The organism is Vibrio sp. 1-2 (7-a) (assembly GCF_013048515.1).
GTDB classification, from domain to species: Bacteria; Pseudomonadota; Gammaproteobacteria; order Enterobacterales; family Vibrionaceae; genus Vibrio; species Vibrio diabolicus.
This window is the reverse complement of record NZ_VHSQ01000001.1, coordinates 1,038,086-1,268,771: the sequence shown is the minus strand read 5'-3', so window position 1 is coordinate 1,268,771 and position 230,686 is coordinate 1,038,086. Positions and strand designations below refer to the sequence as shown.

Genomic DNA, 230,686 nt, shown 5'->3' with positions numbered 1-230,686 from the left:
TTTCGACAATGCTAAGGGAACTGCTCAAAAAGGAATTTATCTCAAAAAACTTCGTGAGCTTAATATGGTTCTTCCGCCACTAGCGGAACAAAAACGAATCGTTGAAAAACTCGATGAAGTTTTGGCACAGGTTGACACCATCAAAGCCCGTTTAGATGGTATTCCTGATTTGCTAAAGCGCTTCCGCCAATCGGTACTGTTTAATGCTACATCTGGTGCCATCAGCAAGAATTGGAGAGAGCTAAATTCACCGCTACCAACGTGTAAAGACGAAGTTGTTAAAAAGGTCTTCATCGAATGGTGTAAATCAAAGGAAGCAGAATTTTTACGTAAAGGAAAGCTTCAAAAAAATGAAAAGTGGAAGGAAAAATTCCCGACGCCAGATTTTGGAGAAGTAGCAGTTTCTTGCTGGAATGCAATAAACTTATCATCAGTGGCTGAAGTCATCGACCCAAACCCTTCTCATCGTATGCCTAAGTATATTGACGATGGTCTACCGTTCATATCAAGTGAGAATATAGTCAGTTTATCTTGTATAGATTTTGTGAAGGGAAAAAAAATACAAGAAGAAGAACTTGTAAAACAAAAAACAAGATATGAAGTTAGAGATGGAACTTTTGCTTTTACACGAATTGGAACTATTGGGAAGTCAGTTCTTTTACCACTACCCCATAGTTACGGTATCAGTCACGCTATGGCAGTAGTGAATCCATTTCAGTCACTGATGGATTCTCGGTTCCTTATCCTAGCAATGAACTGCAAAAGTATCCTCAGTCAAGCTCATGAAGGGGTACAAAGTGTAGGTGTTCCCGATTTAGGTATCGGAAAAATGAAGTCTTTTATAATTCCACTACCGTCGATCGAAGAGCAAAAAGAAATTGTCCGCTTAGTCGATCAGTACTTCGCGTTCGCCGACACCATCGAAGCGCAAGTGAAAAAAGCTCAGGCTAGGGTAGATAACCTAACGCAAAGCATTTTAGCTAAAGCCTTCCGTGGTGAACTCGTTCCACAAAATGATGACGATGAATCAGCAGAAATGCTGCTAAAGCGCATTGCTCAGGCTCGTAAAGAGGCAGATGCGTTGGCGAAAGCCGCAAAGAAGGCTGGAAAGAAGAAATCTTAGTCTACTAATGGAAGTTCCAAACTAACAACAAGTAAGTGTGCAGTGGCATGAGTGAATCGAAGAACAACAAATGGTTTAAATCAGTGGTAATTCTGGTCATTTTTGCCATTGCAATGAGCCAGCTTTTAGAAAAAACCTTAGTTTGGAATTATCAGGAAGACAGCATCACTGGCGCTTTCACCATCTATGGCATAGCAAGAGCGTTAAATGCTGCGATATCCATGCTGCAGGGTACCGATATCAGTGTTGTGGTTGTGTCGGTATCTGTCGGAGAGTTACTTGACCCAATTAATGACCTGATCGAAAGGTTCTCATGGATTGTGATGATGGCAATTGCATCACTAGGCATTCAAAAAGTCCTGCTATCTGTCGTGGTATCAAAGGCGGCAAATTTATTGATAGGAGCGGTTGTTGCTGGATATCTCGCGACACTGTGGTACAAGCCATTCGCTAAGTATCGTAATGTCAGCTTCAAAGCCATCTGTATTCTGTTCTTTATCCGTTTTTCTCTCTCAATGGTCTTCATATGTAACTTTGCGCTGGATGTTTACTATTTTAGCGATCAGAAAAATACCGCACAGGCAGCATTGGTTGAGACGCAAACGGTTATCGCAAGTAATGCAGCTATTGCTATAGAGAACGATAGTGAGGAATCTGATGGCTGGTTTGAAAAGGCAAAAAAGACCTTTAATGAAACAAAAGGGAGTTTTACTGACGTTGAGGATAAAGTCGCTGGTATTACCGGCAGTGTAGAAAATTCCATATCATCGTTATTAGACTTGATTGTGTTTTATATATTGCAAACCGTGCTACTGCCAATCGCGTTTTTGTTTGCTTTTTATAAAGTCTTGAGGCTGATGTTAGCTATGGATTTCACAACGACAAAAGGCTCCGAAAGTGAACAACGATTGGCTGGTTAATAGGGAGAAATAGCAGCTCTTCTTATGGGTTGTAGTTAAACTTACCTGCTCTGGTAAAACAGATTATTTTAATAAAATGTTGGATAGGGATATGCAAGATAATAAAAATTTAGGTTCGTCAATTTGGAAGTGGTTAAAGTTTACGGTTAAGTGGCTTTGGCTGTTGGCTATGTTTGTAATGGGATTAGCGTTCTTTGCGCTTTTGCCAATAGTGGTATTTGAGTATTCATATTCGTTATCAGAACTGGATCTGGTTGAAACGATATTTATCGTTTTATTGGTGATGTTTGCTTACCACTATATAAAACTATGCCGCCGCACCGAAGCGCCGTTTATTCGTAAAGTCATTACCCCTTGGGTACATCAGGCGTATCTGATTTTAGTTTTCGTTCTACTTGGGGTTGCTGCAGTACAATTTTCCAAATTGGAGTTTGAAGATTTTGACACAATGCCATTGATGGATTTTGTTAGCTATGTACTGATGTCAATGACACTGTTGTATAGCTATAAGCGAATGAATAAATATCCTGGAAAGCAAGTGATAGCAGTAGAAGCAGTCGGTAAAGAAGGAGCCGTAGAATGAAACGTATCTATTTTTTAACAGGTTTCCTTTTATTATCGGTAGGGCAAACGAGCTATGCCTTTGAGCACTCTTCAGCGAAGCCGGGAGATGTGGCATTTTTGGTATCGTCATGTCAGGAATATATAGAGTTATATAAAAAGAAAGATGACCCACGCTTTGGTGCTTACCTCACAACGTCAAAAGAAGAGAGTTTTCGTGCAGGTTATTGCTTAGGAGCGGTAATGCACACGAATAATACCTGTCGTTACGGGTATGGTTCTCAATCGGTTTATCGCTCGGCAGAAGTGATTGCGTCAATAGAAGACAGTTATTACTCAGAAACCAAACTGTTGGAAGATACTGTATGCCGTTAGTCAATACCAATCAGGCGGTGCAGCAGTTGTTTGGTGTTGATGGTAAACAACTCCGTACCAAAGCGAACAGTTATTTACGCAATGGTACGATTCCGTCATCGGCAGTGGTTGATGACGGATTTTCTGATTCCGATTTGGGTATGCGAGGTAAAAAGCTGCTCAAATCCCAAGCAGTAGATTGTTTGTTTAATGCCTTAGTGTTGGATGCTTTTTTCAATGATACTAAGCATGTTAAAGAGATCTTTGAAAAAGAATCAACCAGAACTGAAGCTGCCAAACTGTGCGAAGAAGTTTTGCTCAAAGCGCAATCTGTAGATAGCAACTCAAAGTTAACCAGTGAGGCTCAACTATTCCTTCACCAGCTTAGTGATGCAAAGTTCGTCTTGCGTGATACTCGACTAATCAGCCCGTTTGTAGAGCAGCGACTACCGCAAATGGATATCGCTATGCTGAATACTGGGTTGCTCTACCATTTACTTCGTTCCCAGCGTTTAGCGCTTTCTCATAAAGAGTCACTGCTTCTTTGCTTATTGGAAGACGATCTTGCTGGTGCTGTGAGTATCGCTGACCAATTAGATGGGGCATTACTGGCCGATGATCACCTATTAGCCGCTTTGGTTATGCGGGTTCGCCAAGACTTTCAGGAAGCACAATCTTTTAATTCTCTATTAAATATCCTGCCTGACTAAAAAACGCTTTTTTGTGCAGTGCACAAATCAACACTACTCCTACTGACCAAAAGGAGTAGTGTTATGAACAAAGCAAAACAACTTGTAATCAATTATCACATCACTGAAAAATGTAATTACGACTGTCATTACTGTTACGCCAAATGGGCGAAACCCAACGAACTTCATCGAAACCTGGATGACATGAAGTTAGTGCTAAATAGACTGGCTGATTACTTTCTTTCTCCCAATTCCATTCAGCAACAACTTGGATATCAACGCGTTCGCCTGAATTTTGCCGGTGGTGAGCCATTGCTGTTAAAGCAACGCTTTATCGATGCGTTAGATTACGCAATAGAGTTGGGCTTTGATACCTCGATAATTACTAACGGTCATTTAATTACTGACGAATTTATTGCTCAGCATTCCCATAAACTTCAGATGTTAGGGATTAGCTACGATGCCTGTAGCTTGGATGTTCAGCAGAAAATAGGACGAGCAACCGCTTCAGGAAAGGTGTTGTCTCCAGAACGCTTACAGTCAACCTTTCAACAAGTTAAAACGGTTTCCCCTAAGACAGAGCTCAAAATCAATACAGTCGTCAATCAATTTAATACCGAGGAAGACTTCAACGCTTTAATGGAAGCTATTCAGCCTAACAAGTGGAAAGTTTTGCGAGTTTTACCTGTATTTGATTCCATCCAAACCATCAGTGATCAGCAGTTTGATGCTTTCGTTAAACGTCACCAATCGGTGTCTCATTTGATGTCAGTTGAGAATAACGACTCAATGACAAACTCCTATCTAATGCTTAGCCCAGACGGCTCATTTTTCCAGAACGGTAATGGTTCACAAGGCTATTTTAAAAGCCGTCCTCTGATTTGCACACCAATAGAAACCGCTTTAGCTGAGACGGGCTTTGATGTTGCCAAGTTCGCGCAACGTTACAAGTAGGAGGCTATATGAACGCTAAATATGTGAGCGTGAACGGTGGTTCAAAAATAGAAATTGTCGCCTCTAAGGTGTCACCGGTAATAATGGACAAGGCAAAGACGTTAGTGACAAAAATATTTTCTGACGAGGTTCGTCGAGGTGCAAGACCTAAGGTGATACGACGAAATAAAAGATGGTTAAGTTATAGGATAAACAGACGATACCGTTTGTTAGTAAAGCGCAGGTGTTCGACTGTTGGCCCGTACTACTGCATGAGCCACAACGAGTTTGATAAGTGGGTGAACCACCATTAACACATAAAAATTGAGTCAATGATATTCAATGAGTTCCCCGTTGTGAGATCTGATGCAACCATTTGGGCAGTCCTTGTTTTAAATCGAACTTCGTAATGTAAAGTAATTTATGTTATGCCTGCGATTTAGTATTGATGAAGTTTCGTAGGCATAAAGTTTGTGGCTCCTGTGACAGTAGGCTAGTGAAAACGAACAATAAAACGAGAACAAAAATGACCACTGAAAACAAACAAAACAGAGTTAAAAAGCAAAAAGAATTGTGGGATGCGTTCTTAATGCGTTGGCCAATTGAAAAGCTTAAAGAACTGACGTTGGAACAATACGTTTCAACGGATGATCAAGATACGTTTACCTATTGGTTAGAGACGAAAACGAGAGCGCTAGGGTCGATAAAAGGGAATACATCCGCAAAGTTTGGTATCTACAAGCGTAGTGGAGTTGCGAAAAAGCAAAATGGTATCGAACATGGTGACGTGTATAGCTGGCGTACGCGATATGGTCAGACACAGGACGAAGTTTTTAAAAGTGTGATAACTAAACTTACAGGTGTCGTTGATGCAGCCCAGCGCGGGGACTTAAATGCTATTGATAAAGTTGATTTTTCACCAATGGTGAAATGGAAGCTTGCATTCTTATATCAAAACCGAGAAAACCCAGTACTAATTAATACATTTTCAAAAACAATGTTGGAGGCTTTAACCAATTCCGACCATAAAGCACCATATCCGAGGATGTACTCAGAGTTAATACAACAAAAAGGAAATAGAGACCTATTAGAGTTTGGATTGGAATGCTGGAAAAATTTTTATCAGAAGCAGAAAGAGATAGAGCAATTACCAATTAACCAAATCTTGTACGGCCCCCCAGGTACGGGAAAAACCTATCATACGATTGAAGCTGCGGTGAATGCTGCTGAGCCTGAATTTGCTTGGGACACTAGGGAAGAGTTAAAAGCTGAGTATGATCGTTTAGTTTCTGATAAACGAATTCGTTTTGTTACCTTTCACCAGAGTTATGGATATGAAGAGTTTGTTGAAGGGTTAACAGCAGAAAATACGGAAGACAAACAAATAGCCTATAGCGTAAAAGATGGTGTTTTTAAGTCGATATGTGATGATGCCTCCGTATCAGAGAAGCAAGTGAGTTCTGAAATAAAGAGTACGGGCCGAGTCTGGAAATTGTCGATTGAGGGTACATATAAAAACGAAGCGAAGACTTATTGTTTTGAACATAATATCGGAGCAATTGGCTGGGCTGAAACAGGTGATCTTTCTCTTGAGGAGAGAAATCAGTATTTCTCCAATCTAGGCTCGAATAACCAAAATTCTTTGCTCTATTTTACCAATGAAATGGCGAAAGGCGACTTGGTTTTATGTATCGATAGTGCGACATCAGTTGAAGCTGTGGGAGTTGTTACTGGTGATTATCAATATAACGAATCAGGTGTTCCTACTAGAGAAGACTTTTGTCATCAGCGAGATATCAAATGGATAGCGAAAGGCTTTTCCGTCGATTTTAAGTCTATCAATGGTAATAAGCAGTTTAGTCAGCCTACTTGTTATCCATTGTGGCGTTTATCCGTTAATGATGTCTTAAGTCATCTTCAAGCTTATGACGTCGATATACATGAGTTCGATGATGAAAATAATACACAGTCAAAAAATAACTATGTTCTAGTTATTGATGAAATAAATCGTGGCAACATCTCAAAGATTTTTGGTGAACTGATTACTCTTATCGAGCCTTCAAAACGTAAAGGAGCATCAGAAGCTCTTGAGCTTGTACTACCAAATTCCGGCAAGCCATTTTCAGTCCCAGACAACTTGTTTTTAATTGGCACGATGAACACCGCTGACCGATCTTTAGCTATGATGGATACAGCGCTTCGACGCCGTTTCGATTTTGTTGAAATGATGCCAAAGCCAGAAGTCTTCGAAAATACCAATAAGCTTCAAGGTATTGATCTACAGAAGTTACTTCAGGTTCTTAATCAACGTATAGAAATACTCTATGACCGTGAACATACATTAGGTCACGCATTCTTTATGCCTGTCAAAGAACTGGCGGATGCTGGTGAAGAAGAGCAGGCGTTTTCTGCATTAGTTTCCGTTTTCCAGAATAAAATCATTCCTCTACTTGAGGAATACTTCTTTGAAGATTGGAGCAAAATTCGTTTGGTTTTAGCTGACAACCAGAAAAAATCTCAAGAGCTTCAGTTCGTCTCTGAACAAGTTCAGAACACTCAGCAGTTAAACGATTTATTTGGCAACAACCACGAGTTGGAACAATATGGTCAGTCCATCACCAAATATACGCTAGCTGATAAAGAGGCTGATGTTTGGAACAAACCTGAGTCATATATTGGTATTTATACGACGTTAGTTAGTTCAGCCGAGTAACTGCTATGCATACGACGGTTTTTGAATACGGCTATTTGACGTCACAAGAAGTCGATCAGACTGTACTTAAGACTTCTCGAATATCTGAGAATGCCTATAACTATCTCAAAGAGGTTTGTTTAGGCTCTGAAGAGGGAAGTGTAGGGAAATGCCTGAACTTAACCAAGCGTTATGGCTATGAGCTGATTCAGGTAAAAAACTATGTGGGTGTTTTGTTTACACCTACTGGTGAACATATCGAAGTACTACCTAAGATTGGTATAAAAAAAGAGAACTCAAAATTGTCAGTGGAAGAATCACGAGAAATGCTCTTGATGATGCTTCAACATTTGGGTTCTTTCCGTCATGTGTCGACCAACCAAGCGAATATTGCGAGCAAGAAAATGCCTCTGCTAGAGGTGTTTATCAACCAGTTCTTACAAGCCGTAAATTCTTTAGTGAAGAAGGGGCTAAAAAGTGACTATGTCACGCAGGTTGAAAACCTCAATTATAAAAAGGGTAAGCTGCTAACTGCTCAACAGGTAAAACACAATCTGGTGAATAAGCATAAGTTCTACGTTGAATACGATGAGTATCTGATTAACAGACCCGCTAACCGCTTAATTAAAACAGCACTACAAAAACTCACACGCTATGTCATGTTGGCATCCAATCAAAAACTATTAAGAGAATTGCAGTTTGCTTTCGTTGAAGTACCAGAGAGCAAATTCATCAAACAAGATATCAATGCCGTTAAGTTAGACCGCGGAATGCTTGATTACCACGTTCCTCTAGCGTGGGCAAAGCTAATCCTGGACGGTTTTTCTCCATTGAGCATGAAAGGAGATCATGGCGCTATATCTTTGTTGTTCCCAATGGAAGCAGTATTTGAAAGCTACGTAGCTTCGGTTTTGCGAGAACAATTAATTGAAGGTGCTTCCCTGACGGCTCAAGCTTGCTCTGAGTATTTAGTAATACACAACAAACGAAGCCAGTTTCGGCTTAAGCCCGATTTGCTAATAACCAAGCAGGATAATCCGTTGATTGTACTCGATACTAAGTGGAAACTCATTGACCTGGACGAATATCATTATGGTATTTCGCAAGCTGATTTGTACCAAATGTTCGCCTATGGGCAAAAGTATTTAGGTGGCGAAGGGGACCTATTCTTGATCTACCCTGCACATGAGGATTTTACTAAGCCTATAGAACACAGCTTTAATTTTAGTAACTCATTAAAGCTTTGGGTCGTGCCGTTTATTTCTGATTTACAGGGAAAAAGTCGTCTAATTTGGCCTGAAACTTTTTCGTTCGATTGATTAATTTCGTAAGCTTACAAACATCACTCATCTTTTAAATAACGTAAATTACTTAATATAAAAATAGATTTTAAGCGGTTTCACCAAAGGATATAACACTACGTCAAGGCTTATTATGCAAACATACAAACACATTCTTACTTCATTTCTCAACCAGAGAGAATTGAACAAGCCAAACGCTCAGCCTCTTTATAGTTACAAAGTCACGGCTGAGGAGTTTGAATCACTTAAACAGTCGTTGATTGCTAGTGTTGCGAGTAATGGAATCCACACATATTCGAATAAACCAATAAGAGAGTGGTCCGGATGTTTTGTATTGTATGCAGCAGAGTGGTGGCGCACGTCATTTCAAGGTGGAGTATGGGCTTGGGAACCTGTGTTGGAATCTTTAGGTTTACCAGCCAACGCAATTTCGCCGACACAAAGAAGTGAGATAGTTGTAAAGGGCTTAAGCTTTTGGGGAAGAAAGGTTTTAAGCAACACGAAGGGACGCATGTTACTTGGCACTGTTGCTGTCGAAGGTGGTTTACCGCAAACGCTAATCCAAGACCCTCATAGCAAGCTCGCCCATTACTTCGAACAAGTCATCCAAGATTATGGCCAGTTTGCTAACTCTCGCTTAAGTGCAGCCTCAATTGCGAAAGCACATGCGCATTACATTGCTGCATCTTATCGTGATGAAACGGTTTATAGTATTGTCGCGCAAGTCGCTGAGTCTATTTACTCTTTGGTCGATAAGCATGGCTTAGAAGAGCAGAGTGATCCGCTACATTATTTGAATACGGTCGACGCGAACTGGTCACAGAGTTTACCGTTGAATATGGAGCCTGAGGCTGCTCGGACCTTATTAGGTAACGCGCTTGGCCTTGCTGTCGAAGTTCAACGCCGTTTACCAAATTCAATTAAGGTTTTGCGTTCCTTACGTAAATCCTATTCTCATTACGCTTCTATGTTGGATGAGTTCGCGCTGGGCACTGAAGAAGTGTACCAGTGGAAGACTCAAGTTGATATCACGCTCAAGTCTCGTCTTAACGTTCAATTTTTACAGCAGCTGTTTGGTAGTGTGAATCTACCTGAGCGGATAAATCTGTTTGCAGTCGGTCAAAAGAGTTTGTTATTGGCAAAGGCGATTAAACGCGGTACTGACTCTGAGCACTATTTACTTGATGTTTATACGACGTCACTCCCAGAAGATTGGGTCGACTGCGACATACAGTTAAAAGCAACGGATGACCTTGGAAATTCATGGTATGCCCCGGTGCTGGGCGGTGCTGGATTAGATGTGAATGAACCTTGGGTATTCACCCAACACAATGATGAATGGCTGTTTAAAGATGCTGGGAATGTCACGTGTGAGGAATCAAACGCTTTAGTTTCAGTGCCTGAACCATTATCACATCTTGAACTGGGCAGTGTCGGCATTATCAAAAATCGAATTCTTTATGAAGCTAATACTCAAACTAGCTCCGAGTTTTACTTTGGAGAGTATTGTGTGTCTCTGCAGCAAGAGGATACACATTCCCTAGAATACAACTTAGTCGGTCAATCGGTTTCTTATCAAACAAACCCAAGTAAGTGCTTTATTGGCTTGCCTAGTCTTGTTGCTATCGATGAAGCTGGTCGACAAACGCCTATAGCGAACACTCAGCTTCGTTGGCGTAATACGATGTTGGAACAATGGCAAACTATGAGCACTGTACCTTTTGGTAAGGTCGATATTGCTTTATTCGAAAATAATAAACCCGTTAAGCGCTTTACAGTGGGTTTATTACCAGATGATTTTGTTATTGATTTCCAGCCAAGCCATTCGGTACAAATCGGCCAAATTGGTTTTTACTCAGAGAATCAATTGCCTTCTATCGCATTAGAGGATAATGAGCTGATCGATGTATTGCCGAGTTCTGTTCTATCTCATGCTCAAGAAGACCAGAATGAAGCAAAGCGTAGTTTGGATATGTTGAGCAGCCAAGCCCATCCACCTGCACAGATTAATGTCCGTTTATGGTGGCAAGATCAAGCAAAGTCTTTGTCGATGACTTTGCCATTTCCTGCGAAAGGCATCTGTTTGATTGGTACTCTAGGAGAAGTGGTTCGCAATGCAGACGCCATCTTAGTTGATAGGCTCAATCGCTATGAGTTGTTCAGTTACGGTGTAAATGATTCACTAGAAGTGGAATTTAAACTACAAGCTAGAGATATTCACGGTGCACTTTCTAAATCAGCATACGTTAAACGTTCTCTGCCAAAAGGCGACGCCTTGTCTGCTGGCCTTTCATTAGCGACATTCAAAGAAGATATTGACTCTCTGTTTGCTTTATCAACTTCATTAGACGCGATCGTTAAAGTTTCCGTACTCGATAATGCACATACGATATTCAATTTTAATGTTAACGCGTATGGCAACACGCTCACGCCTAACCGGGAACTATGCACGGTTGAAATTGATAACGACCACTTTATCGGGGCACTTTCTATGGTGCCACTGGATAACCCAACCTTTGCTCCGATTACTTTAGTAAAGAATGATGAACAATGGCATTTCCCTGATGAAGATGCAGCGCCAGGAGCTTGGCTTATTTATGCCGATGAGGCAGAGCAGGGAGTGCGACCGTTGATGTGGAGTAAAGATCTCGAACTCTTATCGTCGCCAGGCAATAGGCTGGAAGAAGCAGCAGCGATTGGCTCACGTAAAGATCGTTTAGATAAATTCTCGGTCGTTTGTGGTCAGCTAGCGGTTGAGTTTAATGCTCCTGAGTGGGCATATATCAAAGGGCTGTTGGCTTTTGATAGCGTTCCCTTAACCACATTTGATTTATGGCGCGGTGCAATCACTAAACCTGAGTTTATGCTTGCAATGTTGTTAAGCGCGAATAAGAAAGAAGCCGAGCGTATTTGGCAATTTAGTAAGCAGTTTCCTTTCTTATGGCACTCACTTAAAGCCCGAGATGCAATCGCGGTGATTAATGCGTTCTATGCTTCGCGTATCGAAGAGTATGGAACAGACTTTTCAGGCATCATTTGTGATCAAATAGAATCAAAATTGGACGACTTAGTCACCAGATATCACGGCTTACAAAGCCTTAAAAATCTATTGATGTATAAAATTGACTCTAGCCGAGATAAGCCATCTCTTAATCCCGCAGCCTATAAACAGCAGTTATTTGACCTACGAAATGCGTTGAACAATCAATATGATGAATCTCATTGGCCTTGCGCATTTGCAGATCACATTTTGAACAATGTCATTAACTCGGTAAATGAGCAACTATCCGGAGTCTGTTTCACCACTAAAAACCTCTATCGCAATAATGTCATGAATGCGCCTGTATTACTCGCATTATCGACTTGTGGTTCTGCTTCACTCCGTGTGACTCCAGAAGTTGTGCATGCAATGAGACAGTATAAAAGCTTCGATCCCGACTATTTTGAACAAGCATTCGCTCTTACACATCAAATGATTTTCGGCCTAGTGAATAGCTAAAAGGTAACCCAACCATGCAATATTTTGAGTCTTTAGTTGACCAACTTACCAAACGTGCGGCACGAGCTACTTTAGGGCAATTTGGTCTGCGATCTAAGCCGTTACGTGAATTCTTGTGGCAGTCGTTTTCTCAACCTCCGGGTAAAGACGGAGCTTTTCTTGCCGATCCTGTCTTTGAGGCAACATTCGGCTGGAAACCACATACAGAAAGTATGCGAGATCTTTCAGGGGGGCTTCTAAACCGCGCAATTGTAAAGGCGATGGCAAACCCACCTAAAGAGCTTGAAGAAGATTACCTATTTGATAGTAGTTGGTACCCATACTCTCACCAGTATGAGGCTTGGTCACACCTATTAGAGACCTCACCTAAGTCTGTGATTGTAAGTAGTGGCACGGGTTCGGGTAAAACAGAGTGTTTTTTGGTTCCGATTCTTAATGACATTGTCGACAGAAACAGCAAACCAGATGGTGTTGAGGCTCTGTTTCTATATCCACTCAATGCGCTAATTAACAGCCAAAGAGAGCGTCTGACAGCATGGACTCACCAGTTGGGGGATCAGGTTAAGTTCTCACTCTTTAACGGCGATACGCCGGAGTCCGTCAGTGCCGAAGAGCGCAAAAAACATCCGAATGAACAATTATCTCGCAGAGAACTAAGGGAAAGCCCAGCTCAGATTTTGGTGACGAACTCGACGATGTTGGAATACATGTTAGTTCGTCAAAAAGATGCCAATATCTTGAACCGTTCCCAGGGTAAGCTACGTTGGATCGTATTGGATGAAGCGCACACCTATATTGGTTCTCAGGCTGCTGAACTATCGTTGTTGTTAAGACGTGTGATGCATGGATTTGGCGTAACACCAGACCAAGTCCGATTTGTAGCAACATCTGCAACTATTGGTGGTGCGGATTCTGACGATGATCTAAAGGTATTCTTGGCCGATGTGGCTGGTGTCGATATGACACAAGTTCACTTGGTGAAAGGTAAGCGCGAAATTAAGCCTCTGATGGAATTAGAGCAGATCAAAGCGATGAGTCTTGATCATGTAGCGAGTATTGAAAACGAGCAACAACGCTACGATGTTTTACAAAACATACCGCCGCTGCGAACCTTAAGGCAGCGCCTCAGTGCAACAGATAATAGAATGACTCTTAACGAAATAAGCAAACTATTATCTGCAACAGAAGAGCCTCTATCTGAACAAGTTACTCTACAATGGCTCGATATATGTGCTTCGACGAAGAATGCGAATGGCGATGCATTCATCCCGTTTAGACTCCATCTTTTTCATCGTGTGGCCGGTGGCCTCTGGGCTTGTTCAAACGCTGACTGCTCGTCCAAAGTAGGTACACCTTTAGAATCTGTCGACTGGCGATTTGGTATGGTCTACATGTCGAGACGAGATAAATGCTCATGCGGCTCGCCGGTGTTTGAAATGGTCAGCTGTAATGGTTGTGGTACAAGCTTATTGGCTGCGACTGAAATAATTGACTCAGAGACGAGTCATGCCCAGCTTCATTTGACGAAACCAGACTCATCTATAGATGACTTTGCTCTGGATCTCATTGGAGAAGAAGACTTAACTAACGAAGATGACGAAGAGGTTTCTAATGAGTATGACCGCTTTGGTCTCATCTCCCCATTAAGTTTTGAAGAAACAGGTGAATATTGGATTAATAACCAGAGAGAAGTGAAAGCAGCTAAAATGCCCGGTTCGCACTTGATTCATCGAGTAGAAGGGTATCGCAAAAGCGATGGTGCTTTATCACTCCGTTGTCCGTGTTGCCAACATACAAAAATTAAGAATTTTGAGTTTTATCGCCATTTTATAAATGGTGCTCCGTTCATGTTGTCGACGGTTATCCCTACGTTATTAGAATATTGCCAAGATGGTAAGAAAGAACAATTAAAAGGTCCTTGGAATGGTCGTAGAATGATCACTTTTACCGATAGTCGTCAGGGTACTGCTCGCTTTTCTGCCAAAGCACAGCAAGACTCTGAAAGGCAGTTTTTACGTTCTACGATTTATCACTTGATTTTGGATAAAGCGATCCGAGAAAGTGGGGCGAGTTCAGCTTCTAGTCCAGAGCTGGAGCAATACCAAGCGATGCTCAAAATGGCAATCGAGAATGGCAATGAAGGTATGGTTGAGTTCGTTGAAGGTAAAATCTCGGAACTCGTTGGTAGCTCCTCAAAGCCAGTTACGGTCAATTGGTTAGAAGTGGAAGACTTCTTAGCGGAACAGAAAGAAGTGCAGTTGTGGATCAAAAAATTCTATGAGCATTTTGATGACCGAATGGACATGGTTGCGAATCCTAAGTTACTTGCTCGTTTATTGCTTTTGAGAGAGTTTAATAGTCGACCGAAAAGACAGAATACGCTAGAAACCATGGGATTAGTCTGTATGGAGTACCCAGTGCTGGATAAAAAGGCGAATTCAGCTCCGAGTGAGTGGTTGAGACGTTTTGACAGTGCAGACGAAGCGCGTGCAGAGTGGGTAAACTTCTTGACTGTCGCAGTAAATTTTCATGTGAGAAGCGTGAAAGCTGTGAGGGTTACTGATGAGCAGATTAACTGGATCGGTGCTAAATATTCTCCAGCTTTCTTAGTAGGGCAAGATGAACCTACCCATATTTGGAATGTAGAGGCATGGCCCAAAATTAGGCGTAATGGTTCACGACAACCAAGATTAGCAAGGTTGGTTGCAACAGCTCTAAATATGGAGTTGGATGATGCTAATTCTCGGGCTGATATCAACGAAATTTTACGCCAAGCTTGGATGGCTCTGCAGTCTTCCGTATTGACACCAAGTGGTGATGGTTATCGTTTGGAGCTTGAACAGCAAGTCAGCTTTTCTTTATTAGTGGACAAGCATCAATGTCCTCACACCCAGAAAATTATTGATAAGCCTTTGCTAGGGGTTACTCCGTATTTGAATGTATCTGGAGACCGTAACGAGCACTTGTGTAAGTCAATTTCTACACCAAGTTATCCATTCCCGTTTGGACGAGATCCAGACAGTGGAGAAACCGTTGAGCTAACCAAAGTTCGAGATTGGCAAGAGCAGCCTGAATTGATGAATGTACGTAAAGAAAATGCTTGGTCTGATATTGCTGACCGCGTTGTCGAGCGTACACCTTACTTTAGGGTTGCAGAACATTCAGCACAGCTCAAAGCAAGTCAGTTACGAGAGTATGAAAAAGAATTCAAAGCAGGGAGAATCAACGTTTTAAGCTGTTCTACAACCATGGAGATGGGGGTCGATATTGGTGGTATATCAGTAGTCGCGATGAACAATGCTCCGCCGAACCCGGCAAACTATTTACAACGTGCAGGCCGGGCTGGTCGTCGTGGGGAGAGTAAATCTATTGCACTTACGTTATGTAAGTCGACACCACATGGTGAACATATCTTTTCGAATACACGTTGGGCATTTGATACAGAGATTAAAGTTCCGAATGTATCCTTATCCAGTGATTACATTGTTCGTCGACATGTGAATTCGTTATTACTTGCAACATTTTTAAATCGAGTCTTAAAGTCAGAAAATTCGCTGAAGCTGAATTGCGGGAATTTCTTTAAGTCTGATCATGGCTCAGCGGCTTCTCAAGCGGAGCAGTTTGTTGACTGGTGTGTGAATGGTGCATTAGAGCTTGTACAAGAAGGCCTTGATACTTTGCTTCGTCGTACATCTCTCGATGCGACATCACGTATCGAAATACTAGATGCCTCTGCTACACACATGAAGCAAATTGTTGAACGTTGGGTAGCTGAGCATCAATTGTTAAAAGATCAATCTAATAGCTTGGAAGATAATCCTGATTCCCTCTCGACTGCGCAAGCTGCAGTTGAAAGTCAAATTCAACGCTTAGAAGGTGAGTTTTTACTGTCCGAGCTAGCTCGGAAAGGCTTCTTACCTGGCTACGGTTTCCCAACGGATGTTGTTTCTTTAAATACAGACCACGTCAAAGTGATCGAAAGGCGTAAGCGCAACATCAAGATGAAGCAAGATCAAATTAGTGACAAAACATCCCGTAAAGACAATCTTTACAGCGCAAAAGGTTTCCCATCTCGCGATTTGTCTGTCGCAATTCGTGATTATGCGCCGGGTAATGATGTTGTTATTGATGGGCGTGTTTATCAGTCTAAGGGGGTCTTGTTGAATTGGCATAGCCCCGCATCCGTTGATCAAGTCAAAGAGATTCAAGCGTTGAGATGGGCATGGCGATGCGACAAGTGCGGAGCAAGCAATACTTCTTCTTTAAGACCTGATAAATGTGAATGTTGTGGTAATGAATTTGATTTGACTGATGGCAACACGAAAGAGCATATCCATCCATACATTCAACCCGCAAGCTTCGCAGTGGATATTAGAGATGAGCCCCACAATGACATTTCTCGGCTGAACCACGTACCTTTCAATGACCCTTGGGTAACGGTAGATAGTTCAGAGTGGCGAGAAGTGAGTGTGAACCCCGGCGCATCTTATCGTTCTAGTCATAATGGGCATGTGTATTACTACAGTGCTGGGCCTGTGAACAAAGGTTATGCGCTTTGCCTTGAGTGTGGTCGCATGGAGGCAATGCCAGAAAGTGAAGATAAATCGCCGAAAGACGTATTAATGGGGCACACTCGTTTACGAGGAGGTAAAGGACATTTAACTAGTTCGAGCGAAGTATTATGTGGTGGTAATGATAGGGAGTTTACTGCTAAGGGGCCTTTGAAGCTCGGACATAGTACTTATACAGACGTATTCGAATTATTGTTATTTAATGAGTTGGGGAAACCACTAGTAGATAGAAGTATCGCACGTTCAGTCGCCGTATTGATGCGAAATCAGTTAGCAGAGAAACTCGGTATCAATAATGATGAAATTGGCTGTACAACTAAGCCAGTGAATTATGAGGGACGTGAAGTGCAAGCGATCGTCTTATTTGATAATGCAGCTGGCGGTGCAGGTTTCTCAATTCAAGCTTCGGACTATGTTGTCGAGCTATTAAAAGGGGCAAAAAAGATAGCTTCAAGTTGTCACTGTGATAAGGCATGTCATCGCTGTTTAGTTGATTATTCGACTCAGCATGTCCTTGATCTACTTGACCGACGTAAAGTTACTGCATATTTGAATAACGGTTTTTTCAACAATCTCAGCCTTCCTTCGGGATATGAATTATTCGACCATCATAATAGGCGTGAGCTACGCCCCCTAATGATCGCAATAGAAAAAACACTTGCCAAGGACGATGACTCTGACATCTATGTTGAATTACCTATCAGTCAATTGAGCGATTTAGGAGGGTGGCTGTTATATCAAGCATTCAGCCGTTGGGTTGCTGAACGTAAGGTAAACCTGATACTTGCAGAGGCTAAAGTTAAAGAGTTGTCACTAGAGCAAAAAGTGACGCTATCTTGGTATCAAAACCACCCTAATGTGAGGCTTTTGAGTAAATCCTTGAATGGCCAGTCCGATTACGTGGTGCTTGCATCTGTAACTAATAAGTTATATTGCTACCAATGGGGTATTCGTGAAGACGATCATGAAACTCTAGTTACTGGCGTTGGTTCTTTAGGGACGTTGGTTGACTTCGATATTACACGTCTGAACCAAAGTTCTGATGTAGAGAAAATAGTCATCGATAGTGAGTTGGATGGAAAAGCTTCTGAGTTCGGATTTAAGTTCTGGTCCCACGTATTTAAATGTTCCCCGGCATTGATGGCACTAATGGAAAATCAGGTTATTGAATCTGTAACGTACTCAGATCGTTACCTTGCGGCTACCTTACCATTCTCGCTCTGCTTTAATGCGCTGAAGTTTATAGGAGAGCATTACAAAAGTTGCCAGATAGAAATCAACACAGGTGAATTGGCGCGAGGTTACAGGCCAGCAACGGTACAAGATAACTTTTACGACGATTATTCACGAGATAAGGTTGTGAGTTTGGCGCTAGAGAGTACGGCGGCAAATATCAGTTTTAAAACAGCTCCGAAGTACAAGCTACCACATTCAAGAACGCTAGTTTTATCGTTTGATAATGGACGTCAGGTGACATTGTGGCTCGATCAAGGTTTTGGTTACTGGTATGCAGACAAGCGTTTGTCCGAAAATCATTTACCGCATAATCTTTATGATGAAGAACACGCAAAGATTATTGTGGAAGGACAATCTCAATTATCCTCAGGAAATTTCCCAACAGATATCTTTGTCTCATTTTCCTAATTCTAACTTTATGAGTTGGAGGTAGAGTGATTAGTACCTCCAATTTTAATTTTTGTCTCGGGGCTTCTAATGAGAGGCATTAGGCTCGAAAGCATCGAATGATCTTTGGGATTAGTGTAAGGCTCCAACTGTGAAAACTATGTATAAATAGAGTTTAATTTGAAAAATATTCTTATAGCAGTAACTGGCGCAAGCCCACAGGTTCTTACTGAAACAATTTACGCACTGCACAAACAAGGGCGCACCATGCCTGAGGAAGTTTTTGTCATCACAACAAGTAGCTCAAAACTCACTTTAGAGAAGGGTTTGTTTGAGGATGGGCATTGGCAAAGCCTTCTTGAAGACTATCAACTACCCGACATTAAATTTGGTCAAGAAAATATATGGCTTATAGAAGACGAAACAGGTCATGTGCTGAGTGATGCAAAGGGTAAAGAAGATCAGTCGGTTATGGCTGATTTTATCACTCGCAAAGTTGCTGATTTTACCGCTGACGATAACCTCGCTATTCACGCTTCCATTGCTGGCGGGCGAAAAACAATGGCTTTTTATATCGGTTATGCAATGTCACTATATGGTCGAGAGCAAGACGTGCTCAGCCATGTATTTGTAGATGATGATTTCGAGTTTGTACACGACTTTTATTATCCAACACCTTACGATAAATATCTTGTTGGTCGAGATAAGAAGAAGGTTGTTAACACCAAAGATGCGCGGGTGACGTTAGCTGAAATTCCGTTTGTAAGAATGCGCCGTCAGGTTGATGAAGCTATGTTTGCTCAGATGAATCAACACTCATTTTCAAAAACTGTTTCTGCGATGAACAGTGCCAACTGCAATGAACTATGCGTAAATATCAACTCTACTAGCAAAACGTTAGAAGTGGCTGGAGTCACTTTAAATTTGACTGGCAAAGAGCTTGCTATCTACTTGTTCTTTTTAACCAAGCCCGAGCGGAAAGAAACTTTAAATCGGCACTTTGAGGAAGACGTAGTTCATACGCGGCATTACTTGAAGGTATTAGACACCATCCACGCCGATGTAAGGCTTTATAGAAGTATGGGATTAGAGGATGAAGGGCAGTGGCGACAATGCAATGTTGAACTGATACCAATGACTAAAGACTTTGTCCGTCAATCACTCAATGCATTTCATAAGGCTATTGATCGCTCGTTAGTGGTAGAAGTCGTTGAGAAAATCAGAGTACATTCAGATGGCGCTAAATCAGGTGCAAGCTATAGTATTTGGCCATCTCTGAAAGTGGTACTTGATGGGAAGTTACAGTGAGCTTCAAGGACCGTTTCGTGAACTGGCAAAATTGTCAGCTTACTTTTCTTCATGAGTGAGAATTCGAGCAGGATTATAATCATATGGTAGAAAAGTTTATTCATTACGCCTGCTGAGTTGTAAATCCCTCGTTCGCACTCATAAATCGCCCGTACTATTGCTCGGTCGCGAGTCGAGCGTATCCGCTTGGCGTAGTCACACCAATGCTCGATCTGTTCTTGCATGGCTGATTCATGGGCGATAGCAAACCTGAATAACAGATATCGATATTGCCGATTATCAAATTCCTCCATCTGTTTTTTAACTGTGTCCGCGTGTTGGATGGCAAGTGCGCGGATGTCTGCAAATCTTTTCGTTGCATCTATTAGATCTTGCTGGTGACATTCATAGTTAGCGATTTTCAGGCAGGAAGTGTCGAGTACGCCATTTTGAATCAGTTTCCCTAATGTATACTTATTGCCACTTCGTAGCGAGGATGCTGCAAAGCGATATTGATGAAATCGATAAGCAATACCTTTAAATCGAGAGTTTGTTTTGTCTGGTATTAGCTCTATTTCAATTCCTTGTTTGAGCAATGCCATTTCAAACTGAGTCAACGAACAAGAGGGCGGCAAAGTACGAATTGCAGTATCAACTTTTCTTCTCATCATACGAATCACCGTTTTCTCTTTTTCGCCTTGTACATCAGTGTCGTAACTTGAGTGGAGTTCCCCTGAGCTTTGTAATGCTTGCAACCCTAGCATAACTTCTTGCTCCCTCATGATTTCTTGGGCTTTGAGGTGCGATTGCCAGTTAGAAATGATTTTTCCAGTAAGCAAATCAGTCGTAGACGCTACAATATGGACGTGTTCATTGTCGGTATCGGAGTGCTTAAAAACGATATAACGAGCATGCTCATATCCTAAATGGTCCATCAGCTTCTTAATTGTGTTTCGCCATTTGGTTAGGGGTAACTGTTCCCCCTCTGCGAGGGAGACAACAAAATGGCGGAAGGGTTGTTTCGTATTAGGGTTAGCTAGGTGAGCGCTTTGTAGTTCAGCAATCGCACGGCTCCAATCAATGTCTCGGGCATCTTGGTTTCTTGCATTCAGGGGAACCGAAGCGATTTCATTGGCGCAGATAAACTGCGATGTTCCCCCGAGTTCGTCACCCTTGGAGTGACTTGAAGAATACTCGATCAGCAGTGTGACATCGTCACTTTGCTTGGCACTATATCGAACTAATTGCGTGGCATCATGCACCGTCTGTTTATCATTCTTACATTGTAATTCCTCAAATATCATTACTGGCGTTCTCCACTTCTAGCTTGCTGCGGTAAAGCTCACGCAACGTACGGCTGTCCAAAAATTGCATGGCCAACAGCTCGGCGGTTTGAGAATTATGAGCGTCGATAGCGAGATTTCGGGTGAGTTGTAAATTCTGTTTTAGTTCATACAGAGCATCACCCAGTTGACGGGCTATTTCGTGGTCGTACGCAGGGTTACCTTCGTCAATGAGTGACTCCATCACTGTGGCGATGCGCTTTGTTTGCTTAAAGTACTCTATTATTTCATCACTGCGTTGAGGTTTGACTGTGAGTTTTTGAGTTATGACCTCTCTCAGGAACCGACTCACTGATTTATAATTATAGCTGTGCATGACCTCAAGTAACTGCTTGTATTCACTTTCAGTGAGGTTGGTTTTCACTGCTTTGCAATACAGCTCTTTGTCACTTTTTCGTTGTTTTTTAAAATTCGCCTGAACGATACGAATTAACTTGCGTGCATTCATCAGCTCATTTTTATCGGCGTCATTGGGATGTTGGTGGAGATATAAAGCGTGAGAAAGCTCTGAAATAAAGGTTTGGTGTGAAGCGATGGCTACCCCAGATTCAATCGGCGAGGGTAACAGTCCTGCGAGTAGTGTAGTCAACTCATCTGCTGAATAGCTGTGATTTTCAATGAATGCCGATAGTATTTGTTTATGTTTTCTAGATGTGCAGCGAATGACAGTTGCTGCGACTGTGTTTATATTAATATCCATTTTTTAAATTCTCTATTTATTATTTTTATTATTTAGAGTGTTTTGTGTTTTCAAGCGATAACGCCGAAGGCTGTTAGCGCAACCTCGCGCAGTGAGGCATGCTTTCGTGTGTTTTTATTTGGAACAAATAAGAACGTACGATATCAGCTTGTTACTGTTTTTGTTCTGAGTATTTTTTATTATAACGATATAATTAACGAGATGGGAAGTGTTTATTTTAATTTAAGTTAACTAGATGCTATATGACGGTTTGAATAATCCTGTATTTACTGTATGACGGAATTTGTCGAGTGCGACAGGGAAAGTGCACGTTACGACATTGCAAATGCTGTTTGCGACAAAGCATTTGCGCTGCACTATCGTTGTGTCTCTGGTGCTTTCAGTCGCTTTCAGGTCGTCTCACTGGAACTGAGTAAGTAGTTGTCGGGGCGGATATTACATAGATTAAGCTTAGTTTTATGGGGCGTAAAAATAAACGAGAGGGGTGATTATTGAATGAAATGAATTAATAGAGAGGTTGTGCTAATACTTATCTATTCTTGATTGCTATGGCAGGCTATATCGATATGATGTTTAATATATGAGGTTTATATATTTTGCCTTCCGTGAAATATATAAGGCATGTATATTTACTTTTGGTTAAATAAATACGAAAAAATGATTGATTTTCACTTTAAAACTCGAATATTATATTTTTAACGGCTCCTTGAGCCATAATAATAAAAATAAACGGAGGCGTCTCATGGCGCTTATACACCCAATTAATCAACTGAAAATAGAAAAAAAAGCTGACGTATTAAAACGCGTTGGTTTATCTCAAGCTACCTTACATCGCCGAATTAATGATGGCACATTTCCGCCCGCAGTACAACTGGGTCCAAAGGCTGTGGGCTTCATGTCGCATGAAGTCGATGCGTTTCTTATTGCCTGTGCAATAGGAGAAGATAAAAAACGTGTGGTCGCTGAGCTGCTTGCTCAGCGTCAGGCGCTCAAACAAGCGAATCCGCTCCTGCAATATATGAACTTTCAGTAACAGGCCATCGAGTTCTGCGCTAAAGCGCAGAGCTTAATTCAGTAAATTGTACGTCTATTCATGTCAAGAGAGTGCATGCGTTTCTACGACTCTCTAATGATAGGTGTCTTATCTATACCTGATTAAAAACAATAATAAAAATAGGAATTAATATATGACTTATCGAATTACCAGTGAATTGACCATAAGTGGCGATTCAGAGAAGTGCAAAGCACTGTACCTTAATATTGTTGACCATTTTGGTCAAATTGACTTCAACAACATTGTCCCGATGCCAGCAGCGATACGAAACGCCACGGATTACTTTATAAAAGAGCCGTGGATGATGCGCCATTGGGGGGCCTGCGATGTATTTGAATGCGGTGTGCCTTATCGATGCTTTAATCCATGGAAAGATGATTTTCCTGCAGATATGGGGGACTATATTAATTTGCTTCGGTTTCAGGAAGCATGCGAAGAAGGGACTCCGCATTTAGAACCAATCATATTCACCACCCTAAATACGTATCCTAAGGAGATAGTTTTTGCTTTGTCAGACCAAAACCCAGGGTTAACGTTTGACGTTCGTTTTTACGACGAGCATTTCAGTTGTGCCTGTGGTCGGATGCGAATTTGCGATGGGAGAGTTATTCAGTCTAAGGTAGCGCCACACCATGAATTTATGACGAGAGAGCAGTGTCAGTTTTGGGAAAACTATGCGCATCAGTTAGCGGGATTATTGCCATTTGAAGCGACGTTTTAAGCCATCGGTACACTATGTGATGTTGTTTGGCAGAGGTTTGAGAGCAACAAGTGCATCGTAGAGCGGTTTTTGGCATCGCTGTACACGCATCGACGAGAGAGTTTAAAAGCACAAATTGACAGCAAATCGAATGACGCTTTGGACCTAGGAATATTTGACGCATCTCAATTAATCTCTCCATCAAAACAAACGCTACTACTTTACCTCTAACCCCTAAAGGGGATAAAGTGCTAATATCCCCTATAGAGGATAACTTTTACATTGGAGGCAGATATGCTCATAACAAGTCCTATGCAACTGGGAATATACCTACGTGATGTACGCAGAACTCAAGGACGAAACCAGACTAAAGTCGGGGACATGGTTGGGTTAAAACAGACAACAGTATCAAAGCTTGAACGCGATCCGGCCTCATCGAGTATCGAAAGTCTGATGCGCCTGCTGTCATCACTAGATCTTGAGCTACATATTCAAGATAAAGCTGTAAGCCGGCAACAAGCGAAGCTTCGTGAGCCAGATGATTGGTAAAACGCTGTAAAACAAAGCCAACTTTATAATTAAGTTGTTCTCTCACAATCATCATCGAGTTAGCAAATCGATGAATGTGCGACCAGCTTATTTTTCCCCATTCCGTACTGGCAACTAGGAAGAAATCCTTCTCAGTTGCTTCCCCCAGTCACCGCGACAAACTTCTGCCCCATTATCAGTTTCGACCAAGATTTCGCGTTCGCAGCTGGATTTGCCTAAAGAAAAATCATCTGATGAATGCTAGTCTTATGTGGTTTTGGTGAGAGTTTATGCGGTCATAGAGGAGGTAAGTAGAGATAAACTGCACAAGTCATTTCGATTTGACTAAAGCATGTTACATAAAATCGTACTTCGCTAGAGTTAGAGTCTGTCGACTGATACGCCACACATTCAACCTTTAAAACTTTCCTAGTCATGCGTCTTTCATTTCCCACCTCGCAAGCTTATTAACTCATTATCTCTTACTGAATAATTATCAAATAGCCACGCCAGAAGAATATATCTAGTGCCATATTGGTCTGTTTTTATTCTGTGGTTCAGTGCGAAATGTGATGAATTTCAAGGATATGGAAAATTCAAATCTAATGCTAAAGTGTTAGGTTTAGCTATTATGTCAGGTGTTGTATAACAATCGAATCCATATTAGAACAAGCAGTATTCGAAGCTATTAAAGGAACGATTATGTTTTTGAACCGTTTATCAATAGATGAAAAGGAAGCATTTCTTGCTCTTGCTCATCATGTTGCGCATTCTGACAATGACTTTTCAATGGAAGAAGAAGTCTTGATTGCAAAGTACTGCATGGAAATGCAAATGGACGATATTGAGTATGATGCAGTAAGGTTTGATCTAGCATCAGTGCTCAATACTTTTGAGTGTGATAGCCATCAGAAAATTGCGTTACTTGAGTTAATGGCGCTTATTTATGCGGATGGAGAAGTTGCCAAGCAAGAGCAGCAACTATTGAATGATATGATTACGCACTTTGGACTTAATCCAAACTTGGCGATTGTTTATCGTGAGTGGTCTAAGAATATCTTATCTCTATTCACCCAAGGTGAAGCATTGATCCACCTATGAGTTACCCGTGCACCCGTTGCGGCTTGTGTTGCCAACAAATTCAACATGTACCTGAGTTGAAAATCTTTCACAATGGTGATGGTATTTGCTTGTACTTCAATGCTGATGTTGGCTGCACAATATATCAAGAGCGACCTTTAGTGTGCCGAATTGATGAAGGGTATCAGCAGCTTTTTGAAAACCAGTTTTCATTAACAGATTACTATCTTAAAAATGCTGAAGTTTGCAATTACATGCAATTGGAAGCCGAACTTCCAAGTCATTACAGAGTTAAATTAAAAGATGGACAAACATAAACTATTGCAGTTTTTACCAACGGATGAGCAGAATGTAAACCGTTTGCTGTACTTGAAAAATAATGCGACTAAACCACGTATAGCAGTGTTTGGGAAATATAATCACGGCAAAAGTACATTATTAAATGCAATGGTAGGCGAAGCGATTTTCAAAGCAGCAGATAAACGCGAAACCATTGAGAACAAAGAGCTTGAACAAGATCATGTTATTTGGATTGACACCCCTGGGCTTGATGCCGATGTGCATAAACAAGATGACAAAGCTGCCATTAAAGGTGCGTTTGAAATGGCTGACTACTTGTTTTTAGTTCACCAAGCTCAAGCGGGTGAGCTAGATAAATATGAGATGCAAATTTTCCAACAATTAGCACGTCAGGACAAGAATTACAGTAAGAAGATGTTTTTAGTCTTAACGCAAATCGATCAAAAGTCTGCCGATGAAGTAGCTATTGTTGAGGAGAAAATTCGCCAACAATTACTAGGGAGTCTTGATTTACGTGATTTACAAATCATTTCTGTGTCAGCGCATCGTTATAACAGAGGTCTTCAAGAGGACAAAGCGGTTTTCTGCGAAAAGAGTGGTATCCATGCGCTCTTTGATCTGACTGCTACTTTAGTGTCTGAGATTGATGAATTACGCAAGAAAGAAATGAAACGCTTGAAGTCTAAACTATTGCTGGATTTTTCTGCGCAAAAAGAGGCATTGAATGCAGAGTTAAAAGGGCTACGCTCTCAGCAGAGCAGTGAACTTAGTATGTTAAAGCGTGACGTAAAACAATTATCAGCAGCCTTGGTTTAACCAAGAACAGTAATGTAAATAGTAGGAGTTAATTATGGCTATTCCTTGGTTAATTGGGGCAGCAGTGGTAGGTGTCGTTGGTGTTGTCGGTGCCGCATTATCTGATGATGATTCAAGTTCGAGTGCTAGCTCGGGCTCACGAGAATTAGAGCGAGAGAGAGAAAGAGCAGAATCTGAACGAAAAGCAAAAATAGCACAAGCCGAACGAGAAGCAAAAGAGCGGAAAATTACAGAACAAAATCGAGCGCACGCCAATCGTTTTATTAATAAATATAGCTTGTCGATTTCAGCAGATTCATTAGTCGCGGCATCAAAAAATAGCAATCTTGAAGTTACGGCAATTCAAGCATTTCAAGAAAGCAAAAAATCGACTAAACAGGCACGACAAATCGAACAAATTAGTAAGCAGCTAGAAGAAATGAAGCAGCTTGAAAACGATTTAATCAATTTGTAAGAGAATGGAAAAATGACCAATAGCAACCCATTTCTTACTGCGTTAGAAAAATTTAAGTCAGACTTCAAATACATATCGGATAAAGAGCAGGATTTAGTTGCAATAAAATCCGCTTTGGTTGTAGAGCTTACCCAAGCAGCTCAGTTTAGTAGCAAGCAGATCAATGAGCAGCATCCATTGTTTAAATTGGCGACACAACTAAGGGCTTCCATCTATCAAGGCGTGCTAAGTTGGGATGCAAAATTAGAAGAGGCGTCACCAATGCGAGCGCTCAGCGAGCAGTTTGCTGATCGTGTTATTTTACTTGTATTTGGCAAAGTGAATGCAGGTAAAAGCTCGTTTTGTAATTACTTAACGAATCTATTTGCTCCTGAACAGATTAAGCGTTTTTGCTTTAAAGACGGCAAAGTTAAATATTTTGAGGGTGCGTTTGCCGAAGGTGTCACCGAAACTACCGCTCAGATCCAAGGTGTAGAGCTGGGCTCAAACTTGGTGCTATTAGATTCACCGGGGCTTCACTCGATAGTGGATGAAAACGGTGATCTCACTCGTCGCTATACCGACAGCGCAGACGCTATTTTATGGCTTACGCCATCAAGTTCTCCAGGGCAAGTACAAGAATTGCAAGATCTCAAGCTTGAGCTTGAAAAGAAAAAACCATTACAACCCGTCATCACGAAAAGTGACGTATTGGTAGAGGATTGGTGTGATGAGGCGCAAGACCTTATCCAAAAAGTGGAAAATAAATCAGCCCAAGTTCGCCAATTGCAGCAAGAAGATGTGCATAGCCGAGTCACGGCATTAGGCGGTGTTGATGATTTGAAAGAAGCGGTATCCGTATCGGTTCATGCGTACAAAACACTTACAGCGACCTCTGAGAACGCATTACAAGAGGCTGGCTTGCAAACGCTGTTTGAACGCCTGGTAGTAATAGTGAACGAAGCTAACCAATATAAGGTCGTTAAAGCTAAGCGCCAAATGATTAACTTCTTGGATGGTGAAGTACTGCATTCATTGAATGAAAATGTTTTACCGCAAGTGCAAGAGTTGCAGCAACTACTAACAAAAACAACGTATAACTTACGCCAAAAGCAAAATGTGATGTCGAGCCAGATTCTTGATAACGTACTGTGTGAAGTACCCTTAATCGTCGATAAGCACATGAACAACCGCGATAAAGAAGCGATAAGTCGTGAGCTAAACCAATTGATTGAAGAGCAAATCAGCAATACGTTGACGCAGGAGCTATCTGGCTACGTTAACAATATTCAGCGTGTTTCAGGCGACCTGTCGAGTGGCAGTTTAGGTGATTTTGATGATATCACTATTGACGTTAAACAGGTCACGGGTAGGCGAGCGTCGAGTATCGCTTCGAGTGCTGGTGGATTAGGCGGGGCAGCTGCTGGGTTTGCGGTGGGTGGACCTATTGGTGCTTTGATTGGTGGTGCGATTGGCTCTTTTGGCGGCAATAAACTCGGTGAACGAATCTTTGTCGAAATCTCCACTCACAAAGAAGCAGTTGGGGTATCGCCAGATCAAGTCATCCTAACCACATCAGCAGCAGTACGTCAGCAATTGCCACAATTGGTAGAACACGTCTTTAGTGATGTGCAAACATCTTTCATGCCCTTACAGCAATACGCTGATTCCATAGTAATTGCGATTGAAAACTGTGCTTCAAAAACTCAAGCATTGAAGGTATAAATTATGAGAAATCCATTTATTGAAATAACTCAGAACCTTGATGAATCAAAGTGTTTAGTTGGCGCCTATCATCCGAATAATCAGATTGATCGTGTTTATGCCGAGTTAAAAGAAAAGCTAGATGATAACACTCTGCAAGTCATGCTTTATGGTGCGTATAACGCAGGCAAAAGTACATTGATCAATGCGCTTATTGGTCAAGAGAAAGCAACCGTAAATGACATTCCGACCACCGACACGGTTGATTACTATGATTGGAACGGGTATCGACTGTTAGATACTCCAGGAGTCAACGCTCCCATTGAGCATGAACAGACTACAATTGAGCAGATTAAACGTACTCAAGTGATGTTGTTTGTCATCCGAGAAGGGGACCAAGATTCAAAGGATCTTTATCATCGATTATTTGAAATGATTAAGCTGAATAAGAAAATTTTCATTGTACTTAACCATCAGCTTACGAACGATTCAGATAAAGCAACAGCTTATCAGAAGATCCTTCAGATTCTTTGTCATAAAGCTTCTGAATATGGCGTGAGTAATGAAAGCATTCAGCATATTAAAGTGTTACCAATGAATGCGAAAACGGCATTGACGGGACGTTTAAAAGATAATCACCCTCAGTTGCTTGAACGCTCTGGTTACAGTGAGTTCATTGAGGTGTTTAATGACTGGTTAAAATCAACAGACAACAAAGACAATCAACTGTCAGCAATTCATAGTGCAGTTAATGAACTTTGGTACCAGCCAGCGGTAAACCAACTGTCCACGACGGACACCTCAGAACATAACGAGCTATTGATGCGTTGCCGAGAAGATAAGCAAATGCTTGTAAGTCGCCAACGCTCGTTAGTAATAGAAGCAAGAAATATGATCAGTCATGAACTGATGTTGATGAAGTCTGATATCAGTGGCTGTATACAGAGTACACAAGATCAAGCGCAACTTGATAGCCAGTTGCAGCGTTTAATTGACCCAATTGGAGACAAGCTAGAAGCGTGGATCAACGATAGTTTGGGTGAAGTTAAGGGTCTATTAAACGTTGAGGTTTCTCACCGCTTACAACAAAGCTTGAGCTCAAATAATTCTGAGTATCTAGACAAGGTGGTTAAAGGGCTTGGAAATATGGGCTCCGCTGACAATATCAAGGGCTTACTACTTCAAGGTCGTAAGTTAAAGATCCCGGGTTTAAAAGGACGATGGGAGAAAACGTTGGGTAAATGGGCAGGAAAAGGTGCAATCGCTGTTCAGCTACTTACCGCGTTATGGGATGTGTATAGCGAAGGCAAGGCGCAAGATCAGCAAAACGCTCAAGAGCGTCAAGCGGCTGTTAGTTTATATCAGGCAGTTGATGAGATCTGTTCAGTGGTTAAACGTGAGTATGGCAATACTTCTGAGCAGGTGATTACCGAAATCCTCAATGCTCAGATTCGCGCACTTGATGATGAAATCGCAAAAATTACAGCAGAAGAAAATCAAACTCAGCAAGATTTGCAACAAGTGCTGGACTTTCAGAATAAACTCAACTCGATTGGTTATTAGGACGAAAGAAGAGGTATTCACTCAAAACATTACTCATAAGCTCACGAACACCGCCCATAGAGTTCTGCCGTACTAAGTGAGGATGTAGCTCTCGCTCTCGCTTTCGGCTGTGTGTATGAAGGACGATGGTAAATCCCAACTCACCTTGGTTTTGCCTGTGAGCAAAGTCTTTTAACGTAGATGAAGCCACACGGAACATGGCTTGCTAAAGCGCTCGGGGAGCAGATCGAGCTAAGCTTCTCAGTTCATAAGGTAATGTGAAGGTTACCATGTAGTAATGAACTGGAAGCGGCTTACTTTTCTGTCTTTCAAGCCAGTCGGATGTTGTACGATGCTGACATTGAGGACTGTGACGATTTCCACACGAGAGAGTGAGACGGTCGTCATGGTGGCAGTGGGAGCAATACCACTGCGAAAGTCCTTGTTTCTCTGTTTTACACCGTAACATGGCAGAGATGGATCGTTTGATATCGCTGTTAAAGTGATGCCCATAGTCTTGTTCAAGCTCGTGACGATGTTGGCGCAACAGGTCGATAAAAGTGCTCATACGGTCAACTTCCAGTCGAGATGCAGGCGGTCAGCCAGTTGATTGAGGGCTTGATTAGCATCATGTAACTTGAGTTGTGTGAGTTGAGTATAACGAGCCGTTGTATTTAAACTCGCATGACCGAGAAGTATTTGCAGTGAACGCAGGTCAAGCCCTTGCTCTAAGAGGTGGGTTGCAAAGCAATGTCGAAGTGAGTGAGGTGTAATTCGCTTATGAATACCACATCCTATACAACCTGATTAAGCGCTTTTTGTGCTCCTTGATCATTAAAAGCGACATCGCAACACTTACCTTTGCTTAGGAATAACAGTTGGGGATGTCGGTGGGAACACCAGTATCGGCGTAAAGTATGAAGCGTTCTGTGAGGGAGTGGGACCAATCGATCTTTGCCGCCTTTTCCATAGCGAATATGGACTTGCATATTATGATTGTCGATATCAGCGATGTGAGATTGAGAGCCTCATTAATCCGAAGCCCCATCGTGTATAAAGTAAGAATAACACTCGGTAACGGGGTTCACGGGTGGTGTTAATAATCTGAGCGACTTGCTCAGGAGAAATGATATTCGGAAGACGTTTGACTTTCGGAGGCTTGAGATGCCGATCCATTCCCACTGTTTGTTGAGCGTTTGTATAAGAATTGAAGCCCACAGCGGTCAAGTTTAATCGTGCTCCAGGAGACCTGCCCAATCAGTTGACTGAAATATCGTCGCAGGCCTTCAATGGTCAGTGTATCAGGATACCGATCAAAGTACTCGGTGATACGTCGCACAGCAAGAGAGTATGCAGAGATGGTTTTTGCTCGCTTACCTTGAAGCTTGAGTTGGGTAAGGTGTTGTTGATATAAGGCGTCAAAGCGCTCCTTTTCAGACGGGGTCATAGTGTTTTCTCTCCAGTAACACACCACCGACATGATGGTGTTACTAAAGAGTATGATTGTGGTGCTTATTCGTTTCTGCCGCGGGGCGGCTTCGTTCAACTCACAAATGTCCAAAAGAGAGTAAAACAGCTTTCTTAAAAGAAAGCTGTATCTCTAGTTCTAATGCCATGTTTGGGATGTTCAAGGTGTCTAAGTTGGTATTCTGGTGTTACGCGTGTTTCTCTCAATCAGGGTTTTAAAATCAAGAATCTTCTTCTGATTTCTGAGCTTAGTCATGGCTTGAGCGTCATCGACTACACAAATCCCTGCTGCCGTGTTTTGACAAAATTTCGAAGCGAGGCAACGCACCTCTATGACGGCAGCTTTATCTCGGCGATGCGCTTGTAAAGTCAGGAGCGATTTCGATTCGTCATACTCAATGAATTCGTAGTCTCGAAACAGTAAAGCAAAACTCACCGCCGCTGCTTCGGCGTCTGTAGCGGGAACGGTGGCGTAATGGCTTCGGGTGATAGGAACGGAGTGAATTGAGTAATCATCATTGAGTAACACCGATAAGTTTGGATGCATGTCAGCAATATGGCCTTGAATGTAGTCTCTGCGTATATCTTGATAAAATTTCTGGTATTGGAAGTACGAGAGCGTAATGCCGTGGCTAATATCCCAATTGTTATCTCGTAGTAAATCGCTAAAACAATAATCATCAACCTTCAGCAGTTGCTTGAAGTTGTCAAAACCACCCAACGTCCGTTGGATTTGTTTTTGGCTCACACCACGCTCGAGCAGGTCGGTTTCATTGAGATAAGGTTCACTGCGCAGAATCGTGGTGACCAGTTCAATTAGACCGATGTCCACGGCACTGATACCTTGCATCAGAAGCGGCGCAAAGTAGTCTGAATGGGAGTAAGCTAGGCCTTCATCGAGTGCAGAAATGACGCTGAGGCGTATAGGGTTAGTCATCATCATGGTTAAACTCCTAATTAAGAGAAAAGAGGACTTGTCAGTCTTGGAGTAGTGTCATAGCCTCGATAGGTCAGCCAGCGGAAGTAAAAACGAATGGCGTCAATACGCTGTTTTTGCTCTTTGTGGCATACGTTAGATTGTCGGAGTGACTCACGATATTGGCGAATGTCTCGCGTCTGTATGTATAGCCTTTCATTGCTGCTGGAGTGGTTGTCGTCAACGAAGCGTAAAAACTGATGAAGGTAATCTGCAATCTGATTGAGTCTGAATCGAGGTATTCCTGAATGCTCGCGCTCTTCCATCAATTCACTTAACCAATTGAGGTATGGAAAACGAATGTCCTCTTCTGCGTTGCACAAATCTAAAGAGGGCAAGGTTGGGAAATCGTCTGTTGACGGTTTGTGTTTGTAAGCACGAACCACAGGAAAATGTTTAGCCATTAAATGGATTTGCACTAATAATTGCTGACTCAATGACAAAGAGTCGGGAAGGTCATGGGGGTTGTTTTTGAAAAAGCACTTAGCTTGTAAGCGCACTGCTTTCGCTCTGCTTATTGCATGTTGTAGTTCATCTGTTTTTAGTGCCACAAAATAATGAGACCCAGTGTGGCCTGAGATTCTTAATGATAATGGCGGTGTGATTTTGACTTGATAAATGCCATGCTGATTGGTGGAGATATGATGGGCGCTAAGCTGACGGTGTTGCTTTATTCCGATGTTTTCAGTTTGATGAGTGACGGTTGGGCGGCCTTTTCGACGTAGACGGCGCAGTGCTTGCATTTCACCAAAGCGTGGGTGTTCGCTGATGGGTTTTACCTCAAATTGGCTTAAGTGAGTTTGATGTAAGTTCGAATTTGGCATAGGCGTGATTCCTTCTTGGCTGAATTTAGGGTGCAAAAATCCGCACCCTTAAATCGTTAAGGCTGTAAAAATTGAGGGTTTTAGTTGAGTGTTAAGCTGCAAGTAGGGAAATGATTAGCTTAACGTTAAGTGACAAATGAATTATGCGATGAGCTTGTTTGGTTGACCATATTGCCCAGCAATTGAATAGTGCTTGCCCGTTGATTTAACAATGTACTCGCTCCAGCATTTGTGGATCTCATACCGTTCTTCGAGGTATTTTGCGCTATTGTACGAGGCACGAGTGGTATTGCTGTCCAGGTGAGCTAAGCACATCTCAATCGCATCCACTTTGAAATCCGTATTCTCATTCAGATAGGTACTCGCTATTCCTCTAAATCCATGACTCACTAATCGGCCTTTGAGTGTAGTCAGATTGAGTGATGAATTGACCGCATAAGGACTGATGTGCGGATATTTGGTATTGGGTTTGTCTGATGGGAACACATGCACCTCATCACCAGATATCGGCTTCATTAATTCTAAAATGCCAAGGGTGTACTCGTTTAACGGAACAAGGTGCTCACGTACACATTTAGTATAGAAATTGGGTACTATCCAAAGCTTGTTCTCAAAATCAATGTCACACCAGCGCATAGATGCTAGTTCAAATGCACGTGTCATGGTGTGGAGTTGCATTTCAAAAGCGCATCGCGTCACGAGTTTCATGTTGTGGTTCGACATGATGCGCATGACGTCTTCTAGTTCATCTGGCGCAACAGACGGCATGTGAACCACCTTCGATTTCTCAAACTCGTCCTTTATGTCTGCTAAGCAATTGCTTGCAATGTAACGTCGATTGACAGCAAAACGCATCACTTGGTTGGCTAACGAACAAGCTCGTTTAACATTTTCAAGTTGCCCTTTGGCTTGAAGAGGGCTTATAACCTCGATCACCCCAGTTGTTGTAATGAAGCTGAGAGGCAAGTTACCTAGTCTAGGATACAAGTGTCGCTTGAAAAATAGCCGCTTACGATGAGAGGTTCTTACGTGTTCTTTTATGCGTTTTATCTCTTCTTCCCCAAAGTTTGTACCGTTTTTTTTGGCCTCTTTGCGAGCCTCTTCAAGAAGCACGTTACGCCTAGTTGTCTCTTTAGCTTCGTCTCGTTCAAGCATACGCTCTGCTACCACTTTAAACGTCAATCCGTTTTCGAGATCACGGTCCAGCTTTTGCTTTTCTCGATATACTTTAGGGTCGATGTTATTGGCCATTTGTATACGAAGCTCTTGGGCTGTTTTACGCACTTCTGCAAGTGTTACGTTTGGGTAAGATCCCAGCCCCATTTTTTTTCGCTTTTTCGTGATAAGGTCAGTGTAAATAAATTGCCAATTTTTTGAGCCGTTTTTTCGGACTCGAAGATAAAGATTGCCACCATCGGAAAGCGAGTATTCTTTATCACTTGATGCTGCATTTTTTACTTGTGTATTACTTAATCTATTGATACCAGCCATGCTGTTATCCTCCATTTATTTGAGTGTTCCCCTTCAAGTTAACAACGGTTTTAGGGGGACGCAAGGGGGGGGCGGAGCTGTGAGATGTAGTGAGATGATGTGATGTTGAAAGAGATTTAAATTATTTTAAATCAATGATTTATAGTTAAATTTGGCGCTTGGTGAGATGGTGTGAAACGTAATTGGTAATTCTTAAGAGTGATTCCCAACGCTTGGCATTTTTTATGTCATCGTTGGGTTTCGTGTTTAAGGCGTACAGGTTTCGTCTGGTGGTAGCGTTGCTCACACCTTAATGCGGCGTTATGATTTTTATCGAAATAGGCAGGTTCTATGACAATATCGTTTGAAACTTAGAGGCTGAGAGTAACTGAAGTCTCAGGTGACCTTTCGTTAACTGAGCGCTCAATTCTGGTCGAACAGATCCCTAATATTCTAACGCCACTAGTTGTTGAAAACTTGCCTCCATATTTTCATGGTATTACTTCCGGTGAATTGGCTAGAGCTTGGCTTGAACGAATGTTGTCGGAGAGTCGGCTGCTTCAAGTAAAATCGGAGGAGCAAGAGTTAATCGGTTTTCTCTTCGCCTATGTAGAGAGCGAAAGTGAAGCGCATATAGGTTACTTACTCAGTGAAGAATATTGGGGTAAAGGGTTGGCGAGTGAGCTACTGAAAAGTTTTATCGAAGAAATAGTTGAAACTGAGTCGTGGCTAAAGCTTGTTGGTGGCGTTGAAAAATCTAACGTTGCTTCAGCTAACTTGCTCAAAAAGTTAGGCTTTATAGAACAACCAGCGAATGAAAGTGGCGTGTCTTTTTACGAATATACGATTCCCCAACCACAATCATAACAAAGCGTTTAAGACGGATTCCCAACGCTTGGCATTTTCGGTTTGATTCAGCTTTAGTGTTTACGGCACAATGGCTTAGGTTTGGTGGTCTGCGTTGCTCACCACTTAACGCGGCGTTATAGCTCTGGTCAGCTTCTCACTCCCAAATTAAATTGCTACGTTATTCACGTATAGTTTGCTTTCCATACGTTATTTGCGTACACTTTGCTTATGAAAAGTGTATTTGTTGAATCAACCATATTTGAAAAGTACCGAAATGAATACCTCAGTGACGAGGAGTTTCGACTGTTCCAAGCTGAACTTATGTCGAACCCGAAGCAAGGTGACGTAATTCAAGGTACAGGTGGTTTGCGTAAGATTCGAGTTGCAAGCAAAGGTAAGGGCAAGCCTGGTGGTTCACGTGTTATCTATTACTTCCTCGATGAAAAGCGTCGTTTCTATTTGCTGACCATTTACGGCAAAAATGAAATGTCAGACTTAACCGCAGATCAAAAGAAACAGTTAAAGGCTTTTATGGAGGCGTGGCGCAATGAGCAATCGTGACCTATTTGCAGAACTAAGTTCAGCACTTGTTGAAGCTAAGGAGCATTCAGAGGGTAAAGTAACTCTGAAAACGCACCAAATTAATGACATCAGCGAGTTAAACATCTCGCCTGATGAAATTGTTAGTATTCGTGAGCAATTTAATATGTCTCGTGGTGTATTTGCACGTTTGCTACATACATCATCACGTACATTAGAAAACTGGGAGCAGGGGCGTAGCGCACCAAATGGGCAAGCTGTTACTCTTCTAAAGTTGGTACAGCGTCACCCAGAAACTCTGTCGCACATCGCAGAGCTATAACAAACAATTTAAGAGTGATTCAGCACGCTTGGCATTTTTGGTTTGGGTTCAGTTCAGTGTTTATGGCGTCCAAATTAAGTGTTGTGGTCGCGTGGCTCACACCTTAATTGGGCGTTAGCACTGGGTTGGCTTCAAAGGTTAAACGTTTCTGTGTTTATTGGTTTGTTTTCCTAGCTTTACACCTGATCAAATGTACCTTTCATGTTCGCTCCGGTGGCACTATATGCGAAGTTTTCGCTTTGACTTCATCGTTTACGGTTTCTAACTTTCGGGCTATTTCTCTGGCGTGGTTTCTTTGGCGCCGAGAGGTTTTCGGCAAAACAAGTATTTCTTTGTCGCTATTGTTCAAGTTCCAAGCCCGTATTCTTTGCTAATTTGAAAGCGGTGAAAAAGGGCAGTTAAGCATGTTTTTCTTCTAGCCAACTTACGTCTTGAAGTTTGTTTTTAGTTTGGCAGCTGTCCGTTTGGTTTTGGTGTTTTATGCCATAAATTTAGTGCCATGTTTTAATGCTTTGGTGTGTTTCAAAGGCTTTAAGAGCAGCGTGCTAACAAACAATTCAAGAGGGATTCGTAACGCGTGGCATTTTTACTATGCGTTAATTTTAGTGATTAAGGCGGTTTGCGGCGGCATTGGTGTTGCGTTACTCACCCCTTAATTGGGCGTTATGCTCTCAGGAGGGAGTTGTGTATCTCAGGGAAAAAGATAAAGCTTTGAATAAAGGTGCAATTTTAATCGGCACTATAGGTATTATCGTTATTTCTATTGCATCAGGAAGCTTATTTGTAGCGCTAGGTTTGAGCTCGATAGTCGCAATTAGCTTATTGTTACAGCAAAAGTTTCCGGATAAAAATGGTCTTTACAGCATCGAGGTTCTAGGTGGGCGTATTAGTCTTAAACTGGGAAATAGCGCACTTTGGCATTTGAGTGTATGTGATGTTGAGTCCTATGATACGACTTACTCAAGGGACGGTGCAGTGATCAAAGAAATTACTTTAAAAACGGTGAACGATAGTTATGTCTTACCAAAACTAGATCGCTTTGAAACTACCGCAGTTTTGGATCTTGTAAGTCTTTTACAAACCCCAAAAGAACGAGCATAACAAATTGTTCAAGAGTGATTCGGCACGCGTGGCATTTTTACTATGCGTTAGTTTTAGTGGTTAAGGTGGTATGCAGAGACTAGGTATTGCGTGCCTCACACCTTAACAAGGCGTTATAGCGCACTCGAAAATTCGGAATTGGTGGAATGGAAAGAATAGAAAAAGATCTGTATGACGCAGCAGTGCAATTAATAGAGACTCGATATCCGACGGGTTGGGGCGGGGCGGCGGCAGTGAGAACCCAATCAGGAAAAATTCTAACTAGTGTTGCCCCAGATGTGAAAAATGATGCGTTATCACTTTGTATGGAAGTTGGGGCTTATTTGGAAGCTCACAAATTAGACGAAGCTGTAACCCATTCGTTGTGTATATGCCGTGAAGATGAAAATGGAGACTTTTTGGTTCTATCCCCGTGCGGTATTTGCCAAGAACGTTTGGTTCATTGGGGTGGCGATGTCAAAGCAGCAATCTCAAACGAAAACAATAAGCTGGTATTTAAAACCATCCGTGAATTAATGCCTTACCATTGGTCGTTGGTAAATGGAAATGCGCTATAACAAAGCATTTAAGAGGGATTCACAACGCTCGGAAGTTTTGGTTTGAATTAGCTTTAGTGTTTACGGCACAGTGGTTTAGGTTAGGTGGTGGCGTTGTTCACCCCTTAATGCGGCGTTAGCACAAAAATAATATAGACGGAGTTACATGTGAGAAAACCAAGGTTATTCATAGCTTCCTCGGCAGAAAGCTTACCCATCGCTGAGGCTGTTAATGTAAATTTAGATCACGATTTTGAAGTGACTATATGGAAAAACGGCACATTTAAGCTTTCTTCGTCAACCATTGATGATTTGGTTGAGAAATCGTCAACTGTAGATTTTGCACTATTTATATTCGCTCCTGATGATATTACTTCAATCCGAAGTCGTAATAACGTTATTTTGTATTGGTTTATTTCACCTAGTTATTGGAGTGAAGTTCACCAGCAATACCATCTCTATTCCGTGGTTGCCAGAAGTTGAATTATCACATATAGATAGGCTTATTTTCCTTTATTGGTTACTTGTAGTTTACGCATGTTTGTTTTTGCATGAAACGCAAGAAGAGAAACACAAAAGAAAACAAGTGGCGTTAGCAGCAATAGATGGAGGATCACAGCTCGTACCGAGTGCAATGACCGTCGCAGGCGCATTAGGTACTGAGAATGGTACTTGGTTTGCGTTTGGTGGACACCGACGCTCTTGGCTTAATGACTCTATTCGCTATGTAGGTGGTGGTGGCTAACTTAGATCTGTATAAAAAGCTCTCCTTTGGCCCGATTGATAAGGAAATCAAATTTGGAACCAAAACATCGGTCGCAGTGCTGGCTCAAAAAGTGCAATTCCGTATTGCCGATACGCCATTAATGCTTGGTGTAAAACAAATGTTGGCGAAGTCTAAAGTGGAATCGGATAGCAAGCTGATAGATAAGGTCATGCAACTTACCCTTGGAAGTGAAGCTGTAACGTCTGGGTTAGGTGTGCTCGCTGAATACGATACTCGCGATAACCTCTTTTACCCTAGCAAAGGGTATAAAGTGGCTGCTGACTATATGATTTACGATGAGGCATTAGGCAGTGATTATAATTATCGTACTTTCAACCTTGAGGCAGAAGTCTACATTCCGATTGTGGAAAAATTGACATTAGGTTTTTGCTGGCAATGATCAACATTTCGAACAGAAAGGTTCTATGGTGTCACCGACTGCAAAGCCGTACGTTGCACTGCGGGGTGTTTCTTCATACCGTTACCAAGGTGATGAAATCGAAGCCTTGCAAGCTCAACTTATTTACAGCATCAACCATCGTTGGAAAGTGAGTGGGTTTATGGCGTGGGTCAAGCCATTCAACGTAGTCAGTCGAGTTGATACTGGTAGTGTACGTTTTCGTTATCAAATTGCTCGTCGATATGGTCTACACATAGGCATGGACTATGCGTTGAGTGACGAAGAAAGTGCTATCTACTTTAATGTAGGCAGCGGCTTTTAACCCGGCTTCTCATTTGAAAAAAGACTGCAGTTATTTCACCTCTTGCTCTGATCTAAATAAATTGAGAACCAGTACCCCTAGAACTATAGCGATAGAAATAGAGACGAATCGAGTCATTTGAGCAGAAAATGATTCGATGCCCGTATTGTTAATAATCTGGTAAGTCAGCACAGTGAAGTTAGTAAAAAGCAATTGATAGATGGTTAAGTGTGTCTGTCGACGTATTGCAAAACACGCTAGTTGCAGGCCACAAAAGATGGTAACGCCAAGTACAACGTAAGTAGGTGCACCTGTGGCTACTGCAATCATGCATGGAATAGTAAACAAGATCCCTAGGCTTGTAGTGATAATTCGATACCGCCCAAAGGAATGACTGTCTTGATTAACTGGGTGCTTAATCATGCTGCCAAATGTTATTGCGATCAATAGCGTTTGAGAGCTTCCAGATGATATTAGCGCGTACAAAACAACACACAATGCGGTTGCTTTAAAGACGATAAGCCCGATATGTTCGTTTGCACCATCAAGAGTGGTTTGGTCTGGTTGTATATCTTTTTCGTCCCCAGGGAATAGCCAAAAGCTAATATATGTGGCAACCAACGCAACAATGAAACTAGTAAATAAGACCCATGGCAACCCCTCAAGCGACAACCCCATTTGTTGGCTTGTGACCACGATAATCAATACAACAATCAAAGTGAGTGTCGAAACGATGTCTTTGGGATCGCGATGACTTCGGTAATAACTCCAACAGAGAAGTGACCAAGTAAACAGTAAGAAGCCACTAGGAGAGCTCATGAGCGCTCCTGCTAAAGTTACGATGCCAAAGCTGAGAAGTGAGAGTATTACCAGCAATTTCAACATCATGTTGAACGGGGGCTTAGATGGCATCAGAGTTAGAAAAATCACAACGAATATTGGCGCGATAAAGGGAGTAGGCGCACCTGAATACTGTAAGTAAAACAGTAAAAGAATCGGAGTGAAAACCAATCTAATGATTGGATTTGCTGAACTATGAAACATAAGTCCAGATACTCAACACTCTCATCCAGAAAGAGGCCAGCCACTCTCCAAAGGTGCTTTGCTCAGTTAAAAAAGCGACCGTTGCTTTCGAACCATAACGTACGTTTTCGGGAATATCTCCGCCTTCAAAAACAATATTTACAGGATAGCGCTGTGCATTTAAGGAATTATTGTCTGCAACCAAAAAGCCAGTTGTCGGATCGACGTCGTTACTGCCACCAGTACCCCAACCAATGCTTTCTACTCGCCCTTCAAACACTCTGCCAGGTAAAGCATCCAACACAATCTTTGTTTTTTGTCCCGCACGAACATGCTCGAGTGAGTTTTCGCGAACAAGCGCTGATACCCACACGCCTCTCGGATCAATGAAAGTGACAAGAGGTGATCCAGTTGTCGCTTTTTGCCCAACAGTGAGTTGTAAGTTAGAAACGATCCCCTTTGATGGAGCAATCACTTTCGTCCGTTGTAAGTCGAGTTGCGCTTTTTCAAGATTTGCTATAGCTGCGAGAATCTGGGGATTATCTTGCCCTTCGGGGCCAAGATTATGCTTGGCTTGAGCTAAGGACGCTTCTGCTGCCTCTAATGTGGCTTGAGCTCGTGCTTTGGCTTCGATGGCGTTGTCTAGCTCAGATTTACTCAATACCCCTTTTGCGGCGAGCTCGGTTACGCGAGCTGCTTGTTCTCTTGCGTTGTCACGAGCTGCGAGTGATTCAATGACCTTAGCTTGTGCCACTTCAACAGCCGCGGTGTTGGCTCCAATGTTTTGGCCAGCAATGGCTAAGTTTGCTTCGGCTGAACGCAGATTAATTTGATAATCTCTTGGATCAATTTCGAAAAGCACATCACCAGCATTGACGACTTGATTATTACGAACATGGATTTCAGTTAGGTTCCCCGAAACCTCTGGAGTAATACGGACAAGATAAGAATGAATCCGAGCGGTGCCAGTGATTGGTGTTACTCGATCAGCCCACAAGCTATATAGCCAAACCACAAAAACGAGGCCAATAATAATAAAGCTTAACTTTCTGGAAGATGATTCCGCTTTAGACATCCAATTCTCTCTGGTTACAATACGTTAGGTAAGCAATGTTACAACATGTGACATAAACAATGCTTCCAAAAAATCAACTATTTGTCGATAAGGTCATGGGATCGTTCCGAAGGTGCCATTTAGAGAGGCTGAAGCATGCTAAACGAACTTTCCAATCACGTTGGCTAACGTCGCCAATAAAAAAGGGGCGATACTTCGCCCCTCAGATCGTCCATCAGGTTTTTGATTTGTGATTATATCTTTGAGCTGTAGAGAGAAATCAACTTAGACTTTCTGTTACAACTGGCTTGTTATTGCGCTTAGCAATCCAGTACGCAACGCTACTCCAAAGCACGGTGAGTGCCCAAAGTGCCGTCCAATGTTGTGCGACTTGTTGCCAGGTTGCCCCCATTTGGTTTAGCGCTAAGAAAGCTTTGATCGCCCAAGTACTTGGGCTTAAATCAGCAATCCATAGTAGGGGAGCAGGAATAGCTTCAACTGGCCAAATAAAACCAGCCAAGAAAATGAGCGGCATAGAGCTCACGAGGACGACTAAGGTGACCAGTTCACGCCTAGGTAGTAAGTAACCCAGCCAGAAGCCTAGTCCGCAACAACCTAAAAAGAACGGGAACAACATGGCCAGTAGTTCGCCCGCGTTGGCGATATGGTTTACGCTTAAACGTTCGAAGCTAAAACCAAAATAATAGGCGCCGAGTAAATAATAAATTGCCACAAATACTAACGTTCTCACAAGCAGCAGCGATCCCGTTGATACTTGAGACCAGTAGCCACGACCATGACGCTGTGTTCCCGTTTGTAATCCAACCGCCATGATCAACGTTTGTTGTAAAATCAGAACAAATACTGCTGGCACTACGTATTCGATGTAACCCATGGTTGGGTTGAACGTCGGTTTCATATTAAGCTTGATAGCAGAGTAATTATGGCTAGCCATACTCATGGGCACACCATCTATCACCATTTTACTGACTTTCACTTGGGCCCCTAATGTGCCTCCCGCTTGGGCCAATCCCTCTACCACGATTCCGTACACGAGAAAATACGAGGCGTCCGCAGCGTAGGCTAGAGTCGGGCTTTTACCTAGCATTAGGTCTTTGTAAAAGTGTTCTGGTATGACTAAAAAACCGGTGATCTCTCGTTGTAAAAATGCTTGTTTTGCATCGGCAATCGTATGAAGTCGAGTAACTACGTTGACTTGTGGAGTGGCATCAACCATACGTTCCAGCTTTAAACTCGTCTGACTACCATCTAAATTAACAATCGCGATTGGTTGTTCACGAGGCGTTTGTTGTGCATAAGGCAAAGGGTATAAAAACGAGTAAAATACGACACCACCAAACACGGTCAACGTAACGACTGGATTGGTTAGAACGGCCTTAAGTTCCGCTTTAATCAGTTGCCACAATGTCATACCGCCTCCTTCGCTTGGCGTGTTGATGAAGCTGTTCGATGTTTACCCATCAAGGCTGCGGTAATGAGCAGAGGCACAACGTAACCAATCATAGGCCATAGCGAGCTTAAAGATTGTGCGGCCGATGCTCCATAGCTTGCTTGACTCACTTGTACTTCAATGTAATGGGTAATCGGCAATAATGAACGCCATGCATAAGCGAGCGTGTTCATGTCAGAAACTGGGAATGTAATTCCCATGAACGCGAAACTTGGAGCCGTAAACGCGCCAGCAAAACTCATCGCACGTGCGGGATCCATCGACAAGAAGAAGAACAACGCTCCCATAATGATACAGGCGATAACCGTCGCCAATTGTGCTAGTAGCATAACCACAAAACTGCCTTCCATTGGCCAATCAAGCACGGAATAAAACCAGTACAAGAACAACGCACCTTGCGCCATAAAGACCGGAATGTACTGACTTAATAGGGTAGTGAGCCTGGCGTATGGCTTTTCGCCCAAAAATGCAAAGCCATTCTTTCCACCATAAATGCGAAAGTGCGCGGCAAGAATCAAAATAGTGCTTACTACAATACATATTTGCCAAATGGCTGGCACGATAGCCGTTACCAAAAATTGTGCGTAGTTATTGTTACGGTTAAATAATGCGGTTATTTGTGTCGACACGGGTACAGCCTGTCCAGCCGCTGCTAACGTTGTGGTGTTACCCTTAGCCAAGTTGCTCATTACTTCAACCTGAGCATCGAAATAGCCTTGTGCTTGCGCAACGGCAGAGTTGATCAATTTCGCTACCAAAATGTACTGACTGTTGTAAAAGACAGAGAGTTGAGGTTGGCGGTGCTGGAGAATATCTTGATCGAACTTAGATGGGATGACCGCGTAAGCGTAGATATCGCCTTCAATCATCGCATTTTTTGCTTCGCTTGCACTGGTGTAGTGATAATTAACAACCAGACTCGACGACGCATCCAAAGATTGAATGAGCTTTCGAGAAAGTTGGGAATGTTGTAGATCAACCACACCGATTGGCAGATCCCGGGCAATGCCCGCAGAGAACACTCCCCAAATCATCATTGCGAGCAAAATCGGTATCCAAGTAAGGCACGAAAGCAACCACTTATCTCGTCGTAAGATATGCCGCTGTGAAATCTTAATCGTCATAGCATTAACCTAGTGGTTGTGATTAAAGTTCAACGACAACACTCATTCCCATACGCAGTTCAGGTTCGGGTTGAGCTGGACGAGCTTCTACTTCAAAGGTACGAAGATCAAAACCTTGAGAAGCATCGGTTGCTCTCCACGTTGCAAAGTCACCCATAACCGCAACATGCGTTACTTTGAACTCAACATTTTTATTTAAGGCAGGCAAATAGGCATCAAAGGTTGCTCCTTTTTTAAAGTGTTGAAGGTAATCTTCACGCACATTAAGTGTCGCCCAGGCATCTTCTGTATCTATCACAGTAACAACCGGGAAGCCCTGAGGTGCTAATTCACCACTTTGAAGTAGAACTTGAGAGACTTCGCCGTCAAACCAGCTGTAGATCTGAGTATCTTTCGCATACGCTTCTACTTCGGCTACGGCACCTGATGCCATGCGCGCTTTTTCCGCCGCAGCCACTTTGGTTTCACTTCTGGCGCCTTCTTTTGCCATTTCATACATTTGAAACGCGGCACTTTCTGTGTATTTCGCTGCTTGCCATTGCGTTAAAGCTTCATCGCGCTTTTGTTCTGCAACCACGCCATCGTTATAAAGGTTATTCACACGATTGTAGGTTTTTTCCATTAAATTCGCGGCGGCTCTAGCTTTCATCCACTGATCTTTTGCTGCTTGGATTTGTTGCTCACGTGCGCCTTTCTCAGCTTCTTGAGCTAAGGCGTCCGCCGCTTTTTCACCTGCTTTTGCTTGTTCTAACTTCGCTTCAATTTCAGGACTATGAAGGGTAAAAATAAGCTGGCCTTTCTCTACATCGTTGCCTTTACGGACCATGACCTCATCAATACGCCCTGGAACTTTTGAGGAAATGCTGTATTGCTGGGCTTCAATCAATCCCTGTAAGCGGATCGGTTCTGGCTGATAGGCTTGGTAAAATTGATAGCCAACCCAAGAGGCAACACCCAGAGCACAAAGTGAGAGTAAAACGGGTTTTAGTGATTTAGCTGCCATGATTTATTTCACCTCTTTGGATGTTGAAGCAGGGATATAAGCGGTATTTTGATATTGTTCGAAGCTGTTCATTTCACTGCTCAATGCGAGTAGCTTGGTTAAAGATATTAAATAGCGGAAACGCGCCGCTGAACGTTGTGTTTCTATACTAGCGACATAAAGCTGTGCATCCACAACATCCAGAGAAGACGACAGACCCTGAGTAAATGCTTTTTCACGCAAGCGCAGGTTTTCGTTAGCGAGTTCAATGCTAGATTCGAGCCCTTGTACTTCATCAATGGCTTGCTGAGCCTCCAAGTATGTCTTTTGTACTAGCAGCGATAAATCTTGTTTGGCTTGGGACTTTAATGAATCGACCTGCGAGACGACGCTTTGAGCTGCTTTGACTTTTTCGCTTCGCCCTGTTGATTCAATCAGTGGAATGCTCACACCGACACCAACTAACCAGTCAGGCTTCATTTGGCTTGCGAGAGAGTCGTCTTCATACAAGCTGTAGTCGCCGTAAAGGTAAACTTCAGGATAGTATTTCCCTTTTTCTGCTTTGATTAAGCTAGAGGCTTGTTTGTGTTTAGCGCTCAGAAGGTCTAACCCCGGATAGGTAAGCAACGTTTGATCGACAAAAGCGGTAAGAGGAGGAAGACTGTCGTTGATAAACAAAGATTCAGCGGGCTCTACGGCGTCATCTTGTGCAAGTAATTTACCTAATGCTGCTTGAGCGATACTCAAATCGCTGGCGGCTTTACGTGTTTCTACAGATGCTTTATCTAGAGAAGCCTCGGCTTGCAGGCGCTCAACGTGTGCGATTTGTCCTTGCTCTTCAAGCTTAATGGCAAAATCTCTATGCTTTTTTAGTCCAGCTTCAACCGCTTGCCGCGTTGCGAGTACTTCCTTTGCCAGCACGACAGAAAAGTAGTACTTCGACAAATCTTCAAAGCGCGCTTGTTGTTCCATTAGAAGCTGGCTTTTAGCCTCATCTGTTTTGCCTTCTGCTGCTGATTGAGCAGCAGAAATACGACCACCAGTAAAAATTGGCCAAATGGCACGAATAGACGAAGAGAAAATATCGCGTTCGGTTATGGTCGAAGTGGTATTAGCTAAGGCACCAAAAATAGGTTGAAAAGCAGGAGGTACGTTAATGTGTGTTCCTGTGCTGTCTAGGATCTGTTTTCCCGACAGCGTGATATCGGTATCTAAACGCGTGTAATTCGCGCCAATGGTAACCTGAGGTAAGTTGAGATTGCTGGTGGCACTCTCTTGGTATTGGTAATTCTCGACGTTTGAGCGTTGAGCTTTAAGAGAATAGTTGTTTTCTAGCAATAGCTGCCATGCGGTATCAAAAGTGATCGGTGCCGCATGACAGGCAAGGGAAATCGAGCTGCTAAGTAAGCCCAGTATCCAAAACTTTCCTGTTTTTTTCATAATGGCTGCTTTGTCGTAGAGTATAAGCTCTAATATAAAGGATTCGTAACTTGGTGTTAAGTAGGAGGGGAAATTGGGTAGTAGTATGCGCCCAGTTATGTTTGTGCTGGGCGCGGGAGATGCTACAAGTTTACTTCGTATATGGACAGTGAAACTCTGCTCTCCACTCAAGCTGACGAGAACCTCGCATCGTATTCAATAGGTCTTTTCCACTCATTTGAGGGAACGACAACAGGACCTTGAGATCAGAAGTACCGCCTCTGTTTTTTTCATAAGCCCTGACGTGTGTAAACGTTGAATACATATTCTCTGACAGCATCGCCTTATTCAGGCATATTCCAAAGGTATCGCGTTCCATGTTTGGTGTTCCTTCTAACTATAAATGCACCTCTGTTTATAGTTTTCCAGTTTTCAGATGGTGTCTAAGTGTTTGTCATATAGTCAGTATTTGTGTTTTGTTTTATTTGTTTCCAAATCACTGACATCAATGTTGAGCTTTTAATAGACTTCCAGCTTCACTGCTTTCTAACCGAAACTCTCAATGGTTTCGTTGATTAAAAATTATACGTTAGAAAGTCTAAAAACGCCTCAAAAACCGCTAAAATCGATGTGATCACGATCATGTTTTAAAGGGCAATTTATGTATGGAATTGAGTATCAGAGAGGAATGCTAAATTTGGTGAATGGTTGTAATTTTATGTTTCAGCTCGTCGATTAATTAACCGTAAACTCTGCGGTTTGCTTGCCTTCCTCACAGATTTATCACCGCAACAAAGCCATGCTGTTAACTGAGTGTTAACGTAATCGCTTGGGAGTGAATCATAAGGATGTATCAATGAGTTGGAAAACGATCAGCTTTCGTAAGCGAATGCTCATTATTATGACGCTGTCGGGGTTGATAGAGCTTCTATTGCTTGTCGCTGCAGGATTCACTTATCTCAAAATCAATCAAGAGCAAGAAATGGGAGAAAAAGCACTGGGTGTTGCCCGTTTTTTAGCAGACTCCGCCGTTGTTCGCGAAATGGTCACAACCCAAAATCCTCAGCCATACCAACTTCGTTTCCGAGAATTAACCGAAGCCATTGGTGCTGCATTCATCGTTATTGGCGACCATAAGGGAGTGCGCTTAATTCACCCCGTTGATGAGCGGTTGGGTAAACCAATGAGAGGTGGCGACAATCGTCGAGCGCTAGAGCAGGGATTGTCTTATGTTTCGACGGCACAGGGCTCGTTAGGTTATTCAGTTCGTGGTAAAGCTGCGATTTTTGACGAGCAAGGGAACATCATTGGTGTGGTTTCGGTTGGCTATTTGCTCGACCGGCTGCAAGACCGCATCGAGCCATTTTTGGCCTTTTTGATCTTCATGGTCATCGTAGTTGTTGTCGCTAATGCCATTGTATCCAATTATGCGTCGAGAAAGTTTCAGCGCGCCATTTTGGGGTTCGAGCCTGAAGAGATAGGGCGGTTGTACGGCGAATTAGAAGTGACGATGAGTACCATAAAAGAGGGCGTGTTAAGTATTGATGCCCAAGGGATACTTCGTTCGATCAATCGTAGCGCCTGTCAGATTCTCGGTATTGATAGAGAGGCAGCTCTTAATAAACCGTTGACTGAGACGTTACGCGATAGTGACTTATATACGGTGCTAGAAACCGGACAGGAAGATCATGATATTGAGATATTCCTTAATCATAAACGTCTGATCGCAAACCGTTCGCCAATTTATGTGGATGGAAAAATAGTGGGGGCAGTATCGAGTTTCCGTTTAAGGGATGAAATCAATGACCTAACCGAGCAGTTATCACAAACCAAAGAATATGCAGATTTATTACGTTCGCAAACCCATGAGCATCGAAATAAGCTAAACACCATTAGCGGGTTAGTTCAGATGGGGGAGCTGGATGCCGTACAAAAGTTAATTGGGCAAGAAACCGCACACTATCAAGCGATGATCGAATTTTTAAGAGACACCGTTAAAGACCCGTTAATTGCAGGTATGTTGCTTGGAAAAACTGAACGTGCTCGCGAGTTAGGCTTACAGCTGGTGGTTGAAGAAGGCAGCCGTTTGGAGCCTCTGCCTGAGTGGCTAAATTCGGAAGACCTTGTCACCATTCTGGGCAACTTAATTGATAACGCTTTTGACGCAACGTTAACCTCGATTCGTGATGAATCGAATGTCGCATCGGATCGCAGAAATATCGATGTGTCAGTGAGCGATTACGGAAATGAAGTGATACTTGAGGTGATAGATCAAGGCTGTGGTTTACCAAGCGATATAGAGCCGCAGGCGCTATTTAAAAAAGGGGTGTCGACGAAATCTCGTCAAAATCGGGGGGTAGGATTGCATCTAGTCAACCAGCTGGCTACTCGATATCACGGCCATGTTGAGATGATGCCCAACACAAATTATGGAACAAGAATAACGGTGTATTTACCCAAGGAAGAACAATTATGAGTATGGCGACTCGCGTAATGATCATTGAAGATGATCTTGCTATTGCTGAGCTGCACCACAAATACTTAAGCCAATTGGCAGGTTTGGAAGTGGTCGGCATTGCGACCACGAGAATGGAAGCGGAAATGCAACTCGATATTCTTAAGCCAGACCTGTTGTTGATGGATGTATACCTTCCTGATGGAACAGGGCTTGAGATACTCAATACATTACGTGCGAACAACCAAACTTGTGACGTCATTTTGATTACCGCGGCAAGGGATGTCGATACGCTACAACAGGCAATGAGAGGGGGAGTCGTTGATTACCTACTCAAACCAGTGATGTTTCCACGCTTAGACGCCGCACTGAAAAAGTATGTGTCCCAACGCCAACAACTAGACATCGCAGAGAGTTTGGATCAGAACCTCGTTGATAAAATGCTGCAGTCTCACGCCAATCAAGACAACTTGCCGAACCGATTACCGAAAGGGATTGATGGTGTAACCTTAGATAAGATCAGAGAGTTGTTCCCAAATGGTAGTGTGCTTACCGCTGATGAGGCAGGCGAAAAGATTGGTGCGAGCCGAACAACGGCAAGGCGCTATTTGGAGTATCTGATCAGCACTGGTGAACTAGAGGCTGATTTAAACTATGGGTCGGTAGGTAGGCCGGAAAGGTGCTATAAGAAAGTGATACGGTAACGTAGGTTTTGATGCTAAATACGAAATGAAAGCGATGGCTTGTTTTAAACAAACCATCGCTTTTTCGCGCTGAGGAGTTAGAAATTATATTCTAATTTCGCTTCAATAGAGCGCTCAGCGCCAAACCAACAGTTATTTTTGTCGTAACAAGAATAGTATTCTTTATCGAATAGATTGCTTGCTGAAAGGGTGACGCTAGCCCCTTTCATTGATTCAGATACTGTTGAGAAATCGTAACTTGCTGCTAAATCAAACAAGGTGTAGTCAGGCACTTTTTCGCTGTTTTGAGCATCAATTTGTGCTTCTCCGACATAGCGAACGCCAGCACTGGTACGAAGGCCTGAAAGATTTCCTTCGAAGAAGTAGTTGGCCCATAGAGAGGCCGTTTGCTCAGGCACCCAAACCGGCGTTTTACCTTCTTGGTTGTAATAACTGTCTTCGGTAACCTCCATGTCGGTATACGTGTAGCCTAGAGTGAAATCAGCTTGTGCTGTGGCTTGCCATTTTGCCTCAAGTTCAATACCTTGTGATACCACTTCGCCCGCTTGATAGTTCGGTGCATATGGATTATTCGGATCGGTCAAGATCGCGTTTTTCTTCGTAATATGGAAGAACGCTAAATTACCCGAAATATCGCTAGGCAATGGCGCGTATTTAAAACCGAGTTCCCACTGATGCCCGGTTGATGGTTCAAACGCTTTGCCTGTGGCATCTGCACCCGCGATCGGCTCAAAACTCTCGGAGTAAGTAAGGTATGGGGATAAGCCGAAGTCGAGCTCGTACAAACCGCCGACTCGGAAAGATACGTTGGTGTCGTCTAACTCTTCCTTGCTGTTGGATATTGTTCCTAGGTAATCGCTCACGCCGTCTGTATTTGAATCGTATTTATCCCAACGAAGACCTGCAATCATTACAAGTTGGTCGTAACGAACTTGATCTTGCAAATAAACGCCAATTTGCTTCGTTTTGATATCTAAGTTTTGTTTGTATTGGAAATTCAGTGCATTACGATCAATGCTGTTGTGGTCAGGATTAAAAATGTCCTGAGTTATCGAATACCCAAGCGTGTCTTTGTATTTTACATCTGAATCTAGATACTGATAATCAAGCCCGAACAATAAGTTATGTTCAAAATTTCCTGTTTTAACGTAGCCAGATAGTTGGTTGTCAATCACAAAGGATTTGGACTTTTCATCGGTTAAATAAGCATTTCGACCAACGGTACGGTTATCCGCTTCAAGTGCACCGTTATATGTGTTTTCCTGATAGGCATCGGCGGTCATGTAGCGGGCATTCTGTAGAAATTGCCAATTGTTGTTAAAGTCGTGTTGGACTTTATAACCCATCATCAGAACTTCGCGTTCGTAAGTGTTCCAGTCCTCATCCCCCAAATAAGTGCTTGGCGACATCGAACCAAGTGGGTTGTCAATCACTGAGCCAGACGCTGGCACGGTAGTGTAGATACCTGCTGATGGATCATTTTGATAGTAAACATTCACGTTGACTAAGGTGCTTTCTGTCGCTTGCCAATTGAAAGATGGAGCGAGGACATAACGTTCGTCTTCAGACGTATCGGCTTGACCATCTCGCTGTTTTGCGAGGCCGATAATACGGTAATCAACATTAGAATCACCAATTTGTCCTGTGGTGTCGAACGTCAGTTCTTTTAGACTGTTAGTCCCAGTACTAATCGAGACAGAGTGCGAAGGTGTTGACTGAGGCGCCTTGGCGATAATATTGACCATGCCTCCTGGTGGAATATTGCCGTAAAGAACAGACGTTGGCCCTTTAAAAACCTCGATTTGTTCAAGGGCAACGGAATCGACCTGAGGTTGAAGGTTCCAGCCGTTGTACAGCAAAGGAAGACCATCATAAAAGTTGGTGTAGTTAATAAAACCACGAATATTGAATAGGTCAAGTCGGGAAACGGCACCGCCACGCAGCTCTGTATTTACGCCAGGCGCGTAACGCAATGCTTCGCTCACCGAGTTTACGCCGCGCAGGTCCATGTCATCTTTAGTGATTACCGTGATCGCTTGCGGCGTTTCTTCCGGTTCTAAAACGGTTTTAGTTGCGGTGTTTCGGTATGTTTCGCCAAGTACTGTGATAGTTTCGTGCTGAGAAGTGCTCTCAGTGGCACTGGCGTGACCAGCAATAAGCGCGGATACCACGACTGCAACCGCAGAACGATGAAATCGATTCGGACTTTCCATATTTATTAATTCCACTACTTTTATTGATAATGATTGTTGTTTGCATTCTATAGCGAAAAAATAGGAAAAGTTAACAATTTGGTGCAAAGCTAGAACCTAAGTGCTTAGGCTTCTATCTAATGGACATGGCTTCGTTCGGTTTGACAGGTATCCAGTAATGCATTTGGGCATTCTCGCTCTCAACATCATAGTCTTCTGGATAAACTTCTAACTCGTAGCCATCAATACCGTGATAATTGGAATAGGGGAGCCAGTGCAAAATGAACCACTCAAGCGTCGCCGCTAGATTTGATGCTTTACCTATGTGCGTAATCACTGCGTAGGTTTGCTCAGGAACAACCAGAAGATCTGGTTCTTGCGTAGAGCCTTTGGATATTGAAGTTCTTGACGCTGAGTTGTACTCATAACCTGCCCAATAATCGAGTTGCTGGTTGCTTGAATACGCTTTTGTTACGTCAATCACACCAAGATATTTTCTTTCCAGATGAGTATGGTTTTCAGATGAATAGAGCTGTGACCACAGAAAGGGCACTTTGGATTGGAAGTTGGGCGTTGCGGAAAACAATCCATAAATAGGTTCATGATAACCAGCAAGCACAAAAGCAGGTTTTGTTTCTATTCGAACTTCGATAAAGCACTTATGTCTATTTTCGTCTTCTGGTGTATCGCGCAACGTTAAAGGTTGCCTCAAGCCCGTTAGTTGCTGAGCTTTACGATAATCTCGAGGACTCTTTGAAAACATATTTTTGAACGCTCGACTGAATGCATGTTCAGAAGCAAACCCCATTTCTATCGCAATATCTAACGAGCGATCTGATGTATGGATTAAGCGTTCAGCCGCAAGGCTTAGTTTAAGCTCTCTAATATAGTGAGCGACGGACACGCCAGTGTGTTGCTGGAAAACGCGTTGCAGTTGCCAACGTGACCAGCAGCTTGCTTTCGAGATTTCATCCACACTAAGTGCGATATCTAGATTGTTGTGAATGTAATCAAGCACAGAGTGTATTCGGTTTATCGGGTGCAGATTCTTTGTGCTTGGTTTCATGACATTCTAATTTCGCATTAATAGTATCCTCATTATCTTTAATTGAGTATCATTATCAATAGAGTGAGAGGATAAAATTCAGGCCACATAGATCACAATAAAATTGTAATGGATTGCAAGGGTGGATAAGGATTGTCCATATTAGAGTTTTTGCTTAATTTTTGTCTTACGTTAGTGCAACTTTTTTTATCCATAAAATACAAATATTTATGATGTTTTGTGCAACTTATTTAAACGTTTGCACTGGCAAGTGTTGATGTAAATCAAATAGTCGTAGACAATACTGCACCGTGTCGGACTCTCCTCCAGCGAGTACAGTGTGTACTTTTGAGACATAAGTGACCTAAATGACCTTAATACGTCGTGTTTCCAACAGATTTGGGAGTGCTACTTCTTGAGGTTCTTTGGGCCTATAGACTTTACCTATCAACGTAATAGGTAAGACCAATTTTCTATTTTGAGGTGCCATTGATAGGGTTGGCTCATCCTTTAGCCGTATCCGGGCACACAATAAGTACCTCGTTTTTAAGGGAAAGATGATGGTAATACCAGAAAACAGCAGCATCGTTATTTTTGGTGCTTCAGGTGACCTTACATACCGTAAGCTCATTCCTGCTTTATACCACCTCTATGCGAACAAGCAGCTTCCAGAAAATTTTGCCATTCTGGGTGTAAGTCGCACTGAATACAGTGATGAGTCTTACCGCGCGAAGCTGAAAAAATCGCTTCAGGAAATGGAAAAGACTGAGCCAGAAACGCTTGATGCATTTATTAACCATCTGCACTACCAAGCTATCAATACTTCTGACACACAAGATTACAGTAAGCTATCTTCTCGTTTAGACCAACTTGCTGACGAATATCGTTTCGATCAGCGCAATACGCTTTTCTACTTAGCAACCCCACCAAGTTTATACAGTGTGATTCCTGCAAGTCTTGCAGCACACGGCCTAAACAAAGAAGAAGATGGTTGGAAACGCCTGATTATTGAGAAACCATTCGGTTATGACCTTGAATCAGCGCGTATTCTGGATAAAGAAATTCACGAGCACTTCCAAGAGCATCAAATCTACCGAATTGACCATTACTTAGGTAAAGAGACGGTACAAAACCTTCTTGTACTTCGTTTCTCAAACGCGATGTTTGAGCCGCTTTGGAACCGTAACTTCATTGATTATGTTGAAATCACGGGCGCAGAATTCCTCGGCGTAGAGGAGCGTGGTGGTTACTACGACAACTCGGGTGCCGTGCGCGATATGTTCCAAAACCACCTGCTACAAGTATTGGCGATGGTGGGTATGGAGCCACCAGCACAGATCAATGCAGATTCGATGCGTGATGAAGTTGTTAAAGTACTCCAGTGTTTAAAACCTTTGGACGAAAACGCTCTGCGTAACGATCTAGTATTAGGTCAATACACCGCTTCTGAAGTTCGTGGACAAAGTCTACGTGGCTACCGTGAAGAGCCGGGGGTTGCAGATGATTCTCGTACCGAAACTTACATCGGTTTGAAAGCCTACATTAACAACTGGCGTTGGAATGGCGTGCCATTCTACGTGCGTACTGGTAAGCGTCTTCCAACACGCGTGACTGAAGTGGTTATCCACTTTAAACAAACACCGCACCCAGTGTTTGGTCAAAACGCACCAGAAAACAAGCTGATCATTCGCATTCAGCCAGACGAAGGCATTCAAATGAGCTTTGGCTTGAAAGAGCCAGGCGCAGGTTTTGAAGCGAAAGAAGTGAAAATGAACTTCCATTACGCTGACCTACAAGAAACGCAAATGCTAACTGCGTATGAGCGTCTTCTACTTGATGCATTGAATGGTGATGCTACGCTATTTGCACGTAGTGATGCGGTGGAAGCGTGTTGGCAGTACGTACAGCCAATTTTAGACTTTAAACAAGATCCACAATCCCTCTTCGGGTACGCATGCGGCACATGGGGTCCTAAAGAGTCAGACGACCTGCTACAGCGTGATGGTCGCGCTTGGCGCTTCCCATGTAAAAACTTAACAGATACGGATTACTGTGAACTATGATCAACCATAAGATCTACCAAACAGCAGAGCAGGTAGTTGAAAGCCTAGCTAACGACATGAAAGCGTTCAGCGAAATGGGCCGACCTGTTCACATCTCTCTTTCTGGCGGCAGCACTCCTAAAATGCTGTTCAAACTGTTGGCTTCAGAGGCTTACGCAACCTCTATTCAGTGGCAAAATCTCCACTTTTGGTGGGGTGACGAACGTTGTGTCGCACCTGACGATGCGGAAAGCAACTACGGAGAAGCGAACGCGCTACTGTTTAGCCAAGTAAACATTCCAACAGAAAACATCCACCGTATACGCGGTGAAGATGACCCTAAAGTGGAAGCGGAACGCTTTGCGAAAGAGATGTCAGAGGTGATTCCGACTGAAAACGGAACCCCTGTGTTTGACTGGATCTTATTAGGTGTTGGTGCAGATGGTCACACAGCTTCTCTGTTCCCTGGCCAAACCAATTATGATGATGCGAACCTATCTCTTGTGGCGTCTCATCCTGAGTCGGGCCAGCTTCGTGTGTCAAAAACGGCACGCGTTTTAGAAGCAGCAAAACGCATCAGTTACTTAGTGCTTGGTGCAGGAAAAGCGGACATCGTTGAAGAGATCAACAGTTCACCTGCACACGCACTGCCATACCCAGCGGCTAAGATTCAAGCGAAATCTGGTCTGACGGAATGGTATTTAGATTTGGACGCAGCAGCAAAAATTGCTTAAACGCTGCTCGTCAATGAAACAAAATTGGAGAGAAACAATGAAAGGTGATATCGGTGTAATTGGCCTAGCGGTAATGGGTCAAAACCTTATCCTAAACATGAACGATCACGGCTTCAAAGTGGTCGCTCACAACCGTACTGCTGCTAAAGTAGACGAGTTCCTGGAAGGTCTAGCAAAAGGCACGAACATCATCGGTGCATACTCTCTAGAAGAACTAGTAGAGAAGCTAGAAACGCCACGTAAAGTGATGCTAATGGTTCGCGCGGGTGACGTGGTAGACAAGTTCATCGACGCTCTAGTCCCTCTACTAGACAAAGGCGACATCATCATCGACGGTGGTAACACGAACTACCCAGATACAAACCGTCGCGTTGCTGCACTACGTGAAAAAGGTATCCACTTCATCGGTACTGGTGTATCTGGTGGTGAAGAAGGTGCGCGCTTCGGTCCATCTATCATGCCTGGCGGCGCTCCAGAAGCTTGGGAAGCGGTTAAGCCTATCTTCCAAGGTATTTCTGCGAAAACTGATGCAGGCGAGCCTTGTTGTGATTGGGTTGGTAACGACGGTGCGGGCCACTTCGTTAAGATGGTTCACAACGGCATCGAATACGGCGACATGCAGCTGATCACAGAAGCTTACCAGTTCATGAAAGACGGTCTTGGTATGTCTGCAGACGAGATGCAAGCGGTATTCGCTGAGTGGAACAACACTGAGCTAAACAGCTACCTTGTTGAAATTACGGCTGACATCCTTGGCTACAAAGATGAAGACGGTGAGCCTCTCGTTGAGAAAATCCTAGACACTGCTGGCCAAAAAGGTACAGGTAAATGGACGGGTATCAACGCTCTAGATCTAGGTATTCCTCTAACGCTAATCTCTGAGTCTGTATTCTCTCGCTGTCTATCTGCATTGAAAGATCAACGTGTTGAAGCTGAGAAACTGTTCGGCAAGACAATCACGCCAGTAGAAGGTGACAAGCAAGAGTGGGTTGACGCACTACGTCAAGCGCTTCTAGCGTCTAAGATCATCTCTTACGCTCAAGGCTTTATGCTAATGCGCGAAGCATCAAATGAGAATGGCTGGGACCTAAACTACGGTAACGTTGCTCTTATGTGGCGTGGTGGTTGTATCATCCGCAGCGCGTTCCTAGGCAACATCCGTGATGCATACGAAGCGAATCCAGAACTAGCATTCCTAGGCTCTGATGATTACTTCAAAGGTATCCTACAAAACAGCCTAGTAGCATGGCGTAAAGTGGCGGCTAAGTCTCTAGAAGCAGGCATCCCAATGCCATGTACGACTTCTGCACTAACATTCCTAGACGGTTACACAACAGCTCGTCTACCTGCGAACCTACTGCAAGCTCAACGTGACTACTTCGGTGCTCACACTTACGAGCGTATCGACCGTGAGCGTGGTGAATTCTTCCACACGAACTGGACTGGTACTGGCGGCGACACAGCGTCTACAACTTACGACGTTTAATCCGCAGTCAGTAAACGGATAAAAGCAAAAGGGTGCCCAAGTGGCATCCTTTTTTGTGTCCGTAAGATATTGAGATATTGGTAGATTTGTAAGTTACATTAAACGTTGATTCGTCACGCACTTCTCAGAAATGGGAGAGCATGCTTTTGCTAGCAGTTTAATATTTCTTTTCGAAGATGAAGCTAAGCCGCTCTCTTGCATCTCCTCAACTACAAGGTCAAGGTAATAGAAATGACACAACAGAAGCATCCATTTCACACAGCTTTCGTGTTGCTTATTTTCATATTACTAATCATTTACTCCATTTATCGCCTTTATCATCATTTCGCTTTCGAATCTCTACCGCTTCAGCTCAGTAGTGGCTTTCAAGTGGTCTACATTGATGCATCATATGTTTTAAGTATCGCAAGCTTACTCTTGTGTCCTACATTATTGGTTTATATTTTATTTGATCGAATGATACAGTTAGTCAAAGTGCCGATTAAAGTGATAACCATAACAGTTGTCTTGTCCCTTATCGTTGCTATTCCAGTTCAAATTTTGGAATTTGGGCGATTGAAGTATATTGCAGAAAATAATGGTTACTCAGCGTGCCCACCTTTCACAATCGCGTCCAGTGGGATGTCGATTGAAGCTATGGTGAAAGATGAGAGGCTTTGCTTGGATGCTGAGATTAATCGCATTGCGGTATATGGCTATTTTCACGAACTCGAACGGATTGATAACTATATCAAGTCACAGGAAAATTACATTCAATAGAAAAGAGCGCCTAGGCGCTCTTTTCTATGGTCGTTTTCTTGTTTTGATAAAACCTGTCTTTGAGGTAGAGAATTGCGCTGACCACAAGAGCCACTACAGAAACAGTAAATAGGGCATACATGCTGAGAATCCATGCGAATGTAGCCGTCAAAAACGCAATGAAGGAAAACATTCTGCTGAAAGACATCACATGGCCAAGTTTGTTACTTTTCATAAACGCCTCCCAAAGCTGAGTGGGGATAGACAAGTGTGGTCATATACCACGCTTTGATTGTCTGTTCTTTTTTGGCGTTTCACACAAAAAAGCGGCTAAAGATTTCTCAAAAAAGGTGAAATATTGAACTGGTAGACAAATCCATAAACGGATTTACAAATATATGAATGCATTTGTCTATCACTTCAAAGTTTTTGCTGTGCGGATTAAGGCCTTTTAACGCTATTATTGCAGCCTTCGAGTTTACTAGGCGTAATTTCAAGTCAATAATTCCGGGAAGCTCATCCTCATTATCAGTCACGATGAAAATCACTTTTCTTTTTTTAACAGTACCTTATTGAATATGTGTGATTGCATCAGGTTTGAGAATGAAACTAAGGTTGCAAGAAAGGCGAAAAAGAGTGCTAGGTAAGCCTTTGAACTACGCCTATAATTAGCGCCCACATGGAGGATGTTTAATAAATGAACATCCTCTATTTTTTGAAACCAGCTACAAGGATCCAGTAAAACGTGTTTTTCTGGTGTTGTTTACGTTGACCAAGAAGGTGATTAACACAACAAATTGAGGTTCTAAGATGATTCTTAACAAGTACTTTGTTTTCATTCCGGCAGAATTGGATCAGGAAATACACAAGGACAACCGAGTGATCTCTGAGAAGGAAACTCAACGTCAGGCATTAGTAAAACAGGCGCAACAACAAGGCGGCCTGTAAGCTAGGTTTCAAATAGAAAGAGCACCGCAAAGGTGCTCTTTTTGTATCTGAGGTTATGGATTAACCCAATATGCCGAGGCCTTTCAGCTTTCTATAAATCGTATTTCGACTGACGCCAAGCATGCGAGAGGTTTTACTGATGTTGCCCTGATTTGCTTGATATGTTTTAAGCAGTTTGTCTTCGACGGTTGCACGCAGTTTTAATGTTGGCTCTGCAGCGGTTGTTACGTCTTGAGCTTGGCTGAGCTTCTTACTCAGGTGAGTCGGTACGTGAGCGAGCTCCAACGTTTCTTCACCTTGCGCCATTAACGCGGATACTTTGATTAAACTATCGAGTTCACGCAAGTTTCCTAGCCAAGAGTAAGAAAGCATTAGAGAAAGTAGGTGAGGGCAGAGTTGTTGTTCAGATTCAGCATGACGTCGATGGATATTCTCGATCAGTTGTTGCTTATCATCTCGTTCTTCAAAGCGAGGCAATTCGATGATCAAACCATTGAGGCGATAGTATAAATCTTGACGGAACAATCCTTCGCTAACCAAGTTCTCGAGATCTTTGTGCGTGGCCGCGATGATTTGCGTATCGACTTGAACACTTTGGTTTGAACCCACAGGAAGCACGGTTTTATCTTGCAATACATGCAGCAAGCGGCTTTGAGCTTCCAAGGGTAAATCTGCGATTTCATCCAGAAACAAAATCCCTTTGTGTGCTTGGCGAATTTTTCCCTGATAGCCTTTGCTGTTTGCGCCAGTAAATGCACCAGCCACGTAGCCAAACAATTCGGACTCAACCAAATCTTTTGGTAGTGCGCCGCAGTTAACGGAAACCAACGGCCCCGTTTTTCTCTGGCTGTTTTTATGTAGTGCTTTCACAAACTCATTTTTACCAACTCCAGTCTCTCCGAGAATCAGTAAGCTGATGTCTTTATCGATAACGCGATTGGCTTGTTGCCAGCAATGCTCGACAGTGGAATCACCATAATGCAGATCATTGGAGGCGGTAACGGAACGAGACTTCACTTTTTTGTCGGTCAGCGGCTTTGTTTTGAACACGAAAGGGTGCTCGTCACTTTGGATAAAAAGAATGTTGTCGAGCGATTGCCCGATGACGTTTTGCTGAGCAAGGAGCTGAGAAGCAACTTGATTGTGCGCAAGAATCTGTCCATCTTCATTGGCGATGATAATCCCTTGCCACCCACTGTTCAGTAAGCCTTTCTCACATGCCAAATCCACACGAATATGCCCTTGTGGAATCAAGTTAAGCAATTGATTTTCAACTTGCTGAACCATGTTTTGTACCAGCACTTGCGTTGAGAAATCATGTTTCTTTTGTTCGCTGGTGATATCTAGCACGCCAATCAAATGACCAAGATGATCGAAAATAGGATTGGCCGAGCAGCTAATAAAACGATGGTGTTGGATAAAGTGCTGATCGCCAATGACTGATACCGGTTTTGCTTCAACTATCGCAGTCCCAATCGCGTTGGTGCCTTTGACCTTTTCTTGCCAGCACGCACCAGAGCTTAGCGCTATTTTTGTCAACTTTTCGCGGAACTTAGGTTGTCCCCAACTGCCGATGATGACGCCGTCGGCATCCGTCAGAATTAAGCGGCTGTCACTATGAGCAAAAAGCTGATTAAACAGCGGGAGAGCAAACTGGGTGACGGTTTCCAATAAGAAGTTGAGTTGGTGACGCCTATCTTGAAGTGTCGCTGGTGTCACTCGAATATCTTCAGGGCGTCGACGCTGTTTTAAACCCGCCTGTTCACTTCGGATCCATGAAGTTGAAAGCCAGTTGTTATCGCTAATGTGTTGAAGTTCCATGACTGTACCATTTTGTCACAGTGAGGGTGTGCCATTTTGGAACACTTGAACATTGGTGTTCACACCATACATCCGCTCAAACATCGCTCACTTGGTTTGTTATCGCTTGGTAATCATAGTTTTACATTTAATTAACAACAAGTGTGGTGTAGTTGGCGTGTGACTTGCGTAATGCTCTTTGTGAACAGTGCGATACGACACTGCAATAACACATTGAACGAGAAACAAAAGGAAGAGTTATGATCTATGCACAGCCAGGTAGTGAAAATGCCATTGTTAACTTTAAATCGCATTACGATAACTTTATCGGTGGGGAATGGGTAAAACCAACGGGCGGTGAGTACTTTGATAATATCTCACCAATCAACGGACAAGCGTATTGTAAAGTTGCTCGTTCTGGTGAAGCGGATATCAACTTAGCATTGGATGCGGCACACAACATCAGAACTAAATGGGCAAAAACCAGTGTGACTGAACGCTCGAACATCTTGCTGAAAATTGCTGATCGTATTGAGCAGCATTTAGAAGAGTTGGCAGTTGCCGAAACTTGGGAAAACGGCAAACCAGTTCGCGAAACCTTAGCAGCAGACTTACCGCTGGTCGTGGATCATTTCCGTTACTTTGCTGGCTGTATTCGCGCACAAGAAGGCAGTGCGGCGGAGCTGGATGAGCACACCGCAAGCTACCACTTCCCGGAGCCGATTGGCGTTGTTGGTCAAATTATTCCATGGAACTTCCCAATGTTGATGGCGGCTTGGAAACTAGCACCGGCACTAGCGGCGGGTTGCTGTGTGGTATTGAAGCCAGCAGAGCAAACGCCAACGTCGATTCTGGTTCTTATGGAAAAGATCGGTGATCTACTGCCTCCGGGCGTCATCAACGTTGTTAATGGTTTTGGTTCAGAAGCGGGCCAAGCGCTTGCAACCAGCAACCGCATTGCGAAGTTAGCGTTTACCGGTTCAACACAGGTTGGTAATCACATTCTAAAATGTGCAGCAGACAACTTGATCCCATCGACAGTTGAGCTAGGTGGTAAATCTCCAAACATCTACTTCTCAGATATTTTCGATTACGAAGATGAGTACCTCGACAAGTGTATCGAAGGTACGCTACTTGGTTTCTTCAACCAAGGCGAAGTTTGTACCTGTCCATCTCGCGTATTAGTTCATGAAGCGATTTACGATAAGTTTGTAGAGAAATTGACGGAACGTGCGCAGTTAATCAAGCAAGGTAACCCGCTCGATACCGATACTCAAGTAGGCGCCCAAGCTTCTCAAGAACAGTTTGATAAGATTTTAAGTTACCTGGAAATCGGCCGTGAAGAAGGTGCAAAAGTGGTCTTTGGTGGTGGTGTCTCTGAGCAGCCAGAGTCAATCAATCAGGGTTACTACATTCAGCCAACGATGTTGGAAGGCCACAATAAGATGCGTATTTTCCAAGAAGAAATCTTTGGCCCCGTCATTGCCATCACTAAGTTTAAAGATGAAGCGGAAGCATTAGAAATCGCGAACGACACCGAATATGGCTTAGGCGCAGGCGTTTGGACGCGTGATGCGAACGTCGCATATCGTATGGGCCGTAATATCGAAGCTGGTCGAATCTGGATTAACTGTTACCACGCTTACCCTGCACACGCTGCGTTCGGTGGCTATAAAAAGTCGGGTATCGGCCGCGAAACACATAAGATGATGTTGGATCACTACCAAAATACGAAAAACCTATTGATTAGCTACAGTGTTGATCCACTAGGCTTCTTCTAAATGAAGTAGTTAACAAAGAAAAAGCAGTACTAACCAAAACCCCGAGCCTTCGGGGTTTTTTATTGCATGGGCTTGCGGGTGGTAGGGTGTATATACGTGAAATTTATATTTTGAACCCATCTATATTGCGTGCTCAGGAACGTTGAATTACGGCCACTTTTCGTTCAAGTAGTTTTTCGACCGCGGTGTTTTGCTTTTCAAGACTAAACTGCTGATCAAAATCCAAGACGCGATTACAAGACTCAAGACTCGCAAACTGGTTTAAACATTCGCTAAGTTCTCTTTTAGAGCTCATTCGAGCCAAACTGCTTTCTGATGAAGAGAGTAGGGTCACTTTGCGGCCATGAAACGTTCCTTGTGGCAGAGCATCACTTTGCTGTGCTTGCTTTACTTCATGAACCGGTAAGTTAGTGTATTTAGATTGGATGTCGTTGGACATAGAGACACCTAAACTCTTAAGTCTAAAGTTTGTGGCATCGGAGCTACCTCAGCAGTGGCGACATGAGCAGACAATAACGACTCCCACGACTCACTTTGCGTCAACAATTCCGCCAAAGCAGTTTCAAAATACTCATAATCCAGTCGCTTAATGTTAATGAGTCGGTTTAAACAGAGTACATGTCGATGATTATCTAAACTAAAGAATAATTGATGCTCAGGCCAGTGATAATTAAAGGCTAGGAAAGAACGATAGAGATCGGAATTAACGATTTGAAGACCAACAATCTCAGCTTCGAGCTGGAGGGTTGTCGATTCAGGATGAAAGATGATATGCACTCTTAGATTATCATCAAACGCTAAGCTTACTTCATTTTCCGTTAGATGCAGTGCAGGCAAGCCTATTTGATGAGCAAACTTTAGCAAAATCTCATCGATAGTTTGGCGTGCTGACATAGGAATAGTCCCTTTTGAAATTTTATCAAGGAAAATATTAGATGTATCTCTTCGTGTTTATCAATATTGGTCGGTTGTTATTATATTTTGGTTTTTAATTTCGGTGAGATAAATAGAACAGCGATAACAAATGTGCTCTGATGCATATTGTGGTGCTTCTTAGATATTTAAATATCTTTGTTCTCTAATATACCCGCCTAATTGAAAGTGTATTAAGGTGCAGTCACGATGAGTTAAATTAAATCTAATGTTAAATATGTGTTGTTGAAGAATGCGATTTATTGTCCGCTTGTAGTATAAATATAAGTTGATCTTTTATATTTTTACATAAAGAATTGTGTGAGATTAAAATGAACTAAGTCTATAAAATAAGTTTATGGTGTCATAATGAACAATTCTATGTGGGCTGGTTTTGTCGGACTATTCCTACTAAGTGGGTGTAGTCAGTCTGTGCCGATTGTAGGGGAAGGTAGCTTTGACACAAAGAGTCAGGCGACACTCTATGGTTGGGTTTCTGTTGATGGATACTTTCCACCTTCGATTACGTCTCTTGATGTGGAAATATGTAAAGTAATTAAAAATCAGTGCTTTAAGTCTGCATTGCAGCACTACCAAGGCGTTCAATTACCCGTACAGTATTCATTTTTAATTGCACCGATTCAAGCTGGTGACGGAAACATGAAGATAATTGGAAAGCTATACTCGAATGGGGAACTTGTAGCGGAAAAAGAAAAGAACTATTTATTTTCAGTGGAGGGAAAACAGGAAAACTTGATACTCGTGCCAAAAAAATAACCAGATGAAAAGTAATCGGTTACATTTAATTAGACCTTACTAAATTATTAAAAATAAAGATTTGCTCTTTCCTGTTGTGAAAGTTTTGTTGTTTTTTACAAACATTAATCACATGGTTTAAGTCATCGGGTCAGTTGTTTTTAAGACTTATACTTGTTGCAAAAATAGCATTCTTTATGATTATATCTCGCTCCTTGAACACGTTGGCTTGGCGTTTTAGGCTATAAAACATACAATTTTAAGATTTTGGAAATTTCAGTTTGTTCGATAAACGATACCATAATCTATTTAATTTTATTCTAATGTATAACAAAAATCCTAAACTTTAATAACGAAATGATATTTAAGTTTTGGCTAATAATAAACGCTATCTGATAAAAATAATAAAGACGGACAGCAGAGTTTACTAAGATAAACTTTTACCTTTAGGTAAGGGTAATGCTTAGGATATTCGCTAATTATTCGGGGGGTATGGTAAGTGATATGAACTTCTATGCTCTTTTCTTTGCTTCTTTAATTGATATAGCAGTACTTAGAAATAACAACAATCAAAGTATTGCTTTGAAAGTTTCTCAACACTCGTACTGAGAAACTCAAAATAATGAAGGGTAGAAAATGGATGTGTCAGGCCAACTAAACACAGAAAAGGTCGGCTCGAGCTCGCGAAAAATTCGTAGTTTTTCCCGCTATGAAAAATCTGACGAAGTATTTCACTCAGACCAATCTCACATTGTTGTCGTTCACAATGGTCAGCTTCGAGTTCAAACAGGTGATTGCACAATCGATGTCGCGGCAGAAAACGGGGTGTTTCTATCCCAAGGGGATTACTTATTCGAGTATTCGCCCTTAGACGGGGCATACAAAGCGTCGATTATAACCTACGACAATGAACTCGTTAGCCAGCTATTACAGAAGCACAGTGATCTTTTGATGATGCTGCCCAAGGTAGATAAAGTTTGTTCTGGCTTGTTTACTTTTGGTTTGAACATACTCGTAGAGCAAGTGCTTTCCAGCATGCAGACGCTTGAGCAACAGGCGTATCCAGATGCGATCATGTGCCTAAAATATGAAGAGTTACTCATTCTTTTGCTGCACGGCAAAGGGGGAGAATCACTCTATGCGTTGCTGTCACAACAAACTAACCGAACATCGGAACGGTTACGTCGATTTATGGAACAACACTATCTCAAAGAGTGGAAGTTGACTGACTATGCGCAAGAGTTTGGTGCTAGCTTAACGACTTTTAAAGAGCTATTTAATGAGCACTATGGCATTTCTCCAAGAGCTTGGATCAGTGAGCGCCGATTGTTGCACGCTCATAAACTCCTGTTGACGAGCAAGATGAGCATCGTGGATGTGGCGATGGAGGCTGGGTTTTCTAGTCAGTCTTACTTTACGCAGAGTTACCGCCGTCGTTTTGGAACGACGCCAAGCCGTGTACGTTCGGGAGACGATCAAGTAGCTATCGCGAAATGAAATGACTTGGGACTAAAATTTTCTGACTAATTTTGAAAGTCACTCATCAGCGTAAATTCTATTATGCGTCATGTAACAACGAACGATTAAAAATTATTACACCTCTTTCTTTCTGGATCGTTCGAGAGGGGTGCGGAGACGAACATAAATGAAAAAGCAGCATTGGCGACGCCGTTCGCTTTTTCCAGACAGCATTGTGACACAACGGAAAGTGACTGTTTTGCAGAGAGGAGCTCGATATGAAAGTGCTTCTAGATCAACGCAGGATTTCAATGTTGTGCACGTCAATCACCGACAATTGTTGAGTGAAGGCGTCATTAATTATGAACAGTTATCTTTACTTCAACGCTTGTTGGATAGAAGCGTCGTCGATAGCCTGTGCGCAAGCCAGTTGGTGAAAACGTATCAAAAGCTCGGTGCGTCGCTTGACCGATTCGCCATGCGTTTATTTTTGGAAATTGGGTCGCAGCTCAGTGATAGCCGCACACTCGTGACTTTTGAACAAAGACTGGAATACATCAACGCGCGTCTTGGTTTTCGCTTCAATTTAGCGGTGCCAAAAACGTTGATGCTTTGTTTTCATTTATCGCTAAACGAGTGGATTAACCGTCAAGTTGACCAAAGCGCTTTGCATGCCTCCATTAAAGTGGAACAGCTTATCAATCAGCTCGATATTCAAAAGGAATATTGGTCGAAACTATCGGGAGAGGACACCAGTGCGGTGTTTGTACAACAGCAACTCGATTTAATTGAGCGCCAACAACACCAGTTGAAAGATCAACTCGGGACGTTGAGCGAACAACAGATGCAAGTGATTGAATGTCATCGTTCGTTAATTGAGAAGTGGCAACCGTCCTTAGACGAGCTTAAAGGGTTCGCAGAGTACACTTCTACGACTGCTCAGTTTATCTCTGAGTGGAAAAAGTGGTGTTCGGAAGTTCGACTTGAAGCTCCTGAGCTGAACGAAGTCTGGGATGCATGTGATGTGGTTTACAACGACCAAAATGCGGTTGCGAAAGTATGGCAGTGGTTCAAGAGCATGCAAATTGTTGGCGACATCGATCACTACTATTTTGACACTCAAAGCGGCCAGTGCGGCCAGGCTTGCAATCACCTCAGCCAGATTTAAATAGGGCGTTAAATGTTAGATAAGATGATGAAATCTTTAGCGGAAACGCTAAAGGTAGGGGGGTTTATTGCCTCAGAAAATGGCTCTTACAACATCGAGGTTGATCAGTTGTCACTGACCATCAAACAACACGCATCATGGTTTTTATGGGAAGCGGCTTTACCTTTCCAGTTTAAAGAGCATCTAGATTATCAACAAGAACAAGCGTTGCAACGTTGCATGCAGCTCTCATTAAAAACAATCCGTGAAGATGGCTGCGTACTAACAGCGAATGATGATCAGCAGCTGATTTTGCAAAGCAAAGTGAGGATCGAGGACTGTTCGATTGAGCTGTTCTCTTCTTTGCTTTCCAAGCACGTTAATCTATGTGAGCGTTATATGGCATTATTGGAGCACGAGCGCGTGAACCACACGATTAATCATAATGTGTGGTTGCCATGATGCGAAAAGTCTTTCCGAACATCAGACGTGCTGCCACAAAGATACTGTTGTGTGCTGTGAGCTTTGCTCCGTTGGGATTCGCACAAGCAACAGACTTACACTGGCCCGAACAACCATTCCGATACTATGCAGATAACGACTCATTAAAAGAGTTGTTGAATAACTTTGGCGCAAACTATCGCGTTTCGGTTTCTGTGAGTGACAAAGTTAATGATCGAGTGAGTGGACGTTTTACTCCTGATGATCCGGCTGAGTTCCTCGACTACTTATCGCAAGTCTATAACTTGATGTGGTATTTCGATGGTGCCGTCTTACATGTCTATAAGGCGACAGAAACGCGCTCACGTTTACTCCAATTAGAATTATTGACCGCCAGAGAGCTACGAAGCACGTTAATTTCCACTGGAGTGTGGGATTCGCGCTATGGGTGGAGAGCCGCTGAAAGTAAAGGGTTGGTTTATCTTGCAGGTCCTCCACGTTATGTCGACTTAGTTGTACAAACAGCCGAAGCATTAGAAACGCGCCTGCTGCAGAAGTCGAATTCAACCGACGAGTTATTCGTTGAAATAATTCCTTTGAAGTACGCTTCTGCAACGGATAGAGAAATTGCATATCGAGATCAGACCATTACGGTTCCTGGTATCGCATCGGTTTTAAAGCGAGTCGTGTCTGGTGTTCAAACTCAAGTGACGAGTGCGTCGAACAAAGAAGTTACCAGTTCAGATAAGCCTGTAAAAAGCAATAAAACCGCCTCAGTTCATGGCGGAGCAACGGTTGAAGCAGAGCCGGGCCTTAATGCGATTATTGTTCGTGATACTCAAGCGCGATTACCGCTCTATCGCAAACTGGTCGCTCAATTGGACCAACCGCAATCAAGAATTGAAGTTGCGTTATCGATTGTCGACATCAGTGCCAACGATTTAAGTCAGTTAGGCGTGGATTGGCGAGCGGGAGTGTCTGTCGGAAATAATCGAATTGTTGATATAAAAACAACAGGGGATGTGAGTTCGGGTGATGTGACTCTCGGCAGCGGACAAAATTTTAAGTCTTTGCTTGATTCAACCAATCTGAATTACCTGTTGGCTCAAATCCGATTATTGGAATCTCAAGGCAGTGCTCAAGTGGTTTCAAGACCAACACTGTTAACCCAAGAAAATGTCGAAGCGGTACTGAACAACAGCAGCACGTTTTACGTCAAGCTGGTTGGTAAAGAGACCGCAGCACTGGAAGAGGTCACGTATGGCACGTTACTGAGAATTGTCCCGCGTATCGTTGGTGACAGGTTTGCTGCCCGACCAGAAATCAATCTGAGCCTTCATCTCGAAGACGGGGCAAAGATTACCGATGGTGGTGTCGACGACCTTCCTTCCGTTCGTAAAACTGAAATCAGTACCTTGGCGACGGTGAAGCAAGGACAGAGCTTGCTCATCGGTGGTGTGTACCGAGATGAAGTGAGTCATCAGTTACGTAAAGTACCACTGTTGGGAGACATTCCATATTTAGGTGCGTTGTTTAGAAGTAATACCAACACTAAACGCCGCACGGTGCGCATGTTTATTCTAGAACCGCGAATCGTTGTGGATGGTATTGGCGATAGTGTGTTGATTGGTAATGAGTACGATCTGCGACCAAGCATTGGCAAGCTCAACAACATTTCCAACAACAGTGCTGAATTTAAATCGGTCGTCGAAGTGTATAGCTGCACATCAAAGACTCAAGCAGAGCGCTATCAGCAAGACTTATTGTCACAGCAACAGTCGTCTCAATTGACGCAGTGCCAATTGCCGACAGGGCAAAAGGGGTGGCGTGTAAAAGTATTGGAATGTGATGACTCACAAAGTGAGTGTGTGCATCCATCAGAGGAGCCTTAACCGCGATGCAGCAATGGAAAATTCGTATTTTATCAGGCGTGCATTCCGGAGTTGAAGTCACCTTACCTGAGGGCGCTCTTGTGCTTGGCAGTGACGACTTTATCGCAGATCTCGTGCTGTCTGATGCTGGGGTCGAAGCTAACCATTTCACGTTGGTTTGCCAGCAAGACTCGGTCATTTTACGAGGCTGCAAAGAGGCAAATATTAACGGTGAAAACATCTCTGTTGAAGATGATGGGATCGAGTTGTCACGCCATGCCGTTGTCTCTGTAGGCGTTGTGAAGTTCGCACTGGGGTACGCAGAAGATGCGTTAATCGTGAGTAACGTCAGCGACGAATCTAGCGAACAGGATACACCTGTTGTTGCTGTACAACGCTCTAGCTGGAAAAAAACAACGCTCATCGCCTTGCTTTGTAGTTTTGTCCCGAGTGTCATTTTTGCTGGTATGTGGTACAGCCAAGCTAACGGAAACAATAATGAGACTGTCACAGAAGCAGAACCCATTGTTTTGGTGCGCAACATCTTAGGCGAGCTCAAACTTAGCGACGTTCGTGTGGAATGGAATGCCGCCGCACGCCAAGCGGTTTTGGAAGGCTATGTTGAAGATCGAACTCAGAAACTCGATCTGCTTGGTCGAATTGATGTATTAGGTATCAATTACAAAAGTGACTTAAGAACGATGGAAGAAATCCGTCGCGGGGTTCGATTTATTTTGCGAAACCTCGGCTATCACCAGGTGAAAGTCGAAAATGGGGATGAGACGGGCACACTGTTACTGACGGGTTATATCGATGATGCAAGCCGCTGGAACCAAGTTGAGCAAATTTTAGAGCGAGACGTACCGGGCCTCGTAGCGTGGAAGGTTGAACTGCAAAGAGCGGGTGCCTATATGGATACGCTAAAAGCCTTATTGACGGATGCGGAGCTACTGAAAAAAGTCCAGTTGGTTACCAGCGGTGATCGCATCGAAGTACGCGGGGAACTTGATGATATCGAAACGACTCGATTTTACGGTGTGACTCGAGACTTCCGAGAACAATATGGTGAAAAACCGTATTTAGTTTTGAAATCCATACCTAAGGTGAGTAAAGGCACCAACATCGATTTCCCGTTTCGTAGCGTTAACTTTGGTCAGGTTCCATATGTGATTCTGACCGATAACGTTCGTTACATGGTTGGTGCAAGAACGCCTCAAGGCTACCGCATATCCAGTGTTACGCCTGCTGGCATTGAGCTGGTCAAAGGCGGGCGGGTGATAACAATAGAACTCGGATACGAGGGCGAGACGAACAATGACAAATCTTGAACAAATTTTAAATAACGACAAAAACGGTGCGGAAGCGCACAAGATTAAGAGCAAGCTCTTAGAAGCACAAGCGGTGGTGAAACGTCAGTTGGATTTAGGGTGCTCACCACAGCAGTACCAATTGCTACTCAAACAGTATGAAGCTTACACCGCCGCACATGCGGTCGTTGAATCATACGAAGCGAACTAAAAAATACGAGGAAGTCTTATGTCATTTTACGATGCTAGTAACAGTGTAAACCTTGATGATGTTAAAACTAAGTTAGAAAAACAAGCGAAAGATGCCAACACAGAAGTGACGACTGCAATCAAGAACCTAGAAACAAACGCCGATGATCCATCTAAGCTGGCTGAACTTCAGCACGCGATCAACAAATGGTCTGTTGTTTACAACATCAATGCGACCACCACTCGTGCGATTAAAGATGTGATGCAGTCGATTCTACAGAAGGTATAAAGCATGGAACGAGAAATGCGCCAATTGCTGGCTGAAATTGCGCTGATGGCAACCGGTATGCATCGTCATCAAGAAGCTAATACGATAGCGGACTGCCTTGAAGCAAGCTCTGGTTCTGAAGAGACCGTGGTGATGATTCGTGCAATGAGCCTCATGAATAAAGGCTTGTACGAAGAGGCTCATCAATTGCTCGAACCACTTTGCAACGCCTATCCAGATCTGATCAGTTTAGCGGCCCTTGCTTCCGCCAAAGCTGGTTTATTGAGCAAAGCGGAAAGTTGGGTAGAACTCGCATCACAGGGAAGCGAAGAAAGCCAAGCATTTGCTGCAAGCTTTTCTCAGGACATTAGGAACCTTGGATGATCGTTGATTCGAGTAATCTAACTCTTCAGCCTCAACCTCTGCGCCAATCGGAGTCGCGCCATTATGAGCGGAGCGATGAAGATAAGATGAATGTGCTCATGGAGCGTAATGCCAAGCAAGCGGAAGCCTCACACGCCTCTCCAAAAGAGACGTTAGAGAAAACAGAAGCGAAATTGGCGGGCATCAAAGCGTGGTATGAATCACTAAAAGACGCAGAAGTTGTCAGTAAACAAAGCGTCTTATCGTCGTTGAATGAAGCGTTCTCCGATCCTCAAGTTAAACGAGAGGCAATGTGGTACGCCTTTTATGAGGCGAAGAGTGCAAAGGGCACCGAACACCCGCAAGCCGATTTATTAAAGGTGTTGAAGCAGGAGTTACTAGGGAATTTTTCGGGACAGCTTATTGCCGAACCTCCTGCTGATAAAGCAGCACTTAAAGAAATGTTGGCGCAGCATTTTCCACTGGGTGCCCAGAAAGAACAAGCCTTGTGGCACTGCTGGGCTGAGTTGAAGTCGTTACCTGATATGGCATCAACACTGGACATGGTTCGTGATGAGCTTAGCTTCATGATTCAAAAAAATGCGATGGTGAAAAACATCGTCACTCATAGTCACAAGTTAGATTTGTCTTAGGAGTACATATGATAAACACGCAGTACACCGAGGTGATGCAAACCAACATTGATAAGTTGCAGGATGCGCAAGTCGAAGACGGTTTAAGCGAACGTTTTGAGCAAGCTATGTCGGTTCCCGAGGCAAATAATGGCCTGGAGGGCGGTTTGCTCGAAAACATCAGCGAGTTAAAAAATACTATCGATAACGCGAAAAGTAACCTGCAAGACAACATGAAGATGGTGGGTGATGATCCGGCGCAATTACTGCAAATGCAGTGGGCACTGACGCGCATTACTTTTCAAGAAGAGCTGATCGCGAAAACCGTGGGTAAAACCACACAAAATGTAGAAACCTTATTGAAGGCACAATAGTGATGATGAATAAAATGAGAGCGGTTTTCATCATGCTCACGTTGTTTCTGGTGGGGTGTCAGACCGAGCTGTACACCAACGTAACTCAGAAAGAGGGGAATGAGATGTTGTCGATCTTATTATCCGAAGGTGTCGTTGCAACAAAAGAACCTGACAAAGACAACACCGTCAAGTTAATGGTAGACAGTTCTCAAATCGCCTTCGCTGTAGACGCGCTGAAGCGAAAAGGGTATCCAAGAGAGCAGTTTTCTACATTGAAAGAGGTGTTTCCTAAAGACGATTTGATCTCGTCGCCATTAGCAGAACGAGCACGTTTGGTGTACGCGAAATCTCAAGAACTTTCTTCAACCTTATCTCAAATTGATGGCGTGCTGGTGGCACGTGTTCATGTTGTTTTGGAAGATCAAGATCTACGTCCAGGAGAGCGTCCAACTCCTGCATCTGCTTCTGTGTTTATTAAACACGCGGCGGATATTGCGCTTGATTCGTATGTTCCTCAGATTAAATTATTGGTGAACAATAGTATTGAGGGGTTGAATTACGATCGAATCAGCGTAGTGATGGTACCCTCATCAGAGGTACGAGTTGCTACTCAAAACAATCAATTTAAAAGCATTTTGTCGGTTCAGGTCACCAAAGAGACGGCGAATAATCTTATCGCCATTTTGGTGTTCTTGGTAGCGGCACTAATCGGTTCAAATATCGCTACTTTTACTTGGTGCCGCAGGAACACAAAGCGTGGTTAAACCAGAAACACCGCTCGCGCAGGTACAACATCAATTTAACTACGCGCCTTGCCAATACATCCATAAAAGTTGGATAGAACAGAAACAGCCTTGGTTATTAAATATTGAAGGTTGGAGAGATAACCCCATGTTTAACCAATGGTGCATAAATGAGTGGGCGTTATCTCCAGTTCCAGAGACGGCTTTTAACAAACCTTGCCATAGCTTGGCGTTGCTCCCAGCGGATGCGTTGAATCAACTCGTATTAATGGTGGGCGGAGCTTTACATTGTGTGGCAATGCGAGGCGTTGTTTTAAAACATCCGAAACAGGTTCTGAACAACGTCTTTGGATTGGAAGGCGCTCGGTTCTTGATTCAAAACGGGCCGATGTTGTTATCCAGTTGGCCGCAAGGTTGGCAACATCCGTTGCCAGAATCATTGGATGAGCGGTCTGTTGAAGCAAAAATGCAAGCGCTTGGGTACTCCTGGATAAGGTTTGTTTTAGTTAACTCGCCAGAAGACATTGTTCTGCGTTGGCAATTCAAACTAGAACAGCAGCTCAGCGAGAGTACGGAAATGGCTAGCTGGTTGGCAAAAGATCAGCGAGATCTAGCGTATCGACTCACAAAAAAAATCGCAAAACAGGTTATTCCCCAATGGTTTCATTTGTTGAAATAAAAACAGACAACTTGCAGCTGGCACCTGGCTTAAAGGTGCTGAAAGCGAAAGATTATGCCAGTTATCTTGATTCGCAACACTTAGTTGAAGCCGCGAACTCCAAAGCTGAAAGCATAATTGCTAATGCCCAACAAGCCTACGAAACTGAAAAACAACGTGGTTATCAAGATGGTCTCGCACAAGCCAAGATTGAAAATGCGCAAACGATGGTTGAAACCCTAGCGCGTTGTAATGATTACTATCAGCAAGTCGAAGAAAAAATGACAGGCGTGGTGTTAGAAGCGGTACGTAAGATCATCGATACCTTTGATGATGTCGATACCACGGTGAGCGTCGTGCGAGAAGCGTTGCAATTGGTGAGCAACCAAAAGCAGGTCATTTTACATGTCCATCCAGAGCAGGTTGTTGATGTGAGGGAAAAGGTGGCTGGTGTATTGAGTGATTACCCTGAAGTCGGTTACGTTGACGTGGTAGCAGATGCGCGCTTGAAAAATGGAGGCTGCATTTTGGAAACTGAAGTCGGGATCATCGACGCCAGTATTGATGGACAGTTGCATGCATTGAAGCAAGCGATGGTGAAGCAGCTCAGTGAGCGTAAAATTACGATTCATGAATAAATCTTAAAAACTCAGCACTTGCTGAGTTTTTTCATTTTAATGCCTTTAAACAAAAAAAATCCGACCATTTCTAAAATATTCACTGCCATAAATCCTTAAGAATACACCTAAGAAAGCTGCTTAGTTGATAAGTGTTGCAACCAAGCAGCGCCTCTAAAACAACAAAAATAGGATTATTTAGTCGAATGGCTAATGGATTTATAACTTCTTTACTGACAGATTTTGCCAGCCGCTGCCAACTGGAGTCGCTGGTTTTTGATGAGGATGATTGTTGTCATCTACTCATTGACCAAAACACAGCAATCACAATTCGCGCACAAGAAGATCGCCTGACACTTATTGGGCTGATTTCAGGCGATAAGCCGAGTGATGATGTTTTGCGTCAACATATGAAAGATGCCTTAACGCAAGGCTCTCCAGCGGTATTCTGGGAGGCAGAAACGGGATACATCGGTTTCATACACCTGCACCAGCAACTGTTAACTGCTTCTTTTCTTGATGAATCATTAGCGAATTTCATCGAATGGCTAAAAAGTGCGAACACGCAAAAAGTAATCAATAAAACAACCGAAGTCCCGGTAACGAGTACTACTCATTTTTCCACATTAAGGGTTTAAAACATGATCAGTTTTGGAAGTGTTAGCGCATTGCAGGCTGCCATGCCGCAAGCTCGCAACGAGATACTAAACGAAGGCAAGCTGAGTATTGGTGGCAAAGAATACCAAATCAACGCAGCGACCCAAGAATTTACTCGTACCAATCCTACTAATGGTGCGGTAGCGCGATTTTTTGAAGCGACAGGAAAATTGTTTCGCGAAGGCAGCTCACAATCGGTTGCGAAAGCCCTTACAAAAGCCGTATTTGATAATGAGCAAGGCCAAGCTCAGCGTTTACGAGCTGCTTCTTCTGTTGAGCATGGACAAATGTTCTTCAAAGATGGAAACATAAAAACCGCATCAGATGTATTAAATGCATTCGCAAAATTGGATAGCAAAACGGTCCAATCGCACTCTGCTGAGCTAAACCAGTTAGCGGAGCGAGCAATGACAGAATCAATGCTAGAAACCGATTCTGGTAAAAACCTCACATCACTGATTGGCGAAAGTGCAGCGAAGTCGCTTGCTGGACGTGTAGTAAAAGACTATGGCGGTGGTGTGTCTGCAGCGCAAAAAAATCCAGCAGGTAGCATCACTCAAATGCAAGCGGTGTTTGATATGGAGGTGATGCATCTTAAATCGGCGCAACGCCATATCGAAGGTCTAGCAAGCACCGATCTAAGCCAAGGTGTATACGCTGAAGGACTTGCAGAGGACGCGTTTAACAAAAGTGGCGTCACCGATAATGTCGAACGAGCTGCGGCGTGGATCATTAATGCTTCTAACTCTAAAGGGAATGATGCCGAAAACATTACGTCTTTACTTAAAGAATACGCGTCTAATGGGAAAGACTTATTGAATATGGACAACTTAAAAGAGCTACACGCTCGATTGGTACCTGATGTTGAACGTGACTACCGAGGGCCAAATATTTCGGGTGGTACTTTGCCTTCAAGTATTGGCGGTGAGGGGATGCTAAAGCAGCACATTGAAGGGTTTTTGAAAGAAAACCCAGTGGCGGATAAAGATCTGGGTAAACACTTGTTTGCAGGAGTCATTGGGTATCACGGGTTCACCGATGGAAACGGTCGCATGGGACGCATGCTATACGCGATAGCAGAACTTCGTAACGACTCATTCAATCCTTTGGCTATGAACGCAGAGAACAGCCTTCACGGCATCAAGTAATTTTTCTCTTCTATTAAAATTTTAGAGCGGCGATTGCCGCTCTTTTTCTTATTTCTTTATCCAACTTATTCTTCATTTTTCTACCTCTCTAAAACGGCTAATAGCAATAAAATTGAGACGTTTAAATAAAGCTCTTGTGTCTATCACGCCATAAAATCGCTCTTATCCTTATGAGCTTATTTAAATAAGCCGTTATACCCAAGTCGTCTCGCTGCATCAGATATTTCGAGGCTACTCAGGTATATTAAATTAGACAGGACACAACATGGATACAGGAAAGATTAATATGCTTCTCTCTGAACTAGGAGAAGTGCTGAAACTTGAACGCGTGACAGCGTATGACGATCAAATGTGGTCACTGCATTTTGCTGAAAATAACAGTGTCGATGTTCTGCTCGTGGAGGAAAAAGGCGAGTTGTTGATTTCTAAAAACCTGCACATAGAACAAGAGGATATTACGTTAGACAAACTTCAAGTTTTACTTGAATACAACTTCTTATATCGAGAAACCGGCGGTGTGCAGTTTTGCGTTAATCCAACCACTAAAGATGTGGTTCTTCAGGTTGCCATCGCGGCCGAGAGTGAACTCACCAATATTGCTAACTTGATGATTCAACTGAATGAGCTAGTGGATACTTGGGCTCAGCTATTTCAGAACAATACGGTTGTAGATTTTAGCCAAACAGACGTACACGCATTTATTCAGGTTTAAGGCATTACACATGGTCAATATTAATACATCGCAAATGCACTCGTTGAGTCAGTTAACATCCCATTTGGCGACACAAAATCAATCTGACGATAAAGAGGTTCGAGCACACAACGGCAAAGATATTTTTGTTAAAGAGGGTGCATCAAAAAATAAAAGTATCAGCGCGCGTATTAGCCACCAGAATAAAGCGAAAGATATTGTAGTGAACCTGCTCACGAAGCAGGGTATTCCTAAAGATGTTGCGAAGCTGATGCTGAAAAATGTGTTGAACGGTGAAAACAAGTTAACGCTTGGTAGTCTGAAAAACCTAGAGAGATTGTCGTCTGGTCCGAGCTCACATTGGCCAGCCGCGCAAACGGCCTCTTCTTCCAAAACCAATAAAGCTTCATCGAGTGTCGCGCTGATCAACGAACATAAAGCTAACCTTCAAAAGCTTGGTGATTTTGCCTGTACAGACTTAAATACATTTGGTGTAAAAGGTTCGCAGTTTTATGAAACCAAAGGAAAGCCTAGACTAGAAGCGCTTCACGCGAATCAAGCGCGAATCATGCAAGATCAACGAGCGACTATGTCCGCAAACGGAGTTCAAGCTGCAGCACAAAGAGGAACCGCACCGCAATTAAGCACTCTACAAAACATTGCTAAGGCAGTACAAAACGCGAAAGCCGGCTGCTGTACTACATTTGCCTTTGCTGCCGCTGCGGAGATGATTCAAGGCATGTCAGGCACACCTGAAGGTGAGCCTAAAGTAGAAGTGGTTGCGTTTAAAAAGGGTCATTCAGGTACACACCTTTATGTACTGGTTGGTCGACAAGAGGGGAGTGATATCAAAGATCCATCAACATGGAGTAAGGATGTGAAAATTGTTGACCCTTGGGCCACATCCGCATTCGGTGCACCAATGTTTGGAGATGCGCAACGACCACCTGTTTCGAATATGTTCCCGCCAACAGAAGTCATTTTTGATAGCCATAAACTGGGTTAGTCACTCTGCAAAAGAAGTGAGCAAACACATAATACTAATCTTCTAACCTTTATTGAAAGAGCAGCCCTGAGCTGCTCTTTTTTATTACTCTGGCAACTCATTTTCACAGCGAGATTTCTGCGGAAAACCTCACAATGAAGGCGAAAAAGTGACAAAAATAAAGCCATTACCGACATCGTTCAATCTGCAATCGTTGTTCAATAGAGTTATTGAAACAAAAGGAAAAAGTTATGAACACGATTCAACAACTGCTCTTGGAGTTTTGCCAACTCAATGAGTTACCCGAACTGAATTTTGAAGACAATGAACGTTGTCAGCTACTGGTCGATGATCGCTACATGTTGTATTTCATCGCGACAGATACGGATGATTTGATGTTGTCCGTGACGTTTGGAGGGTTAGAAAAATCCGGCGAACAACGACTAAAAGGTTTAGAGCTTCTTGCTCATGCTAATTATCAGGGCATCGGTAGTGGCAGTCTGGCACTTGCTTTAGCCCCAAATGGTCGACAGCTTGTCTTAGCGGGACGTAAACCCGTTGAGCACCTAAACACGACGAATCTTACTGCTTGGTTTCATGAGGTTATTGAACAGACTGAATTGTGGCAAGCGCGTTTTGCAATGTTGGATCAAGCGATTCCAACCACCCCTAATCATGAACAAGCACATGTTCAATCACTTCGTGTGTAGGAGAGAAAAATGGTCAATACAACGCAAAAAATCAGCCAAAGCCCAGTACCTGATCTAGAACAGTTTCGTGCAGTCGCTGCGCAAAAAGATGACCGAGTGATCAGTAAAAGAGGTGAGGTAAAAGAACCTTCAACGTTCCACAAAGGTCACAAGTTTGCTTCTATCCACGAAGGCGTGTTGAGAAGCAAATACACTAAGTTTTTCCAAGAAAACATCAAAACTCACCTTGATTTAAAGCAGGCGCTACTTAAGCAAGAAAAACCTGAGGTTGCGCTGTTGGCTTACTCCCTAGTGAGTCCTTCTGGTTATCGCGGTGAGCCGCTTACTGAGCGCAAAATCTTAGAAGTTGTCAGCTTGTTGGATGAAGTCAAGGTGAGCAGCGATACGTACCAGCAGCTTAAAAATACGTTTGACGCGATCAGCAAAGATCCGCGTATGCAGGTGAGTTTAGAGGCTCAGTACCCGGGGAAAATGGATGGTTTTGGTGCCGAACTGTTACAGATGGGCAAAGAAAAACTGAAAGGTTCTGGCGTTAATGCTGTCATCAACCTAGCTTTGCCTGGCGTAGGGCTATTAATTTCAACAGGACGTGAGCTGCACAAAGCGGCAGTCAATGGCGATGCTGAAGCTTACCACCATCAGCTGGAGCAAATTTCGCAGCTTCCAGGGCGAGACCAACGTCTCTCTATGCCGATGCAACAAACATTGGCTCAAGGTCATGCAATGTTATCAGCTGAAGGTGCAGTTGGGGCAACATTGGGCATGGCGACAGGGAGCTTGGGTACTTTTGGTGTGAGCTCTGTAGCGACAGCGGGTGTTACGCCGATAGCAAAAGAAGCCATTGGTTCGGCTGCCACGACTGGCATCATCAGTGGTGGTGGTTTTGTTGCGAACCAAGCTGGAGCATACGGGTTAAATACGGAAGTCAAAGAGCAACTCATGCAAGGTGAGATGTCTGGTGTTTTACCAAGGCTTGAAGTTTCTAATGCCAAAGGAGACTTTACCTTCAGCATGCAAGATCCAGCTTCTGTACGCGCATTGATGGCGTACCTTGGACCTAAAGAGAACACGGCGATGACATCACCTCAAGCGCCTAAAGAAGCACAAGAGATGGAAGCTGCTCGCTTAACGTTGAAAAAGATGTTGGGATCAGAGCCAGGTGAACACTTAGTCCCTGACGTTGATTCTATCTTGAAGCTAAGTCCAGAAGATGCGCCAAGTAAAACTGAGGCAACTGCTCATAGTGCGTTTAAAAAGCTGTTGGGCGAAGATTGGGATTGGCTCATGCCTGCAGTTCGAGCGATCGATAAAGGTGAGGCGAGTCAAATCAATGAAAAGTTGACTTACAAACTGCCACTTGATGCCGAAAATGGACGAGTATACCTTGATAAATGCCCAAACCTGAGTGACGCTCAGTTGGATGCATTAGATAAACTGGGCTCACCAAGTCAATTGCGACTGATGTACTTAGCGGAAGGTTGGGTTTAATTGAAAGTAAGGGAGCAGGTGCTCCCTTACCGTATATGGTGTTTTGCCGGATGTTTATCTAGGCGTTAAATTGGCCTACTGATTTCGCTTAAAAAAGCGCTCGGCATTAGCAAATAGAGATTCACAGTGCTTTTTCTGCTTGTCGTAGTCAGCCGAACCTTCTGGCATTGCGTCTAATACTTCTTTTGCGCTGTGGTATTCTTTTACCATCAACTCAAATTTATCTTCATAATTGCTTTTTTTATTCTTTTTTTGAAAGCTATCTCGTTTTTTTCTCATTTTTATTCCTCTAGATCGTGTTTATTAAAGGTCAATCTAATTAACCTCTACTTTTATAGGAATAACGAAGTCAAAATGGTTTAAATTAAGTCTAAATATTCCATTGTCATCGCGCTGATTAATATATTTCACCGCTAATGACTATTCCTAAATAGTGGTGATATATACACGACGTGGCTATGCGCGTTATGTCTTATTTTGACGCTTACTGATTGTTTTTATAAGGTTAAATTCCTTATAAACCTATCGATGTAAAGACAGCGCGTTGTGATAACCATGCTAAGAGAACTAACTCTCGTTCGTATTTAAATCAAAACTGAGGCTATTTAATGGAAGATAAAGAATAAGTTGCTACAGGAGTTGAGTAACGAAATGACTCGAAAGAAAACTAAGAAGAGACTCGAACTAAATATTTCATCAATAGCTCACGGTTAGGAGCTGAGCTCACTATACACCGATTATAAGAAATAGATAGGACTTTCTATTTTTCTTCAGACAAAACTGCCCATGAAGGAAGCTTGCGCGTTGCAAAGCAATACCTAAAGATACAAAGGCATGCGTACATGCCTTTGTATTTGTGCCTAGCACACTTGGCGCTATGGTAGGTAGGCGCCGCCACATACTGGATTGTATGTGCCCGTGATATGTCCGCTTTTTTCACTTGCCAAGTAGCTCACGGTGTTTGCTACGTCTTCAGGTGTGGCAATTTTCTGCGTTGGTGTGAACATTCGAATGGTTTCTTTAAACTCTTCAGGAGCACCTTTTGTTGCGTCTGTTTCTACAAGACCCGGAGCAACGACATTAGACGTAATCCCGAAGGGACCAAGTTCTTGGGCGAGGTATTTACTAAAGCTATCAAGTGCACCTTTTGCACTACCATGAGCAATAAAGCTTGGTGCAGGGGCTTCTGATAAGGTGCTAGAGATAAAAATTAAGCGACCAAACTGGCTGGCTTTCATGTTTTCTACCGCCAATTTTGCCGTTTGATATGCAGCGTGCATTTCGTCATTGAGCTTTTGTGAAAACTCTTCCCACGACTGCTCAGTGAAAGGTTTAGCGGTAAAGCTCATGTTTGCGTTTGAGACAAGAACATCAACGCCACCATGTTCATTTGCGATGCTGTCGAACATTCCTTGTATTTGTGCGTCATCTCGAACGTCAGCTTTTAAAGTGTACGCCTCACCACCGGCGTTTTGAATTTCCTGAGCTAACGCTTCCGCGACCGCAGCACTATTTACGTAGTTGATAAAAACTCGGTAACCATCTGCAGCGAGTGCTTTTGCTGTTGCTGCACCAATTCCACGAGCGCCACCTGTAATTAAAGCATTGCGTTTTGTCATCGTATTTCTCCAAGGTTGAGCCTGACTGTTAAACCAGCTTCTGTCGCAACGTACGCTGATAAGTTAAATTTGTCCGTTAAGCTTGCGTAAGTTCGCTACCACGCTAGAAAGTTGCTGTTTGCTGTTATCTAGGTCGGCATCAGCAAGGTTCTGTTGGGCTTCTTGCAGCACTAGCGAAGCGATATTTGCACATGTATCAACGGTGTCTAAAGATTTTTCTGTTAGCACGACTAACTTACTTCGACTATCCGTTGGCGAAGGTTTCCTCTCTGTCCAACCGCGCTTTTCAAGCCCATCAATTGATCGACTGACGCTCGATTTTTCTAAGTACAACAGTTCACAAATCTGACTTTGAGAAAGGGCACCGTTGTTTCGTAACAGCAACACGACACCCCATTGTTCTGCTGTCATATCAATACCAGCATCTTTGAAACGGGTAGTGAGTAATCGGTTAAACAGACGACTAGCAAGCCCCGTAAGGTGACCAAGAGACTGATGATGGTTGTATTGGGACATGGAAAATTTCACCAAATAACATGAACGAACAATATGGTTGTATACACAACTATATTGGGCAATGTCAAATTCGTTTGAAGAAAATGCTACTAGCTTGTGCTTATCGTTGGGTTGATGTGTCAGATTGAGATGCTAATGAAAATTGGTGAGGTAGCTTCGAAAACTTTGGCCAGTCAAGTTGTTTGCGATTGATGCGCCGAGTTGGGGAGCAGGCTTCAATAAAGGTAGGGGAGTTGCAGTCCTCTCTTTATTTATTCAGTTTAAATGTGTTTTTTTATTTACATTACAGATGGTTAGGTTTTAATTCTCTTCATTCAAAACACTTTTCTCAAGAAGTTCATGATAAATCAATGAGATTGATCTTTTTTGATTGGCAATGATCAAATGTATCTTTACTAAAACTGTACGGTACAGTACAGTTTGTGAAAATCATAAAATGGGTTTCAAACATGAAGAAGAAAGTTATCGCCTTGTCGCTTGTTGTTGGTTCGTTATTTGCTGCTGGCTGTGCCTTATACCAGCCGAATACTGTAATGACGGATAACGCATATGTTCATTCAGACGTTACGGCCATTTCACCTGAGGTTGGGGGGCAAGTAAGCGAAATCTTTGTCAAAGATAACCAGTGGGTAAGAGAAGGAACTCCTTTGTTTGTCATTGATGATGAAGACTTTATTGCCAACCAAGAAATTGCTCGAGCAGCACTAGATGTTGCGAAATCTGAGCTTACTGCAAATCAAATCAAAACGGATATGCAGTTAATGAAAATTGAGCAGGCGAAGCAAGGTATTCGCCGCGCGAGTGCAAATGCCGAACACCAAGCGGCGGAGTTTCAACGTCTTTCTCGTTTGGTACAAAAGCAATCTGTAAGCAAAAATCAGTTTGAAGCACAAAAAACGCGATCTATTGAAGCAAGCAGTAATCTTGAAACCGCTAAATTGGGCTTAGCTGCTGAGCAAAAACAGCTCGACACATTGATGACTGAGAAGTTGCAACTGACAGCACAGCGTAAAAAAGCAGAAGCAAGCTTACGACTGGCTAATATTTCACTGGAAAGAACCACGGTGCGTGCACCATTTGATGGCTATGTGGCAGATAGACAAGTGCAAGTCGGCAAGTTTGTACAACCAGGAATGGGGCTCATCGTGATGGTGCCAGATTATGTTTGGATAGAGGCAAACTTTAAAGAAACACAACTTGAGAACGTTGTGCCTGGGCAAGAGGTTGAAGTGGTATTGGATATGTTTCCAAACCATCCATTGCATGGCCGTGTTTCTTCGATAACCCCGGCGACTGGTGCACAGTTTAGTTTATTGCCACCTCAAAATGCGACAGGCAATTTCGTAAAAGTAGTACAACGTGTACCAGTACGTATTGAGCTAGAGATCCCTCAAGAATTGAGTCAACGAGTCTATCCGGGGTTGTCTGCAGAAGTATCGATCGAGACTGCGGCACAAGGTTAACTGCAATGGAAAAACGTTCACCGCTGCTGATTTTGACGCTTTTTGCGATTGCTGCTTTTGGTATTAACTCCGTGATGTTTACCGAGTTATCGTATGAGATGGCGGCAACGTCAGGCTTATCTGTCGATGAAGTTGCTCTGGTTAAAGTCGGCTTTATGATTACCCAGGTATTAGGTTTTATATTCACACCAATATTGGTGCGTAGATTGGGTACGTTAATTCTCTTACATGCCATTTTATTGGTAGGTCTAGCGAGCAATCTTGTACTTTACTGGGGCGGACAGCAAGAACTGGTGTTCACTCTGACTTGGCTCTCGAGTGGCTTTTTTATGAGCATGTTAATGGTGGTATTAAACCTTTACTTGCTCCACTTCTTTGAACAGCGTTGGCTACCTGCCATTATCGCTTTAACGCTAGTATTCTCAACCTTGCTACCGATCGGCGCTTACCCTTGGGTAGTGGCCAATATTGTCGAAATCTTTGATTGGTCACTGTTGTGTGTCGTGTCGGCTTGGCTGTACTTCTCTGCCTTGATAATTGCATGCATATACAATCCTAAGTCGATTCAAATCGAGGCCGGACCCAAATCTGGCTGCTGGTTTTATTTAGTTTTTGCCCTGACAATAAGCCTCGTTGTATTTCTATTGATGAGAGGCAGTTATTACAACTGGTTTGACTCGGAATGGTTTGTTAAAGCCTCTTCGATAGCTGCGGCTCTGACTTTGTTAGTGGTGTATTATTTTGTGAAAACCAGTCCCTTAAATACAGCATCAATACAGCTGCATAGTAAGTTGAAAACTAATGTTTTTATGTACAACGCTTTTTTGGCAGGTTTTGCTGTTATGGCGAGCAATCTGTTGTTTACTAGCTTTTTGAAAATGGCGTTGCAGTACAACAACCTTAATGCTGGATATGCCCAATTGCCGGCATTTTATGCCATGCTAGGTGGTATGCTAGTCAGTGTGCTGGTGTATTACTTCCGCCGTCCATTAGCGGATGCAGTCGTCCCGTTTGGTGTGGTGATGATTATACTTTCGGTACATAAGTTTAGTCAGTTACCTAGCTTTGCTGGTACGGAATCTTTGTCCGTTCCGATGATGTTGCGTGGGTTTGGTGTCGGCTTATTGAATGTGTCTGTGACCATTGCAGTCTTGATGTACTTCCAGGTCGGGCAGCGTTTAGAAGGCATCGCCAATTTCTACCTCTTTCGTACCATTGGCGGTGTGATTGCTGGTGCCGTGTTCTTACGGGTAATGCAAAGCCATAGTGCACAAGCTGCTGGAGAGACTGGCCGAACGCTAGATGATGTGAATCATGCTTTTGGTGCTTATAAAAATGCGTTGAGCAGTACGATTCTGACTCATGGACACTTGCCAAATTCGGCATTAGGAATGAGCCAAATTAGTTCTGTTGTCAAAGAGCAGGCGACCACTCTCGCACTGAGTAATTCATTATTGATGTTTATTATCTCGGTCTTTGCTCTCGCGCCAATCTTAATAATCGGTAAAAAACTGGCGGCGAAGCGAGAGATTCACTAAGCCATAGAAACAACAAGGGAGCGATGATGCTCCCTTTTATATTCAGTGAGTTTATCTTTGGTATAGATTTAGGAAGGCGGTGACCGCTTTTTTCGTATGTGCATCTAACTCTTCATCTGTCGGAAAATCGAAGCCAATTAGTGCCATGTTCTGGTAATCAAGTTTAATTAATGCAAGTAGTTGCTCACAAGCGAGGTCGGCATTTTCAACATCGAGTTGTGAGCTGACAGTTTCACTCTTTAAAAAGTCGATGAGGTATTGATGAATGCGATGCGGCCCTGTCTGCCAGAATTGATTTGGTACGGAATCATGTTTGTTGAAGTCAGCCGAAACGATCCGATAAAGTGATAGCATAGGATTGGAGCATACACCTTTTAGGTACTTCTTGGCGAAGTCATTCAATGTTTCTTGTAAAGGCGCCGATTGCTTGTCGGCAAGCTGGAAGACGGACTCTAAGCTGGTTTTGGTATTGTATGCTAAAACTTCAACAAATAACCCTTCTTTGTTCGAAAAATAGCGATATAACGTCTGCTTTGAGCCTCCACAAATCGCGACGATTTGATCGAGTGATGTGTCTTTGTAACCTTGCTTTATAAAAAGGTCAGTGGCAACTTTGATGATTCGAGTTCGTTTCTTTTCGGTAGATATGCGCATAAATAAATCAACCTAAGCAAAAATCCACCTTTGTTGTGGCTGGCGTGGTTTCTTACCGAGCTCTAGGTGGTTTAGAGATGAAAGTAAAACTGTCCAGTACAGTACCACTATTGACGTTAGTAAACACGACTTTTCATGAACCAAGTGCTTCATTGAGACAAGCAAAAGTAGGCAAATTCGATATGCTGAAACCTATAGCGAAGGATGACACATTTAAAAATCTCATTACGTATAGAAAAGTGATAACCGTTCTTCGTACGATAGCCTTTACTCTCGAAATCATGTTAATTCAGCGTCTTATCGGACTCCAATGATGCCAACCAACGAAGCACTTCGGCGGTTGCCTCAATAAGATCACTTGGGATGTACTGGTCGACGTTGCCGTCCGCGTATAGTGCGCGAGCAAGAGGGACTTTTTGCATCACAGGCACACCTTCCTCTTTGGCGATTGCGATCATACGTTTGGCTACCGCATCGGTTTCCATCAAGGTGATGACGGGCAGGGGCGTTTCGCCTTTTTTGTAGTACAGACCAACCGCGATATGCGTTGGGTTTGTTACCAACACATTGGAGCGTTTAACATTTTCACGTTGATTGGAGGCCTGTAGCTCTTGGTGTAGCTGACGACGTTTACTTTTGATTTCAGGGCTGCCTTCCATCTCTTTGTATTCGCGCTTCACTTCGTCCTTGCTCATTTTGAGCTTCTTCGTGTGATCAAACTTTTGGTACGCAAAATCTGCGGCAGCGATGACGATGAAACCTACCGAAGAGATAATCATTAATTGTTTAATCATGACGCCAGTAATGGTCGGAACACATTCTAACCCACAAGTTGGAATTTGCATTAAAGCGTTGATGTTACCGCGTAATGTCACCCAGATAATGCAGGAAAGAAGAGAGACTTTAAGGATCGACTTGATAAATTCAATCACACTCTTGAGGGAAAAAATGCGTTTGGCACCTTCGACGGGATTGATCTTTTTGATGTCGGGTTTAACGGACTCGCCACTAAATAGAAAGCCGAACTGCCCCATATTGGAAAAGATGGCGACGAGTGCAGCAACCAGAATAATCGGAGCGAGTAGATAGGCAATTTCTTTTGCGATGGCAATAGCGACATCGACTAGCGCATCTTGGAAGCCCTGATAAGCAAGCTTACTTGGTAGGAGAATAAGCGCTGAGATGTGCGACATGTAATAATCTGCGAACGCAAACAGTACAATTATGAGCGCTAAAATTAATGCAGACGATACGATTTCTTGGCTTTTGGCTACCTGACCTTTCTGCCGAGCATCGCGTAACTTTTTTGCGGTGGGTTGCTCTGTTTTTTCTGCGCTCATAAAGAATCCTAAGCGTTATTGCCAAATGGTATTGAGTTGTTCTGCGAATCGGGTAATGCCATAAAATTGCACTTCAAAGTGATCCATCATTAACCCGAGATACACGATCAGTAAAACACTCGCGATGGCACTTTTTATTGGCATGGCAAGGAAAAAAACATTCAATTGCGGTGCAAAACGACTGATAAGCGCCAGACCAAACTCAGCAAGAAACATTGCCAACACTAATGGAGCGGACATCAACACACCAAGCCACATAAGCTGTTCAAATTGCGCGTAGAAGAAGCTTACCCATGCATCGCTAACGGTTGGGAAAAAGTCCACGATCGGCCAAGATGTGTAGCTTTTGAATAACGCGTAGATAAAAGTGACAAAGCCCCCGCCAGAGAAGAACAGGGTAATCAACGTTTGGGTCAGCAACACTGCGGTTGGCGTCGATTGCGAGCCTAGCGTTGGGTTAAACATACTTGCCATGGCAGCACCACGTTGGTTGTCGACCAGAAAGCCAGCCGCTTCTATTGCCCAAAAGGGGATAGCAGCAACAAACCCGATCAATAGCCCAATTAATACCTCTTTACCCAAAATCACTATCAGCCAAATACCGTCGGTTTCTGCAGGCAAGCTTTGCTGATTAATCATCGGAAATATAAACAGTGCGAGTGAGCAAAGCACACCATTTCTCACCATGGTGCCGCCTAGCATTTGCTTGCTCAAAATAGGCAAAAAGATGAAGCATGCCATTAACCGAGGCAACGTCAGGCTGTACAAAAATAAGGCCTGGTGTAAGTCGTGATAACTCATCGTATTTGAGGAATTTTATCCATGGCAAGCGAGGCGAAGGCGTGGAGCTCTGCCCCTAGCCACTGCGTTGTGACGAACAGCGTAATAATGACCGCGATAAGCTTGACCACAAAGCCTAACGTTTGTTCTTGGACCTGAGTTAACGCCTGAATAAGCGACACCAATGTGCCAACCAATGCTGCGACTAAAATCGGCGGTAACGACAAGTACAAAACTAGGGTTAATGCTTGAGTTGTGAAATGAATGATTTCAGCAGAATGCATACTTTCTCCGTGATTAACCGTAACTCAGCACTAAGCCGTGGGTGAGTTTCGTCCAGCCGTCAAGCAAGACAAAGAGTAACAATTTGAAGGGGAGGGAAATCGTCATTGGCGATACCATCATCATGCCCATGGCGAGCAAGATATTCGATACAATTAGGTCGATAGCGATGAACGGTAAGTACAATAGAAAGCCAATTTCAAAAGCACGGGTAAGCTCACTGACCGTAAACGCTGGCAGCAACAGCAACAAGCTATCTGACTCTAAACGGTCCACGTACTTTTGAGGCCATAATGTGCGCGCAGCATCGGTAAAGAATATGGCTTCGGTTTCCCGAATATGTTTTTTCAAAAACTCTCGATAAGGCTGTAAACCGCTTTCAATGAGGCCTTCTACACTTGCAGAATCTTCGAGGGAGATATCATGCTGCTTTACGTAGTCGTAGGTTTCAAAACCGACGGGAGCCATGATGAAAATAGACAAAATGATCGCCAATCCGTACAGCGCCATGTTCGGTGGAATTTGCTGTACACCGAGAGCGTTACGCAGCAGTGAGAATACAACGGCGAGTTTTACAAACGACGTCGCCATCATCGCGATAAATGGGATCAGTGCCAGCAGTGCTAAGCTGACAATGAGATTGAGCTCGTCAGGTAACTGGATCATGCTGGCTCCTGCGTGCCACCAAACAGTTCCAGTACGCGCACACCTAAATGCTCATTAACATTAACCAGTTCACACTCACCGACGATTTTGCCGTTGGCACGCAATGTTACCGGCTTAGATACAGGTTGGTTTAGCTCGAATACGTACCCAGGCTGAAGCTGGTTAAGCTGTTCTAGAGTGATGGTTTGATGGCCGATATCAAACGTGAGTTCCACGGGCAGTTGCTGGTGGTCGGTTAACATTTCTGAAGTGTTTACGTCATTCATATTGGTTTCTTTTTCAATAATGTGAAGAATTTGGTCATCCAGTTGGCAGCGCCAGAGATTCTGGTTAGATACTTGAAAAATGGCTTGTTGTTGGGCGATATAACAATCGTCAAAAAAGATCACATCTCCCAGTTCGAGCGAATTAAATTCGCTTAACATTAAATGGGTCTTTCCAAGGCTTAACCACACAGGTAAAGCGAGATGTCGCGCCTGAAGAGCAGCGCTGTTTGGTAGTGCATCCAACAGCACGTTTGCTCCTTCGCTAACCCACAAACAAAGAGAGCCGTTAGGTTTATTGAGGGTTAACATCAAGGTATGCTCTTGAACTTGGCTCGACTCTAACGGTTGTAACTGGCTAAGAATGGGCAACTGACCAAATAGTGCTTTGAATGCCTCACTATGCGGTTCAATCTGAGAACTCAAAAGTGCTAACTGGAGCGAGTTGGGCAGTGACTCGAATGCAGTGGCATTCAGAGTAGACTCAAGCCATTTCTGGAGTTGCGCACGACAAAAATCCACTTGGACCGTTTGCCCTCCAATCAACGTGGTTAAACGGAATCCTTCAAATGAAGGGATTTGAGAAACAGTAATCGATACGCTCTGACCATCAGCCCCTTGGAAATGGCATTGCTTTGCACAAAGTTGATTACTGAGCGCAATACTGTCTGAATCGACTTTGGGTATCGTTAACGGCGTCATAGGTCATTCTCCGCTTGCCATTCTTCATACACGCTACGTTTCTGGCGTGAGTGTTGTTGTTCATGTTGTTGTTGATCGAGCTGTTGAGTTTGTTCGCTGATCGCTAGACGAAGTGGCTGATCACCGCCAAATCGATTTAGGCGTTCGGCAAGATCTTGTCTAGCTTGTTGGCTAATAATGGAAAGGGCATGCTCTTGTCGAATCGTCACGCTATAACCTTGCGCGTCCAACTTGATGTGGATTTCGCCACCTTTTAATTGTCCTTCACTCAGAAACAGCCGAACCTCTTTGTTGTCCGATGCGGTTGGCAGCGAAACATAGATTTTGTCCACCAATTGTTGGAGTAACGTGTTTACTTCTCGTACAGGGGCCGGCTGAGCCTGTGAAGCGACACTCTTTAAAATGACATCGCCTTGTGTTGCCGCGCTCGCAAGGTGTTGAGGATCTGCTTTTTCGTCATCCGCTTTACCGGCCAGTAGTGCGCTTTTCGTCTCGATTTTCTCAAGCGATTTAGTTTCAGAACGACTATCGGTTTTATCTGTTAGTTTGCCTGTGTCTTGTAGTCGTTGAGTTGCACGCTTATTGTGTGTCGTTTCGGTTTGTTTCGTCGTGAAGTTAGCATTGTTAATTGCATCTTGAGCGAGCGATTTCCCTACGGCCTTTTTAGGGAGAGAGCCGTCGAGAGAAGCTTGTGCTTGAGAATGGGGGCCAACGCGCTCAAGCGAGGATGGGCTTGGAGCCTGAACGCTCTCAAGTTTCTTATCTTTCTCATGCAATTTACTGTTTTCAATTAGGCTTTCTTCGCTATTTTTTGCGTCGTCTTGTGGTTTCTCCACGTCCTTTTTGGTTACAATGTCACTTTTGTCTTTTAATGTAGCGGTATTTCTATAAGTGCTGGTTTCTTGGTTAGAAAGTTTCGATTGTTTGTCTAGGCTTTGAGATGCTTCATGTCTTAACGGAAGGCTCTCGTCTCTGCTCTGAGTGTCTTTTTTGCTCGCAACGGTAGATTCTTCTTCCTTGCGAGGTTTCTCCGTCATTGCACGCTCGAACTGTGATTGAAGCTCAGCCTCTCGCTCCAGGGGCTTTTTTTCTGGCGTTGATTTGTACAGCGTATTCGGTGTTTCTTCTGTTGGAGTAATGCGCATAATGAACCTTTAGATAATATCGACAGTGCGAAACTCTTCTTGTTCGAGTTCTTCTTGGTATTGTCTTTCTCGCGACTGTTCCGCGAGTTCTTGTTGTTGCAACTGAACGAGTTTTTCTTTGGTTTTATGGGCTTGCCGTGCCTCTTTTTGTTTTTCTTTAAGTACCGAACGTTCGTACTCAAGCGCTTTTTTTGCTTCGGCAACACGCTGTTTAAGCTCGGCTTCTCGCTCTCTCAACAACGCGATTTCTTGTCTCAATGTTTCCAACTCTTTGAGAACGAGTGTGTGTTGCTTTGCTTTGGCAAAACGTCGTTCTTCTTCTTCCTGACGCCAAACGTGATAGTCCGCTACGGAACGTTCGGCCTTTTGAACCTGTGCTGCCGAATTTGATACTCGGTATTCTTGGCGCTTAACGGCTTTATCCGCACGTTCAGCTCGAATTTGTTTGATTTCTAATAACCGTTCGATCATTGGTTCGCCATCCCTTTTAGTTGAGCGATAGCACCATCAAGATCACTTGGTTCATGCGTTCCTTGACGTAAAAAGGCGCGTATATCATCACTTTGTGCAATCGCCATATCTGCTCGGCTATCTGCCCCATGCTGGTACTCGCCAATTTTTATCAGTAGCTCAACTTCTTCGTACTTGGCTAACATTTCGCGAAGGTGAGCAGCAGACGCCTGATGATCAGGTTCAACGATTTGATTCATCACGCGGCTTGCTGATCGGAGTACATCAATGGCGGGATAATGGTTCATTGCCGCAAGTTTGCGCGAGAGAATGATGTGCCCATCTAAAATGGAGCGAGTTTCATCGGCGACAGGTTCTGTCATGTCGTCGCCTTCAACCAACACGGTGTACAGCGCTGTAATTGACCCTTTGTCAGATTGGCCGGCTCGTTCCATCAGCTTTGGCAAAGCGGCAAAAACGGAAGGCGGATAGCCACGTCGTGTTGGTGGCTCGCCTGCGGCTAGTCCAATTTCTCTCTGTGCGCGGGCGAAACGCGTTACAGAATCCATCAGCAGTAACACGCGTTTACCTTGGTCACGAAAATATTCAGCAATAGAAGTGGCAACAAAAGCGGCTTTGGCACGTTCCATGGCCGGGCGATCGGATGTCGCGACCACTAAAACCGATTTGGCCATTCCTTCTTCGCCCAAGTCATGCTCAATAAACTCTCGTACTTCGCGTCCGCGTTCACCAATCAAGGCGAGAACGGTCACGTCGACGTCTGCGGATCGAATCAGTTTTGCCAGTAGGGTACTTTTACCACCGCCCGCCGCTGCAAAAATGCCCATGCGCTGACCTTCACCACAGGTCAGTAGTCCATCAATGGATCGAATCCCAAGAGAGATTGGCTTTTCAATCAGTTTACGTTGCATTGGTGGTGGCGCATCGCGATAAACCGGATACCAAGCACTTGGTTCCTGGCTTTGCGTACCATCGAAAGGACGCCCAAGCCCATCAAGCGTTGTACCTAATAGGTGATCGCCAACGCCGACCTCATGCATTTTTCCCATTGGGCTAACTTCTGTATTTGAGGAAATCCCAAACATATTTCCTAACGGTGTGAGCAGAGCGTGATGCTGTTGAAAGCCAACGACTTCCGCTAATAAAGACAGAGTTTGATCAGGATTACGCAACTCACACAGCTCACCAACACGAACGCCGGGGACAACGGCCTTGATGATGGTGCCGGTTACTTGCGTAACGCGCCCGCGAATTTGGATCAGACGAGTTTGCCTGATCGCAGATTGTTGGATATCAGTGATGTATGAGAAATCGTTCAAGGTAAAAATATGCGCAATGATTGATGTTGGGAGGATAGAAAGGATGAGGGGGGATTTATAGTGAATATCAGTCGGGAGTTTTTAGAAAACTGAAAACGCACTAAAAAAACACGTCTGATTTTGACAGCTTCGAGAAAGCGCACTTCCTATAATTCGCCTGTATTGTACGGAAGGAGTGCAAGTGAATGAGTATTATCAACAATCATATCGCAACAAACCCAAAGTTTGATGCGTCTATCCAAAACGGGTTGGAATCGTCTCGTACCGACGCTTCACGAAAAGGCAATTACCGCGGTGAAACGGTCCGTGTTCACAATGCCACACAATCACTTTTTGATGCGATGGAAGAGCTCACTTCACTCGGTTCCGAAAAAGCAGAAAAAGATTTGACCAAGCGTAAAGTAAAAGACAGTGGCGTTCGAGTTAATGAAGCGCACGAACTCGTTTCTGACTATCTGCGAAAAGTCCCTGATCTTGAAAAGAACCAAAAGATCAAAGATCTGGCTGCAAAAATGGCGGGAGGAAATATCTCGACCATCGCTCAATTGCAAGCTTATTTGAATGGATTTTCAGAGGAGAAAAGCCATCAATACCTTGCGTTAAAAGCCGTTAAAAAGTTTTTGAGTGCGAGCCCAGAAAGTAAACATCTACTAGCGCTGATTGACCAAGCGATTCTGAGAATCGAGCAAAACCCAGATTCTTGGGCTCAAATTGATACGGAAATTCGCGTCTCAAACTTTGCTGATGAGTACAGCCAAGAGCAAGAGTTTAGCTCATTACATCAGCTGCGCGGTTTCTATCGCGATACCGTTCATAGCTATCAAGGGCTCGGCGCTGCTTATCAAGACGTAGTGGCGCGCTTTGGTGAACAGGAGGTATCGACCGCTGTTGAGTTTATGCTGCAAGGCATGAGTGCAGATCTTAGTGTTCAAGGCAGCAGTATCGACTCGGTTAAGTTGCAGTGGTTGATGTCCGATATGCAAAAACTCAAAACTCTAAATACGTTGCAAGATCGCGTGAGTCAGCTGTTCCAAATGTTTAAACCGGAAAGGACGAGTTATGGCTTATCAAGTTTCTAATTTGATGGCTGATGTGATTGCGTTGGTAGAGCAGCGATGGGTAAGCAGTGATGAGATTTGGAAAGTCGCCAACGCAATGGAATTGACGGCGGTACAACAAAAAATCGATTTTTTTCGAGAGTTCCACAAGTTAGTCCGCGCAATCCCAATTGACGTATTCGCCGATGAAGAACAACGACAGAATTTAATACAAGCGGTACAAAAGGCGTTAGACGAAGCCATTGATATAGAAGAAGAGGAAGCGTGGGAATATGAGTTGGATTGATGCATCCGTCAATGAATTTTGCCGAGGAATGGGGCTCGATGCCGTCGATTTCTCATCAGCTGGACGGGTGCAGCTGGATTTTGAGCAAAGCGGTACACTACATATTGAGCGACACGGGGAGCAGCTATTCTTGATGTTGTCTCAAGCGTTATCTTGGCATCAAACCAGTGACATCATTCAAAGCGCACTCAGTTTGTGTCATGCCGATCAAGGCTGGCCTTTCGAAATTAAAACTGGTTTGTTAGATGAGCAAACTTTGGTTTTTTCCGCGCGGTTAAACGGAGAAGAGGTCACGCTTCCGACTTTAGAACAAGCGTTTACGCTTTTGGTTCGTCTACATAACGATGTGGCAACCTCATGACTCGAGTAAGCACTTTAAACGTAGGAATAGAAGCCTTCACGCATGTTACTCATAGTGAGGTTAAGGCCGATTTCCCTGAACGGTTTCAATTACTTCCTGATGGACAGGCGGTCGCTACGCATTTAGAGAAGCTCTATGACCTCAGGCCTTCAGACCAATACCTAATCGCGTTAACCAAGCCAAAATTGTTGCACTCAGAATTGTTGCGTCCAGAAAAGTACCGCCAACAGTTCGATGAAACGTTGGCTCAGTTGCAAGTTCTTGCACAGGATTCAGGCTCCGCTTCTTTTATCAAAGCATCCGAAACGCTACAAAGTACGCAACTTGATCAGCGTTACCTCACTATGGCGCTCAATCTCCTTATCCAGGTCTAACCAACATGTTGAGATCCAAAGACATTGAACTATTGCTTGTTCACGCTGCACTACAAGTTCAATACCAAAAGCCAGAGCATGCCATCTCTATTCTCGATGCGGTTTTAGAGATAGACCCGCAACACAAAGAGGCGATGCAAACGCTCGCAGTGGCGTGTTTACAAAGTGGTCGATATGCCCGTGCTGTTGAGGTATGTGAGCACTTATTAAAATCCGACCTTAAACCTGATTCGGCAGGACTCTGGTTTTGCTTAAGCCAAGCGCGTTGGAAACAAAATGACGTCGATGGGGCACGCCAAGCGCACCGACGCTATCTGCAATCTTTAAATAGTGAATCACATGAATAAGTTGATCGATATTTTAAACAAGGTAGGGCAACGCAAAGACATCATGCTTGCTGTGATGTTGCTCGCGATCGTCTTTATGATGATATTGCCACTGCCTACCGCGCTGGTGGATGTGCTGATTGGCACCAACATGAGCATTGCGGTGGTGCTGCTTATGTTAGCGATTTACATCACCACGCCGCTTGAGTTCTCTGCGTTTCCCGCGGTGCTACTGATCACGACATTGTTTCGTTTGTCTTTATCCATTACGACAACCCGGTTGATCTTGCTGCAAGGCGATGCTGGTCAAATCGTTTATACATTCGGTAACTTCGTTGTGGGCGGTAACTTAGTGGTCGGTATCGTTGTGTTCCTGATCATTACCATTGTTCAGTTTATGGTGATCACCAAAGGCTCTGAGAGGGTTGCAGAAGTTAGTGCGCGATTCTCACTTGATGCGATGCCTGGTAAGCAGATGAGTATTGACGGTGACATGCGCGCTGGGGTGATTGACGTACACGAAGCACGGCACCGACGATCACTGATTGAAAAAGAAAGCCAAATGTATGGCTCGATGGATGGCGCGATGAAGTTCGTTAAAGGCGACTCCATTGCTGGTTTGGTCATCATTGTGGTCAACATCTTAGGTGGCGTCACGATCGGGGTAACGCAAAAAGGCATGAGTGCTTCTGAAGCACTTGAGTTGTTTGCGATTTTGACCGTTGGTGATGGTTTGGTATCGCAAATTCCGGCGCTGTTTATCGCGATTACGGCCGGTATTATCGTGACGCGTGTATCTCATGAAGATTCTTCTGATCTCGGCTCGGACATTGGCGGTCAGGTCATTGCTCAGCCGCGTGCACTCCTTATTGGCGGTGTGCTTTTGGTGCTGTTCGCACTGATTCCTGGTTTTCCAAAAATTACTTTTCTGGTTTTGGCCGCAGTGGTTGGTGGTGGTGGTTTCTTCCTTTTCTATCAACAGAAAAAACAGGCGGAATCAGATAGTACCGACTTATCAAGCTTTGTTTCGCAAGGGGCGGGTTCACCAGCAGCGAAGCCAAGCAAACCAACCCCATCTAGAAACAGTAAAGGCAAGTTAGGTGAGCAAGAAGAGTTTGCCATGACGGTCCCACTCTTGATCGATCTTGACGCGAGCCTTCAGGAAAGCTTGGAAGCGGTCGCATTGAATGAAGAGCTAGCAAGGGTTAGGCGCGCACTATATCTCGACCTCGGCGTGCCTTTCCCGGGTATCCACCTGCGTTTTAACGAGGGGATGCAAAATGGCGAATATTTAATTCAGTTACAAGAAGTTCCGGTTGCACGAGGACGAATTGTAAAAGATCAACTCTTGGTGACAGAAGGGAATGAACAGATCGATTTATTAGGCGTGCCTTATGAGCAAGATGAAGATTTTCTACCCGGTATTTCTAGCATTTGGGTGGCACAAAGTTACGAGCAAAAACTCACGACTAGCCATGTCGGCTTTCTCACACCCGACAGAATTTTAACGTACCACTTGTCTCATGTTCTCAAGGAATACGCACAAGACTTTATTGGTATTCAGGAGACGCGTTATCTGTTGGAGCAGATGGAAGGCAGTTATTCGGAGCTTGTTAAAGAGGCCCAGCGCATTGTCCCGTTACAAAAAATGACGGAAATCTTGCAACGCTTGGTTTCTGAAGACATTTCCATCCGAAACCTTCGCGTGATCTTGGAAGCCATGGTTGAGTGGGGCCAAAAAGAGAAAGATGTTGTACAGCTGACAGAGTACATTCGTTCCAGCTTAAAACGTTACATTTGCTACAAATACGCGAGCGGACAAAACATGTTGCCCGCTTACTTATTGGATCAAAGTCTCGAAGACACAATACGCAGTGGTATTCGTCAAACCTCTGCAGGAAGCTATTTGGCGTTAGACCCGTCTGTAACTCAACAATTTGTGAGTGATGTGAAACAGACCATTGGTGATTTAAGCCGCATGCCGAATAAGCCTGTGTTAGTTGTGTCTATGGATGTACGCCGATATGTGCGAAAGCTTATTGAATCGGAATACTACGATCTGCCCGTTTTGTCATTTCAAGAATTAACTCAGCAAATCAATATTCAGCCACTTGGAAGGGTGGGGATGTAATGAAAACAAAACTAATGCTCTCGCTTGCGCAAGCGGGGATCGAAGTGACGCCATACTTTTGGCAAAAAAGTGAAATTCAACTTGGTTATCGAATTGAAGTTGAGGGTTTAGAGCTCGTTTTTCGTGTGGAGGACGGAGAAATCATCATCGTTCTTTTGAAACGTGTGCATCCAAACCTAGGGTTGAGTAACCCTTTTGCAGGCTTATTTCTCTTAGCTGAGCATGCTGTTCAACTTTATCCCTCCGATTGGGTCATTCGCGGAAACGTCGATGTGTTACGTGGTAGCAACATGAGCAGCCAGCGATTAGCCCAGTTTTATTTAAGAGCATGCGGTGCTAGCCATGATGAGCTAGACGACTGGTACTGTTTACGCCTGGCAGATTATAGACCTTTGAAAAAGTTGAAAAAGTAAAAACTCACGACTGTTACTGACAGCACCGATGAGATGACCCGCTTTAAGATAGGAATCAAGATGAAGCAACCGTTTACCGATGCGATTGAGAACGCTGAGCTCGCCATTAGAAAAGCTGAAGACAGAACCGATATTTTTAACGAGCTATTGGAAGGCCTAGGTGTTGGTCCTGTTGCGGGTGATGTTTTACTTGGCGGCATAAAAGCGCCAGTAGATACCATGAAACGTGCAGAGCAAGAGCTAATAGACGAAGTCCAGCGCCGCCGGCAACAACAAAATCAGCTACAAGGTACGTCAGGTAAACGCAGAAAGCGTCCTACAGTGATGCGCGGCATGATGATTTAGAGGTTTGGAAATGACGAATATGAAAACGACTGGCTCTGCGACAGGAGCAACAGACACAGCTGCGAGTAGTGCACCATTACCCACTTTCCAACAAAACTTGATAGAGGCATTTACACCTGTACTGGGTGAAGCAGAGACTCAGCAACTTGCTTCTCTAATTTCTTCATTGCCAACTATCTCGGGACAAACGGAATCACAAAGCATCGCGCTTTATGTTGATACACTTGAAAACCTAAAAGCGAAAAATAACGCATTTGCTGATATATCATTGACCGACACCGCATCTGTTTGGATAAAGTCGCTACAAAGTGCTAACTCAGATGGCGAATTAACCGCAGCCGAGTTCAATGCTCAAACAAACCAAACACTATCAAATCAGTTTCAAGCTTGGTTTAGTAAGTTACTGACGGAAAGCGTAGATAGCTCGTTATCTACGGAGTTTGTTAGTCAATTTAATTTGGGGACTCAGAGTAACCAAGCGGAGCAGATCGCTAACCTCTCCGAGACAGAACTGGCTAATGCCACCAAAGAAATTTCTCGCTTTGTTGCAGAGCTTGCTAATCAAATGAGCTCCCGTGAAGTAAGAGATGCCTCTACTTCTTTTCTTCGCAATGCCTTTAGTAGCTTAGGTTCCGTTAATCTCGCGCAACTGAAGAGCTCGGATTTCCTGTTGACTAAAGAGAGTTTCGCTCTTCAAGTCTCAGCTCAATTAAAAAGTAGTTTTCAAGGCATCGGTATTACTTTAAGCACCGATAAAGCAAGTGCGCTAGCTAACAGAATTACCTGGACTCCTGGTATTTCTAAACAGCAGCTTAAAGAAGCGTTAGATGAAATGGCCGCTCAAGTGAAAGGCCAATATAGCGCAGCTTATGGTGAGGCGACTGGAACGAACAATCTAAAAGCAGCACTTAACACTTTTGTTGGTGGAACTGAGCCTTTGACCCTTTCTAGTCTGTTCGCCAACTTCGCGGTGAGTTTAACAAATATAGAAATCGACGACTTTTACCAGGACAGCGCGATAGCCGATGTCCAAAAGACACAAATAACGGCAGCTCAAGTTAATTTGATCAAAGAAAACACCGAACGAGATATCCGATTACAGTTTGAAAAAATAGTAAAAGGTGAATCTACCGGGGCTTCATTTACTGAGCGATACGAGGCATTGCGCAAAAACTTAGGGGCATTGAAAGAGCGTCTACTCAATATCACCGACAAAGAGAAAGCGGATCGCGAGGTGAGAGCAGAGCACTCTCTAACGGCTCGTGATTTGTTGGCCGTTGTTGAGTCCAGCATTGGAGATCGTTTTGATGAGCAAGTGCTGCTTGCACTAAATGAGCGTCGTGTTAACCGTTTAGAGAAACGTAATGACCAGAAAGAGGCATTAGAGGATCTCACAATACAGCTTAAAGTTTTTGGTGTTGTGCAATCAAAAATTCACTCTACGCAAAGTGTTGATGGGACTTACACACCGGGGAGCAATCTATTTAGCGCTTCTGATTTTAACTACAGCTCGGAAGCAGAATTCAAAAAATCACCGGAATACAAGTATCTCGAACAAAACGGCATTAAAACCCACACCGACTTTTTTGATACACAGGGCATTGCCGTAGAGAGCACAAGTTTCAAAGACGAAGAGAAGAGTAAAAAGCTCTCTAATTTCTCTAGCTCGGTCAGTGACAAATCCAAACTACTCAACGACCAAGTTCAAATTAAAACGACAGAGCTAAATGATACTAGCTCCCAATACAACTCTACCGTTGAAGCAATGAACAAGTTTGTTCAGAAGTACCACAGTATTTTACAAGAAATCCTACGAGCCATTTAAGGATAACAACCATGACTAAAACAAACGCGACCGATCCATCCCAAATGCAAGCAGAAGAGCTTCTGTCTTTTCTGGAAGAGGGAGGCACGCTAAAAATGTTGCACGATGTGTCTCAGGACACCATCGAACACATTTATGCCGTAGGTTACAACTTTTTCCAATCGGGAAAGATTGAGCAAGCAGCGAAAGTATTTCAATTACTCAGCATGCTTGATCATTATCAGGCGCGATTTTTCATTGGCCTTGGTGCGGCTCGTCAGGAGTTGGGTGAGTATCTGCAGGCAATAGACGCCTACAGCTACGCAGCGCTAGTGGACGTAAATGATCCACGCCCACCTTTTCACTCTGCTGAATGTCACCTGAAATTGGAACAACTGACAGAAGCAGAGAGTGGGTTTTACAGCGCGAAGGAGATGTCTGCCGGAAAATCACAATATGCAGATTTGCATGAGCGTGCAGGCATCATGTTAGAAGCGGTGAGAAATAAAAAGGAGTAATTAGACTATGAGTTCTATTGCACTTGACCGCATCCAGACACAGGTTTATAGCCCTGAATCTGGCCAAACCACGTTAGATAACGTGCAGAAAACGGCGTCTACAGCGACGCCTTCTGTAACGGTAGAAAACGTGAAGAGTAAAGATGCAGATGTACTGAACACCGGAAAAGTAAAAGTTCAGTTAGATGCACCTAACGCAGCTGTTAGCGACAAAGTGAATGATTTGACGCTAAAAGCCATGGCACAGCTGCAAAAGATCGTCGATACCATTGCAAAATCTCTCCATGCAGTTGCAGATCAAACAGGTTCGATTGCAGTCAAAATCATCGCAGGTTCTGCTGATGATTTTGAAGTAGAGCTTGCTGCTATCACGGATAAACTGAAAAGTGCTCAAAACGAGCTGAAAATTCAGGAAGTGAAGGTCGCAAAAGCTAAGCACGAAAAAGAGATGGTGGAAAACCAAGACAAAATCAAAGAATCGGAAGCCGCTGCAAAAGAAGCCCAAAAATCAGGCTTAGCAGCGAAGATCTTTGGTTGGATCAGTGCGGTGGTTTCTATTGTTGTTGGTGCCGTAATGGTGGCAACGGGTGTTGGTGCAGCAGCTGGTGCTCTTATGATCGCTGGTGGCGTCATGGGAGCAGTGAGCATGGCGCTGCAAGAGCCAGCCGTTCAAGATGCGCTAAAAGAAGCGGGCGTAAATGTCGATGTGCTAAACAAAGTCGTAATGGCATTAGAAATCGCCGTCGCGGTTATCGGAGCTGTTGTGACATTCGGTGGTGCAGCTGCTGGCGGTATCGCGAAACTTGCAGCAAAAGGTGCTGGCAAGATAGCTCAAAAGGTCACAGAAATCGCTACAAAAACAGCTGCAAATATGGCGAAAGTGGCGGACATGGGCTCAAAAGCCGCGACAACGACCGCAAAAGCGATTCGTTACGGAGCAGAAACTGTCGATATTGCCGTCAACGTGGGTAAAGGCGCTACGGACAGTGTTCATGCCGCTAACAATGCTCACGTAACTGAGATTCAGGCAGATATCACGGACCTTCGCGCCAAAATGACCTTAAGCCAGGCCGTCATCGACAAGCTTAAAGAAGAAATTGGCAAGTTGATGGAAGATTTCCAAGAGCTGATGAGCGTCATCATGCAAATGATCCAAGCGAAAAGTGAAACCATGCAAACGGTGTTAAGCCGTCCTGCAACGGTATAAGGAGTTTATTATGCTAGATAAAGTAGGCGGAACGGGACGCGGCGAACTGTATGGTTTAGGCGACACTATTAAAACAACCAAAGCAGAAAAAACACCAGAAACAAAGCTTGAAGCGGGCGCTATTAAAAGCCATAGTGAATCAGGTGTTTCTGGTGCTGCACGCTACCAGTTAGAGGCTCCTAAAGCACCAGCAGTGAGCAACCAAGCTCAAGTTGTTGCAAACTTAATGAACGCTCTTGCACCGACGGTTAGTTCGCTAATGAGCACAACAATGAGAGCGCTTAACGGTGAAGAGGTGATCAAGTCACCATCAGATGCGGTATCACAATCGTTGACGCTACTAACATTGTTGTATCAAGTATCAAAGCTGAGCCGTGAGCAGCAAGTGCTACAGCGTGAAATTGCTGTAGAAGCAAACGTCGCGAGTTTAGAAAGCCAAGCGGCTGAACTAAACAACTCAGCAAGCGCGATGATCGCTATGGCAGTAGTTTCGGGCGTATTAGCGGGTGCAACAGCCATTATTGGTGCGCTTGGTTCTTTCAAAGCGGGGAAAGAAATCAAGAATGAAATGGCAAGCAATAATGTACTGAAGACGCAAAAAGCAGGCTTTGAACAAGCAGAAGAGTTGATGAATAACAATGGATTATCTAAAACTCAGCAAGATCAGGTTAAGCGTGCGCACTCACTTGCAAAAGACAATATCGCGGACACGACAGCACAGCTGACAAGTGGTGGTCGTAAGTTCGATAAGCTGATGAGTTCAAACCAAGCGAAGAACGCCATTCTTCAAGCTTTGGGCCAGATGGCAAACTCTGCATCGAATGTAGAGCAAACCAAAGCGCAAGCGCGCAGCAAAGATGATGAAGTACAAGCGACTCGCGCACAAGCAGCCAAACAGAAAGCCGATGAAAACATTGGTTTCCAAGAAGGTCTGTTGAAAGAGCTACGTGACTTGTTCCGTTCTATCTCAGATAGTCAGAACCAAGCGTGGCGAGCGTCAGTCCCAACGGTGTAACCGTCCATCTCACTAACTACAAAGCGTTGTTTATACAACGCTTTTTTTGTGCAATTCAAGTATAGATATTATTTATCAGTAGGTTACGTTGATGAAAAAGTACATATCTATAATTCAACCTTCAAAGATGAGAACTCAAACGTTATCAAATTGTTAACGGTTGCTATACTTAAACGGTCATCAACACAGGTAAAAAGGATGTTCAATGTTTAAGTTTAAGCAAATCGCACTTGCTGCTTCTTTAGCGGCACTCACAACTGGCTTTTCTGCGTCTGCGGAAGAAACGTTTGTCACGATTGGTACTGGTGGCGTAACAGGGGTTTATTATCCGACTGGTGGAGCAATTTGTCGCTTGGTTAACAAATCGCGAGAAGATCACGGTATCCGTTGTTCGGTAGAAAGTACTGGGGGATCGATTTATAACATCAACACTATTCGTGCTGGTGAATTGGATCTCGGTATCGCTCAATCAGACTGGCAGTATCATGCTTACAAAGGAACCAGTAAGTTTAAGGAAAGCGGGCCTTTTAAAGAACTACGCGCCGTATTCTCCGTTCATCCAGAACCGTTCACTGTCGTTGCACGTAAAGACGCGAACATCAAAACTTTTGATGATTTGAAAGGTAAGCGCGTCAACATTGGTAACCCTGGCTCAGGTCAACGAGGCACCATGGAAGTGTTAATGAGCCAGTATGGCTGGAGTAACGATGACTTTAAGCTTGTGTCTGAGTTAAAAGCAGCAGAGCAATCAAAAGCACTTTGTGATAACAAAATTGATGCGATGATTTATACCGTTGGTCACCCAAGTGGAGCGATTAAAGAAGCCACTACGTCGTGTGATAGTAATATCGTAACGGTAGCTGGACCTAATGTAGAAAAATTGGTTGCAGACAATAGCTTCTACCGTGTCGCAAATGTACCGGGTGGTATGTATCGTGGCACAGATAGTGATGTTCAAACCTTTGGTGTGGGTGCGACGTTTGTTTCCTCTACTGCTGTACCAGAAGATGTGGTTTATAACGTGGTTAAAGCGGTATTTGAAAACTTCGATGATTTCCGCCGTCTCCACCCAGCGTTTGCGAACTTGAAGAAAGAGGAAATGGTAAAAGACGGTTTATCTGCGCCTCTTCACCCAGGTGCGCTCAAATACTACAAAGAAGTAGGGCTGATTAAGTAACCGTTACTTTCTCTTCTTATTGATGTAAAACGCCATCTTTCTCGATTAATGCCACTCGTTTAACAGCGAGTGGCATATTTCTATCTCTCGTCATCCTGTACAGCGACGGAGGAGCGTGATACAGGATCTTCTATCCGAGCCCTTTATGGTCAAAATTGTTTCATTAGCCGCTCAGCGTACTGCTATTAGATCCCTAGTCACGCCAAGGCTCGCTGTAATGACACAAAAACCTCGTTCAGCGATCAGCATTAATCATTCGCGATGGCGTTTTTTATAGGAGTGTTATCTACATGTGCAAGTTTTACTTAAGCATAAACATCAATGAAAAAGTAGATAGTGATGAGAATAGAAGAAAGAGCAACAAACCCTTTAACATGATTGGGATTAAGTTGACGAGATACACGAGCTGCAAGATAACCACCCACCAACGTACCGACCAAAACAACGCTACCTGTGCGCCAGTCAATGGAACCATTCGCAACAAAAATCACGATAGCAATGAGTGAAACACACGTAGATACCAGCAATTTCAAACCGTTCATTAAATTAATGTCTTGATGACCCGCTACTACCAGATAACTCAGAACAATAACCCCTAAACCTGCGTTGAAAAAACCACCGTAAGCAGAGACACCAACAAGTAATAGACCCAAAGCGATTGCTCCGAGTATTCCTGCGTGTTTGTGCTCTTTCGCGACAGTTTTGATAAGCATTGTTAAACGAGAACCAGTCAGGAAAAGCACGGTGGCAAACAAGAGTAGCCAAGGAATGGCTTCCAAAAATAGCGATTCTGGTGTGTTGAGCAGCAGATATGCTCCGACAGCGCCACCTACTAAACTGAATGAGACTGTGAACAACAGTTCTTGCTTGTTCTTCATGATCTCTTCTCTGAAGCCTACGGCTCCGCTAATGTACCCTGCACATGAAGCATAAGTATTTGTTGCGTTGGCCATAATTGGAGGCACACCAACCGCCAATAGGGCCGGAAAAGTAATAAAGCTTCCGCCTCCCGCAATGGAGTTAATGATCCCACCAACTACGCCGGCAACGAATAAAAGCGCTAGTTCTAAAAGCATAAACAATCCTTGTTATGTTCTTTTTCATTGTTAGAGCTTTAGATGGCCCATCCCACATGCTCTAGTGTTCTGATATGAAGTTTACTTTACCCGCTCTAAAACAAAATTGTTCAGTTCTGTGACGTTTTTGATGACATGAACGGTTTTACTTTGAGAGTACCCTTCGAGACGAGACATAAAGTCATCATTCCAGAATGCAGGGCATTGCTGAAGAACTTTGTAGCTTTGTAATGTCCCTTTCAATACCGAACTGCCATCAGGCCAACCTTCGGGTTTAATGAATAGTCCTTTAAGGAGACGTTTCGTCACAAACCAATAGCTTACGGAGTATGGTAGATCAATATAAACGAGAGTATCGGCTGCATCTAAACGAGCATTAAAGGAGCTGATAGGCCCCAGACCATCTATGATCCAACGATCTGAGTGAAGTATATTGCTATGTGCTTCATCAAAAACGTTACGCTCAACGGGCTCACCGTTTGGTTTATAGACTATGGAATCTAATTGATGAAGAGGGAGATCGGTAGCAGACGCGATTGCTTTACTTATCGTCGATTTTCCGCTGCCGGGCTTACCAAAAACCGCTACTTTTTGCATGTGACCGCCTCCAAGAGAGTATTTCCCATACGGTAGAGACAGAAAACCCACCGCTATGGGTGGGTTCGATAAATATTGAGCGCATCAAATATCCCACCATTCCTATGGAATGATGATAATTCGTTGGTTAAGTTGCGCTAAGTGTGTATTCATGCAACTACTCTTATATATAGGCGATGACTTGTCAATATTGTTTTGCTTAATAAGTGAACGATTTGATAGGAGAAAGAAAAGCCATCGCGATGGATGGCTTTATCTAGGTTGTAAGAGACAGTTATTACTGCTCAACGCTCACTGGCTGTGCTTTACACTTTTGAATCAGCTTTACGATTAGTGGACTTGCCAGTACCAATACGGCTAAAACAGTAAAGGTAAGGGTAATAGGGCGCTCCCATAGGAAGCTCAATTCGCCGTCTGAAATCATTAATGCGCGGCGTAAGTTCTCTTCCATTAATCCCCCAAGGATGAAACCCAGCAATAAAGGCGCAAGTGGGAAGTTAGCGAGTCGAAGTGCAATGGCAGCCATAGCGACAATCAGCATCACGAACACATCCATAGTATTGAATGAGACCAAATAAACTCCGGTGATTGAGAAGAATAAAATCATCGGCAGAAGTACCGTTCTAGGCACCGCCAAAAGCTTTGAGATGTACGGAATCAACGGTAAGTTCAGGATCACGAGTACGATGTTGCCGAAGTACATGGAAATGATCACCGACCAGAACACGTCTGGGTGCTCAACAAACAGGCGAGGGCCAGGCTGAATACCGTAAGCGATCAGCGCGCCGAGCATAATAGCTGTCGTACCAGACCCCGGAATACCAAGCGTTAGCAGTGGAACAAATGAACCACTAGACGCTGCATTGTTCGCTGATTCTGGCGCGACCAAACCACGGATACTGCCTTTACCGAACTCTTCCTTTTTCTCTTTAGGTGCGAGGTTGCGCTCCATGCCATAGCTTAAAAAAGCAGCAATGGTTGCTCCTGCGCCAGGAAGAACGCCAGTGAAGAAACCTAATATTGAAGAGCGAATTGAAACAGGCGCAACATCTTTGATTTCGTCCTTGGTCACTTTCATTGAGCCAATGTTACTCAGCTTTTCCTGTTCTTCATCGCTGGTGTCTTTTGATGGTTTAAGAATGCCCATCAGCGTCTCACCCAGTGCGAATGTCGCCATTGCAAGCAACAAGAAGCTAAAGCCATCCATTAAATCCGTTAAACCGAAGGTAAAGCGTTCAACGCCTACGCCTTTATCGATACCAACTGTAGATAGCATCAAACCAAGAATGGTCATCATCCACGCTTTGATGACCTGACCTTTCCCCGCAAAAGCCGCGACTGCTGATAACCCAAGTAGCATCAACGCAAAATAGTCTGACGATTGGAAGCTAAGTGAAACGCTAGCCAATGCTGGTGCTGCGACAAGCAACATAATGGCAGATAGCGTACCGCCAGTGAAAGAAGAATAAGCTGCCAAAGCTAATGCTTTACCTGCTTGGCCTTTTTGAGCCATCGGGTAGCCGTCGAATGCTGTCACCACGGTTGAAGAACAACCCGGCGCGTTAATTAAAATCGACGATGTAGAACCACCAAATACCGCACCGTAATAAACACCCGCCATCAAAATAAGGCCAGAAGAGGGCTCTAGGCCATAAGTAATTGGGATCATCAAAGCAATGGCTGAGATCGGTCCAAGCCCAGGTAACATGCCGATAAATGTACCGACGAAACAACCAACGATCACCATCATGATGTTCATTGGCATTACTGCAGTGGATAAACCTTGTAGAATTCCATCTAACATAATTCAGTCCTTTCTTTGACTACCAGATGGTGAAAATCAAACCCGATTCGAGATAGATGTCCAAACCTTGAGTAAGTAATAAATAGAACGCGATCACGAATGGAAACGACGCGCCGAACAGAACGGGTTTACGTCTTTCCCCCAGCAGATAGAAGCCAGCCAATAAAAAGAAGCCAGTAGCTATAACAAAGCCTAGGTAAGTCAGGCCCACGCCGTACAGCGCCATCAAAACCAAGAAAGCGATCAGTAACTTCCAATTAAAGGTCAGCACCGCGCCACTTTGTTTATCTGGTTGTCCTGTTACCAGTAATAACAAAGAAAGGCCTGCACCAACGTAAGTCAGGATGGTTGGCAAAGTACGTGCGGTGAACGGTTCGTATTCATCACCAGGGAACAATGGAATTTGCGAGGTTTGATAACCGTAGCAAAGACAGAAGAGTAGAAAGATCATTGCGCCGACACGGTCACGACAGAGCAAATATTCTTTGGTGAAAAAGTTGGTTGAACGAGACATATTCAACTCCTAACAAAAATAAAAAAGACCGCATATGGACGTTAATGAATAAACTAAACCATTAACAATTAAGCATTTCGCTGCTAGTCGAGCTGCTTTGGGTATATAAACAAAGGAGTGTGCATGCCGATTGTCGACAATATCCATATACGGTGAAACTTAGAGTGCAAATACAGTTGGGGAAATACCAACCCCACGTTATTGGGTGAGGTTGGAATCTGAGGGACCCAGTTCGACTGTTACTTTAGGAAGCCTAACTCACGCATTAAGTCACCCATTTGCTGCTCTTGCTCTTCAAGGAACGCGAAGAACGCTTTGTCCGCCTTGTAGTTGTCTATCCAACCATTGCGGTCACGGACGACTTGCCATTCGTCAGTGTTGTACATTTTGGTAAATGCTGCATTCCATTCATCCAGCTTTTCTTGGCTAGTACCTGGTGCAGCAAAGAATCCACGCCAGTTAGCGAAGACAGTTTCGTTACCATATTCTGTTAGCGTAGGGATGTTTGGTGCGGCTTCTAGGCGTTTTGGTGCAGTTACCGCTAGCACTTTGACTTGACCAGATTTTGACATCTCCAGTACTTCACCTAGGCCCGTAGAGAGCAGTTGAGTTTCGCCTGAAAGAAGGGCTGCCATGGCTTTACCGCCCGCATCGTAAGCGATGTAACGAACTTTACGCGCATCAAATCCTTCGCCTTTAAATGCGGCGGCAACGACGAGGTGGTCCATCGAGCCACGAGCAGAGCCACCCGCAATTTTCACTTTGCGAGGGTTAGATTCAAATGCTTTTACTACGTCTTCCCAAGAATTGTATGGCGAATCAACAGAGGCTACGATGGCACCGTAATCCGCAATGGTGGCTGCAACGGGAGTGAGATCTCTAAAGGATTGAGGGAAAATACCTGTTAGAGAGCGAACGACGATCGGTGTTGAATTCACCATCAGCGTATCTTCTTGGCGATCTGCCGTTTCAATCAAGTGCGCAATGGCTTTACCGCCGCCGCCACCAGAAAGGTTTTGGAAAGATACCGTCTCAACGATGTCTGATTTGAGTAGCACATCACCTGTACCTCGTGCGGTCATGTCCCAGCCGCCACCGGCACCTCCAGGGATCAAGAAATGCATTTTTTCTACATCAGCAGCAAAAGCGTTAAATGAAAATGAAGCTGCGATGATCGATGCGGCGAGCGTTGGTTTGATTACCTTTAACATGTTCACGTTCCTTATGTTGGTGACTCTATTTTTAGATGAGTCTTATTTTTGTTTCAGCTTTTAACTCGAACTGGATGCTGATGTGTCAAAGGTTAATCAAGTGTTAAATTGATGTCTTTAAAACGTCGATAAAGAGAATATTGAGCATAACGGATATTTTGTTCATAAAGTTCACGCTGAAAAATTGGTTGCACATCACGCGTGCGTGCTAACAATTGCGTCATAATGGAATGACATCAAACGAATAAGGGAACAGAGAATGAAAGGGATATGTTTGTGCGGCGCTATTGAAGTGATCGCAGATGCTAAGAATGAAGTGAGTCTATGCCACTGCTCGATGTGTCGAAAATGGTCGAGTGGAGCACTCCATGCTGTGCATTGTGGTCCTAACGTAACGTTTAAGGGGGCCGAGCCAAAGCGTTATCAATCGTCTGACTGGGCGGTGAGAGGTTTTTGTGGCGAATGCGGCACAAACCTTTTCTATCATTTGTTACCGACAGGCGAGTACATTCTCTCCGCTGGTTTGTTCGACAATCCAGATTTCAAACTCTCATTAGAGATCTTTACCGATGAAAAGCCCGCGTATTATGACCTCAATCCCACCTCACAAAAGATGACATCGCAGCAAGTTTTTGAGCAATTTTCACCTAAAGAATAGCCTTTTGTATCCTTAATTGTTCGACGGCTTAATTATTTTTCTTTTATATCATTATGTTAAGAGGTTTTTGGGTGTCGACAATTTATTTTTTCCTTCGCAATTATCCCTCCATTAAGCCCGTAATAGACGATTTTCGTCGATTTAAATTACGACCTTAGTCTAAATTGTCGACAATTTACTTGATTGTCGACACTTTGATCGACTACTTTATATTCAGGTTAAGAAATTGTAGACATTTTGATGTCGGTAACGTGAGTATCTGAGTATGAACTCTGAGTTGAAAACTCGTTATAAAGTACTGGGTTCTGAGAAAGAACACACCAAGTCAGAAACACTGACAGAAACACTGATTGAAGTCATTGTGAATGGCGATGTTAAGCCTGGTCATAAAATCTCGGAGCCTGAACTGGCGAAGAAATATCAAGTCAGCCGTGGCCCTTTGCGTGAAGCATTAATGCGTTTAGAGGGGCTAGGGCTCATTGAGCGTATTCCTCATGTCGGGGCTAGAGTGACCACTTTTTCTCCAGAAAAGCTGATAGAACTCTATGCGGTTCGCGAAGCGCTAGAAGGTATGGCGGCAAGGTTAGCAGCGCGACATATTACGCAAGAAGAGCTCTTGAGCTTGGAAATGCTATTGTCGACACATTCTAAGCATATCGATCAAGTGGAGGGAGCCTCTTACTTCCATCAGCATGGAGATTTTGATTTTCACTATCGCATCATCCAAGCAAGCCGAAATAGCAAGCTGATTTCTCTGCTGTGCGACGAGCTTTACCACTTGTTACGCATGTACCGCTATCAGTCACCGCGCGCGCAATCTCGTCCAAATGAAGCGCTGACTGAACACAAATTCATTCTGGAAGCCATTCGCAATCGCGATGAAGAGCTTGCAGAAATGCTGATGAGAAGACACATCTCAGGAAGTCGAAAGCTCATCCAATCGCAAATTATACATACAGAAAGTTTAGACAAAGACTAGAAGGAATTCGTCATGAGCTTAACACCGGGAGCGAAGTTCAGACTCGCCATTGAACAAAACAATCCGCTGCAAATTGTCGGCACCATTAACCCTTACTGCGCCATGATGGCGAAAAACTTGGGGCATCAAGCGATTTATTTGTCTGGCGGCGGTATTGCAAACGCGTCATACGGATTGCCGGATCTCGGTATTACAACATTGAACGACGTACTGGTCGATGTTGACCGCATCACTAACGCGTGTGATTTACCGCTATTGGTCGACATCGACACCGGTTTTGGAGGCGCATTTAATATTGCTCGCACGATCAAAGCAATGGAAAAGGCGGGTGCTGCTGCGGTTCATATGGAAGACCAAGTCGCACAGAAACGTTGTGGGCACCGTCCGAACAAAGCAATTGTGAGCCAGCAAGAGATGGTTGATCGCGTAAAAGCAGCGGTTGACGCACGCAATGATGAAAGCTTCGTGATTATGGCTCGTACAGACGCGCTAGCTGTTGAAGGCATGGACAGTGCAATTGAGCGTGCGATTGCGTGTGTGGAAGCTGGCGCAGACATGATCTTCCCAGAAGCGATGACCAAGCTGGATCAGTACCTTCAGTTCTCAAACGCACTTGAGCAAGCAACTGGAAAGCACGTTCCTATTCTGGCGAACATTACCGAGTTCGGCGCAACGCCACTGTATGGCTGCGACGAGCTTGCAAAAGCGAAAGTCGATATGGTGCTTTACCCGTTAAGTGCGTTCCGAGCCATGAACAAAGCCGCTGAAACGGTTTATAAGCATTTGCTAGAAGTGGGCAATCAGGAAGCTTTGGTTGATTCAATGCAAACACGCAAAGAGTTGTATCAGCACCTGAACTACCACGATTACGAAGACAAACTTGACCAGCTATTCTCTGAAGGGAAATAGCGGGGAAAAGAAAAGATAGACGGAAGCCCAAGAAAAGATAATCGGAATTTATCTAATTCAATAACGTGAAATTCGTCTGGCTAAAAAACGCTCCAAAGAGGGCAAAGCCAGACAGAAAAGGAGTTCAAACAATGTCTCAAACTGCAGAAAAGAAAGCAGAGTTAGGTGGTGCAGGCCTACGCGGTCAAAGCGCCGGAAGCACAGCTTTATGTACTGTCGGAAAAACGGGGACCGGTCTGACTTATCGCGGTTACGATATTACTGACCTTGCCAATAATGCTCAATTTGAAGAAGTTGCACATCTTCTGTTACGCGGTCACTTGCCAACTCAGAAAGAACTGGATGCGTACAAGACACATCTCTTAAACCTTCGCGGCTTACCAACTGAGCTTAAGCAAGCGTTAGAGCTTATTCCTGCTACTGCTCATCCAATGGATGTGATGCGCACTGGTTGTTCTGTGTTAGGAAATCTAGAGCAAGAAATGAGCTTCGATGAGCAATTGCATTCGACGGAACGTATGCTGGCGCTTTTCCCAGCTATCATCTGTTACTGGTATCGTTTTAGTCACGATGGCGTTCGTATCGATACAGAAGATCAAACCGAAGACTGCATCGGCGGTTACTTCTTGCGATTGCTTACAGATAAAGAGCCATCAGCGCTACACAAGCAAGTGATGCACTGTTCCTTAATCCTTTACGCTGAACATGAATTCAACGCATCAACTTTTGCAGCGCGTGTTTGTGCATCAACGTTGTCAGACATTCATTCTTGTATCACGGCAGCAATCGGTACGCTTCGTGGGCCACTTCATGGCGGCGCAAACGAAGCAGCGATGGAAATGATTGAAGATTGGCAAACGCCAGACGAGGCGGAAGCGAACATCATGAAAATGCTGGCCAACAAAGACAAGATCATGGGCTTTGGTCATGCCATCTATCGCGAAAGTGATCCTCGTAACGCGTTGATTAAGCGCTGGTCTAAAGAGCTGTCACAGCAAGTCGGTGATACACATCTATATGCTGTTTCTGAGCGTGTGGAATCAGTGATGAAGCGAGAGAAAGGTCTGTTCTGTAATGCGGACTTCTTCCATGCATCGGCTTACCACTTTATGAACATTCCAACCAAGCTGTTCACACCAATTTTTGTGATGAGTCGTTTAACGGGCTGGGCGGCACACGTTTATGAGCAGCGTGCCAATAACCGCATCATTCGCCCAAGTGCTGATTACACGGGCCCAGACCATCAAGAATGGATACCTATCGAGAATCGCTAGCGCGAAGGTCAATCAGGGCACATACGCTTTGATTGACCACCTCCTTCCTTTGTACCTCTCTCTGACAGAGGAAGGAGTCCCTCTCATCACGATGTTTCTGGAGCAATGGGAAAACGTTGATGAAGGCAAGATGTACAGACTGAATGGAAGCAAACCATGAACACAAATATTAATACCCAATATCGTAAGCCGCTTCCGGGAACTCAACTGGATTACTTTGATGCACGCGAAGCCGTCAATGCCATTTCTCCTGGAGCCTATGAAAAACTCCCTTATACCTCCCGCGTGCTAGCCGAGCAACTGGTCCGTCGCTGTGAACCGAACACATTGACGGATAGCCTAAAACAGTTAATTGAACGTAAACGTGATCTTGATTTTCCTTGGTATCCAGCACGCGTTGTTTGTCATGACATTCTTGGTCAGACCGCTCTAGTCGATTTAGCGGGTCTGCGCGATGCTATTTCGGATCAGGGTGGCGATCCTGCAAAAGTGAACCCTGTGGTTGAGACTCAATTGATCGTTGACCATTCTTTAGCGGTTGAGCATGCAGGCTTTGAACCTGATGCTTTCGATAAAAACCGCGCGATTGAAGAACGTCGTAATGAAGACCGATTCCACTTTATCGAGTGGTGTAAAACAGCGTTTGAAAACGTAAGCGTGATTCCTGCGGGTAACGGCATTATGCACCAAATCAACTTGGAGAAAATGTCTCCTGTGGTGCAAGCGAAGCAGGGTATTGCCTACCCAGATACCTGTGTGGGTACGGACAGTCACACGCCTCACGTAGACGCCCTCGGTGTTATCGCGATCGGTGTTGGTGGTCTGGAAGCTGAAACCGTAATGCTTGGCCGACCATCAATGATGCGTCTACCTGATATTGTCGGTGTAAAACTAACGGGTAAACGTCAACCAGGCATCACCGCAACGGATATTGTCCTCGCGATTACTGAGTTTCTGCGTAATGAGCGTGTGGTCTCTTCATATCTTGAATTCTTTGGTGAAGGTGCACGCGATCTAACGATTGGAGACCGTGCAACCATTTCCAACATGACACCAGAATACGGCGCGACAGCCGGCATGTTTTATATTGATGAGCAGACCATCAATTACTTGAAACTAACTGGCCGAGATGAAGAGCAAGTTGCTCTAGTAGAAAAATACGCAAAACAAACCGGTCTTTGGGCTGACGATCTAGATACTGCCGTTTATGAGCGAGTACTTGAGTTCGATTTATCATCAGTAAGTCGTAACATGGCCGGCCCGTCAAACCCTCACCGCCGTTTACCAACATCGGAGTTGGCGCAGCGTGGCATTTCTGGTGCGTGGGAAGAGAAAGAAGGTGAGTTGCCAGATGGCGCAGTGATCATCGCTGCTATCACATCGTGTACTAATACCAGTAACCCAAGAAACGTCGTCGCTGCTGGCCTTGTCGCGAAGAAAGCCAATGAGCTCGGCCTTGTACGTAAACCTTGGGTGAAATCGTCTTTTGCTCCGGGCTCTAAAGTTGCACGCCTGTACTTGGAAGAAGCGGGCTTATTACCAGAGTTAGAAAAGCTTGGCTTTGGTATCGTCGGTTACGCATGTACCACTTGTAACGGCATGAGTGGCGCGTTGGATCCAAAAATCCAGCAAGAGATCATTGATCGCGATTTATATGCGACAGCCGTTCTGTCTGGTAACCGCAACTTCGATGGCCGAATCCATCCTTACGCAAAACAAGCTTTCCTTGCATCACCACCATTGGTTGTCGCTTATGCGCTAGCGGGTACGATTCGTTTCGATATCGAACGCGATGCATTGGACACGGACCAAAACGGCAAACCAATTTATCTCAATGATTTGTGGCCAAGCGATGAAGAGATCGATGCAGTTGTCGGTACTCATGTTAAACCTGAGCAGTTTAAGCAAGTTTACATTCAGATGTTTAAGCTGGATGACGCAGAGAAAAGCTCTAGTCCGCTTTACGACTGGCGTCCGATGAGTACCTACATTCGCCGTCCACCTTACTGGGAAGGTGCGCTGGCGGGTGAAAGAACACTGTCTGGCATGCGTCCATTAGCGATTCTAGGCGACAACATCACGACTGACCACCTGTCACCATCCAACGCGATCATGGCGAGCAGTGCTGCGGGTGAATACCTTGCCAAAATGGGCGTTCCGGAAGAGGACTTCAACTCTTATGCGACTCACCGTGGCGATCACTTAACGGCGCAACGTGCGACCTTTGCTAACCCGAAACTATTTAACGAAATGGTGAAAGAGAACGGTGAAGTCGTTCAGGGTTCTCTGGCGCGAATTGAACCAGAAGGCCAGGTTGTACGCATGTGGGAAGCGATTGAAACCTACATGAATCGTAAACAACCATTGATTGTTGTCGCCGGCGCGGATTACGGTCAGGGTTCATCTCGTGACTGGGCAGCAAAAGGTGTTCGTTTGGCAGGCGTAGAAGCCATTGTTGCTGAAGGCTTTGAGCGTATTCACCGTACTAACTTGGTTGGCATGGGCGTACTGCCGCTGCAATTCAAACCAGGTGTAAACCGTAATACGTTAGAACTGGATGGTACGGAACTTTACGACGTAGCTGGCGAGATTAAACCGGGTGCGGATCTGGCCTTGGTTATCACGCGTAGCAACGGCGATAAAGTTGACGTTCCTGTTACCTGCCGCCTAGACACCGCTGACGAAGTTCACGTGTACAACGCAGGTGGTGTTTTGCAGCGTTTCGCGCAAGATTTCTTGGCGCAATAAGGAGTGGGTATGGAAAGCAAAACTCCGAATCAAATGAGCCAAATCAAAGTGCCGGCGACGTACATGCGTGGCGGTACAAGTAAAGGGGTCTTTTTTAACCTCGACGATTTGCCACAAGAAGCACAAGTGGCAGGCGAAGCTCGTGACAAACTCTTGTTGCGTGTTATCGGCAGCCCAGATCCGTACGCAAAGCAAATTGATGGCATGGGTGGTGCGACGTCAAGCACCAGTAAAACAGTAATTGTTTCTCGCAGTAGCCGAGCCGATCACGATGTTGACTACTTGTTTGGACAAGTGTCGATCGACAAACCATTCGTCGATTGGAGTGGTAACTGCGGCAACTTGTCTGCCGCTGTCGGTCCTTTCGCCATTCATGCTGGGCTGATTCCACAAGATCGCATTCTAGAAAATGGCATTGTGACGGTGCGTGTTTGGCAGGTGAACATCAGCAAAACTATCTTGGTGCATGTGCCGATTGTGAACGGATTCGTCCAAGAAACTGGCGAGTTTGAGCTCGATGGCGTGACGTTTCCGGCCGCCGAGATTCAAGTCGATTTTGTTGACCCTTCTGATGGCGAAGGCAGCATGTTCCCAACAGGCAACTTAGTCGATGATTTAGTGGTACCGGACTTAGGTACGTTTAACGCCACATTTATAAATGCGGGCATTCCAACCATTTTTATTGATGCTGAATCGATAGGATATCAGGGCACCGAGCTGCAAGACGATATCAACAACGATGATGCCGCATTGGCGATGTTCGAATCTATCCGTGCATATGGCGCGTTAAAAATGGGCCTGATTTCTGATTTAGAAGAAGCTCAAACACGCCAGCACACACCGAAAATTGCGTTTGTTTCTAAACCGAAAAGTTACCTGTCTTCAAGTGGCAAAGCGGTAAATGAGTCGGAAATTGATGTGTTGGTTCGTGCGTTGTCGATGGGCAAACTTCACCATGCAATGATGGGAACAGCAGCTGTTGCTATCGCTTCAGCTGCGTGTGTACCGGGTTCGTTGGTTAACTTGGCTGCTGGTGGCGGTGAAAAAGAGTCAGTGACTTTTGGCCACCCCTCAGGAACGTTAAAAGTTGGAGCACAAGCGAAGCAAACTGAGCAGGGCTGGGTGGTGCAAAAAGCCATCATGAGCCGAAGTGCGAGAATACTAATGGAGGGATTTGTGCGTGTACCCTCTGATGTCTTTGAGTGAAAAGAACGGTCTTTGAATAGAACGAGAGCAATGTCAGGACATACTGGAGGAAGCAATATGTCTTCATACGAAAAAGAATACTTATGGGCGAAGAATGAACCGGAGAGTTTTTGGCGCGCTCAAGCGGAGAATATCGATTGGTTCGAATCTCCTAAAACTATCTTGAAATCTGATGAAAACGGCATAGAACGTTGGTTTCCAGATGGTGTAATGAATACGTGCTGGTTAGCATTGGATTACCATTGCGAGCAAGGACGCGGTGATAATACGGCACTCATTTATGACTCGCCAGTAACCGGCAATAAAACAACGTATACCTATAGTGACCTGCGTGACCAAGTGGCAAAAATTGCCGGCATGCTGTCTGCTCAAGGCGTTGAAAAAGGCGACCGAGTCGTTATTTACATGCCGATGATTCCAGAAGCCGCAATGGCGATGCTAGCCTGTGCGCGTTTGGGGGCGATTCACTCCGTTGTATTCGGTGGTTTTGCACCTAATGAACTTGCTGTACGAATTGAAGATGCAGAGCCGAAAGTCATCATGACGGCGTCATGTGGTATTGAGATCAACAAAGTTATTCCATATAAGCCAATGGTAGACAAGGCCATTATGGACAGCCGATGGAAGCCTGAAAAAGTATTTATATTCCAGCGTCCTGAGTGCGAAGCCGATCTAAACCAAGAAAGAGATCTGGATTGGCAGCAAGAGTACAACCAAGCGTTGCCACACGGTTGTGTTCCGGTGTTGGCAACCGATCCACTCTACATTCTTTATACTTCGGGTACGACAGGTAAGCCAAAAGGCGTTGTGCGTGATAACGGTGGCCATGCCGTCGCGATGAAGTACTCCATGAGCGCAATCTACAACATTCCTCAAGATGGCGTATTTTGGGCGGCATCTGATGTTGGCTGGGTAGTAGGGCACTCTTACATTGTTTACGCGCCACTGATTCACGGTTGCACAACAATCCTATTCGAAGGCAAGCCCGTCCGAACACCGGATCCTGGCGCATTCTGGCGAGTGTGTGACGAATACAAAGTAGATGCGTTGTTCTCTGCCCCGACAGCGTTCCGTGCGATCAAGAAAGAAGACCCAGAAGGTGAGTTTTTAAAACAGTATGATCTCTCTAAATTGAAAACCATCTTTATGGCTGGTGAGCGCTTGGACCCTCCAACACTGGAATGGGTGCAGAGTAAAGCAGATAAACCGGTTATCGACCACTGGTGGCAAACGGAAACGGGTTGGGCTATCGCGGGTAACCCAACGGGCATTGAGATGATGCCTGTGAAAGCGGGTTCTTCGACGAAGCCAATTCCGGGTTATCAGGTCGAGATTCTGAATGAACTTGGAGAGTCGGTCGGGGCTAACCAACAAGGCTTTGTCGCATTAACACGTCCGCTGCCACCGAGTTGTCTGCCAACGGTTTGGCGTAACCATGACCGTTTTGAAACCGGTTATCTCAGCCAATTCCCTGGCTACTATGTGTCAGGTGATGGTGGCTATTTGGATGAAGACGGTTACCTGTTCATTATGGGACGTATTGATGACGTGATTAATGTCGCGGGGCATCGTTTATCGACAGGCGAAATGGAAGAAATTGTCGGTGGCCACCCAGCGATTGCGGAATGTGCAGTTGTGGGTATCCACGATGAGTTAAAAGGGCAGTTACCACTTGGTTTTGTTGTGCTTAAAGATGGTGTCAAAGTGGACGAGCTTGATCTTGAAGGTGAGCTTGTTGGCAAGGTACGTAGTGAGATCGGTGCGGTTGCCTGCTTTAAGCATGCACTGGTTGTGGATCGCTTACCGAAAACACGTTCGGGTAAAATTCTGCGCCGAACCATACGTCAAATAGCCGATGGTGAAAAATACACCGTTCCGTCAACGATTGATGACCCAAGTAGCTTGAACGAAATTGAACGAGTGTTAAGACGTTAATTAAAACTCAATTCTAACTAACCCCTGATCCTCGAACTCTGTAGGTTGGTTCTGCCTCTGTACGCTTATTAAGTACAGGGGCTTTTTTGTTTGTAGATAGCGTAAACGTCTCGTGCAGGCAATTTTGTGACTTGCCAATACGGCATTTTCCTCACAAACTACAGCCATTCAATTTTTAGTGACCCTTTGTATGACCACGTTTGTAATTAAATCTGCGTGTTTTAGCGACCTTGAGTCGCTCAACGACCTTATGTTTGAGCTGCATGATGAGCATCATCTTCAATCTCCTGAGTTATTCAAGACTGCTGAGGAGATAGAGCAAGAAAAAAGTATTGCTCGATACATTGATGATCCTGAATGTCTTGTTTATGTAGCAAAACAAGGAGATGAAATGATTGGTTTTATCTCTGGTCATTTCTGTGAACTTGTTTCTACCGTCAGTCAGCCGGTTATGATGGGAAGTGTGGATGAGCTCTATGTGTTACCTGAGTTTCGGAAACAAGGCACAGCTCAGGCATTGATTAACAAAATTGAGTCAACGTTCTCTGATTACGGTGCAAAACAGATGTTTGTTGAAGTATGGCACTTTAACCAGGGTGCAATCTCTTTGTATGAAAAACAAGGGTTTGCACACCATATTCACTATCTAAGAAAGCCGTTGAGCTAATGACCATGCTTAATTTTAATATTGTGATACACATTCTAGCGAATTGAAATCATTCAGTTCGTCAATAGACTTTTCTCTATAAGTTGCTCGCAATGTTAGTAAATTAATATGCGCCCACATTGGTATTGGCGTTTTTGTCTGCTTGTTTATTAGTAGCACGAGGATCGTGCTTACAAAAACAAGAGGACAATATTTTGAAACTAACAAAATCGTTACTTGCGTTGGCTGTTTTGCCAATGTTCGCAAGTGCTGATGATTTGTCACAGACACAAAATCACACTATACAACCCCAGATCGTAGGCGGCATCACTGCTGATCCTAGTGAGTGGAGATTCTACACCCAAATTGTTAGCCGTTATGGTAACCGATCATATTGTGGTGCCAGTTATATTGGGAATGGCTACGTCCTGACTGCGGCCCACTGTGTCGAGGGTGATTCACCGAATCAGATTGCGGTTAAAATCGGTGGCGTCGTTTACAATGGCACTGACGGTGTTCGATCTAACGTGAGTGAAATCCACATGCACCCGGCATATCGCCGAGCAACGCTTTCTCACGATCTCGCAGTCTTAAAGTTAGACTCTGTACCTCAAGGTGTTGCTGCGGTTGAAATTGCCGATGGCAGTCTAACGCAATACGCCAGCATCGGAGATTGGCTTACAGTCGCAGGTTTAGGGAGAACCTCTGAAGGAGGAAGCTCTCCATCTCGATTGCAAGAGGTTGACGTTCCGCTCGTGTCGGACTCGACTTGTAGTCAAGCCGGTGGTAATTACACAACCGTTGGAGAGGTGTCTTTCTGCGCGGGAATTCCTCAAGGCGGGATAGATTCCTGTCAGGGAGATAGCGGTGGTCCAATCGTTATTAATCGTGGTGGCGTAATTACTCAACTTGGTGTGGTCAGTTGGGGAATAGGTTGTGCTCGTCCGGGTATGTATGGTGTTTATAGCGATATCGCCGCCATGCGTAATTTTGTTAATGGTGTCATTGGCAAGACTACACCTCCGAAAGAGAATGTTTCTGTTGGGTATACCACCGAACAGACATTGGCATCATTTAATGTTGGCGAGTTGCAGCAACATAGTTTTGTTATCAAAAATTCAGGTAACACGACGTTCACTGTAGAAAACGTTCGCGCGCTTGCTTCTGGCGTTGCTGATGCTGCCGTTATTGCTAATGATCAGTGTTCTCAGGCGACGTTAGCAATGAATGCAAGTTGTCGTGTCGATGTCGAATTTGGAGCAGCTCAGGCGGGAGAAGCAAGAGTTGCTTTGAACTTCAACGTTGATAAGACCAGTACACAATATCAGGCGCTAGTGTCGGCTCAAGCGAAAACAGTGACAACGCCTCCAACAGATAACTGCGCAGCAGAATGGCAAGCGAGTACGGTGTATCTCAAAGGGGATAACGTTACTTGGAATGGCAAAGTGTGGCAGGCGCAGTGGTGGACCCAAGGCGATAACCCAGCAGACTCTGGACCTTGGGGTGTTTGGCAAGAAGTTCGCGACGCACATTGCAAGTCTAACTAACCATCAAGCATTCAAAAGCTGATTCGTTGGTGGCTTGAGGTAGAATTCATTCTTGGTTTCAACGAGCAGCGCATAGTTATCATAAGCAGGGTTTATTGTTTTCGAATAATAAGCCCTTTTTTATTGTTCCAACTTTGAGAACCCATAAAATGTGTATGACTTTATCCTGACGTTACCTTCATATAACTGGCAGAATTGCGATCAATATTTCATGTTTTGTCTGATTTTTGTCAGGTTTGCATTAAATTACTCTCCAATGAGCTTCAAGATCATGCTTTATTCGATCAACGTTGTTTGGCATAACTCGTTACTTAATTTTTATCGAAAAAGATAAGATTAACTGCCATTATTCATTGGTTATCATAATGTTTACTTAAGGTCATATTTTGTGTTGAGACAGCTGTTATTACTCATCCTTTGTTTTATTTTGTTACCTGTTTCACCAATCTCTACGGTTAAAGCTGCCGCGAGCGAAGTAAAAGGGGCACTCTGCGTTGTTCGTGCTGACGACAAGTTAGTGCTAGTTCATGAAATATTGACGGATAAGATTTCTCTACCTGGTGGGACAATTATTGATGGAGAATCCCCCAAAGTTGCTGCTCAACGAGAAACGTGGGAAGAAACGGGTTTAGTGGTCACGGTTGGGGAGGAACTTGGCAGAACTGACACCGCAGTTTATTACGATTGCATATCAGATTCTGAGATTATTGCTTTTTCGATGAACAATTCCTTAGGTGGGAATGAGTTACCTATTTGGTTTGCTCCTCACTACGGGGTAGAAATCGCATCTGCAATGTTACTTGGACCATCCGAGCTGCCATCATTTTTGTACCGCTATCCCGCTCAATGGCCACAAGCCATTCAGTTTTTTGAACAAGCTACTCAGCAGTCCGCATCTTATGTGACTCAGCTGATCGAATCCGCGCCTTCATTTCGTCAGATTGAATTGAGGTGGATGAAAGACTTACAAAGCTGGGTAGGGGCTTTATCAGAAACGAGTTTCGAGGTAGCGAATCAGATCTCAAATCTTGTTATAGAACTGACAGAACCTACGATACTGCTTTTTCTATTTCCGTTAGTAATGATGCGTTTTGGCAGTCGATTTGTATTCCGACTCTTTTTCGCTATTAGCGCGACGTCCCTGATGGTACTTGTAGCTCAACAGGGCTTTGCGCTTCCTCGCCCGCATGTCTATATACCAATGATGGAGTTAACACACAGCTTTGGATTTAGTTTTCCAAGTTTGCCTATTGCCGTTTGGTTTTGTGTTTTAACCTTTTTATTTCAGAGAACACATTATTTCGGTTTGAATGGTACGACCGCTGTCATGATGCTCGTCACGCTTACTATTATGTTATGTAAGTTTTTCCTTGGTAGCGCCTTTTTCTTAGATATGTTGTTTGGTGCGCTGTTAGGAAGCTTGGTAGCCTGGCATGTTCTGCGATTGGAAACAAATCAAGACGTGAATGTTGATCAAGTGCTGAGCTCAAAAGGCGTCTGGTTCATTATGACTGCGGTAACGGCGGTCATCTCTGTTATCTGGCCATTACCTGTGTTTGGCCGCTGGTTAGCTATTTTAATTACGGCATCAGCGTTGGTTATGACGTTTAGAGAGTCAAAAGTGCATTTGGATTCTCGTCAGATGATTTTTGTAACGCTTGCGTTGGTATTCGTTGAGCAACTTTATTTATACTCAAGCTCTGTTGTCTCGTTTAGTGGTTTGTGGTCATTGGTATTGTCGACGTTGCATTATCCATTGTTGATGTTGCTGTTTATCTTGCTTGCAAGAAAGCTGATTCATGAAAAACAACAGAGAGAAACAGTGCTAGATTGATGGTTGTATGCTTTCTTTCTCAGGCATACGAGTAAAAAGAAAGCCTTGCTTTACAGCAAGGCTTTTTTGTACGTTGAGTAGCTCAACAATGTGGCTTTGCGTATATCTGACGCCATGGCTGAGTTAAAGGTAATAACGTTGACGCCATAGCGGCGGAGAGAATTAAGCGTTAAGGACGAATTTTTCAATCGCTTTAGCTACACCGTGTTCATCATTACTTGCCGTAATGTAATCAGCGATTTGTTTGGTCTCTTCCATCGCATTTGCCATCGCGATACCAAGGCCAGCGTACTTCAGCATGTGGTGGTCATTTTCAGCATCACCCATACAGATCACTTCTTCCGGTTGAATACCTAGATACTCAGCAATTGCAGCAACACCAATACCTTTGTTGCTCGCTGGGTTAAGAAATTCCAGGAAAAACGGGGCGCTTTGAACCACCGTAAACTCTTCACGTATTTCAGACGGAAGCGCAGCGATGACCTCAGTTAACTTACTTGGCTCGGCAACCATCATTGCTTTGATGATTGGATGATCATCTTCTAGCGATTCAAAATTAATCTCTGTTACATTTAAGCCATTAATGTTGGCTTCGATGTCAGTGTATGGGTTTTTCTCATTGGTGATCAAGCCATGTACTTGGCTGAATGCGTGCACATAAGCGCCTAATTCTTTCGCTTTACGAGCGACTAATTTAGCTGCCTTACCATCAATGATTTGCTGGTGGATGATTTCATTTGTTCCTACGTTCTTAACCATAGAGCCATTGTAGAAAAGGACAAAATCTTTATCGGAATGGATATTCAGTTCGTCGAGCTTGCCTTGCATTCCTTCTAATGGGCGACCAGAAGCGAGAACGACAGTAACGCCTGCTTCTCGAGCCTTTGCGATCGCTTGTTTGTTTTCTTCAGAGATTGCTTTATCACTATTGAGCAGTGTGCCATCCATATCTAATGCGATCAGTTTATACATCATTTCTTACCTTAAAGTTTTTGGGAACTGTAAGTGAATAAGGTTTGGTATAACGCTAACCAGAAACCTACGCTCACCGCGACTATGAAACTACAAAATGGTCTATTTTAACAATTAATTTTTGGTTTAAATTGACCTAGACACGTGTGTCCATTAAGGTCTTCGCCTCGAAGTATTATGAGTTGAGTGAGTTCTACGTTGTATAAGCTAAATGAGATGTTTGAAACCATCCAAGGGGAAGGGGTTTTCACTGGAGTACCTGCTGTTTTTGTTCGCCTTCAAGAGTGTCCGGTTGGTTGCTCATGGTGCGATACCAAACAAACGTGGTATGCAGATGAGAATGACCAACGCCAAATTGGTGATATTTTGGTGAAGACGGAAGATTCTCCGACATGGTGCGTCGCATCTGCCGAGAACATCGTAGAGCAATATCAACTGCAAGGCTTTAATGCTAAACATATCGTGATTACTGGTGGTGAGCCTTGTATTTATGATCTACGCCCTTTAACAGAGGCGTTTGAGGATATGGGTTGCCAATGCCAAATCGAAACCAGTGGCACATCAGAAGTCATCACGTCAGAAAATACATGGGTGACCGTGTCACCAAAAGTGGCGATGAAGGGTAAACTGCCAGTTCTCAATAGCGCGTTAGAGCGTGCGAATGAGATTAAGCACCCTGTTGGTACACAAAAAGACATCGACCACCTTGATGAGCTATTGGCAAATGCGAATGTCGCGGTTGAGACTGTCATTGCATTGCAGCCTATTAGCCAAAAGCCTCGTGCAACGCAATTGTGTATTGAAACGTGCATTGCTCGCAATTGGCGTTTGTCTGTTCAAACTCATAAATACCTAAGTATTGCTTAAGAGCGGAGAGAGAAATGAAAAAAGCCGTTGTTGTTTTTAGTGGTGGTCAGGATTCCACGACTTGTCTGGTTCAAGCACTTAAAGAGTTTGATGAAGTTCATGCCATTACTTTTGATTATGGTCAGCGCCACAAGTTAGAGATAGAAGTGGCACAAAAGATCGCAAAGGATCTTGGTGTCAAAGCGCATAAAGTGATGGATGTTGGCCTTTTAAACGAACTTGCGATTAGCTCTCTCACGCGCGATGACATCCCTGTCTCACACGAATTGCAAGAAAACGGCCTACCAAACTCTTTTGTTCCTGGCCGTAACATTCTATTTTTAACGCTCGCAGGAATCTACGCCTACCAAATTGGGGCTGAAACCGTAATTACTGGCGTGTGTGAAACTGACTTTAGCGGTTATCCAGATTGTCGTGACAATTTTGTGAAAGCAATGAACACGGCTTTGGTGAAAGGGATGGACCGTAACCTGACGATCAAAACACCGTTAATGTGGCTAAATAAAGCAGAAACGTGGGCGTTAGCTGATCAATATGACGCGTTGCAACTGGTTCGTGAAAATACGTTGACCTGCTACAACGGGGTCATTGGTGATGGTTGTGGTGATTGCCCATCGTGCGATTTGCGCAAAGCTGGCTTAGATGATTACCTAAACAATAAAGAGACCGTAATGCAGTCTCTTGTGAACAAGCAGGCTGCTGACGTTTAGTCGTGCCGTGCTTTACTGGCTAACATAGTCAGAACTTAGGCTAATTGGCTCATCGTATGCGTCTATAATGATGTTTTTTCCCTGCTTTTTAGCCAGGTATAAAGCTTGGTCTAGTATCGAATAAAGTTCATCAAAGTTGGTAAGCGGCATTGATGTTGAGAGATAGGCCAAGCTAGCAGTTACACTCAGATCACTATTATTTACCGTGCGTACGCGCTTCTCTGAAATCGTTTTGTGTAGGCTTTGCACCCGGAAAGGAACGTCAATTTCATCGACGTTTTTCAATAATAAGATAAACTCTTCTCCACCCAAACGGCCGATATACTCTCCCTTATTGAGCTTAGCTTTAAGCACTTGGCAAACTTGCTGTAACACCAAGTCGCCAGTCGGATGACCGTATTGATCATTTATCGTCTTAAAGTCATCAAGGTCGATTAATGCTAAAACATAGCGGAAGTCTTCGTCCGCTTTGGAGGTTTGACCTTTGATGGTCTCTATAATTGCCGCTCTATTCAACGCACATGTTAGACTATCTATTTTGGCTTTTTGTCGTGTTTGTCGCTGAAGTATCAATGCCAGAATGAGCAAGACCAACAAACAGGAAACCACAAAATTATAAGTGCGCTTTTGATCGGTAAGCTTCTCAAATTGATGCTGATTTAAGCTTTTTTCATTATTTAACCGAGCGACTTGAAGATCATATTCGTACTCTTTCTTTGTAAGGTCTAATGCCTCTAATGCTTTAATATTGCTAGCGTCTCGGTTGGCCAATTCAATGGTTGAATAGGCTTCGTGGTGCTCTAATGCCAGTTTATAATCACCTTGTGCTTGGTACGCTTTGGAAAGGAGTAATTGAGCTTGTGCCTGTAATAATGGCCTAGAGTTATTGATCGCTAGTGTTAACGCGACTTTGCCATGTGCAATCGATTTTTCAGTAGCATGGTTTTTCAAATACGCGAACCCAGCAGCTAAATGCCCTTCCGTTTCGAGGTGCGTATTTTCATACGTTTCAGCAATGTCTAGAGCTTTTCTAATGTAATCTACTGCGGTATCCAGTTGCCCACTTTCGGCTAAAACCGCAGACAGCCCTAAGTAGCTTAACCCTTGACCATATGGGTATTGGAGCTGGTTGAGTATTGTTAATGCATTTTGATAATGATTGATGGCTTTATCGAATTCTTTGGATTTCTTATACATTGCCCCAAGGCTATGTTCGACTTGGGCGACTTTGAGTGGTGTCCCTTCATCTTGACGAGCGAGTAGGGCTTGGATGAGATATTGCTCTGATTGTTCAAACTGCCCAAGCTCTGCAAGTAAATTTCCGACGTCATTGTAAATGCCAGAAGGATCGCTTTGAGCAGACATGTTCGCCAGCAGCTTTCTATAAAGACTCAGCGCTTTTTCATAGTCGCCACGATAGTTATAATTGTTCGCTACCACACGTAACGCGAGATCAATAGGGAAGTTTTCTTGGTGTTGTTGACTTAGATGGCTTTCTAACGACGAGCAATAAAAGTTTGCTTTGTGATAACGACCTTGTTGATTCAAGGTATAACAGAGCTGATAGTTCATCAAAGCTTTGCCTTCAGAATCTGAAGTCTGCTTCATTTTTTTTCGCAACGAAGAAAAGCTATTTACTGAGGCGTCATAACTACCATGCTTACGTTCATTTAAGGCAAGAATGTACTCTGACTCTAACTGAGCAAAGTTATTGTTGAGAACTTGGCTGCTACCATAGTACGGCTGTTTTATGTTCGACATGTATTCATAAATCAGCCCGCTGACGTAGAGTTTTTCGCTGTGCGATTTCGCTGTGTGGTATCGATCTTGAAGCATGCTTAATGCTGAGTCAGGATTACTTCTCAATGTGGTTTGATAAACGGCGTGCCACTGCGTGATATTTTGTTCTGGCTCAATATCTTGAGTGTCACTAGCATATACCGGGGCGAGTAAGAGTGACGCAAGCAAAGGATAGAGCGTGCGCATATTTAAACGTGCCTTATGTTCTTTTGTTGCTTTGGAATTGGAGAATCATAGCGCTATTAATTGATCAGCGTTGTGATTGAGTTGGGTGTACGAAGAAAAAGAATAGGAAAACTATGCACTTGGTCGACATATCAAAAAAAGAGCATAAAAAGAAAGACCCCAACATAAAGTTGAGGTCTAGAAGTCGTTATGCAATGTAAAGCTTAGCTAGATCTTGAGGCTCCATTTCTTTGCCTTCCAGCTGATCGTTCCAGTTAGTACCAACAAGAACACCATCTTCTGCAAGAGTTAAAAGCCAATCTTCAACAAAGATATCTAGTGGGATTTCTAGTACAGTGAAGTCAGCCCATTCTTCAACATTGTGCGCTTCTGCATCTTCTTTAGAAGACCAGAAAGGCATGACTTCACTGTTTTCGAATTCAGTTGAATCGCAAGATAGCCAACCTTCTTCATTGCGTAAACCCCAAACCAGTTGGTTTTCTTTTGTTTCTGCAACAAAAAGGTCAAGGTTTGCTTGGATATCTGATGTAAGTTTGCTCATTTCAAAACTCTCGTTGTTATGACGCCGCTAGGGTAACACTAAAGTGCCGATTCCTAAAGCATAATACGGTTATTGCAATGAGTAAAAATAAAGGAGCCGAAGCTCCTTTTCTTATGTCGTTCTAGGTTTATTAATGCTTGTTTGAACAAACATTAATACAGATATTTTTACCTTTCAGGGAGGGTAGTGAATATTGTCCACTCTTTTTTAATCTCGCCTTTATAACCAACGACAGAAGCAGTTACTCGGCGGTTTAAAGCGTGGCTGACTTCATCGATACCTTGTTGCGCTAGGTGAGTATCACCAAAGCCAACAATACGAACTCTGCTCGGTTCGATGTTGTAGCTCAATAGTGCCTCACGGACATTGCGCGCTCGTCTCTCTGATAGATCTTGGTTGTGCTGAGAGCCACCAACTTTACTCGCGTAGCCGTGCAGTTCGATCGACGTAGTAGGGTATTCTTTTAAAAAATCGGACAGTTCACGTACTTGTCTTCTGAACACGGGATTGATTTCATCAGAATCATTGGCAAAAAGTATTCTCACTTGCATGTTATCTGATGCTTTAATGTATTCGCCGCAACCGTCATTGTCGACTTCTGAGCCTTCCGGTGTTCCAGGGCACATATCTCGAGCGTTGATGACGCCATCGTTATCTTCATCTTGAAGGTCAGCGATTTGCTCTGCACTTGGTACAGGTCGATAGTCATACTCGTCTTCAGCAACAACCTGTTGAGTAACGGCGAGAAGGCTTAATACAAATAGAATGTTCATTGGTTTCATGATCAGTACTCCACCTTTTCATTCCATTCTGTAGGCACATCGACTCGCAAGGCATTTAACAATTGGCCGGTCGCATTCATTACACGGTATTTCGCGTATTGCTCTGAATATCGAGCATCCAAGTAGTTTTTTCTCGCTTCAAATAACTCGTTTTCAGTATTTAACAAATCCAAAAGGGTTCGTTTACCGATGCGATACTGTTTCTCGTAGGCGATAACAGTTTCAGATGCCGAATCTACGTGATCCGCCAGAAACTCTTTTTGCTGAAGCGTTAAATCTAGCGCGCTCCATGATAGACGAAGCCCTTCTTCAACGCTGCGGTATGCGCGTTCTCGTAAATCTTTGGCTTTGTTTAGTTGATAGGCAAAGTTTTCAGCATTGGCGACATCACTACCACCATTAAAGAGGTTGTAACGCATACGCAGCATCGCTGTCGTTTCATCACTGCTTCCTTCGATACCGCTTGCATCATCACGCCACGTTTGAGCCGCTTCTACAGATATCGTTGGATAGTAAGTTCCCTTAGATTGCTTATATTGGAACTTCGCTGAGTCTACATCTGCCATCGAAATTTTGATTACTGGATGCGATTCAAATGCCAAGTCAATTGCTTCATCTATGGTGTAGGGAATAAAGTTCTGGTCCGCTCGCGGAAAAATCAATCCTTGTGGGGACTGTCCGACAAGGCGTGTAAACGTGGTGTGGCTGTCATATAAGTTGTTCTGAGCCGCCACCAAGTTACCGTGAGCTTTTGCTAAACGAGCTTCTACTTGAGTTAGGTCAGCGGTAGACCCAAGTCCTGAGTTAACTCGCTTTTTAATGTCTTCGTAGATCTTCTTATGAACCTTCAAGTTGTTTTCTGAAAGTGTAAGAATTTCATAAGCTTTTACTGAATCTAAGTAAACCTTTGCCACTTCGAGTGCCGTGTCTTGAGCATCAGCGAGCAGTTGATAACGAACTGATTCTGCGTCAGCTGCTGTTCGATCCATATCGTTAAGTGTCGCAGAACCGTCCCATATCAACTGGGTTAGTGTCACGGTCGCTTCTTTTCTTGTCAGATCCGTTGAATCTCGCCCTGCTTCTGCTGGGTTAATGCCTTCATAACCGATACCGGCGTCTAAATCTATGGATGGGAGGTAAGCACCGCCAGATGCTTCATTCACATACTGCTTGCTAACGAATTCATTGAACGCACTTTTGATGTCAGGATTGGTTTTTAATGTGTTTTCAACCGCTTGCTCTAGTGTTTGCCCAAAAGCATGACTAGCTGCGAACACACCAATGCAAAAGGCGTTGGCACGAGTCCACTTCACTGTGATTCTCCTAGATAATAATAAAATTTCTCGAGGTGAGAGGGCTTATAAGTGGGATACCTATAAGGGCGTCAATAATTTAGCGCACAATAACATTAATACACGATGAAGTAACCTGTTGATTCATTGTTCATTTGTTTCATTCTTGATAAATCAATTCATTTGGTGGGTCTAAATTTTGAATAAGGATCCCGATTTTAAAGTTAAATTGATGTTTAACAAGAGTTGAGTGGCTTTTATTAAAACAAGACAGATATGCGCCTAGACTCCTATTGATGTATGACACATAATTACTTAATTGAGCATCAAATTGCTGTTATTGCACTATATAATCAGGCAATATATAGCAAATTAGTATTGTTAGTCAAAAACTTGACAGTTATTTAGGGTTAAGATTTATATGGATCGTACAGCGTTAGTGTCACTCGGTAATCAAGTCGTCGTAATAGGTTTAGATGGGGAGCTGAGAGTCCTAACAGAAGGACAACAGCCCCTACCTGGTGAAGTGGTAGTGGCAACGACAGATGCTGCACCTCTAAATTTGAACATTCAACTAACTGAAGAGCAAGGCTCAAAAGATATTTCTGATGATGTGGCACGAATTATTGGTGCTATTGAGCAAGGTCAAGACCCTTCTATAGTTGATGAAGAACTCGCGCCAGCTGCGGGTGAAAACAGTGGTTCAAGTTTACAAAATAGTGCCACGATTGCACGGGATGGCACTGAAGTACTGGCCTCAACAAATTTTGAAACTATTGGCTTGGAATCCCTCGGTTTATCTGAAACACAAGCGTTGACCTTAAATGACTTTTTCGCAATAAATATAGAAACCAGTGGAGATGGCTCAAATAAAGCACTTACTAATTCTCCAGTGACATTAAGCGCTATCGAAGAAGATAGCGATCCCATCACGATAACTACCGAAGAATTACTATCGAATGTCGATATTGACGATGCTGATACTCTTATCGTTACAAACGTCACTATTGAGAGTGGGAATGGCACTTTAATTGATAACAACGATGGATCTTGGACTTATATCCCAGAAGCTGATGATGATACTGAAGTGTCATTCTCCTATGACATCATTGATGACGATGGGGGTGTTATTAATGGCACTGCTAATTTAGATATTAAGCCTGTTAATGACGCGCCAATAGCGACTAACGATGCGATTCAAACTGACGAAGATTCCCAGGTTGTAATTGATGTGCTCGCTAACGACAGTGACATTGAAGGTGACGATTTATCCATTACTTCTGCTTCTGTATCAGAAAAGCAAGGTATCGTTGAGATTGTCGATGGTAAGCTTGTTTTCACTCCGGCTGAAAACTTCAATGGTAATGCAACTATTAGCTACACTATCTCAGATGGTGAGCTAGAGGATGAAGCTCAAGTCTCGGTAACAGTAAACTCAGTTAACGATGCGCCTATTGCCCTTAATGACACAACAATTACAGAGGAAGATACCTCAGTAACGATTGATGTCCTACCAAACGACACCGATATTGATGGTGATACGCTGTCTATCCAATCAGCGTCCGTACCTGAAGCACAAGGTAAGGTTGAGGTTGTTGACGGCAAGTTGGTGTTCACACCGGCTGAGAACTTCCATGGCGACGCCGAAATAACTTACACCGTGACCGATGGTGCACTGACCGACCAAGCGACGGTTAACGTCACTGTGAATGCGGTGAACGACACGCCTGTGGTTGAAAGCAACCTCGCAGACCAAGCCTTGGCAGAAGACTTTACGCCATACACCATCGATCTAAATACCGCTTTCAGCGATGTGGATAACGTAGATGGCGAGCTGAGCTTCAGTGTCTCTGGTAATAGCAACATTCAAGTGGCAATCGTCAATGGGATTGCTACGTTCACTCCAACTGCAGACTGGAACGGCTCAGAAGCGCTGACCTTTACTGCCACCGATCCAAGCGGCGAGAGCGTCAGTCAAACGGTGAACTTCACGGTAGCGCCTGTGGCAGACATCGTGGCAGACAAAGCGACGGTCGTGGAAGACACGCCAACCATCATTAACGTCTTAGGTAACGACACGTTCGAAGGCGACGACAAAGTAGTGTCGCTTGATACCAATAAAGGCCCAGCTAACGGCACGGTCTCGGTCAATTCTGACGGCAGCGTGACTTACACGCCAAACGACAACTACCACGGTGCAGACAGCTTTACCTACATCGTTACGTCCGGCGGGGTATCGGAGTCTACCACGGTGAACGTCGATGTCACGCCAGTCAACGATGCGCCAGTGGCAAAAGATGATACCGCTGTTACTGACGAAGATACGCCAGTGACGATTGATGTTCTGCCAAACGACACCGATATTGATGGCGAGAAGCTGAGTATTGAATCAGCCTCTGTACCTAAAGAGCAGGGCACGGTTGAAGTGGTGGATGGAAAACTCGTCTTCACTCCGGCAGAAAACTTCAATGGTGACGCTGAAATCACCTACATCGTCACCTCCGGTGGCGTCAGTGAATCCACCACGGTGAACGTCGATGTCACGCCAGTGAACGATGCGCCAGTGGCGAAAGATGACACGGCAACAACACAAGAAGATATCGCTGTCACGATTGATGTTCTGCCAAACGATACTGATGTGGATGGCGATAAGTTGTCGATCCAATCGGCGTCTGTTCCTGAAGCGCAAGGTAAAGTAGAGATCGTTGATGGCAAACTGGTGTTCACACCGGCAGAAAACTTCAATGGCGACGCTGAAATCACTTACACCATCACCGATGGTTCGCTGACCGACCAAGCGACGGTCAACGTCACCGTGAATGCCGTGAACGACACGCCTGTAGTTGAAAGTAGCATCGCAGACCAAACCTTGGCGGAAGATTTCACACCATACACCATCGATCTAAATACCGCTTTCAGCGATGTGGATGGCGATCTGACCTTCAGCGTCTCTGGTAATAGTAATGTAAATGTCTCAATAGAGAACGGTATTGCGACCATCAGCCCAACCGCGGACTGGAACGGCTCAGAAGAGTTGATGTTCACAGCCACCGACCCAAGCGGCGAGAGTGTTAGCCAAACGGTGAACTTCACGGTTGCACCTGTGGCGGATATTGAATCTGACCGCGCGACAGTCGTGGAAGATACGCCAACCATCATTAATGTCTTAGGTAATGACACGTTCGAAGGCGACGATAAAGTGGTGTCGCTGGATACCAATAACGGTCCAGCTAATGGCACGGTCTCGGTCAACCCTGACGGCAGCGTAACCTACACGCCAAACGACAACTTCCACGGGGCAGACAGCTTTACCTACATCGTCACGTCAGGTGGGGTATCAGAGTCCACCACGGTGAATGTCGATGTCACACCAGTGAATGATGCGCCAGTGGCAAAAGATGATACCGCTGTTACTGACGAAGACACACCAGTGATGATCGATGTCCTGCCAAACGATACTGATGTGGATGGCGATAAGTTGTCGATTCAATCTGCGTCCGTACCTGAAGCACAAGGTAAAGTCGAGATTGTTGAAGGCAAACTGGTGTTCACACCGGCAGAAAACTTCAATGGTGACGCTGAAATCACCTATATCATAACGGACGGTCAATTGACCGATGAAGCAAAGGTGACCGTTACCGTTAATCCAGTGAACGATGCGCCAACCATCAAGGTTGATGCCGTAGAAAGCATCACTGAAGACGCAGTGGGCACTGATACGGTAGTCGCAACCTTAACGGTTCGTGATACTGACACGCCAGAAGACCAATTAACCGTTTCTTTAGAAAACAACTCAAACGGTTACTTCGTCTTAGTTGGCGATAAAGTCAAGCTGACTCAAGCGGGTGTTGACGCGGTTAACAACGATGAACTTAACCTTAAAGATCTGACTATCAGCGCGTCAGTGTCGGATGGTGCTAATCCAACGGCTAACGACAGTGATAGCTTGGTTGTGAATCGTGTTAACGATGCACCGACTATCGATAACGTCATTGCAGATCAAGTGCTAGCGGAAGATTTCGATGCATACACGATCGACTTGAATGAAGTATTCAAAGATTCCGATTCCTCGCTAGAATTCTCAGTCTCTGGCAATAACAGCATCCAAATTTCTATTGTGAATGGTGTTGCTACCATCACTCCGACTGCGGATTGGAATGGCAAAGAGACAATTACGTTCACAGCTAAAGACCCAAGTGGTGAAAGCGTAAGTCAAACGGTGAACTTCACGGTTGCGCCTGTGGCGGACATCGTGGCAGACAAAGCGACGGTTGTGGAAGACACGGCGACCATCATCAAGGTCTTAGATAACGACACGTTCGAAGGCGACGATAAAGTGGTGTCGCTTGATACCAGTAAAGGCCCAGCTAACGGCGCGGTCTCGGTCAACCCTGACGGTAGCGTGACTTACACGCCAAACGACAACTACCACGGTACAGACAGCTTCACCTACATCGTCACGTCCGGTGGGGTATCGGAGTCCACCACGGTGAACGTCGATGTCACACCAGTCAATGACGCGCCAGTGGCGAAAGATGACATCGCTACGACACAAGAAGACACCGCAGTTACTATTGATGTTCTGCCAAACGACACTGATGTGGATGACGATAAGCTGAGTATTGAATCAGCCTCTGTACCTAAAGAGCAGGGTACGGTTGGAGTGGTGGATGGAAAACTCGTTTTCACTCCTGCAGAAAACTTCAATGGCGACGCTGAAATTACCTACATCGTAACGGATGGTCAATTGACCGACGAAGCGAAAGTGGTAGTTAGCGTTAACCCAGTAAACGATGCGCCAACTATCAAAGTTGATGCCGTAGAAAGCATCACTGAAGATGCAGTGAACACGGATACGGTAGTCGCAACCTTAACGGTTCGTGATACTGATACGCCAGAAGACCAATTAACCGTTTCTTTAGAGAACAACTCAAACGGCTACTTCGTGTTGGTTGGCAATGAAGTCAAGCTAACTCAAGCGGGTGTTGACGCGGTTAACAACGATGAACTCAACCTTAAAGACCTGACTATCAGCGCGTCAGTGTCGGATGGTGTTAATCCAACGGCTAGCGACAGTGATAGCTTGGTTGTGAATCGTGTTAACGATGCGCCAACAGTTGATAATGCCATTACAGATCAAGTGTTATCGGAAGATTTCGCGACCTACACGATTGATTTAAACGACGCATTTAAAGACAGCGACTCCGTGCTTAGCTTCTCAGTAGCCGGTAACAGCAACGTGTTGGTTTCGATTGAAAATGGCATCGCGACCATCTCACCAACCGCAGACTGGAACGGCTCAGAAATCCTAACGTTTACTGCTACCGATCCAAACGGCGAGAGCGTCAGTCAAACGGTGAACTTCACGGTAGCGCCTGTGGCGGACATCGTGGCAGACAAAGCGACGGTTGTGGAAGACACGGCGACCATCATCAAGGTCTTAGATAACGACACGTTTGACGGCGACGACAAAGTGGTGTCGCTTGATACCAATAACGGCCCAACCAACGGCACGGTCTCGGTCAATCCGGATGGCAGCGTGACTTACACGCCAAACGACAACTACCACGGGGCAGACAGTTTCACCTACATTGTTACGTCTGGTGGGGTATCAGAGTCCACCACGGTGAACGTCGATGTCACACCAGTGAATGATGCGCCAGTGGCAAAAGATGATACCGCTGTTACTGACGAAGACACACCAGTGACAATTGATGTCCTGCCAAACGACACCGATATTGATGGCGATAAGCTGTCTATCCAATCGGCGTCCGTACCTGAAGAGCAAGGTAAGGTTGAAATTGTTGATGGCAAGTTGGTGTTCATACCGGCTGAGAACTTCCATGGCGATGCCGAAATCACTTACACCGTTACGGATGGTTCGCTGACTGACCAAGCGACGGTCAAAGTCACGGTGAATGCGGTAAACGACACGCCTGTGATTGAAAGCAGCATCGCAGACCAAACCTTGGCAGAAGACTTCACGCCATACACGATCGATCTGAATACGGCCTTCAGCGATGTGGATAACGTTGATGGCGAGCTGAGCTTCAGCGTTTCTGGTAATAGCAATGTAAATGTCTCAATAGAGAATGGTATTGCTACCATCAGCCCAACGGCAGACTGGAACGGCTCAGAAACACTAACCTTTACCGCCACCGATCTAAGCGGCGAGAGTGTTAGTCAAACCGTGAACTTCACAGTTGCCCCTGTGGCGGACATCGTGGCAGACAGCGCGACGGTTGTGGAAGATACGCCGACCATCATCAAGGTTTTAGGTAACGACACGTTTGAAGGCACTGATAAAGTGGTGTCTTTGGGCGCCGATAAGGGGCCTGAAAATGGCACCGTCATCGTAAACAACGACGGCACGATAACCTACACACCAGATGATAACTACGTCGGCAAAGATACGTTCACTTATGTCGTGACATCAGGCGGTGTGTCTGAATCCACTACCGTTGAAGTCAATGTGACGCCGGTCAACGACGCGCCAGTGGCAAAGGATGACACGGCGATTACTGACGAAGACACACCAGTGACGATTGATGTCCTGCTAAACGACAGCGATGTGGATGGCGATAAGCTGAGTATTGAATCAGCCTCTGTACCTAAAGAGCAGGGTACGGTTGAAGTGGTGGATGGAAAACTCGTCTTCACTCCGGGAGAAAACTTCAATGGTGATGCTGAGATCACTTACACCATCACCGACGGTGTGCTGACTGATCAAGCGAAGGTGACCGTTACCGTTAACCCAGTAAACGATGCGCCAACCATCAAGGTCGATGCCGTGGAAAGCATTACTGAAGACGCAGTGAACACGGATACGGTAGTGGCGACGTTGGAAATCGCTGATTCTGATACGCCAGAAGATGAGCTTACGGTGTTGCTAGAAAACAACTCAAACGGTTACTTCGTGTTGGTTGGCAATGAAGTCAAGCTAACTCAAGCGGGTGTTGATGCGGTTAACAACGATGAACTTAACCTTAAAGACCTGACTATCAGCGCGTCAGTGTCGGATGGTGTTAATCCAACGGTTAGCGACAGTGATAGTTTGATTGTGAATCGTGTTAATGATGCACCGATTGTTGAAAATGTCATTGCAGACCAAGTGTTATCGGAAGATTTCGATGCATACACGATCGACTTGAATGAAGTATTCAAAGATTCCGATTCCTCGCTAGAATTCTCCGTCTCTGGCAATAACAGCATCCAAATTTCTATTGTGAATGGTGTTGCTACCATCACTCCGACTGCGGATTGGAATGGCAAAGAGACAATTACGTTCACAGCTAAAGACCCAAGTGGTGAAAGCGTAAGTCAAACGGTGAACTTCACAGTTGCGCCAGTGGCGGACATCGTGGCAGACAAAGCGACGGTTGTGGAAGACACGGCGACCATCATCAAGGTCTTAGGTAACGACACGTTCGAAGGCGACGACAAAGTGGTGTCGCTGGATACCAATAACGGCCCAGCCAACGGCACGGTCTCGGTCAACCCTGACGGCAGCGTGACTTACACGCCAAACGACAACTACCACGGTACAGACAGCTTCACCTACATCGTCACGTCCGGTGGGGTATCGGAGTCCACCACGGTGAACGTCGATGTCACACCAGTCAATGACGCGCCAGTGGCGAAAGATGACATCGCTACGACACAAGAAGACACCGCAGTTACTATTGATGTTCTGCCAAACGACACTGATGTGGATGACGATAAGCTGAGTATTGAATCAGCCTCTGTACCTAAAGAGCAGGGTACGGTTGAAGTGGTGGATGGAAAACTCGTTTTCACTCCTGCAGAAAACTTCAATGGCGACGCTGAAATTACCTACATCGTAACGGATGGTCAATTGACCGACGAAGCGAAAGTGGTAGTTAGCGTTAACCCAGTAAACGATGCGCCAACTATCAAAGTTGATGCCGTAGAAAGCATCACTGAAGATGCAGTGAGCACTGATACGGTAGTCGCAACCTTAACGGTTCGTGATACTGATACGCCAGAAGACCAATTAACCGTTTCTTTAGAAAACAACTCAAACGGTTACTTCGTGTTGGTTGGCGATGCTGTCAAGCTGACTCAAGCGGGTGTTGACGCAGTTAACAACGATGAACTTAACCTTAAAGATCTGACTATCAGCGCGTCAGTGTCGGATGGTGTTAATCCAACGGCTAGCGACAGTGATAGCTTGGTTGTGAATCGTGTTAACGATGCGCCAACAGTTGATAATGTCATTACAGATCAAGTGTTATCGGAAGATTTCGATGCATACACGATCGACTTGAATGAAGTATTCAAAGATTCCGATTCCTCGCTAGAATTCTCAGTCTCTGGCAATAACAACATCCAAATTTCTATTGTGAATGGTGTTGCTACCATCACTCCGACTGCGGATTGGAATGGCAAAGAGACAATTACGTTCACAGCTAAAGACCCAAGCGGTGAAAGCGTTAGCCAAACGGTGAACTTTACGGTAGCACCAGTAGCTGACATTGAGGCTGATAGTGCGGATGTAGTCGAAGACACACCAACCATCATTAACGTCTTAGGTAACGACACGTTCGAAGGCACTGATAAAGTGGTGTCTTTGGACGCCGATAATGGTCCTAAAAATGGCACCGTCATTGTGAATAACAACGGCACGGTGACCTACACACCAGATGACAACTACGTCGGCAAAGATACGTTCACTTATGTCGTGACATCAGGCGGTGTATCCGAATTCACTACCGTTGAAGTCAATGTGACGCCGGTCAACGACGCGCCAGTGGCGAAAGATGACATCGCTACGACACAAGAAGACACCGCAGTTACTATTGATGTTCTGCCAAACGACACTGATGTGGATGACGATAAGCTGAGTATTGAATCAGCCTCTGTACCTAAAGAGCAGGGTACGGTTGAAGTGGTGGATGGAAAACTCGTTTTCACTCCTGCAGAAAACTTCAATGGCGACGCTGAAATTACCTACATCGTAACGGATGGTCAATTGACCGACGAAGCGAAAGTGGTAGTTAGCGTTAACCCAGTAAACGATGCGCCAACTATCAAAGTTGATGCCGTAGAAAGCATCACTGAAGATGCAGTGAGCACTGATACGGTAGTCGCAACCTTAACGGTTCGTGATACTGATACGCCAGAAGACCAATTAACCGTTTCTTTAGAGAACAACTCAAACGGCTACTTCGTGTTGGTTGGCAATGAAGTCAAGCTAACTCAAGCGGGTGTTGACGCGGTTAACAACGATGAACTCAACCTTAAAGACCTGACTATCAGCGCGTCAGTGTCGGATGGTGTTAATCCAACGGCTAGCGACAGTGATAGCTTGGTTGTGAATCGTGTTAACGATGCGCCAACAGTTGATAATGCCATTACAGATCAAGTGTTATCGGAAGATTTCGCGACCTACACGATTGATTTAAACGACGTATTTAAAGACAGCGACTCCGTGCTTAGCTTCTCAGTGTTCGGCAACAGCAACGTGTTGGTTTCGATTGAAAATGGCATCGCGACCATCTCACCAACGGCAGACTGGAACGGCTCAGAAATCCTAACCTTTACTGCCACCGATCCAAGCGGCGAGAGTATTAGCCAAACGGTGAACTTTACGGTTGCGCCTGTGGCGGACATCGTGGCAGACAAAGCGACGGTTGTTGAAGACACGTCAACTATCATCAAGGTCTTAGGTAACGACACGTTTGATGGCGACGATAAAGTAGTGTCGCTTGATACCAATAAAGGCCCAGCTAACGGCACGGTCTCGGTCAACCCTGACGGCAGCGTAACCTACACGCCAAACGACAACTACCACGGTACAGACAGCTTCACCTATATCGTCACCTCTGGTGGTGTCAGTGAATTCACCATTGTTAAAGTTGATGTCACGCCAGTAAACGACAAACCTGACAGTGAAGACTTTACGCATGTGGCCGATGATCAGCTTACGCACGTTGTGTTTGATACCGATACGAAACCTCTGGGTAGCGGTGACTCTCAAGATCATATCGCGGATGTTGAAGACGACTTAAAAGGCAACGATCTACATGTCCGAATTACTGAACTGCCAACCTCAGGTACGTTGTTCTTTAAAGATAGTGATGGTGAGTTGCACGAAATTAAAGAAGTAAGCGATACGCTTTATGACAAAGACAGCCTTTACTATGAAGCTGATAATGTTGGCTTCTTCTTAGGTATCAAAGATCGTCCAAATACGCCTAATGGCTCGGAATCTACAACAGATTTCAATAACTGGGGATTAAGTGAAGATGGTGGTCCATCACATTCCCGTACTGAGCATTTAGCAAATGGAGCCTCTATCACCATTTCTTCTGATAGCGATGAGCTTGCGCAATACAACCGCCAGGTGTCACACATCGGCAATGGTATCGCTGACAATGATGGGCAGGGTATTGAGAAAGGTGAAACGATTACGATCGATTTGTCTAATAACCCTGTGGGCAGCGTAAACCTTGGACTAGATGGACTAGGTGGATTGTTTGATTACGGTGATGACAACGCAGCGCTTATTACGGTTACATACTTAGATTCAAATAATGTCCAACAGACTCAAACGTTCGAGTTTTTGAAGCCTGAAGGCAACTTCATGCTATTCCAAGAAACAAGCGTTGGTTATGGGAAAGATCTAGCTCTTCCTGAAGGTTCGGTCATTACTCAGTTAGATTTTTCTACGAAAAATGAAGGTAACTGGGAGTTACGTTATGTAGAAGGTGTTCCTGCCGAAGACAGCTTTGGATATGTGGCCGTCGACTCTGAAAGTGGCGTTAGCGATCCATCTACAGTCAATATCGTTAATGAAATGCTAGATGGTAATGTTGCTGAAAATGGGCCAAGTCTGTCTGTGGTCGGTGATAGCGTGATTGAGGGTGACAATGTCACGTTTTCGGTTGTTCTAGATGAAGTCACCAGTACTGCTGTTAAGTACCAAGTTGATATGCTTGCTCAAGGTTCTTCAGTTGATAAGAATGACGTAAATCTATCGAATGCAACCTACACAAATGGTGTTGTTTTCTTAGGTGGTTACTTGATTGTTCCTGCAGGTATAAGTAGCTTCGAAATATCGATTCCGACTATTGATGATTTGGTTGTGGAAAGCAGCGAAACGATCGTTCTTGAGCTCGGCGGTGAAACGGGGACGGCAACAGTTCTTGATAATGATAGTTCAGAACTTAGCGTAGTAGATGCCGGCGATGTCATTGAAGGAACTGACGCAATATTTACCGTTTTACTCTCTAACCCTGTTCAAGAGGCCGTTGTCGTCAATCTGAAGTCAACAACAAATGATAGCTATACTGCGGAAGATGTTGATCTAGGCACTATGGTAGTGACCTATGTGGATACTCATGGTCAAACTCAAACATTAGATATAGCGCCTAATGGAGACGTTACTATACCTCCAGGTGTCGCTGAAATTAAAGTCGCAGTTCCGACCAAACTAGATAATGTCCATGAAGGTGATGAGAGCTTTGGTCTGACGGTTACGGAAATCGGTAGTGTCACCAGTAATGGTATTGCAACTGGTAACGCAAATATTGTGGATTCTGATCCTGCACCTTTAGTTAGTATTAGTGCCGATCAAAACAGCGTAAATGAAGGTGAAACGGCAGGCTTTACGCTGACACTTGATAAAGTTGCAGATGAGAGCGTTACGGTTCATGTCGAATATAGTGGCGTGGCCCAAGATGGAAAAGATTTTGTTGGCGTTCTGAGTGTTGAAGTTCCTGCGGGTCAATCTTCAGCTGCTCTTGACTTACTGACGCTCACCGATGGTATTTATGAGGGCGCAGAATCTTTCACAGTAACCATTAAAGAGGTGGATGGCGCTGATGCGAGCATTGCTTCAAATAACAGCGCAAGTGTTGTGATCGTTGATGCCCAAAGTGCACCGAAAGTGACTATTAGCTCAGATCAATCCTCAGTTGATGAAGGTAGTGATGCAAAATTTATCGTCAACATTGATCAAAAAGCAGATGAAGATGTGCTGGTAACATTCACAATCGGCGGGAATGTTGATGACAAAGATTATATTGCTCCAAGTACGTACACAGTCACGATTCCAGCGGGTAAAACGTCGGCGCCGATTGATATAAAAACTCTCGATGATGGTATTTACGAAGATCTTGAAAACCTAACTGTGACTCTAATTGGTACGGTTGGTGCAGATTCGACGCTTGCAAGTGACTCGAATGAAGCAACAGTCTCTATTATAGATGCTCAGCACGCTCCAGAGTTTATTTCTGGCGGCGATAGTGCTGGTGACAAACCAAATGATGATGTTTACGACTTCGGGTCAGTTAACGAAAACACGGTGAGTGGGTCCATTATTGGTACGGTCGTTGCTGAAGATCACGATAATGACGTGCTTGTATACCGCTTTGCAGATGGCTCGACCACTAATGGTATTTTTGATATCGACCCGACAAGCGGAGAGATTTCATTGAACAAGACAATCGATGATGTTGACTTGGGCGATTATACGCTTCAGGTTGAGGTTATCGATGGAACTGGCGGGATTGATACTGCCGAGGTCAATGTTTCTCTGGTAAATGTGAATGATGCTCCTGAATCTTCGCCTTCCGCGGTTGAGATGAGTGAAGATACCCAAGTGATGCTTGATTGGTCATCATTCGGTATTAGCGATGTGGACTCTAACGTATCAGAGCTCTCCGTCCAAATCACAACGCTTCCTAGCGATGGGTCATTAGAGTATAAAGATTCGCAAGGCGATTGGCAGTCTGTCCAAATCCATCAAGTGCTTGATAAATCGCTCTTTGATGAAAACAGTGTTCGTTTTGTACCTGAATTAAATGAGTCTGGCAGTGACAGTTTCGGCGGAAATCAAGTCGGAGATCAGGAGTCTAGTTACGCTCAAATTGGCTTTAAACCAACAGATGGACAGAGTACCGGTCAAGAGTCAACACTGACAATAGACGTAAACCCTATCGCTGATAAACCGAACTTAATCGCAGTGACGCACGAGAACTCATTACCCCAACAAGAGTTTAACGTTACAACATGGAGCAATGTTCAAGTTGGTTCTAGTAATGGCATGGGGGTCAGCGGAGAGACTCTAATTGCAGCGATCAACGCTCTTGATGCAGCAGATGGTACTCAATTTAGTTGGTCAAATGTGGAAGATTTAGGGACTCATGCAACCTTGGCAAATGAGGCCGTTCTAGTCACATCTCTTGTTTATCTCGAAGCTGGTTCGAGTTACGACTTTGTTGGCCAAGCAGATGATAGCCTTGCTATCAAGTTGGGTGGTACGTTACTTGATCAAGCTCGTTGGGGTAGCGACAGTGGTGATATTAAGGGTGCTAGCTTTACCCCTTCGGTATCTGGCTTTTATCCAATTGAAATCTATCACCATAACCAAAGTGGTCCGGGTAACTTTAATGTGGATGTATCCATTAATGGACAAGCGCCTGTCAATCTGAGCAATAGTAGTCTTTACGTAGTTAGTGATGAAAGTGCACTAGAAGCAACTGATATCAGAACGTCTGAACTACAAGAAGTTAATGGTGTTGCGTTTTACGAAACATATCAGCTGAACGAAGGGTTACAAGATACAGCGATACCGCTCTCTGAAATTAAAGCAAGCTTAAATGATACAGATGGCTCTGAATCACTTAAAGTCACGCTAACTGGCTTACCTGTAGGTGCGATCCTTTCAGATGGAAACAGTTCTATTACTGTAGCAACCATTGATGAAGAACTGGACGTGACAAGTTGGGCATTAGATACACTTACAGTGACTCCACCAGCGGGCTCCCATGATGACTTCACAATCAATTTGAAGGCAACGAGTACAGAACGCGCGAATGGTGATTCAGCAGAATCTAACTTGGCGATCAATGTTGTAGTACATGAGAACTTACCGACGGAAACGGAAAGTGATATTGGGAAGACCAACGAAGATAATTCGCTACAGGGTAACGTATTGCGTAATGACTCTGATGACGACAACCTTCTGATGGTTGATCACATTACTATTAATGGCACTGACTATGCGGTAGGTGAAAATGTATCTTTGACCAGTGGCACTTTATTAGTAAACCAAGATGGTAGTTACGTATTTGAACCTACCGAGCACTGGTCAGGTGATGTTCCGTTAATTAGTTACACCACAAATACTGGCGCAACAAATACGCTTGATATCAACGTTGTCGCAGTTGCAGATGCCCCTGCGATCACGATTAATGTGGGAGAGTTAGTAAAAAGAGATGCTGTTGATCCTAATCACAACTTAGCTACTTCTGCGATAGATAAAACGCCTACAGAGAATGAACTCGTCGCTGCTGATCTTGGTTTGGATGATGTTGTGCAAAAAAATCACTCATACGCCGGAGTGATGCTAGGAGACAACAACGACAGAAGTGATACCGATAGCTTATTCGTTGGGACTGATTACAATGACACCTTCTACGGTGGCGGCGGTGATGACGTATTTATTGGCGGTGGTAATAACGACTCTTTCTATGGTGATGATGCGTCCACTATTACAGATTATGATGGCCAAGATACGGTTTACTTAACTGGAAACTTCAGTGACTACAAAATGACCTTCAAAGACGATCATGGAGGTCAAGTTCCATATTGGATTTTGCTAGATAATCGTTCTATCGATTCGGTAAACGACCACACAGGTAGTGATGATCGTGGTGATCACTTATATGAAATTGAACGAATTGTTTTTGCAGACAAAGTCGTTGAATTGAAGCCCGACGGTACCTATGAAGTGCTTCAAGAGCGTTGGATTCCCGTTGATATTAACGTTGATTTGGTTGATGTCGATGGAAGTGAAAGCTTGGCGCAAACTGTTTTTGTGGAAGGTTTGCCGGATGGTGTAGAGCTGTATATCGATGGACATGCCGTTAATCAGGACGCAAACGGTAATTACCTTGTCACTCTGGATGCTAACGGTAAGGTCTCTTTAGATATCAGAGTACCGTTTGATTATGAAGGTAGTCTAGAGTTCCCACTAAGCGTTACCGCGACGTCGGTTGAAGAAGCAAATAATGATGCCGCTTCAACAACAGAGTCTGTTGCGCTTACAGCTCGTGACTATGTTCTAGAGTCGGGTTCACATGGGAACGATCAGATAACGGGCAGTGACGATCACGATATTATTGTTGGCGATGTCCAAGGATTGGAGATTATTGCGGGTCAGGACTACAACATCGCCTTTGTTTTGGATACTTCAGGGAGCATGGGTAACTGGGTAGGAACTGCGAAGCAAGAAGTGCTAGATGTGTTTGATGAACTGTTAAGCGCTGCAAATCAGGGTGAGAAGCCTGGAACAGTGAATATTCACCTCAGTGAGTTTGCTTCAAGTGCGTCAGCAGTTATTTCCGTTGACTTGAGTTCTCCAACAGCAAGAGATGAGTTTGTAAAAGAACTGAATAGTGCTATAGGTGATGAGGGTGACGGCGGCACAAACTATGAGGCGGGTTTACAGTCAGCTGTTGAATGGTTTAGCAGTCAACCTAACCCTGATGGCCAAAATATCACGTACTTTGTTACTGATGGTCAACCAAATAGAGCAACGCATCTCTATCATTTAGCGCCGAATGAATTCTCGAAAGTGATTTTGGATGTCGATGATTCTGGCAAGCTTGTTACCCTGCAAGATATAGTTAGTAACAGTAGTTATTCATACGGACAGACGGTTACCTACAAAGGTGACGTCGTTGTAGATAGTTACGGTCAGGTATATTCACCGCTAACAGGCAGAACCCTTGGTGATATCGACAGATATAATGGTTCTATCCGTTACTACGATGAAAGTGGCAGCTCAACACAAGCTCAACATATGTATCAAGTGTTAGCAGCATTGTCTTCAGTAGAGTCGATAGGTCTTGGTAGTGGTGTTGATGAACAGACACTTAAGCAGTATGACACTGATGGTGTGGTAGAGTCAGATATCGATGTTACTAAACTTGCTGAAACGATATTGGGTCAAGATGTGCCCCTAAAACAAGGCTCAGACGCTATTCAGGGTGGAGAAGGTGACGATATCTTGCTGGGTGATTTAATTGAATTTGGCGGTAATGAGCAAGGTTTGAGTGCGATTCAATCACATGTGGCACAGCAAACGGGTCAAGATGTTTCTACCATTGATGGTGAAGACATCCATGAATACGTTAAAAATAACTTAGAAGAATTCAACCAATCTCACCAAGGTGATAAGTCGGATAACTTATCTGGTGGTGCTGGCAACGATTTACTGTTTGGTCAGGGTGGCAACGACATACTCGTTGGTGGTGAAGGTGATGATATTCTGATTGGTGGTTTGGGTAATGATATCTTAACGGGAGATGAGGGCTCTGACATCTTTAAGTGGAGTGAAGTGACCAACGAGGTTGATACGGTTACTGATTTCAACAAAGATGAGGATACTTTAGACTTCTCCGATCTGTTTGATGACTTATCAAAAGATGAAGTTGGTGAGCTTCTTACTGATCTTCAGTCCGGTGATCATACTGGTGATGTCGGAGAGTATCACGTAGAAGTGGCACCAGATGGCGGCTCGGAAGCGAACTTGAGTATTACGAAAGGTGGCTCGACATTGGACATCCATTTTGATGGTGCAAGTGTCGATGATGTGACTCAAAGTCTGATTGCAAGTTTAGAAGCGCAATACAAAGACATGTAGCATGTCTAGCCACAGGTGAAATTGAAAATCAAAAAAGGTCTAGCATTTTGCTAGACCTTTTACTTTTAAACTCAGTTCATCGCGATGTTAGCTCTTAGGAAGTGTCGTGAAAACGGTCCACTCTTTCTTCACTTCACCTTTGTGGCCAATCACCGTTGCGGTGACTCGACGGTTCAACGCATGGCTCACTTGGTCGGTGCCTTGTGTTGCAAGTACTGTGTCTCCGTAGCCGACAATGGTGACTCTATCCCCACTAATGCCATTCTTCATGAGTTCTTTTCTAACGTTCTCAGCGCGGCGCTTGGATAAGTCGAGATTGTGCTCTGCAGTACCAGTCCGACTAGCATAGCCCTGAATCTCGATAGACGTATTTGGGTACTCCTTCAAGAAGTCGGACAACTCACGAATTTGTTGTGTAAAGATAGGATTGATCACGTCGGAATCGTTCGCGAACAGAACTCGAATTTGCATTTCTTGCGAGGAGTCGACATACGAACCGCAGCCATCGTTATCTATCTCGGCACCTAAAGGAGTACCCGGACACAAATCGCGCTCATTAATGACTCCATCAGAATCATCATCTATATGATCAGCCCACTGATCGGCAATTGGCGTATCAATATAATCATATTCATCGCCTTTATCGGATGAACTGCATGCCGAAATCATCAATGAGAGTGCAATAAGAGTTATGTGTTTCATAATTAATACTCCACTTCTTCTAGCCATTCTTTAGGCATTTCGACCCTTAAAGCACTCAACAGTTGACCTGTTGCGTTCATCACTCGATATTTGGCGTACTGCTCTGCGTATTTAGAATCTAAGTAGTCTTTACGTGCCTCAAAGAGTTCGTTTTCAGTATTCAATAGATCAAGCAGCGTTCGCTTACCAATGCGATATTGTTTTTCATACGCAATAACGGTTTCAGATGCCGAGTCTACATGATCTGACAGGAACTCTTTTTGCTGTAGGGTCAAATCCAGTGCGCTCCATGAAAGCCTTAACCCTTCTTCAACATTGCGATAAGCACCTTCACGTAAGTCTTTCGCTTTGTTTAACTGATAGGCAAAGTTTTCTGAGTTTGCAGCGTCACTGCCGCCATTAAATAGGTTGTAGCGTAGACGCAGCATGGCAAGTGTCTCATCACTTCGACCTTTTAAACCATCAGCGTCGTCACGCCATGTTTGCGAAGCTTCAATGGAAATGGTTGGGTAATTAACACCTTTAGACTGTTTGTATTGAAACTTAGCAGAGTCCACGTCTGCGAGCGCGACTTGAATGACAGGGTGCAGCTCAAATGCCAAACCTACCGCTTCATCAATGGTGTATGGAATGAAATTCTGATCCGCTCTTGGAAAGATCAACCCTTGCGGGGTTTGACCCACTAAACGAGTGAACATAGTGTGAGAGTCGTACAAATTATTTTGAGCAGCTGCCAAATTACCGTGTGCTTTTGCCAAACGTGCTTCTACCTGTGTTAAGTCAGCGGTAGAGCCGATACCCGAGTTGACTCGTTTTTTAATGTCTTCGTAAATATCTTTGTGAACAGCCAGGTTGTTTTCAGACAGCTTGAGTATTTCGTAAGCTTTTACTGCATCTAGATACACTTTGGTGACTTCAAGTGCTTTATCTGATGCATCGGCTAAAAGTTGAAATCTTACTGATTCAGCGTCAGCTGCGGTACGATCGATATCATTTAAGGTTGCACTGCCATCCCATATGAGCTGAGTTAGTGTTACCGAAGCTTCCTTTCGAGTGTAATCTGTATCCCCACGTCCCACCTCGTCAGAAGGGTCTAATCCTTCATACCCAATTCCCGCATCTAGATCAATAGAGGGCAAGTAAGCACCCGAAGAGGCTTCATTTACGTATTTTCTGCTCGTAAATTCATTAAATGCACTCTTAATGTCAGGATTGTTTTTTAACGTCAATGCCACTGCTTGCTCTAAAGTTTGACCGAAAACGGGTATAGACACCATTAAACTACAGCAGCAAGCAATATTTAGTCGGTTCCATTTCACGGTATTTCTCCTAAAAATTCGTGTTGCTTTTTGCTATTTCATCTCATAACTGAGACGAAACATCATAAATAACAGTGCTTGAGTAAGGGATTTATCAACCTACTGTTAAAACAAAGCTTTTGTTTCAAAAATCCAAGATTTCGCCTTTTAAAACCTTAGCACATATGTCGAATGTTGCTTAGCAACATAGCAAGTTTAGCTCGGAGAAAAGCTTGAATTCTTAATATCATAGCGTTTCACGGCCTGTGTCACTCTGCGCTTTTTTGTAACTCTGCCCCTAGAGTTATCAAACGTCCTACAAGCTACACATACAACGAAAATATGATGATTTTGACTAAACTATAGACGTAAATGTAGAGGTGACAAACTTTTGACTTGGTTTGAAGTGGGGCGAGGTAGATATGGATCGAGTAACTTTGAGCTCATTGATGGGCAACATCGTGGTTATCGGGCTGGATGGGGAAATCAGGACCCTAGAAGAGGGACAACTACCTCAACCAGGAGAGTTAATAATTGATGAGGTATCAGATACTTCTGAGCTTGTGATCGAGCAGGTGACACCACAAGGAAGTTCGATAAATGTAACTGATGATATCACAGCGTTAATTGAAGCAATTGCTAGTGGGGAAGACCCGACTGAGCTGGGTGAAGAGTTTGAGCCTGCTGCAGGTGAAGGAAACGGGTCTAGCCCACAGAATACGGGAGCTATAGATCGCACAGGTGCTGAATTACTCGCTAGTACCAATTTTGAGACAGTGGGAACTGACGGAACAGGATTTTCAAGTACTCAGGTAGAGACGTTACTCGATATTCTCCAAATACAACCACCAGAACCAACAGCAATCCCCGTTCCTGCAACGATAATTGTTCAAGAAATATCTAGTCCGATTATCAACGAAGGTGATCAAGTTGTATTCGATATTACTTTAAACCAAGCAACAGAGGACAACACCGATGTCACTTTGTCGCTACTTGATGGCACCGCAACTGGTGGTTCAACTGACGAGAGCGGAAGTGACTACGTTAACGAGCGTGTTCTCATAACATTTTCCGATGGCACAACAGAAGACATCTCAGTTGATGATAATGGTACTTTTACAGTCTCGGTCCCATTAGGTGAAAGTGGGTTTACGGTTTCTCTCGACTCTATAGATGACTCTATATTCGAAGGCCCAGAAACGTTTACGCTCTCTGGCACAACAGAAGAACAAAATACACCTGCAACCGGGGTGGCAACCATTGTTGATGATGGTAGTGGGCCAGGTTTAAGTCCTGATGATGATCGCCCAACGGTAACGATGAGCGATGCAGGGATAGTTAATGAGGGTGAAACGGCTAGTTTTAAAGTGTCGTTATCTAATCCATCAGCTATAGATGTTGAGGTTGAACTGACTCTCAACTTAGGTGACACCGAAGCCGGTGACTTAGGTCTCTTAGAATACAACACGGGAAGTGGTTGGGTCACAGTGCCAAACGATGGCGTGGTAACGGTGCCAGCCGGGCAAACTGAGTTTGATGTGCGTATTGCTTCTATTGATGACGCCGTTTATGAAGGTCCTGAAGATTTCAGTGTGACGGTGACTGGCATTGGGGCGGTACAAGGCGGCGATACGGGTACAGCTACGATTGTGGATGACGGCAGTGGTCCAGGACCAGATCCCGATGATGACCGTCCAAGCGTGACTATTACGGATGCTGGCACCATTAATGAAGGTGAAACAGCTAACTTCAAAGTGACGTTATCGAACGCCTCTGAAGCGGAAACGCAAGTGGAGTTGGGTCTTAATCTCGGCGATACCGAAGCCGGTGACTTAGGTACCTTAGAATACAACACGGGAAGTGGTTGGGTTGCAGTGCCAAACGATGGCGTGGTGACCGTATCTGCCGGACAGACCGAATTTGATGTGCGCATTGCTTCTATTGATGACGCCGTTTATGAAGGCCCTGAAGATTTCAGTGTGACGGTGACTGGCATTGGGGCGGTACAAGGCAGCGATACGGGTACAGCAACGATTGTGGACGACGGCAGTGGTCCAGGACCTGATCCCGATGATGACCGCCCAAGCGTGACTATTACCGATGCTGGCACCATTAATGAGGGCGAGACAGCGAACTTCACAGTCACCTTATCGAACGCGTCTGAAGCGGAAGCGCAAGTAGAGTTGGGTCTTAATCTCGGCGATACCGAAATTGGAGATTTGGGCACCTTAGAATACAACACAGGCTCCGGTTGGGTTGCAGTACCAAACGATGGCGTAGTAACGGTGCCTGCCGGGCAAACCGAATTTGATGTGCGTATTGCTTCCATTGACGACGCTGTTTATGAAGGCCCTGAAGATTTCAGTGTGACGGTGACCGGTATTGGCGCAGTACAAGGCAGTGATACGGGTACGGCGACGATAGTGGATGACGGTAGTGGTCCAGGTCCTGATCCGGACGATGACCGTCCAAGTGTGACTATTACCGATGCTGGCATTATTAATGAAGGTGATACGGCGAACTTCAAAGTGACGCTATCGAATGCCTCCGAGTCCACTGTTCAAGTCGAGCTAGGCCTCAACTCGGGTGACACTGAAGCCGGTGACTTAGGTACCTTAGAATACAACACGGGAAGTGGTTGGGTTGCAGTGCCAAGCGATGGCGTGGTGACCGTGCCAGCCGGGCAAACCGAATTTGATGTGCGTATCGCTTCCATTGATGACACCGTTTATGAAGGCCCTGAAGATTTCAGTGTGACGGTGACTGGCATTGGGGCGGTGCAAGGCAGCGATACAGGTACGGCGACGATTGTGGATGACGGCAGTGGCCCGGGCCCCGATCCGGATGATGACCGCCCGAATGTGAGTATTTCAGATGCTGGCACCATCAATGAGGGGGATACAGCCAACTTCAAAGTGACGTTGTCGAACGCCTCTGAGTCTACAGTACAAGTCGAGCTAGGCCTGAACTTGGGAGATACGGAAGCCGGTGACTTAGGCACCTTAGAATACAACACAGGCTCCGGTTGGGTTGCAGTGCCAAACGATGGCGTAGTAACGGTGCCAGCGGGGCAAACCGAGTTTGATGTGCGTATCGCTTCCATTGATGATGCCGTTTATGAAGGTCCAGAAGATTTCAGCGTGACGGTGAGTGGCATTGGGGCGGTGCAAGGCAGCGATACCGGTACGGCAACGATAGTGGATGATGGTACGGGTCCGGGTCCCGATCCGGATGATGACCGTCCAAGCGTGACTATTACCGATGCTGGCACCATCAATGAGGGTGAGACAGCGAACTTCAAAGTCACCTTATCGAACGCGTCTGAAGCGGAAACGCAGGTGGAACTGGGTCTTAATCTTGGCGATACCGAAGTTGGAGATTTGGGCACCTTAGAATACAACACAGGCTCCGGTTGGGTTGCAGTGCCAAATGATGGCGTGGTAACGGTGCCAGCGGGGCAAACCGAATTTGATGTGCGTATTACTTCCATTGATGACGCGGTGTACGAAGGCCCAGAAGATTTCAGTGTGACGGTGACTGGCATTGGGGCGGTGCAAGGCAGCGATACGGGAACGGCAACGATAGTGGATGATGGCAGTGGTCCGGGCCCTGATCCGGATGATGACCGCCCGAATGTGACTATTTCAGATGCTGGCACCATCAATGAGGGTGAGACAGCCAACTTCAAAGTCACCTTATCGAACGCGTCTGAAGCGGAAACGCAGGTGGAACTGGGTCTTAATCTTGGTGATACCGAAGTTGGAGATTTGGGCACCCTAGAATACAACACGGGAAGTGGTTGGGTTGCAGTGCCAAATGATGGCGTGGTAACGGTGCCAGCTGGGCAAACCGAATTTGATGTGCGCATTGCTTCCATTGATGACGCCGTTTATGAAGGCCCAGAAGATTTTAGTGTGACAGTGACTGGCATTGGGGCGGTGCAAGGTAGCGATACGGGTACGGCAACGATAGTGGACGACGGCACGGGTCCAGGCTCTGATCCGGATGATGACCGCCCGAATGTGACTATTTCAGATGCTGGCACCATCAATGAGGGTGACACAGCGAACTTCAAAGTGACGCTATCGAACGCGTCTGAAGCGGAAACGCAAGTAGAGTTGGGTCTTAATCTTGGTGATACCGAAGTTGGAGATTTGGGCACCCTAGAATACAACACGGGAAGTGGTTGGGTTGCAGTGCCAAATGATGGCGTGGTAACGGTGCCAGCTGGGCAAACCGAATTTGATGTGCGCATTGCTTCCATTGATGACGCCGTTTATGAAGGCCCAGAAGATTTTAGTGTGACAGTGACTGGCATTGGGGCGGTGCAAGGTAGCGATACGGGTACGGCAACGATAGTGGACGACGGCACGGGTCCAGGCTCTGATCCGGATGATGACCGTCCAAGCGTGACAATTTCAGACGCTGGCACCATCAATGAGGGTGACACAGCGAACTTCAAAGTGACGCTATCGAACGCGTCTGAAGCGGAAACGCAAGTAGAGTTGGGTCTTAATCTCGGCGATACCGAAGCCGGTGACTTAGGTACCTTGGAATACAACACGGGAAGTGGTTGGGTGACAGTGCCAAACGATGGTGTGGTGACCGTGCCAGCAGGGCAAACTGAGTTTGATGTGCGTATTGCTTCTATTGATGACGCTGTTTATGAAGGCCCTGAAGATTTCAGTGTGACGGTGACTGGCATTGGTGCGGTACAAGGCAGTGATACGGGTACGGCGACGATTATTGATAATGATGCTCCTCCTTCTATTTCAAGTGTTGTGAATGCAGTTGTTTCGGAAGAAGGTTTAGCTAATGGTATCCCTGATAATACAGGATCACCTTCAGACACCACTAACTCCGCAAGTTTCTCAGGAACATTCACAGTTGCCGATCCAGACACGGCGAATGTTTCAGTGGTATTGGCAGGCCCTAACAACCTAACATCAGGAGGGGAGCCTATATCGTGGACGTGGGACAACAGTACTCAAACGCTGACTGCGAAAACTGTTCACCTGAGCGTTGTTGCTACTGTTGTGCTGAGCGAGCCTTCAGCTTCAGGTCAAGGCTCTTGGGACTATACTATTACTCTGTTTGAGCCACTTGATCATCCTGTTAATGATGTGGAAGACATCATCAACTTTGATTTACAGATTTCTGTAAGTGATGGACAAACAACAACATCTCAAAGCTTAAATGTGGCCGTTGAAGATGATTGCCCATACGTGCCTGTGGTTGTTCAACCCGTCGATGTGTCGCTTACTGGTGCACCTAACGTTCTGACAGGGCGCATAGATTTTGCAGGAAGTGAGGCAGATGCAACCAGTCGAACATTTGGGGACGTTGTTGTGACTGCAAACGGTTTTGTATCTGACGAATCTGTGATGCTGGGAACAGCTGAAATCAATCAATCATCAGAAGGGATTGGCGTTAAAAGTTCTGGTAACAACGGCTTCCAATTAGAAAACGAAGTCGATTATCGATTCGCGGGTAATGAGGGTGTATCAGAGCAGTTAATCATAGACTTAGGCAATAAAGTTGCTTACGGAGCAGAAATAGAATTTGAGAAAATGTTTGGTGGTGAACTTGAGAAAGGAATCGCATCTTTTTATAGAGATGGTGTATTAATTGCTCAGCAATCGTTCAGCTCTGACGCAAGCAGTGGTGATTACGCGGCAAATTTCAATGTTCAACAGGGAGGCTTTGATAAAATCATCCTCGAGGCGACCAGTAATGGCAATGGCCCGGATACTGAAGACAACAGTGACTTTACCGTTAAATCAATAACCTTTACAGGTGCGTACTCTGGCGTGCCAATTGCTAGTGCGGATGGGAACCTCGGTGCTGTATATGGAGCTGATGGCCCTGGTTCTATAGTCTTAAATGGAGGTGAGGTTGGTTTAGAGACTCTAGATGGTAAAGACGTGTTGATATACGTCGATCCACAAAACTCTAATAGACTGATTGCAGAGGCTGATGGAGAGCTTGCATTCGAAGTTCAACTTACACCTAGCACTGGAAAGTGGGAGTTCTTCCAATACTTGCCTTTGACCTCACCTTATGGCGATGGGGATATCGATTTTAACTACACGATTACTGATAATGATGGTGACAGTAAAACGGGGTACTTTTCTGTCAACCCTTACGCCCCACCAATTGTAGAAGGTGTAACACTAAACGTTTCTGAGGAAGGCTTAAGCAACGCCATTGCTGATGACTCTGCTCTAAACGGCTTTGATGACACAACTGACTCGAGTACTGATGTAGAACAATTGACGCTGGGTCAAACCGTTGATTCTGTTACGCTCAGTGAACCATCTACAGCTCTTACTAGTAACGGTATCTCTGTAACGTGGACGTTATCAAATAACGACCAAATGCTTATCGGTTCAGCGAACGGTGAAGAGGTTATCAAAATATCAGTCAATGATACTGGAGTGGTATCTACGGAGCTTCTTGGTCCGATTGATCACTCCAACCCATCTGGAGAAGACACCTTAAATATTGAGGTGCCTGTGCTTGTTTCGAATGCTCGTGGTCTTACTAACTCCACAACGGTCAACGTTATTGTGGAAGATGACTCACCAGATTCTGCATCTATTATTCACGATGTAGTTGCAGAAACTAAAGAAAGTGCCAACGTTCAGCTCATAATGGATGTCTCGGGTTCTATGCGAACGGATAATCGCTTGCAGATAATGAAAGATTCGGCAACTCAGTTATTGAATCAATATGAGTCTATCGGTCAAACGCGAGTTCAAATTATTACTTATAGCAGTACAGCATCCACTTACGCTATAGGTGCTGCGACGTGGCTGACGGTCGAGGAGGCCAAAGCGTATATTGAGACGCTAACTGCGGGTGGCGCGACTAACTATAACAACGCGCTAAATGAAGCAAAACAGTCATGGGATGATGTAGGTAAGTTAACCAGTGCGTCGAATGTTAGTTACTTCTTGTCAGATGGTCAGCCAAACCCTGCCTCATCATTTATAAACGACGCTCGCGAGCAGAGTTGGATTGATCACCTAACCGATCCTGATAATCAGATAACAGCCCTAGCGTATGGTATGGGCGTTAATCTTATGCCGGAGCAATTAGATCGCGTAGCATATGATGGCTTTTTGAATCAAGACCTTGATGGTGTTGTGGTTCCTGACGTAACTCAATTACCTCCGGTTATGTTGCAGTCAGTGATTCAACCTGTTGGGGGGAACTTGATGTATACCACTTCTCCAGATACAGGTATTGGTGCAGATGGTGGTTATATTAGCGAAATAGAACATGACGGTGTCACTTATTCGTTTGATGGTACAGACCTAATAGTAACTGACAATAACGATGGTATTTCGCATGCATTTGACGACACAACGATGCAGCTTACTATCTATATCGACAGCAAACATACTCTGGAAATCGACCTAAACGATGGTGCGTATGCATTTTATGGTGCGGTGGGTGATACAGTTGAAACGTTAGACTTCGATTATGTATTGACGGATAACGATGGCGATCAAAGTGAGAATACCCTGCAATTCGTTATTGATGAAAACGGAGGAGTAAATGCTTCAAGTAATGGCTCTGCAAATATTATTGAAGCTGAAGTAGACGTAAGTCATGACATCTTGATCGGTAATGATAACGAGGCAGATGTCTTTAAATGGGTCAACGACTCCTTGGATGCAGGAACAGATCTAATTAGAGGTTTTGAGAGAGATTTGGACACCTTAGATCTGAGTGAAGTCGTTGAAGATGCAGGGCACAATACGATAGAAGAACTTCTTAATAGTATTGACTTGAACATTGATGGCGATGACTTATCTCTAGAAATAACCCATAACGATGGAAACTCAATTCAAACTATCGTAATAGAAAACGGGGCGACAGAGTTTAGTGATTTAATCGTGGGAAATGCGGACTTTGAGAGAGATGTGTTATCCGCACTAACTAAGGTTAACTTAGAGCCATAATGAAAAAGGGCCAGTAGGCCCTTTTCTTCTGCTTTGTCTTACTTATTCGTAGCCTAAAGCACTTTACATGCAAAACCTTTTAAGTAGAAACCTTCTGGATATGCTGTATCGGTTGGGTGGTCAGCGGCTTGTTCAAAGCGCTCCACAAACTTTACTTGGCGGTTAGCATCTAAGGCTGCGTCAGCAATGATTTTCTGGAACAAAACTTGATCCATTAAGCCAGAGCACGAATAGGTCAGTAGCGTACCGCCCGGTTTTAGGATTTGCATTGCTAGCATGTTGATGTCTTTGTAACCACGACATGCGCCGTTTAGTTGGGCTTTACTGTCTGCAAACTTAGGTGGATCCATGATAACCACATCGAACTGAGTTCCTTGGTCACGATACTCACGAAGCAGTTTAAACACGTCTGCGTTTAGGAACACGGCGCGCTTCTTCGAGATATCAAATTCATTCAGTTCTGCGTTGAACTTCGCAGTGTCTAGAGCAGGTTGTGATACGTCAGCATTTATCACACGCTTTGCATCACCTTTCAGAGCGTAAAGTCCGAAGCCACCTGTGTAAGAGAAGCAGTTAAGAACTTCCTTGCCTTTCACATATTTCATCGCTTGCTGGCGACTATCACGTTGATCTAGGTAGAAACCTGTTTTATGACCGCCAACGATATCTACACTAATCTTTACGCCATTTTCTTCGATGACGACCGATTTAGGTGGCTCTTCGCCGTGCAAGACGCCCGTGGTTTCTTTCAAACCCTCTTTCTTACGTACCGCGACGTCAGAACGCTCGTACACATTACAATCAGGGAAGCACTCAACTAGAGCATCAACAATGGCCTGTTTATTGTGTTCTGCGCCAGCACTGAGAAGTTGACACACAAAGAAGTTTTGGTAACGGTCAATCGTAACGCCTGGCATACCATCAGACTCTGCCGCGATAAGGCGGTAACCCGTAAGCCCATCACGTTTGATAATGTCTTCACGAAGAAGTTGTGCGTCTTTTAATCGTTTTACGAAAAATGCGGTGTCGATTTCTTCTTTATCAAAACTCCAAATACGAGCACGAATTTGTGAAGCTGGCGAATATGCCGCTTTAGCTAGCCATTTACCGTCGTGAGTGAATACATCAACCGTTTCGCCAAGAGCGGGTTCGCCCTCAACTTTGTTGATGCCTCGAGAGAAGATCCAAGGGTGCTTGCGCTTGACCGATTTCTCACGACCTTTTACCAAATAGATAGCAGCTGTCATTTCATTAGCTCTTGTTGAATTTTAAAAGGGGCGTATTGTCCGGGATGTGAATGGTAAAAGCAATATCCCTCGGCAATCCAGTACATTGTAGTGGCTTTTAAATACAAAAAAGGGTCACTAAAGTAACCCTTTTATTTGAACTGGTCGTAACAGATTACGTTGCTACGCTTTAAGTCCAGTAAGGAGCGACTCCATGGTATCGCTTTGCTTACGCAGTTGATCCACGTTTTGTGAAGTCGTGCTGATCATATTGCACACGTTATCTGCTTGAACTCGAATCTCTTCAACGCTTGAGGCGATATTGTCCGCGACTACACCTTGTTCTTCAGCCGCTGTTGCAATTTGAATGCTACTGTCGGAGATAGTTTGATTTTTATCTGCCAAAGAGCCGATTTCGTGATTCACTTCCGTCATGAGGTTTTGTCCCTCATTTGCATTGTTGACAGTCACTTCCATCAGTTTAGTAAGTGATTGACTGTTACGCTGTAATGATTCGATCATCGTTTGGATTTCAACCGTCGCTTGCTGAGTGCGTCCCGCAAGAGCGCGAACCTCATCCGCAACGACCGCAAATCCACGACCTTGCTCACCAGCACGTGCTGCTTCAATGGCTGCGTTCAATGCAAGTAGGTTAGTTTGCTCGGAAATCCCATTAATGGTTGTCACGACTTCATCAATTTGTGCGGCATTGGCATCTAACTCCGCTACTGCTTGAGACGCAGATTGAATCTCATTAGAGAGGTTCGAAATCGAGTGAAGCGTATTCTCTACTTTTACTTGTCCAGACTGAGCCACGCTGCGCGCATCATCGGTTTGCGCGCTTGAATCGTGAGCTAATGTCGCGACTTCTCGAATCGTTGATGCCATCTGTTCCGTTGCACTCGCAAGAGAGTTGAGGTGCTCTTGTTGCGTCGCAGAAATATCTGAACTGTGATGAATTGATTGATTCAGGTCTGAGCTAATTTGTTGCATTAACGCCACAGACTCTTGAATCGACAGCACCATTTGTTGCTCTCGTTCTGCAACTTTGTCTATCGTAATAGCAATTTCACTAAACTCGTCGCGAACTGGGAAGAAGTTCATTCTCGCGGTTAGGTCACCATCCGCTAGGGTGTTTAATGCTTTATTCATCGTGAACATTGCGCCGCCGATAAACGTCATGATGTAGTAAACGCCAAGCGCGAGAATAAACAAGCTCACACAGATGATGCTCACTTGAGTCGTTGATAGGGCAGACCATAAAGAAAGTTCATGGTTTGCAACCAAGCTGTACGCACCATTTAAAACTGACACGGATTGCGGCCCTGAGCCAATAGAAACGGTTTCTGAACCAGCTATGAGGCTTGCTACTTGAGATTGAGAAAGGTTGCCTGCTTCTATCAGACCTTTCATAAGCATGAGCTCTTCTTGGTACATACTTGAGATCAACGTATTAGCCGCGCTATTAAGGACGAGAGTGAGAATGACTAAAGCAAGAAGAGGGAGAACGAAGAGCAAATAGAACTTTTCTTGAATCTTTAAGTGAATGAGATACTTATCAATCCAGCGGAATGGAATTTCTTTCATAATTATAATAACCGTGCAAAAACCCACTATCCTTAGTGGGGTGAATAGACGAAAAGAATATATCACTCAGTAAAAAGAAGCGGTACAAAGATGAACGTAAAGTGTGAGAGATTTATAGTAAAAGGTCACGTTCAAGGCGTCGGCTTTCGTTACCATACTTCCCATCAAGGATTGAAACTGGGTTTGACGGGTTACGCGAAGAACCTAAACGATGGTGATGTTGAAGTGATGGCGTGTGGAACAGACGCACAAATAGCTGCGTTTTCCGAGTGGTTGAAAAAAGGCCCGCGAACGGCAACAGTAGAGAGTGTGATACAGGAGTCTGCGTCATATAAGCCGTTGCGCGGTTTTAAGATTTTGTAAATTCTACAAGCATTTAGCTGGCTTTGGTAGGCCGGCTAATTTAGTCGCTTGTTTGGCTGGCCCCTTTTTAAACAGCTTGAATAGATACTTACTGTTACCTTTTTCTGGGCCGTGCGCTTTTTCCATTGCTTTGACAAGCATACGCACAGCAGGGGAAGTATTAAACTCTTCATAAAAATCTCGCACAAAGTGCACAACTTCCAAATGAGCATCCGTAAGCTCGATGTCTTCCTCTTTTGCTAAAAGCTCAATCATACCTTCTTCCCATTGAGTATGATCCAGTAAGTAGCCTTGAGCATCAGTTTCAATTTCTTTGCCGTTGTAAACGAACATAACGTTTTATCCGTTAAGTGAACATGGATGTTTATAGATTAGCGACAGGTGAGGATGTTCTCAACAAAAGAATCTCGAAGTAGTGCCGAGCGAAGCAAAAGCGTACAAAATGGTGAGTGCTTTTTGACTGAGCCAGGTGCTTTGATATAAATGCTCTTTTATTCAAATATATAGGAAATTATTCAGTTTGTTAGAAATTTTTCGGGGTGAGTACCAATAAAATTGCATGGATATCCAGGCTTATTCATTTTTGTTTTGTTTTTTTCTTGGCTACTTGTCTGAATATGGAATTTTATCTGTGAATGAATAGCTTACGACGTTGTGTTTGCTCTTATAGACCGATATTCTCTTGGTTGATAAGCAACCTGCATTCAGGTTGTAAACAATAACGATGACAAGGAGTTAGTCATGTCGAAACAACGTTACATTGAAATAAATGACAACGTAAAATCCATTTGGTCTATTGAGCGTATTTGGAAGCTCGCAGAATCCCTACCTGTAGAAGAAATTGCTATTGATGATATCAAAGGCCCTAATGAAGTGACCTGGTTTAGTGATGATGGACCACAGCCAACCTGTCGTGAGATCGCGAAGCATTGCCAACGCATCAACAATGCCGATTTGTCGTATCCCGTAATTTTAACCAATGATTACCGTGTTTTTGATGGTATGCATCGAATCGCCAAGCAAATCATGTTGGGTGAAGATACGATTAAAGTGAGACGTTTTAGAGAAAACCCTGAGGCTGATGAAGTTATCGAGTTAGCAGCCGAACAGGCGTAATGTACTTAATCACTGACAAAGAAAAAGCCCGAAGGAAAATACCTTCGGGCTTTTTAAATTCATCTTGTGTTGAACGATTAATCGTCGTTCATAATACCTAGAATGCTTAGTAGGCTGATGAAGATGTTGTAGATTGATACATACAAAGTTACTGTCGCAGAGATGTAGTTTGTTTCACCGCCACGAATAATGCTTTGTGTTGTCATCAGGATCGCCATCGTAGAGAAAATGATAAACAAGCTGCTCAACGCCAAATGTAAAATGGTTGATTGAATAAAGAAGCTTGCAATCATACCCACAACAAGCACAACAAACAGCGATAACATCAAGCCGCCCATCATAGATAGGTCACGTTTTGTTGTTAGTGCATAAGCTGATGCCGCCATGAAAGATAGCGCCGTACCACCTAGAGCGGTCAATACGATATCGCCCATCCCAGCACCGATGTACATGTTTAAGATTGGACCAATCGTGTAGCCTAAGAAACCAGTGAATAAGAACGTAAACACAAGGCCAAGGCTGTTGTTACGGTTTTTCTCTGTTAAGAATAACAGGCCGTAGAAACCAACCAACATTAGGATGATTCCTGGATGTGGCAGGTTAAATGCCATTGCTACGCCAGCAACGACTGCCGACCATAAAAGCGTCATTGAAAGTAGTGCGTAAGTATTACGCAATACTTTGTTTGTTTGTAGAGCACTTTCTTGTGTTGAAGTGCGGGTAAACATTGGACTGTTCATAATCTTCCTCGATAAGAGACTTTCTTTTAAGTACATTTATGGGATTGAAAGTTCAAAAAATCAAGCCCTAACCATGCGTAACTTAGATAAAATAATAATAGAAATAAGATGTTATGTATTTGACAACTTGTAACACAATATTACTGAAGAGCAAAGTCATAGCAATTGTCACACAGAATTTTGAATTTAGTAACAAAAAGCACTGACTTCATTGAAATCAGTGCTTTTATTATGCCAGTTGTAAAAGATCTTAGTGATGTAAGATTTGCGCTAGGAAATTTTGAGTTCGATCTGATTGAGGGTTTTCAAAGAAATCAACAGGGTTGTTCTCTTCGATGATCTCTCCTGCGTCCATAAATATCACGCGATCGGCAACCTCTTTCGCAAAGCCCATTTCATGTGTCACACAGAGCATGGTCATGCCTTCCTCGGCGAGCTCGACCATTACATCCAACACTTCGCGAACCATCTCCGGATCAAGTGCTGATGTTGGTTCATCAAAAAGCATGACTTTAGGGTTCATACACAAAGAGCGAGCAATCGCCACGCGTTGTTGCTGACCACCAGACAACTGGCCAGGATATTTCTCTGCTTGGTCCGGAATTTTAACGCGTTCCAGATATTTCATCGCGACCGCTTCTGCCTCATCTTTAGGCATCTTCTTCACCCAAATAGGCGCGAGCGTACAGTTTTCCAGTACGGTTAAATGAGGGAAGAGATTAAAGTGCTGAAAGCACATGCCCACTTCACGGCGCACAGCTTCAATATTTTTCAAATCTTCAGTTAATTCCGTACCGGAAACATAAATACTGCCAGCTTGGTGCTCTTCGAGGCGGTTAATACAGCGAATCATCGTTGATTTTCCTGACCCTGATGGGCCACAGATTACGATTTTTTCCCCGCGCTTAACATCGAGGTTAATATTTTTTAGTACGTGAAACTCACCATACCATTTATTCATGTCCTTCAATTGGATCATATAGTCTTGTTGTTGCGTCATAATACGTCCTTGAGCTTGATGAGTTATCGTTTGTGACCGGTATGAAGTTTGTTTTCAAGCCATATCGAATAACGCGACATGCCAAAACAAAATACCCAAAACACCAACGCGACAAATACATAACTTTCAGTAGCAAAGCCTAGCCAGTCAGGGTCGGTGTTTGCTGCTTGTCCTATACCTAGTACGTCAAACATACCAATGATAAGAACCAAACTAGTGTCTTTAAACAATCCGATAAACGTGTTCACGATAGAAGGGATCGTAATCTTCAGCGCTTGCGGCAAGATAATAAGCCCTGTTTTTTTCCAGTAACTTAACCCAAGTGCGTCGGCAGCCTCATATTGGCCTTTTGGAATCGCTTGTAAGCCGCCCCGTACCACTTCGGCCATGTACGCCGAGGCAAACATCACCACACCAATAAGAGCGCGAATAAGTTTGTCTGTCTCTGATCCTTCGGACATAAACAAAGGCAGCATAACGGAAGCCATGAACAGAACGGTAATCAGTGGCACACCACGCCAAACTTCAATATAGACGGTACAAATACTGCGAATGATGGGCATCTCTGAACGTCTACCGAGCGCGAGTACCACACCAATCGGTAATGAAACGACAATACCGACTAACGCAATGATGAGCGTAACGAGTAATCCGCCCCATTTGTGTGTATCGACCACTTCTAGCCCAAATATCCCACCATATAACAGCCCAGCGATAATGAATGGGTAGATGTTTACGAAGAAAAGCCAAATCCAAATCCGTTTCGGTGTCTTTTCATACGCTAGCAACACAGTAAATATAGCCAATGTGATGTAGAAAAGGCGAGGGCGCCACAGTTCAGACTCAGGATAGAAACCGTACATGAACTGCTCCCAGCGCACGCTGATAAATACCCAGCAAGCACCTTCTCGGCTGCAATCGTCACGCGTCGAACCAATCCAGTCCGCGTTGATAAACGCCCAATCAACGATATGCCAAATTGCACTAAAGACAAGATAAGCAAGAATTACGGTAACAATGGAATTGACAGGTCCATTAAATAGGTTTTTCCGCATCCAACCAATAAAGCCGACGGTATTGGCTGGTGGTGGGAGATCCGGTTGAAATTGATGAGTACTCATATTATCTCTCCACCAGTGCGACTTTACGGTTATACAAGTTCATTAATGCAGACGTAATCAAACTTAAGGTTAAGTACACACCCATCGTCATCGCAATGATCTCAATCGCTTGCCCCGTTTGGTTCAGGGTAGTACCAGCAAAGACAGAGACAAGATCTGGGTAACCAATCGCCATCGCTAACGATGAGTTTTTGGTGAGGTTGAGATATTGACTGGTTAAAGGTGGAATAATAATTCGTAACGCTTGCGGAATGACAACAAGCTTTAAAGTTTTCGCGCGTGGTAAGCCCAGCGACATCGCCGCTTCCGTTTGACCATGGCTAACCGCATTAATACCAGAACGTACAATTTCGGCAATGAAGGAGGCGGTATAAACGCTCAGTGCCAAAAGTAGTGCAGCAAGTTCAGGAATAATGCTAATACCACCTTGGAAGTTAAACCCTTTCAGTTCAGGATAATTTAGTGAAATTGGCATACCAGCAAGGAAGTAGACAATCAGCGGAAAGCCAACGACTAAGCCTAAAGCTATTCTTCCCATTGGCGTTTGTTGCCCAGTTAGGCGTTGCTTGTTATTCGCCCATACATTAATCAGCAAGCTGGCGATCACCCCGAAGATTAATGCAGCAATAACAAAGCCACTGCCTGGCTCCATGTCTGGTGCTGGAAAATATAAACCACGAACATTCAAGAAGATGGCTTCGCCAAGGCTCAAGCTTTGACGAGGTGAGGGTAATGCTTGAAGAACAGCGAAATACCAGAAAAATATTTGTAGAAGAAGTGGGATATTTCGGAACGTTTCGATATAAACAGCAGCCAAGCGACTCACTAACCAGTTAGAAGAAAGGCGAGCGACCCCCATGGTAAAACCAATCACGGTAGCCAGAATAATACCTAATACGGAGACCAGCGCTGTATTAAGAAGGCCAATAGTAAACGTTCTGCCGTAAGAGTACGTTTCATCGTATTCAATTAGCGTCAGCCCGATACCAAACCCGGCTTCTTGATTTAAAAAACCGAAACCCGTAGCGATCCCACGAGCATCTAAGTTGTTCAGTGCGTTGTTAATAATCGTGTAAAAGAAAAATACCAGTGCAGCTATGGCAATGATCTGGAAAATAGCAGAACGAAAGGCGGGATTATAAATCAAGCTCTTGCTTCCGCTCGGTTTGGACATCGTACTTGGCGATGCATCTTTTGTCGGTTTCATACAGCGATAACCTCAAACCTTAGTTATAGATATCTGCCTGTATGAATAGTCACGTCCTTGCTGGTCGAAGCATGTTTTCACCAGAGTTAAACGGCGATATTCGAGTTGAAATAGCCTATCTAAGCGAATACTTCTTACCATTCAATGAGCGGTCCTTACTCATACAGATGGATAAAATCAAGAAAAAGGGCGGCATGAACCGCCCTGATTAACTTGTTCTATCGGATTGGTGGCGCGTACATAAAGCCGCCTGCATTCCATAGCGCATTAACGCCACGAGAAATTTCTAACGGCGAACCAGTACCGACTGTGCGTTCGAAGCTTTCACCATAGTTACCGACTTGCTTGATAACTTGGTAGCCCCAATCATCACGAATACCCAAACCTTTGCCTTTCGGACCGTCAACACCAAGAATACGTTTGATGTTTGGATCTTTCGATTTCAGCATTTCATCCGCATTTTTCGAACTAATACCATACTCTTCGGCGTTAATCATTGCTGATAATGTCCACTTCGCAATGTTGAACCATTGGTCATCACCTTGACGAACGACGGGACCTAGTGGTTCTTTAGAAATGATTTCCGGAAGAACGGCTGCAGAAGAGGGATCTTTCAGGTTCAGGCGCAATGCATAAAGACCAGATTGGTCAGTCGTTAACACATCACAACGTCCTGCATCGAAACCTTTTGACGTTTGGGCTGCCGTATCAAATACGACCGGCTTGTATGACATACCGCTGTTACGGAAGTAGTCAGCAAGGTTCAGCTCAGTTGTTGTACCGGACTGTACGCAAACTGATGCACCATCAAGCTCTTTTGCGCTTGAGATGCCAAGATCTTTCTTCACCATAAAGCCCTGGCCATCGTAGTAGTTTACCCCTACGAAGTTTAGGCCAAGTGCAGTATCACGATGCAGTGTCCAGGTGGTGTTACGAGAAAGCACATCAATCTCACCTGATTGAAGCGCAGTGAAACGTTCTTTCGCGGTTAGGGGTACATATTTAACTTTCGTTTTATCCCCAAGAACGGCTGCAGCCAGTGCTTGGCAATATTCTACGTCGATACCTTCCCATTCACCTTTTGAGTTCGGGTTAGAGAAACCAGGTAGACCGGTACTTACGCCACAAGTAAGAAAACCTTGTTTTGTGACTTTGTCCAGAGTAGTGTCTGCTGCTTGAGCTGATGTTGCCATCATCGCAGTAGAAGCCGCTACGACGGAAGCAAGAACTGTGAGTTTATTTGCCATTTGTATCCTTCCTGTATGATCCATGTTTAATCAGGAGTGACCTGAAATAACGTGTCCAATTCGTTAGAGTTATCGTCCTACGTGATTGATTTTCGAAGAAACGGTATTCGATAGATCAACCAGTTATAAGCGTAGGAAAGGATCTGTTAATTCTCAAATATATAATTTAAATGAAGTTTTGAGAGAACTTACAAAGCGCCTTGAGATTTAGAATGACGAAATGTTAATTGTTTGTAAATAGTGCAAATCATGGACAATTTGGTGCATCAGAACAATCAATAGAAGAGTGAACAATACAAGAGAATAAAAAGTTGTTATTAAAACTATCATTAGCTGAGCTTGGTGAAGTTCAGTAAAAATTCGAACAAAAATTATTTGTGATACCGAAACAGGGTGATGAGCTTGCCCCATTTTTGGTAGCATGGTCTGCAACAGCTAATTAGGGTAATCATGGATTGAAATGCGATATTTTCCTCTGTTCTTAGATTTAATCAATAAACCCGTTCTTGTCGTGGGCGGCGGTGAGGTGGCAAGCAGAAAGGTGGAAGCGTTGCTAAAGGCAGGGGCGGATGTCACTATCGTTTCTCCAACGTTGGTCGACTTTCTGTCTAAGCTTGCTGCAGAGCATCAAGTGCGCTGGGTGCAACGTTTCTATTCAAGTGACATTGTCACTAAAAACTTTGTTCAAGTGTGGGCCACGACAGATAATCCTGAGCTAAATCACCAAGTATATAAAGATGCGAAAGAATTAGGCATCCTAGTGAACGTTGTGGATGATAAGCCTTATTGTGACTTCATTACGCCCTCTATGATCAATCGTGGCCGCATACAAATTGCTATTTCTAGTGGCGGCGCCTCACCAGTTTTGATTCGAAACATCCGTGAAAAGCTTGAATCGATACTGCCACAAAACATGGGGTTGATGGCGGACTTTGCTAACTCAAAGCGTAATTCGATTAAAGAAGCACTACCTAGCGTCGATTTACGTCGTAAGTTTTGGGAGCAATTCTTCTCGAATCCTGAGGTTGAAAACGCGCGAGATAATAGAGAGTTAGAAACGATTTACCAAGCGACCATGGCAACACCTTTGGATGAAAAAGGAAGTTGTACTTGGATACAGGTAGGGAAAGACGTTGAGATGTTGCCAATTAAGGCCGTGCGCTACATGCAACAAGCCGAGCTAGCACTTTACTCAACTCGATGCGAAGCGAACGTGTTAGAGCTAATACGAAGAGATGCAGAGCGAGAAGCTTTCTCCAGCGCAGCTGAACTCTCTGATATGTTGACCAAGGCTAAATCTGAAAAGCTTCGAGTTTGCGTGTTTATCCCTAAAGGGACGAGCGAGTTCTTATTGCTGCAAGGGCAGGACTTGGTGATATAACCACGTTAAAAAGTGGGCACTTGGCTTCTCGATTAAAAGGCCAACAAAAACGCCAGCGAACTATGCGCTGGCGTTTTTAAACTAAGTTACTTCTCAGACAGATTAATCACGGAAGTTGTTAAACTGGAATGGTATGCCCATCTCTGCTTCACGAATCGCTGCCATTGTCGCTTGCAGGTCATCACGTTTCTTACCAGTAACACGTACCTTGTCGCCTTGAATAGAGGCTTGTACTTTTAACTTTGCGTCTTTGATAAGTTTCACTACTTTTTTGGCTGTTGGTGTATCGATACCTTGGCGGAAAAGCAGAGTTTGGTGCCAGTTCTTACCAGTTACATCTGGGTCCTGTGCATCCATTGCGTTTGCATCAATATTACGCTTTGCCAAGTGGCCACGTAAAATATCGCGCATTTGCTTAAGTTGGAAGTCACCTTCCGCAGACATTTTTACGTTTTCTTCTACTAGCTCAAAGCTCGCATTAACGTTGCGGAAATCGAAACGAGTAGACAATTCACGGTTAGCATTATCAACGGCGTTACGTAGTTCAACCGTATCGATTTCAGAAACAATATCAAACGATGGCATGAAGATTCCTTGATTATTTTGTTATAGGGACTTTCGGGATTTAACGGCGTTTGCCAGCATATCTAGCATTGTAGCAGTATCTTCCCAGCCTAGGCATGGGTCTGTAATAGATTGACCATACGTTAGGTTGTTGATGTCAGTCATTGGCTGGTTGCCTTCAAGAATAAAGCTTTCAGCCATGATACCCGCAATACGAGTACTGCCTGACTTAATTTGGTTACAAATGTTTTGAGCAACGTCGATTTGTTTTCTGTGCTGCTTCTGGCAGTTTGCGTGGCTGAAATCCACAACCAAACGTTGTGGCAAGCCAAACTCGGCTAGAGCATCACACGCTTGTTTTACTGACGCTTCATCAAAGTTCGGGCCTTTCTCTCCGCCGCGTAAAATAATATGACCATATGGGTTACCACTTGTACGATAAACCGTCATGCGGCCATTCTTATCTGGAGAGTAGAAGTAATGCGAGGCTTTCGATGCGCGAATTGCATCAATTGCAATTTTTACGTTGCCATTTGTGCCATTTTTGAAACCAACTGGGCAAGACAGCGCCGATGCCATTTCACGGTGAATTTGCGATTCTGTTGTACGAGCACCGATCGCGCCCCACGTGATCAAATCCGCTATGTATTGACCAGTAATCATATCAAGAAACTCAGTAGCAGTCGCAAGACCAAGCTTGTTGATATCCAGTAGTAGTTTACGTGCTTTATGGAGACCAGCTTCAAGCGCGTAAGAGCCATCTAGGTTAGGGTCGGTAATTAAACCTTTCCAACCAACTACTGTACGAGGCTTTTCAAAGTAAGTACGCATCACGATAAACAGTTCGTCTTTGTACTTGTCTTGGATTTCACTCAGGCGAGTGGCGTAATCAATGGCAGCTTCAGTGTCGTGAACAGAACACGGACCTACAATCGCAAGAAGGCGATCGTCTTCACCCGATAAAATGTTTTCAATCTGACGACGAGATTGAGCGATACGGTCTGCAACGTCATCCGTAATAGGATGTACACTACCTAGCTCTGCTGGGGTAGGCATTGGACCCAAAGGTTGGGTTCTCAATTCATCTGTTTTTATAGGCATGTTATAGCTTTATTCTCTATTGCGAAGGGGTAAAGATAACGGAATTACAGGCAGGAATAAACCGTTTCACGGGAATCTTCGCCAGGAAATACCGAATTGTATACAAAGGTGTAGGTATTCATTTAAATGACTTATGTATAAATGACAAAACTTGATCATTAAATCAATATATATACATTTGAATTTATAACCATTTCATCTATCTCACCGTTAGGCAATCAAGATAACTGCGGCAAACCTCATGTTTATCTGTGTGACAATGTCACTAAAATGGTGGCTAAATAACTCGTGAGATCGAGCTTTTGTTAACATTTCTTTGACATCTATTTCTTTCGTTGATTAACTGGTCTGACTAGATTGGTAAGGAGACCAAAATGTTATCAGCTGTACGTCGTGCAAATTTGTATCTAAATCTATTTGGCTTTTCTAAAGTGCCTCTGATTTGGCTTTGTCATCCTAAGATCATTGCGATAGATAGCGAGCACGTTGAGGTTCGAATCCCTTTGCGAAGAAGAACAAAGAACCATTTGAATAGCATGTATTTCGGCGCTTTAGCGGTTGGGGCGGATGTAGCTGGTGGTTTTCTTGCTATGAGCAAGGCGCAAGAAAAAGGAGAAGCGATCTCTTTAGCATTTAAAGGCGTCAAAGCCGAGTTTTTAAAACGTCCGGAAGCGGATGTACACTTTGTGTGTAACGATGGTCATGTCATTGATGAGATGCTCGATCATACGTTGGCAACGGGTGAACGAGTGAATCGCGATGTAAAAATCGTCGCGTTGTGTCCTAGCTTACATGGTGACGAACCTATGGCTGAATTCTCGTTGACTCTTTCGATAAAAAAAGCAGCCCAACAAAGAAAAGAGGCTGCTTAGTGGTTTGCTGTTTTTAAAGAATATCGCTTTAATTGAGTTCAATCTGCTCAATCGAGACGATTTTGGAGCGGTTTAAGACCACTTTCCAACGATAATAAACAGGCTCATCGGTGTGGTTGTCCTCTTTGACAATCACATTGAGCAAATGACGTTTCTCTACTGACTCTTTGGTCACTTGCCCTTCATTTAAACGATAAACTCGGTTTGAGCTTTTATCCATTAAGCGGATGATAGGGCGCAAACTGATGTTCAGTGTTTCTCTTGTTTGCTCATAACCACTCAAGAATAGAGAGGTCGCCATTTCGGTTTTCTCGTGATAATGAAGTATCTGCTCTTCGCGCTGCACGACGCGCTTCTTACGTATTCTTTGAATCTTATCTGGCAAGCTACTTAACGTACGATAATCGAGCCACTCTAATTTTCTGCCGACCACTTTTTTCGTTGTTGGATCAACATACTTCTTACGCCACTTTGGCTTGCCTTTACGGATCCATCGCCACATCGCATCGCGCAAATCATCTTTAAAGATTTCTCGTAGAGCATAAATAAATGACATCGCGATAATGAAGGACGCGGAAATTTCCCCAAGGTAATCGCGAGCGAGAATCACGGTTGAGGTCACGACAACCATCACCAAGCCAGTAGCAATACCTTTGATAGCACGCTTGATGTTGTTACCCATTGATATGGTTTCTTCACGAAGCACGATAGGGTGTTCAATCAAGCGTCTTAGCAAGCGCATTTTGTTAGATAGGCGAGTAACGTCTTCAACGACTCTTGGAGAGTTGTACTTGTTGAGTTTTCGATGGGCTTGCTCTTTTTCACAGAGCGTGATCAAGCGTTTCTTAATCGTGCCATAATCGCCTTCACGCGGGAGATGAGCCACTAGAGATAAAAACTTCTGCTCGGTATACCAAGACAGGTAGTTATCGATGTTAACGTAGTACCGTTTTAAGTTCTCTTCATAAGGAATAGAACGTCGCAAGCGCTTTAAGATCTCAAGCGTGAGCTCGATAACTTCGTCTACTTCATCTTCCGTTACGGAGTTGTTCTGATGCTTGTTTAAACTTGCCACCGCTTTGTCTAGCGCAATAACGTATTGGTACGCGAACAAACTCAAACTTACTCGGTATTGTTGATTCGACAGGCGTCCACGTTTGGCAAGTCGACTGTGTACTAGCGGTAGAAGGATTTCAGTACTGTAATAAGAGCGTTGCTGTGTGATTGAAGTGTAATAAAATTCGGATTCACTGATGATATCGGCGTTTAAACCAAGCTCACCAGGTATAAAAAAGTAAATATCTAGGTCGACACTTTTGCTCTTTGCGAGTGCATGACTGATTTTTAATGTTATTGAGTCTTGTTTATCGACGGTGACCAAAGAAAGCTCCTGACTTTGTTAAAGCATTCTTAACTTATGCGTACTGTTGAGCAGGTAAGCATAAAAGTGCTAAAAGAGTGACTGGGGCATATAGCTGAACGACAACAGCATAACAGAGCACTATGCTTTTCTCTCTGATTTTCTTGTTAGTTTAGGTATAATTCCACGTAAATTTAAAAAGAGACAAAATCAATGATTAAAATTGGTCAAATTAACAGCTTAGAAGTCATTAAAAAGGCTGATTTTGGCGTATTTCTGGATGGTGATGATTACGGTTCTGTTCTACTGCCTAATAAGTATGTACCAGAGGGTACTGAAATTGGTGATCATGTAGACGTATTTTTGTACTTCGATTCAGAAAGCCAGCTTGCTGCGACCATTGAAAGACCTATTGCCCAAGTGGGTGAATGGGGCTTAATGAAGATTGAGGGCGTCAACGCGACAGGTGCTTTTGTAAATTGGGGCATCAAAGAAAAGGATCTACTTATTCCTTTTAGTGAGCAACGCACTCGCTTCTCTGCGGGACAAACTATTCTTGTCTATGTATATACTGACAAAGCGTCAGGCCGCATTGTTGGTACGACTAAGTTCAACAAATGGTTAGACAAAACTCCGGCGAATTATGAAGTTAACGAACAAGTTGATTTGATCATCGCAGAGCGCAGTCAACTTGGCTACAAAGCGATTGTTAACGGAAAGCATTGGGGCATGATTTTCCCATCAGATGTGTTTGGTAAGCTTTACATCGGTAAGAAACTGAAAGGCTTTATTAAGCAAATTCGTGAAGATGGCAAAATCGATCTCGCGCTACAAAAAGTCGGCGTGGCAAAAATGGACGATCTTTCTAGCAAGATTCTTGATCTGTTAGAGAAGAAAGGCGGCTTTTTACCTTTGAACGATAAGTCTTCTCCTGAAGCGATTTTTGATGCTTTCCGTACAAGTAAAGGTACTTACAAAAAGACCATTGGTGGATTGTACAAGCAGGGCAAGATTGTTATCGAGAAAGACGGTATTCGTCTGGCGTAGCCCAAACTCACGTATAGCGGATCTGCAGCCAAAAAAACGGCCCAAACTTTTCCTTTTTTTGGGCCTAGGGGAAACGGCTCCGCAGAGCCTGCGCTAAACTTTTTCCAACAATAATTTTGTTGGTGAACATAGAGAGAAATGCCATATCAAAGCATTACTTTGATACAACTAGTTTAGTACAGCGTATCCGGATCGCTAGCGAGCCCAGTTGCTTTCATACTTACGAATTAAAAAGCCATCGCAAATACGATGGCTTTTCATTTATTTATGATTTGCTACTTCTTTAAAATAAGTTCTTATCTCGTACTAATTCGCGAGGAAGACCATTCTTTATTCTGTTGCTTACCCATTTCCCAAGGCCAATGACTGCGCCTTGATAGGTGACAAGCACTTCGCCTTTACCTGTTTTCATTCCCTCAGGAATCGTTTGTGGGCGAACATCACGTCCCATGTACCATTCGCGCGCTTCTTCAATACTGAGTTCAATGGCGTTTGCCTCAGAGCCTGTCGCTAATGCCGTTGCCACCTGATGCTGCCAACGGTAGCCATTTTTATGGGCTTCCGCGATCTTGATACCCATACGGGAGAAGCGTAATTCGCCGATCATTGGCTCTAAAGAATTAGGGAACAACCAGACATCTTTATCGCGAAGCCATACAGAACTGTCATTCGGAAGTTCAATACCTAACGCACTTTGCAGCTGTTGGGCAATTTCAACCGATTCTTTTTTCGATGCTTTGGTAAACGGGAACTTGCCCATGCGCTTTTTGACCTTTGGTGGTTCAACAGCAGCCAGTTTACGAATTCTTGCAACAAAGAACCCTTCGCAGTCGTAGACCTGTGGAAAGATATGCAAAAAACCTTCTTCAGTTAGAGCAGCATTTGCGTTTTCAAACAAGGTCTCAAGGCTTTCAAACTCAACGGCATCACCAAAGGTTTCTTTCAAGTGATGACAAACTTGTTGGTTTTCTTCGGTACTGAGTGTGCACGTTGAGTAAACCATCACACCACCGGGCTTTAGTGCATGGAAGGCGCTTTCAATAAGATCTTTCTGTGTGTCAGCGATGTCGAGCACGGAAGCTTGCGTCCAGTTTTTCATTGCATCTTCGTCTTTGCGAACGGTGCCTTCGCCGGAGCAGGGCGCGTCGAGCAGAACCGCATCAAATTGTTCTGGTAGCCAACCGCCAAAAACGCGCCCATCGAAGTTACTTAGTGCGGAGTTACGTACACCACAACGTTCCACGTTGGCATGCAGCACTTTTACACGACTTGCGGCGTATTCATTGGCCACGAGAACGCCTTCATTGTTCATTAAAGCCGCGATTTGAGTGGTCTTTGATCCTGGTGCAGCTGCTGTATCTAACACGGCATCGTAAGATTCGTCATTCATAAACAGCGCAGATACTGGCATCATTGAACTGGCTTCTTGAATGTAGAATAAGCCTGACATGTGCTCTGCGGTGTTGCCTAATGGTACAACTGACTCGTCCGCTTCAATCCAAAACCCTGTGTCACACCAAGGCACAGGAGAAAGCTTCCAGCCTTTTGCGTCTGCACGTTCTAGAAACGCTTCAACACTGATCTTCAACGTATTAACACGAATACTTTTGCGCAGTGGCTTTTGGCACGATGCGATAAAGTCTTCCATGTTGAGGTGAGCAGGAAGGGTAGTTTGGATTTTTTCCAGAAACGCGTCTGGGATGTAAACATTAGGATGCAATGTGGGATCTCGTTTGCAGAATTTGTGGCAAATAATATACGAAAGCGAAGCAGAAACGAATAGTGACAAGGGCCGAGCAATAAAAAAGAGCAGCGATTGCTGCTCTTTTAAGGTGATCAAACTTCAATTGTATGTGAATTGAGCTTTATTCTACGGCTTAGGAATCGCAGTACGCCATTGAGTCCAGCCTTCTTCAGCTTGTGGATATAAAAAGAAAGATTGCCCACTTTTTGCCGCTGGTGGAATAGTCGATTGCTCTGGCGTTGAAAACGCAATTCCTCCGCGAACTAAACTATCAAATGTGCCCGCTTTGATGTTCGCACCAGTAATTCCGATGGAGACATCTACTCCTGAAACATTCCAAAACACACTGTTTTGACGAACGAGGTAAGCATATTCAGGCTGTATCTTGATGGTCGTGACGACGCGATCGGCAAATTCTCCTAGGCTCACGTCGGTTACTTGGCCGACTTCCATCTCGCGGTAAAGAATAGGCGTTCCGACTTGTACTGAGCCTCGTTGTTCACTTTGTAAAGTAAACATCATGCCCTGAACACGTTCTGAACCGTTTTCCAACTGAAAATCAAATTTAGCTTTACCTTTACCTGGCTCAACACTGATGGATTTCGACACCAATGCGCCAAGGTTTTTCACGCCCCCTAAGCCAATCTCTGGCTCAGTTAGCCAAAAATGTGAGCCTTCAACCGCAATGTTTTCTACGTATTCAGGTAGGATTCTTGCGGTGATTTCAACCATATTGCGACGAAAATTCGGTACAACCAGTGTGACTTCACCAACTTTGACGCCTTGATACTCTATCGGCATTCCTTTGGCAATTTCTTGTGAGCCGTCTGTTTCTAACGCAATAACGCGTCCAAATTTGCGTGCGGTTTTTTGATCCGTATATAACTTCCAGTTGTCTCCAATTTTGTTTTCAACGCCAGGAACAGAGTCAAAAGCGATGCCACCTTCGATTAATGATTTTAAAGGGTGAGCTTTCACACTCACGCCAGCTAACGATGCATCTATCTCGATCCCTGAACGGTTCCAAAAGACGGTTTGCGGCGTTACGAGGTAAGCAAAACGGTTTTCAATGGTTGCTTTAATCAACACACCGCCATCAACCAATTGGAAATCGGAGACGTTACCAACAGGAAGATTACGATAGAGCAGAGGGCTGCCTTTGGAAATCGGCGGCAATTCAGAAGCAAACAGTGTGAGTGCTCTAGAGCCACTTTGGTTGTACTGTGCTAGTTCTGCCAATGATTCGTTTTGGAACAGTTGATACTCTTTTTGAATATCTTGCTTGCCTTCGCTTACAAAGCTAATGGACCCAGTTAACAACTGTTTTGCCGGAGGAACGGTAACGCTGAGGCCCGATTCCGTTAATTCTGCAGAGGCACTTCCGGTTACATAAAAACGGTTGTTTGATTTGATCAGGTGTTTGTATTCATGATCAATCAATACATCCATAAATACTTCATGTTGCGATTTTTTACCTTCTTCAACTAAGCCTACGTTGATAATTGAACCGACAACGATGCCTTTGTAAAGCACGTTGGCACCGCTATCTAGGCCAAACGAGTTGTCAGACACTAAACGAATAGCGATGGACTTTTCTTGCTGTTGGTTAAAAACGTTTTTACGAATGGCAGTAAAGCGGCGAGAGCGATCACCGGCACCTGGCACAATGGTTAAGAAGTTTCCTCTCACGAGATTGGCAATGTTTTCAACACCAGAGAGGGACACTTTTGCTTCTTCTAAGACGAATCGGGTACCTGTCGTCAGCATATCACTGAAAGCTGGTTGAATTGCCGCTGACGCTAATATCACTTCTCGCCCTTCGGATAGGTTTAAGTCTGTAACTTGGCCAATCTCGATTCCGCGATACATAATGGGTGCGCCTTCGCCACTGATTTTACTGTCATCAGGGAGGACGATTTTAACAGCGATACCTCGACCTGCAGTTTTCAAATCTTTATACAGACGGAATTCAGTATTTTCTTCTACAGGCTCACCGTCATCCGGAGAATCGACGGCGATCGCGCCTCCGAGTAGAGCACTCATGCTTTCTAGCCTTACATCGACGCCTTCAAAACCGATGCTGGCACCGATTCCACTTACGTTCCAGAACCGACTGCGGTTGTTAATGATATGTCGGTATTGATCCTGGATGTTGGCTTGAATCGTGATAGATTTTGCGTCTTCATCCAGCTGGTAGCTGTAGACTTCACCGATTGGAATTTTCTTATAAACAATTTGAGATCCAATCGACACACCACCTAAATCGCGGCTTTTGAGTTTAATGTTCAAACCTTGTGAAACGCGCAAATCTGTTGGTGCAGAGTCTAACGCATGGAACGTTGTTTCAAACTCTTGACCATCTCCAGGTTGAATCGATATGTAATTACCCGACACGAGCGCATCGAGCCCAGAAACTCCCGTTAGGCTTGCTGTTGGTTTTACCAGCCAAAAGCGAGTTTTATCGTTCAGCAATTTTGCCGCTTCAGGGTAGATATCGGCATCAACATAAATACTGCCGAGATCTTCAGTGAGGTTAATGTCTCTCACCATACCGACTTCTAGCCCTTGGTAACGGATAGTGGTTCGCCCAGCGACCAAGCCAGCAGCGTCAGAAAAATAGATTTGCACCCGTTGTCCTGCATCGTGTATCGACTTCACCACAAGCCAACCAGCTAAGACCATGGTCAAAATTGGCAAAAGCCAAAGAGGAGATATGCCTTTGCTCCGCTTTACATCTGGTACGTATGACGTTTGAGAACTGTTCTGATCACTCATTCATTGACTCTTTTTCTGATTGTGTTGGGCCTGTTTGGTCCCAGATTAGCCTTGGATCAATACTTTCCGCTGCAAGCATGGTCAATACCACGACAACACCAAAGGCCACAGCGCCATATCCTGGTGTGAAATCAAGTATCTGACCACGATCGACTAAGGTCATCATGATAGAAATAACAAACAAGTCCATCACAGACCATTTACCGATCCATTTAACAACAAAGTAAACCATCATTCGTTGTCTCTTAAACACCGAACGTTTGAATTGAATGCAAAGCATGATGTAGGCAAGGCCAAGTATTTTTACAACTGGCACAACAATACTGGCCACAAAAATGATCACTGCGATGCCATACATACCGCTTTTTACCAACCCAGCTACGCCTGAGAAAATGGTATCTTCCAAACGTTTGCCATTGGTCAGCAAGATGGAAATAGGAATCAAGTTGGCTGGGAAAATCGCTATCGTTGCCGCAATGAGGTAAGCCCACGTCTTCTGAATGGAGTTGGGCTTGCGATGATATAACTCGTGGTGACAACGCCGACAATGGTCACCTTCAGGTTGAGACAGGTGGCACTCATGGCAATGCACGTCTTTGTGTTCAAAGGAATAAAGGCTTTCTGGTTTCCAGGCTTCCCAGTAACGACGCACACTGATTCGAGAAACTAACAAAACGGTAAATATCTGCAAAAGAACCAGACCAATTAACCCTGGGCCTACAAAAATGTCGGAATAATCTTGGAGTTTGAAGCAGGAAATGGCGATGCTAACTAAGAACACATCCAGCATTACCCAATGTTTCAAATGTTGAATTAGCCACAGTGAAATACGAAGCCCTCGAAACCACCGTTGATGCAGCGAGATATGTGCCGTAACCACTGAAACACAAACCGTCAGAGGCGCTAGAGAGCTACAAAATAGAATAAGCAGTGAAAGAAGAACAAAGCCTTCTTCCATCAATGTGATCATCCCTGAAGGTAGGGTTGCCGGAATCATCACACCAAAGAGTCGAATACTAATAAAGTTAAAAAAGTGTGATGGAATAAATAGCAGGATACAGGTTATCGCGACGGCTAGATTACCTGAGAGGCTAGGGCTACCGCCTCGATACAACTGTGTGCCACAACGAGGACAGTGTGCATTTTTTCCATTGGGTAAGTCGACGATATCGACAGGCAATTCGCAACCTTGGCACAAGCGCACATTATTTGGCTGCATGGCGTGCTTAGACAGAGAGGTCATAACGACCTCTCTAACTTGAACGATTTAAGCGTGGGACTGTATGCCCCCATATAAGGTTTGATATAAGCCTTCTTGCTCAACTAACTCACCATGAGTACCTGTTTGCGTCACTTTTCCATCTTCAAGCACGTAGATCAAATCGGCTTGTTTTACGGCTGATAGACGGTGCGCAACGATTAATGTTGTTCTACCACGTAAGAATTCAGTCAATGCTTTGTGCAATGCCGCTTCAGTAGCGGTATCAAGCGCAGACGTGGCTTCATCTAAAATAACAAATTGAGGATCACTCAGCACCATTCTTGCGATGGCAAGGCGTTGTCGTTGACCACCTGACAAACGAATGCCGTTACGGCCGACTTGAGTATCCAAACCGTGGTTCAGTTGAGAAATAACATCTTGCAGCTGAGCTACTTCAAGAGCTCGCCAAAGTGACATTTCGTCAAAATTCCCACCGAGTGTTAGATTATGCCTCAAGGTGTCGTTAAATAGTATAGGTTGCTGTAATACCACGGCAATTTTGTCACGAATTACTTCAAAACCAATATCTTCTGTTAATTCATCATTAAAGCGAATGCTACCGGAGTTTTGACGATAAACCCCAATAAGTAGTTGTATTAAGGTCGACTTACCGCCTCCGCTCGCACCAACTAGCGCCACTTTCTTTCCTGCCGGTATATGTAAAGAAAGGTTATCTAGGACTTTGTTTTCATTATTATAAGAGAAGTCTACGTTTTCTACTTTAACATCGACTTCTCTGTCTTCTTTGAAAGGATTTACCTTAGGTACTGGTCTTTGTTCTTCTTCTAATACTAATAAGTCGTTGATGCGTTTTAACGCAGCTTTCGCGCTGTACCAAGAAAACTGAATGCCGAGCAGCTCTTGAACAGGAGACAACATAAACCATAGGTAACCAAAAACAGCAAAGATTTGACCAATAGTGAGGTCACTAAACATGACCATCAGCATGGCGACGGCTCTGAATAACTCAAAACCGATTAAGAAGAGTAGGAAAGAGACGCGACCTGCCGCCTCTGATTGCCACGCATACTTGTCTGCATCCACGCGAACTTGGTTCGCACTGTCTTTGAGTTGTTGGAGAAATTCTCGCTCTTTATTGGCTGCGCGCAGCTGGTAAATGCCATCTAATGTTTCAACTAAACGGTTTTGGAAAATTTCAAAAGAATGATTTTCCTTCCGTTTCAGATGTTTAACCATACTTCCTAGTTTACGTGAGAAGTAAATGACAATAGGGTTAACTAGCAGAATAAATAGACCAAGTCGCCAGTCGAGCCAAAGCAGAACGATGGCAGTACCAATGACCGTTAAAAAACTGATAACGAATTTTGCTAACGTAGAACCAATAAATTTATCGATGGTTTCAATGTCAGTGATAAGGTGGGCGTTGATGCCTCCGCTGCCTTTGGTTTCGTATTGGCGGATGCTGATACGACCAAGCTTGTCGATCATTTTACTGCGCATCTCAAACGTGATCGTTTTAGAAACAAGTGTAAATTGTCGGCTTTGAAGGATATTTAACCCCTGACTTGCAGCTCGCATCAGGACGACCAAGAAAAGGGTGAAAAATATATAACCCGTCGGAGTGTGCCACGCTTCAGGGAGAATGGCATTCATAGCAGCTAAGCCTTTTGCTGGTTGGTCCAATAAAACCTCATCAACCATCAACGGCATGAGAAGGGGGATTGGAACACTAATCAAGGTTGCAAGCACCGCTATCAAGTTCGCTATGATCAGCTTGGACTTGTGCTTTTTTACTTGTGTTATCAACCAAGAACGGCTAATAGTGTCATTTTTCAGAAGCATTGTAATTGAGAATAAGTCCTATTATAAAGTAGGGCTGCATTTTAGCGCCATACAGTGAGAATGGAAGCTTTTATAGTAAGTAGGAAGTTAATATGAACATAGAACAATACCATAGACTAACCAAACAAGCCGTTGCTCTAATTGAGTCTGAGCCTGACTTTATTGCTAACCTAGCAAACTTGAGCTCACTGCTTTTCATGGAATTGGACGATCTTAACTGGGCTGGCTTTTACCTAGCAAAAGGTGAAGAGCTCGTTCTTGGTCCGTTCCAAGGAAAACCAGCTTGTGTCCGCATTCCTATGGGTCGCGGTGTCTGTGGTACTGCTGCAAAAACTAACACTATACAAAGAGTATACGACGTTCATGAATTTGAGGGACATATAGCGTGCGATGCAGCGAGTAATTCGGAAATTGTGATTCCGTTTTCTATCAATGGAGAGGTGGTTGGTGTCCTTGATATTGACAGCCCAAGTATTGGTCGATTCAATGAAACAGACGAAGAAGGTCTCACTCATTTCATGGCTGAAGTAGAAAAGCTGCTTAATTCACACGCGAACGACGCATAAATTAGCCCTCGAGTGTGGTTTTTCCTTGGCATGTCACTATAATACGAGAATATTTTTTCTTAATGCTTCGCGGAAATCCGCTCAAATCAGGAACCCTCATGACTGAAAAGTTAAAAAACAGCAAAGAAGTTATTGCATATATTGCTGAATGTTTCCCTAAGTGCTTTACTTTAGAAGGTGAAGCAAAACCTCTGAAAATTGGTATTTTTCAAGATCTTGCGGAACGTCTAAGTGAAGACGAAAAAGTAAGCAAAACACAGCTTCGTGCAGCGTTAAGACAGTACACTTCATCATGGCGTTACCTACATGGTGTAAAACCAGGTGCAGTACGTGTAGACCTAGACGGCAACCCTTGTGGTGAGCTAGAAGAAGAGCACGTTGAACACGCGAAAGCGACACTTGCAGAAAGCAAGGCAAAAGTTCAAGCTCGTCGTAAAGAACAAGCACAAAAAGCTCGTGAAGAGGGTAAGGCGAAAGCGAAACCAGCGGCTAAAAAGCCTCAACAGCCTCGTCGTACTAACAAACCAAAAGTACAAAAACCAACTAAGCCTGTAGAAACGCGCGCTCTAAATGCTGATGAAATCACAGTAGGTAACGCAGTTAACGTGAACATGGGCAAAGGAAACATGGCAGCGACCATTGTTGAAATCAATAAGGATGATGTACGTGTTCAACTTGCTAACGGCCTACAAATGGTTGTGAAAGCGGAGCACTTGCGCGCATAAAGGAGATACTCCTACGCATGAATTGCCGTTCAAAAGTGACACTGATTGCTGCTAGCTTATGGCTAGCAGCATCAGCTCAGGCTCTCGAAGCCAAACTACATAAAGATGACTTGCCGGTTCTCGCTCCTGAAGTTCAGCACGAAACAGCTAGCAAACGAGTCACCTCTCGATTTACCCGCTCTCATTATAAGCATTTCAGCCTCAATGATGATTTCTCCAAAGCGATCTTTGAACGCTATGTAGAATTGCTTGATTATAATAGAAATATTTTTACTCAAGCGGACATCGACTCTTTTAAAGACTGGTCAATTGAGCTTGATGATCAGCTAAAAGCTGGTAACAACCAAATTGCTTTTGATGTTTATAACCTCTCAATGCAAAAGCGTTTCGAGCGCTTTGCTTATGCGTTAACGCTACTCGACGAAGAGATCAAGTTTGATACTGATGACGAGATAGAGTTAGACCGTTCTGAAGCTGCATGGCCAAAAGACGAAGCGGAGCTCAACGAGTTATGGCGTAAGCGCGTGAAATATGACGCGTTAAATCTGAAACTGACTGGCAAAGAATGGCCAGAGATTAAAGAAGTTTTAGAGAAGCGTTATAACAACGCGATGAAGCGGATCACACAGACTAATAACGAAGATGCATTCCAGTTATATATGAATGCCTTCGCCCGACAAGTCGACCCTCATACTAGCTACCTTTCTCCACGTAATGCTGAGCAATTCCAATCGGAAATGAACCTTTCTCTGGAAGGTATCGGCGCCGTTTTGCAAATGACAGACGATTACACAGTAATTCGTTCACTTGTTGTTGGTGGCCCTGCGTCGAAGAGCAAGCAGCTTGGCGAAGGGGATCGAATCATCGGTGTTGGACAAGACGGTGAAGAGATTGTCGACGTGATCGGTTGGCGTCTGGATGATGTAGTTCAATTAATCAAAGGCCCAAAAGGCACAAAGGTTAATCTACAGATCTTGCCAGAAGGTAACGATGCGAAGAGTTACATTGTCACAATTGTTCGTGACAAAGTTCGCCTAGAAGATCGGGCAGTGAAGTCGGAGATCATCGAAAAAGATGGTAAGAAGATTGGTATTTTAGAAGTGCCAAGTTTCTACGTCGGTTTGTCGAAAGATACCGATAAACTGCTTGCTGAGTTAAAAACCAAAAACGTTGACGGCGTAATCGTTGATCTACGTAACAACGGTGGTGGTGCATTAACGGAAGCGACAGCATTAACAGGGTTATTCATTAAAGAAGGTCCTGTTGTTCAAGTTCGTGACAGCTATGGTCGTATTAAGGTGAACGCCGATACTGACGGAAAAGTGAGCTACGATGGTCCGCTGACGGTGTTGATTAACCGCTACAGTGCTTCAGCGTCTGAAATTTTTGCAGCAGCTATGCAAGATTATAATCGTGCAATTATTTTAGGTGAAAATTCTTTCGGCAAAGGTACGGTTCAACAGCATCGTTCACTGAATCATATCTACGATCTTTTCGATAAAGAGCTAGGCTACGTTCAGTACACGATTCAGAAGTTCTACCGTATTGACGGTGGAAGTACGCAAAATCGTGGTGTTGCACCCGATATTTCGTACCCAACACCAATTGAAGCTTCTGAAACGGGTGAAAGTGTAGAAGACAATGCACTACCTTGGGATCAGATTGATAAAGCAAAATATCAAACCTTCCCAAGCAACGAAGCACTAGTTGAAAAGCTTACCGCTCTTCATAACAAGCGTATTTCTGATGAGATGGAATTCCGTTTCATCAATGAAGACATAGAGAAGTATCGTAAAGAAAAAGACGATAATATGTTGTCTTTGAACGAGAAAGTTCGTAAGGCTGAATCGGATAAAGCGGAAGCACTTCGTTTGCAACGCATCAATGAGCGTCAAGCTGCTTTAGGTAAGGAAGCATTCAAAACATTGGATGATATACCTAAAGAGTATGAAGCGCCTGATGTTTATTTAGATGAGTCTGTCGCGATTATGGTTGATCTGCTCAAGCAGAAAAATCAGTCATAATAACTGGCAATTCAAAGTAAAAAGAGTGAGTCTTTCAGGCTCACTCTTTTTTTATGTCTTTTCATCTTTGTTTGTATTGAGTATCAAGTAAGATATTCGCTTATTTTTTCCCAATAATTTACGTGATCTACATCTAAAATTTCGCGAAAGTGAGGACTACTGCCTAAGCTAAAAGAAAACGATAAGGATGCCGATATGAAATGGTTCTTTATTTTACTTAGCTTTTGCTGCTTTAGTGTGTTTAGCGGAGAAAACACCAGAGAAGATGAATTAAGTCACTTTGACACGCCGTTTCTCATCGGAGACTGGTATTTAATGAACCCAAACCCCGAAGAGTCGGCTGAAAATTTTCGTGCGATAAAACTGTCACTGGGTTCCGACTACAGCTTTTCTATTGATATTCAAAAGAAAGATTATTCTGTCGATCATTGGGAAGGATTGTATAACGCCAATGAAGACACCATCGTTCTTGGCTTAAACACAGATGAGCCTCAAATTTATGCCTATCGCAATAATCACAATACGCTTGATCTTAATGGTGTGACTTTTACTAAAGGGTTGTCTAACTCGCTAGCGGGCATATGGTCTAGCTCTTATGTATCCGGAGATGGCCTTGTGGCAAACAACATCAACCATATGGATCTGATACTTCAACCTGACTTCGTGTTTATGTTTCGGGTATCCAACGAAGAAGGGGATGAGTCAATCAAGCAAGGTGTTTTCTACACAGAAGATGAATATTTAGTCTTGCTCTATGAAAATGGCGAGCACGGGACCACCTATAAGCTCAACAAAAATGAATTAACGATTGAAGATTCAAATGGCGATATGTACGCGGTACTTAATCGGGTAACGCCTTGATAGCTTATCTTGCTACGACAAATTACGCGAGCATACGGTAAATTGTCAATGTTGTTTAAATGTTAATCAAAAAACGGAGCTAGAGCACTAAAAGCTCCGTTTTTTGATGGAAAGACTTGTATTCTGATACCACAACCCCTACAAATAGCTTATATAGTGATACCAGAACTGCATTTTTGATCATGCAGTCTGGTATTTTTGTTGTTCGACATACAAGGATTTATGCTCATGTCCCAAGCTCCCCAGGCCAAATATCGTAAAGATTATCAAGAGCCATCTCACGCGATTACCGATATCGATCTTACGTTTGATCTTTATGACAATGACACCATCGTTACGGCGATATCAAAGGTTGCTCAAAAAGGCGATACAACAACGCTAGAACTCGATGGCGAGGGGCTTGAGCTGCGCGCTGTAAAAGTAAACGGTGAGGATTGGGCTCATCACGAAGTGAAAGAATCATCGCTTGTACTGACCGATCTTCCATCCGAGTTTGAACTTGAAATCGTCACCAAAATTGATCCTGAAGCGAATACAGCACTCGAAGGTTTGTACAAATCAGGCGGCGCATTTTGTACTCAGTGTGAGGCCGAGGGCTTCCGTCGTATTACTTATTACTTAGATCGTCCTGATGTTCTGGCAAAATACACGACAAAAGTGATCGCAGATAAAGCCGCTTATCCATATTTGCTGAGCAATGGTAACCGAATTGCAGAAGGCGATGCAGAGAACGGTCGTCATTGGGTTCAATGGCAGGACCCGCATCCAAAGCCAGCTTACTTGTTTGCTCTTGTCGCAGGGGACTTTGACGTACTGCGTGACAAATACACAACGATGTCAGGTCGCAGTGTTGATTTAGAAATCTTTGTTGATAAAGGTAACTTAGATCGTGCAGGCCATGCGATGACATCCCTGATCAACTCGATGAAGTGGGATGAAGAACGCTTTGGCCTTGAATACGATCTGGATATTTACATGATCGTTGCCGTTGATTTCTTCAATATGGGCGCAATGGAAAACAAAGGCCTAAACATCTTTAACTCAAAGTATGTTCTGGCGAATGACCAAACGGCGACCGATCGTGACTACTTAGGTATCGAAGCTGTGATCGGTCATGAGTACTTCCACAACTGGACTGGCAACCGTGTCACTTGCCGTGACTGGTTCCAACTAAGTCTAAAAGAAGGCTTAACCGTATTCCGTGACCAAGAATTCTCTTCTGACTTAGGCTCTCGCGCAGATAATCGCATCGATAACGTACGTATCATCCGTGGCCCTCAGTTTGCAGAAGATGCAAGCCCAATGTCTCACCCGATTCGTCCTGACAAAGTCATTGAGATGAATAACTTCTACACGCTAACAGTGTATGAAAAGGGCAGCGAAGTTATTCGCATGTACCATACACTCCTTGGCGAAGAGGGCTTCCAAAAAGGGATGAAACTTTACTTTGAACGTCACGATGGTACTGCTGCGACATGTGAAGACTTTGTTTCTGCGATGGAAGATGCCACCGGTGTCGATTTAAAACAATTCCGTCTATGGTACAGCCAATCTGGTACACCGACGCTGCGCGTAAATAGCGAATACAATGCCAATGCAAAAACTTACGCGCTAACGGTAGAGCAATTTACGGAGCCAACGCAAGACCAGGCTGAAAAGCAAGCGTTGCACATTCCGTTTGATATCGAGCTGTACGATTCGAAAGGTCAAGTTATCCCATTGCTGATTAACGGTGAATCTGTTCATAACGTATTAGATATTAAACAAGATAAGCAAACGTTCGTATTCGAAAATGTCGAAGAACAACCAGTGCCATCTTTGTTGCGTGAATTTTCGGCACCAGTAAAACTAGAATACGACTACAGTGATGATGAATTAGTCTTCTTGATGAAACACGCGACGAATGACTTTGCTCGTTGGGATGCAAGCCAAATGCTATTGGCTAAGTACATTCGTCAGAACGTGAAAAACGTTCAAGTCGGACAAGAAGTATCGCTTTCTGAAGGCGTGATAGATGCGTTCCGTGGTGTGCTATTGGATGAGACGCTTGAGCCAGCTTTTATTGCTCAAGTTTTCTCTTTGCCTTCAATTAATGAGATTACTGGCTGGTACCAGCAAATTGACATCGATGCCGTAGACAAAGTGCTAAACAGCATTACAGTGTCACTTTCTCAAGAGTTAGAAGATGAGCTAAGTGCAACTTATCATACACTGAAGCAAACAGAGTACACGATCGATCATGCTGCGATTGGCAAGCGTGCATTACGTAACCGTTGTCTGCAATACCTAGCACATACGGAAAAAGGTAATGATTTAGTGAAAGCACAATACGCATCTGCAAATAACATGACAGATACGATTGCAGCGATGAGTGCGGCAAATAGTGCTCAGCTTGAGTGTCGTGAAGCTCTTATGGCAGACTATAGCGATAAATGGAAGCACGATGGTTTGGTTATGGACAAGTGGTTTGCACTTCAAGGTAGCAATCCTGCAGAGGATGCACTTGAAAAAGTAAAAGCAACCATGAACCACGAAGCATTTAGTTTGAAGAACCCGAACCGTACGCGCAGTTTGATTGGCTCGTTCTTAAGTGCTAACCCTGTACGTTTCCATGATAAATCCGGTGCAGGTTACCAATTTGCAGGAGAAATCCTTCGCCAACTTAATGATTCGAACCCACAAGTCGCATCTAGAATGATTGATCCTTTGCTTAAGTTCCGTAAATACGATGAAGGTCGCCAAGCTTTGATCAAAGCAGAACTTGAAAAGCTCAAAGCAATGGATAATCTTGCTAAAGACTTATTCGAAAAAGTGACTAAAGCACTAGACGAATAGTAAACAACACAATAGGGTGGTCATTAAGGCCACCTTATTGTTTATGTCACTTAGTTTTTACTTCATGAACTATTACTACTTCAACCTCAACATTTCATATCAAACGTTTTTATCCCATTATTCTGGCGCGGCAAGTGTTGTTCAAGTCGTCACACATAATGGTTTACGTTTGCAGTTACCCGCCGCACGATTTAGACCATTTCTTAGTCAATTAGGCATTAAAGGCCAGTTTAGACTAACAACTGACCAAAATAATAAGTTTCTTAAGTTAGAAACTCTGTGATGTATTGTATTTGCAGAGAGTTAAATAGGAATCTTAGTCACAGAATCGGACATTTCACCTCTTACCACCACGATTAGTTGTTAAACATTTGTAATTATGCTTTTACAATGGGCATATGCATTACCTATGCTTAGTTTCTAAGGTAACAACCTAGCTACTAAGTCCCCCTACAAAACAACAATTCTAATGTGGAGTGTGAATATGACCGCGCGTGAAAATGTAGTGCCGGTTCTGCTTGAAAAAGTTTACCAACTGATTCAAGACAAACTCGAGCTTTCTCACCAAACGCTTGTAACTAAACTTGCTCAACACTTATTCAGTAACATTGCTGATGATGACCTGATTCAGCGAAACGAATCCGATCTTTATGGTGCTGTCGTCAGCCTTTGGCACCATATCAATGAAAAAAAACCAGAAGAGATTTCGGTACGAGTATTTAACCCGACCGTAAGTCGTCAAGGCTGGCAATCCACACACACAATCGTAGAAATTGTTGTTCCAGATAGTCCATTCTTAGTGGACTCAGTCAAAATGGCTTTAGCGCGTTTGGATCTTGTTTGCCACTTAATGTTAAACAACCCAACACAGATACAGCGTGATAAAAAAGGCCAAGTTACCGACGTAAACGGTGAGGGTGGTGTTCTTCAATCACTGTTCCATATCGAGGTAGACCGCCTTACTAGTAAAGAAGAGATGCAAGCGCTTAAAGAAGAGCTGTTAAAAATTCTATCTGACACTCGTTTAGTCGTTGATGACTGGAAGCAAATGGTTGATAAGCTTAAGCTTGTGACTGATGAACTTGAGAAAAATAAAGATCGTGTTTCTATCCAAACGGATCGTATGGACGAAACGATCGCATTTCTTCGTTGGCTAGAAGATCATAACTTTACCTTTATGGGTTACAAAGATTATGACTTAGAAGAAGTCAATGGTGATACCGAGCTTGTTCCTGCTAAAGAAAAAGGACTTGGTCTATTTGCTGATGACAAGCGTGTGCGTAGCGTCAAGCTATCTGAGCTTTCAGATTCAGCGCGGTTAGAAGCGAAAAAGCCATACGCTCTGATCATCACAAAAGGTAACAAAGCATCTCGTATTCACCGTCCAGCTTATACTGATTACATCGGTATTAAGAAGTTTGATGAAAACGGTAAAGTAATAGGTGAGCATCGCTTTACTGGTCTATATACCTCTGCCGTGTATAACCAAGCGGTACAAAGCATCCCTCTGATCCGTGAAAAAGTGGACCGTATCCTTGAAGCGAGCGGATATCGTCACGGATCGTATTCATACAAAGCATTGCACAATATCTTAGAAAACTACCCACGCGATGAACTACTTCAAGCAAATGAAGAAGAGCTGCTTGAGGTGGGTATGGGTGTTGTACAAATGCAAGATCGTGACCTACTGCGTTTATTTGTTCGTAAGGACCCATTTGGTCGTTTCTTTAGCTGCATGGTTTATGTCACTAAAGATCGTTACAACACAGAGTTACGTCGTCAAACTCAACGCATTCTTAAGCAGTACTTTGGTTGCGAGCAAGAGGTTGAATTTACAACGTTCTTCTCAGAAAGCCCACTAGCGAGAACACATTACATTGTTCGTGTAGACAATAACAACATTGACGTAGACGTGAAAAAGATCGAGCAAAACCTAATGGAAGTTTCTACCTCTTGGGATGACAGACTAAAAGAATCCATCATTGCTAACTTTGGTGAAAGCAAAGGCCTTCCTCTTTCAAAAGAATACATGAGTGCGTTCCCTCGCTCATATAAAGAGGACATGATGCCAGGTTCTGCGGTTGCAGATATTGAACGCTTAGAAGCGTTAAGTGATGATAATAAACTTGGCATGTTGTTCTACCGACCTCAAGAAGAGGGGGCGGATTCAAAAGCTGTTCGCTTGAAGTTATACCACCGCGATGAGCCAATCCATCTTTCTGACGTAATGCCAATGCTTGAAAACCTTGGCTTACGAGTGATCGGTGAATCACCGTATGAGATCGAGAAAAATAACGGACAGACATTCTGGATCCTTGATTTCTCTATGCTGCACAAGAGCGAGAAAACGGTTGATCTTCGTGAGGCTCGTGATCGTTTCCAACAAGCATTTGCCGCAATTTGGGCGGGCAACCTTGAAAGTGATGGTTTTAACCGATTGGTACTAGGTGCGTCGCTATCTGGGCGTGAGATTTCCATTCTTCGTGCTTATGCTCGATACATGCGCCAAGTCGGTTTCCCATTCAGTCAACAATACATCGAAGACACGCTAAGCCACTACCCAGACTTAGCAACAGGTCTAGTCAAGCTGTTCACCAAGCGATTCGATCCGAAACACAAAGGCAGTGAAAAAGGCCAAAACGATCTGATTAAAAAGCTAACAGAGCAGTTGGATCGTGTAGAGAGCTTGGATGATGATCGTATTATTCGTCGTTACATCGACATGATCATGGCGACACTTCGTACTAACTACTATCAATTAGACGAAAGCAAGCAACCTAAGCCTTGGTTATCTTTGAAAATGAAACCGAGCGATATTCCAGAGATTCCGCAGCCTGTACCCGCGTTCGAGATCTTTGTGTACGCACCAGATATTGAGGGTGTTCACCTTCGTGGCGGAAAAGTGGCTCGTGGTGGTTTACGTTGGTCAGACCGTCAAGAAGATTTCCGTACAGAGATTCTTGGTCTCGTAAAAGCTCAGCAAGTTAAGAACACCGTTATCGTACCTGTGGGTGCAAAAGGCGGCTTTGTTTGTAAACGCCAGCCATCTCTCACAACCCGTGATGAGATCTTTGCTGAAGGCCAACGTTGTTACAAACGATTTATTCGTGCGCTACTTGATGTATCGGATAACATCATTGAAGGTGAAGTTGTGCCACCACAGAACGTTGTGCGCCATGACGAAGATGACCCATACCTAGTAGTGGCGGCAGATAAAGGCACAGCAACATTCTCAGACCTAGCGAACTCTGTTTCTGCAGAGTACAACTTCTGGTTAGGTGACGCATTCGCTTCAGGTGGTTCTAATGGTTACGACCACAAAGCGATGGGTATCACTGCAAAAGGTGGTTGGGAATCTGTTAAGCGTCACTTCCGTGAAATGGGCATCAACTGCCAGACTACTGATTTTACCGCAATCGGCGTAGGTGATATGGCAGGTGACGTGTTCGGTAACGGTATGCTGTTATCGAAGCATATTCGATTGCAAGCTGCCTTTAACCACATGCACATCTTTATTGATCCAAATCCAGATTCAGCCACCAGCTGGGAAGAGCGTAACCGCTTGTTTAATCTGCCAAGATCAAGCTGGGAAGATTACAATAAAGATTTGATCTCTCAAGGTGGTGGTATCTTCTCTCGTCGATCAAAATCGATCCAGCTAACGCCAGAAATTCAGAAAATGTTAGGGACAAAGAAAGCATCTTTAGCGCCTAACGATCTGATTAAGATGATCTTGAAAATGAAAGTCGATCTGCTTTGGAATGGTGGTATCGGCACTTACGTTAAAGCCTCGACAGAAACTCATACGGATGTTGGTGACCGCGCTAACGACATGCTGCGCATTGACGGCCGTGACTTAAGAGCAAAAGTAGTTGGCGAAGGCGGTAACTTGGGTATGACTCAGCTTGGTCGTATTGAATACGCACTGACTGGCGGCCGAGTGAACACAGACTTCGTTGATAACGTGGGTGGCGTTGACTGTTCGGATAATGAAGTCAACATCAAGATCTTCCTTAATGGACTGGTTTCAAATGGCGATCTTACGGTTAAGCAACGTAACCAAATTCTAGAGTCTATGGAAGACGAAGTGGGTGAAATTGTATTAGATGATGCTTACCGTCAGTCGGAGTCGATCTCCGTGACTGAACAGCAAGGTGTTGGCATTGTTAAGGAACAAATTCGATTCATCCATACCATGGAAAAAGCAGGGTACTTGGATCGTGCTCTCGAATACATCCCTGATGATGAAACGCTAATCGAGCGTGAAAAACAGGGACTAGGTCTGACTCGCCCTGAGCTATCAGTGTTAGTTGCCTACGGTAAAATGGTACTTAAACAGCAACTTGTTACGGATGAAATCGCGAATGATGAATTCCATGCGAAACAGCTTGTTGAATATTTCCCAAGTGCGTTACGACGTAACTATAAAGATCAAATGGTTAATCACCCACTGCGAGCTGAAATTATCGCTACAGCATTGGCTAACCAGATGGTTAATGAAATGGGCTGTAATTTCGTCACTCGTTTGCAAGAAGAAACCGGTGCAAGTGTTGTCGATGTTGCTAACGCATACAGTGCGGCTCGTGAAATTTTCGATCTAGAAGCAATTCTTAAGCAGACTCGTGAACTCGATAATATCGCCACAGCTCAAGCTCAGTACGAAATCATGTTTTATGTTCGTCGAGCACTACGTCGAATTGCACGTTGGTTGCTTCGCAACCGCAGTGGTAAATGCACAGTTGGTGAGCTGATTGCTATCTACAAGCAAGATGTCAATGTTATCACTGAAACCTTAGACACTATGCTGGTTGAGTCTGAAGTAGAAGAACACAATGAACTTGCTCAAGGGTGGATTGAGAAAGGGGTAGAAGAGAAACTTGCACATCAAGTCGCTCGTTTATCCAGCTTACAATCTGCACTGGATATCTCATCAGTGGCGAGTGAAACAGGTAAAACGGTTGAGCAAGCATCGAAGCTCTACTTTAACTTAGGTGACCGTTTGTCGTTACACTGGTTCTTGAAGCAAATTAACAGCCAAGCCGTTGATAATAACTGGCAGGCACTGGCAAGAGCTGCATTCCGAGAAGATCTGGACTGGCAACAACGTCAACTTACGGCTCAGGTATTAAATTGCGGCTGTGCAACGGAAGAGCTAGACGTGATGAAAGCGTTAGAAGATTGGATGGAAACTAACGAGCAATCACTGCACCGTTGGGAAAGCATCTTGAATGAGTTCAAAGTTGGCTCTGTCCACGAATTTGCTAAGTTTTCTGTAGCACTTCGAGAATTAGTACTCTTGAATCTCAACTGTTCGTCGAAAGAGTAGATGAGTTAGTCAAATTGTAAGTAAAAGCCTCGTTATTTAGCGAGGCTTTTTTGTTGCTCATCTTTTCTATTATAGCGCCGAGTGAGTTACAGCGTAACGGCGCGGGGAAGTTAAAATAGGCTGAAATCGATTGCTTTAGGGTGGTTAGTTATAAATTTTATTGTTGAAATCTTACTCTAATTGTTTGTTTTATATTTGAAAATATTAGAAAGATATAGGTTTTTACTTAATACATTCATTTTCATTGAATTACGATGAAAAACAGTAAATAATATTGTCCCGTTTATACGGGGCTTTTTTCTTTCGGAGGCACAATGCTTTACCGTCTAGCCAGAACTGGCTTTTTCCAACTCGATGCCGAGAAGGCACACGATCTTGCAATCAAGAACTTCCAACGCTTTAACGGCACACCACTTGATCTCTTCTACCGCCAACAATTACCAACTCGTCCAGTTGAGTGTATGGGACTAACATTCCGTAACCCAGTAGGTCTTGCGGCTGGCTTAGATAAAAACGGTGAATGCATTGAAGCATTTGATGCCATGGGCTTTGGCTTTGTCGAAGTTGGCACAGTAACACCTCGTCCGCAACCAGGGAATGATAAACCACGCTTATTTCGCTTAGTCGAAGCTGAAGGTATCATCAATCGCATGGGCTTTAACAACCTAGGCGTTGATAATTTGGTCGAGAATGTAAAGCAAGCAAAATTCAACTGTGTTCTCGGAATTAATATTGGTAAAAACAAAGACACACCAATTGAGAAAGGGGCAGAGGACTACCTGATTTGTATGGAGAAAGTGTATGAGTACGCAGGCTACATTGCGGTTAATATCTCATCACCAAACACTCCGGGTCTTCGTTCACTTCAATATGGTGAAGCGCTTGATGAACTACTTTCTGAATTAAAAGCGAAACAAGCGGAACTTTCAGAGAAATACAACAAATACGTCCCGCTAGCATTAAAAATTGCGCCTGATTTGAGTGACGAAGAAATCTGCCAAATCTGCGATTCTTTATTGAAAAACAATATAGATGGTGTGATCGCGACTAACACAACTCTGGATCGCACGATCGTAGAAGGAATGAAACACGCCGATGAGGCAGGTGGTTTAAGTGGTCGCCCTGTGCAATCACGCTCTACGGAAGTCGTACGTAAGCTTCATGAAGAGCTAGGAGACAAACTTCCAATTATCGGTGTTGGTGGTGTGGATTCCTATGTTGCAGCCAAAGAAAAGCTGATGGCAGGCGCTAAACTTGTTCAAGTCTACACCGGCTTTATTTACCACGGCCCAGGCCTAGTACGTGATATTGTTAAGAATCTTTAACATACACATCAAAAACCACTGAAAAATCAGTAGCTATTACATAAAAAAGAGGACTTTGTTTCCTCTTTTTTTTTATCCGTTCGTTTGTAAAATTTAAAAATCACGAGTAGGTAATTAAGCGTCTTACCTCTTTACCACTGATTTAACTAGTCAAGAGAGAACGGAATAATGCTTAAACCCAGCGACAAATGGAATTGGTATTTTGACGAGCAAAAAGCTTGCTTAATGCTGGATCTGGGGGAGGAAATGATTTTCCAAACCAATTTATCCCGAAAATTGTTGGTTAACTGTGCCTTCTCAAACAATGAATTTACCGTTGATGACGCCAGTGCATTCCAAACGTTTAATGAACGTATTCGATGCCTCGACATCAGTGAATACCGCCAAGCTGAGTTAACACTGTATTGTGTTGCGGCAAAGCGCTTTCATAAACCTGTACAGCCTAAAAGCTGGTTCTTTGACGCACAGTCCTCAGGTTACGAGCCTGAAGAAGGGGACATGGTCTTTCTAACAAACCAATATTCTGATGGCATGTTCATCGTGTTAGAACCAGGCGAGACGTCGAGCTTATGTGCTTACGTTAACCAAGAAGCGTTTGTGCTTGATGGCAATAAGGCGCTTCAGTTTGGGCAGCCGATTAAAGTAATGCATGACCGCATGGCTTGTGCAAATCACCTCTTTGCAATAACCCCTATGGCAATGGTGGGGTAAACCTGTTTAATTTTTTCTTTATTTCGTTCCTTTGTTTGCATTAGTCGACCTCGTTAGGTCGATTTTTTTTGTCCTTTCCTTTGATACTAGATCCCCATCAGCCATGAAACTGTATGTTTTCTATGCATGCAAACATGAAGTTGGTCACTTTTATTTTACTTATTTCAATCTGATGACTCCCTTAACTAGGCAACCTAGCGCTTAAAATGACCCCATTTATTCCCCTATAAGGCAAAAATGTAAGTAACTTACATCAATAATCACTGCCTGGTATATACCAAAATTTATGTAAATAAGTATTCACTTCTTTCCAAGGGAACAAAATTTCGTTCGTGAATAAAAAATACTCAAATTGAAGATGTTGAAAGTTTCAGATCATTTTGTTGGTGATGATTTGAACTAACAGGTGGGGAAATTCCTTTAAAAACGAGGCATTGATCGTAAAGTCAGGTATAATTGAAGCCATTTTTTATCAGCGAAAGAACACTATGAATCAATATCTCGCGGTAACTTCAAATGGCATGGAAAATTTGCTTGTTGAAGAACTGACTAAACTAGGCATTGAAAATGCGAAACCAGTACAGGCAGGCGTAAAATTTAAAGCGACAAACGAACAGGTTTATCGCTGTTGTTTGTGGAGCCGTTTAGCGTCTCGATTTGTACGTGTTTTATCTGAGTTCACGTGTAACAACGACATGGACTTGTATTTATCTACATCTGCTATTAACTGGGTTAACCAATTTCATAGCTCTAAACGTTTTGTTGTGGACTTTAACGGCACAAACCGTGAGATCAGAAATAGCCAATACGGTGCGATGAAAGTCAAAGATGGCATCGTAGATTGCTTTGAAAATAAAGGTTTGCCGCGTCCCAACATCAGTAAAGAACGCCCAGATGTTCGTATTCACGTTCGTTTGCATAAAGATAAAGCGTTGCTTGGGATCGATATGGTAGGCAGTGGTTTGCATCAGCGTGGCTACCGACCAGAATCGGGTCGTGCCCCGTTACGTGAAACGCTTGCTTCTGCGATTATCATGCGTTGTGGCTGGGATGGGCATCAACCATTACTCGATCCAATGTGCGGTTCTGGTACTTTGCTTATTGAAGCTGCGATGATGGCTGCCAACATGGCTCCTGGCGTTAAGCGAAAGCAATGGGGTTTCGAAGTGTTGGAAGACTTTGAACCAGAGACTTGGGCAGAGATTAAATCAGAGGCTAATGTTCAAGCTAGACGAGGTGTCAAGAAAGTTGACGCTAAGTTTTTTGGCTTCGATAACGACCCTAAAGTATTAAAAGTTGCTCAAGAAAACGCGCGCAGAGCAGGCGTTGAAGAATTGATTGAGTTCGCACAAGGTGATGCTGCAACCATTACTCGTCCTGCAGGATTCGAACACGGTGTTATCGTTTCAAACCCACCTTACGGTGAACGTCTAGGAACTGAGCCGGGGCTAATTGCGCTCTACACCGCATTTGGTGGACAGCTAAAATCTGAGTTTGGTGGATGTAAAGCCTCTATCTTCTCGAGTTCAGACGAGCTGCTGAGCTGTCTTCGTATGCGTGCTGATAAACAATTTAAATTGAATAATGGTGCGTTACCTTGTCACCAAAAGAACTACAGTATTGCAGAGCGCAGTGCTGATGAGGTGAAGGGTGCTGATACTAATGTTCAAATCGCACCAGACTTTTCAAATCGTTTAAAGAAAAACATTGGCAAGATTGGCAAGTGGGCTCGTAAAGAGAAGCTTGATTGCTACCGAATCTATGACGCTGATCTTCCTGAATACAATGTGGCGATAGACGTATACGGCGATCAAATCGTAATTCAAGAGTATGCTGCGCCAAAAAACATTCCAGAAGAAAAAGCAAAACGTCGCCTAACGGATATCATTCGTGCAACGATTCAGGTGACAGGTGTAGAGGCGAACAAAGTAGTACTTAAAGTTCGTGAAAAGCAGAAGGGTCGCAGCCAATACCAAAAATTAGGTCAGGTATCAGAGACGCTTGAAGTAAACGAGTACGGTGTGAAGCTGATCGTAAACCTTCATGACTACCTAGACACTGGCTTGTTCTTGGATCATAAGATCACTCGTCGTCGCTTAGGTGAAATGGCGCAAGGTAAAGATTTCTTAAACTTGTTTGCATATACTGGGAGTGCGACGGTTCACGCAGCGGTTGGTGGCGCTCGTTCTACAACGACTATTGATATGTCAAATACCTACTTGAACTGGGCGAAAGACAATATGCAGCTTAACGGTTGTGTAGGACGTCAGCATCGCTATGAACAAGCAGACTGCTTGCAATGGCTAGAAAACGCGAAAGGTGAGTACGACTTGATCTTTATTGATCCACCTACGTTCTCTAACTCTAAGCGTATGGAAACATCATTCGACGTACAACGTGACCACATTAAACTGATGAAGAATCTTAAACGTTTACTAAGAAGTGAAGGCACTATCGTATTTTCAAATAACAAGCGCCACTTCAAGATGGATGAAGAGTCACTGGCCGAACTTGGCTTGAAGGCTCAGAATATTTCTTCTCAAACGTTACCATTAGATTTTGCGCGTAATAAACAGATTCATAACTGTTGGCTAGTAACGCACGCGTAGTATAAACAAAAGGATTAATACGTGCTGATATTGTATAGCACGGAGGGATGCCATCTTTGTGAGATGGCATTTGCTCTAGTAGACCAAATTGGTTTGGCCGAGCAAACAGATATCATTGATATTGCGTTCGATGATGCACTGTTTTCTCGTTACGGCGTCACAATACCCGTATTAAAGTATCAAGATTCTGAGTTGAACTGGCCGTTTGACTTAGAACAACTCACACATTGGTTGGATAATAATGGCATTACTTACCATTCATAACGCACAACTTGCATTTGGTGACCACCCATTACTGGACAAAGCGGAGTTCGCTCTTCAAGAAAACGAACGCGTTTGTTTAGTGGGTCGCAACGGAGCAGGTAAGTCCACGTTAATGAAAGTGCTTGCCGGCGACATTTTGTTGGACGACGGCAAGATTCAAATCACTCAAGACGTCGTTGTTTCTCGACTTGAACAAGATCCACCGCGTAATCAAGAGGGTACGGTTTACGAATACGTATCTGGCGGTTTGGCTGAAATCGGCGAACAACTGAAGATCTATCACGATCTTCTCGATCTTGTTGCTCAAGATCCGAGTGAGAAAAACATCAACCGTTTAGCCAAGGTTCAAGAGCAGCTTGACCATTCTAATGCTTGGCGTTTTGATGACCGTGTTAAGAACGTACTTGGTGCTTTAAAACTAAGTCCAGAAACTAAACTGACCGATTTATCCGGTGGTTGGCAACGTAAAGCCGCTTTAGCTCGCGCGCTGGTTTGTGACCCTGATGTATTACTTCTTGATGAGCCAACAAACCATCTTGATGTAACAACTATCGAATGGTTAGAGAACTTCTTAAAAGACTTCAAAGGCTCGATCATCTTTATTTCTCACGACCGTGCGTTCATCAAATCAATGGCAACACGCATTGTTGATTTAGATCGCGGGCAATTAGCTTCTTTCCCTGGTGATTACGACAACTACCTAGAAGAAAAAGAAGAGATGCTCCGCGTTGAAGAAATGCAGAATGCTGAATTCGACAAAAAGCTTGCTCAAGAGGAAGTTTGGATTCGGCAGGGCATTAAAGCACGCCGAACTCGAAATGAAGGTCGTGTACGCGCATTGAAGAAACTTCGTGAAGAGCGTCGCGATCGCCGGGATGTCCAAGGCAAAGTTAACCTTAATATCGATGATGCTTCACGTTCAGGGAAAATTGTATTTGAAGCAGAAAACATATCTTTTGCTTACGAAGGCAAGACAATCGTCGACAACTTTAGCTTTAACATTATGCGCGGTGACCGTATTGCACTTATCGGACCAAATGGCTGCGGTAAGAGTACGGTACTTAAATTGCTATTAGGGCAATTGGAAGCGCAGTCTGGTCGTTTACACTGCGGAACAAAATTAGAAGTCGCGTACTTTGATCAGTACCGAGAGATTTTGGATCCAGAAAAGACAGTGATCGATAACTTAGCGGATGGGAAACAAGAAGTAATGGTTGGGGGACGTCAGCGTCATGCGCTGAGTTATCTTCAAGACTTCTTATTTGCACCTAAGCGCGCAAGAACCCCGGTTAAGGCACTCTCTGGTGGTGAGAAAAACCGATTACTGCTAGCTCGTATCTTGTTGAAACCAAACAACTTACTTATTCTTGACGAACCAACCAACGATTTGGATATCGAAACGTTGGAACTTTTAGAAGAAATGCTTGCCAACTATCAGGGCACGTTGCTTTTAGTTAGCCACGACCGAGAGTTTGTTGATAATACTGTTACCACAAGCTGGATCTTCGAAGGGAACGGAGTGATTGAAGAGTTTGTTGGTGGTTATCACGATGCAAGACAGCAGCGTGAACAGGTATTGGCGGTTCGTCAAGCGGTTGAAAAGCCAGCGAAAAAAGAAAAAGTGGTTGAGGAAACTCCCAAAACAACTCAACCTAAGAACAACTCGAAGAAGTTATCGTATAAGCTGCAAAGAGAATTAGAAGCTCTACCAGCTAAACTAGAACAATTAGAGTCGGATATCGAGGGCCTTCAGGAGCAAGTGAACGATCCAGAGTTCTTTGCTAAACCTGTAGAGCAAACTCAGCCGGTATTGGAACAGCTTGCTGCACTAGAGCAGGAGTTGGAAATCGCATTCGAGAGATGGGAAGAACTCGAAGCAATGCAACAGGATAGTTAAGAATTCAATGAATTGTAGTAATAAATTCAAATTGACCGCCATTGCGATGATGGTTGGTACCACAATGAACGCACAGGCGGCATTGTATCAAGTGGTTGAGGTTTCACCTCAGGATCATGGTTCAAACGGTGACTACCAAACGGCTTACGGCGTTGCAATTCAGCAAGGTGATGCGGGTACAGATCCTTCAACAGGTTCCCCTTTCGCTTTGGGCTGTTTTGATGCAGCAGCAAACTGTACACCAGACCAATTTAAGCTTGCGATGGAAACTCGCACAACACCGATTTCAGCGACACAAGCCGTGGATGGGAACAGCTATCGTGAGGAAATTCCATTTGGATTGGACGCGGGCTTTTATTACATCCAAGAACTCAAAGATTTTGAACGTTACTGTTATAACCAGCTTCGCTATTCTACTTGTGACTCTTGGGCTTCTGTAAACTGGACCCCATGGAACAAAGAGCGTAGTAAAGACTTTACTTCTAATGCGTTAGCATTTGTAGAAGGCGATTCTGCTGCTTATAAAAATGAATATAACAATGTTATCAATCAGCTTACCGAAGATGGTGAAGCTGTCGGTAATCAAAGTAAAGTCAGCAGTGAAAACCAGTCGACACTGGAAACAAGAAATACAGTCGTAGCACCTATTGAACCAAATTTTGTTACAGGTGATAACGACGCAAGCGTTGTGCAAAGCCACGCTTGGAAAACCGATGGCACTTTTACCGTTGGTAGTGTATCTCGAACGGCAAGCAATACCAATGGCGCTCACCACACATCGAAAGCAGCTATTTGGGATCAAAGTGGAACCGTCAGTGAGTTGGCTTGGCCAAGTGGCACATCTAAAGATGGAGAAAGACTGGCTCAAGGAAGCATGCGTGACCTTGTCACAGATGGAACGACGGTTTACGGCGTGGGTTACAACACATACAGTGATGATAACTATCTGAATGCTACTGTTTTTGTCGGAACCCTAGAGGCAGAAGGTAGCGTTGAAAACGCAACTTGGAAAAACAAAGTTGTTGTAGGAGCGAGACAGCGTGAGGGCGATGATACGGTTCATACAAACTCACGATTAACCGATGTTAACTCAAATTTTGTTGCTATTGGTGAAGCAAAACGTTCGGGCGGATACTTAATGCCAACGGGCTCTGCTCCAAATCGTCTCTTTATCGTAAATGATGTTCGTAAGGATTCTATTAACGCTTTTTACCCAACTACAGGTATTTTCTTTAGCGGTGCAGGCGGTAAGATGGGCGGTATCAACTCTTACAATGAAATCGTTGGGCAACTTGATGCGGAAACGACGCGTGAAGACGATGGCAAGCCACGTCGTAAGCGCGGTTTTATCTACCCATACAGTGTAGGTGGTGAGACTAGTGAACGTGCTTCAACACTATTTAATGGAAAAGCTTGGTTCCTAGATAGTTTGACTAATGGCGGTGACTACTCTGAACAAAACAACCAGTTCCGTATTCTTGACGCAACCGATATCAACGATGCAGGTGTGATTTCTGGTACCGCGATGAAATGTGCTGGCGGTTACAGTACAACAGCAAACAATGCGACATGTAGTTCTGATGAGCAAATCGTAGCCGTAAAATTGGTGCCTATTGCAGGTGCGACTGAGAAGGACATTGTGTCTCGAAGCGTTGACTCAACGACAACAGAGCGTCAAGGTGCAGGCCTTGGTTGGTTAGCTTTGACCATGCTTGGATTGTTTGGGTTCCGTAGAAAATAGTCAAAAATCGTCAGTAATTTTTAAATCAAGCAGAGGCTCACACATTTGAGCCTCTGCTTTTTTTATGCCTTGAGAAATCACTCAACTTGATCGATTCTTATAAGTGGAGTCATAAAAACTCCATCAAAGTTTCACAATAACAGCTGTACGTTAGTAAATGGACCTGTATGAGGAATTAACTATGAAGAGACAAAAGCGTGATCGCCTAGAACGAGCTCAATCTCAAGGCTATAAAGCTGGGTTGAATGGAAGGTCTCAAGAGGCTTGCCCATATCAACAAGTTGATGCTCGGTCGTATTGGTTAGGTGGTTGGCGTGATGCCAGAGATGAAAGACAATCTGGTCTCTACAAATAAACTCTCCACATACAAAAAGAAGGATTCGAAAGGGCTCTAAGGAGCCTTTTCTACATTTATAGACTAGGCAAACAAAAAGGCCCCTAAATAGGAGCCTTTATAAATCGATTAAAGTCGTGATTAGAAGTTTGAAGTGTCTTGGAACAAACCAACTTTCAAATCTTTCGCAACGTAGATTTCTTTGCCATCTACGCATACACGACCGTCAGCCAAACCCATTACTAGTTTACGATTTACGACGCGTTTCATATGGATTTCGTAGGTTACTTTTTTCGCCGTCGGTAGGATTTGGCCTGTAAACTTCACTTCACCAACACCTAGAGCGCGACCTTTACCTTTACCGCCAACCCAGCCAAGGAAGAAGCCAACAAGTTGCCACATCGCGTCAAGGCCAAGGCAGCCAGGCATTACTGGATCACCAGGGAAGTGGCAATCAAAGAACCACAAATCTGGAGTAATATCCAATTCCGCCAAGATCAAACCTTTACCAAAATCGCCCTCTGTCTCAGACATTTTAGTAATACGATCCATCATTAGCATGTTTGGCGCAGGAAGCTGAGGGTAACCAGGCCCAAACAGTTCCCCTTGGCTAGAAGCAAGTAGATCGTCACGGTTATAAGAATCACGTTTGTTTTGCATTATCAATTACTCCAATTTTTGATAGCTGCATCTTAGTGAACACGTGTACGCTAAACAACTCCGATCAGTACTAGACAAACCAGTTTTTGATGCGCTGCACAATTCCTTCTGGATGCTCATGTCTTTCAAAGTTTTCAATACGTTCCGCTATTTTGCCAATAATGCTCTCGTCTTCGCCTCTAAAAGGTTTATTCATAACAATCGGAATAGCTTCATCTACCGTAGAGACGGACCAAATATGGAACTCACCATTTTTAATGCTTTCTATTACATCTTTATGTAATGCAAGGTGTTTAAGGTTTGATTTCGGCATGACAACGCCTTGATTTCCCGTAAAACCCTGATGTTTACAAACCTGATAAAAACCTTCAATTTTCTCGTTCAAGCCACCGACTGCTTGCACTCGACCAAACTGATCGACGGCTCCTGTAACCGCAACTTGTTGATTAATTGGAGATTCAGATAACGCACTCACCAAGCAACAAAGTTCTGCGAGAGATGCGCTGTCACCGTCAACTTCACTATAAGACTGTTCAAATACGATCGAGGCAGAGTAAGGCAGAGGTTCATCTAATTTTAGAGCAGAGCTTAAGAAAGCTTGCATAATCATCATGCCTTTCGCATGTAGATTGCCGCCAAGTTCAGCTTTGCGCTCAACATCGGAAACATCGCCATCACCAAAGTGAATTACACACGATATTCTGGCAGGCTCACCATAGCTCACAGGGTGTCCAGCCATATCGATGACGGTTAGGCCATTGATTTGGCCAACTTGCTCCCCAGTTGTCTCAATGATGACTTGTCCATCTAAAATATCGTACACGGCACGCTGAGGAAGATAGGATTCGCGGTAATACTTGTCGTCAATCGCTTTATCTAATGACTCGTAATCTAATGTTTGGCCATCACTGAACTGGCTGGCAAGTGTTAGAAGTTGAGAATGCCACATTACACCTAACGGCAAATAATGTTGATCTTCAGTAAATCTCATACCAGCTAGCAACAGTCTTCTAAAGCCACATTCCGTTAAGTGAGGCATCTGATATTGAGAACATATCCAGTTCACCAAACCAAAGTAATCTGTCAAATTCTGCTCTGACAAATGAATATCTTCTTCAACTTCGGTATACATGGCAAAGCCTGAACAAAAGTCCTCGTCGATATATTCTAGCTCTGCTAACTGACTTCTTTCCCCAGTTACAATCAGTTTTACATCATAAGCTTTAGATGGCGGTACTGAAGTAGGTAAGCGAGTAGGGCTTAGGTTCAGTGGCTCGATAAGGTTTTGTTGAATTGCAGACTTTATATTCGGCCAAAGTCCCGGGTTAGCCAGAATGAGATTAGCAGGTACAATCAAATAACCGTCGTCAGCTTGTGAAATCAAGCCTGGTTGGAAGGCAATATCACCACTTACATCAACACTGTAACGGTCAAATAAACGTTTGGCATCAAGTGATTCCGACAAAACAATCGCAGCGTTAGAATGACTCTGAAGAGCTTTACTGATGAAATCTCTATAGACAGAATTATCGACGCAGTTAATGAGTAGCACGCGTGTCAATCCCGACATTTTGGAAAAGCGAGATATCGTTGCCGACATCCTCGGTTGAAGATCAGTAAAAGACTTCTTTGGTAACGAAGGTGCAGACTTTAAAAGTGCTTCGTACTGCTCAAGTGAAGGTGTTACGTCTTGCCAATTAAGTTGGTTCATTAAAATTCATCGTAATTCAATCTTGCCGACATTATAACGAAATGGACTATAACACCCTAGCACCAATTTGGTTCGCTCACGGCATTCAACACTCAATGAACAATACTTAGACAAATGAGTGATCAACATCGATACTTCTAAGAGTTTTATTTGCCCAAGTAAATTATCTGGGTTACGCTGTCACTAGGTTATGTTTATGGGTCGGAATAAATGAAATATCAGCAGCTTGAGAATCTAGAGTGTGGGTGGAAATGGAAGTATCTCATCAAGAAATGGAAAGATGGTGAAGCGATTACCCGACATATTGATACAAGTGAAGCAGATGCCGCGGTTGCAGAGCTAAAACGCCTTGAACACGAACCTACGCTTGTATTAGCTTGGATAGAAAACCACATGTCAGAAGAATTGGACAACAAACTCAAGCAGGCTATCCGAGCGAAAAGGAAGCGTCATTTCAATGCAGAGCAAGTCCATACAAAGAAAAAGTCCATTGATTTAGATTATCGAGTTTGGGAAAAGCTTTCTAGCAGAGCAAACGAGCTCGGTTGTACGTTATCTGACGCAATTGAATATCTACTTTCTGAAGCATCGAGAAGTGAAAAAGCGAGTCAAAAAGTTACCTCAATCAAAGAGGATTTGAGTAAATTGCTATCTAGCTAGGATAGGGAGTGCCAAATGTTATATGTAATCTTAATTGCTGCCATCGTGATCTTTTGGTTGATCGCAGTTGATAGACCAGTGCTAAAAGTAAAGTTTGATAATGGCCATATCAGTAACGTAAAAGGGCATCTACCACCTTCTTTCAAACATAACTTACAAGATATTAGTGAACATAATCCGTTTAGTGGTGAAATGAAGGTATATAGCCAACGAACTGGCATGCGTTTGAGCTTTTCCAAGGACGTTCCCAAAAAAATCCAACAGCGGATTCGCAACGTTTTTCCACATCAAGGTTTCAAAGCGAGCAGAGGCAAGAAGCGAGCTTAATTACATATCAGTTACTTAATCGTGTTAAATGGGACGCAATATAGCGTCCCATTTTCGTATCTATAGAAAAATTATTTATCATTGATTAATCAATAAGATAAACGGACTTAAACTATGCGATACGTTGTAACTTTAATGATCTTTCTCTTTGTAAGTGCTTCAGCTTTGTCTGACGACTCAGAAACGAATCCATTGGCTAAAAAGATTAAAACTAAGATTCAAAGGAAAGCAGACAATAAATTTGATGACTACCAAGGTTATTGTGATGTCATGATAGAGATGGAACACAAAGGTAAAAAAGCGGTAATAAAAAGAGTAACCAGTAGTGGTGACAAAAAAGTTTGTCGGTATGTGAAATCCAACTTGAGGAAAGGAAAACGCTATCGTTATAAATATCCAGAAAAGTATATTCGGCTTCATATAGCCACAGGTTCGTGATTTCAATGTTGATTAGAAGCATCGGGCAGCAAGAGCGCAAAGCTTTCAGACTCGATGAACTAGATGAAAATGAAGTGGCTCTCGTGTAATTGATTGGGAATGCAGGCTAGGTGAGATAAACCAATTAACTCGAAATGATAATCTGCAGATAAAATCAGTATGGGAAGTAATTGCAAAAAAGTTTAATGGGCTTGGATTATCAGGAATCTCAATGGCTTGCACTGGATTAGCCTTAGTGATTGCAAGTCCACAGGAATCACTATTGCAGTGCGCATTATATGTGTTATGTTAAATTGGGAGTGTTCGTACGCCAAATGTTGCCAATGAGCACTCCTATTCCCCTGTGGATTTGAAATTTAAGGTCTCCATCATAACCATTAAACATAATGGCTATTTACCATAAAATACTTAATATAGATCTTAATAATCTATCGATTGTTAAGATCTATATTAATGCTTTTTCTACTTACAGAAATGGCTGTATAGCTTCAAAGATATCTTGTCTTCGAACTGGTTTGGAAATGAATCCATCCATACCTGCGTCAAGGCATTTATCTCTATCACTTTCTAGCGCATGAGCGGTTAATGCGATGATTGGAGTCTTGAAGCCTTTATCTCGGAGAAGCCTTGTTGCAGTAATCCCATCCATCACTGGCATCGAGACATCCATAAGAATCAGGTCGATTAAATCCTCATTTTCCTCTAAGAACGTTAATGCTTCTGCTCCATGACTTGCGATATGAACATTATGACCAAGCTTATTTAAAATAAGCTTTATTACAAACTGATTCGACTCGGTATCTTCGACTACGAGAAGATCCATCGCTTTTATTGGTTGGTTGTTTTCTATTTTAACTGGACGATTTTGATTGCACCGAGTTAAAACGGGAATCTTAATAGTAAATGTTGAGCCGACATGCTCGTCACTTTTAACGATAATCTTGCCGCGCATCATTTCAACTAAATGCTTGGTTATTGCTAGCCCTAGTCCTGTACCACCAAAGCGTCTCGTGATGGAACGATCACCTTGATGAAATGCCGTAAATAGATGTTCTTGCTTGGCTTTAGATATACCAATTCCGGTGTCTGATATTGAAATTACAAGCTCGGAGTCTTGCTCAGATACTGAAACTTTTACTTCTCCTTCATCAGTAAACTTTATTGCATTCCCAATAAGATTAAACAGGATTTGAGATAATCGCGTAGAGTCAATCCAAAACTGTTTGTCGGTAGTTACCATGCAATTGAGTTTAAATTGAAGGCTCTTCTTCTTAGCTATTTGTTTTTGTTGAGAAATAACAAAAGTGACAGTGTCTCTTAAATTAACCCACTGCTCATTGAGTTGAAAGCGACCTGATTCAATTTTTGAGAGGTCAAGGATGTCGCTGATAATCGCGAGAAGCAACTCCGCTGAGCATTCCATTTGGCTCAGGGCATCGATTTGCTCTTCTGATAAGGTGGATTGTTTCAGAATATCGAGCATTCCAAGGACGGAATTTAGAGGGGTTCTAATTTCATGACTCATCATCGCTAAGAATTCTGACTTTGAGCGATTTGCAAGCTCTGCTTCTTCTCTTGCTTTAGCAAGCTGAGTTGTTCGCACTTCAACAATACGTTGTAACTTCTCTTTGGTCTCAATATCGATGACAGCCCTCTCAATTAAAGGCCGAAAGCGTCTTAAGGTTTCCTTATTTTCTATGCTAAAGTGCCCTTTCTTAGCACCAATAAGTAAGATGACCGTTTGTGTTACTTCTGAACGTATGCCCGTTAGGACTACCGAGTTTACATGGCTTTTTATAAAGCTGTTCAGGTTAATAAACTCCGCAAGCCTATCTGGTTCGAACAGCAGAATACATTCGCCATTCAGCGCCCTCTCAGATGCGTTACCGTGTAACCAAGATATGTTATCAAATACACTATTTGTCGATATCAACGTTTTGAAGGGGTACCTCTCATCATCACGAGTTAGAACGATAAAATCATCAAAGTTGATGTACTTCTTAAGGACATTATTTAATCCCGTAAATATCTCGTGCCGGTTTTTTGCTTCACTCATCGCGGATATCGCTGAAAGAATAGCTTTATTCTCATCGGCGAGCAGTCGTTCTCTTTGCCTAGCCTGTTTTAGTTCGACTAACGCTTCTTGCAGCGCTTCCTGTTGGTATATGTCTAAGTATTTATCTTTCATAAGGTTTATGGAATATCGCTGATGAAATCATCAGGTTTCCATGTCCATTCTCACCACCAATAAATCTACCTTGCTCACCAAAAGTAAAAGGGCAAATAAAAGGTAACTGTTCTAGTTCTTGGTTAATTTGTTCACAAACGCTATTCATGTCTTGCATTAAGTGCAACATAGGACCTGCGCAAAAGATGTTTATCACCCCAATTTTTCGAGATTCTTCTAATTTTTGATTAAAGGCTGCATTTACAACTTTAGCGGCGCGTGCAACGAGGTGTTCTCTGCTTCCTTTCATTAAAGTGAGTTCATCACCCTCTTCTATTCGTGTAAATAGCTCAATTCCTCCATCTCGCGTCTCACGAATTGGATGGGACAATTTGTAATATGGACGCTCATAGAGGTGGCCAGCGACACGCCCTAGTGGATAAGCACTCGAGTTTGTAAATAGCAGGTTGTTTTTACCTACTTGGTTATCTTGATGGTTTGTCCACTTTCTATAAACATTGAGGGCCGGTTCGTCATCAATTTCTAGCAAGCACCTATCGTTAGTTTTGGTTGCAACCCCTTTGATATTGGTTGGAGTGTGCCCAGCACTAAAAGCAATATCAACAGGCTGTGAGGAGTAAAATAATGTCAGACTTAAACCTGCAGTTTGAGATCCTTGGGTGGTAATGACAGACCATTTTCCCGCGATATGATTATCAGCGGCTGAACCACCAATAATTGGGATCAGCGTACCAAACCTTTCATCTATAGATGCAATGATTGATTCCTCTTGCCCTGGAGTTGCATGAAGCAGTATTAAGTTTGGCACTTCTCCTACGCGGTTAGCGTTCTCAAGAGCCATATCTAAGGCCCTAGTTACACTGTCACCTGAATCATAGTTAGAAATACCAGTGCCATAAGCATGAGGGCCTGAGTCATAAATTGCGAGCGCCGCAATCACTGGGCCCGTATGAAACCCCTGGTCTGTCATTACTGCTTGGCATGAACTGGCGCCATGAAAAGGCACACCGGGAAAATGCTCAAGAAACGCTTCTCGAATTAACTCGAAGTCGTACTCTTCCGTGTAGTAGCACATCACGTAAGACAAGTTCTGTTGTGTCAGTTCGGACCTAAGCGTTTCTATCGCTGAGTCTTCATCTTTAATATGAGTAAAAACTGATTGGCAATGCATACGATTTTATAATTGGGTATCACTCTGCTGTTATACCATTCCAACCAATTTTCTCTAGGTAAGAAGGTGAAAATTTCATTAAGAAGTTGCGATTATCTCGTGACAGATCGTATTTATAATTGAACTACAACAATGTTTTCGCCTTTTTTAAAGGTGATTTTTTTTGATTCAGGCATTGTGTCCCATTCTATTTTCTTATGCTCTCGATCGAGATTGATAAATTCGCCAGATTGATTTGGATCAATTTTTAGAGTGCTACTTTTTATCGTTTCGAGCGAAATTCCCGTTGAGTCACGATTAATTGTGATTATTTCACCTTCTATTGTTACATCGCATCGTTCTTTTTGTGAACAGTCAATGCTAGTAACGCTCTCGTGTGTAAAGGTACGCCAGAAAAATGCGCCTATTAACACACTGAGCATGATTAAGATTTGTGCAAGTCGCGCCTTTGTTAACTTTTGTGCAGGCATAATTACTAATATCCTTGTTACAAACTTCAAACTTTTTAAATAAAAAATGATTTCCAGGGGGCCAGTAAGGTTACTACCCTGTCATTGAATTGTTAATTCAAGTATAGTGTCACGCTGAAAATGCCACTTTTTATTAAAGTCAGCAATGGAAATAAGGTGATGATAACACTTGAATTCTAGAGTTTACTTGGGTGGTGTTACGACGCAAGTCGTGTTGGAAGTAAAAGTGTAGTTAATTAGAAATTGGAAGCATGCAAATGAGCCAAGTAAAGCAGCTTGAACAAAACTACAACTATACAGTCGTTCGCCAATTTACCCTTGTGACCATTTTATGGGGCATAGTTGGTATGGCTGTTGGTGTTTTGATTGCCGCTCAATTAGTTTGGCCACAGCTAAACTTTGATACGCCGTGGTTGACGTACAGTCGCTTACGTCCACTGCATACTAATGCGGTAATTTTTGCGTTTGGTACCAGTGCTCTGTTCGCAACGTCTTATTATGTTGTACAGCGCACATGTCAAACACGTCTTTTTGGTGGCCCACTCGTTGCCTTCACCTTTTGGGGTTGGCAAGCAATCATCCTGGCAGCAGCCATTACTTTGCCTCTCGGTTTAACATCGGGTAAAGAGTATGCTGAGCTAGAATGGCCTATTGATATCGCAATTGCGCTAGTATGGGTATCATATGCGGTGGTGTTCTTCGGCACACTGGTGAAACGAAACACGTCACACATATATGTGGCAAACTGGTTCTTCGGTGCCTTTATTATCACAGTAGCAGTACTTCACATCGTGAACAGCATGGCTATTCCTGTGTCACTTGGTAAATCTTACTCGATTTACTCAGGCGCAGTGGATGCGATGGTTCAGTGGTGGTATGGACACAATGCGGTAGGTTTCCTACTCACCGCTGGTTTCCTAGGCATGATGTACTACTTCGTTCCTAAACAAGCTGAACGTCCTGTTTATTCTTACCGTCTATCTATCGTTCACTTCTGGGCGCTTATTTCTCTATATATTTGGGCAGGCCCTCACCACCTTCACTATACAGCGCTACCGGACTGGACTCAGTCTCTAGGTATGGTGATGTCGCTGGTTCTATTTGCTCCTTCTTGGGGTGGTATGATCAACGGTATTATGACGTTATCTGGTGCATGGCATAAGCTTCGTTATGACCCTATCCTACGTTTCCTAATCGTTTCTTTGTCATTCTACGGTATGTCTACCTTTGAAGGTCCAATGATGTCGATTAAGACAGTTAACGCACTTTCTCACTACACAGACTGGACCATTGGTCACGTTCACTCTGGTGCGTTAGGTTGGGTTGCGATGGTTTCTATCGGCTCTGTATATCACTTAGTACCTCGCCTATTTGGCCAAGAGCGTATGTACTCTGTTGGTCTCGTGAATGTGCATTTCTGGCTAGCAACAATCGGTACCGTTCTTTACATCGTTGCGATGTGGATCTCTGGTGTAATGCAAGGTCTGATGTGGCGCGCGGTTAACTCTGACGGTACGCTAACTTACAGCTTTGTTGAGTCTGTAGAAGCGTCTTATCCGTTCTACTTTGTACGTTTCTTAGGTGGATTTATCTTCCTATCTGGTATGTTCCTAATGGCATACAACACGTACAAAACGGTAAGTGCACCAAAAGAAAGCCTAAAAGCTATCCCACATCCGGCATAAGGAGATTTAAGAATGAGTAATAATTCTAATAATCGCCACGAAATCTTAGAACGTAATGTCGGTTTGTTGGCTATTTTTATCGTGTTTGCTATCAGCTGGGGTGCTCTTGTAGAGATCACTCCTCTGATTTTCCAAAAGCAAACGACTGAACCTGTAGAGAATCTGCGTGCTTACACTCCTCTGGAGATGGAAGGTCGTGACATCTACATCCGTGAAGGTTGTAACGTTTGTCACAGCCAGATGGTTCGTCCTTTCCGCTCAGAGACTGAACGTTACGGTCACTACTCTGTTGCTGGTGAGAGTGTTTGGGAACACCCATTCCTTTGGGGCTCTAAGCGTACAGGTCCGGATTTAGCTCGTGTTGGTGGTCGTTATTCTGATGAATGGCACCGCGTTCACCTACTAGATCCTCGTGAGCTTGTGCCTGAGTCAAACATGCCAGGTTTCCCGTGGTTAGCTGAAAACGTTTTAGACGGTAAGCTAACTCAGAAGAAACTTGAGCTATTTCGTGATCAGTTCGGTGTTCCATACACTGATGAAGAGATCGCGAATTCGGCTAAAGAAGTAGAAGGTAAAACAGAGATGGATGCAATCATCGCTTACCTTCAGTCTCTTGGTCATGCAATGAAGTAAGGGGATCATATGGATTTCGGTACAATTCATAGTATTTATACCGTTGTACTCTTCGCTAGTTTTATCGGCATCGTATGGTGGGCATTTAGTAAAAAGCGTAAAGCACGCTTTGAAGAAGATGCCAACTTGGTGTTTGCTGACGAAGAACAAACGACCCCAAATAACCAAGGAGTGAAGAAGTAATGACTACATTCTGGAGTCTCTGGATTATCGTGATTACTGTCGGTACGCTGGTAGGCTGTGCGATTCTCCTGACTTGGTGCGCTAAAGATAAAATGGGCGTCGAGGAAGGGGAAGACATGGGCCACGAGTACGATGGTATTCGCGAGCTAAACAACCCTCTACCAAAGTGGTGGACTTACCTGTTTGTAAGCACATTTGTGTTCGCAGCAGTTTACCTTGCCCTATTCCCAGGTCTAGGTAGCTTCAAGGGCTTTTTAAACTGGCAGAGTTCGGCTCAAACCGTTCGCTCACTAGAAGAGTCAAAAGAAGCCATCGCTGCAGCACAAGAGAACAAGCAACTAAACCAATATGCAAAAGAACTGGATGATGCCGACGCTTACTTCGGCGAAGCATTCCGTAAACTCGCGCACAATGACAGTGGTCTACGCCCAATTCCTGAAATTGCGCAAGATCCTGAAGCATTAAAAGTTGGCCAACGTTTGTTTTTGCAAAACTGTTCTCAATGTCACGGCTCTGATGCTCGTGGTCAGAAAGGTTTCCCTAACCTAACTGATGATGCATGGCTATACGGCGGTGAACCAGCTGCAATCGTAACAACCATCATGCATGGCCGTATTGGTCAAATGCCAGCATGGAAAGATGCGCTTGGTGAGCAAGGTGTGCAAGAAGTTGTAAGCTACACACTTAGCCTATCTGGTCGTAAAGTGAATGCTCGTGAAGCAGCGGCAGGTAAAGCACGTTTCGTCGTGTGTGCAGCTTGTCACGGTACTGATGGTAAGGGTAACCCTGCAGTCGGTGCACCTGATCTTACAGACCAAGATTGGCTATTTGGCGACTCTCGTGCAGCTGTAACCGAAACCGTAATGAACGGCCGCTCAGGTGTAATGCCCGCGTGGAAAGACATTTTGGGTGAAGATAAAGTTCAGCTCGTTGCCTCTTATGTCTGGAGCTTAAGTAACTCAGAGAGTAAGTAACTGAGATATTAAGTAACATAGCAATAACAGCCCCTTTCATAGGGGCTGTCTTTCCTTTAAATTTAACGCCTTACATTTTTTCATTTAGCTGTTGAGAACTTTTTTATGGTAAAGCCTTGGTATAAACAATTTTGGCCGTGGTTCCTAATCATCCTTCCTCTTACTGTCGTAGTTTGGACTGTGATTACTGTGGTCGTTTTCTCGAACAACTCTGTTTCTTTAGTCGCCGAGGATTACTATAAAAAAGGCAAAGGCATTAACATCGACATTAGTAAAATGAATGTCGCTCGTGACCTAGGTCTTAACGCAGAGATTTCTTCTGAAAATAACAATGTTGTGATTGTTTTCGCTAAAGGGAAGCTATCTCATTACCCTGCTCTAACGGCCACTTTCACTCATCGTACTCTTCCTGACCGTGACTTTACAAAGCTCGTTACGGCGGATGCATCTGGTAATTACCGCCTAACGGCAGAAGAATCTATTCAAGGCCCTTGGTTTGTCGAACTACAACCACATGACCAACAATGGATGATCCAAGGTAAAGTTGAATTTCCTGCCTCGTCAACACCGTTAATGAAGTAAGCATATGTGTGAATCCTGTTATCACTGTGGTGAAGATGTACCAGCCAACACGGATTTTAAAGTTGATATACTCGGTGAATCCCGCAAGATGTGTTGTCCTGGCTGCGAGACGGTTGCTCAAACCATCGTAGACAGCGGCTTAGTATCCTACTATCAATATAGAACTGCGCCTGCGGAAAAAGCAGATTTAGTACCAGAGCAACTCCAAGCTTTAATTCATTATGATAATGAAGATGTACAATCAGAATTTGTGCGAAATCGTGAAAATGTCTCTGAAGTAACTCTTTCTTTAGAGGGCGTTTCATGTGCAGCTTGTGCGTGGTTAATCGAAAAGCAAGTCTCTAATACGGCTGGGTTAGTGTCTATCCGCGTGAATACAACCACTAACCGCGCGTTACTAGCCTGGGATAACACTCAGGTGCGATTAAGTGAACTCCTATCTGTCATTCATAAACTAGGTTATAAAGCCGCACCATTTGAAGCTGATAAGCAAGAAGCCTCTTATCATCGAATGATGAAGCAATACTTATACAGATTAGGTATTGCTGGTTTAGCTACCATGCAAGTTATGATGCTAGCCGTCGCATTGTATCTAGAAGTTTTTGGTGACCTAGAGCCGGAGTTTAAAAATTACTTTCGTTGGGTAAGTCTGATCTTTGCTACGCCAGTCCTACTCTACTCCGCTCTTCCGTTTTACTTAAATGCGTGGCGAAGCATCAAAGGCCGAACCCTCGGTATGGATGTTCCTGTCTCGATTGCACTTATTTTTGCCTATGTGGCCAGCTTAATAGCAACCGTTACAGAACAGGGCGAAGTCTTCTTCGAATCGATTTCAATGTTCACTTTCTTCCTATTGGTTGGACGATTTTTAGAGATGCGAGCACGTCGCAAAGCTGCTGCGGCGAGTGGTAACCTATTAAAGTTAATCCCAGCGATCGCCACAACGTTGGATGGCGAGCAAATACCAGTGAAAACTCTTAAAGTTGGAGATCGTATTCGCGTCCTTCCTGGCGAACATATCCCAGCTGACGGCAAAGTTATTTCGGGTCGTATTCATATTGATGAATCCATGCTAACGGGTGAATCCGCCCACGTGGTGAAACGAGAAGGCGATGCGGTTTATGCAGGAACATTAAACGGTGATGAGTCATTTGAGCTAGAGGTCATGAGTTCCAAAGCTGACTCAATGATTTCCAATATCGTGCGTTTACAAGATGAAGCTCAACACTCCAAACCTAAAATCGCAGAAATTGCAGACGTTGTTGCTCGTTACTTTGTTGGAGCGATTCTTATTATTTCTGCTGGTACTTGGTTGTACTGGCATCAAACAAAACCAGATGATGCGTTTTGGATCATGCTATCCGTGTTGGTAGCCACCTGTCCATGTGCCCTATCTCTTGCGACTCCAACTGCTCTCACCTGTGCTACCTCTCGTATGGGAAACTTTGGCATTTTGCTTCGTAAAGGTCATGTGTTCGAGACGCTATGTAAGATCAACCACTTAGTTGTAGATAAAACAGGTACTCTAACGAAAGGCGATATTGAGATCTGTGATACAAAAGTGTTGAGTGATCTTCCAAAAGAAGATTGTCTCTCTCTAGCCGCGGCATTAGAAGCTCATGCAAACCATCCTATCGCTCGCTCTTTTGCAAGTTACGCCAATGATGACTTTGTTGTGTATGAAGTGCAAAACGTGATTGGTTCAGGGATTGAGGGGATCTGGAATGGCAAAGTCGTTAAGATAGGCAGTGCGGCTTTTGTTCAAGGAAAGGAAAGCGAAGAAAGCCACGCGGTCTATCTTTCAGTTGATGGCGAGCATGTCGCTAGTTTTTACTACCGCGACCCTATCCGAAAAGAAAGCAAAGCCTTTGTTCAACGTTTTGCCGACGCTGGAATTAAGACAACGCTGCTAACAGGTGACTCTCTCTCAAACGCTCGACCTGTAGCGAATGAAATTGGTATCGATCACGTCGTTGCGTCAGCAAAACCAGAAGACAAACTCGCGTACCTTAAGAGTCTTGATGAAGACAGTATCACAATGATGGTTGGCGATGGCATCAATGACGCACCTACTCTCGCCGGAGCTCATCTTTCTGTTGCAATGGGCGGTGGTACGGATGTCGCTAAAGCATCTGCAGATATGACGTTACTTGGGGATAATCTCGAAAAGCTACTAGAGGCACGTTTGCTTGCACTGCGTACAAGAAAGATTATTCGAGAAAACTTGGCTTGGTCTTTGGGTTACAACCTGTTAATTTTGCCTTTAGCTGCCGCTGGTTTAGTGGCTCCCTACATTGCAGTAGTTGGCATGTCTGCAAGCTCAATTATCGTTGTATCTAACTCTTTGCGCCTGCTCAAAGAGAAATAAGTAGAGAAAGCAAACATGGAAAGTCTTTATATATTGATTCCCATCGCTATCGTTCTCGTTTGTGTTGCTGTTGCCGTTTTTCTTTGGGCAGTAAGAAGTGATCAGTTTGAAGATCTAGAACGACAAGGACATAACATTCTTCTTGATGAAGAAGACAAATCTAATAGTGATAAAAAATAGCAACCTTTATGACTCCTGACTTTATTGGTGCTTTGATGATCGGCCTCGTCGGGGCCGGTCATTGCATGGGAATGTGTGGTGGTATCGCGTCTCTGCTTACCATGGGCTCTTCTACAAGTAAAAGCTCCCCCCTTATTCCACTCTTCTACAACCTAGGGCGATTGAGCAGCTATGCCGTAATCGGTGCATTAGTAGGCGGAGCAATATCAGGTTTATCTGAGCTAAGTGGATTAACGCATTCTCTTGCTTGGTTAAGGCTGATTGCCGCACTGTTCATGATTCTGGTTGCGCTTTATATTGCTAGATGGTGGCAAGGTTTACTGTTAATAGAAAAGTTAGGACAGCACATTTGGCGCTTTATCTCACCTGCTGGTAAGCGTTTGTTGCCATTAAAGCACCCTCTTCATGCTTTACCATTTGGCTTCATTTGGGGCTGGTTACCATGCGGCTTGGTTTATTCTGCGCTAACTTGGTCGGCGGTTTCAGGCAGCGCAATAAACGGTGGTCTTATTATGCTCGCGTTTGGCCTCGGAACACTTCCGGCAATGCTGATTATTGGATATGGTGCCAACCATTTTCAGAAATTACAAAAATCGTTAATATTTAGAAATATTTCAGCATTAATCCTTATTGGGTATGGTTCGTACACTGCTGTAGGAGCCATGGAGTTGCTCGGTTTCATATAACGTTAAACTCTATTGAGGTGACATTTTTGCTACCCTTTAGGATTAAGCGATGCTAAAATATTGATGTATATCAAATAGTGAAAGGTTGTTATGATTTCTGAAAAACCTGCAACAAAGCGTATCCAATCAGGCGGTTGCGCCATTCATTGCCAAGATTGTAGCATTAGTCAGCTGTGTATCCCGTTCACTCTGAATGAGGCAGAACTTGATCAGCTTGACCAAATCATCGAACGTAAGAAGCCTATCCAAAAAGGACAAGAGCTTTTTAAGGCTGGTGACGAGCTAAAATCTCTGTACGCTATCCGCTCTGGTACCATCAAGAGCTATACGATCACAGAGCAAGGTGATGAGCAAATCACAGCGTTTCACTTGGCCGGAGACCTAGTTGGTTTCGATGCCATTACAGGTGACTCCCACCCTAGCTTTGCTCAAGCGCTTGAAACGTCGATGGTATGTGAAATCCCATACGAAATTTTAGACGACCTATCAGGTAAAATGCCTAAGCTTCGCCAGCAAATTATGCGTTTGATGAGTAACGAAATTAAAGGTGATCAGGAAATGATTTTGCTTCTTTCTAAAAAGAATGCAGAAGAACGTCTAGCGGCTTTCCTATACAACCTATCAACTCGTTTTTCTCAACGTGGCTTCAGCCCTAGAGAGTTTCGTTTAACGATGACTCGTGGTGATATTGGTAACTATCTTGGTCTTACAGTGGAAACAATCAGTCGCTTGTTGGGTCGTTTCCAGAAATCCGAGATCCTAAGTGTAAAAGGTAAATATATCACTATCTTAGACCACGATGCATTGATGGAACTTGCTGGTGTAACTAAAGAATAATACACCCCAATTATTGATGTAGCTCGAAAATGAGCTACATCATGTTTCTCATAAATTCCTTTCGAAAGTCCTCAAAAAGTTACCCAAACTAAGCTACAGTAAAAATGTACGGTGAGTACTCCAAAATACTGATTTAATTTATATTCAGTATCTGGTTTTGCAATAGAAGTGGGCTTAGTTATGAGTATATACAGTAAGATCCTTGTTGTAGCTGACATCAATAATGATGAGCAGCCCGCACTTGCAAGAGCTGTTCAATTAGCTCAAAAAAGTGTATCTAGAAGCCGAATCACTTTCTTTTTATCCATTTACGATTTCTCTTATGACATGACGTCAATGCTATCAGTGGATGAAAGAGATGCTATGCGTCGAGGTGTTATCCATCAACGTGAGCAGTGGATGCGTAAAATTGCTCAACCTTATCTAAACGATGGCTTCGACTTTGATGTATGTGTCGTCTGGCACAACCGTCCTTACGAAGCAATTATCGCTGAGGTCTATGCAGGCAGCCATGACCTAGTCATTAAAGGCACACGTAAGCACGACGTGTTAGAATCTGTGATTTTCACTCCGACCGATTGGCACTTGTTACGTAAATGCCCTATCCCAGTACTTCTGATTAAAAATGCAGATTGGCCAGAACAAGCAAGCATTCTTGCCTCGGTGCACGTAGGCTCTGAAAATCCAACTCATATTGATCTCAACGATGCCATGGTCGAGCGACTAAAAGAAGTCACCACCCGACTGGATGCCAAACCATACCTTGTTAATGCGTATCCCGTTACACCGGCGAACATTACCATTGAACTTCCTGAGTTTGATCCAACGACTTATACCGATGCCGTTCGAGGTCATCACTTAACTGCGATGAAAGCATTACGCCAAAAACACGGCCTTGATGAAGAGCAAACGATTGTTGAGCAAGGCTTACCTGAAGATGTCATTCCAGCAGCAGCAGAGCGCTTGAATGCTGCAATGGTTATTTTAGGCACCACAGGGCGAACCGGGCTTTCTGCTGTCTTTATTGGTAATACAGCTGAGCACGTGATCGATAAAATAAATTGCGATGTATTGGCTCTAAAACCAAAAGGCTACATTAGTCCTCTTGATCCAAACACAGCAACCTAATCTCTCTTTATGAGCGCTTTCAAACAGACGCTAATAGATCCCCCTAATAAAGGGGGATTTTTGTTTGGGGACAGTTAAAGCGTTGAATACAAAAAAGGAGGTCTAATTGACCTCCTTTTTACGAGTTAGATGTTCGTAACATCGATGAACATTGATTCATCAATATTCGTCGAAGAAACGACAGCCTCATTAAATTCATACTCTTCGCGGTTACCTTCACGGTCTAGCGGTAAGTTAACAAAGTCGAACAATTCGCGGTCTGCTAGTTGGCTTGGGCTTACGTTTTGAATTGATTTAAAAATCGCTTCCACACGCCCTGGCGTCTTCTTATCCCATTCAATCAACATTGCTTTTATAGATTGACGCTGAAGGTTCTCTTGAGAACCACAAAGGTTACACGGAATAATTGGGAAATCCTTGTGTTCAGCGTATTTGATCAGATCTTTTTCACGACAGTAAGTCAATGGACGAATGACCACGTTACGACCATCATCAGAGCGCAGCTTTGGTGGCATCGCTTTAAGGCGAGAGCCGTGGAACATATTCAAGAACATTGTTTCGACGATGTCATCCATGTGATGACCTAGCGCAAGCTTAGTTGCACCAATCTTCTCTGCAAATGAATACAACGTACCACGTCGTAGGCGTGAACACAGACCACAAGTGGTTTTGCCTTCTGGCACCTTCTCTTTTACGACTGAATACGTGTCCTTATCTACGATGTAGTAAGGGATATTCAGTGTTTCGAAATACTCAGGCAGAATATGCTCAGGGAAGCCCGGTTGTTTTTGGTCTAAGTTTACCGCAACCACTTCAAATTTGATTGGCGCAGCTTTCTGAAGATTCAACAGGATATCAAGCATCGCGAATGAATCTTTACCACCGCTAATACATGCCATCACAACATCGCCTTCTTCAATCATGTTGTAATCAGTAATGGCATTTCCAACATGTCTTCTCAGGCGTTTCTGAAGCTTGTTGAATTCTAGGGTTTCTTTTCTTGTATCTATTTGGTTCATTGCGGGCTCTCACATCGCCGATAAATCGACTAGGACTTCCTAACATGGGTTTCTTTGGGGCGTGGATTATACGAGCTTTTTACGCAGGATTAAATGCTTGTCTTATTGAGTCTTTAAGAAAAGAGTGTGAAAGATACTTTAGTTACGGTCACAAATGAAAAAAGAGCCGCAATTGCAGCCCTTTCTAAACTCTCAGTGTTCACTTCTTTGCGTTAGGCAGATAAGGTAGCACTCGCATCGTCGGTTCTGGTAGTGTCATTGTGCCACCTTGCCCTATTTCACTTAGTGCGACTTGTATCTTGCCATTGACAATTGGCTTTTCGGTTCCGTTTGAGAAAATCACTTTATCATTCAGTTGATTTGCAAACTCCATCGTCACACCTTGAACTTCAGGTGTAAACCAACCCGCAAACATACCGCCTAAATCTTCCAGCATCGTCTGCATTTGAGGTAGAAGAGGCTTAAGTTGCTCGTAAGAAACGTTACCCTGTAATGGTTCTTTGGCCATCACGACAAGTGAGTAATCGCAGCGAGTATCTTTTGGAGTATCGACAAAAACCAACGGATTCGCTGACTTTAAGTTTTTATCGACTGGCAGAGGCAACTCTTGTGAAGCAGGGATAACAAACTCTTCATAGTGCTCTTCTTTTTCCATCCAAGCTTTTTCTATTGTACAAATTTGCTTAGTTTTCGCATCCACAAAGAAGACACCAACTTTCACGTCGTCATGCCCTTCTTTATTGTTGTTTTTGAGTTGGGTGTATAACTTCGAGTACGTGAACATGTACTCTTGAGCTTGGGTTATTGGCGATACAAGAATTAGCGCCGCACTTCCCAATAGACTTAGGCTTAACTTTTTCATTTTATCCGTTATTTTATTGTGTCCAGTAGGCGTTATTATGACGAATCATAGCGCGAAGATCGTGTACATAAGCAATGCCACGTTCAGAATATGCTAGCAATCCATGAGTTAACTCTGACGCCGTTGCGACCGATAACAGGTCTTTGTTCTTTTCGGCTAGAGAAGCTCTGATTTCACGTAGTTCAGCATACGCTGGGTTTCGATTAACATTCATAAAGTAGCCATGAACCGACTGCTGTACAGAATCGAATTTTTCAACTTCATGAGCTTTGCCTGCGCCACGTTGCGCAGGAACAATTCCACAGCCCTTTTTATAACACCATTGGCCGAACAAGTTGTTCGCTTGAGTGGCAAAACGAGAAGTGCCCCACGCAGATTCATTTGCTGCTTGAGTTAGAACCAGCGCTTCTGGTAAGACATTCACTCGCACAAGCATTTCTCCCAACCACGCGTGATCGACTTTGTTGTCGCTCAAAGGCAAAGAATACAGAGCCGCTAGTCGCTGAGCGTACTCTTCTTGGGGTCACACGACGATTCGGAAAATATTGTACGCTAAGAGCGTAACATGATGACTTTAAACGATTAATTTTTCAGTTCTGGCCATATGTAATCCCCCGTTAAATTTATATGTTCCCACCCTAAAGGAGACAAGTGGCTAAGTAATGCTTCATCGATGATTTCCCCACGGTTGCGGAGTGTTTCTACTGCCTGACTGATGTATTCTGTATTCCATAAAATAATTGCAGCAACAACCAGATTAAGCCCACTGGCGCGGTAACGTTGGTTTTCAAAGCTTCGGTCTCTTAATTCTCCCAATCGGTTAAAGAAAACCGCCCGAGAAAGAGCATTTTTCGCTTCACCTTTATTAAGACCAGCCTGAACTCGACGTCTAAGATTAATGTCTTGCATCCACTCCAGAGTAAATAAAGTGCGTTCTATACGCCCTAACTCCCGCAATGCCAGTGCCAATCCGTTTTGACGGGGATAGCTACCGAGTTTTCTCAGCATCAGAGAAGCTGTGACCACTCCCTTTCCTATTGATGCAGATAATCTGAGAATATCGTCCCAATGCAAGGCGATATAATCAAAGTTCACATCCCCGCCAATTAACCCTCCTAATGTCGGATAATCCGATTTATTACCGGCTATATACAGTCTCTTATCTGAAAGATCACGTATTCGTGGGGCAAATTTGAATCCCAATATTGGCATGAGTGCAAATACATGATCAGTGAATCCGGCAGTATCCGTATAATGTTCTTCAATAAGGAGTTCAGATTCATGGTTAAGAAGACCATCCAGTACATAGGTGGCATCTCTCGCAGGGGAGTTGATGATCCGAGTATAAAACGGCGCATAGTGATCTGAAATGTGAGTATAAAAAAGGCTTCCCGGCTCTGAGCCATATTTAGCATTAAAGTGTCCCTTGGATTCTCCCCGACCTCCCGCATTAAATCGCTGCCCATCCGAAGAGGATGTCGTGCCATCACCCCACCATTGAGAAAAATGATGTTGATGCTGTGCATTTGTCAGCTCAGCCAATGCTTTACTGTAAGTATCGTCTCGAACATGCCAGGCCTGTAACCAAGAGAGTTTAGCGTAGGAAGTACCAGGGCAGGATGATGCCATTTTTGTCAGACCTAAGTTGATTCCGTCTGCAAGAACAGCGGTCATTAACATTACTCGGTTAGATGCGGGTTGTCCCCCTTTCAAATGAGTAAAATGGCGTGAGAAATCTGTCCATCTGTCTACCTCCAGCAGAAGTTCGGTTATTTTCACTTTAGGCATAAGTGCTGATACCTTCCTGATTAACTTCTCAGCCTCATCTGGAACAGAGTTCGTCAACGGTGTAATGCGCATTCCGCTGGCAGTCACTATCGTACCGGGAAGGTTGTTGTCAGCAGCATGGAGTTCGACCCGTTTCAATGCGGTGACTAACTGGTTCTTTTTCTGTTCAAGGAATAATTCACCGTCAGTTTCAATATTCAGTCCTAACTCTTGTTGGCTAAACAGTGCGCGATATTTATCAAGCGGAAGCAGGTAATCATCAAAGTCCATAAACTGTCGGGAATGACGAACCCATATGTCACCCGAACGAAGCGCATTTTTCAGTTCTGAAAGGACACAAAGTTCATAATACTTTTTATTTATTCCTTCCTCAGTAAAAACAAGGGAAGCCCATCGTTTTCGAATAAAGTCAGTTGGTACGTCTTTGGGTAACTTACGCGCTTTTGTCAGGTTCAGTTTGCGAAGAACATTTACCGCATCAAGTAGAGACTGGCTGACTGGAGCCGCCTTTAATTCCAGTGCATCGAGAAACGCCGGAGTGTAACGGCGTAACTGAGGATACGCATCAATGATGAGAGTAAGGTGATCAAACTCTGGTTGACTAAGTTGCTCTGCGCTTTTGATACTATCAAGAAAGACCTGCCAGCCAATGGAGGTTTCAATAGCATCAAATGGATCACTTTTTGATTCTCTGGCTTTCTGAATAAGGCGTCCGGCCTGTGACAGTACCTTTAGTTGCTCATTAATTTGCTTGCCTGAGCTTTGAAACTGTTCAGCATGTTTTCGTCTGGCAACATTCTCTTTACTAGCCATAATTCGGTCATGCATATCTATGAGTTCATCAATCAAAGTGGCTCTTGTATCAAGTACCACAGCCGCCAGTGTTGCATGTCGTCTTAACGGTTCAAAATCCCTGAGATGTTGTGGTGTCATTTGACCACCTTCACGGGCTATTTTTCTGAGCCTATTTTGATGAACCATTTTTTCCAGACCATCAGGTAGCGATAGTGCCTGAATATATTCAATTCTCTCTATATGTTTTAGAACGTGCTTAGCATTGGGAAAACCATGTGGCTGCCGTAACCAGTTAATAAACGTCTGGCTTTGCTGGTTCCGCATCAGTAGAAGTCGATCCAATTGCTCTTTTTGACCTTCAGACAATTCCGATGTCAGTGCACGATATACTCTCTTCGTTCCGAGAGTGATCGCTTCCGCGCATATCCTTTCCAATACGTCCATGCCAGGAATAACTATCTTTTGGGTGCGTAGATAATCCAGCAACGTTTTGGTAAGCACCATACCTGATTCGGTTTGGACCGAAGTCTTTAGTAAATATTGTACGGACAAACGAAAATGGGACAGAGTAAAAGAGGCCATCCCTAACCAGTTCATCAGCTCAGTGAGATGTTCCCTGCGGGTCGTCTTTCTTACCGCATACCTCTTCCAATGTGTTACCGGTACACCGAGTTGTTCACTTACGAAAGACAGCAGGTGGGCTGGAGGTTCTTCATCTGGAGGGATGGGTTTTCCGGGATATCGCAAGTAGCAAAGCTGAATAGCAAACCCAAGTCTATTGTGTTTCCCTCTCCTTTGGTTAATAAGGGCAAGGTCGGCATCGTTAAATAGGTAGTGTCGGACAAGATCATGATGCTCTTGAGGAAATGCCGTTAATGTTTCACGTTCAGATAACGTGAAGAGGGTTTTGCGTGGCAATCTTATTTCCTCCGGTAGCTATGTCAAAAGGACACACACTTAGCTAACCAGATAAATGCTTCGATTAAAACACGATGTTGACAATCCGGTTTCATAGGTGTGAGGTACGACAGAATCGCTTGGTGATCACACACTGAAAATCAGTATCGTAACTCGGAAATGGACAAAAGTTTGCTAGTGACTTTGCTAATGTAGTTTTTCATGAATTACTTTAGGTATGGCAAAGTCACTTTTAGTATGTGAACACAACTGGACAGACTAAATTATTCAGCAGCCTTTCTATCGACCAAATCTAATAGTTTTGCTGCGACAAATAGATCCTGAATGGCAATGCCAGAGCTATCAAAAACGGTGATTTCTTTATCCATTTTTCTCCCTTGAGCATTTCCCGTTATGACCTGACCAATCTCAGTAACGAGTGGATTTACCGTATGTTGAACCCCACCCGCCATAAAATCAAACAAGAAAACATAAAAAAAGAACATATTTGCATATAATTTAATAATCAATTATGTTGATTTACATATAATAATTACAAAGGTTAGTTAAATTTTGACGATAACTTTATTGACTCAACGGGCAAGTACACTCCATTGGTATCATTGGCTTGTACTTTTTTTGTCAGCCGTGCTCACTCTTACCGCTTGGGCGGTAACCTCGAGTCAGGTGGAACAAAAAGCAAAAACTCAATTTGAGTTTCAAGCCCATCAGTTGGTCGAACTCGTACAAGAGCGGATGTCGAAATATGAGGAGGCACTGCTCGCAGGAGTGTCAGCCTTACATATGTATCAAGCGCCTGCCTCAAGAGCAGACTGGAAAATTTTTGCTGACCAGTTTGATGTCCCTCGACACTTTCCAGGCATCAACGGTATTGGTGTTATTCACTACGTTCCTGATAACAAAATAAAGGGGTATTTAGAATGGCAAAGAAAGCAACTGTCTGAATATATGCCGCATCCTGCTCGAACTGCTTCCGAATATTGGCCTATTACCTACATTGAACCAATGCAAAATAACCTAAAGGCCGTGGGACTAGACATGGCACATGAAAACAACCGATACACCGCAGCCAAAAACGCCAGATTAACAAATACAGCCACCATCACTGCTCCAATTACCTTAGTTCAAGACTCAGAAAAGGCGCCGGGGTTTCTGTTTTATGCCCCCTGGTTTTCTGATGAAGTTCCTGAGTACTACGGAGATACAAAAGATGGTTTCTTAGGTTTAGTTTACGCCCCATTTATTGTAAATAAATTGATGAACGGGACTCTCTCTGGAGAGAAACGACTTGTGAATTTCAGTCTCTATGATAATCAAGAATTACTGTACAGTGATCTTAATGTATCAAACATGCGCCATCATTCAGATCCGCACTTTACACAAACTCTAGAGTTGAATATATACGGTAGAGTTTGGACCTTCGTTATTCAAAGTTCGCCGTTGTTTGAAGCGCAGCAAAATACCACTCAACCTCTGCTTATTCTTATCTTCGGTATTATCGTGGATGTCTTGTTATTTATCCTATTTCTCATGTTGGTTCGTGAAAAAGAGCGAGTCGATGAGTATGCAAAGCATTTAACCAAAGATTTACAATTGCGCACAGACAAGTTAGAAACGGTCACAAAAGACCTTCAGGTCAGAAATCAAGCATTGCAAGAGGCAAATAGAGAACTTGATCAGTTCGCCTATGTCGCCTCTCATGATCTGAAAGCCCCTTTACGCGGCATTTCCCAGCTAGTGACTTGGTTAATCGAGGAATTATCGGAGTTTTTAACCCCTCAAACAGAACAATATGCGTCTTTGCTGAGCAACCGCGTGCAGAGGTTGGAAAAACTGTTGGATGATTTACTCGCTTACTCTCGTGTGGGGCGTAAGCCTGGCCAGCTAGGGAGATTTAATCTCGAGCAATATTGTGAAGAGACATTAGAACTTATTTCTCCCCAACGTAAGATCTCTTTGGTTTGCCACAACCATATCGGAGAGTTTGAGACATTAACTACACCTCTTGAATTAATACTTCGTAATTTAATCAGCAACGCCGTCAAACATCACCACAAGGAAATAGGAACCATTTATGTCTCAGGAGAGGATATCGGAGACATGTATCAGTTTGTGGTTGAAGATGATGGACCAGGGATCCCAGAACAATTCAGGGAGAGAGTGTTTGAATTGTTTCATACCTTACAACCGAGAGACACTGTTGAAGGAAGTGGTTTAGGTCTTTCTATTATCAAGAAAGTTCTGGATTTATACTCATGCCATTATTCTATCGGCTCTAGCTCATTCGGAGGATGTGCTTTTCATTTTTCATGGCCCAAAAATAGCCCCGAACTCGTTAAGGAAGCCTCATGACATCCCCTGAATGTAAACCTGTTAATATTCTCTTAGTGGAAGACGATGATATTGATGCAATGGGCATCGAGCGAGCACTCAACACTTTGAAGTTACTTAACCCTATTTACCGAGCTAGAGATGGAATAGAAGCCTTAGAATGCTTGCGAAATGGGGAAATACCTCCCCCTTGTATTGTGCTTCTCGATTTAAACATGCCTCGAATGAATGGGCTTGAATTTCTTGGTGAAGTGAGAAGAGATGATGAGCTCTGCTCTCTAGTGATTTTTGTGCTAACTACCTCGAGAAGAGATGAAGAAATTACGGCAGCGTATGAAAAAAATATCGCAGGTTACATGGTCAAATCTTCGGTGAGCCAGGACTTTAATGAAGTTCTTGCTTTTTTAGATAACTACTGGCGCATCGTAGAATTACCAGTTCAATGACTCATGGCGGCAGCATATGAAAGTATTAATTATTGATGACGATACCATCGATAGACTTGCAATTAAGAAAACATTGCGTAGTACAGATTTGCCTATCTCGATAATAGAAGAAGCGCAAACTGATCATGAAGGGTTAGACAAAGCCCTTAAACAATCTTTTGATGTGATTTTACTGGACTATCAACTGCCACCATCAACGGGGATGGAAGTGCTCATTGCACTCAAATCAAATTCGGATTTTTCCACGTCTATTGTCATGCTCAGCCATAGTAATGACGAAGAGTTGGCTTTGAAGTGTATTGAGATGGGTGCTCAAGACTTCGTGATGAAAAATGAAATTTCTTCGATCCGCTTGAGAAGAGCGATTGTCATCGCAACAGAGCGCTACTTTTTAGAGCAAAAGGTACTCGAGACTCACACTCAGCTAAAACAACTGGCTGAGACTGATACGTTAACAGGGGTATTTAATCGACACTTTTTTGATGAACGCTTAAAGAAATTTTTACTCATGGCTTCACGCAGTCAAACACCTTTAGCGCTCTTGCTCATCGATGTGGATCGTTTTAAAGACATCAATGACCAATATGGACATGTCACGGGAGATCATGTTTTACAGGAAGTAGCACAAAGACTTCAATACAACACTCGAGATAGTGATTCTCTATTTCGTATAGGAGGTGACGAGTTTGCAGTGATTGCAACTAACTTAGCGTCTGAAGAGCAGGTTGACTTAATTGTACGACGTATACTCTCTGCGTTTGAAAGTAATTTCAACATTGACCAGCAATGTATTGAGGTTTCAATTAGCATCGGGGTAGCCAGTTATCCTGAGTGTGCATCAAACTCATTAGAGTTGAGAAAGTGTTCAGATATCGCGCTATACAGGGCAAAAGAGAAAGGTCGAAAACAGGCACAGTACTATTGTAAAGCCTTTCATGATGAGGTTGATCAACGTTTACGCATTGAAAGTAACCTTAAGCAAGCCATACAAAAAGAGGAATTCGAATTACATTATCAACCTCAATTTGACAAATCAATGCGACTTGTTGGCGCCGAAGCGTTGATTCGTTGGTATCATCCAGATCTAGGCTTCGTCCCACCAGACGTATTTATTCCAATTGCAGAAGAGTCTGGGCTCATTGAGAATATTGGTGAATGGGTGATTGAAACGGCGATTAGGCAAATGTCGATATGGCGAACAGCATGCGTCTTTCCTGAGTCTTTTACGTTAGCAGTGAACCTTTCTCCGAAACAACTATCCGCTCCTCAACTGGTCGAAAGGGTTGCTGCATTTTTGCATTTGTATGGAGTCGGTGCTTCTCACATTGAGTTTGAAATTACTGAAAACTGTTTACTCCCGAAAGGCAACGCTTCGAAAACGTTAAACGAGCTCAGTCGGTTAGGTATTCAAATCGCCATTGATGATTTTGGTACTGGCTATTCATCCTTATCTCATCTCAAATATTTTCCAATCGATATTATCAAAATTGATCGCAGCTTTTTAAAGGATATCGAAGTTCACACTTCTCGGCAGTTGTTTGAAGCCATCTGTGCATTTGCACGCTCACTTAACTATGAGATTATTGCTGAGGGAATAGAAACTCCTGAGCAACACAGAGCTTGTAACTCTATGAATGTGTCAAGAGTTCAAGGATTTAAATACTCCAAACCACTTACCGTAGAGAGCTTTGAAAAGAGGTATTTACTCAAATTTTGGAGAGAGGGGGTAGGAAAAGTGATCCGCACCGTCAGTTTTGGACACCGAGTTAAGTGAGTTGGACCTCCACCGATCTCCTAGACAAATTTCGCCTATTCTTGGAATTTACCCCCGTAATACAACACTGGGGTTTACAAACGAACACCACTAGAAGAATGGATAAGTTTTTGTAGGGGAAAAGCCCATGAAAAGGATGTGAACGAGTAAAAGGTCTAGCAAATAATGGGGCAGGAATTTGTTATCTAGCATCCCGTAGAGATTGCATCCCGTAGAGATTGTCCTACTAGTACTTGTGCACTGTGAAGGCTCTGGACAAACGTGTTTGATGATTTGCTAGGTTCGCATTTGAAAAATTAACCGTGTCCAATTGCAAAATAGTATTCAACGTGACTAGGTTATAACAATTTGGATGCATCACGTTCCAAATTGGCATTTATTAATCGCTTCTCCAATACAGACTTGATTTCGACCATTTTCTTTTGCTGTATACAAAGCCTTATCAGCCAGTTTGAAAACCTCATCAGCACTATTAGCTTGAGATAAACTAGAACAGCCAATTGATACCGAAACGTGTGTGTGTGCAGTTACTTCCAAGATAGAACTCAAATTTTTTTCACATACTTTCTTTCTAAGCTTCTCCGCTATCTGGGCTGCTTTATGTAGTTCGCATTGTAATAACACTACGACAAACTCCTCACCACCGTAGCGATATACAGCATCTGTATTACGTATATTAGCCTTTATGATCTGAGCAACCGTCTTAAGCACGATATCACCAACTAAATGACCATATGTGTCATTAAATGACTTAAAATGATCGACATCTATCAATAAAACTGAAATTTCCTTTTTTTGCTCTGGACGTTTGTTTACGAGAAGGCTCATATCTTTATCTAAGGCCATTCTATTATTTACATTCGTTAGCCTGTCCGTAATGGCGCTGACAGAAAGCTCTTCTTCTAATATTCTCCGTTGCTTATCATACCATTCATATGACACCGCACTTACTAACATAATGAGAATGAAACAAAAACATACTGAAACGGCATATAGAGCAATCGCCTTTTCTTGTTCTTGTATTTGAGTGATGATGTACCCACCAACTAAGAATATCCCCGCACCTACAATCAATTGCCAACGAACAATACGGGCACCAAAAGTAGGAGCAAGCAATGCGTGTACAATGCCTTTGTTAGACTCTAAGCATATGGTTGAAATACTCAGCACCATCCCTAATACAGTCGTTGTAGGTGACATTTGGCCATGAAAATTATCAACGTTATAGAGGTACCCGACCATCGATAATAGTGGTAAAAAAATGGAGAAAATCGCTATCACTTGTGTGAGGTAGCAAAACCGTTGCCTTAACATGAAAACCAATGCAATGAAGATGGAGCTAAGCATATATGTGGTGTTACTACCCATTTTCATGGGTGCAGACATGCTTAGTAAGTAGGAAAAAGTAGCATTCAGGCTAAGGACTTCATCGACAATATTATTTCCCGTCAATTCTTGCTGAAGACGTGTAACCAAACAAATACCAGCAAAGACTAATAAAAATCTAGCCCATTTAGTCAATGTTCTTACTAAAACACCAGCTAGTGACAACACTAGTAGAATTATAGTGGTCAAGGGATGAGTCGCGGGACCATTGGCGACGGGACGATAAATCCATTCCACCCCAAAAAAGTAAGAAAGGACAATTAGAGAACAAACCAGCAATACACAACCATACCCAATAATACTGAGCTTCAACGCTTTTTTAATTAGATTCTGTTTTTTGGACTGCATGTTTAGTCGCTCGTTGAATGAAAACTACTTTTTAAGTAGTTTAGTTTAATAATTAGCCCACAATGTGCAACTAGATGAACCATGTCAATTGAATAGCTTCCATCTCAGTAGGCTCTTTGTATTACTCTTCTTTCTTCATCGCGCAACACACCATCACTGTCTAACTTTTCCAATATAATGTACCACAAAGTACATAAAGAAATACCTGATCTAGACCGCATCAGAGAACGAGCGATCAATGTCCAGACGGTAGAAAATGGATAGTTTTTTTTGGGGTCAATGATTGGAGGTTAGATGATTAGTTTTTGTAAGGTGAAACTAGTCAGTTTCTCTCTTACTGAAAAACTGGCTAAACACTCTTTGGGGCAATTTTGATTTAGAAATGGCAGCGTCCCGCATCGCTGCCATTTTAGTATGATTTGTTACCGCCCTTGCGTCCCTACAAGCAGGGCAAACAACCTAATATGCAACTCAGACAAGCATTTCAGCATTACACTGGGAAGCCAAAATGTTTTCCGTCTGGCAGTTCTACATCAATGCGAAGCTTACCACCGGTCGCTTCGATGTATTTCTTTAGAGAGCTAAGACGTAAATCTTTGCCAGATTTCTCTAAATTTGCAACTGATGGTTGGCTAATGCCCATAGCTTTAGCGACTTCTACTTGAGATAGATGGGTGATCTCTCGAAGCTCAGCAAGTCGAATATCAAGAAGCATATCCGCTGCTTTTTCTTTAGCGGCAGCAAGTGCTTCTGGTGACATTTTTGCGTCAAGTACGCTTAATGGGTTACTTTTCATTTTTAAGTTCCTCTAAATGCTCATCAAGTTCTGCATCAGCAATCGGAATCATCTTTTTGTAGAATCTCTTATCGCCAGTTTTGTCACCGCCACATAAGATAATTCCTGTTCTTTCTGGGTCAAAAGCAAAGAAAGCTCGTATAGGTTTCCCATTGCTTTGCACTCGCAACTCTTTCATGTTGCTGTGCTTTGAATCTTCCACAGTATCAGCGTATGGTCTGCTCAGCTGAGGCCCTCTTTCAAGAAGAACCTGGATGCATGCGCGGACATTAATTTGATCGCTTTCATCTAGTGATAGAAACCACTCGTCAAAAAGCGGTCTAGTTACTACATTCCACATGTTTTATCTTTGCTTTCTTAGTATAGACTATATTCTATATAGATTTCTGTCTATATACAATCA

General features: G+C 43.8%; 188 protein-coding genes and 5 pseudogenes (1 of these 193 only partly in view). 121 read left to right on the top strand and 72 right to left on the bottom strand.

The annotated features are described in order from the left end of the window. The 11 genes from FKN08_RS05615 to csm6 all read left to right on the top strand — a co-directional run. Window positions 1–1,123 carry the 3' portion of a restriction endonuclease subunit S gene (locus tag FKN08_RS05615; protein ID WP_170891507.1) on the top strand. 383 nt of this gene lie to the left of the window's left edge, so 1,123 of the gene's 1,506 nt are visible here — the last part of the coding sequence; its start codon lies beyond the left edge, outside the window; it ends in the stop codon at window positions 1,121–1,123. Between the two features lie 47 nt (window positions 1,124–1,170). Then, the gene (locus FKN08_RS05610; protein ID WP_047009910.1) at window positions 1,171–2,043 is read left to right on the top strand and encodes a hypothetical protein; all 873 of its coding nucleotides are present in this window, start codon (window positions 1,171–1,173) and stop codon (window positions 2,041–2,043) included. A 91-nt stretch (window positions 2,044–2,134) separates the two neighbouring features. Then, the gene (locus FKN08_RS05605) at window positions 2,135–2,626 is read left to right on the top strand and encodes a hypothetical protein (RefSeq protein WP_047009909.1); all 492 of its coding nucleotides are present in this window, start codon (window positions 2,135–2,137) and stop codon (window positions 2,624–2,626) included. Continuing rightward, window positions 2,623–2,979 carry a hypothetical protein gene (locus FKN08_RS05600; protein ID WP_052764196.1) on the top strand — a complete coding sequence of 119 codons (357 nt, stop codon included), beginning with the start codon at window positions 2,623–2,625 and terminating at the stop codon, window positions 2,977–2,979. Before FKN08_RS05605 ends, FKN08_RS05600 begins: the two co-directional genes overlap by 4 nt. Beyond that, window positions 2,970–3,668: a hypothetical protein gene (locus FKN08_RS05595; protein WP_170891506.1), complete on the top strand. Its 699-nt coding sequence runs from the start codon at window positions 2,970–2,972 to the stop codon at window positions 3,666–3,668. The genes FKN08_RS05600 and FKN08_RS05595 overlap by 10 nt, the downstream gene beginning before the upstream one ends. 63 nt (window positions 3,669–3,731) lie before the next feature. Beyond that, the gene (locus tag FKN08_RS05590; RefSeq protein ID WP_170891505.1) at window positions 3,732–4,601 is read left to right on the top strand and encodes a viperin family antiviral radical SAM protein; all 870 of its coding nucleotides are present in this window, start codon (window positions 3,732–3,734) and stop codon (window positions 4,599–4,601) included. Between the two features lie 505 nt (window positions 4,602–5,106). Beyond that, window positions 5,107–7,293, top strand: a complete 2,187-nt coding sequence (locus FKN08_RS05585) for an AAA family ATPase (RefSeq protein WP_212762627.1) — start codon at window positions 5,107–5,109, stop codon at window positions 7,291–7,293. Window positions 7,294–7,298: 5 nt separating this feature from the next. Continuing rightward, window positions 7,299–8,591 carry an McrC family protein gene (locus FKN08_RS05580; protein ID WP_170891504.1) on the top strand — a complete coding sequence of 431 codons (1,293 nt, stop codon included), beginning with the start codon at window positions 7,299–7,301 and terminating at the stop codon, window positions 8,589–8,591. A 115-nt stretch (window positions 8,592–8,706) separates the two neighbouring features. Continuing rightward, window positions 8,707–12,072: an STY4851/ECs_5259 family protein gene (locus FKN08_RS05575; protein ID WP_170891503.1), complete on the top strand. Its 3,366-nt coding sequence runs from the start codon at window positions 8,707–8,709 to the stop codon at window positions 12,070–12,072. Between the two features lie 14 nt (window positions 12,073–12,086). Next, window positions 12,087–18,287 carry a DEAD/DEAH box helicase gene (locus tag FKN08_RS05570; protein WP_170891502.1) on the top strand — a complete coding sequence of 2,067 codons (6,201 nt, stop codon included), beginning with the start codon at window positions 12,087–12,089 and terminating at the stop codon, window positions 18,285–18,287. 159 nt (window positions 18,288–18,446) lie between these two features. Continuing rightward, window positions 18,447–19,574, top strand: coding sequence for a CRISPR-associated ring nuclease Csm6 (gene csm6 / locus FKN08_RS05565; RefSeq protein WP_170891501.1), 1,128 nt, complete (start codon window positions 18,447–18,449; stop codon window positions 19,572–19,574). Here csm6 and FKN08_RS05560 read toward each other — a convergent pair. Continuing rightward, on the bottom strand, window positions 19,523–20,857 hold the full coding sequence (locus tag FKN08_RS05560; RefSeq protein WP_170891500.1) for a relaxase/mobilization nuclease domain-containing protein: 1,335 nt from the start codon (window positions 20,855–20,857) through the stop codon (window positions 19,523–19,525). The two genes, csm6 and FKN08_RS05560, sit on opposite strands and share 52 nt — an antisense overlap. After that, on the bottom strand, window positions 20,847–21,596 hold the full coding sequence (locus FKN08_RS05555; protein ID WP_170891499.1) for a chromosome segregation ATPase: 750 nt from the start codon (window positions 21,594–21,596) through the stop codon (window positions 20,847–20,849). Before FKN08_RS05555 ends, FKN08_RS05560 begins: the two co-directional genes overlap by 11 nt. Before the next feature lie 742 nt (window positions 21,597–22,338). On the opposite strand from FKN08_RS05555, the gene FKN08_RS05550 reads away from it, so the two are divergent. The 9 genes from FKN08_RS05550 to FKN08_RS05510 all read left to right on the top strand — a co-directional run bounded on the left by FKN08_RS05550 (window position 22,339) and on the right by FKN08_RS05510 (window position 29,774). Then, the gene (locus FKN08_RS05550) at window positions 22,339–22,629 is read left to right on the top strand and encodes an AlpA family phage regulatory protein (protein ID WP_140112743.1); all 291 of its coding nucleotides are present in this window, start codon (window positions 22,339–22,341) and stop codon (window positions 22,627–22,629) included. A 154-nt stretch (window positions 22,630–22,783) separates the two neighbouring features. After that, a complete protein-coding gene (locus FKN08_RS05545; RefSeq protein ID WP_120458844.1) occupies window positions 22,784–23,371 on the top strand; it encodes a hypothetical protein in 588 nt (195 codons plus the stop codon). Window positions 23,372–23,644: 273 nt separating this feature from the next. Continuing rightward, window positions 23,645–23,899: a helix-turn-helix domain-containing protein gene (locus FKN08_RS05540; RefSeq protein ID WP_029851782.1), complete on the top strand. Its 255-nt coding sequence runs from the start codon at window positions 23,645–23,647 to the stop codon at window positions 23,897–23,899. Between the two features lie 681 nt (window positions 23,900–24,580). Continuing rightward, on the top strand, window positions 24,581–24,979 hold the full coding sequence (locus tag FKN08_RS05535; protein WP_029851779.1) for a hypothetical protein: 399 nt from the start codon (window positions 24,581–24,583) through the stop codon (window positions 24,977–24,979). Beyond that, window positions 24,976–25,275: a YkgJ family cysteine cluster protein gene (locus FKN08_RS05530; RefSeq protein ID WP_029851778.1), complete on the top strand. Its 300-nt coding sequence runs from the start codon at window positions 24,976–24,978 to the stop codon at window positions 25,273–25,275. The genes FKN08_RS05535 and FKN08_RS05530 overlap by 4 nt, the downstream gene beginning before the upstream one ends. Continuing rightward, the gene (locus FKN08_RS05525) at window positions 25,262–26,074 is read left to right on the top strand and encodes a GTPase (protein ID WP_029851777.1); all 813 of its coding nucleotides are present in this window, start codon (window positions 25,262–25,264) and stop codon (window positions 26,072–26,074) included. Before FKN08_RS05530 ends, FKN08_RS05525 begins: the two co-directional genes overlap by 14 nt. A gap of 34 nt (window positions 26,075–26,108) precedes the next feature. Beyond that, window positions 26,109–26,528 (top strand): hypothetical protein, encoded by a 420-nt coding sequence (locus tag FKN08_RS05520; RefSeq protein ID WP_046028465.1) that lies wholly within the window; start codon window positions 26,109–26,111, stop codon window positions 26,526–26,528. 12 nt (window positions 26,529–26,540) lie between these two features. Continuing rightward, window positions 26,541–28,232: a dynamin family protein gene (locus FKN08_RS05515; protein ID WP_170891498.1), complete on the top strand. Its 1,692-nt coding sequence runs from the start codon at window positions 26,541–26,543 to the stop codon at window positions 28,230–28,232. Between the two features lie 3 nt (window positions 28,233–28,235). Then, complete coding sequence (locus tag FKN08_RS05510) at window positions 28,236–29,774, top strand: GTPase (protein ID WP_170891497.1); 1,539 nt, start codon at window positions 28,236–28,238, stop codon at window positions 29,772–29,774. Between the two features lie 73 nt (window positions 29,775–29,847). Here the strand turns inward: FKN08_RS05510 and FKN08_RS05505 are convergent. The 5 genes and pseudogenes from FKN08_RS05505 to FKN08_RS05485 all read right to left on the bottom strand — a co-directional run. Further along, window positions 29,848–30,321, bottom strand: a pseudogene (locus FKN08_RS05505) (transposase zinc-binding domain-containing protein); the annotation flags it as partial. After that, window positions 30,318–31,200 (bottom strand): annotated as a pseudogene (locus tag FKN08_RS05500) (tyrosine-type recombinase/integrase). The pseudogenes FKN08_RS05500 and FKN08_RS05505, both read right to left, overlap by 4 nt. A 189-nt stretch (window positions 31,201–31,389) precedes the next feature. Continuing rightward, the gene (locus tag FKN08_RS05495; RefSeq protein WP_170891496.1) at window positions 31,390–32,163 is read right to left on the bottom strand and encodes a hypothetical protein; all 774 of its coding nucleotides are present in this window, start codon (window positions 32,161–32,163) and stop codon (window positions 31,390–31,392) included. Between the two features lie 14 nt (window positions 32,164–32,177). Then, window positions 32,178–33,020 (bottom strand): hypothetical protein, encoded by an 843-nt coding sequence (locus tag FKN08_RS05490; RefSeq protein WP_170891495.1) that lies wholly within the window; start codon window positions 33,018–33,020, stop codon window positions 32,178–32,180. A 141-nt stretch (window positions 33,021–33,161) separates the two neighbouring features. Next, window positions 33,162–34,511, bottom strand: a complete 1,350-nt coding sequence (locus tag FKN08_RS05485) for an integrase arm-type DNA-binding domain-containing protein (RefSeq protein WP_170891494.1) — start codon at window positions 34,509–34,511, stop codon at window positions 33,162–33,164. A gap of 357 nt (window positions 34,512–34,868) precedes the next feature. On the opposite strand from FKN08_RS05485, the gene FKN08_RS05480 reads away from it, so the two are divergent. The 7 genes and pseudogenes from FKN08_RS05480 to FKN08_RS05440 form a co-directional block, all read left to right on the top strand. Continuing rightward, window positions 34,869–35,357 carry a GNAT family N-acetyltransferase gene (locus FKN08_RS05480; RefSeq protein WP_249373376.1) on the top strand — a complete coding sequence of 163 codons (489 nt, stop codon included), beginning with the start codon at window positions 34,869–34,871 and terminating at the stop codon, window positions 35,355–35,357. Between the two features lie 210 nt (window positions 35,358–35,567). Further along, the gene (locus tag FKN08_RS05475) at window positions 35,568–35,900 is read left to right on the top strand and encodes a type II toxin-antitoxin system RelE/ParE family toxin (RefSeq protein ID WP_170891493.1); all 333 of its coding nucleotides are present in this window, start codon (window positions 35,568–35,570) and stop codon (window positions 35,898–35,900) included. Continuing rightward, window positions 35,887–36,201 carry a DNA-binding transcriptional regulator gene (locus FKN08_RS05470; RefSeq protein WP_089202944.1) on the top strand — a complete coding sequence of 105 codons (315 nt, stop codon included), beginning with the start codon at window positions 35,887–35,889 and terminating at the stop codon, window positions 36,199–36,201. The genes FKN08_RS05475 and FKN08_RS05470 overlap by 14 nt, the downstream gene beginning before the upstream one ends. A gap of 684 nt (window positions 36,202–36,885) precedes the next feature. Next, window positions 36,886–37,302, top strand: a complete 417-nt coding sequence (locus tag FKN08_RS05460) for a hypothetical protein (protein ID WP_145531939.1) — start codon at window positions 36,886–36,888, stop codon at window positions 37,300–37,302. 146 nt (window positions 37,303–37,448) lie between these two features. After that, window positions 37,449–37,859, top strand: a complete 411-nt coding sequence (locus FKN08_RS05450) for a cytidine deaminase (protein WP_170891492.1) — start codon at window positions 37,449–37,451, stop codon at window positions 37,857–37,859. Window positions 37,860–38,006: 147 nt separating this feature from the next. Beyond that, the gene (locus tag FKN08_RS05445; RefSeq protein ID WP_282136928.1) at window positions 38,007–38,321 is read left to right on the top strand and encodes a TIR domain-containing protein; all 315 of its coding nucleotides are present in this window, start codon (window positions 38,007–38,009) and stop codon (window positions 38,319–38,321) included. Between the two features lie 52 nt (window positions 38,322–38,373). Then, window positions 38,374–39,326 (top strand): annotated as a pseudogene (locus tag FKN08_RS05440) (BamA/TamA family outer membrane protein); the annotation flags it as partial. Window positions 39,327–39,356: 30 nt separating this feature from the next. Here FKN08_RS05440 and FKN08_RS05435 read toward each other — a convergent pair. The 7 genes from FKN08_RS05435 to FKN08_RS05405 form a co-directional block, all read right to left on the bottom strand. Next, the gene (locus tag FKN08_RS05435) at window positions 39,357–40,349 is read right to left on the bottom strand and encodes a DUF2955 domain-containing protein (RefSeq protein ID WP_170891491.1); all 993 of its coding nucleotides are present in this window, start codon (window positions 40,347–40,349) and stop codon (window positions 39,357–39,359) included. Next, window positions 40,339–41,403: an HlyD family secretion protein gene (locus FKN08_RS05430; protein ID WP_046875202.1), complete on the bottom strand. Its 1,065-nt coding sequence runs from the start codon at window positions 41,401–41,403 to the stop codon at window positions 40,339–40,341. The genes FKN08_RS05435 and FKN08_RS05430 overlap by 11 nt, the downstream gene beginning before the upstream one ends. A 259-nt stretch (window positions 41,404–41,662) precedes the next feature. Further along, a complete protein-coding gene (locus FKN08_RS05425) occupies window positions 41,663–42,814 on the bottom strand; it encodes an ABC transporter permease (protein WP_170891490.1) in 1,152 nt (383 codons plus the stop codon). Further along, window positions 42,811–43,977 (bottom strand): ABC transporter permease, encoded by a 1,167-nt coding sequence (locus tag FKN08_RS05420; protein WP_170891489.1) that lies wholly within the window; start codon window positions 43,975–43,977, stop codon window positions 42,811–42,813. Before FKN08_RS05420 ends, FKN08_RS05425 begins: the two co-directional genes overlap by 4 nt. Window positions 43,978–43,999: 22 nt before the next feature. Beyond that, entirely contained in the window at window positions 44,000–44,980 is a 981-nt protein-coding gene (locus tag FKN08_RS05415) for an efflux RND transporter periplasmic adaptor subunit (protein WP_170891488.1), read from the bottom strand. 3 nt (window positions 44,981–44,983) lie between these two features. Next, window positions 44,984–46,399, bottom strand: coding sequence for a TolC family protein (locus tag FKN08_RS05410; RefSeq protein WP_046874906.1), 1,416 nt, complete (start codon window positions 46,397–46,399; stop codon window positions 44,984–44,986). Window positions 46,400–46,529: 130 nt separating this feature from the next. Then, window positions 46,530–46,757, bottom strand: a complete 228-nt coding sequence (locus tag FKN08_RS05405; RefSeq protein WP_170891487.1) for a hypothetical protein — start codon at window positions 46,755–46,757, stop codon at window positions 46,530–46,532. 477 nt (window positions 46,758–47,234) lie between these two features. Here FKN08_RS05405 and FKN08_RS05400 point away from each other — a divergent pair, with 477 nt between their 5' ends. Together FKN08_RS05400 and FKN08_RS05395 are read left to right on the top strand one after the other, a co-directional pair. After that, window positions 47,235–48,854, top strand: a complete 1,620-nt coding sequence (locus FKN08_RS05400) for a sensor histidine kinase (RefSeq protein ID WP_145473944.1) — start codon at window positions 47,235–47,237, stop codon at window positions 48,852–48,854. Then, window positions 48,851–49,537 carry a response regulator gene (locus FKN08_RS05395; protein WP_006741509.1) on the top strand — a complete coding sequence of 229 codons (687 nt, stop codon included), beginning with the start codon at window positions 48,851–48,853 and terminating at the stop codon, window positions 49,535–49,537. Before FKN08_RS05400 ends, FKN08_RS05395 begins: the two co-directional genes overlap by 4 nt. 77 nt (window positions 49,538–49,614) lie before the next feature. On the opposite strand, the gene FKN08_RS05390 is transcribed toward FKN08_RS05395, so the two are convergent. Then, a complete protein-coding gene (locus FKN08_RS05390) occupies window positions 49,615–51,750 on the bottom strand; it encodes a TonB-dependent siderophore receptor (RefSeq protein WP_170891486.1) in 2,136 nt (711 codons plus the stop codon). A gap of 112 nt (window positions 51,751–51,862) precedes the next feature. Next, a complete protein-coding gene (locus FKN08_RS05385; RefSeq protein ID WP_170891485.1) occupies window positions 51,863–52,795 on the bottom strand; it encodes an AraC family transcriptional regulator in 933 nt (310 codons plus the stop codon). A gap of 539 nt (window positions 52,796–53,334) precedes the next feature. On the opposite strand from FKN08_RS05385, the gene zwf reads away from it, so the two are divergent. From zwf to FKN08_RS05365, 4 genes are all read left to right on the top strand, one after another. Next, entirely contained in the window at window positions 53,335–54,837 is a 1,503-nt protein-coding gene (gene zwf, locus FKN08_RS05380) for a glucose-6-phosphate dehydrogenase (protein ID WP_005397367.1), read from the top strand. Continuing rightward, the gene (gene pgl / locus FKN08_RS05375) at window positions 54,834–55,550 is read left to right on the top strand and encodes a 6-phosphogluconolactonase (RefSeq protein ID WP_005397368.1); all 717 of its coding nucleotides are present in this window, start codon (window positions 54,834–54,836) and stop codon (window positions 55,548–55,550) included. Before zwf ends, pgl begins: the two co-directional genes overlap by 4 nt. Before the next feature lie 37 nt (window positions 55,551–55,587). Beyond that, window positions 55,588–57,036 (top strand): decarboxylating NADP(+)-dependent phosphogluconate dehydrogenase, encoded by a 1,449-nt coding sequence (gnd, locus tag FKN08_RS05370; RefSeq protein WP_170891484.1) that lies wholly within the window; start codon window positions 55,588–55,590, stop codon window positions 57,034–57,036. A 231-nt stretch (window positions 57,037–57,267) separates the two neighbouring features. Continuing rightward, the gene (locus tag FKN08_RS05365) at window positions 57,268–57,795 is read left to right on the top strand and encodes a hypothetical protein (protein ID WP_170891483.1); all 528 of its coding nucleotides are present in this window, start codon (window positions 57,268–57,270) and stop codon (window positions 57,793–57,795) included. A 10-nt stretch (window positions 57,796–57,805) separates the two neighbouring features. Here FKN08_RS05365 and FKN08_RS05360 read toward each other — a convergent pair whose 3' ends face one another. Further along, window positions 57,806–58,009: a hypothetical protein gene (locus FKN08_RS05360; RefSeq protein WP_140146393.1), complete on the bottom strand. Its 204-nt coding sequence runs from the start codon at window positions 58,007–58,009 to the stop codon at window positions 57,806–57,808. A 575-nt stretch (window positions 58,010–58,584) separates the two neighbouring features. Between FKN08_RS05360 and FKN08_RS05355 the strand changes: the two genes are divergently transcribed. Continuing rightward, on the top strand, window positions 58,585–58,722 hold the full coding sequence (locus FKN08_RS05355; RefSeq protein WP_170891482.1) for a hypothetical protein: 138 nt from the start codon (window positions 58,585–58,587) through the stop codon (window positions 58,720–58,722). Window positions 58,723–58,782: 60 nt separating this feature from the next. On the opposite strand, the gene FKN08_RS05350 is transcribed toward FKN08_RS05355, so the two are convergent. After that, window positions 58,783–60,543, bottom strand: coding sequence for a sigma-54-dependent Fis family transcriptional regulator (locus tag FKN08_RS05350; protein ID WP_170891481.1), 1,761 nt, complete (start codon window positions 60,541–60,543; stop codon window positions 58,783–58,785). Window positions 60,544–60,782: 239 nt separating this feature from the next. Between FKN08_RS05350 and FKN08_RS05345 the strand changes: the two genes are divergently transcribed. Beyond that, on the top strand, window positions 60,783–62,303 hold the full coding sequence (locus tag FKN08_RS05345) for an aldehyde dehydrogenase family protein (protein WP_005397377.1): 1,521 nt from the start codon (window positions 60,783–60,785) through the stop codon (window positions 62,301–62,303). A 133-nt stretch (window positions 62,304–62,436) separates the two neighbouring features. Here the strand turns inward: FKN08_RS05345 and exsE2 are convergent, their stop codons facing one another. After that, window positions 62,437–62,742 carry a T3SS regulon translocated regulator ExsE2 gene (exsE2, locus tag FKN08_RS05340; protein ID WP_074191265.1) on the bottom strand — a complete coding sequence of 102 codons (306 nt, stop codon included), beginning with the start codon at window positions 62,740–62,742 and terminating at the stop codon, window positions 62,437–62,439. An 8-nt stretch (window positions 62,743–62,750) separates the two neighbouring features. Beyond that, on the bottom strand, window positions 62,751–63,197 hold the full coding sequence (gene exsC / locus FKN08_RS05335) for a type III secretion system regulatory chaperone ExsC (protein WP_005397386.1): 447 nt from the start codon (window positions 63,195–63,197) through the stop codon (window positions 62,751–62,753). Window positions 63,198–63,584: 387 nt separating this feature from the next. On the opposite strand from exsC, the gene FKN08_RS05330 reads away from it, so the two are divergent. From FKN08_RS05330 to FKN08_RS05235, 20 genes are all read left to right on the top strand, one after another. Beyond that, window positions 63,585–63,992, top strand: a complete 408-nt coding sequence (locus tag FKN08_RS05330) for a YscW family type III secretion system pilotin (protein WP_170891480.1) — start codon at window positions 63,585–63,587, stop codon at window positions 63,990–63,992. Window positions 63,993–64,607: 615 nt separating this feature from the next. Beyond that, window positions 64,608–65,468, top strand: coding sequence for an AraC family transcriptional regulator (locus tag FKN08_RS05325; protein ID WP_006741517.1), 861 nt, complete (start codon window positions 64,608–64,610; stop codon window positions 65,466–65,468). A gap of 148 nt (window positions 65,469–65,616) precedes the next feature. Continuing rightward, window positions 65,617–66,597: a T3SS regulon anti-activator ExsD domain-containing protein gene (locus tag FKN08_RS05320; RefSeq protein ID WP_006741518.1), complete on the top strand. Its 981-nt coding sequence runs from the start codon at window positions 65,617–65,619 to the stop codon at window positions 66,595–66,597. Between the two features lie 12 nt (window positions 66,598–66,609). Further along, window positions 66,610–67,038 (top strand): YscB family type III secretion system chaperone, encoded by a 429-nt coding sequence (locus FKN08_RS05315; RefSeq protein WP_047009834.1) that lies wholly within the window; start codon window positions 66,610–66,612, stop codon window positions 67,036–67,038. Then, window positions 67,026–68,909 carry a type III secretion system outer membrane ring subunit SctC gene (sctC, locus tag FKN08_RS05310; RefSeq protein ID WP_104216584.1) on the top strand — a complete coding sequence of 628 codons (1,884 nt, stop codon included), beginning with the start codon at window positions 67,026–67,028 and terminating at the stop codon, window positions 68,907–68,909. The genes FKN08_RS05315 and sctC overlap by 13 nt, the downstream gene beginning before the upstream one ends. Before the next feature lie 5 nt (window positions 68,910–68,914). Further along, on the top strand, window positions 68,915–70,216 hold the full coding sequence (sctD, locus tag FKN08_RS05305; RefSeq protein WP_012841765.1) for a type III secretion system inner membrane ring subunit SctD: 1,302 nt from the start codon (window positions 68,915–68,917) through the stop codon (window positions 70,214–70,216). Continuing rightward, window positions 70,203–70,406 (top strand): EscE/YscE/SsaE family type III secretion system needle protein co-chaperone, encoded by a 204-nt coding sequence (locus tag FKN08_RS05300; RefSeq protein WP_170891479.1) that lies wholly within the window; start codon window positions 70,203–70,205, stop codon window positions 70,404–70,406. Before sctD ends, FKN08_RS05300 begins: the two co-directional genes overlap by 14 nt. Window positions 70,407–70,424: 18 nt before the next feature. Continuing rightward, window positions 70,425–70,673 (top strand): type III secretion system needle filament subunit SctF, encoded by a 249-nt coding sequence (sctF, locus tag FKN08_RS05295; protein ID WP_047009831.1) that lies wholly within the window; start codon window positions 70,425–70,427, stop codon window positions 70,671–70,673. A 3-nt stretch (window positions 70,674–70,676) separates the two neighbouring features. After that, entirely contained in the window at window positions 70,677–71,036 is a 360-nt protein-coding gene (locus FKN08_RS05290) for a YscG family type III secretion system chaperone (protein ID WP_170891478.1), read from the top strand. After that, the gene (locus tag FKN08_RS05285) at window positions 71,033–71,668 is read left to right on the top strand and encodes a YopR family T3SS polymerization control protein (protein ID WP_170891477.1); all 636 of its coding nucleotides are present in this window, start codon (window positions 71,033–71,035) and stop codon (window positions 71,666–71,668) included. Before FKN08_RS05290 ends, FKN08_RS05285 begins: the two co-directional genes overlap by 4 nt. Window positions 71,669–71,676: 8 nt before the next feature. Further along, window positions 71,677–72,021, top strand: a complete 345-nt coding sequence (vscI, locus tag FKN08_RS05280; protein ID WP_005377202.1) for a SctI family type III secretion system inner rod subunit VscI — start codon at window positions 71,677–71,679, stop codon at window positions 72,019–72,021. Continuing rightward, entirely contained in the window at window positions 72,021–72,767 is a 747-nt protein-coding gene (gene sctJ, locus FKN08_RS05275) for a type III secretion inner membrane ring lipoprotein SctJ (RefSeq protein ID WP_086012989.1), read from the top strand. The genes vscI and sctJ overlap by 1 nt, the downstream gene beginning before the upstream one ends. Then, complete coding sequence (vscK, locus tag FKN08_RS05270) at window positions 72,760–73,425, top strand: SctK family type III secretion system sorting platform protein VscK (protein ID WP_114322286.1); 666 nt, start codon at window positions 72,760–72,762, stop codon at window positions 73,423–73,425. Before sctJ ends, vscK begins: the two co-directional genes overlap by 8 nt. Beyond that, window positions 73,404–74,042 carry an HrpE/YscL family type III secretion apparatus protein gene (locus FKN08_RS05265; protein WP_006741524.1) on the top strand — a complete coding sequence of 213 codons (639 nt, stop codon included), beginning with the start codon at window positions 73,404–73,406 and terminating at the stop codon, window positions 74,040–74,042. The genes vscK and FKN08_RS05265 overlap by 22 nt, the downstream gene beginning before the upstream one ends. Window positions 74,043–74,173: 131 nt before the next feature. Continuing rightward, window positions 74,174–74,659, top strand: a complete 486-nt coding sequence (locus FKN08_RS05260; protein ID WP_282136929.1) for a CesT family type III secretion system chaperone — start codon at window positions 74,174–74,176, stop codon at window positions 74,657–74,659. A gap of 3 nt (window positions 74,660–74,662) precedes the next feature. Next, window positions 74,663–75,826, top strand: a complete 1,164-nt coding sequence (locus FKN08_RS05255) for a VopS family T3SS effector adenosine monophosphate-protein transferase (protein ID WP_145531994.1) — start codon at window positions 74,663–74,665, stop codon at window positions 75,824–75,826. A 265-nt stretch (window positions 75,827–76,091) separates the two neighbouring features. Further along, window positions 76,092–76,538 (top strand): type III secretion system chaperone, encoded by a 447-nt coding sequence (locus FKN08_RS05250; protein ID WP_048626459.1) that lies wholly within the window; start codon window positions 76,092–76,094, stop codon window positions 76,536–76,538. Window positions 76,539–76,548: 10 nt separating this feature from the next. Next, window positions 76,549–77,523 carry a type III secretion system effector VopR gene (gene vopR / locus FKN08_RS05245; protein ID WP_170891476.1) on the top strand — a complete coding sequence of 325 codons (975 nt, stop codon included), beginning with the start codon at window positions 76,549–76,551 and terminating at the stop codon, window positions 77,521–77,523. 230 nt (window positions 77,524–77,753) lie between these two features. Continuing rightward, complete coding sequence (locus FKN08_RS05240) at window positions 77,754–78,212, top strand: CesT family type III secretion system chaperone (protein WP_005395137.1); 459 nt, start codon at window positions 77,754–77,756, stop codon at window positions 78,210–78,212. A 9-nt stretch (window positions 78,213–78,221) separates the two neighbouring features. Further along, the gene (locus FKN08_RS05235; RefSeq protein ID WP_048626456.1) at window positions 78,222–79,700 is read left to right on the top strand and encodes a hypothetical protein; all 1,479 of its coding nucleotides are present in this window, start codon (window positions 78,222–78,224) and stop codon (window positions 79,698–79,700) included. Window positions 79,701–79,775: 75 nt separating this feature from the next. On the opposite strand, the gene FKN08_RS05230 is transcribed toward FKN08_RS05235, so the two are convergent. The 3 genes from FKN08_RS05230 to FKN08_RS05220 all read right to left on the bottom strand — a co-directional run bounded on the left by FKN08_RS05230 (window position 79,776) and on the right by FKN08_RS05220 (window position 81,835). Further along, entirely contained in the window at window positions 79,776–79,979 is a 204-nt protein-coding gene (locus tag FKN08_RS05230) for a hypothetical protein (protein WP_005395134.1), read from the bottom strand. A gap of 596 nt (window positions 79,980–80,575) precedes the next feature. Next, window positions 80,576–81,319, bottom strand: a complete 744-nt coding sequence (locus tag FKN08_RS05225) for an SDR family oxidoreductase (RefSeq protein WP_048626454.1) — start codon at window positions 81,317–81,319, stop codon at window positions 80,576–80,578. Window positions 81,320–81,382: 63 nt separating this feature from the next. Continuing rightward, on the bottom strand, window positions 81,383–81,835 hold the full coding sequence (locus tag FKN08_RS05220) for a MarR family transcriptional regulator (RefSeq protein WP_005395130.1): 453 nt from the start codon (window positions 81,833–81,835) through the stop codon (window positions 81,383–81,385). Window positions 81,836–82,284: 449 nt separating this feature from the next. On the opposite strand from FKN08_RS05220, the gene FKN08_RS05215 reads away from it, so the two are divergent. Both FKN08_RS05215 and FKN08_RS05210 read left to right on the top strand, forming a co-directional pair. Continuing rightward, window positions 82,285–83,298: an HlyD family secretion protein gene (locus FKN08_RS05215; RefSeq protein ID WP_048626452.1), complete on the top strand. Its 1,014-nt coding sequence runs from the start codon at window positions 82,285–82,287 to the stop codon at window positions 83,296–83,298. A gap of 5 nt (window positions 83,299–83,303) precedes the next feature. Continuing rightward, window positions 83,304–84,836, top strand: coding sequence for an MFS transporter (locus tag FKN08_RS05210; RefSeq protein WP_170891475.1), 1,533 nt, complete (start codon window positions 83,304–83,306; stop codon window positions 84,834–84,836). 51 nt (window positions 84,837–84,887) lie between these two features. Here the strand turns inward: FKN08_RS05210 and FKN08_RS05205 are convergent, their stop codons facing one another. The 9 genes from FKN08_RS05205 to vscN form a co-directional block, all read right to left on the bottom strand. After that, complete coding sequence (locus tag FKN08_RS05205; protein WP_053807479.1) at window positions 84,888–85,490, bottom strand: TetR/AcrR family transcriptional regulator; 603 nt, start codon at window positions 85,488–85,490, stop codon at window positions 84,888–84,890. 284 nt (window positions 85,491–85,774) lie between these two features. Further along, complete coding sequence (gene vscU / locus FKN08_RS05200; protein ID WP_048626449.1) at window positions 85,775–86,830, bottom strand: SctU family type III secretion system export apparatus subunit VscU; 1,056 nt, start codon at window positions 86,828–86,830, stop codon at window positions 85,775–85,777. Between the two features lie 15 nt (window positions 86,831–86,845). Next, window positions 86,846–87,631 (bottom strand): type III secretion system export apparatus subunit SctT, encoded by a 786-nt coding sequence (gene sctT / locus FKN08_RS05195; protein WP_031780447.1) that lies wholly within the window; start codon window positions 87,629–87,631, stop codon window positions 86,846–86,848. Further along, window positions 87,628–87,894, bottom strand: coding sequence for a SctS family type III secretion system export apparatus subunit VscS (gene vscS / locus FKN08_RS05190; RefSeq protein WP_005377227.1), 267 nt, complete (start codon window positions 87,892–87,894; stop codon window positions 87,628–87,630). The genes sctT and vscS overlap by 4 nt, the downstream gene beginning before the upstream one ends. Before the next feature lie 13 nt (window positions 87,895–87,907). Next, complete coding sequence (gene vscR, locus FKN08_RS05185) at window positions 87,908–88,558, bottom strand: SctR family type III secretion system export apparatus subunit VscR (RefSeq protein ID WP_005377232.1); 651 nt, start codon at window positions 88,556–88,558, stop codon at window positions 87,908–87,910. Beyond that, complete coding sequence (gene sctQ, locus FKN08_RS05180; RefSeq protein WP_170891474.1) at window positions 88,555–89,523, bottom strand: type III secretion system cytoplasmic ring protein SctQ; 969 nt, start codon at window positions 89,521–89,523, stop codon at window positions 88,555–88,557. The genes vscR and sctQ overlap by 4 nt, the downstream gene beginning before the upstream one ends. After that, window positions 89,520–90,668, bottom strand: a complete 1,149-nt coding sequence (locus FKN08_RS05175) for a type III secretion system needle length determinant (RefSeq protein WP_170891473.1) — start codon at window positions 90,666–90,668, stop codon at window positions 89,520–89,522. Before FKN08_RS05175 ends, sctQ begins: the two co-directional genes overlap by 4 nt. Before the next feature lie 9 nt (window positions 90,669–90,677). Then, window positions 90,678–91,139 (bottom strand): type III secretion protein, encoded by a 462-nt coding sequence (locus FKN08_RS05170; protein ID WP_170891472.1) that lies wholly within the window; start codon window positions 91,137–91,139, stop codon window positions 90,678–90,680. Continuing rightward, window positions 91,136–92,458 carry a SctN family type III secretion system ATPase VscN gene (gene vscN, locus FKN08_RS05165; protein ID WP_170891471.1) on the bottom strand — a complete coding sequence of 441 codons (1,323 nt, stop codon included), beginning with the start codon at window positions 92,456–92,458 and terminating at the stop codon, window positions 91,136–91,138. Before vscN ends, FKN08_RS05170 begins: the two co-directional genes overlap by 4 nt. Window positions 92,459–92,643: 185 nt before the next feature. On the opposite strand from vscN, the gene sctW reads away from it, so the two are divergent. The 13 genes from sctW to FKN08_RS05100 all read left to right on the top strand — a co-directional run bounded on the left by sctW (window position 92,644) and on the right by FKN08_RS05100 (window position 103,473). Further along, window positions 92,644–93,537, top strand: coding sequence for a type III secretion system gatekeeper subunit SctW (gene sctW, locus FKN08_RS05160; RefSeq protein WP_005395115.1), 894 nt, complete (start codon window positions 92,644–92,646; stop codon window positions 93,535–93,537). After that, window positions 93,518–93,802: a TyeA family type III secretion system gatekeeper subunit gene (locus FKN08_RS05155; RefSeq protein ID WP_170891470.1), complete on the top strand. Its 285-nt coding sequence runs from the start codon at window positions 93,518–93,520 to the stop codon at window positions 93,800–93,802. Before sctW ends, FKN08_RS05155 begins: the two co-directional genes overlap by 20 nt. Continuing rightward, window positions 93,789–94,163 (top strand): type III secretion chaperone SycN, encoded by a 375-nt coding sequence (gene sycN / locus FKN08_RS05150; RefSeq protein WP_012841776.1) that lies wholly within the window; start codon window positions 93,789–93,791, stop codon window positions 94,161–94,163. The genes FKN08_RS05155 and sycN overlap by 14 nt, the downstream gene beginning before the upstream one ends. Further along, complete coding sequence (vscX, locus tag FKN08_RS05145) at window positions 94,160–94,537, top strand: type III secretion system protein VscX (protein ID WP_005377246.1); 378 nt, start codon at window positions 94,160–94,162, stop codon at window positions 94,535–94,537. The genes sycN and vscX overlap by 4 nt, the downstream gene beginning before the upstream one ends. A 5-nt stretch (window positions 94,538–94,542) precedes the next feature. Beyond that, window positions 94,543–94,884 (top strand): type III secretion system chaperone VscY, encoded by a 342-nt coding sequence (gene vscY / locus FKN08_RS05140; protein WP_005395110.1) that lies wholly within the window; start codon window positions 94,543–94,545, stop codon window positions 94,882–94,884. Beyond that, window positions 94,868–96,994, top strand: a complete 2,127-nt coding sequence (vcrD, locus tag FKN08_RS05135; protein WP_282136930.1) for a SctV family type III secretion system export apparatus subunit VcrD — start codon at window positions 94,868–94,870, stop codon at window positions 96,992–96,994. Before vscY ends, vcrD begins: the two co-directional genes overlap by 17 nt. Then, complete coding sequence (locus FKN08_RS05130) at window positions 96,994–97,407, top strand: LcrR family type III secretion system chaperone (protein WP_104969414.1); 414 nt, start codon at window positions 96,994–96,996, stop codon at window positions 97,405–97,407. The genes vcrD and FKN08_RS05130 overlap by 1 nt, the downstream gene beginning before the upstream one ends. A gap of 60 nt (window positions 97,408–97,467) precedes the next feature. Next, window positions 97,468–97,752, top strand: coding sequence for an LcrG family type III secretion system chaperone (locus tag FKN08_RS05125; protein ID WP_005395092.1), 285 nt, complete (start codon window positions 97,468–97,470; stop codon window positions 97,750–97,752). Window positions 97,753–97,762: 10 nt separating this feature from the next. Continuing rightward, window positions 97,763–99,577 carry a virulence-associated V antigen gene (locus FKN08_RS05120; RefSeq protein WP_272870782.1) on the top strand — a complete coding sequence of 605 codons (1,815 nt, stop codon included), beginning with the start codon at window positions 97,763–97,765 and terminating at the stop codon, window positions 99,575–99,577. 11 nt (window positions 99,578–99,588) lie between these two features. Continuing rightward, complete coding sequence (vcrH, locus tag FKN08_RS05115) at window positions 99,589–100,074, top strand: SycD/LcrH family type III secretion system chaperone VcrH (RefSeq protein ID WP_005377258.1); 486 nt, start codon at window positions 99,589–99,591, stop codon at window positions 100,072–100,074. Between the two features lie 7 nt (window positions 100,075–100,081). Further along, window positions 100,082–101,281 (top strand): type III secretion system translocon subunit VopB, encoded by a 1,200-nt coding sequence (gene vopB / locus FKN08_RS05110; RefSeq protein WP_006741541.1) that lies wholly within the window; start codon window positions 100,082–100,084, stop codon window positions 101,279–101,281. A gap of 10 nt (window positions 101,282–101,291) precedes the next feature. Then, the gene (vopD, locus tag FKN08_RS05105; protein WP_170891467.1) at window positions 101,292–102,296 is read left to right on the top strand and encodes a type III secretion system translocon subunit VopD; all 1,005 of its coding nucleotides are present in this window, start codon (window positions 101,292–101,294) and stop codon (window positions 102,294–102,296) included. 205 nt (window positions 102,297–102,501) lie between these two features. After that, window positions 102,502–103,473 (top strand): TAXI family TRAP transporter solute-binding subunit, encoded by a 972-nt coding sequence (locus FKN08_RS05100; RefSeq protein WP_006741544.1) that lies wholly within the window; start codon window positions 102,502–102,504, stop codon window positions 103,471–103,473. 305 nt (window positions 103,474–103,778) lie between these two features. On the opposite strand, the gene FKN08_RS05095 is transcribed toward FKN08_RS05100, so the two are convergent. The 5 genes from FKN08_RS05095 to FKN08_RS05075 all read right to left on the bottom strand — a co-directional run bounded on the left by FKN08_RS05095 (window position 103,779) and on the right by FKN08_RS05075 (window position 108,675). Further along, a complete protein-coding gene (locus tag FKN08_RS05095; RefSeq protein WP_005395076.1) occupies window positions 103,779–104,549 on the bottom strand; it encodes a sulfite exporter TauE/SafE family protein in 771 nt (256 codons plus the stop codon). Between the two features lie 81 nt (window positions 104,550–104,630). Further along, window positions 104,631–105,146 carry an adenylate kinase gene (locus tag FKN08_RS05090; protein ID WP_104971761.1) on the bottom strand — a complete coding sequence of 172 codons (516 nt, stop codon included), beginning with the start codon at window positions 105,144–105,146 and terminating at the stop codon, window positions 104,631–104,633. 277 nt (window positions 105,147–105,423) lie between these two features. After that, window positions 105,424–106,950 (bottom strand): tripartite tricarboxylate transporter permease, encoded by a 1,527-nt coding sequence (locus FKN08_RS05085; RefSeq protein ID WP_170891466.1) that lies wholly within the window; start codon window positions 106,948–106,950, stop codon window positions 105,424–105,426. A 19-nt stretch (window positions 106,951–106,969) separates the two neighbouring features. Beyond that, on the bottom strand, window positions 106,970–107,464 hold the full coding sequence (locus FKN08_RS05080) for a tripartite tricarboxylate transporter TctB family protein (protein WP_170891465.1): 495 nt from the start codon (window positions 107,462–107,464) through the stop codon (window positions 106,970–106,972). 239 nt (window positions 107,465–107,703) lie between these two features. Further along, the gene (locus FKN08_RS05075; protein WP_005395072.1) at window positions 107,704–108,675 is read right to left on the bottom strand and encodes a tripartite tricarboxylate transporter substrate binding protein; all 972 of its coding nucleotides are present in this window, start codon (window positions 108,673–108,675) and stop codon (window positions 107,704–107,706) included. A gap of 259 nt (window positions 108,676–108,934) precedes the next feature. Between FKN08_RS05075 and FKN08_RS05070 the strand changes: the two genes are divergently transcribed. The 10 genes from FKN08_RS05070 to FKN08_RS05025 all read left to right on the top strand — a co-directional run bounded on the left by FKN08_RS05070 (window position 108,935) and on the right by FKN08_RS05025 (window position 122,411). Continuing rightward, entirely contained in the window at window positions 108,935–109,333 is a 399-nt protein-coding gene (locus FKN08_RS05070) for a GFA family protein (RefSeq protein ID WP_170891464.1), read from the top strand. 265 nt (window positions 109,334–109,598) lie between these two features. After that, window positions 109,599–110,312, top strand: coding sequence for a GntR family transcriptional regulator (locus FKN08_RS05065; RefSeq protein WP_005395069.1), 714 nt, complete (start codon window positions 109,599–109,601; stop codon window positions 110,310–110,312). Between the two features lie 12 nt (window positions 110,313–110,324). Next, complete coding sequence (prpB, locus tag FKN08_RS05060; RefSeq protein ID WP_005395068.1) at window positions 110,325–111,221, top strand: methylisocitrate lyase; 897 nt, start codon at window positions 110,325–110,327, stop codon at window positions 111,219–111,221. A 131-nt stretch (window positions 111,222–111,352) separates the two neighbouring features. Continuing rightward, a complete protein-coding gene (gene prpC, locus FKN08_RS05055) occupies window positions 111,353–112,495 on the top strand; it encodes a 2-methylcitrate synthase (protein WP_170891463.1) in 1,143 nt (380 codons plus the stop codon). A 156-nt stretch (window positions 112,496–112,651) separates the two neighbouring features. Further along, on the top strand, window positions 112,652–115,243 hold the full coding sequence (gene acnD / locus FKN08_RS05050; protein WP_170891462.1) for a Fe/S-dependent 2-methylisocitrate dehydratase AcnD: 2,592 nt from the start codon (window positions 112,652–112,654) through the stop codon (window positions 115,241–115,243). 9 nt (window positions 115,244–115,252) lie between these two features. Continuing rightward, on the top strand, window positions 115,253–116,449 hold the full coding sequence (prpF, locus tag FKN08_RS05045) for a 2-methylaconitate cis-trans isomerase PrpF (protein WP_170891461.1): 1,197 nt from the start codon (window positions 115,253–115,255) through the stop codon (window positions 116,447–116,449). Between the two features lie 57 nt (window positions 116,450–116,506). After that, window positions 116,507–118,384 (top strand): propionyl-CoA synthetase, encoded by a 1,878-nt coding sequence (locus tag FKN08_RS05040; RefSeq protein WP_170891460.1) that lies wholly within the window; start codon window positions 116,507–116,509, stop codon window positions 118,382–118,384. A gap of 190 nt (window positions 118,385–118,574) precedes the next feature. Further along, window positions 118,575–119,051 (top strand): GNAT family N-acetyltransferase, encoded by a 477-nt coding sequence (locus FKN08_RS05035; RefSeq protein ID WP_104969423.1) that lies wholly within the window; start codon window positions 118,575–118,577, stop codon window positions 119,049–119,051. 194 nt (window positions 119,052–119,245) lie between these two features. Continuing rightward, window positions 119,246–120,577: a trypsin-like serine protease gene (locus tag FKN08_RS05030; protein ID WP_170891459.1), complete on the top strand. Its 1,332-nt coding sequence runs from the start codon at window positions 119,246–119,248 to the stop codon at window positions 120,575–120,577. A 388-nt stretch (window positions 120,578–120,965) separates the two neighbouring features. Next, window positions 120,966–122,411, top strand: coding sequence for a bifunctional NUDIX hydrolase/phosphatase PAP2 family protein (locus FKN08_RS05025; protein WP_170891458.1), 1,446 nt, complete (start codon window positions 120,966–120,968; stop codon window positions 122,409–122,411). A 162-nt stretch (window positions 122,412–122,573) separates the two neighbouring features. On the opposite strand, the gene FKN08_RS05020 is transcribed toward FKN08_RS05025, so the two are convergent. Then, complete coding sequence (locus FKN08_RS05020; RefSeq protein WP_164666881.1) at window positions 122,574–123,383, bottom strand: Cof-type HAD-IIB family hydrolase; 810 nt, start codon at window positions 123,381–123,383, stop codon at window positions 122,574–122,576. Window positions 123,384–123,599: 216 nt separating this feature from the next. On the opposite strand from FKN08_RS05020, the gene queE reads away from it, so the two are divergent. Both queE and queC read left to right on the top strand, forming a co-directional pair. Further along, on the top strand, window positions 123,600–124,250 hold the full coding sequence (gene queE / locus FKN08_RS05015) for a 7-carboxy-7-deazaguanine synthase QueE (RefSeq protein WP_031780442.1): 651 nt from the start codon (window positions 123,600–123,602) through the stop codon (window positions 124,248–124,250). A gap of 14 nt (window positions 124,251–124,264) precedes the next feature. Further along, the gene (queC, locus tag FKN08_RS05010; RefSeq protein ID WP_170891457.1) at window positions 124,265–124,960 is read left to right on the top strand and encodes a 7-cyano-7-deazaguanine synthase QueC; all 696 of its coding nucleotides are present in this window, start codon (window positions 124,265–124,267) and stop codon (window positions 124,958–124,960) included. A gap of 12 nt (window positions 124,961–124,972) precedes the next feature. Here the strand turns inward: queC and FKN08_RS05005 are convergent, their stop codons facing one another. The 4 genes from FKN08_RS05005 to FKN08_RS04990 form a co-directional block, all read right to left on the bottom strand. Further along, a complete protein-coding gene (locus FKN08_RS05005; RefSeq protein ID WP_170891456.1) occupies window positions 124,973–126,946 on the bottom strand; it encodes a diguanylate cyclase in 1,974 nt (657 codons plus the stop codon). A gap of 187 nt (window positions 126,947–127,133) precedes the next feature. Beyond that, window positions 127,134–127,487, bottom strand: a complete 354-nt coding sequence (locus tag FKN08_RS05000) for a DUF2750 domain-containing protein (RefSeq protein WP_005395049.1) — start codon at window positions 127,485–127,487, stop codon at window positions 127,134–127,136. A gap of 167 nt (window positions 127,488–127,654) precedes the next feature. Continuing rightward, a complete protein-coding gene (locus FKN08_RS04995) occupies window positions 127,655–128,269 on the bottom strand; it encodes an OmpA family protein (protein WP_170891455.1) in 615 nt (204 codons plus the stop codon). Window positions 128,270–128,271: 2 nt separating this feature from the next. Next, window positions 128,272–129,582: a TolC family outer membrane protein gene (locus FKN08_RS04990; RefSeq protein ID WP_170891454.1), complete on the bottom strand. Its 1,311-nt coding sequence runs from the start codon at window positions 129,580–129,582 to the stop codon at window positions 128,272–128,274. 400 nt (window positions 129,583–129,982) lie between these two features. Here FKN08_RS04990 and FKN08_RS04985 point away from each other — a divergent pair, with 400 nt between their 5' ends. After that, on the top strand, window positions 129,983–146,236 hold the full coding sequence (locus tag FKN08_RS04985; protein WP_170891453.1) for a tandem-95 repeat protein: 16,254 nt from the start codon (window positions 129,983–129,985) through the stop codon (window positions 146,234–146,236). A gap of 87 nt (window positions 146,237–146,323) precedes the next feature. Here the strand turns inward: FKN08_RS04985 and FKN08_RS04980 are convergent, their stop codons facing one another. Further along, on the bottom strand, window positions 146,324–146,938 hold the full coding sequence (locus tag FKN08_RS04980) for an OmpA family protein (protein WP_047010374.1): 615 nt from the start codon (window positions 146,936–146,938) through the stop codon (window positions 146,324–146,326). 2 nt (window positions 146,939–146,940) lie between these two features. After that, window positions 146,941–148,257, bottom strand: a complete 1,317-nt coding sequence (locus FKN08_RS04975) for a TolC family outer membrane protein (RefSeq protein ID WP_170891452.1) — start codon at window positions 148,255–148,257, stop codon at window positions 146,941–146,943. Window positions 148,258–148,658: 401 nt separating this feature from the next. On the opposite strand from FKN08_RS04975, the gene FKN08_RS04970 reads away from it, so the two are divergent. Further along, the gene (locus FKN08_RS04970) at window positions 148,659–156,206 is read left to right on the top strand and encodes a Calx-beta domain-containing protein (protein WP_170891451.1); all 7,548 of its coding nucleotides are present in this window, start codon (window positions 148,659–148,661) and stop codon (window positions 156,204–156,206) included. Window positions 156,207–156,259: 53 nt separating this feature from the next. On the opposite strand, the gene FKN08_RS04965 is transcribed toward FKN08_RS04970, so the two are convergent. Both FKN08_RS04965 and FKN08_RS04960 read right to left on the bottom strand, forming a co-directional pair. Further along, window positions 156,260–157,453 (bottom strand): class I SAM-dependent methyltransferase, encoded by a 1,194-nt coding sequence (locus FKN08_RS04965; RefSeq protein WP_170891450.1) that lies wholly within the window; start codon window positions 157,451–157,453, stop codon window positions 156,260–156,262. Between the two features lie 162 nt (window positions 157,454–157,615). Next, complete coding sequence (locus tag FKN08_RS04960) at window positions 157,616–159,019, bottom strand: methyl-accepting chemotaxis protein (protein ID WP_170891449.1); 1,404 nt, start codon at window positions 159,017–159,019, stop codon at window positions 157,616–157,618. A 90-nt stretch (window positions 159,020–159,109) separates the two neighbouring features. Here FKN08_RS04960 and yccX point away from each other — a divergent pair, with 90 nt between their 5' ends. Further along, on the top strand, window positions 159,110–159,382 hold the full coding sequence (gene yccX / locus FKN08_RS04955; protein WP_065646460.1) for an acylphosphatase: 273 nt from the start codon (window positions 159,110–159,112) through the stop codon (window positions 159,380–159,382). 3 nt (window positions 159,383–159,385) lie between these two features. On the opposite strand, the gene FKN08_RS04950 is transcribed toward yccX, so the two are convergent. Beyond that, window positions 159,386–159,715, bottom strand: a complete 330-nt coding sequence (locus FKN08_RS04950) for a TusE/DsrC/DsvC family sulfur relay protein (protein ID WP_005377396.1) — start codon at window positions 159,713–159,715, stop codon at window positions 159,386–159,388. 408 nt (window positions 159,716–160,123) lie between these two features. Here FKN08_RS04950 and FKN08_RS04945 point away from each other — a divergent pair, with 408 nt between their 5' ends. Next, a complete protein-coding gene (locus FKN08_RS04945; RefSeq protein WP_047010368.1) occupies window positions 160,124–160,498 on the top strand; it encodes a chromosome partitioning protein ParB in 375 nt (124 codons plus the stop codon). Between the two features lie 77 nt (window positions 160,499–160,575). Here the strand turns inward: FKN08_RS04945 and FKN08_RS04940 are convergent, their stop codons facing one another. The 4 genes from FKN08_RS04940 to FKN08_RS04925 form a co-directional block, all read right to left on the bottom strand. Beyond that, window positions 160,576–161,238: a Bax inhibitor-1/YccA family protein gene (locus FKN08_RS04940; RefSeq protein WP_005396571.1), complete on the bottom strand. Its 663-nt coding sequence runs from the start codon at window positions 161,236–161,238 to the stop codon at window positions 160,576–160,578. Window positions 161,239–161,488: 250 nt separating this feature from the next. Then, a complete protein-coding gene (locus FKN08_RS04935) occupies window positions 161,489–162,238 on the bottom strand; it encodes an amino acid ABC transporter ATP-binding protein (RefSeq protein WP_005377400.1) in 750 nt (249 codons plus the stop codon). A 23-nt stretch (window positions 162,239–162,261) separates the two neighbouring features. Continuing rightward, window positions 162,262–163,359, bottom strand: coding sequence for an amino acid ABC transporter permease (locus FKN08_RS04930; protein ID WP_065646461.1), 1,098 nt, complete (start codon window positions 163,357–163,359; stop codon window positions 162,262–162,264). A gap of 1 nt (window position 163,360) precedes the next feature. Then, the gene (locus tag FKN08_RS04925; RefSeq protein ID WP_170891448.1) at window positions 163,361–164,566 is read right to left on the bottom strand and encodes an amino acid ABC transporter permease; all 1,206 of its coding nucleotides are present in this window, start codon (window positions 164,564–164,566) and stop codon (window positions 163,361–163,363) included. Window positions 164,567–164,607: 41 nt separating this feature from the next. On the opposite strand from FKN08_RS04925, the gene FKN08_RS04920 reads away from it, so the two are divergent. After that, on the top strand, window positions 164,608–164,778 hold the full coding sequence (locus FKN08_RS04920; protein WP_157858995.1) for a hypothetical protein: 171 nt from the start codon (window positions 164,608–164,610) through the stop codon (window positions 164,776–164,778). 6 nt (window positions 164,779–164,784) lie between these two features. Here the strand turns inward: FKN08_RS04920 and FKN08_RS04915 are convergent, their stop codons facing one another. Then, the gene (locus tag FKN08_RS04915) at window positions 164,785–165,813 is read right to left on the bottom strand and encodes an amino acid ABC transporter substrate-binding protein (RefSeq protein WP_005396567.1); all 1,029 of its coding nucleotides are present in this window, start codon (window positions 165,811–165,813) and stop codon (window positions 164,785–164,787) included. 460 nt (window positions 165,814–166,273) lie between these two features. Here FKN08_RS04915 and FKN08_RS04910 point away from each other — a divergent pair, with 460 nt between their 5' ends. Further along, window positions 166,274–167,194, top strand: a complete 921-nt coding sequence (locus FKN08_RS04910; protein ID WP_048626418.1) for a bifunctional precorrin-2 dehydrogenase/sirohydrochlorin ferrochelatase — start codon at window positions 166,274–166,276, stop codon at window positions 167,192–167,194. 102 nt (window positions 167,195–167,296) lie between these two features. Here the strand turns inward: FKN08_RS04910 and FKN08_RS04905 are convergent, their stop codons facing one another. Continuing rightward, entirely contained in the window at window positions 167,297–167,779 is a 483-nt protein-coding gene (locus tag FKN08_RS04905) for a YajQ family cyclic di-GMP-binding protein (protein ID WP_005377415.1), read from the bottom strand. A 21-nt stretch (window positions 167,780–167,800) separates the two neighbouring features. Then, entirely contained in the window at window positions 167,801–168,859 is a 1,059-nt protein-coding gene (locus FKN08_RS04900; protein WP_074190109.1) for a 3-deoxy-7-phosphoheptulonate synthase, read from the bottom strand. Between the two features lie 374 nt (window positions 168,860–169,233). Here FKN08_RS04900 and FKN08_RS04895 point away from each other — a divergent pair, with 374 nt between their 5' ends. Further along, window positions 169,234–169,731: a DUF4442 domain-containing protein gene (locus FKN08_RS04895; RefSeq protein WP_005396564.1), complete on the top strand. Its 498-nt coding sequence runs from the start codon at window positions 169,234–169,236 to the stop codon at window positions 169,729–169,731. A gap of 28 nt (window positions 169,732–169,759) precedes the next feature. On the opposite strand, the gene FKN08_RS04890 is transcribed toward FKN08_RS04895, so the two are convergent. Beyond that, window positions 169,760–171,112: a hypothetical protein gene (locus tag FKN08_RS04890; RefSeq protein ID WP_006743263.1), complete on the bottom strand. Its 1,353-nt coding sequence runs from the start codon at window positions 171,110–171,112 to the stop codon at window positions 169,760–169,762. A 192-nt stretch (window positions 171,113–171,304) separates the two neighbouring features. On the opposite strand from FKN08_RS04890, the gene FKN08_RS04885 reads away from it, so the two are divergent. Then, window positions 171,305–172,138 carry a S1-like domain-containing RNA-binding protein gene (locus FKN08_RS04885; RefSeq protein ID WP_005396561.1) on the top strand — a complete coding sequence of 278 codons (834 nt, stop codon included), beginning with the start codon at window positions 171,305–171,307 and terminating at the stop codon, window positions 172,136–172,138. Between the two features lie 283 nt (window positions 172,139–172,421). On the opposite strand, the gene rsmF is transcribed toward FKN08_RS04885, so the two are convergent. The 4 genes from rsmF to FKN08_RS04865 form a co-directional block, all read right to left on the bottom strand. Beyond that, window positions 172,422–173,858, bottom strand: a complete 1,437-nt coding sequence (rsmF, locus tag FKN08_RS04880; protein WP_170891447.1) for a 16S rRNA (cytosine(1407)-C(5))-methyltransferase RsmF — start codon at window positions 173,856–173,858, stop codon at window positions 172,422–172,424. Between the two features lie 150 nt (window positions 173,859–174,008). After that, the gene (locus FKN08_RS04875) at window positions 174,009–176,657 is read right to left on the bottom strand and encodes an MlaD family protein (RefSeq protein WP_145473990.1); all 2,649 of its coding nucleotides are present in this window, start codon (window positions 176,655–176,657) and stop codon (window positions 174,009–174,011) included. Next, on the bottom strand, window positions 176,650–177,900 hold the full coding sequence (locus FKN08_RS04870; RefSeq protein ID WP_170891446.1) for a paraquat-inducible protein A: 1,251 nt from the start codon (window positions 177,898–177,900) through the stop codon (window positions 176,650–176,652). The genes FKN08_RS04875 and FKN08_RS04870 overlap by 8 nt, the downstream gene beginning before the upstream one ends. A gap of 24 nt (window positions 177,901–177,924) precedes the next feature. Then, window positions 177,925–179,721: an ABC transporter ATP-binding protein gene (locus FKN08_RS04865; protein ID WP_053807440.1), complete on the bottom strand. Its 1,797-nt coding sequence runs from the start codon at window positions 179,719–179,721 to the stop codon at window positions 177,925–177,927. Between the two features lie 92 nt (window positions 179,722–179,813). Here FKN08_RS04865 and FKN08_RS04860 point away from each other — a divergent pair, with 92 nt between their 5' ends. The 14 genes from FKN08_RS04860 to rmf all read left to right on the top strand — a co-directional run bounded on the left by FKN08_RS04860 (window position 179,814) and on the right by rmf (window position 200,960). Further along, on the top strand, window positions 179,814–180,287 hold the full coding sequence (locus tag FKN08_RS04860) for a GAF domain-containing protein (protein WP_065646467.1): 474 nt from the start codon (window positions 179,814–179,816) through the stop codon (window positions 180,285–180,287). Between the two features lie 98 nt (window positions 180,288–180,385). After that, window positions 180,386–181,012: an RNA chaperone ProQ gene (proQ, locus tag FKN08_RS04855; RefSeq protein WP_005396555.1), complete on the top strand. Its 627-nt coding sequence runs from the start codon at window positions 180,386–180,388 to the stop codon at window positions 181,010–181,012. A gap of 17 nt (window positions 181,013–181,029) precedes the next feature. Further along, complete coding sequence (gene prc, locus FKN08_RS04850; RefSeq protein ID WP_170891445.1) at window positions 181,030–183,036, top strand: carboxy terminal-processing peptidase; 2,007 nt, start codon at window positions 181,030–181,032, stop codon at window positions 183,034–183,036. Between the two features lie 195 nt (window positions 183,037–183,231). Next, entirely contained in the window at window positions 183,232–183,897 is a 666-nt protein-coding gene (locus tag FKN08_RS04845) for a hypothetical protein (RefSeq protein WP_005396553.1), read from the top strand. Between the two features lie 228 nt (window positions 183,898–184,125). Further along, a complete protein-coding gene (gene pepN, locus FKN08_RS04840) occupies window positions 184,126–186,732 on the top strand; it encodes an aminopeptidase N (RefSeq protein ID WP_170891444.1) in 2,607 nt (868 codons plus the stop codon). 64 nt (window positions 186,733–186,796) lie between these two features. Further along, window positions 186,797–187,015 (top strand): DUF2835 domain-containing protein, encoded by a 219-nt coding sequence (locus FKN08_RS04835; RefSeq protein ID WP_046876238.1) that lies wholly within the window; start codon window positions 186,797–186,799, stop codon window positions 187,013–187,015. Window positions 187,016–187,216: 201 nt separating this feature from the next. Continuing rightward, on the top strand, window positions 187,217–192,058 hold the full coding sequence (locus FKN08_RS04830; protein ID WP_104974092.1) for an NAD-glutamate dehydrogenase: 4,842 nt from the start codon (window positions 187,217–187,219) through the stop codon (window positions 192,056–192,058). A gap of 314 nt (window positions 192,059–192,372) precedes the next feature. Further along, window positions 192,373–193,383 carry a quinone-dependent dihydroorotate dehydrogenase gene (gene pyrD / locus FKN08_RS04825; protein ID WP_170891443.1) on the top strand — a complete coding sequence of 337 codons (1,011 nt, stop codon included), beginning with the start codon at window positions 192,373–192,375 and terminating at the stop codon, window positions 193,381–193,383. Window positions 193,384–193,551: 168 nt separating this feature from the next. Beyond that, window positions 193,552–194,094 carry a cell division protein ZapC gene (locus FKN08_RS04820; protein WP_005396505.1) on the top strand — a complete coding sequence of 181 codons (543 nt, stop codon included), beginning with the start codon at window positions 193,552–193,554 and terminating at the stop codon, window positions 194,092–194,094. 488 nt (window positions 194,095–194,582) lie between these two features. Then, a complete protein-coding gene (rlmKL, locus tag FKN08_RS04815; RefSeq protein WP_005396504.1) occupies window positions 194,583–196,703 on the top strand; it encodes a bifunctional 23S rRNA (guanine(2069)-N(7))-methyltransferase RlmK/23S rRNA (guanine(2445)-N(2))-methyltransferase RlmL in 2,121 nt (706 codons plus the stop codon). 21 nt (window positions 196,704–196,724) lie between these two features. Continuing rightward, window positions 196,725–196,967 carry a glutaredoxin family protein gene (locus FKN08_RS04810; RefSeq protein WP_074190119.1) on the top strand — a complete coding sequence of 81 codons (243 nt, stop codon included), beginning with the start codon at window positions 196,725–196,727 and terminating at the stop codon, window positions 196,965–196,967. After that, on the top strand, window positions 196,945–198,864 hold the full coding sequence (locus FKN08_RS04805) for an ABC transporter ATP-binding protein (protein ID WP_006743219.1): 1,920 nt from the start codon (window positions 196,945–196,947) through the stop codon (window positions 198,862–198,864). Before FKN08_RS04810 ends, FKN08_RS04805 begins: the two co-directional genes overlap by 23 nt. A 7-nt stretch (window positions 198,865–198,871) precedes the next feature. After that, the gene (locus FKN08_RS04800; protein ID WP_170891442.1) at window positions 198,872–200,605 is read left to right on the top strand and encodes a DUF3466 family protein; all 1,734 of its coding nucleotides are present in this window, start codon (window positions 198,872–198,874) and stop codon (window positions 200,603–200,605) included. Window positions 200,606–200,786: 181 nt separating this feature from the next. Next, on the top strand, window positions 200,787–200,960 hold the full coding sequence (rmf, locus tag FKN08_RS04795) for a ribosome modulation factor (protein ID WP_005377453.1): 174 nt from the start codon (window positions 200,787–200,789) through the stop codon (window positions 200,958–200,960). Between the two features lie 120 nt (window positions 200,961–201,080). Here the strand turns inward: rmf and fabA are convergent, their stop codons facing one another. Both fabA and FKN08_RS04785 read right to left on the bottom strand, forming a co-directional pair. After that, a complete protein-coding gene (fabA, locus tag FKN08_RS04790) occupies window positions 201,081–201,599 on the bottom strand; it encodes a bifunctional 3-hydroxydecanoyl-ACP dehydratase/trans-2-decenoyl-ACP isomerase (RefSeq protein ID WP_005396499.1) in 519 nt (172 codons plus the stop codon). A 70-nt stretch (window positions 201,600–201,669) separates the two neighbouring features. After that, a complete protein-coding gene (locus tag FKN08_RS04785; RefSeq protein ID WP_170891441.1) occupies window positions 201,670–203,310 on the bottom strand; it encodes a Lon protease family protein in 1,641 nt (546 codons plus the stop codon). A gap of 210 nt (window positions 203,311–203,520) precedes the next feature. Between FKN08_RS04785 and matP the strand changes: the two genes are divergently transcribed. The 4 genes and pseudogenes from matP to FKN08_RS04765 all read left to right on the top strand — a co-directional run. Beyond that, window positions 203,521–203,970: a macrodomain Ter protein MatP gene (gene matP, locus FKN08_RS04780; protein ID WP_005396497.1), complete on the top strand. Its 450-nt coding sequence runs from the start codon at window positions 203,521–203,523 to the stop codon at window positions 203,968–203,970. A gap of 15 nt (window positions 203,971–203,985) precedes the next feature. Next, window positions 203,986–204,297: a DUF3634 family protein gene (locus FKN08_RS04775; protein ID WP_170891440.1), complete on the top strand. Its 312-nt coding sequence runs from the start codon at window positions 203,986–203,988 to the stop codon at window positions 204,295–204,297. 114 nt (window positions 204,298–204,411) lie between these two features. Beyond that, window positions 204,412–204,735 (top strand): hypothetical protein, encoded by a 324-nt coding sequence (locus FKN08_RS04770; RefSeq protein ID WP_104971713.1) that lies wholly within the window; start codon window positions 204,412–204,414, stop codon window positions 204,733–204,735. A 130-nt stretch (window positions 204,736–204,865) separates the two neighbouring features. Then, window positions 204,866–205,027 (top strand): annotated as a pseudogene (locus tag FKN08_RS04765) (DUF3693 domain-containing protein); the annotation flags it as partial. A gap of 174 nt (window positions 205,028–205,201) precedes the next feature. Here the strand turns inward: FKN08_RS04765 and FKN08_RS04760 are convergent. The 3 genes from FKN08_RS04760 to FKN08_RS04750 all read right to left on the bottom strand — a co-directional run bounded on the left by FKN08_RS04760 (window position 205,202) and on the right by FKN08_RS04750 (window position 208,564). Then, entirely contained in the window at window positions 205,202–206,923 is a 1,722-nt protein-coding gene (locus tag FKN08_RS04760) for an ATP-binding protein (protein WP_048626397.1), read from the bottom strand. Next, the gene (locus tag FKN08_RS04755; protein WP_053807426.1) at window positions 206,913–208,094 is read right to left on the bottom strand and encodes an FIST N-terminal domain-containing protein; all 1,182 of its coding nucleotides are present in this window, start codon (window positions 208,092–208,094) and stop codon (window positions 206,913–206,915) included. The genes FKN08_RS04760 and FKN08_RS04755 overlap by 11 nt, the downstream gene beginning before the upstream one ends. A 113-nt stretch (window positions 208,095–208,207) precedes the next feature. Then, window positions 208,208–208,564, bottom strand: coding sequence for a hypothetical protein (locus FKN08_RS04750; protein ID WP_041852960.1), 357 nt, complete (start codon window positions 208,562–208,564; stop codon window positions 208,208–208,210). A 257-nt stretch (window positions 208,565–208,821) separates the two neighbouring features. On the opposite strand from FKN08_RS04750, the gene ccoN reads away from it, so the two are divergent. The 10 genes from ccoN to uspE all read left to right on the top strand — a co-directional run bounded on the left by ccoN (window position 208,822) and on the right by uspE (window position 217,820). Beyond that, window positions 208,822–210,249 (top strand): cytochrome-c oxidase, cbb3-type subunit I, encoded by a 1,428-nt coding sequence (gene ccoN, locus FKN08_RS04745; protein ID WP_005396488.1) that lies wholly within the window; start codon window positions 208,822–208,824, stop codon window positions 210,247–210,249. A gap of 12 nt (window positions 210,250–210,261) precedes the next feature. After that, window positions 210,262–210,882, top strand: a complete 621-nt coding sequence (ccoO, locus tag FKN08_RS04740) for a cytochrome-c oxidase, cbb3-type subunit II (RefSeq protein ID WP_005377475.1) — start codon at window positions 210,262–210,264, stop codon at window positions 210,880–210,882. Between the two features lie 9 nt (window positions 210,883–210,891). After that, window positions 210,892–211,065 carry a CcoQ/FixQ family Cbb3-type cytochrome c oxidase assembly chaperone gene (locus FKN08_RS04735; RefSeq protein WP_005396487.1) on the top strand — a complete coding sequence of 58 codons (174 nt, stop codon included), beginning with the start codon at window positions 210,892–210,894 and terminating at the stop codon, window positions 211,063–211,065. Next, window positions 211,065–212,039: a cytochrome-c oxidase, cbb3-type subunit III gene (ccoP, locus tag FKN08_RS04730; RefSeq protein WP_005377487.1), complete on the top strand. Its 975-nt coding sequence runs from the start codon at window positions 211,065–211,067 to the stop codon at window positions 212,037–212,039. The genes FKN08_RS04735 and ccoP overlap by 1 nt, the downstream gene beginning before the upstream one ends. Window positions 212,040–212,144: 105 nt before the next feature. Next, window positions 212,145–212,621: a FixH family protein gene (locus FKN08_RS04725; RefSeq protein ID WP_005396484.1), complete on the top strand. Its 477-nt coding sequence runs from the start codon at window positions 212,145–212,147 to the stop codon at window positions 212,619–212,621. Window positions 212,622–212,625: 4 nt separating this feature from the next. Then, a complete protein-coding gene (locus FKN08_RS04720) occupies window positions 212,626–214,989 on the top strand; it encodes a heavy metal translocating P-type ATPase metal-binding domain-containing protein (RefSeq protein ID WP_170891439.1) in 2,364 nt (787 codons plus the stop codon). A 15-nt stretch (window positions 214,990–215,004) separates the two neighbouring features. Then, the gene (ccoS, locus tag FKN08_RS04715) at window positions 215,005–215,169 is read left to right on the top strand and encodes a cbb3-type cytochrome oxidase assembly protein CcoS (RefSeq protein ID WP_012841826.1); all 165 of its coding nucleotides are present in this window, start codon (window positions 215,005–215,007) and stop codon (window positions 215,167–215,169) included. 8 nt (window positions 215,170–215,177) lie between these two features. After that, on the top strand, window positions 215,178–215,855 hold the full coding sequence (locus FKN08_RS04710) for a sulfite exporter TauE/SafE family protein (protein ID WP_006742590.1): 678 nt from the start codon (window positions 215,178–215,180) through the stop codon (window positions 215,853–215,855). 90 nt (window positions 215,856–215,945) lie between these two features. Next, window positions 215,946–216,692 (top strand): FNR family transcription factor, encoded by a 747-nt coding sequence (locus FKN08_RS04705; RefSeq protein ID WP_005377497.1) that lies wholly within the window; start codon window positions 215,946–215,948, stop codon window positions 216,690–216,692. Between the two features lie 180 nt (window positions 216,693–216,872). After that, a complete protein-coding gene (uspE, locus tag FKN08_RS04700) occupies window positions 216,873–217,820 on the top strand; it encodes a universal stress protein UspE (RefSeq protein ID WP_053807422.1) in 948 nt (315 codons plus the stop codon). 125 nt (window positions 217,821–217,945) lie between these two features. On the opposite strand, the gene ttcA is transcribed toward uspE, so the two are convergent. The 5 genes and pseudogenes from ttcA to FKN08_RS04675 all read right to left on the bottom strand — a co-directional run bounded on the left by ttcA (window position 217,946) and on the right by FKN08_RS04675 (window position 223,711). After that, window positions 217,946–218,839: a tRNA 2-thiocytidine(32) synthetase TtcA gene (gene ttcA, locus FKN08_RS04695; protein ID WP_005377502.1), complete on the bottom strand. Its 894-nt coding sequence runs from the start codon at window positions 218,837–218,839 to the stop codon at window positions 217,946–217,948. Window positions 218,840–219,038: 199 nt separating this feature from the next. Then, window positions 219,039–219,701, bottom strand: coding sequence for a DUF2987 domain-containing protein (locus FKN08_RS04690; protein WP_074190133.1), 663 nt, complete (start codon window positions 219,699–219,701; stop codon window positions 219,039–219,041). A 13-nt stretch (window positions 219,702–219,714) separates the two neighbouring features. Then, window positions 219,715–220,212, bottom strand: a pseudogene (locus FKN08_RS04685) (glucosaminidase domain-containing protein); the annotation flags it as partial. 71 nt (window positions 220,213–220,283) lie between these two features. Next, the gene (locus FKN08_RS04680; RefSeq protein WP_029784183.1) at window positions 220,284–223,202 is read right to left on the bottom strand and encodes a Tn3 family transposase; all 2,919 of its coding nucleotides are present in this window, start codon (window positions 223,200–223,202) and stop codon (window positions 220,284–220,286) included. A 263-nt stretch (window positions 223,203–223,465) separates the two neighbouring features. After that, complete coding sequence (locus tag FKN08_RS04675) at window positions 223,466–223,711, bottom strand: hypothetical protein (RefSeq protein WP_244813325.1); 246 nt, start codon at window positions 223,709–223,711, stop codon at window positions 223,466–223,468. A 157-nt stretch (window positions 223,712–223,868) separates the two neighbouring features. Between FKN08_RS04675 and FKN08_RS04670 the strand changes: the two genes are divergently transcribed. From FKN08_RS04670 to FKN08_RS04660, 3 genes are read left to right on the top strand one after another with little or no spacing between them, the layout of a single operon-like run. Then, window positions 223,869–225,554, top strand: coding sequence for a CHASE domain-containing protein (locus FKN08_RS04670; RefSeq protein ID WP_244813324.1), 1,686 nt, complete (start codon window positions 223,869–223,871; stop codon window positions 225,552–225,554). Beyond that, a complete protein-coding gene (locus tag FKN08_RS04665; RefSeq protein ID WP_025590354.1) occupies window positions 225,551–225,979 on the top strand; it encodes a response regulator in 429 nt (142 codons plus the stop codon). Before FKN08_RS04670 ends, FKN08_RS04665 begins: the two co-directional genes overlap by 4 nt. A 16-nt stretch (window positions 225,980–225,995) precedes the next feature. Beyond that, window positions 225,996–227,753 (top strand): GGDEF domain-containing response regulator, encoded by a 1,758-nt coding sequence (locus tag FKN08_RS04660; RefSeq protein WP_140326808.1) that lies wholly within the window; start codon window positions 225,996–225,998, stop codon window positions 227,751–227,753. Window positions 227,754–228,110: 357 nt separating this feature from the next. Here the strand turns inward: FKN08_RS04660 and FKN08_RS04655 are convergent, their stop codons facing one another. The 3 genes from FKN08_RS04655 to FKN08_RS04645 form a co-directional block, all read right to left on the bottom strand. Next, complete coding sequence (locus FKN08_RS04655) at window positions 228,111–229,487, bottom strand: GGDEF domain-containing protein (RefSeq protein WP_116920618.1); 1,377 nt, start codon at window positions 229,485–229,487, stop codon at window positions 228,111–228,113. A 490-nt stretch (window positions 229,488–229,977) separates the two neighbouring features. Beyond that, on the bottom strand, window positions 229,978–230,283 hold the full coding sequence (locus FKN08_RS04650; protein WP_025590153.1) for a helix-turn-helix domain-containing protein: 306 nt from the start codon (window positions 230,281–230,283) through the stop codon (window positions 229,978–229,980). Further along, on the bottom strand, window positions 230,273–230,623 hold the full coding sequence (locus tag FKN08_RS04645) for a type II toxin-antitoxin system RelE/ParE family toxin (protein WP_025590155.1): 351 nt from the start codon (window positions 230,621–230,623) through the stop codon (window positions 230,273–230,275). The genes FKN08_RS04650 and FKN08_RS04645 overlap by 11 nt, the downstream gene beginning before the upstream one ends. Between the last annotated feature and the right edge of the window lie 63 nt (window positions 230,624–230,686).

Coding starts and splice junctions, on each gene's coding strand:
- FKN08_RS05610 (WP_047009910.1), top strand. CDS start 1,171: ATGAGTGAATCGAAGAACAACAAATGGTTTAAATCAGTGGTAATTCTG.
- FKN08_RS05605 (WP_047009909.1), top strand. CDS start 2,135: ATGCAAGATAATAAAAATTTAGGTTCGTCAATTTGGAAGTGGTTAAAG.
- FKN08_RS05600 (WP_052764196.1), top strand. CDS start 2,623: ATGAAACGTATCTATTTTTTAACAGGTTTCCTTTTATTATCGGTAGGG.
- FKN08_RS05595 (WP_170891506.1), top strand. CDS start 2,970: ATGCCGTTAGTCAATACCAATCAGGCGGTGCAGCAGTTGTTTGGTGTT.
- FKN08_RS05590 (WP_170891505.1), top strand. CDS start 3,732: ATGAACAAAGCAAAACAACTTGTAATCAATTATCACATCACTGAAAAA.
- FKN08_RS05585 (WP_212762627.1), top strand. CDS start 5,107: ATGACCACTGAAAACAAACAAAACAGAGTTAAAAAGCAAAAAGAATTG.
- FKN08_RS05580 (WP_170891504.1), top strand. CDS start 7,299: ATGCATACGACGGTTTTTGAATACGGCTATTTGACGTCACAAGAAGTC.
- FKN08_RS05575 (WP_170891503.1), top strand. CDS start 8,707: ATGCAAACATACAAACACATTCTTACTTCATTTCTCAACCAGAGAGAA.
- FKN08_RS05570 (WP_170891502.1), top strand. CDS start 12,087: ATGCAATATTTTGAGTCTTTAGTTGACCAACTTACCAAACGTGCGGCA.
- FKN08_RS05560 (WP_170891500.1), bottom strand. CDS start 20,857: ATGATATTTGAGGAATTACAATGTAAGAATGATAAACAGACGGTGCAT.
- FKN08_RS05555 (WP_170891499.1), bottom strand. CDS start 21,596: ATGGATATTAATATAAACACAGTCGCAGCAACTGTCATTCGCTGCACA.
- FKN08_RS05550 (WP_140112743.1), top strand. CDS start 22,339: ATGGCGCTTATACACCCAATTAATCAACTGAAAATAGAAAAAAAAGCT.
- FKN08_RS05545 (WP_120458844.1), top strand. CDS start 22,784: ATGACTTATCGAATTACCAGTGAATTGACCATAAGTGGCGATTCAGAG.
- FKN08_RS05540 (WP_029851782.1), top strand. CDS start 23,645: ATGCTCATAACAAGTCCTATGCAACTGGGAATATACCTACGTGATGTA.
- FKN08_RS05535 (WP_029851779.1), top strand. CDS start 24,581: ATGTTTTTGAACCGTTTATCAATAGATGAAAAGGAAGCATTTCTTGCT.
- FKN08_RS05530 (WP_029851778.1), top strand. CDS start 24,976: ATGAGTTACCCGTGCACCCGTTGCGGCTTGTGTTGCCAACAAATTCAA.
- FKN08_RS05525 (WP_029851777.1), top strand. CDS start 25,262: ATGGACAAACATAAACTATTGCAGTTTTTACCAACGGATGAGCAGAAT.
- FKN08_RS05520 (WP_046028465.1), top strand. CDS start 26,109: ATGGCTATTCCTTGGTTAATTGGGGCAGCAGTGGTAGGTGTCGTTGGT.
- FKN08_RS05515 (WP_170891498.1), top strand. CDS start 26,541: ATGACCAATAGCAACCCATTTCTTACTGCGTTAGAAAAATTTAAGTCA.
- FKN08_RS05510 (WP_170891497.1), top strand. CDS start 28,236: ATGAGAAATCCATTTATTGAAATAACTCAGAACCTTGATGAATCAAAG.
- FKN08_RS05495 (WP_170891496.1), bottom strand. CDS start 32,163: ATGATGATGACTAACCCTATACGCCTCAGCGTCATTTCTGCACTCGAT.
- FKN08_RS05490 (WP_170891495.1), bottom strand. CDS start 33,020: ATGCCAAATTCGAACTTACATCAAACTCACTTAAGCCAATTTGAGGTA.
- FKN08_RS05485 (WP_170891494.1), bottom strand. CDS start 34,511: ATGGCTGGTATCAATAGATTAAGTAATACACAAGTAAAAAATGCAGCA.
- FKN08_RS05475 (WP_170891493.1), top strand. CDS start 35,568: ATGAAAAGTGTATTTGTTGAATCAACCATATTTGAAAAGTACCGAAAT.
- FKN08_RS05470 (WP_089202944.1), top strand. CDS start 35,887: ATGAGCAATCGTGACCTATTTGCAGAACTAAGTTCAGCACTTGTTGAA.
- FKN08_RS05450 (WP_170891492.1), top strand. CDS start 37,449: ATGGAAAGAATAGAAAAAGATCTGTATGACGCAGCAGTGCAATTAATA.
- FKN08_RS05435 (WP_170891491.1), bottom strand. CDS start 40,349: ATGTTTCATAGTTCAGCAAATCCAATCATTAGATTGGTTTTCACTCCG.
- FKN08_RS05430 (WP_046875202.1), bottom strand. CDS start 41,403: ATGTCTAAAGCGGAATCATCTTCCAGAAAGTTAAGCTTTATTATTATT.
- FKN08_RS05425 (WP_170891490.1), bottom strand. CDS start 42,814: ATGACATTGTGGCAACTGATTAAAGCGGAACTTAAGGCCGTTCTAACC.
- FKN08_RS05420 (WP_170891489.1), bottom strand. CDS start 43,977: ATGACGATTAAGATTTCACAGCGGCATATCTTACGACGAGATAAGTGG.
- FKN08_RS05415 (WP_170891488.1), bottom strand. CDS start 44,980: ATGGCAGCTAAATCACTAAAACCCGTTTTACTCTCACTTTGTGCTCTG.
- FKN08_RS05410 (WP_046874906.1), bottom strand. CDS start 46,399: ATGAAAAAAACAGGAAAGTTTTGGATACTGGGCTTACTTAGCAGCTCG.
- FKN08_RS05405 (WP_170891487.1), bottom strand. CDS start 46,757: ATGGAACGCGATACCTTTGGAATATGCCTGAATAAGGCGATGCTGTCA.
- FKN08_RS05400 (WP_145473944.1), top strand. CDS start 47,235: ATGAGTTGGAAAACGATCAGCTTTCGTAAGCGAATGCTCATTATTATG.
- FKN08_RS05395 (WP_006741509.1), top strand. CDS start 48,851: ATGAGTATGGCGACTCGCGTAATGATCATTGAAGATGATCTTGCTATT.
- FKN08_RS05390 (WP_170891486.1), bottom strand. CDS start 51,750: ATGGAAAGTCCGAATCGATTTCATCGTTCTGCGGTTGCAGTCGTGGTA.
- FKN08_RS05385 (WP_170891485.1), bottom strand. CDS start 52,795: ATGAAACCAAGCACAAAGAATCTGCACCCGATAAACCGAATACACTCT.
- zwf (WP_005397367.1), top strand. CDS start 53,335: ATGGTAATACCAGAAAACAGCAGCATCGTTATTTTTGGTGCTTCAGGT.
- pgl (WP_005397368.1), top strand. CDS start 54,834: ATGATCAACCATAAGATCTACCAAACAGCAGAGCAGGTAGTTGAAAGC.
- gnd (WP_170891484.1), top strand. CDS start 55,588: ATGAAAGGTGATATCGGTGTAATTGGCCTAGCGGTAATGGGTCAAAAC.
- FKN08_RS05365 (WP_170891483.1), top strand. CDS start 57,268: ATGACACAACAGAAGCATCCATTTCACACAGCTTTCGTGTTGCTTATT.
- FKN08_RS05360 (WP_140146393.1), bottom strand. CDS start 58,009: ATGAAAAGTAACAAACTTGGCCATGTGATGTCTTTCAGCAGAATGTTT.
- FKN08_RS05355 (WP_170891482.1), top strand. CDS start 58,585: ATGATTCTTAACAAGTACTTTGTTTTCATTCCGGCAGAATTGGATCAG.
- FKN08_RS05350 (WP_170891481.1), bottom strand. CDS start 60,543: ATGGAACTTCAACACATTAGCGATAACAACTGGCTTTCAACTTCATGG.
- FKN08_RS05345 (WP_005397377.1), top strand. CDS start 60,783: ATGATCTATGCACAGCCAGGTAGTGAAAATGCCATTGTTAACTTTAAA.
- exsE2 (WP_074191265.1), bottom strand. CDS start 62,742: ATGTCCAACGACATCCAATCTAAATACACTAACTTACCGGTTCATGAA.
- exsC (WP_005397386.1), bottom strand. CDS start 63,197: ATGTCAGCACGCCAAACTATCGATGAGATTTTGCTAAAGTTTGCTCAT.
- FKN08_RS05330 (WP_170891480.1), top strand. CDS start 63,585: ATGAACAATTCTATGTGGGCTGGTTTTGTCGGACTATTCCTACTAAGT.
- FKN08_RS05325 (WP_006741517.1), top strand. CDS start 64,608: ATGGATGTGTCAGGCCAACTAAACACAGAAAAGGTCGGCTCGAGCTCG.
- FKN08_RS05320 (WP_006741518.1), top strand. CDS start 65,617: ATGAAAAAGCAGCATTGGCGACGCCGTTCGCTTTTTCCAGACAGCATT.
- FKN08_RS05315 (WP_047009834.1), top strand. CDS start 66,610: ATGTTAGATAAGATGATGAAATCTTTAGCGGAAACGCTAAAGGTAGGG.
- sctD (WP_012841765.1), top strand. CDS start 68,915: ATGCAGCAATGGAAAATTCGTATTTTATCAGGCGTGCATTCCGGAGTT.
- FKN08_RS05300 (WP_170891479.1), top strand. CDS start 70,203: ATGACAAATCTTGAACAAATTTTAAATAACGACAAAAACGGTGCGGAA.
- sctF (WP_047009831.1), top strand. CDS start 70,425: ATGTCATTTTACGATGCTAGTAACAGTGTAAACCTTGATGATGTTAAA.
- FKN08_RS05290 (WP_170891478.1), top strand. CDS start 70,677: ATGGAACGAGAAATGCGCCAATTGCTGGCTGAAATTGCGCTGATGGCA.
- FKN08_RS05285 (WP_170891477.1), top strand. CDS start 71,033: ATGATCGTTGATTCGAGTAATCTAACTCTTCAGCCTCAACCTCTGCGC.
- vscI (WP_005377202.1), top strand. CDS start 71,677: ATGATAAACACGCAGTACACCGAGGTGATGCAAACCAACATTGATAAG.
- FKN08_RS05265 (WP_006741524.1), top strand. CDS start 73,404: ATGGTTTCATTTGTTGAAATAAAAACAGACAACTTGCAGCTGGCACCT.
- FKN08_RS05255 (WP_145531994.1), top strand. CDS start 74,663: ATGATCAGTTTTGGAAGTGTTAGCGCATTGCAGGCTGCCATGCCGCAA.
- FKN08_RS05250 (WP_048626459.1), top strand. CDS start 76,092: ATGGATACAGGAAAGATTAATATGCTTCTCTCTGAACTAGGAGAAGTG.
- vopR (WP_170891476.1), top strand. CDS start 76,549: ATGGTCAATATTAATACATCGCAAATGCACTCGTTGAGTCAGTTAACA.
- FKN08_RS05240 (WP_005395137.1), top strand. CDS start 77,754: ATGAACACGATTCAACAACTGCTCTTGGAGTTTTGCCAACTCAATGAG.
- FKN08_RS05235 (WP_048626456.1), top strand. CDS start 78,222: ATGGTCAATACAACGCAAAAAATCAGCCAAAGCCCAGTACCTGATCTA.
- FKN08_RS05230 (WP_005395134.1), bottom strand. CDS start 79,979: ATGAGAAAAAAACGAGATAGCTTTCAAAAAAAGAATAAAAAAAGCAAT.
- FKN08_RS05225 (WP_048626454.1), bottom strand. CDS start 81,319: ATGACAAAACGCAATGCTTTAATTACAGGTGGCGCTCGTGGAATTGGT.
- FKN08_RS05220 (WP_005395130.1), bottom strand. CDS start 81,835: ATGTCCCAATACAACCATCATCAGTCTCTTGGTCACCTTACGGGGCTT.
- FKN08_RS05215 (WP_048626452.1), top strand. CDS start 82,285: ATGAAGAAGAAAGTTATCGCCTTGTCGCTTGTTGTTGGTTCGTTATTT.
- FKN08_RS05210 (WP_170891475.1), top strand. CDS start 83,304: ATGGAAAAACGTTCACCGCTGCTGATTTTGACGCTTTTTGCGATTGCT.
- FKN08_RS05205 (WP_053807479.1), bottom strand. CDS start 85,490: ATGCGCATATCTACCGAAAAGAAACGAACTCGAATCATCAAAGTTGCC.
- vscU (WP_048626449.1), bottom strand. CDS start 86,830: ATGAGCGCAGAAAAAACAGAGCAACCCACCGCAAAAAAGTTACGCGAT.
- sctT (WP_031780447.1), bottom strand. CDS start 87,631: ATGAGTTATCACGACTTACACCAGGCCTTATTTTTGTACAGCCTGACG.
- vscS (WP_005377227.1), bottom strand. CDS start 87,894: ATGCATTCTGCTGAAATCATTCATTTCACAACTCAAGCATTAACCCTA.
- vscR (WP_005377232.1), bottom strand. CDS start 88,558: ATGATCCAGTTACCTGACGAGCTCAATCTCATTGTCAGCTTAGCACTG.
- sctQ (WP_170891474.1), bottom strand. CDS start 89,523: ATGACGCCGTTAACGATACCCAAAGTCGATTCAGACAGTATTGCGCTC.
- FKN08_RS05175 (WP_170891473.1), bottom strand. CDS start 90,668: ATGCGCATTACTCCAACAGAAGAAACACCGAATACGCTGTACAAATCA.
- FKN08_RS05170 (WP_170891472.1), bottom strand. CDS start 91,139: ATGATCGAACGGTTATTAGAAATCAAACAAATTCGAGCTGAACGTGCG.
- sctW (WP_005395115.1), top strand. CDS start 92,644: ATGAGTATTATCAACAATCATATCGCAACAAACCCAAAGTTTGATGCG.
- FKN08_RS05155 (WP_170891470.1), top strand. CDS start 93,518: ATGGCTTATCAAGTTTCTAATTTGATGGCTGATGTGATTGCGTTGGTA.
- sycN (WP_012841776.1), top strand. CDS start 93,789: ATGAGTTGGATTGATGCATCCGTCAATGAATTTTGCCGAGGAATGGGG.
- vscX (WP_005377246.1), top strand. CDS start 94,160: ATGACTCGAGTAAGCACTTTAAACGTAGGAATAGAAGCCTTCACGCAT.
- vscY (WP_005395110.1), top strand. CDS start 94,543: ATGTTGAGATCCAAAGACATTGAACTATTGCTTGTTCACGCTGCACTA.
- FKN08_RS05130 (WP_104969414.1), top strand. CDS start 96,994: ATGAAAACAAAACTAATGCTCTCGCTTGCGCAAGCGGGGATCGAAGTG.
- FKN08_RS05125 (WP_005395092.1), top strand. CDS start 97,468: ATGAAGCAACCGTTTACCGATGCGATTGAGAACGCTGAGCTCGCCATT.
- FKN08_RS05120 (WP_272870782.1), top strand. CDS start 97,763: ATGACGAATATGAAAACGACTGGCTCTGCGACAGGAGCAACAGACACA.
- vcrH (WP_005377258.1), top strand. CDS start 99,589: ATGACTAAAACAAACGCGACCGATCCATCCCAAATGCAAGCAGAAGAG.
- vopB (WP_006741541.1), top strand. CDS start 100,082: ATGAGTTCTATTGCACTTGACCGCATCCAGACACAGGTTTATAGCCCT.
- vopD (WP_170891467.1), top strand. CDS start 101,292: ATGCTAGATAAAGTAGGCGGAACGGGACGCGGCGAACTGTATGGTTTA.
- FKN08_RS05100 (WP_006741544.1), top strand. CDS start 102,502: ATGTTTAAGTTTAAGCAAATCGCACTTGCTGCTTCTTTAGCGGCACTC.
- FKN08_RS05095 (WP_005395076.1), bottom strand. CDS start 104,549: ATGCTTTTAGAACTAGCGCTTTTATTCGTTGCCGGCGTAGTTGGTGGG.
- FKN08_RS05090 (WP_104971761.1), bottom strand. CDS start 105,146: ATGCAAAAAGTAGCGGTTTTTGGTAAGCCCGGCAGCGGAAAATCGACG.
- FKN08_RS05085 (WP_170891466.1), bottom strand. CDS start 106,950: ATGTTAGATGGAATTCTACAAGGTTTATCCACTGCAGTAATGCCAATG.
- FKN08_RS05080 (WP_170891465.1), bottom strand. CDS start 107,464: ATGTCTCGTTCAACCAACTTTTTCACCAAAGAATATTTGCTCTGTCGT.
- FKN08_RS05075 (WP_005395072.1), bottom strand. CDS start 108,675: ATGTTAAAGGTAATCAAACCAACGCTCGCCGCATCGATCATCGCAGCT.
- FKN08_RS05070 (WP_170891464.1), top strand. CDS start 108,935: ATGAAAGGGATATGTTTGTGCGGCGCTATTGAAGTGATCGCAGATGCT.
- FKN08_RS05065 (WP_005395069.1), top strand. CDS start 109,599: ATGAACTCTGAGTTGAAAACTCGTTATAAAGTACTGGGTTCTGAGAAA.
- prpB (WP_005395068.1), top strand. CDS start 110,325: ATGAGCTTAACACCGGGAGCGAAGTTCAGACTCGCCATTGAACAAAAC.
- prpC (WP_170891463.1), top strand. CDS start 111,353: ATGTCTCAAACTGCAGAAAAGAAAGCAGAGTTAGGTGGTGCAGGCCTA.
- acnD (WP_170891462.1), top strand. CDS start 112,652: ATGAACACAAATATTAATACCCAATATCGTAAGCCGCTTCCGGGAACT.
- prpF (WP_170891461.1), top strand. CDS start 115,253: ATGGAAAGCAAAACTCCGAATCAAATGAGCCAAATCAAAGTGCCGGCG.
- FKN08_RS05040 (WP_170891460.1), top strand. CDS start 116,507: ATGTCTTCATACGAAAAAGAATACTTATGGGCGAAGAATGAACCGGAG.
- FKN08_RS05035 (WP_104969423.1), top strand. CDS start 118,575: ATGACCACGTTTGTAATTAAATCTGCGTGTTTTAGCGACCTTGAGTCG.
- FKN08_RS05020 (WP_164666881.1), bottom strand. CDS start 123,383: ATGTATAAACTGATCGCATTAGATATGGATGGCACACTGCTCAATAGT.
- queE (WP_031780442.1), top strand. CDS start 123,600: ATGTTTGAAACCATCCAAGGGGAAGGGGTTTTCACTGGAGTACCTGCT.
- queC (WP_170891457.1), top strand. CDS start 124,265: ATGAAAAAAGCCGTTGTTGTTTTTAGTGGTGGTCAGGATTCCACGACT.
- FKN08_RS05005 (WP_170891456.1), bottom strand. CDS start 126,946: ATGCGCACGCTCTATCCTTTGCTTGCGTCACTCTTACTCGCCCCGGTA.
- FKN08_RS05000 (WP_005395049.1), bottom strand. CDS start 127,487: ATGAGCAAACTTACATCAGATATCCAAGCAAACCTTGACCTTTTTGTT.
- FKN08_RS04995 (WP_170891455.1), bottom strand. CDS start 128,269: ATGAAACCAATGAACATTCTATTTGTATTAAGCCTTCTCGCCGTTACT.
- FKN08_RS04985 (WP_170891453.1), top strand. CDS start 129,983: ATGGATCGTACAGCGTTAGTGTCACTCGGTAATCAAGTCGTCGTAATA.
- FKN08_RS04980 (WP_047010374.1), bottom strand. CDS start 146,938: ATGAAACACATAACTCTTATTGCACTCTCATTGATGATTTCGGCATGC.
- FKN08_RS04970 (WP_170891451.1), top strand. CDS start 148,659: ATGGATCGAGTAACTTTGAGCTCATTGATGGGCAACATCGTGGTTATC.
- FKN08_RS04965 (WP_170891450.1), bottom strand. CDS start 157,453: ATGACAGCTGCTATCTATTTGGTAAAAGGTCGTGAGAAATCGGTCAAG.
- FKN08_RS04960 (WP_170891449.1), bottom strand. CDS start 159,019: ATGAAAGAAATTCCATTCCGCTGGATTGATAAGTATCTCATTCACTTA.
- yccX (WP_065646460.1), top strand. CDS start 159,110: ATGAACGTAAAGTGTGAGAGATTTATAGTAAAAGGTCACGTTCAAGGC.
- FKN08_RS04950 (WP_005377396.1), bottom strand. CDS start 159,715: ATGTTCGTTTACAACGGCAAAGAAATTGAAACTGATGCTCAAGGCTAC.
- FKN08_RS04945 (WP_047010368.1), top strand. CDS start 160,124: ATGTCGAAACAACGTTACATTGAAATAAATGACAACGTAAAATCCATT.
- FKN08_RS04940 (WP_005396571.1), bottom strand. CDS start 161,238: ATGAACAGTCCAATGTTTACCCGCACTTCAACACAAGAAAGTGCTCTA.
- FKN08_RS04935 (WP_005377400.1), bottom strand. CDS start 162,238: ATGACGCAACAACAAGACTATATGATCCAATTGAAGGACATGAATAAA.
- FKN08_RS04930 (WP_065646461.1), bottom strand. CDS start 163,359: ATGAGTACTCATCAATTTCAACCGGATCTCCCACCACCAGCCAATACC.
- FKN08_RS04925 (WP_170891448.1), bottom strand. CDS start 164,566: ATGAAACCGACAAAAGATGCATCGCCAAGTACGATGTCCAAACCGAGC.
- FKN08_RS04920 (WP_157858995.1), top strand. CDS start 164,608: ATGAATAGTCACGTCCTTGCTGGTCGAAGCATGTTTTCACCAGAGTTA.
- FKN08_RS04915 (WP_005396567.1), bottom strand. CDS start 165,813: ATGGCAAATAAACTCACAGTTCTTGCTTCCGTCGTAGCGGCTTCTACT.
- FKN08_RS04910 (WP_048626418.1), top strand. CDS start 166,274: ATGCGATATTTTCCTCTGTTCTTAGATTTAATCAATAAACCCGTTCTT.
- FKN08_RS04905 (WP_005377415.1), bottom strand. CDS start 167,779: ATGCCATCGTTTGATATTGTTTCTGAAATCGATACGGTTGAACTACGT.
- FKN08_RS04900 (WP_074190109.1), bottom strand. CDS start 168,859: ATGCCTATAAAAACAGATGAATTGAGAACCCAACCTTTGGGTCCAATG.
- FKN08_RS04895 (WP_005396564.1), top strand. CDS start 169,234: ATGTTATCAGCTGTACGTCGTGCAAATTTGTATCTAAATCTATTTGGC.
- FKN08_RS04885 (WP_005396561.1), top strand. CDS start 171,305: ATGATTAAAATTGGTCAAATTAACAGCTTAGAAGTCATTAAAAAGGCT.
- FKN08_RS04875 (WP_145473990.1), bottom strand. CDS start 176,657: ATGAGTGATCAGAACAGTTCTCAAACGTCATACGTACCAGATGTAAAG.
- FKN08_RS04870 (WP_170891446.1), bottom strand. CDS start 177,900: ATGACCTCTCTGTCTAAGCACGCCATGCAGCCAAATAATGTGCGCTTG.
- FKN08_RS04865 (WP_053807440.1), bottom strand. CDS start 179,721: ATGCTTCTGAAAAATGACACTATTAGCCGTTCTTGGTTGATAACACAA.
- FKN08_RS04860 (WP_065646467.1), top strand. CDS start 179,814: ATGAACATAGAACAATACCATAGACTAACCAAACAAGCCGTTGCTCTA.
- proQ (WP_005396555.1), top strand. CDS start 180,386: ATGACTGAAAAGTTAAAAAACAGCAAAGAAGTTATTGCATATATTGCT.
- prc (WP_170891445.1), top strand. CDS start 181,030: ATGAATTGCCGTTCAAAAGTGACACTGATTGCTGCTAGCTTATGGCTA.
- FKN08_RS04845 (WP_005396553.1), top strand. CDS start 183,232: ATGAAATGGTTCTTTATTTTACTTAGCTTTTGCTGCTTTAGTGTGTTT.
- pepN (WP_170891444.1), top strand. CDS start 184,126: ATGTCCCAAGCTCCCCAGGCCAAATATCGTAAAGATTATCAAGAGCCA.
- FKN08_RS04835 (WP_046876238.1), top strand. CDS start 186,797: ATGAACTATTACTACTTCAACCTCAACATTTCATATCAAACGTTTTTA.
- FKN08_RS04830 (WP_104974092.1), top strand. CDS start 187,217: ATGACCGCGCGTGAAAATGTAGTGCCGGTTCTGCTTGAAAAAGTTTAC.
- pyrD (WP_170891443.1), top strand. CDS start 192,373: ATGCTTTACCGTCTAGCCAGAACTGGCTTTTTCCAACTCGATGCCGAG.
- FKN08_RS04820 (WP_005396505.1), top strand. CDS start 193,552: ATGCTTAAACCCAGCGACAAATGGAATTGGTATTTTGACGAGCAAAAA.
- rlmKL (WP_005396504.1), top strand. CDS start 194,583: ATGAATCAATATCTCGCGGTAACTTCAAATGGCATGGAAAATTTGCTT.
- FKN08_RS04805 (WP_006743219.1), top strand. CDS start 196,945: ATGGCATTACTTACCATTCATAACGCACAACTTGCATTTGGTGACCAC.
- FKN08_RS04800 (WP_170891442.1), top strand. CDS start 198,872: ATGAATTGTAGTAATAAATTCAAATTGACCGCCATTGCGATGATGGTT.
- rmf (WP_005377453.1), top strand. CDS start 200,787: ATGAAGAGACAAAAGCGTGATCGCCTAGAACGAGCTCAATCTCAAGGC.
- fabA (WP_005396499.1), bottom strand. CDS start 201,599: ATGCAAAACAAACGTGATTCTTATAACCGTGACGATCTACTTGCTTCT.
- FKN08_RS04785 (WP_170891441.1), bottom strand. CDS start 203,310: ATGAACCAACTTAATTGGCAAGACGTAACACCTTCACTTGAGCAGTAC.
- matP (WP_005396497.1), top strand. CDS start 203,521: ATGAAATATCAGCAGCTTGAGAATCTAGAGTGTGGGTGGAAATGGAAG.
- FKN08_RS04775 (WP_170891440.1), top strand. CDS start 203,986: ATGTTATATGTAATCTTAATTGCTGCCATCGTGATCTTTTGGTTGATC.
- FKN08_RS04770 (WP_104971713.1), top strand. CDS start 204,412: ATGCGATACGTTGTAACTTTAATGATCTTTCTCTTTGTAAGTGCTTCA.
- FKN08_RS04760 (WP_048626397.1), bottom strand. CDS start 206,923: ATGAAAGATAAATACTTAGACATATACCAACAGGAAGCGCTGCAAGAA.
- FKN08_RS04755 (WP_053807426.1), bottom strand. CDS start 208,094: ATGCATTGCCAATCAGTTTTTACTCATATTAAAGATGAAGACTCAGCG.
- FKN08_RS04750 (WP_041852960.1), bottom strand. CDS start 208,564: ATGCCTGCACAAAAGTTAACAAAGGCGCGACTTGCACAAATCTTAATC.
- ccoN (WP_005396488.1), top strand. CDS start 208,822: ATGAGCCAAGTAAAGCAGCTTGAACAAAACTACAACTATACAGTCGTT.
- ccoO (WP_005377475.1), top strand. CDS start 210,262: ATGAGTAATAATTCTAATAATCGCCACGAAATCTTAGAACGTAATGTC.
- FKN08_RS04735 (WP_005396487.1), top strand. CDS start 210,892: ATGGATTTCGGTACAATTCATAGTATTTATACCGTTGTACTCTTCGCT.
- ccoP (WP_005377487.1), top strand. CDS start 211,065: ATGACTACATTCTGGAGTCTCTGGATTATCGTGATTACTGTCGGTACG.
- FKN08_RS04725 (WP_005396484.1), top strand. CDS start 212,145: ATGGTAAAGCCTTGGTATAAACAATTTTGGCCGTGGTTCCTAATCATC.
- FKN08_RS04720 (WP_170891439.1), top strand. CDS start 212,626: ATGTGTGAATCCTGTTATCACTGTGGTGAAGATGTACCAGCCAACACG.
- ccoS (WP_012841826.1), top strand. CDS start 215,005: ATGGAAAGTCTTTATATATTGATTCCCATCGCTATCGTTCTCGTTTGT.
- FKN08_RS04710 (WP_006742590.1), top strand. CDS start 215,178: ATGACTCCTGACTTTATTGGTGCTTTGATGATCGGCCTCGTCGGGGCC.
- FKN08_RS04705 (WP_005377497.1), top strand. CDS start 215,946: ATGATTTCTGAAAAACCTGCAACAAAGCGTATCCAATCAGGCGGTTGC.
- uspE (WP_053807422.1), top strand. CDS start 216,873: ATGAGTATATACAGTAAGATCCTTGTTGTAGCTGACATCAATAATGAT.
- ttcA (WP_005377502.1), bottom strand. CDS start 218,839: ATGAACCAAATAGATACAAGAAAAGAAACCCTAGAATTCAACAAGCTT.
- FKN08_RS04690 (WP_074190133.1), bottom strand. CDS start 219,701: ATGAAAAAGTTAAGCCTAAGTCTATTGGGAAGTGCGGCGCTAATTCTT.
- FKN08_RS04665 (WP_025590354.1), top strand. CDS start 225,551: ATGACATCCCCTGAATGTAAACCTGTTAATATTCTCTTAGTGGAAGAC.
- FKN08_RS04660 (WP_140326808.1), top strand. CDS start 225,996: ATGAAAGTATTAATTATTGATGACGATACCATCGATAGACTTGCAATT.
- FKN08_RS04655 (WP_116920618.1), bottom strand. CDS start 229,487: ATGCAGTCCAAAAAACAGAATCTAATTAAAAAAGCGTTGAAGCTCAGT.
- FKN08_RS04650 (WP_025590153.1), bottom strand. CDS start 230,283: ATGAAAAGTAACCCATTAAGCGTACTTGACGCAAAAATGTCACCAGAA.
- FKN08_RS04645 (WP_025590155.1), bottom strand. CDS start 230,623: ATGTGGAATGTAGTAACTAGACCGCTTTTTGACGAGTGGTTTCTATCA.